The sequence below is a fragment of the Brevundimonas sp. genome, assembly GCF_019636155.1.
Lineage (GTDB): Bacteria > Pseudomonadota > Alphaproteobacteria > Caulobacterales > Caulobacteraceae > Brevundimonas.
This window is the reverse complement of the sequence record NZ_JAHBYB010000005.1, coordinates 1-225,705: the sequence shown is the minus strand read 5'-3', so window position 1 is coordinate 225,705 and position 225,705 is coordinate 1. Positions and strand designations below refer to the sequence as shown.

The 225,705-nt window shown below is 68.8% G+C and carries 210 protein-coding genes, 1 tRNA gene and 1 pseudogene; 103 read left to right on the top strand and 109 right to left on the bottom strand.

What is annotated here, in order from left to right; genetic code table 11:
• The first annotated feature begins 42 nt into the window (after positions 1-42).
• On the top strand, positions 43-216 hold the full coding sequence (locus KF910_RS08005) for a DUF1328 family protein (protein ID WP_292260319.1): 174 nt from the start codon (positions 43-45) through the stop codon (positions 214-216).
• 66 nt (positions 217-282) lie between these two features.
• Here KF910_RS08005 and KF910_RS08000 read toward each other — a convergent pair whose 3' ends face one another.
• From KF910_RS08000 to KF910_RS07990, 3 genes are all read right to left on the bottom strand, one after another.
• Positions 283-1,134, bottom strand: a complete 852-nt coding sequence (locus tag KF910_RS08000) for a metallophosphoesterase family protein (RefSeq protein WP_292260316.1) — start codon at positions 1,132-1,134, stop codon at positions 283-285.
• Positions 1,134-2,054, bottom strand: coding sequence for a diacylglycerol/lipid kinase family protein (locus KF910_RS07995; RefSeq protein ID WP_292260312.1), 921 nt, complete (start codon positions 2,052-2,054; stop codon positions 1,134-1,136). Before KF910_RS07995 ends, KF910_RS08000 begins: the two co-directional genes overlap by 1 nt.
• A gap of 105 nt (positions 2,055-2,159) precedes the next feature.
• Complete coding sequence (locus KF910_RS07990) at positions 2,160-2,513, bottom strand: hypothetical protein (protein WP_292260310.1); 354 nt, start codon at positions 2,511-2,513, stop codon at positions 2,160-2,162.
• Positions 2,514-2,669: 156 nt separating this feature from the next.
• Between KF910_RS07990 and KF910_RS07985 the strand changes: the two genes are divergently transcribed.
• From KF910_RS07985 to KF910_RS07975, 3 genes are all read left to right on the top strand, one after another.
• Positions 2,670-3,017: a YMGG-like glycine zipper-containing protein gene (locus KF910_RS07985; RefSeq protein ID WP_292260307.1), complete on the top strand. Its 348-nt coding sequence runs from the start codon at positions 2,670-2,672 to the stop codon at positions 3,015-3,017.
• 82 nt (positions 3,018-3,099) lie between these two features.
• Positions 3,100-3,546, top strand: a complete 447-nt coding sequence (locus KF910_RS07980; RefSeq protein WP_292260304.1) for an OmpA family protein — start codon at positions 3,100-3,102, stop codon at positions 3,544-3,546.
• A gap of 112 nt (positions 3,547-3,658) precedes the next feature.
• Complete coding sequence (locus tag KF910_RS07975; protein WP_292260302.1) at positions 3,659-5,839, top strand: protein-disulfide reductase DsbD family protein; 2,181 nt, start codon at positions 3,659-3,661, stop codon at positions 5,837-5,839.
• A gap of 305 nt (positions 5,840-6,144) precedes the next feature.
• Here the strand turns inward: KF910_RS07975 and sucD are convergent, their stop codons facing one another.
• From sucD to KF910_RS07945, 6 genes are all read right to left on the bottom strand, one after another.
• Positions 6,145-7,047, bottom strand: coding sequence for a succinate--CoA ligase subunit alpha (gene sucD / locus KF910_RS07970; protein ID WP_292260299.1), 903 nt, complete (start codon positions 7,045-7,047; stop codon positions 6,145-6,147).
• A gap of 11 nt (positions 7,048-7,058) precedes the next feature.
• A complete protein-coding gene (locus tag KF910_RS07965) occupies positions 7,059-7,484 on the bottom strand; it encodes a PIN domain-containing protein (RefSeq protein WP_292260296.1) in 426 nt (141 codons plus the stop codon).
• Positions 7,468-7,731 carry a DUF6364 family protein gene (locus tag KF910_RS07960; protein ID WP_292260293.1) on the bottom strand — a complete coding sequence of 88 codons (264 nt, stop codon included), beginning with the start codon at positions 7,729-7,731 and terminating at the stop codon, positions 7,468-7,470. Before KF910_RS07960 ends, KF910_RS07965 begins: the two co-directional genes overlap by 17 nt.
• A gap of 116 nt (positions 7,732-7,847) precedes the next feature.
• Complete coding sequence (sucC, locus tag KF910_RS07955; RefSeq protein WP_292260289.1) at positions 7,848-9,038, bottom strand: ADP-forming succinate--CoA ligase subunit beta; 1,191 nt, start codon at positions 9,036-9,038, stop codon at positions 7,848-7,850.
• An 81-nt stretch (positions 9,039-9,119) separates the two neighbouring features.
• Positions 9,120-10,619, bottom strand: a complete 1,500-nt coding sequence (locus tag KF910_RS07950; RefSeq protein ID WP_292260286.1) for a spinster family MFS transporter — start codon at positions 10,617-10,619, stop codon at positions 9,120-9,122.
• Positions 10,620-10,736: 117 nt separating this feature from the next.
• The gene (locus KF910_RS07945; protein WP_292260284.1) at positions 10,737-13,013 is read right to left on the bottom strand and encodes a TonB-dependent receptor; all 2,277 of its coding nucleotides are present in this window, start codon (positions 13,011-13,013) and stop codon (positions 10,737-10,739) included.
• 177 nt (positions 13,014-13,190) lie between these two features.
• On the opposite strand from KF910_RS07945, the gene KF910_RS07940 reads away from it, so the two are divergent.
• Positions 13,191-13,889: a TetR/AcrR family transcriptional regulator gene (locus KF910_RS07940; protein ID WP_292260282.1), complete on the top strand. Its 699-nt coding sequence runs from the start codon at positions 13,191-13,193 to the stop codon at positions 13,887-13,889.
• On the opposite strand, the gene KF910_RS07935 is transcribed toward KF910_RS07940, so the two are convergent.
• A complete protein-coding gene (locus KF910_RS07935; protein WP_292260279.1) occupies positions 13,826-14,095 on the bottom strand; it encodes a KTSC domain-containing protein in 270 nt (89 codons plus the stop codon). The two genes, KF910_RS07940 and KF910_RS07935, sit on opposite strands and share 64 nt — an antisense overlap.
• A 100-nt stretch (positions 14,096-14,195) precedes the next feature.
• Here KF910_RS07935 and KF910_RS07930 point away from each other — a divergent pair, with 100 nt between their 5' ends.
• Positions 14,196-14,372 carry a YegP family protein gene (locus KF910_RS07930; protein ID WP_292260276.1) on the top strand — a complete coding sequence of 59 codons (177 nt, stop codon included), beginning with the start codon at positions 14,196-14,198 and terminating at the stop codon, positions 14,370-14,372.
• A 9-nt stretch (positions 14,373-14,381) separates the two neighbouring features.
• Here KF910_RS07930 and rimM read toward each other — a convergent pair whose 3' ends face one another.
• Entirely contained in the window at positions 14,382-14,918 is a 537-nt protein-coding gene (gene rimM, locus KF910_RS07925; RefSeq protein WP_292260274.1) for a ribosome maturation factor RimM, read from the bottom strand.
• Between the two features lie 74 nt (positions 14,919-14,992).
• Complete coding sequence (locus KF910_RS07920; protein WP_292260272.1) at positions 14,993-17,122, bottom strand: M13 family metallopeptidase; 2,130 nt, start codon at positions 17,120-17,122, stop codon at positions 14,993-14,995.
• A gap of 206 nt (positions 17,123-17,328) precedes the next feature.
• Between KF910_RS07920 and KF910_RS07915 the strand changes: the two genes are divergently transcribed.
• A complete protein-coding gene (locus tag KF910_RS07915; RefSeq protein WP_292260269.1) occupies positions 17,329-20,181 on the top strand; it encodes a M16 family metallopeptidase in 2,853 nt (950 codons plus the stop codon).
• 55 nt (positions 20,182-20,236) lie between these two features.
• Here the strand turns inward: KF910_RS07915 and KF910_RS07910 are convergent, their stop codons facing one another.
• From KF910_RS07910 to apaG, 3 genes are read right to left on the bottom strand one after another with little or no spacing between them, the layout of a single operon-like run.
• On the bottom strand, positions 20,237-20,575 hold the full coding sequence (locus tag KF910_RS07910) for a PilZ domain-containing protein (RefSeq protein ID WP_292260266.1): 339 nt from the start codon (positions 20,573-20,575) through the stop codon (positions 20,237-20,239).
• A gap of 48 nt (positions 20,576-20,623) precedes the next feature.
• Positions 20,624-21,103, bottom strand: a complete 480-nt coding sequence (gene greA / locus KF910_RS07905; RefSeq protein ID WP_292260262.1) for a transcription elongation factor GreA — start codon at positions 21,101-21,103, stop codon at positions 20,624-20,626.
• Between the two features lie 49 nt (positions 21,104-21,152).
• On the bottom strand, positions 21,153-21,560 hold the full coding sequence (apaG, locus tag KF910_RS07900; RefSeq protein WP_292260259.1) for a Co2+/Mg2+ efflux protein ApaG: 408 nt from the start codon (positions 21,558-21,560) through the stop codon (positions 21,153-21,155).
• 99 nt (positions 21,561-21,659) lie between these two features.
• Here apaG and KF910_RS07895 point away from each other — a divergent pair, with 99 nt between their 5' ends.
• Positions 21,660-22,682 carry a 2'-deoxycytidine 5'-triphosphate deaminase gene (locus KF910_RS07895; RefSeq protein WP_292260256.1) on the top strand — a complete coding sequence of 341 codons (1,023 nt, stop codon included), beginning with the start codon at positions 21,660-21,662 and terminating at the stop codon, positions 22,680-22,682.
• Between the two features lie 171 nt (positions 22,683-22,853).
• Positions 22,854-23,132 (top strand): hypothetical protein, encoded by a 279-nt coding sequence (locus KF910_RS07890; protein ID WP_416354688.1) that lies wholly within the window; start codon positions 22,854-22,856, stop codon positions 23,130-23,132.
• On the opposite strand, the gene KF910_RS07885 is transcribed toward KF910_RS07890, so the two are convergent.
• Together KF910_RS07885 and KF910_RS07880 are read right to left on the bottom strand one after the other, a co-directional pair.
• Positions 23,125-24,420 (bottom strand): MFS transporter, encoded by a 1,296-nt coding sequence (locus KF910_RS07885; RefSeq protein WP_292260251.1) that lies wholly within the window; start codon positions 24,418-24,420, stop codon positions 23,125-23,127. The genes KF910_RS07890 and KF910_RS07885 overlap by 8 nt on opposite strands.
• Entirely contained in the window at positions 24,404-24,880 is a 477-nt protein-coding gene (locus KF910_RS07880) for a cupin domain-containing protein (RefSeq protein ID WP_292260249.1), read from the bottom strand. The genes KF910_RS07885 and KF910_RS07880 overlap by 17 nt, the downstream gene beginning before the upstream one ends.
• A gap of 42 nt (positions 24,881-24,922) precedes the next feature.
• Here KF910_RS07880 and dapE point away from each other — a divergent pair, with 42 nt between their 5' ends.
• Together dapE and KF910_RS07870 are read left to right on the top strand one after the other, a co-directional pair.
• The gene (dapE, locus tag KF910_RS07875) at positions 24,923-26,083 is read left to right on the top strand and encodes a succinyl-diaminopimelate desuccinylase (RefSeq protein ID WP_292260247.1); all 1,161 of its coding nucleotides are present in this window, start codon (positions 24,923-24,925) and stop codon (positions 26,081-26,083) included.
• 37 nt (positions 26,084-26,120) lie between these two features.
• On the top strand, positions 26,121-27,434 hold the full coding sequence (locus KF910_RS07870; protein WP_292260244.1) for an MFS transporter: 1,314 nt from the start codon (positions 26,121-26,123) through the stop codon (positions 27,432-27,434).
• Between the two features lie 271 nt (positions 27,435-27,705).
• Here KF910_RS07870 and KF910_RS07865 read toward each other — a convergent pair whose 3' ends face one another.
• On the bottom strand, positions 27,706-28,224 hold the full coding sequence (locus KF910_RS07865) for a GcrA family cell cycle regulator (protein WP_292260241.1): 519 nt from the start codon (positions 28,222-28,224) through the stop codon (positions 27,706-27,708).
• Between the two features lie 202 nt (positions 28,225-28,426).
• Between KF910_RS07865 and KF910_RS07860 the strand changes: the two genes are divergently transcribed.
• The 5 genes from KF910_RS07860 to argF all read left to right on the top strand — a co-directional run bounded on the left by KF910_RS07860 (position 28,427) and on the right by argF (position 33,159).
• Positions 28,427-29,233 (top strand): ABC transporter permease, encoded by an 807-nt coding sequence (locus KF910_RS07860; protein ID WP_292260238.1) that lies wholly within the window; start codon positions 28,427-28,429, stop codon positions 29,231-29,233.
• Between the two features lie 5 nt (positions 29,234-29,238).
• Positions 29,239-30,444 carry a winged helix-turn-helix domain-containing protein gene (locus tag KF910_RS07855; RefSeq protein WP_292260235.1) on the top strand — a complete coding sequence of 402 codons (1,206 nt, stop codon included), beginning with the start codon at positions 29,239-29,241 and terminating at the stop codon, positions 30,442-30,444.
• A gap of 43 nt (positions 30,445-30,487) precedes the next feature.
• Positions 30,488-30,967 (top strand): YcxB family protein, encoded by a 480-nt coding sequence (locus tag KF910_RS07850; protein WP_292260233.1) that lies wholly within the window; start codon positions 30,488-30,490, stop codon positions 30,965-30,967.
• An 87-nt stretch (positions 30,968-31,054) separates the two neighbouring features.
• The gene (locus tag KF910_RS07845; protein ID WP_292260230.1) at positions 31,055-32,245 is read left to right on the top strand and encodes an aspartate aminotransferase family protein; all 1,191 of its coding nucleotides are present in this window, start codon (positions 31,055-31,057) and stop codon (positions 32,243-32,245) included.
• The gene (gene argF / locus KF910_RS07840; RefSeq protein ID WP_292260227.1) at positions 32,245-33,159 is read left to right on the top strand and encodes an ornithine carbamoyltransferase; all 915 of its coding nucleotides are present in this window, start codon (positions 32,245-32,247) and stop codon (positions 33,157-33,159) included. The genes KF910_RS07845 and argF overlap by 1 nt, the downstream gene beginning before the upstream one ends.
• A gap of 12 nt (positions 33,160-33,171) precedes the next feature.
• Here the strand turns inward: argF and KF910_RS07835 are convergent, their stop codons facing one another.
• The 3 genes from KF910_RS07835 to KF910_RS07825 form a co-directional block, all read right to left on the bottom strand.
• A complete protein-coding gene (locus KF910_RS07835) occupies positions 33,172-34,158 on the bottom strand; it encodes an LLM class flavin-dependent oxidoreductase (RefSeq protein ID WP_292260224.1) in 987 nt (328 codons plus the stop codon).
• 61 nt (positions 34,159-34,219) lie between these two features.
• Complete coding sequence (locus KF910_RS07830; RefSeq protein WP_292260221.1) at positions 34,220-35,158, bottom strand: pirin family protein; 939 nt, start codon at positions 35,156-35,158, stop codon at positions 34,220-34,222.
• A 41-nt stretch (positions 35,159-35,199) separates the two neighbouring features.
• Positions 35,200-35,688, bottom strand: a complete 489-nt coding sequence (locus KF910_RS07825) for an Lrp/AsnC family transcriptional regulator (RefSeq protein WP_292260219.1) — start codon at positions 35,686-35,688, stop codon at positions 35,200-35,202.
• A 144-nt stretch (positions 35,689-35,832) separates the two neighbouring features.
• Here KF910_RS07825 and KF910_RS07820 point away from each other — a divergent pair, with 144 nt between their 5' ends.
• From KF910_RS07820 to lpdA (KF910_RS07805), 4 genes are all read left to right on the top strand, one after another.
• A complete protein-coding gene (locus KF910_RS07820; RefSeq protein WP_292260216.1) occupies positions 35,833-37,065 on the top strand; it encodes a thiamine pyrophosphate-dependent enzyme in 1,233 nt (410 codons plus the stop codon).
• 59 nt (positions 37,066-37,124) lie between these two features.
• The gene (locus KF910_RS07815) at positions 37,125-38,195 is read left to right on the top strand and encodes an alpha-ketoacid dehydrogenase subunit beta (protein ID WP_416354690.1); all 1,071 of its coding nucleotides are present in this window, start codon (positions 37,125-37,127) and stop codon (positions 38,193-38,195) included.
• Position 38,196: 1 nt separating this feature from the next.
• Complete coding sequence (locus KF910_RS07810; protein ID WP_292260211.1) at positions 38,197-39,918, top strand: 2-oxo acid dehydrogenase subunit E2; 1,722 nt, start codon at positions 38,197-38,199, stop codon at positions 39,916-39,918.
• Positions 39,919-40,138: 220 nt separating this feature from the next.
• Entirely contained in the window at positions 40,139-41,578 is a 1,440-nt protein-coding gene (gene lpdA / locus KF910_RS07805) for a dihydrolipoyl dehydrogenase (protein ID WP_292260209.1), read from the top strand.
• 42 nt (positions 41,579-41,620) lie between these two features.
• Here the strand turns inward: lpdA (KF910_RS07805) and KF910_RS07800 are convergent, their stop codons facing one another.
• The 10 genes from KF910_RS07800 to KF910_RS07755 all read right to left on the bottom strand — a co-directional run bounded on the left by KF910_RS07800 (position 41,621) and on the right by KF910_RS07755 (position 52,915).
• A complete protein-coding gene (locus tag KF910_RS07800) occupies positions 41,621-43,795 on the bottom strand; it encodes a 3-hydroxyacyl-CoA dehydrogenase NAD-binding domain-containing protein (RefSeq protein WP_292260206.1) in 2,175 nt (724 codons plus the stop codon).
• 17 nt (positions 43,796-43,812) lie between these two features.
• Positions 43,813-45,018, bottom strand: a complete 1,206-nt coding sequence (locus KF910_RS07795; RefSeq protein WP_292260203.1) for an acetyl-CoA C-acetyltransferase — start codon at positions 45,016-45,018, stop codon at positions 43,813-43,815.
• 136 nt (positions 45,019-45,154) lie between these two features.
• Positions 45,155-45,622: a cytochrome c-type biogenesis protein CcmH gene (locus KF910_RS07790; RefSeq protein WP_292260201.1), complete on the bottom strand. Its 468-nt coding sequence runs from the start codon at positions 45,620-45,622 to the stop codon at positions 45,155-45,157.
• The gene (locus tag KF910_RS07785; RefSeq protein WP_292260198.1) at positions 45,619-47,613 is read right to left on the bottom strand and encodes a heme lyase CcmF/NrfE family subunit; all 1,995 of its coding nucleotides are present in this window, start codon (positions 47,611-47,613) and stop codon (positions 45,619-45,621) included. The genes KF910_RS07790 and KF910_RS07785 overlap by 4 nt, the downstream gene beginning before the upstream one ends.
• Positions 47,610-48,092, bottom strand: coding sequence for a cytochrome c maturation protein CcmE (gene ccmE / locus KF910_RS07780; RefSeq protein WP_292260197.1), 483 nt, complete (start codon positions 48,090-48,092; stop codon positions 47,610-47,612). The genes KF910_RS07785 and ccmE overlap by 4 nt, the downstream gene beginning before the upstream one ends.
• On the bottom strand, positions 48,089-48,898 hold the full coding sequence (gene ccmI, locus KF910_RS07775) for a c-type cytochrome biogenesis protein CcmI (RefSeq protein WP_292260195.1): 810 nt from the start codon (positions 48,896-48,898) through the stop codon (positions 48,089-48,091). The genes ccmE and ccmI overlap by 4 nt, the downstream gene beginning before the upstream one ends.
• 67 nt (positions 48,899-48,965) lie before the next feature.
• Entirely contained in the window at positions 48,966-50,339 is a 1,374-nt protein-coding gene (locus KF910_RS07770; RefSeq protein ID WP_292260192.1) for a hypothetical protein, read from the bottom strand.
• A gap of 96 nt (positions 50,340-50,435) precedes the next feature.
• Positions 50,436-51,887 (bottom strand): sensor histidine kinase, encoded by a 1,452-nt coding sequence (locus tag KF910_RS07765; RefSeq protein WP_292260190.1) that lies wholly within the window; start codon positions 51,885-51,887, stop codon positions 50,436-50,438.
• Between the two features lie 4 nt (positions 51,888-51,891).
• On the bottom strand, positions 51,892-52,569 hold the full coding sequence (locus tag KF910_RS07760) for a response regulator transcription factor (RefSeq protein WP_292260187.1): 678 nt from the start codon (positions 52,567-52,569) through the stop codon (positions 51,892-51,894).
• Positions 52,570-52,573: 4 nt separating this feature from the next.
• Positions 52,574-52,915 carry a PepSY domain-containing protein gene (locus KF910_RS07755; protein ID WP_292260184.1) on the bottom strand — a complete coding sequence of 114 codons (342 nt, stop codon included), beginning with the start codon at positions 52,913-52,915 and terminating at the stop codon, positions 52,574-52,576.
• A 284-nt stretch (positions 52,916-53,199) separates the two neighbouring features.
• On the opposite strand from KF910_RS07755, the gene KF910_RS07750 reads away from it, so the two are divergent.
• The 4 genes from KF910_RS07750 to KF910_RS07735 all read left to right on the top strand — a co-directional run bounded on the left by KF910_RS07750 (position 53,200) and on the right by KF910_RS07735 (position 58,107).
• Complete coding sequence (locus KF910_RS07750) at positions 53,200-53,583, top strand: hypothetical protein (protein ID WP_292260183.1); 384 nt, start codon at positions 53,200-53,202, stop codon at positions 53,581-53,583.
• Positions 53,584-53,777: 194 nt separating this feature from the next.
• Positions 53,778-54,572 (top strand): SapC family protein, encoded by a 795-nt coding sequence (locus tag KF910_RS07745; RefSeq protein WP_292260182.1) that lies wholly within the window; start codon positions 53,778-53,780, stop codon positions 54,570-54,572.
• A gap of 95 nt (positions 54,573-54,667) precedes the next feature.
• Positions 54,668-56,536 (top strand): DNA helicase RecQ, encoded by a 1,869-nt coding sequence (recQ, locus tag KF910_RS07740; protein ID WP_292260180.1) that lies wholly within the window; start codon positions 54,668-54,670, stop codon positions 56,534-56,536.
• A gap of 83 nt (positions 56,537-56,619) precedes the next feature.
• A complete protein-coding gene (locus tag KF910_RS07735) occupies positions 56,620-58,107 on the top strand; it encodes a S41 family peptidase (RefSeq protein ID WP_292260178.1) in 1,488 nt (495 codons plus the stop codon).
• Position 58,108: 1 nt separating this feature from the next.
• On the opposite strand, the gene KF910_RS07730 is transcribed toward KF910_RS07735, so the two are convergent.
• From KF910_RS07730 to mutM, 9 genes are all read right to left on the bottom strand, one after another.
• Positions 58,109-58,993 carry an alpha/beta fold hydrolase gene (locus KF910_RS07730; RefSeq protein ID WP_292260177.1) on the bottom strand — a complete coding sequence of 295 codons (885 nt, stop codon included), beginning with the start codon at positions 58,991-58,993 and terminating at the stop codon, positions 58,109-58,111.
• A gap of 72 nt (positions 58,994-59,065) precedes the next feature.
• The gene (gene gyrB / locus KF910_RS07725; protein WP_292260175.1) at positions 59,066-61,492 is read right to left on the bottom strand and encodes a DNA topoisomerase (ATP-hydrolyzing) subunit B; all 2,427 of its coding nucleotides are present in this window, start codon (positions 61,490-61,492) and stop codon (positions 59,066-59,068) included.
• Positions 61,493-61,693: 201 nt separating this feature from the next.
• Positions 61,694-62,824 carry a DNA replication/repair protein RecF gene (recF, locus tag KF910_RS07720; RefSeq protein WP_292260173.1) on the bottom strand — a complete coding sequence of 377 codons (1,131 nt, stop codon included), beginning with the start codon at positions 62,822-62,824 and terminating at the stop codon, positions 61,694-61,696.
• Positions 62,825-62,963: 139 nt separating this feature from the next.
• Positions 62,964-64,082 (bottom strand): DNA polymerase III subunit beta, encoded by a 1,119-nt coding sequence (gene dnaN, locus KF910_RS07715; protein WP_292260172.1) that lies wholly within the window; start codon positions 64,080-64,082, stop codon positions 62,964-62,966.
• Between the two features lie 165 nt (positions 64,083-64,247).
• The gene (dnaA, locus tag KF910_RS07710; RefSeq protein ID WP_292260170.1) at positions 64,248-65,672 is read right to left on the bottom strand and encodes a chromosomal replication initiator protein DnaA; all 1,425 of its coding nucleotides are present in this window, start codon (positions 65,670-65,672) and stop codon (positions 64,248-64,250) included.
• A gap of 464 nt (positions 65,673-66,136) precedes the next feature.
• A complete protein-coding gene (gene rpsT, locus KF910_RS07705) occupies positions 66,137-66,406 on the bottom strand; it encodes a 30S ribosomal protein S20 (protein ID WP_292260167.1) in 270 nt (89 codons plus the stop codon).
• 197 nt (positions 66,407-66,603) lie between these two features.
• Positions 66,604-67,392, bottom strand: a complete 789-nt coding sequence (locus KF910_RS07700) for an enoyl-CoA hydratase-related protein (RefSeq protein ID WP_292260164.1) — start codon at positions 67,390-67,392, stop codon at positions 66,604-66,606.
• 103 nt (positions 67,393-67,495) lie between these two features.
• Entirely contained in the window at positions 67,496-68,041 is a 546-nt protein-coding gene (locus KF910_RS07695; RefSeq protein WP_292260161.1) for a DUF1697 domain-containing protein, read from the bottom strand.
• Between the two features lies 1 nt (position 68,042).
• Entirely contained in the window at positions 68,043-68,906 is an 864-nt protein-coding gene (gene mutM / locus KF910_RS07690; RefSeq protein ID WP_292260158.1) for a bifunctional DNA-formamidopyrimidine glycosylase/DNA-(apurinic or apyrimidinic site) lyase, read from the bottom strand.
• A gap of 127 nt (positions 68,907-69,033) precedes the next feature.
• Here mutM and KF910_RS07685 point away from each other — a divergent pair, with 127 nt between their 5' ends.
• Both KF910_RS07685 and KF910_RS07680 read left to right on the top strand, forming a co-directional pair.
• Entirely contained in the window at positions 69,034-69,237 is a 204-nt protein-coding gene (locus tag KF910_RS07685; RefSeq protein WP_292260156.1) for a twin transmembrane helix small protein, read from the top strand.
• A gap of 4 nt (positions 69,238-69,241) precedes the next feature.
• Positions 69,242-69,814 carry a cob(I)yrinic acid a,c-diamide adenosyltransferase gene (locus tag KF910_RS07680; protein WP_292260153.1) on the top strand — a complete coding sequence of 191 codons (573 nt, stop codon included), beginning with the start codon at positions 69,242-69,244 and terminating at the stop codon, positions 69,812-69,814.
• A 6-nt stretch (positions 69,815-69,820) separates the two neighbouring features.
• Here KF910_RS07680 and KF910_RS07675 read toward each other — a convergent pair whose 3' ends face one another.
• On the bottom strand, positions 69,821-71,974 hold the full coding sequence (locus KF910_RS07675) for a primosomal protein N' (protein ID WP_292260151.1): 2,154 nt from the start codon (positions 71,972-71,974) through the stop codon (positions 69,821-69,823).
• Positions 71,975-72,178: 204 nt separating this feature from the next.
• On the opposite strand from KF910_RS07675, the gene fsa reads away from it, so the two are divergent.
• From fsa to KF910_RS07660, 3 genes are read left to right on the top strand one after another with little or no spacing between them, the layout of a single operon-like run.
• Entirely contained in the window at positions 72,179-72,832 is a 654-nt protein-coding gene (fsa, locus tag KF910_RS07670; RefSeq protein ID WP_292260148.1) for a fructose-6-phosphate aldolase, read from the top strand.
• Positions 72,833-72,867: 35 nt separating this feature from the next.
• A complete protein-coding gene (locus KF910_RS07665) occupies positions 72,868-73,560 on the top strand; it encodes a DUF484 family protein (RefSeq protein ID WP_416354689.1) in 693 nt (230 codons plus the stop codon).
• Entirely contained in the window at positions 73,542-74,486 is a 945-nt protein-coding gene (locus KF910_RS07660) for a tyrosine recombinase XerC (RefSeq protein ID WP_292260145.1), read from the top strand. Before KF910_RS07665 ends, KF910_RS07660 begins: the two co-directional genes overlap by 19 nt.
• A gap of 24 nt (positions 74,487-74,510) precedes the next feature.
• Here KF910_RS07660 and lpdA (KF910_RS07655) read toward each other — a convergent pair whose 3' ends face one another.
• The 4 genes from lpdA (KF910_RS07655) to KF910_RS07640 form a co-directional block, all read right to left on the bottom strand.
• Entirely contained in the window at positions 74,511-75,923 is a 1,413-nt protein-coding gene (lpdA, locus tag KF910_RS07655) for a dihydrolipoyl dehydrogenase (RefSeq protein WP_292260142.1), read from the bottom strand.
• Between the two features lie 123 nt (positions 75,924-76,046).
• Positions 76,047-76,514 carry an LPXTG cell wall anchor domain-containing protein gene (locus KF910_RS07650; protein WP_292260139.1) on the bottom strand — a complete coding sequence of 156 codons (468 nt, stop codon included), beginning with the start codon at positions 76,512-76,514 and terminating at the stop codon, positions 76,047-76,049.
• Positions 76,515-76,588: 74 nt separating this feature from the next.
• Positions 76,589-78,379 (bottom strand): ATP-binding protein, encoded by a 1,791-nt coding sequence (locus KF910_RS07645; protein WP_292260136.1) that lies wholly within the window; start codon positions 78,377-78,379, stop codon positions 76,589-76,591.
• Between the two features lie 159 nt (positions 78,380-78,538).
• A complete protein-coding gene (locus KF910_RS07640) occupies positions 78,539-79,273 on the bottom strand; it encodes a TMEM175 family protein (protein ID WP_292260133.1) in 735 nt (244 codons plus the stop codon).
• 138 nt (positions 79,274-79,411) lie between these two features.
• Between KF910_RS07640 and KF910_RS07635 the strand changes: the two genes are divergently transcribed.
• Positions 79,412-80,314 carry a hydrogen peroxide-inducible genes activator gene (locus KF910_RS07635; protein WP_292260129.1) on the top strand — a complete coding sequence of 301 codons (903 nt, stop codon included), beginning with the start codon at positions 79,412-79,414 and terminating at the stop codon, positions 80,312-80,314.
• Positions 80,315-80,372: 58 nt separating this feature from the next.
• A complete protein-coding gene (locus KF910_RS07630) occupies positions 80,373-80,864 on the top strand; it encodes a hypothetical protein (protein ID WP_292260127.1) in 492 nt (163 codons plus the stop codon).
• A 134-nt stretch (positions 80,865-80,998) separates the two neighbouring features.
• On the opposite strand, the gene acnA is transcribed toward KF910_RS07630, so the two are convergent.
• Positions 80,999-83,719 (bottom strand): aconitate hydratase AcnA, encoded by a 2,721-nt coding sequence (gene acnA / locus KF910_RS07625; protein WP_292260124.1) that lies wholly within the window; start codon positions 83,717-83,719, stop codon positions 80,999-81,001.
• Positions 83,720-83,915: 196 nt separating this feature from the next.
• Between acnA and ccmA the strand changes: the two genes are divergently transcribed.
• Positions 83,916-84,524: a heme ABC exporter ATP-binding protein CcmA gene (gene ccmA / locus KF910_RS07620; RefSeq protein WP_292260121.1), complete on the top strand. Its 609-nt coding sequence runs from the start codon at positions 83,916-83,918 to the stop codon at positions 84,522-84,524.
• Positions 84,521-85,186, top strand: coding sequence for a heme exporter protein CcmB (ccmB, locus tag KF910_RS07615; RefSeq protein ID WP_292260119.1), 666 nt, complete (start codon positions 84,521-84,523; stop codon positions 85,184-85,186). The genes ccmA and ccmB overlap by 4 nt, the downstream gene beginning before the upstream one ends.
• Before the next feature lie 7 nt (positions 85,187-85,193).
• On the opposite strand, the gene KF910_RS07610 is transcribed toward ccmB, so the two are convergent.
• Positions 85,194-87,305 carry a TonB-dependent receptor domain-containing protein gene (locus KF910_RS07610; RefSeq protein WP_292260118.1) on the bottom strand — a complete coding sequence of 704 codons (2,112 nt, stop codon included), beginning with the start codon at positions 87,303-87,305 and terminating at the stop codon, positions 85,194-85,196.
• A gap of 209 nt (positions 87,306-87,514) precedes the next feature.
• Between KF910_RS07610 and KF910_RS07605 the strand changes: the two genes are divergently transcribed.
• Complete coding sequence (locus tag KF910_RS07605) at positions 87,515-89,962, top strand: DUF305 domain-containing protein (protein ID WP_292260115.1); 2,448 nt, start codon at positions 87,515-87,517, stop codon at positions 89,960-89,962.
• 82 nt (positions 89,963-90,044) lie between these two features.
• On the opposite strand, the gene KF910_RS07600 is transcribed toward KF910_RS07605, so the two are convergent.
• Positions 90,045-90,182: an entericidin A/B family lipoprotein gene (locus tag KF910_RS07600; protein WP_292260111.1), complete on the bottom strand. Its 138-nt coding sequence runs from the start codon at positions 90,180-90,182 to the stop codon at positions 90,045-90,047.
• A 99-nt stretch (positions 90,183-90,281) separates the two neighbouring features.
• Between KF910_RS07600 and KF910_RS07595 the strand changes: the two genes are divergently transcribed.
• From KF910_RS07595 to KF910_RS07585, 3 genes are all read left to right on the top strand, one after another.
• Positions 90,282-91,955, top strand: a complete 1,674-nt coding sequence (locus tag KF910_RS07595; protein WP_292260108.1) for a thiamine pyrophosphate-dependent enzyme — start codon at positions 90,282-90,284, stop codon at positions 91,953-91,955.
• Positions 91,956-91,968: 13 nt separating this feature from the next.
• Positions 91,969-92,424, top strand: a complete 456-nt coding sequence (locus KF910_RS07590; RefSeq protein WP_292260105.1) for a hypothetical protein — start codon at positions 91,969-91,971, stop codon at positions 92,422-92,424.
• A 69-nt stretch (positions 92,425-92,493) separates the two neighbouring features.
• Entirely contained in the window at positions 92,494-93,291 is a 798-nt protein-coding gene (locus KF910_RS07585; RefSeq protein WP_292260102.1) for an exodeoxyribonuclease III, read from the top strand.
• A gap of 7 nt (positions 93,292-93,298) precedes the next feature.
• Here the strand turns inward: KF910_RS07585 and KF910_RS07580 are convergent, their stop codons facing one another.
• Positions 93,299-94,711, bottom strand: a complete 1,413-nt coding sequence (locus tag KF910_RS07580) for an SLC13 family permease (protein ID WP_292260099.1) — start codon at positions 94,709-94,711, stop codon at positions 93,299-93,301.
• A gap of 89 nt (positions 94,712-94,800) precedes the next feature.
• Here KF910_RS07580 and KF910_RS07575 point away from each other — a divergent pair, with 89 nt between their 5' ends.
• On the top strand, positions 94,801-95,673 hold the full coding sequence (locus KF910_RS07575; RefSeq protein ID WP_292260096.1) for a hypothetical protein: 873 nt from the start codon (positions 94,801-94,803) through the stop codon (positions 95,671-95,673).
• Between the two features lie 31 nt (positions 95,674-95,704).
• Here KF910_RS07575 and KF910_RS07570 read toward each other — a convergent pair whose 3' ends face one another.
• The gene (locus KF910_RS07570) at positions 95,705-98,167 is read right to left on the bottom strand and encodes a helicase-related protein (RefSeq protein WP_292260093.1); all 2,463 of its coding nucleotides are present in this window, start codon (positions 98,165-98,167) and stop codon (positions 95,705-95,707) included.
• Positions 98,168-98,270: 103 nt separating this feature from the next.
• Here KF910_RS07570 and KF910_RS07565 point away from each other — a divergent pair.
• The 10 genes and pseudogenes from KF910_RS07565 to KF910_RS07520 all read left to right on the top strand — a co-directional run.
• Positions 98,271-98,450: pseudogene (locus tag KF910_RS07565) on the top strand (glutaredoxin domain-containing protein); the annotation flags it as partial.
• A gap of 114 nt (positions 98,451-98,564) precedes the next feature.
• A complete protein-coding gene (locus KF910_RS07560; RefSeq protein ID WP_323805554.1) occupies positions 98,565-98,996 on the top strand; it encodes a MauE/DoxX family redox-associated membrane protein in 432 nt (143 codons plus the stop codon).
• A 186-nt stretch (positions 98,997-99,182) separates the two neighbouring features.
• Positions 99,183-99,259: transfer RNA gene (locus KF910_RS07555), tRNA-Arg, on the top strand.
• A 137-nt stretch (positions 99,260-99,396) separates the two neighbouring features.
• A complete protein-coding gene (locus KF910_RS07550; RefSeq protein ID WP_292260090.1) occupies positions 99,397-100,122 on the top strand; it encodes an IPTL-CTERM sorting domain-containing protein in 726 nt (241 codons plus the stop codon).
• Between the two features lie 32 nt (positions 100,123-100,154).
• Positions 100,155-100,892: an IPTL-CTERM sorting domain-containing protein gene (locus tag KF910_RS07545; RefSeq protein WP_292260088.1), complete on the top strand. Its 738-nt coding sequence runs from the start codon at positions 100,155-100,157 to the stop codon at positions 100,890-100,892.
• A gap of 114 nt (positions 100,893-101,006) precedes the next feature.
• Positions 101,007-102,050 carry a helix-turn-helix transcriptional regulator gene (locus KF910_RS07540; protein ID WP_292260085.1) on the top strand — a complete coding sequence of 348 codons (1,044 nt, stop codon included), beginning with the start codon at positions 101,007-101,009 and terminating at the stop codon, positions 102,048-102,050.
• A gap of 95 nt (positions 102,051-102,145) precedes the next feature.
• On the top strand, positions 102,146-103,237 hold the full coding sequence (locus KF910_RS07535) for an IPTL-CTERM sorting domain-containing protein (protein WP_292260082.1): 1,092 nt from the start codon (positions 102,146-102,148) through the stop codon (positions 103,235-103,237).
• A 78-nt stretch (positions 103,238-103,315) separates the two neighbouring features.
• Complete coding sequence (gene xrtH / locus KF910_RS07530) at positions 103,316-103,855, top strand: exosortase H (protein WP_292260079.1); 540 nt, start codon at positions 103,316-103,318, stop codon at positions 103,853-103,855.
• A complete protein-coding gene (locus tag KF910_RS07525; protein ID WP_292260077.1) occupies positions 103,852-104,529 on the top strand; it encodes an exosortase H-associated membrane protein in 678 nt (225 codons plus the stop codon). The genes xrtH and KF910_RS07525 overlap by 4 nt, the downstream gene beginning before the upstream one ends.
• Entirely contained in the window at positions 104,526-105,350 is an 825-nt protein-coding gene (locus KF910_RS07520; RefSeq protein ID WP_292260074.1) for a sulfite exporter TauE/SafE family protein, read from the top strand. Before KF910_RS07525 ends, KF910_RS07520 begins: the two co-directional genes overlap by 4 nt.
• A gap of 1 nt (position 105,351) precedes the next feature.
• On the opposite strand, the gene KF910_RS07515 is transcribed toward KF910_RS07520, so the two are convergent.
• The 3 genes from KF910_RS07515 to KF910_RS07505 form a co-directional block, all read right to left on the bottom strand.
• Positions 105,352-105,870 carry a TIGR02281 family clan AA aspartic protease gene (locus tag KF910_RS07515; protein ID WP_292260071.1) on the bottom strand — a complete coding sequence of 173 codons (519 nt, stop codon included), beginning with the start codon at positions 105,868-105,870 and terminating at the stop codon, positions 105,352-105,354.
• 519 nt (positions 105,871-106,389) lie between these two features.
• On the bottom strand, positions 106,390-107,721 hold the full coding sequence (locus KF910_RS07510) for an ATP-binding protein (protein WP_035308677.1): 1,332 nt from the start codon (positions 107,719-107,721) through the stop codon (positions 106,390-106,392).
• Complete coding sequence (locus KF910_RS07505; RefSeq protein WP_035308676.1) at positions 107,718-108,371, bottom strand: response regulator transcription factor; 654 nt, start codon at positions 108,369-108,371, stop codon at positions 107,718-107,720. Before KF910_RS07505 ends, KF910_RS07510 begins: the two co-directional genes overlap by 4 nt.
• 17 nt (positions 108,372-108,388) lie before the next feature.
• On the opposite strand from KF910_RS07505, the gene dsbD reads away from it, so the two are divergent.
• The 10 genes from dsbD to KF910_RS07455 all read left to right on the top strand — a co-directional run bounded on the left by dsbD (position 108,389) and on the right by KF910_RS07455 (position 118,456).
• Entirely contained in the window at positions 108,389-110,332 is a 1,944-nt protein-coding gene (dsbD, locus tag KF910_RS07500; protein ID WP_292260068.1) for a protein-disulfide reductase DsbD, read from the top strand.
• Positions 110,329-111,123: a TlpA disulfide reductase family protein gene (locus KF910_RS07495; protein WP_035308673.1), complete on the top strand. Its 795-nt coding sequence runs from the start codon at positions 110,329-110,331 to the stop codon at positions 111,121-111,123. The genes dsbD and KF910_RS07495 overlap by 4 nt, the downstream gene beginning before the upstream one ends.
• Before the next feature lie 23 nt (positions 111,124-111,146).
• Positions 111,147-111,821, top strand: a complete 675-nt coding sequence (locus KF910_RS07490; protein WP_035308672.1) for a DsbA family protein — start codon at positions 111,147-111,149, stop codon at positions 111,819-111,821.
• An 8-nt stretch (positions 111,822-111,829) separates the two neighbouring features.
• Positions 111,830-113,257 (top strand): bifunctional metallophosphatase/5'-nucleotidase, encoded by a 1,428-nt coding sequence (locus tag KF910_RS07485; protein ID WP_035308671.1) that lies wholly within the window; start codon positions 111,830-111,832, stop codon positions 113,255-113,257.
• An 11-nt stretch (positions 113,258-113,268) separates the two neighbouring features.
• Entirely contained in the window at positions 113,269-113,886 is a 618-nt protein-coding gene (locus KF910_RS07480) for an SAM-dependent methyltransferase (RefSeq protein ID WP_035308670.1), read from the top strand.
• Positions 113,887-113,915: 29 nt separating this feature from the next.
• The gene (locus KF910_RS07475; protein WP_052005017.1) at positions 113,916-114,440 is read left to right on the top strand and encodes a DsrE family protein; all 525 of its coding nucleotides are present in this window, start codon (positions 113,916-113,918) and stop codon (positions 114,438-114,440) included.
• 99 nt (positions 114,441-114,539) lie between these two features.
• Positions 114,540-115,190 carry a peroxiredoxin gene (locus KF910_RS07470; RefSeq protein ID WP_035308669.1) on the top strand — a complete coding sequence of 217 codons (651 nt, stop codon included), beginning with the start codon at positions 114,540-114,542 and terminating at the stop codon, positions 115,188-115,190.
• Positions 115,191-115,254: 64 nt separating this feature from the next.
• On the top strand, positions 115,255-116,154 hold the full coding sequence (locus tag KF910_RS07465) for an MBL fold metallo-hydrolase (protein WP_052005015.1): 900 nt from the start codon (positions 115,255-115,257) through the stop codon (positions 116,152-116,154).
• Positions 116,154-116,927, top strand: coding sequence for a substrate-binding domain-containing protein (locus tag KF910_RS07460; RefSeq protein WP_035308668.1), 774 nt, complete (start codon positions 116,154-116,156; stop codon positions 116,925-116,927). The genes KF910_RS07465 and KF910_RS07460 overlap by 1 nt, the downstream gene beginning before the upstream one ends.
• Before the next feature lie 35 nt (positions 116,928-116,962).
• Positions 116,963-118,456 carry a L,D-transpeptidase family protein gene (locus KF910_RS07455; protein ID WP_081836188.1) on the top strand — a complete coding sequence of 498 codons (1,494 nt, stop codon included), beginning with the start codon at positions 116,963-116,965 and terminating at the stop codon, positions 118,454-118,456.
• Positions 118,457-118,459: 3 nt separating this feature from the next.
• On the opposite strand, the gene KF910_RS07450 is transcribed toward KF910_RS07455, so the two are convergent.
• Genes KF910_RS07450 through KF910_RS07440 form a run of 3 tightly spaced genes read right to left on the bottom strand, consistent with a single transcriptional unit; the run spans position 118,460 to position 119,956 of the window.
• The gene (locus tag KF910_RS07450; RefSeq protein ID WP_035308666.1) at positions 118,460-118,855 is read right to left on the bottom strand and encodes a cupin domain-containing protein; all 396 of its coding nucleotides are present in this window, start codon (positions 118,853-118,855) and stop codon (positions 118,460-118,462) included.
• A 25-nt stretch (positions 118,856-118,880) separates the two neighbouring features.
• Positions 118,881-119,300 (bottom strand): ArsR/SmtB family transcription factor, encoded by a 420-nt coding sequence (locus tag KF910_RS07445; RefSeq protein ID WP_035308664.1) that lies wholly within the window; start codon positions 119,298-119,300, stop codon positions 118,881-118,883.
• Positions 119,297-119,956 carry a peroxiredoxin gene (locus KF910_RS07440; protein ID WP_035308662.1) on the bottom strand — a complete coding sequence of 220 codons (660 nt, stop codon included), beginning with the start codon at positions 119,954-119,956 and terminating at the stop codon, positions 119,297-119,299. The genes KF910_RS07445 and KF910_RS07440 overlap by 4 nt, the downstream gene beginning before the upstream one ends.
• Positions 119,957-120,060: 104 nt before the next feature.
• Between KF910_RS07440 and KF910_RS07435 the strand changes: the two genes are divergently transcribed.
• From KF910_RS07435 to KF910_RS07360, 16 genes are all read left to right on the top strand, one after another.
• Positions 120,061-121,002, top strand: a complete 942-nt coding sequence (locus KF910_RS07435) for an MBL fold metallo-hydrolase (RefSeq protein WP_292260063.1) — start codon at positions 120,061-120,063, stop codon at positions 121,000-121,002.
• Positions 121,003-121,014: 12 nt separating this feature from the next.
• Positions 121,015-121,449, top strand: coding sequence for a YeeE/YedE family protein (locus KF910_RS07430; RefSeq protein ID WP_035308657.1), 435 nt, complete (start codon positions 121,015-121,017; stop codon positions 121,447-121,449).
• Positions 121,446-121,865: a DUF6691 family protein gene (locus tag KF910_RS07425; protein ID WP_035308654.1), complete on the top strand. Its 420-nt coding sequence runs from the start codon at positions 121,446-121,448 to the stop codon at positions 121,863-121,865. The genes KF910_RS07430 and KF910_RS07425 overlap by 4 nt, the downstream gene beginning before the upstream one ends.
• 29 nt (positions 121,866-121,894) lie before the next feature.
• The gene (locus KF910_RS07420; protein ID WP_035308653.1) at positions 121,895-122,317 is read left to right on the top strand and encodes a TIGR01244 family sulfur transferase; all 423 of its coding nucleotides are present in this window, start codon (positions 121,895-121,897) and stop codon (positions 122,315-122,317) included.
• Positions 122,314-123,591 carry an NAD(P)/FAD-dependent oxidoreductase gene (locus tag KF910_RS07415; RefSeq protein ID WP_035308651.1) on the top strand — a complete coding sequence of 426 codons (1,278 nt, stop codon included), beginning with the start codon at positions 122,314-122,316 and terminating at the stop codon, positions 123,589-123,591. The genes KF910_RS07420 and KF910_RS07415 overlap by 4 nt, the downstream gene beginning before the upstream one ends.
• Positions 123,592-123,599: 8 nt before the next feature.
• On the top strand, positions 123,600-124,394 hold the full coding sequence (locus KF910_RS07410; RefSeq protein ID WP_035308649.1) for a sulfite exporter TauE/SafE family protein: 795 nt from the start codon (positions 123,600-123,602) through the stop codon (positions 124,392-124,394).
• 9 nt (positions 124,395-124,403) lie between these two features.
• Positions 124,404-125,831, top strand: coding sequence for a cytochrome ubiquinol oxidase subunit I (locus tag KF910_RS07405; protein WP_035308646.1), 1,428 nt, complete (start codon positions 124,404-124,406; stop codon positions 125,829-125,831).
• The gene (gene cydB / locus KF910_RS07400; RefSeq protein ID WP_035308644.1) at positions 125,821-126,822 is read left to right on the top strand and encodes a cytochrome d ubiquinol oxidase subunit II; all 1,002 of its coding nucleotides are present in this window, start codon (positions 125,821-125,823) and stop codon (positions 126,820-126,822) included. The genes KF910_RS07405 and cydB overlap by 11 nt, the downstream gene beginning before the upstream one ends.
• A complete protein-coding gene (locus KF910_RS07395) occupies positions 126,822-126,950 on the top strand; it encodes a DUF2474 family protein (RefSeq protein WP_137721941.1) in 129 nt (42 codons plus the stop codon). The genes cydB and KF910_RS07395 overlap by 1 nt, the downstream gene beginning before the upstream one ends.
• On the top strand, positions 126,947-127,432 hold the full coding sequence (locus tag KF910_RS07390) for a methyltransferase family protein (RefSeq protein ID WP_054764186.1): 486 nt from the start codon (positions 126,947-126,949) through the stop codon (positions 127,430-127,432). The genes KF910_RS07395 and KF910_RS07390 overlap by 4 nt, the downstream gene beginning before the upstream one ends.
• Before the next feature lie 315 nt (positions 127,433-127,747).
• Positions 127,748-128,845: an alginate export family protein gene (locus KF910_RS07385; RefSeq protein WP_052004684.1), complete on the top strand. Its 1,098-nt coding sequence runs from the start codon at positions 127,748-127,750 to the stop codon at positions 128,843-128,845.
• Positions 128,846-128,860: 15 nt separating this feature from the next.
• Positions 128,861-130,465: a cbb3-type cytochrome c oxidase subunit I gene (locus KF910_RS07380; protein ID WP_201463312.1), complete on the top strand. Its 1,605-nt coding sequence runs from the start codon at positions 128,861-128,863 to the stop codon at positions 130,463-130,465.
• Positions 130,462-131,082 carry a cbb3-type cytochrome c oxidase subunit II gene (locus KF910_RS07375; protein WP_035305693.1) on the top strand — a complete coding sequence of 207 codons (621 nt, stop codon included), beginning with the start codon at positions 130,462-130,464 and terminating at the stop codon, positions 131,080-131,082. The genes KF910_RS07380 and KF910_RS07375 overlap by 4 nt, the downstream gene beginning before the upstream one ends.
• A complete protein-coding gene (locus tag KF910_RS07370) occupies positions 131,079-132,311 on the top strand; it encodes a c-type cytochrome (RefSeq protein ID WP_052004686.1) in 1,233 nt (410 codons plus the stop codon). Before KF910_RS07375 ends, KF910_RS07370 begins: the two co-directional genes overlap by 4 nt.
• A gap of 2 nt (positions 132,312-132,313) precedes the next feature.
• A complete protein-coding gene (locus KF910_RS07365) occupies positions 132,314-133,339 on the top strand; it encodes a c-type cytochrome (RefSeq protein ID WP_052004688.1) in 1,026 nt (341 codons plus the stop codon).
• A gap of 29 nt (positions 133,340-133,368) precedes the next feature.
• Positions 133,369-135,438: a heavy metal translocating P-type ATPase gene (locus KF910_RS07360; protein ID WP_292260055.1), complete on the top strand. Its 2,070-nt coding sequence runs from the start codon at positions 133,369-133,371 to the stop codon at positions 135,436-135,438.
• Positions 135,439-135,967: 529 nt separating this feature from the next.
• Here the strand turns inward: KF910_RS07360 and KF910_RS07355 are convergent.
• Positions 135,968-136,789 (bottom strand): hypothetical protein, encoded by an 822-nt coding sequence (locus KF910_RS07355; protein ID WP_035305698.1) that lies wholly within the window; start codon positions 136,787-136,789, stop codon positions 135,968-135,970.
• A gap of 248 nt (positions 136,790-137,037) precedes the next feature.
• On the bottom strand, positions 137,038-139,161 hold the full coding sequence (locus tag KF910_RS07350; RefSeq protein WP_035305702.1) for an ATP-binding protein: 2,124 nt from the start codon (positions 139,159-139,161) through the stop codon (positions 137,038-137,040).
• 204 nt (positions 139,162-139,365) lie between these two features.
• On the opposite strand from KF910_RS07350, the gene KF910_RS07345 reads away from it, so the two are divergent.
• A complete protein-coding gene (locus KF910_RS07345; RefSeq protein WP_292260053.1) occupies positions 139,366-141,798 on the top strand; it encodes an NACHT domain-containing protein in 2,433 nt (810 codons plus the stop codon).
• 182 nt (positions 141,799-141,980) lie between these two features.
• Here KF910_RS07345 and KF910_RS07340 read toward each other — a convergent pair whose 3' ends face one another.
• Entirely contained in the window at positions 141,981-142,823 is an 843-nt protein-coding gene (locus KF910_RS07340) for a hypothetical protein (RefSeq protein ID WP_052004690.1), read from the bottom strand.
• 322 nt (positions 142,824-143,145) lie between these two features.
• On the opposite strand from KF910_RS07340, the gene KF910_RS07335 reads away from it, so the two are divergent.
• Positions 143,146-143,748, top strand: coding sequence for a GntR family transcriptional regulator (locus tag KF910_RS07335; protein WP_081836073.1), 603 nt, complete (start codon positions 143,146-143,148; stop codon positions 143,746-143,748).
• A 5-nt stretch (positions 143,749-143,753) separates the two neighbouring features.
• Here the strand turns inward: KF910_RS07335 and KF910_RS07330 are convergent, their stop codons facing one another.
• Positions 143,754-144,404, bottom strand: coding sequence for a GntR family transcriptional regulator (locus tag KF910_RS07330; protein ID WP_052004693.1), 651 nt, complete (start codon positions 144,402-144,404; stop codon positions 143,754-143,756).
• Positions 144,405-144,650: 246 nt separating this feature from the next.
• Here KF910_RS07330 and KF910_RS07325 point away from each other — a divergent pair, with 246 nt between their 5' ends.
• From KF910_RS07325 to KF910_RS07315, 3 genes are all read left to right on the top strand, one after another.
• Positions 144,651-145,139, top strand: a complete 489-nt coding sequence (locus KF910_RS07325) for a helix-turn-helix domain-containing protein (protein WP_292260051.1) — start codon at positions 144,651-144,653, stop codon at positions 145,137-145,139.
• A 612-nt stretch (positions 145,140-145,751) separates the two neighbouring features.
• The gene (locus KF910_RS07320; RefSeq protein WP_292260048.1) at positions 145,752-146,438 is read left to right on the top strand and encodes a lasso peptide biosynthesis B2 protein; all 687 of its coding nucleotides are present in this window, start codon (positions 145,752-145,754) and stop codon (positions 146,436-146,438) included.
• A gap of 1 nt (position 146,439) precedes the next feature.
• Complete coding sequence (locus KF910_RS07315; RefSeq protein ID WP_292260045.1) at positions 146,440-148,200, top strand: asparagine synthase-related protein; 1,761 nt, start codon at positions 146,440-146,442, stop codon at positions 148,198-148,200.
• Here the strand turns inward: KF910_RS07315 and KF910_RS07310 are convergent.
• The 7 genes from KF910_RS07310 to KF910_RS07280 all read right to left on the bottom strand — a co-directional run bounded on the left by KF910_RS07310 (position 148,136) and on the right by KF910_RS07280 (position 157,668).
• Positions 148,136-150,670, bottom strand: coding sequence for a prolyl oligopeptidase family serine peptidase (locus KF910_RS07310; protein ID WP_292260042.1), 2,535 nt, complete (start codon positions 150,668-150,670; stop codon positions 148,136-148,138). The genes KF910_RS07315 and KF910_RS07310 overlap by 65 nt on opposite strands.
• Positions 150,671-150,745: 75 nt before the next feature.
• Entirely contained in the window at positions 150,746-153,697 is a 2,952-nt protein-coding gene (locus KF910_RS07305) for a TonB-dependent receptor (protein ID WP_292260039.1), read from the bottom strand.
• Between the two features lie 82 nt (positions 153,698-153,779).
• Positions 153,780-154,763, bottom strand: a complete 984-nt coding sequence (locus tag KF910_RS07300) for a FecR family protein (RefSeq protein ID WP_292260037.1) — start codon at positions 154,761-154,763, stop codon at positions 153,780-153,782.
• 15 nt (positions 154,764-154,778) lie between these two features.
• Entirely contained in the window at positions 154,779-155,279 is a 501-nt protein-coding gene (locus tag KF910_RS07295; protein WP_292260034.1) for an RNA polymerase sigma factor, read from the bottom strand.
• A 456-nt stretch (positions 155,280-155,735) separates the two neighbouring features.
• Positions 155,736-156,326: a hypothetical protein gene (locus KF910_RS07290; protein WP_292260031.1), complete on the bottom strand. Its 591-nt coding sequence runs from the start codon at positions 156,324-156,326 to the stop codon at positions 155,736-155,738.
• Entirely contained in the window at positions 156,323-156,844 is a 522-nt protein-coding gene (locus KF910_RS07285; RefSeq protein WP_292260028.1) for a hypothetical protein, read from the bottom strand. Before KF910_RS07285 ends, KF910_RS07290 begins: the two co-directional genes overlap by 4 nt.
• Positions 156,841-157,668, bottom strand: a complete 828-nt coding sequence (locus KF910_RS07280) for a DUF5677 domain-containing protein (protein WP_292260025.1) — start codon at positions 157,666-157,668, stop codon at positions 156,841-156,843. Before KF910_RS07280 ends, KF910_RS07285 begins: the two co-directional genes overlap by 4 nt.
• A 128-nt stretch (positions 157,669-157,796) precedes the next feature.
• On the opposite strand from KF910_RS07280, the gene KF910_RS07275 reads away from it, so the two are divergent.
• Positions 157,797-161,819, top strand: a complete 4,023-nt coding sequence (locus KF910_RS07275; protein WP_292260022.1) for a hypothetical protein — start codon at positions 157,797-157,799, stop codon at positions 161,817-161,819.
• Between the two features lie 18 nt (positions 161,820-161,837).
• Here the strand turns inward: KF910_RS07275 and KF910_RS07270 are convergent, their stop codons facing one another.
• The 4 genes from KF910_RS07270 to KF910_RS07255 all read right to left on the bottom strand — a co-directional run bounded on the left by KF910_RS07270 (position 161,838) and on the right by KF910_RS07255 (position 165,332).
• Positions 161,838-162,749, bottom strand: a complete 912-nt coding sequence (locus KF910_RS07270) for a HEPN domain-containing protein (RefSeq protein ID WP_292260019.1) — start codon at positions 162,747-162,749, stop codon at positions 161,838-161,840.
• A gap of 94 nt (positions 162,750-162,843) precedes the next feature.
• Entirely contained in the window at positions 162,844-164,184 is a 1,341-nt protein-coding gene (locus KF910_RS07265; protein ID WP_292260016.1) for a hypothetical protein, read from the bottom strand.
• Positions 164,185-164,304: 120 nt separating this feature from the next.
• Positions 164,305-164,769, bottom strand: coding sequence for a type II toxin-antitoxin system YhaV family toxin (locus KF910_RS07260; protein WP_292260013.1), 465 nt, complete (start codon positions 164,767-164,769; stop codon positions 164,305-164,307).
• The gene (locus KF910_RS07255) at positions 164,769-165,332 is read right to left on the bottom strand and encodes a helix-turn-helix domain-containing protein (protein ID WP_292260011.1); all 564 of its coding nucleotides are present in this window, start codon (positions 165,330-165,332) and stop codon (positions 164,769-164,771) included. Before KF910_RS07255 ends, KF910_RS07260 begins: the two co-directional genes overlap by 1 nt.
• A 163-nt stretch (positions 165,333-165,495) precedes the next feature.
• Between KF910_RS07255 and KF910_RS07250 the strand changes: the two genes are divergently transcribed.
• Positions 165,496-165,855: a type II toxin-antitoxin system PrlF family antitoxin gene (locus KF910_RS07250; protein WP_292260008.1), complete on the top strand. Its 360-nt coding sequence runs from the start codon at positions 165,496-165,498 to the stop codon at positions 165,853-165,855.
• A 54-nt stretch (positions 165,856-165,909) separates the two neighbouring features.
• Here the strand turns inward: KF910_RS07250 and KF910_RS07245 are convergent, their stop codons facing one another.
• Together KF910_RS07245 and KF910_RS07240 are read right to left on the bottom strand one after the other, a co-directional pair.
• Positions 165,910-166,428: a hypothetical protein gene (locus KF910_RS07245; protein WP_292260006.1), complete on the bottom strand. Its 519-nt coding sequence runs from the start codon at positions 166,426-166,428 to the stop codon at positions 165,910-165,912.
• A 174-nt stretch (positions 166,429-166,602) separates the two neighbouring features.
• Complete coding sequence (locus KF910_RS07240; RefSeq protein ID WP_292260004.1) at positions 166,603-167,268, bottom strand: HAD hydrolase-like protein; 666 nt, start codon at positions 167,266-167,268, stop codon at positions 166,603-166,605.
• A 105-nt stretch (positions 167,269-167,373) separates the two neighbouring features.
• Here KF910_RS07240 and KF910_RS07235 point away from each other — a divergent pair, with 105 nt between their 5' ends.
• Complete coding sequence (locus tag KF910_RS07235; RefSeq protein ID WP_292260003.1) at positions 167,374-167,673, top strand: hypothetical protein; 300 nt, start codon at positions 167,374-167,376, stop codon at positions 167,671-167,673.
• Positions 167,674-167,695: 22 nt separating this feature from the next.
• Here the strand turns inward: KF910_RS07235 and KF910_RS07230 are convergent, their stop codons facing one another.
• The 19 genes from KF910_RS07230 to KF910_RS07140 all read right to left on the bottom strand — a co-directional run bounded on the left by KF910_RS07230 (position 167,696) and on the right by KF910_RS07140 (position 184,320).
• Positions 167,696-168,079 carry a helix-turn-helix transcriptional regulator gene (locus KF910_RS07230; protein WP_292260000.1) on the bottom strand — a complete coding sequence of 128 codons (384 nt, stop codon included), beginning with the start codon at positions 168,077-168,079 and terminating at the stop codon, positions 167,696-167,698.
• Positions 168,069-168,254, bottom strand: coding sequence for a hypothetical protein (locus KF910_RS07225; RefSeq protein ID WP_292259997.1), 186 nt, complete (start codon positions 168,252-168,254; stop codon positions 168,069-168,071). The genes KF910_RS07230 and KF910_RS07225 overlap by 11 nt, the downstream gene beginning before the upstream one ends.
• Entirely contained in the window at positions 168,251-168,475 is a 225-nt protein-coding gene (locus KF910_RS07220; RefSeq protein WP_292059451.1) for a hypothetical protein, read from the bottom strand. Before KF910_RS07220 ends, KF910_RS07225 begins: the two co-directional genes overlap by 4 nt.
• 83 nt (positions 168,476-168,558) lie before the next feature.
• Positions 168,559-169,167, bottom strand: coding sequence for a lytic transglycosylase domain-containing protein (locus tag KF910_RS07215; protein WP_292259994.1), 609 nt, complete (start codon positions 169,165-169,167; stop codon positions 168,559-168,561).
• Positions 169,161-169,664 (bottom strand): S26 family signal peptidase, encoded by a 504-nt coding sequence (locus KF910_RS07210; RefSeq protein WP_292259992.1) that lies wholly within the window; start codon positions 169,662-169,664, stop codon positions 169,161-169,163. Before KF910_RS07210 ends, KF910_RS07215 begins: the two co-directional genes overlap by 7 nt.
• A complete protein-coding gene (locus KF910_RS07205; protein WP_292259987.1) occupies positions 169,661-170,842 on the bottom strand; it encodes a TrbI/VirB10 family protein in 1,182 nt (393 codons plus the stop codon). The genes KF910_RS07210 and KF910_RS07205 overlap by 4 nt, the downstream gene beginning before the upstream one ends.
• Positions 170,839-171,888, bottom strand: a complete 1,050-nt coding sequence (locus KF910_RS07200) for a TrbG/VirB9 family P-type conjugative transfer protein (RefSeq protein WP_292259984.1) — start codon at positions 171,886-171,888, stop codon at positions 170,839-170,841. The genes KF910_RS07205 and KF910_RS07200 overlap by 4 nt, the downstream gene beginning before the upstream one ends.
• Positions 171,867-172,550 (bottom strand): conjugal transfer protein TrbF, encoded by a 684-nt coding sequence (gene trbF, locus KF910_RS07195; RefSeq protein ID WP_292259982.1) that lies wholly within the window; start codon positions 172,548-172,550, stop codon positions 171,867-171,869. Before trbF ends, KF910_RS07200 begins: the two co-directional genes overlap by 22 nt.
• A gap of 2 nt (positions 172,551-172,552) precedes the next feature.
• A complete protein-coding gene (gene trbL, locus KF910_RS07190; RefSeq protein WP_292259980.1) occupies positions 172,553-173,935 on the bottom strand; it encodes a P-type conjugative transfer protein TrbL in 1,383 nt (460 codons plus the stop codon).
• A gap of 11 nt (positions 173,936-173,946) precedes the next feature.
• Positions 173,947-174,615 (bottom strand): conjugal transfer protein TrbJ, encoded by a 669-nt coding sequence (locus tag KF910_RS07185; RefSeq protein ID WP_292259979.1) that lies wholly within the window; start codon positions 174,613-174,615, stop codon positions 173,947-173,949.
• A 43-nt stretch (positions 174,616-174,658) separates the two neighbouring features.
• Positions 174,659-177,112, bottom strand: a complete 2,454-nt coding sequence (gene trbE, locus KF910_RS07180; RefSeq protein WP_292259977.1) for a conjugal transfer protein TrbE — start codon at positions 177,110-177,112, stop codon at positions 174,659-174,661.
• Positions 177,113-177,121: 9 nt separating this feature from the next.
• On the bottom strand, positions 177,122-177,400 hold the full coding sequence (locus tag KF910_RS07175; RefSeq protein ID WP_292259975.1) for a VirB3 family type IV secretion system protein: 279 nt from the start codon (positions 177,398-177,400) through the stop codon (positions 177,122-177,124).
• On the bottom strand, positions 177,400-177,720 hold the full coding sequence (locus KF910_RS07170) for a TrbC/VirB2 family protein (protein ID WP_054764203.1): 321 nt from the start codon (positions 177,718-177,720) through the stop codon (positions 177,400-177,402). The genes KF910_RS07175 and KF910_RS07170 overlap by 1 nt, the downstream gene beginning before the upstream one ends.
• Positions 177,721-178,231: 511 nt before the next feature.
• Positions 178,232-180,073 carry a hypothetical protein gene (locus tag KF910_RS07165; protein WP_292259974.1) on the bottom strand — a complete coding sequence of 614 codons (1,842 nt, stop codon included), beginning with the start codon at positions 180,071-180,073 and terminating at the stop codon, positions 178,232-178,234.
• A gap of 6 nt (positions 180,074-180,079) precedes the next feature.
• Positions 180,080-180,298, bottom strand: a complete 219-nt coding sequence (locus KF910_RS07160) for a hypothetical protein (protein ID WP_292259972.1) — start codon at positions 180,296-180,298, stop codon at positions 180,080-180,082.
• Between the two features lie 127 nt (positions 180,299-180,425).
• On the bottom strand, positions 180,426-181,346 hold the full coding sequence (trbB, locus tag KF910_RS07155) for a P-type conjugative transfer ATPase TrbB (RefSeq protein ID WP_292259970.1): 921 nt from the start codon (positions 181,344-181,346) through the stop codon (positions 180,426-180,428).
• Positions 181,343-181,756 carry a hypothetical protein gene (locus tag KF910_RS07150; RefSeq protein ID WP_292259969.1) on the bottom strand — a complete coding sequence of 138 codons (414 nt, stop codon included), beginning with the start codon at positions 181,754-181,756 and terminating at the stop codon, positions 181,343-181,345. Before KF910_RS07150 ends, trbB begins: the two co-directional genes overlap by 4 nt.
• On the bottom strand, positions 181,743-183,620 hold the full coding sequence (locus tag KF910_RS07145; RefSeq protein WP_292259968.1) for a type IV secretory system conjugative DNA transfer family protein: 1,878 nt from the start codon (positions 183,618-183,620) through the stop codon (positions 181,743-181,745). The genes KF910_RS07150 and KF910_RS07145 overlap by 14 nt, the downstream gene beginning before the upstream one ends.
• A 193-nt stretch (positions 183,621-183,813) precedes the next feature.
• Positions 183,814-184,320, bottom strand: coding sequence for a thermonuclease family protein (locus KF910_RS07140; protein ID WP_292259966.1), 507 nt, complete (start codon positions 184,318-184,320; stop codon positions 183,814-183,816).
• On the opposite strand from KF910_RS07140, the gene radC reads away from it, so the two are divergent.
• The 4 genes from radC (at position 184,304) to KF910_RS07120 (ending at position 192,410) form a co-directional block, all read left to right on the top strand.
• Positions 184,304-184,999, top strand: a complete 696-nt coding sequence (gene radC / locus KF910_RS07135) for a RadC family protein (RefSeq protein ID WP_292259965.1) — start codon at positions 184,304-184,306, stop codon at positions 184,997-184,999. The two genes, KF910_RS07140 and radC, sit on opposite strands and share 17 nt — an antisense overlap.
• A complete protein-coding gene (locus KF910_RS07130; protein ID WP_292259963.1) occupies positions 184,996-185,946 on the top strand; it encodes a toprim domain-containing protein in 951 nt (316 codons plus the stop codon). The genes radC and KF910_RS07130 overlap by 4 nt, the downstream gene beginning before the upstream one ends.
• The gene (locus KF910_RS07125; RefSeq protein WP_292259961.1) at positions 185,913-188,000 is read left to right on the top strand and encodes a ParB/RepB/Spo0J family partition protein; all 2,088 of its coding nucleotides are present in this window, start codon (positions 185,913-185,915) and stop codon (positions 187,998-188,000) included. Before KF910_RS07130 ends, KF910_RS07125 begins: the two co-directional genes overlap by 34 nt.
• Positions 188,001-188,105: 105 nt before the next feature.
• Positions 188,106-192,410, top strand: coding sequence for a strawberry notch family protein (locus KF910_RS07120; RefSeq protein ID WP_292259960.1), 4,305 nt, complete (start codon positions 188,106-188,108; stop codon positions 192,408-192,410).
• On the opposite strand, the gene KF910_RS07115 is transcribed toward KF910_RS07120, so the two are convergent.
• Complete coding sequence (locus tag KF910_RS07115) at positions 192,380-192,793, bottom strand: hypothetical protein (RefSeq protein WP_292259958.1); 414 nt, start codon at positions 192,791-192,793, stop codon at positions 192,380-192,382. The two genes, KF910_RS07120 and KF910_RS07115, sit on opposite strands and share 31 nt — an antisense overlap.
• Before the next feature lie 86 nt (positions 192,794-192,879).
• Positions 192,880-193,599 (bottom strand): NRDE family protein, encoded by a 720-nt coding sequence (locus KF910_RS07110; RefSeq protein WP_292259957.1) that lies wholly within the window; start codon positions 193,597-193,599, stop codon positions 192,880-192,882.
• Between the two features lie 157 nt (positions 193,600-193,756).
• On the opposite strand from KF910_RS07110, the gene KF910_RS07105 reads away from it, so the two are divergent.
• The 5 genes from KF910_RS07105 (at position 193,757) to KF910_RS07085 (ending at position 197,920) form a co-directional block, all read left to right on the top strand.
• On the top strand, positions 193,757-194,122 hold the full coding sequence (locus KF910_RS07105) for a single-stranded DNA-binding protein (RefSeq protein ID WP_292259955.1): 366 nt from the start codon (positions 193,757-193,759) through the stop codon (positions 194,120-194,122).
• A 40-nt stretch (positions 194,123-194,162) separates the two neighbouring features.
• Positions 194,163-194,588, top strand: a complete 426-nt coding sequence (locus KF910_RS07100; RefSeq protein ID WP_292259954.1) for a single-stranded DNA-binding protein — start codon at positions 194,163-194,165, stop codon at positions 194,586-194,588.
• Between the two features lie 119 nt (positions 194,589-194,707).
• Entirely contained in the window at positions 194,708-195,115 is a 408-nt protein-coding gene (locus tag KF910_RS07095) for a GcrA family cell cycle regulator (RefSeq protein ID WP_292259953.1), read from the top strand.
• A 310-nt stretch (positions 195,116-195,425) separates the two neighbouring features.
• Entirely contained in the window at positions 195,426-196,364 is a 939-nt protein-coding gene (locus KF910_RS07090; protein ID WP_292259951.1) for a DUF2493 domain-containing protein, read from the top strand.
• 308 nt (positions 196,365-196,672) lie between these two features.
• The gene (locus tag KF910_RS07085; RefSeq protein WP_292259949.1) at positions 196,673-197,920 is read left to right on the top strand and encodes a DUF3363 domain-containing protein; all 1,248 of its coding nucleotides are present in this window, start codon (positions 196,673-196,675) and stop codon (positions 197,918-197,920) included.
• Between the two features lie 13 nt (positions 197,921-197,933).
• Here KF910_RS07085 and KF910_RS07080 read toward each other — a convergent pair whose 3' ends face one another.
• A complete protein-coding gene (locus KF910_RS07080) occupies positions 197,934-198,512 on the bottom strand; it encodes an SOS response-associated peptidase family protein (RefSeq protein ID WP_292259948.1) in 579 nt (192 codons plus the stop codon).
• A gap of 221 nt (positions 198,513-198,733) precedes the next feature.
• Positions 198,734-199,240, bottom strand: a complete 507-nt coding sequence (locus tag KF910_RS14285) for a hypothetical protein (protein WP_323805476.1) — start codon at positions 199,238-199,240, stop codon at positions 198,734-198,736.
• 142 nt (positions 199,241-199,382) lie between these two features.
• Here KF910_RS14285 and KF910_RS07070 point away from each other — a divergent pair, with 142 nt between their 5' ends.
• Positions 199,383-200,903: a Y-family DNA polymerase gene (locus tag KF910_RS07070; protein WP_292259946.1), complete on the top strand. Its 1,521-nt coding sequence runs from the start codon at positions 199,383-199,385 to the stop codon at positions 200,901-200,903.
• A complete protein-coding gene (locus KF910_RS07065; protein ID WP_292259945.1) occupies positions 200,900-204,157 on the top strand; it encodes an error-prone DNA polymerase in 3,258 nt (1,085 codons plus the stop codon). Before KF910_RS07070 ends, KF910_RS07065 begins: the two co-directional genes overlap by 4 nt.
• 31 nt (positions 204,158-204,188) lie before the next feature.
• Here the strand turns inward: KF910_RS07065 and KF910_RS07060 are convergent, their stop codons facing one another.
• From KF910_RS07060 to KF910_RS07035, 6 genes are all read right to left on the bottom strand, one after another.
• Positions 204,189-204,491: a hypothetical protein gene (locus KF910_RS07060; protein WP_292259943.1), complete on the bottom strand. Its 303-nt coding sequence runs from the start codon at positions 204,489-204,491 to the stop codon at positions 204,189-204,191.
• Position 204,492: 1 nt separating this feature from the next.
• Complete coding sequence (locus tag KF910_RS07055) at positions 204,493-206,679, bottom strand: nuclease-related domain-containing protein (protein WP_292259941.1); 2,187 nt, start codon at positions 206,677-206,679, stop codon at positions 204,493-204,495.
• 650 nt (positions 206,680-207,329) lie between these two features.
• Complete coding sequence (locus KF910_RS07050; RefSeq protein WP_292259939.1) at positions 207,330-208,565, bottom strand: tyrosine-type recombinase/integrase; 1,236 nt, start codon at positions 208,563-208,565, stop codon at positions 207,330-207,332.
• Positions 208,566-208,740: 175 nt separating this feature from the next.
• On the bottom strand, positions 208,741-209,304 hold the full coding sequence (locus KF910_RS07045) for an HNH endonuclease (protein WP_292259937.1): 564 nt from the start codon (positions 209,302-209,304) through the stop codon (positions 208,741-208,743).
• Positions 209,305-209,415: 111 nt separating this feature from the next.
• A complete protein-coding gene (gene ppk2, locus KF910_RS07040) occupies positions 209,416-210,162 on the bottom strand; it encodes a polyphosphate kinase 2 (RefSeq protein WP_292259936.1) in 747 nt (248 codons plus the stop codon).
• A 26-nt stretch (positions 210,163-210,188) separates the two neighbouring features.
• Complete coding sequence (locus tag KF910_RS07035; RefSeq protein WP_292259934.1) at positions 210,189-211,973, bottom strand: radical SAM/SPASM domain-containing protein; 1,785 nt, start codon at positions 211,971-211,973, stop codon at positions 210,189-210,191.
• 98 nt (positions 211,974-212,071) lie between these two features.
• Here KF910_RS07035 and KF910_RS07030 point away from each other — a divergent pair, with 98 nt between their 5' ends.
• Both KF910_RS07030 and KF910_RS07025 read left to right on the top strand, forming a co-directional pair.
• Positions 212,072-212,833, top strand: a complete 762-nt coding sequence (locus tag KF910_RS07030) for an extensin family protein (RefSeq protein WP_292259932.1) — start codon at positions 212,072-212,074, stop codon at positions 212,831-212,833.
• 205 nt (positions 212,834-213,038) lie between these two features.
• A complete protein-coding gene (locus KF910_RS07025; protein WP_292259930.1) occupies positions 213,039-213,245 on the top strand; it encodes a cold-shock protein in 207 nt (68 codons plus the stop codon).
• Between the two features lie 199 nt (positions 213,246-213,444).
• On the opposite strand, the gene gluQRS is transcribed toward KF910_RS07025, so the two are convergent.
• Positions 213,445-214,296 (bottom strand): tRNA glutamyl-Q(34) synthetase GluQRS, encoded by an 852-nt coding sequence (gluQRS, locus tag KF910_RS07020; RefSeq protein WP_292259928.1) that lies wholly within the window; start codon positions 214,294-214,296, stop codon positions 213,445-213,447.
• A 78-nt stretch (positions 214,297-214,374) separates the two neighbouring features.
• Between gluQRS and KF910_RS07015 the strand changes: the two genes are divergently transcribed.
• Genes KF910_RS07015 through KF910_RS07000 form a run of 4 tightly spaced genes read left to right on the top strand, consistent with a single transcriptional unit; the run spans position 214,375 to position 217,516 of the window.
• Positions 214,375-215,025: a DNA-3-methyladenine glycosylase family protein gene (locus KF910_RS07015; RefSeq protein ID WP_292259926.1), complete on the top strand. Its 651-nt coding sequence runs from the start codon at positions 214,375-214,377 to the stop codon at positions 215,023-215,025.
• On the top strand, positions 215,022-215,666 hold the full coding sequence (locus tag KF910_RS07010) for a trimeric intracellular cation channel family protein (protein ID WP_292259925.1): 645 nt from the start codon (positions 215,022-215,024) through the stop codon (positions 215,664-215,666). Before KF910_RS07015 ends, KF910_RS07010 begins: the two co-directional genes overlap by 4 nt.
• Positions 215,667-215,671: 5 nt before the next feature.
• A complete protein-coding gene (gene ubiA / locus KF910_RS07005) occupies positions 215,672-216,643 on the top strand; it encodes a 4-hydroxybenzoate octaprenyltransferase (RefSeq protein WP_292259924.1) in 972 nt (323 codons plus the stop codon).
• Between the two features lie 27 nt (positions 216,644-216,670).
• Positions 216,671-217,516 (top strand): DUF3298 and DUF4163 domain-containing protein, encoded by an 846-nt coding sequence (locus KF910_RS07000; RefSeq protein ID WP_292259922.1) that lies wholly within the window; start codon positions 216,671-216,673, stop codon positions 217,514-217,516.
• Positions 217,517-217,523: 7 nt separating this feature from the next.
• Here KF910_RS07000 and KF910_RS06995 read toward each other — a convergent pair whose 3' ends face one another.
• Together KF910_RS06995 and KF910_RS06990 are read right to left on the bottom strand one after the other, a co-directional pair.
• Entirely contained in the window at positions 217,524-218,171 is a 648-nt protein-coding gene (locus KF910_RS06995) for a class I SAM-dependent methyltransferase (RefSeq protein ID WP_292259920.1), read from the bottom strand.
• Complete coding sequence (locus KF910_RS06990) at positions 218,168-219,103, bottom strand: fatty acid desaturase family protein (protein ID WP_292259919.1); 936 nt, start codon at positions 219,101-219,103, stop codon at positions 218,168-218,170. The genes KF910_RS06995 and KF910_RS06990 overlap by 4 nt, the downstream gene beginning before the upstream one ends.
• A 126-nt stretch (positions 219,104-219,229) precedes the next feature.
• Between KF910_RS06990 and KF910_RS06985 the strand changes: the two genes are divergently transcribed.
• From KF910_RS06985 to KF910_RS06975, 3 genes are read left to right on the top strand one after another with little or no spacing between them, the layout of a single operon-like run.
• Positions 219,230-219,631: a hypothetical protein gene (locus KF910_RS06985; protein ID WP_292259918.1), complete on the top strand. Its 402-nt coding sequence runs from the start codon at positions 219,230-219,232 to the stop codon at positions 219,629-219,631.
• Entirely contained in the window at positions 219,631-219,828 is a 198-nt protein-coding gene (locus tag KF910_RS06980; RefSeq protein ID WP_292259916.1) for a helix-turn-helix transcriptional regulator, read from the top strand. The genes KF910_RS06985 and KF910_RS06980 overlap by 1 nt, the downstream gene beginning before the upstream one ends.
• 38 nt (positions 219,829-219,866) lie before the next feature.
• The gene (locus KF910_RS06975) at positions 219,867-220,805 is read left to right on the top strand and encodes an alpha/beta fold hydrolase (protein ID WP_292259914.1); all 939 of its coding nucleotides are present in this window, start codon (positions 219,867-219,869) and stop codon (positions 220,803-220,805) included.
• Positions 220,806-220,861: 56 nt separating this feature from the next.
• Here KF910_RS06975 and KF910_RS06970 read toward each other — a convergent pair whose 3' ends face one another.
• Positions 220,862-222,178, bottom strand: coding sequence for an amino acid permease (locus KF910_RS06970; protein WP_292259913.1), 1,317 nt, complete (start codon positions 222,176-222,178; stop codon positions 220,862-220,864).
• Between the two features lie 143 nt (positions 222,179-222,321).
• Between KF910_RS06970 and KF910_RS06965 the strand changes: the two genes are divergently transcribed.
• The gene (locus tag KF910_RS06965; protein WP_292259911.1) at positions 222,322-223,482 is read left to right on the top strand and encodes a GNAT family N-acetyltransferase; all 1,161 of its coding nucleotides are present in this window, start codon (positions 222,322-222,324) and stop codon (positions 223,480-223,482) included.
• Positions 223,483-223,685: 203 nt separating this feature from the next.
• Here KF910_RS06965 and mscL read toward each other — a convergent pair whose 3' ends face one another.
• The 3 genes from mscL to KF910_RS06950 form a co-directional block, all read right to left on the bottom strand.
• Positions 223,686-224,102: a large-conductance mechanosensitive channel protein MscL gene (mscL, locus tag KF910_RS06960; protein ID WP_292259909.1), complete on the bottom strand. Its 417-nt coding sequence runs from the start codon at positions 224,100-224,102 to the stop codon at positions 223,686-223,688.
• Between the two features lie 2 nt (positions 224,103-224,104).
• Positions 224,105-224,395 (bottom strand): integration host factor subunit beta, encoded by a 291-nt coding sequence (locus KF910_RS06955; RefSeq protein WP_292259907.1) that lies wholly within the window; start codon positions 224,393-224,395, stop codon positions 224,105-224,107.
• Between the two features lie 313 nt (positions 224,396-224,708).
• Positions 224,709-225,705: S1 RNA-binding domain-containing protein (locus KF910_RS06950; protein WP_292259905.1), on the bottom strand; the 997-nt coding region annotated here is incomplete at its 5' end.

Here is a 225,705-nt window from a genome sequence, read left to right as displayed (position 1 = left end):
ACGGTGCCGCCGCCGATTTCTCAACCGAGCGGAGACCCTGAAATGCTGCGTTGGGCCCTTATCTTTCTCGTTCTCGCCCTGGTTGCCGGCGCCCTCGGCGCCGGGGGCGTGGCCGGTCTGTCGATGAACATCGCCTATGTGCTGTTCGTCGTCTTCCTGATCCTGCTGGTCGTGTCCTTCGTGATCGGCGGACTGCGACGCGGACCGCGCGTCTGACGACGTCAGGTTTGTAAAAGCCAAGAAGGCCGCATCTTCGGATGCGGCCTTCTTCATGCCCGCCGCTCAGGCCCCGGCGGCTTCCAATGCGCCGGGGACGGCGGGATCCGGCGCGGTTTCCGCGTGGCGCGTGTCCTGGCGACGCGGCAGACGCCAGGTCTGGCGCGGGGTGAAGGCGCCGTCGATCCAGGCCAGGGCCGTCACCACGATCTCATGCGCGTCCCAGTCGATCTGGTTGAAGCTGGGCGGCGCGCCCCGCTCGCGGTGCGACAGCGTCCCGCAGCCCACGGCGTAGGAACAGCGGTCGGACAGGTCGATGGGCAGGGCGAAGGGCACATGGATATGGCCGGTCATCACCAGATCGACCCCCGCCTCGGCGAAGATCAGGGCCGCCGCATCGCCGCGCTTGACCTCGCCCGTCATGGGGGCGCCGATCATCTCGATCAGGGGGTGATGGCAGGCCAGGATGCGCAGGGCCCCGACCGGCGCGTTTCTCAGAGCCTCGGCCGCGCGGCGCGTCTGGTTCAGGTCGATGACCCCCTTGGACCAGTTCAGCCGCGCCTGCCAGCCCCGGGCGGTGGTTACGCCGCGCACCATGACCGCGTCCGACTTGAACTCATGGTCATGGGCCGGGTGGCCGGTGGCTTCCTCAAAGGCGCGCCAGGGCCAGAACAGCCGCGCCGCCACGTCCCAATAGGGCACGTCGTGATTGCCGACGGTGACGAAGACCGGCGCCGGCATGGCGCGGATCCATTCCCCAGCCTCGCGAAACTCGTCCGGATAGCCCTTTTGGGTGATGTCGCCGGTGATCAGCACCAGATCGGCCGGCGTCGCGTGGGCGTAGTCCAGGGCGGCGCGGCAGGCGTGGACATGCTCGCGGCCGAAATGCACGTCCGAGAACTGAAGAATCCGCCCCATCAGACGCTGTCTTCGCCCGCCGGCGGCCGTGGCGCCAGGGCCCGGAAGGCGCGAGGCAGGAAGGTCACGGTCGCTTCCGGCTCCAGTCGGACGGGTTCGCCGTCGATCACCGCCGGAATGCGCGACCGGGCCCAGACCTTGATGGTCCGGGCTGGCCGGGTCGAGACCGATGGGTCGCTGCGCCAGTCGTCGAAAAGGGCGTGGGCGGCCAGGCGGAAGGCCTCGGCCGCGTGACCGGGGTCCATGGCCGCGGCCTCCAGACCGGTCGGCTCCTCCATCGCGCGCGAGATCATCGGGCTGATCAGGACCAGGGCTTCGGATCGCCGGGCGCGGGCGCCGTCCAGGCTGAAGCGGATGCGGCCGGAAAAGGCGCGCCTCAGCGCCCGGCGGCCATAGGCCCAGGCCAGCTTCAGCTTGCCGGTGCGCACGGCCTCGCGCGCCGGGGCCCACAGGGCCGGGGAACCCAGTATGGCCGCACAATAGAAGGGATGATCCCGGCCGACGCGCCCGCCCGCCACATACTGGGGCTGGCCGTCCTGCAGGGCGCCGCGCAGGGCCGCCTTCCAGTCGGCCGTGCCGTAGAGGGCCTTGGGCAGCATGTTCATTGTGCCGCCCGGCAGGGGGGCCACCAGGGGGCCGTCGGCGCCCGCCCGGGCCGCCACCGCCCCCGCCGTGCCGTCTCCCGCCAGAACGAAGATGACGTCAGGCCGCGCGGCGAAGGCCCGGTCCAGGCAGGCGCCGAAATCGCCGCTCAGGGGGATGATCTTCGCCTTCAGTCCGAACTCGGCGAATATGGTCCGAGCTTCGGCCTGGGCCTTGGGCCCGACGCTGCCCGACAACGGGTTCAGCAGCATCACCACGGTCTTCAGCCGCGCATGCGGCGTACGGGCGAGGCCCGCAGGGGTCTCGCCCTTCGCCACGGGCCGGACTCGCGCCTTTCGCGCGGCCGGTTTCTTATCGGTCAAGCTTGTCGGCATGCCGGCCCGAACGCGCGCCGGGCGCCGACGTTCCGCCCGGACCCGGGATCAGGACTTCTTGATCTCGTCGGCGGCCGAACGGGCGCCGGCCTGGAGAGCGTCGCCGGTCTTGGCGGCGGCCGCTCCAGCCTCGTCCGCGGCCTTCTCGGCCGCCTCGGGCGCCTGGCCGGCCAGCGACCGGACGCCGTTCCAGGCGCCGGAAACCCAGCCGTCCATCACCGCCCCGCCCGCCGAGATCGACCGCTCCTTGATCGACATGACCAGGGTCACAGCGCCGAACAGCGCCAGAAGGGTGACCAGAAGCCCGATCAGCGGGTTACCGCTGGACCGCCGGCTGCGGCGCGCCCACACTGGGCCGTGATCGCCATCGTCCGCCATGCGGACGGGTTCGGGAAAACGCATAGAAACCCCCTCGAATACTCCAGGCAGGCGCCGCTTCGTCGCCCGCCTCTGCTGGAGCATGGTAATACAGGCTTAACCTTCCGCATAGGCGCGGGAACCTGTGCCATAATCCAGCGTTCTCTCCTCCGGGGCGAAACAGGGAAAGAGGACCTCACCATGAAAACGGCCATCATCGCGATCGCCGGCGCCGGCCTTCTGGCTTCCGCCTGCGCCAGCGACCCCTACGGTTACGGCGGGACCAACGAAACCGTCCGTCAAGGCGCCGCCGGCGCTGCGATCGGCGCCGTCGCCGGCGCGGTCATCGGCAACAACACCGGCAGCGGCAATGCGGCCCGTGGCGCCGCCATCGGCGCGGTCGTGGGCGGCGCCGCCGGCGCCATCCGCGGTTCCCAGCAGGATCGCGCCAACCAGCAGCGCTATCGCGACAATCAGGGGCGGTACTACTACTGCTACGACAACCGCCAGACGGAATGTTACTGGGAAAACGGCCAGCGTCGGTATTGAGGCCGTAGCGGCGTTTCGGAGTTTCGGGGCGGCTCGCGGGATGGCGGGCCGCCCTTTTTCTTGGGATTGAGAGGAGGGAGGCATGAGGAGCGGGGTGTGGGCGGCGGTCGCGGGGGCGGGGCTGCTGGCGGGATGCGGGACGATCAGCGGGGCGCCGGCGCGCGAGGCGCTGGTGCGGACGCCGGACGCCTGCGGGCCGCAGAGGTTCGAGGTCTATTTCGCCGAGGCGGAGGCGCGGCTGACGCCGGCGGCGCGGCAGGCGATCACCATGACGGCGACGCGGCTGCAGGGGTGCGAGATCCGGCGGGTGCGGGTCATCGGCCTGGCCGACGCCACGGGGACGCAGGACGCCAACCTGACCCTGTCCGAGCGGCGGGCGCGGGCCGTGGCCGAGGCCCTGGCGGCGGCCGGATGGCCCGCCCCGGCCTTCGAGCTGGTGGCGGTCGGCGACCTGGACGCCCGCAGCCAGGGGGTCAACGAACCCCTGAGGCGGCGCACCGAGGTGCTTGTCGAGGCGGCGTCGCGCTGACGCCAGGCGCGGCTGCGTCCAATTGACGGGGCCGCTTGGCGGCCGGAGGCGGCGAAGGCTAAGGTCGCGCGGCCTCAAGAGGCCCTCGCCCGCAGACGCCAAGAGACCGCCCGTGCGATTGTTCGCCCTGATCCTGATGCTCGGCCTGATGGGCGCGGGACCGGCGACGGCCACGGCGCCGGCGAGCCCGGCCGCGGTGGCCACGCCCGTCGCGGCCGCCGATGCGGTGCGGCGCAGCGAGCGGATCGAGGCGGAACTGGTCCCCATGAGCGCCTGGGCTGCGCCGGGATCGACCGCCGTCGTGGCCGTGCGCCAGAAGATCGCGCCGGGCTGGCACACCTATTGGCGCAATCCGGGCGATTCCGGGGGGGCGACGACCCTGGAATGGACCCTGCCGCCCGGCGTGACGGCGGGCGAGATCGTCTGGCCCACGCCGGAACGTCAGCGGCTGCTGTCTCTGATGAACTACGGCTATTCGGGCGCCGTCTATCTGCCGGTCCCGATCGAGGTCCCGGCCTCGGCCCGGCCCGGAACCACCCTGCCGCTGAAGGTCGAGGTCCTGTTCCTGGTGTGCAGCGACCAGATGTGCGTGCCCGAGCTGATGACCCTGACGCTGGACCTGCCGGTGCGCGAGGGAGCGGCGCCGCTGGACCCGCTCCATGGGGCGGCGGTGGAGCGGACCCTGACCCAGGCCCCGCGCCCGGCCCCGATTGAGGCGCGGATGACCCAGGAGGGCCAGACCCTGACCCTGTCGGCGACCGGCGGCCCCCTGGCCGAGGGGCCGGTGTCATGGGCCTGGTTCTTTCCGTTCAAGGGCGGGCTGATCGACCATGCGGCGGCCCAGCCGGGCGTGGCGGGGCCGGACGGGCTGACCCTGACCCTGACCGCCGGGCGAGGCCTGACGCCGGAGGCCCTGGCCGGGGGGATCGAGGGCCTGCTGCAGACCGACCGGGGCGGCTGGTATGTGACGGCGCAGGCCGGGGCGCCCCTGGCCGGGGCCTCGGGCGGGGCCGCCCTGGCCGACCCCGAGGCGGCGGGTGCGGCATCCGGGGCCTGGAGCCTGGGAGGATTGGTCCGAGCGGCCCTGCTGGCCCTGCTGGGCGGGCTGGTGCTGAACCTGATGCCCTGCGTGTTCCCGGTGCTGGCCATGAAGGCGGCGGCCCTGGCGCGCGGCGCCCATGACCGGGCCGAGGCGCGGCGCGACGGGCTGATGTTCCTGGCCGGGGTTCTGGTCGCCTTCGCCGTCCTGGCGGGCGCGCTGCTGGGCCTGCGGGCGGCTGGACAGGCCGTGGGCTGGGGCTTTCAGCTGCAGAGCCCGATGGCGACCGGCGCCCTGGCCCTGCTGATGCTGGCGGTCGGACTGAACCTGTCGGGGGTCTATGGGATCGGCGCCGGATTGCAGGGCGCCGGAAGCGGCCGGCTCAGCCGCCTGCCCGGCGGGGCGGGGGCCTTTTTCACCGGCGTGCTGGCCGTCGTGGTGGCCGCGCCCTGCACCGCCCCCTTCATGGCCGCGGCCCTGGGGGCGGCCCTGGTCATGCCTTGGCCGGCGGCCATGGCGGTGTTCCTGATGCTGGGTCTGGGCCTGGCCCTGCCCTATCTGGCGGTCAGCCTGACGCCCGGCCTGCTGGAGCGGCTGCCGCGTCCCGGCCCGTGGATGGAGCGGCTGCGCGGCGTCCTGGCCTTTCCCATGTACGCCACGGCGGCCTGGCTTTTGTGGGTGTTCGCGCGCCAGACGGGGGCCGAGGCCCTGGGCCTGCTGCTAATCGGCGCCCTGTTCGCGGCCTTCGGCCTGTGGCTGGTGGGGATCAACCAGGCGCGCCGCGCCGAGGGGGGGACCGCCGTGATCAGCGCGGTCGCGGCGACCCTGAGCCTGGTCGCCGCCGTCGCCGTGACGGCCGCCGCCGCCCGTATCGCCCCGGATTCTGCGGTCGATAGTCCCGGCGCTGCCACCGCCCTGCCGTCGCAGGCCTGGTCGCCCCAGGCGGTTCGGGCGGCCTTGGCGCAGGGGCGGCCGGTGCTGGTCAATTTCACCGCCGACTGGTGCGTGACCTGCAAGATCAATGAGCGCACCGCCCTGTCGTCGCCGCGCCTGGCCCAGGCGATGCAGCGGGCCAACGCGGTCTATCTGGTCGGGGACTGGACCCGCCGGGACGACGCCATCACCCGCGAACTGGAACGCCACGGCCGCTCGGGCGTGCCCCTGTATCTGCTCTACCGGCCGGGCCAGGCAGAGCCGCGCATCCTGCCGCAGCTTCTGACCGACGGTCTGGTGATCGAGGCGCTGGAGCGCTGAACCGTTTCACGCCGTGCGAAGGCAGCGGACCTCTTGTCTCCTCCCCATTCCATGGGGAGGGGACCGCCGAAGGCGGTGGAGGGGCTCTTGGAAGACACGAAAGACCCTCTCCGTCTCGGCCGCTGGGCGTCCGATCCACCTTCCCATCGCTGCGCGACAGGGAGGAGACGGGGTGGCGCCATCATCCGACGCCGAACTCACCCGCCGGAGAAATCCCTCATCCGACCTCGCTGCGCTCGGCCACCCGTCGTCGATCGCATGCGACCTTCCTCCACCCGCAAGGGGAGAAGGAAAACGGCTCCGCCTCAGCCCTTCAGGACCTCGACCAGGGTCGTTCCCAGGCGGGCGGGGGAGGGAGAGACGCGGATGCCCGCCGCCTCCATGGCCGCGATCTTGGATTCGGCGTCGCCCTTGCCGCCCGAGACGACGGCGCCGGCGTGGCCCATGGTGCGGCCCTTGGGAGCCGTGCGGCCGGCGATGAAGCCGGCCATCGGCTTCTTGCGGCCCTTCTTGGCTTCGTCGATCAGGAACTGGGCGGCGTCTTCCTCGGCGCCGCCGCCGATTTCGCCGATCATGATGATCGACTCGGTCTTCGGATCGGCCAGGAACAGCTCCAGCACATCGATGAATTCCGTGCCCTTGACCGGGTCGCCGCCGATGCCGACGGCCGTGGTCTGGCCCAGGCCCTCGTTGGTGGTCTGGAACACCGCCTCATAGGTCAGGGTGCCCGAACGCGAGACGATGCCGACATTGCCCTTCTTGAAGATGGAGCCCGGCATGATGCCGATCTTGCACTCTTCCGGGGTCAGGATGCCGGGGCAGTTGGGGCCCAGCAGGCGGCTGTTCGAGCGGTCCAGCCGCGCCTTGACCCGCACCATGTCCAGGACCGGGATGCCCTCGGTGATGCAGGTGATGAAGGGAACCTCGGCGTCGATCGCCTCGATGATGGCGTCGGCGGCGCCGGCCGGGGGCACATAGATGACGCTGGCGTCGGCGCCGGTCTTTTCCTTGGCCTCGGCGACCGAGGCGAAGATGGGCAGGCTCTCGCCCTCGGACCCATGCCAGGTTTCGCCGCCCTTGGCCGGGTGGACGCCGCCGACCATCTGGGTGCCGTAGTAGCGCAGCGCCTGTTCCGTGTGGAAGGTGCCGGTCTTGCCGGTCAGGCCCTGGACGATGACGCGGGTGTTCTTGTCGACGAGGATGGACATGGGACTCTTTTTCAGGCGGAGAGGAAAGGGTTTTCGACGCGGACCGACCCATAGGTCTGGCCGTGGTTCAGATCTTCGGAATAGACGATGCGCGCACCCAGGCGTTCGGCGGCGGCGATGACGGCGCCGTCCCAATAGCTGATCTGGTAGCGGTGCGATAAGGCGATGCCGTCCAGCACCACGGCCGGTGTTATCGGCTGGCAAGGCTTCATGGCCACCACCCGAACCCATTCACGGGCCTTTTCCGGCGACAGCGGCCGCGCGCTCTTTCTGATCACGTTGTGGTAGAACTCGGCCAGCACCTGACCAGAGGTGCAATAGTCCTGGGTCAGCACGATCTCCCGCGCGCGATGCCACCGATGACCCGCATGATCGCGGCCCAGCGCAGCGTAGAGCAGGACGTTGGTGTCGAGGAAGACGTCAGTATTGGCGATCAAAGCGAGGCTCGCCGCTGTAGGTCTCTTCGCGCGTCGGGGGGCGCCAGCCTTCGCCGCCGCGACCTTCCGACTCGTCGATAAGCTTCAGAAGGGCCTCGCGCGCCTCGTCGGCCTCTTGCTCCTCCTCGACCGCGCGCTGCAGAAAGCCGCGCACCATCTCGTTGACGCTGGTCCGCTTCATGGCGGCCAGAACCCGAACCTTGTCCAGCAGAGCGTCGTCGATGGCGAGGGTCAGGTTGCGGGTCATGACCACAGGTTACACGGGTTATGTGTAACACACAATCCGTGACGAAGGCGTGGGGCCTGCCGGGTTCAGCGATACGGTTGTTTGCCGGACGGTCGAAAAGGTCCGCGCCAGATGGCTCAGCCGACGGCCGCGACGATCTTCTGGGCGGCGTCGTCCAGGTCGTCGGCGGCGGTGATGGCCAGGCCGGATTCGTTCAGGATGCGCTTGCCCTCGTTGACGTTGGTGCCCTCCAGCCGGACGACCAGGGGCACCTTCAGCCCGACTTCCTTGACCGCCGCGACCACGCCTTCGGCGATGACGTCACAGCGCATGATGCCGCCGAAGATGTTGACCAGGATGCCCTGGACGGCCGGGTCGGCGGTGATGATCTTGAAGGCCGCCGCGACCTTTTCCTTGCTGGCGCCGCCGCCGACGTCGCAGAAGTTGGCGGGCTCTTTTCCGTACAGTTTGATGATGTCCATGGTCGCCATGGCCAGGCCGGCGCCGTTGACCATGCAGCCGATGTTGCCGTCCAGGGCGACATAGGCCAGGTCCCATTTGGAGGCCTCGATCTCCTTGGCGTCCTCTTCGGTCTCGTCGCGCAGTTCGCGGATGTCGGGGTGGCGGAACAGGGCGTTGCCGTCGAAGCTGACCTTGGCGTCCAGCACCCGCAGGCGGCCGTTGGTCATGACGATCAGCGGGTTGATCTCCAGCAGGCTCATGTCCTTCTCGACGAAGGCGCGATAGAGGGTCGGGAACAGGTGTTCGCCGTCCTGGGCCGCGGCCCCGTCCAGCTTCAGCGCCGCATTGATCTCGGCAACGTTCGCCGGGGTCACGCCCGCCTCGGGGTCGATGTCGACGGTGACGATCTTCTCGGGGGTGTCGTGGGCCACCGCCTCGATGTCCATGCCGCCCTCGGTCGAGACCACGAAGGAGACCCGGCCCGTGGCCCGGTCGACCAGCAGGGAGCAATACAGTTCGCGGTCGATGTCGGCGCCGTCCTCGATATAGAGGCGGTTGACCTGCTTGCCGGCGGGGCCGGTCTGGGCGGTGACCAGGGTGTTGCCCAGCATCTCGCGGGCGTTGGCGACGGCCTCTTCGACCGACTTGGCCAGGCGCACGCCGCCCTTGGCCTCGGCGCCCAGCTCCTTGAACCGGCCCTTGCCGCGCCCGCCGGCGTGGATCTGGGACTTCACGACATACAGGGGGCCGGGCAGCTGTTTCGCCGCCGCCTCGGCCTGGTCGGCGGCGGTGATGGCCACCCCGTCGGCGACGGGGGCGCCATAGCCCTTCAGAAGCTGCTTGGCCTGGTATTCGTGGATGTTCATGGGGTCGCCGCCGATTGGGGAGGAAGGTCGGGCCCGCTTATAGGCGCGCCGCCTTCGCAGGTGCAACCGGCAGCCGCGCCCTCAGTCGACCCAGTCGCGCTTCAGCGTCCTAGAGGCGGCGATCAGCAGGACCGAGGCCGTCAGGTAGAAGCCCATGCCGGTGTAGATGGCCCACCTCAGGCTCTCGTCGCCGAAGCGGGGGGCCAGAAGGTCGCTCATCCAGCCGAAATAGTAGAAGCCCACGGCGATGCCGAGCAGGTTGTTGAACAGCAGGAACAGGGCCGAGGCGGTCGAGCGCATCGGCGCCGGGACCAGATGCTGCACTGCCGCCGTCACCGGCCCCAGCCAGGCCAGGTTCAGGCCGGTGGGCAGAAGGAAGATCAGGAAGGCCAGGGCCAGCTGCTGGAAATGGGTGCCGCCGCCGGGCAGGACCAGACCGATGATCCAGGGCGAGTTCATCGCCGCCAGGAACAGGGGCGCCGAGATCAGGAAGGCGATCGCCGGGGTCAGGGGATAGGCGCCCTTGCCCCGCCGCGACAGCCGGTCGGCGACCACACCGCCCAGCCAGATGCCCAGAAGGCCGCCGATCAGGGCGATGCCGGAATAGTACCAGCTGACCTGGGTCAGGGTCAGGTCGAAGCTGCGCATGAAGAACAGGGGCAGCCAGCCGGCCACCCCGTATCCGCACACCGAGGACGAGGCCGCGCCCAGGGCCATCAGCCAGAAGCTGGGCTTGGGCATGATCACCGCACAGGTGCGCCGGGCGATGAAGAAGGAGGCCGAGATGACCAGGCACAGGCCGCCGCCGAAGGCCAGGACCAGGGGATTGCCGATCTCCAGTCCACCGAACCGGCCCGCCGCCGCCAGCAGCATCAGGGCCGCGCCCAGCCCCAGGGCGATCTGGCCCGCCAGCCAGCCCTTGCCGGCCGTTGTCGCGGGCGGCGCCAGGGACGTTTCGGCCGGGGCGGAGCGGACGATGTCATGGGCGCCGCGGCGCGGGTCGCGCACCGTCAGCCGCAGGACGGGCGCCACCACCAGGCCCAGCAGGCCGACGACGATGAAGGCGGTCTGCCAGCCGTAGCGCGCCGCCAGAAGGCCGCCCACCAGGGTGCCCGCCGCCGTGCCCAGCGGAATGCCGAAGGCGAAGCCGGCCAGGGCTCGCGCTCTCTGGTGGGGCGGGAAATAGTCGGCGATCAGGGAATAGGCCGGGGCAACGCCGCCGGCCTCGCCCACCCCCACGCCCATGCGGAACAGGAACAGCTGGCCGAACGAGCCGGCGACGCCGCACAGGGCGGTGAAGCCCGACCATACCGCCAGGGCGCCGGTCATGATCCAGACCCGGCTGAACCGGTCGGCCAGCCAGGCCAGGGGAATGGCGAGGGTCGAATAGACCGAGGCGAAGGCGATGCCGCCCAGCAGGCCGAACTGGGTGTCGGTGAGGTTGAAATGCGCCTTCAGGGGCGCCGCCAGGATGCCGATGATCTGCCGATCCAGGAAGTTCAGCATGTAGATCAGGATCAGCACCCCCAGCACATAGAAGCGGTAGCCCGGACGCTCGGTCGGCGCGGCCTGGTCGGTCATGGCGATTTCCCCCTCGGTCTTGATGCGGACGGTAGCGTCGGCGCGACGCGGGAACAAAGAAAAAGGGCGGCGGCCCGTTCGAACCGCCGCCCTGTCAGGCTCAGGAGGTCATTGGAATCAGAATTTGACGCCCAGGGTAGCCGTCACCGTACGCGGCGCGCCGTAGAAGGCGATCAGCGAGTCGCCGGTCAGGGCGCCGGGGAAGCTGTAGCCGCCGATCTTGTAGCGCTCGTCGCTCAGGTTCTTGCCGTGGACGCCGAAGGTCAGCCGGTCGTTCGACGAGGTCCAGACGATGCTGGCGTCATAGATCCAGTAGCTGTCCAGCTGGTCCAGCAGCGGCGCGGGAGTCTCGAACTGCTGATAGGCGCCGCGATAGGCCGCCGACGGCAGGAAGGAGATCGTCGAGCCGTCGCCCATGTACCAGGTGTAGTTGGCCCCGATCGACCCGGTCCATTCCGGCGTGTTCTGGAAGTGGCGCGTGTCGGAGACGTCGATGAAGCAGCCCGGCAGGGTCGGGCAGGAGGTGTTGAGCACGCCGGTCGGAATATAGGCCAGGAACTCCTCGAACTGAGCATCGATATAGCTGAGCGAGCCGTTCAGGGTCAGGTTCGGGGTGACGCGGAAGCGGCCCTCGAATTCCCAGCCGCGGATTGAGGAGGAGCCGACGTTATCGACCACGGAGGCGATGACGCCGCCCGTTCCCGGATACTGGGTCGTGATCTGCTGATCCTTGTACTGCGAGTCGAAGATCGCGGTGGCGAAAGTCAGGCGCCGATCCATCAGGGAGCCCTTCAGCCCCAGTTCGACGGTCTCGACCGTTTCCGGATCATAGCCGTTGACCGTGTCCGGATAGGAGACGGCGTCACCGCGCATGTCGAACCCGCCCGACTTGAAGCCGCGGCTCCACGAGGCATAGGCCGTCATCTCGGGGCTGAACTTGTAGCTGATCGAGGCGCGAGGGGTGAATTCCTCGAAGGTGCGCGAGGCGGTGTAGTTGGTCCGCGGGGCGCCCAGGACGACGGCCCCCGTATTGCCGAAATCGGGGCTGCGGATGCCGGCGTACTGCTGGCGGAAAACGCTGCCTGTCTTGTCATCGCGGGTCCAGCGGCCGCCGACCGAGATCGACAGCGCGTCGGTCATGTCGAAGCTGAAGTCGCCGAAGATGGCGAAGCTCTCGGTGTCGACCGAGCCGGAGGTCAGGGTCGTCAGGCCGACCGGGAAGGTGCCGGGCGGCAGGGCGAAGACGATATTGGCGTCATACAGGCCGACCACGGTGTCGAAGGCGCCCGAGGACTTGGCGTCCATGTAATAGACGCCGGCGACGCCGTTCCAGCGGTCGCCGCTGAACAGCATCTGGAATTCCTGGCTGAACTGCTCGTCGTCATAACGAGCCGGGATGTCCAGGATCGGCTGCGGCAGGTTGTCGAAGTCGATGTTGCCGCGGGTCGAGCCGCTGCGGATTGCGGTGATCGACTTGAAGGTCAGGCTGTCGCTGGCGTTCCATTCGCCGGTCAGGGAGACCCCGCCGGCCAGGACGCGGTTGGCGTCGCCGGCGCCGGCATAGGTGTCATAGACGTCGGCCGGAATCGGCGCGACTTCGCGGTGACCGTGACGGGCGTTGGAATCGTCCTGGACGACATCACCCGACAGGCGGAAGAACAGATCGCTGGTCGGCGCCCATTCGACGCTGAGGCGCGCGGCGGTGACGTCCTTGTTGTAGTGCTCGTGGCCGGTGTTCAGGTTCTCGCCGAAGCCGTCCCGCAGGTAGCGGGCGAACGAACCGGAGACGCCCAGGGTGTCGCTGAGCGGCAGTTCCACGCTGGCGACCACGTCGCGCTGGTTATAGCTGCCGTAGGACGCGCGGATCGAGCCCTCGGGCGAGTCGGCGTCGATGCGCCGGGTCACGTATTTGATGGCGCCGCCGATGGTGTTGCGGCCGTACAGGGTGCCCTGGGGCCCGCGCAGAACCTCGATCCGCTCGACGTCGAAGATGTCCAGGACCGCCGCCTGGGGGCGGGCCACATAGACGTCGTCGAGATAAAGGCCGACGCCCGGCTCGAAGCCCCACAGGGGATCCTGCTGGCCGACGCCGCGGATGAAGGAGATCAGGGTCGAGTTCGACCCGCGCGCCGCGTTCAGCGTCAGGCTGGGGGTCGATCGGGCCAGTTCAGTGATGTCGATGGCGCCCTTGGCTTCCAACTGTTCGCCCGAGACGGCCGTGACGGCCACCGGCACGTCCTGCAGGCTCTCCTCGCGGCGACGGGCCGTGACCACGACGTCATCAAGGGCCGAAGCCTGGGGCTCCTGGGTCAGGGCGTCCTGGGCAAGGGCGGAGGTGGAGACGGCGCTCAGGGCCACGCTGGCCAGCAGGGCGCATTTGACGAATCTTTTCATGGGGCAGCTCCTCGGTCCCGGTGTTTCCGTTGACGCTTTTATTCAGCGTTCAATGATTTTCTGGGAACCTGATCGCCATTCCGCCATCTGTCAAATGACAGGGGGAGGGGCGGCGCCGGTTAAGGGCCTGCTGTGGCGCCGTTGCACAGCGGCGGCCGGACCGCTTAAGGCTGTGGCATGAGCCAGCCCGACCCGCCCACGCCCGCCCGCCGAGGCCGTCCCCGCAAGGCCGGGGGCGGGGGCGACACCAGCGAATCGATCCTGGACGCGGCCGAGGACCTGTTCTCCAAGCACGGCTTTTACGGCGTCACCATCCGCGAGGTGGCGCGCGAGGCGGGGGTCGATACGGCCCTGGTCCACTATTATTTCACCGCCAAGAAAGGGCTGTTCGACGCGGTCTTCCTGCGCCGGGCGGCGATCTGGAACAACGAACGGGTCGATGCGATCAACCGCTACGCCCAGGCCGCCGGCGACCAGATGACCCTGGAAGGGCTGTTCGAGGCCTTCCTGCAGCCGCCGTTCCAGTGGTCGCTGAAGGGCGGACCCGGCTGGAAACACTATGCCGCCCTGGTGGCCCAGACCAACGCCAACCCCGCCTTTGGGGGCGAGACCATGGCCCGCTATTTCGACCCGGCCATCCGACGCCTGATCGAACTGATCAAACAGATCATGCCGCACGCGCGCGACGTCGACCTCTACTGGGCCTATCACAACCTGTCGGGGGCCCTGACCCTGACCCTGGGCGAGACGGGGCGGTTGGACCGTCTGTCGAACGGCCTGTGCCGGTCGGGCGACCTGGAGACGGCCGGGGCCTATATGGTGCGGTTCGCCGCGGCGGGCTTCCGGGCGGTGTGCGCCGAGCCGGACGCCGGCTGATCCGCGCCGCGGGCGACGCGGCGATGGCGGTATCGATCCCGGATGTTGGGCCCGAAGAAGCGCCCCTTGGACCCCGCCGCGCGGAAGGCCTCGACCACCTGGGGCGGCACGGCCTCATAGTCATAGACGTCGCCCGAGACGAAGACGATCCGCAGCCGATGGGCGGCGGGATCGTAGCTGAAACGCCGGATGACGCTGGAGGGCATGGATTCGGAACGGACGAAGGCCGATCAGGCTCCTGCCGCTTGACGGACGACGGAAGCCAAGGAAACCTGCAACCTTCAGCGTTGGTTTCAGGAGGCGCCGGTGGCCCACAAGTTCGAGATCTACAAGGACAAGGCGGGGGAGTTCCGCGTCCGCTTCAAATACAACAGCGAGGTGATGTTCTCGACCGAGGGCTACAGCTCGAAATCCTCGGCCCAGAACGCGATCGATTCGATCAAGAAGAACGGCCCCGACGCCCCGGTCGAAGACAACAGCTGATCCGGCGGATCAGCCGGGCTCCGGCTCGCCGACCTCGGCGGGCCGGAGGACCCGCAGCCAGCCCTGGGCGGCGCGCACCTGGGGCGCCGCCTCGCGCGTGAAGGGCAGATACCAGGTCGCCCCGCCAGAGGCGGGGGCGATCTCCAGCATGTCGCCCGCCCCGAAATTCTGGACCGACTTCACCATGCCGATCACGGCGTCGTCGGCGTCGCGCGCCTCCAGCCCGATCAGGTCGGCCAGGTAGAATTCGTCCTCGTCCGGTTCGGGGAAACGGTCGCGCGGGACATAGAGTTTCAGCCCGCGCAGGGCGTCGGCCTGCTCCTTGGTGGCGACCTGGGACGCGCGGCCGACGAGGCCGCCCTTGTCGGGCCGGGCTTGGGTCAGGGTCAGGCCGACCGTGCCGTCGGCGCGCAGCAGCGGCCCATAGGCGGTCAGGGCCAGAGGGTCGGCGGTATAGGCCGTGACCCGCACCTCGCCCCGGACCCCGAAACCGCCCGCCACCTGGCCCACCAGGATCAGCCTGTTCGTCACCGCGCTCTCCGACATCCGACCTTCCATAGCAGAAGGGCGGCGTCCGTGCAGACGCCGCCCCTCCGTGGTCGTGATCCGACGACCGTTCCCTACCAGATGCGGACGCGCTGTTCCGGCGGCAGGTAGTAGGCCGCGCCCGGCTGGACGTCGAAGGCGTCATACCAGGCGTCGACATTGCGCAGCGGGCCGATGACGCGGAACACCGCCGGGCTGTGCGGGTCGGTGGCGACCTGCTGCTTCAGCGCCTCGTCGCGGTATTTCGACTGCCACACCTGGGCCCAGCCCAGGAAGAAGCGCTGGTCGCCCGTCAGGCCGTCCAGAACCGGCGCGGCCTGGCCGTTCAGCGACAGGTGGTAGGCGTCCAGGCCCACGGCCACGCCGGCGGCGTCGCCGATGTTCTCGCCCATCGTCAGCCCACCCTGGACGTGATAGCCGGGCAGGACCTCGAACTGGTCATACTGCGCGCCCAGCCGCACGGTCAGGGCTTCGAAATTGGCCTTGTCCTCGGGCGTCCACCAGTTGCGCAGCACCCCGTCGCCGTCCGATTTGGAGCCCTGGTCGTCGAAGCCGTGGCCGATCTCGTGGCCGATCACCCCGCCGATGCCGCCGTAGTTGATGGCCGGGTCGGCGTCGGGGTCGAAGAAGGGCGGCTGCAGGATGGCGGCGGGGAAGACGATCTCGTTATTGGCCGAGTTGTAATAGGCGTTCACCGTCTGGGGCGTCATGCCCCATTCGTCCTTGTCGACCGGGCCGTTCATCCGGTTCAGCTGGAAACGCCAGTTGAACAGGCCGATGCGCTCGGCATTGCCGAACAGGTCGTCGGGGCGGATCTCCAGGCCCGAATAGTCGCGCCACTTGTTCGGATAGCCGATCTTGACGGTGAATTTCTCCAGCTTCTCCTGGGCCGCCGCCTGGGTCTCGTCGCCCATCCAGCTCAGGTTGTCGATACGGTGCGACAGGGCGCGGCGCAGGTTGGCGACCAGCTCCTCCATCTTGGCCTTGGATTCGGGCGGGAAATATTCGGCGACATACATCCGGCCCATGGCCTCGCCCAGGGCGCCCTCGGCGAAGCTGACGCCGCGCTTGTCGCGGGCGCGCTGTTCCGGCTGGCCCGACAGGTCGCGGCTGCGGAACTCCCACTGGGCGTCCGAGAAGCGGCGCGACAGGCGGCTGGCGGCGTCGTCGACCGTGTGGAAGGCCTGCCAGGCCTGGATCACCGACATCGGGGTCTCGGCGTAGATGGCCGCGATCTTGGGCATGGCCGTGTCCTGACGCACGATCAGCCGCTCGATCGAGCCCAGGCCGGCGGCGTTCAGATAGCCGGCGAAGTCGAAGCCGGGCGCCGCCTCGGCCAGGCGGGCGGGGGTGTATTCGTTATAGGTGCGGTCGCGGTTGCGGTTCTCGATCGGGGTCCAGTGGGCCTCGGCGATGCGGTTCTCGAACGCCAGGACGGCCTCGGCCGAGCCGGCCGGGTCGTCCCAGCCGATCATCTCCAGCATGCGGGCGATATAGGCTTCGTACTTCTCTTTCTTGTCCGCGTAGCGGGCGTCCAGATAGTAGTCGCGGTTCGGCAGGCCCAGGCCGCCCTGACCCGTGGTGGCGACGTAGCGGGTCGGCTGTTTCTGGTCGATGGTGATGCCGGTGCCGAAGATGGACGAGCCGTAGCGCCCCTGGGTCGTGCCCATGTAGACGGCCATCTTCTCGTGGGTGTCGGCGGCGCGGATGGCCTCGAGGTAGGGCTGCAGCGGCTGGGCGTCCAGGGCCTCGATCCGGGCCTCGTCCATATAGCTGCGATAGGCGTCGGCCACCTTGGCCTCGTCCGAGCCGGCGGTCAGGTCGTCGCGCGCGACCAGGCCGTCGATCATGGCCTTGATACGGTTGTCCGACAGTTCGCGCAGCATGGCGAAGGAGCCGTAGCTGGTGCGGTCGGACGGAATCTGCAGGGCGTCGACGGCGGCGCCGTTGGCGTAGCGGAAGAAGTCGTCGCCCGGCGCTACCGAGGTGTCGCGGCCGGCCAGGTCGAAGCCCCAGGTGCCGTAGCGGGGCGTCTCCACGCCCTGCCAGCCGGGCTGGGCCGGGTCGGCGTCCTGGATCAGGCTGACCATGGTGCAGGCCTCGTCCAGGCAGGCGTGGTCGTGGCCCGAGCCGTCATGGGCCAGGGCGGCGGCGGGGAGCATCAGGGCGCCGAGGGCGGCGCCGGCGACGAGCAGACGTTTCATACGCAGGGATCCTATTCGTTTCCGGACAGCTGCGCCGGCGCAGCCACGGCATTGGAGACCGTCCGGACGGGATCGCCGCAGAGGCGACGCCCGCCCGCCGGACGCCGTTGTAGCGCGCCAGGCGGGGCCGTTCATTAAATCTCGTTAAGGTGCGCGCCGCGCGGCGGCTGATAGGGTCGCGCCGACCCTCCGTGGAGAGCCCCAAGATGAAGACCCGCCTGGCCCTGTCCGTCGCCGTTTCGGCCCTGATCCTGGGCGCCGCCCTGCCAGCCTCGGCCCTGGCCGTCACCGACCAGGCGGCCCCGGCCGCCGGGGGCCAGATCCAGGCCCCGCCCCTGGGCTTCCAGGAGCGCACCCTGGCCAACGGGCTGAAGGTCTACACCTCGCGCGATCCCAACACTTCGAACGTGACGGTCCAGGTCTGGTACAAGGTCGGGGCCAAGGACGATCCGGAAGGCCGTTCGGGCTTCGCCCACCTTTTCGAACACCTGATGTTCAAGGCGACGCGGAACATGCCGCCCGAGACCTTCGACCGCCTGACCGAGGACGTCGGCGGGTCGAACAACGCCTCGACCTATCTGGACCTGACCAACTATTTCGAGACCGTCCCGGCCGAACACCTGGAGCGGATGCTGTTCGCCGAGGCCGACCGCATGGGCTCGCTGGTGGTCAATCCCGAGGTGATGGATTCCGAGCGCGACGTGGTGAAGGAGGAATACCGGCTGCGCGTCCTGTCGACGCCCTATGGCCGGTTCCAGCGGCTGCATGCGCCGGCCTTCACCTTCCAGACCAGCCCCTATCGCCGTCCCGGCATCGGCTCTATCGCCGACCTGGACGCGGCCGACATCTCGGATGTCCTGGCCTTCCACGAGACCTTCTATCGGCCGGACAACGCCTATCTGATCGTCGCCGGCAATTTCGACCAGGCCCAGCTGGACGCCTGGATCGACCAGTATTTCGGTCCCATCGAACGGCCGGAGCGCCCCCTGCCGGTCAACCGGGTCGAGGAGACCTATGGCCCGGCGCGCGAGGCGACCTTCTATGGCCCCAATGTGCCGCTGCCGATGGTCCAGATCGTCTGGCCGACCGCGCCCTACGGCCATGCGGACCGGGCGGCGCTGGACGTTCTGGACGGCATATTGTCGACCGGCGACAGCTCGCGGCTGTATCGCTCCCTGGTCTATGAACAGCAGCTGGCCACCAGCGCCAGCTCCAGCTCCTATCAGCAGCAGCAGGTCGGGACCCTGTCGGTCACGGCGGTGATGAACGCCGACAAGACGCCCGACCAGGGGCTGGACGCCCTGCGCGCCGAGGTCGCCCGCCTGCGCGACCAGCCGGTCACCGAGGCCGAGCTGGCCGAGGCCCGCAACGAGCTGATCGCCAACACCCTGCGCGAGCGCGAGACCATCGACGGCCGCGCCTTCGCCTTCGGCTACAGCCTGATCATGACCGGCGACCCGACTGCGGTGGATCGCGACATCGCCAACTGGCAGGCGGTGACCGCCGCCGACGTCCAGCGGGTGGCGCGCCAGTATCTGCGCGACGACCGCGCCATCACCATGCGTTACCTGCAGGCCGACGAGGCCCATCCCGAGACGCCCCAGCGCGACGATTTCACCGCCCCGATCCAGCTGGCCGACCTGGCCCAGCCGGGGGCGCCGGTCTCCCTGGCGCCCGAAGGCGAGCGCATTCCCCTGCCGGCGCCCGGCCAGCCGGTGGCGGCGGCCACGCCCCAGGTGGCGGAGGTGCGGCTGGCCAACGGCCTGCGCGTCCTTGTCGCCCCGACCCAGGGCGCGCCCCTGGTCTCGGCCCGGCTCAGCATCCGCGCCGGGGCCTCGGCCGACGCCGAGGGCAAGGCCGGGACGGCGGCCTTCACCGCCGGCCTGCTGGACCAGGGAACGGCCACCCGCTCGGCCGTCCAGATCGCCAGCGAGGGCGAGAGCCTGGGCGCCGACATCTCGGCCGGGGCCGGTCTGGACTTCACCAATGTGCTGGTCAATGCGCCGGCCAATGTCTTCCCCCAGGCCCTGACCCTGATGGCCGACCTGGTCCGCAACCCGGCCTTCGCCGAAGAGGAACTGGCCCGCCGCCAGCAGCAGGCGCTCAGCGGCCTGCGGGTCCAGCTGTCGCAGCCAGGGCCGGTGGGCCAGCTGGCCGCCGCCCGCGCCGTGTTCGGCGACGCCCCCTATGGCCGGCCCGCCTCGGGCACCCCGTCCAGCATTCCCGGCCTGACGCGCGAGGACATGGCCGCCTTCCACGCCGCCCGCTATCGGCCCGACAACGCCGTCCTGACCTTCTCGGGCGCGATCAGCCCCGAACAGGCCCGCACCCTGGCCGAACAGGCCTTCGGTGACTGGCGTCCCGCGGGCCAGGCCGCCGTCCCGGTCGCCGATCCGGCCGGCCAGGCCGTGGCGCCGCGCGTGATCGTGGTGGACCAGCCGGGCGCCGGCCAGGCGGCCGTCTTCACCGCCCTGCGCAGCCTGGCGCGTTCGGACGAGGCCTATTTCCCGGCCGTGGTCGGCAACGCCGTCCTGGGCGGCGGCTTCTCGGCCCGGCTGAGCCAGGAGATCCGCATCAAGCGCGGCCTCAGCTATGGCGCCTATTCGGGCCTGTCGGCGCGGCGCGGGGACGGGGCCCTGATCGCCTCGGCCCAGACCCGGAACGACGCCGCCCCCCAGGTGGCGGCCCTGATGCTGGAGCAGATCCGCCGCCTGGCCGACGAGCCGGTGACCGAGGCCGACATGGCCCCGCGCAAGGCCACATTGATCGGCGGCTTCGGCCGGGCGCTGGAGACCGTGGACGGCCTGGGCGGCCTGGTCTCGGACCTGGCGCTCTATGAGCTGCCGATGTCGGAACTGGCCAACTATGCGGACGAGGTGAACGGGGTGACCCCCGGCGCCATCCAGGCCGTGATGCGCGACCGCCTGTCGGCCGACCGGGCCAGCATCGTCATCGTTGGCGACGCCTCGGTCTTCCTGGAGGCCCTGCGCGCCGATCATCCGGGTGTGGAGGTCGTGCCGCTGAGCGACCTCAACCTGGACAGCCCCAGCCTGCGCTAAGCCAGGATCGGTCGGGTCGGACGCGGGTCCGGCCCGACCGGAAGTCCGGCGAACCTCAGCGGCCCGAGGCGCGCAGCCAGGCCTGGCGCGCCGTCGCCAGACGGGCGGGCACCAGGCCGCCCAGGGCGACTTGGCCCTGGCGTTTCAGCCCGGCCTCCAGCCCCTGGCGGCGGACCACCCGCGCCTCGTGCGCCACCCCCTTGCCCAGGTCGATCACCACCACCGCCTCGGGCAGCGCCGTCTGGCGGTGCAGGCGGACCCGCATGCCGGTCTCGGACAGGTCGACGATGGTGCAGGTCGCCTCAAGCTGGGGCGCGACGATCAACCCGGCCGTGTTGGCGGGGCGGCGCGGCTCGGAACGGCGATCAGGACGATCGGAGGAAAACAGGGCCATGGGAGACTCAACGCGGAAGACGGCGGCGGGCCGCATCGGACGGGCGGATCATGTGTCGACCGCGACGATCAGCACCGGACGTCCGGCAACCGTGACCTCATCGCCGGCCCGGCGTCCCGTCAGGGCGACGGCCAGGGGCGAGACGTGGCTGACGCTGCCGGCCGCAGGATCGGCCTGATCCTCGCCGACGATGCGCCAGGTCCGGCGCCGGCCGTCCTCGCGCTCGATGGTGACCGAGCCGCCGAAGCGGACGCGCCCGTCCGGGGCGATCTCGACCGGCTGGGCCGAGGCCCGGCGCGCCGACCAGTAGCGAAGGTCGCGCGTGGCCCGGGCCATGGCCGTGCGGTCGGCGTCGATCTCTCCCCGGGCCTGGGCCGCCGCATAGGCCGCCCGCGCGGCCGCCAGTTCGGCCTCTATCGCCGCCAGGCCCTCGGCCGTGACCCAGTTGGGATGCGGCGAAACCGGCCGGTCCGGCAGGTCGGCCGCCGTGGCTTCCAGATCTTCCTCGCGGGTGAAGGCGACGCTCATGACCGGGCCAGTCTAGAGGTCGCGCGCGGCCGGTTCCAGCGTCGCCGGATCAGTTCAGGATGCGCCGCGCGCCCGGCACGTCCAGGCTGAAGGCGGGAATGGCCGCCTCGAACACCCGCCCCTCGGCGTCGGTCATGGCGTAGCTGCCGACCATGCCGCCGGACGGGGTCGGCAGGGGGCAGCCCGAGGCGTAGGCGTAGCGATCGCCCGGCTGGATCACCGGCTGTTCGCCGACCACCCCGGCCCCGCGCACCTCCTCGACCTGGCCGCGGGCGTCGGTGATGATCCAGTGGCGGGCGACCAGCTGGACCGCCGTCTCGCGCCGGTTCTCGATCTCGACCTGATAGGCCCAGACCCAGCGCCCGGCCTCGGGGTCCGACTGGCCGGCCAGATAGCTGGGGCGCACGCGCACGCGCACGCCCTCGGTCTCGGCCTCATAGGCGGGATCATTGTTCATGGGGCCATGGTCGCCGCTGCATCCGCCGCGTCAAGCCGGTCCGCGCCAGACGCGAACCAAGGGGGCGTGAAAGCCGCCGAAACCGTGTAAACGGGCCTGATGCACGTGTTTCATTCCAGCCGCCCGGGCATCCTGCCCTGCCAGTCCATCGAAGCCCTGATCGCCGGCGGGGCGATCACCGCCGAGACGCCGTTCGACGCCGACCAGGTTCAGCCCGCCAGCCTGGACCTGCGCCTGTCCGACACCGCCTGGCGAGTGCGGGCCAGCTTCCTGCCCGGCCGCCGCAAGGTCGAGGACAGGATCGCCGACGTGGCCATGCACGCCATCGACCTGTCGGGCGGCGTGGTGCTGGAGAAGGGCTGCGTCTATATCGCCCGGCTGCAGGAGCGGCTGAAGCTGCCGCGGGGCCTGATCGCGCGGGCCAATCCCAAGAGCTCGACCGGCCGGGTCGATGTCTTCGTGCGACTGCTGACCGACGCGGGGGCCAGTTTCGACGACGTGGACGAAGGCTATGAGGGGCCGCTGTATCTGGAGATCGCGCCCCAGACCTTCTCCATCCTGGTGCGGCCGGGCACGCGGCTGAACCAGCTGCGGCTGAAGGCGGGCGAGCCGCCCAAGCTGGAGACCCGCAGCGTCGGGGTGGACCTGCAGGGCGGGGATGTCGTCGGCTTCCGCGGGCGGCGCCACGCCGGGGTCATCGACCTGGACAATATCGACGGCCACGATCCGCGCGACTTCTGGGAGCCCCTGTCGCTGCGCCGGGGCGAACTGCTGCTGGACCCGGGCGAGTTCTACATCCTGGCGTCCTCGGACGCGGTGGAGATCCCGGTCGATCAGGCCGCCGAGATGACGCCCATCGACCCCTCGGTGGGTGAGTTCCGGGTGCATTACGCCGGCTTCTTCGACCCGGGCTTCGGCACGGACGAGGCGCATGGGGCGGGTTCGAAGGGCGTGCTGGAGGTGCGGACCCACGACACCCCCTTCCTGTTGGAGCACGAACAGATCGTCGCCCGTCTGGTCTATGAGCCCCTGACCGAGAAACCGACCCGCCTGTATGGCGAGGGCGGCAGCCACTATCAGAGACAGGGGCTGAAGCTGAGCAAGCACTTCAGGCCGTGGTGAGGGGCGGATCGTGTCGGGCGGAATCTTCAGCTTCGAAGGACGCCTGAGCCGACCGGCTCACATGCGTCTGGAGCGTCGGATCCTGTTGCTGGCCGCCGTGGGTTGGCTACGCTGATCACCGGGGCGCCCAGTCTGCTAGCGGTAGCGCCGTTCGCCTGCGTCCCCATCGCCATGTTCATCCTGTTCGCGGCCTATGTAAGGCGCCTGCATGACGTCGGTCGCCACGCGCGTCACGAACTGGCCAGGGGCTTGCTCGTGGCTACCCTTCTCCTGGCCCCGCTCGCCGTTCTGGTCTTCGCGCCGGACCTGCCTCAATGGATGCATCTGTGCATTCTCGGCATCGCCGCGCTACCCTTCCTGGCCGGTATTTTCACGGGTTGGCGCGGATCACCGACCTGGCAGACTGGTGACCCCGGAACAAATGCGTTCGGACCACCACCGCCTAGCTGAGCCGATCCGCCTTCCTCAGCGCCGGGAACATCGCCGCCCATAGCCCGGTCGCCGCCAGCGCCCCGAACCCCCCGAACACCGCCGCGCCGACCGGGCCCAGGATGCGGACCACCAGGCCGGAATAGGCCTCGCCCAGTTCGTTGGAGGCGCCGATGAACAGCATCGACACCGACGACACCCGCCCGCGCATCCCGTCCGGCGTCGACAGCTGGATCAGGGTCTGGCGGATGTTGACGCTGACCATGTCGGCCGCTCCGCCGACGAATAGGGCGGCGGCGCTCAGCCACACCGCCTTGGACAGGCCGAAGGTCAGGGTGGCCATGCCGAACAGGGCCACCGCCCCGAACATCCACAGTCCGCCGCGCCGCACGATGGGGAAGCGCGACAGATAGACCGCCATCGACAGGGCCCCGACGCCGAAGGCGGCGCGCAGCAGGCCGAACCCCTGCGGCCCCACATGCAGGATGTCGCGCGCGAAGATCGGCGTCAGCAGGGCCACCCCCGCGAACAGCACCACGATCAGGTCCAGGGAGATGGCGCCCAGGACAACCTTGGTGGTCCAGACGTATTTCAGCCCCTCGCGCACGGCCTGCCAGCGACCGGCGGCGGCCTCGGGCGTCTGGGGCCGGCCGCTGGTCCGGATCAGCAGGAAGGCGATCAGGGCGAACAGGAACATGGCCAGGGCGACGCCATAGGCCAGGGGCGTCGACACCCCCACGATGACCCCGCCCAGGGCCGGGCCGGCGATGGCCCCGGTCTGGAAGGCGATCGACTGGGCGGCGATGGCGCGCGGCAGGCCCCGGCGGCCGACCACCATGGGCAGGAAGGCCTGGCTGGCGGGGGCCAGGAAGGCGCGGCAGGCCCCGAACAGACAGGCCACCGCCAGCAGGCCCCACAGGGGCGGCGCCCCATGCAGGGCCATGCCAAGGAAGGCCAGGGCGCACAGGCCCTCGACGGCGATGGAGGCGGCCACGGTGGTCTTGCGGTCGCGCCGGTCGGCCATCTCTCCGGCCGGCAGGGTCAGGGCCAGAAGCGGGATGAACTGGGCCAGGCCGACCAGGCCCAGATACAGGCTGGCCTGTTCGATCGGATGGTCGCGCCGGGCGATCTCATAGACCTGCCACAACAGTGCGGACGACTGGACCTGGATGGCCAGGACGGCGGTCAGCCGCCCGCCCCACAGCAGGCGGAAATCGTTCAGGCGCCAGGGGTTGTCGCCATGCGGGTCGTGGGCCGCCTGGGCCACGGACGGGGTGATCGGGGCGGGCGCCTCAGGTGCGTCGGTCATGTTTGGGGTAGGGCGTTCCGTCGCGGTGGAAATAGCGGTCGCCGCCGACCGGCAGGACCATGTCGATGTCGGGATAGTCGGCCCCGTCGCCGCCGGGCGTGCGCGTCCCGACTTCCAGCACGACGGCCTCGACGTCGGATCGGTTCTCGATCCTGTGGCCGTTGGGAACGCCGGCCTTGAAACCCGCGCAATCGCCCGCCGTCAGCACCGTCTCGCCGCCGTCTTCGATCAGGATCACCTCGCCGGAGACGACCCAGACGAACTCGTCCTCATGCACATGCCAGTGTCTCTGGCTGGACCAGGCGCCGGGCGGCAGCTTCAGCAGATTGACCCCGAACTGGCTCAGCCCGGCCGCATCACCCAGCCGCCAGCGGCGGCGCGCCCGGCACGGGGCGTCGAACGGTTCGGGATAGGATGTCCCGTGGCCGGTCGGGGCGGCGTCGATGTCGATCCGGGGCATGGCTCTTCTCGCGCGGGGAGGTTCCTCCTAAAGCATAGGTCCATGAGCGTCATCATCGATCCCGTCGACCTGACCCGCGACCTGATCCGCCGGCCCTCGGTGACCCCGGCGGACGCCGGCGCCATGGACAGTCTGGAACGGATTCTGACCGGCCTGGGCTTCGCCTGTCGGCGCCTGCCGTTCGAGGGGATCGAGAACCTCTATGCCCGGCGCGGGACGGTGGGCCCCAACCTGTGTTTCGCCGGCCATACGGACGTGGTGCCGGCCGGGGCCGAGACCGCCTGGACCGCCGGGCCGTTCGAGGCCGAGGTGCGCGACGGCGTCCTTTATGGCCGCGGCGCCGTGGACATGAAGGGCGGGATCGCCGCCTGGGTCGCGGCCGTGTCGCAACTGCTGGCCGAGGGCGAACCGGCCGGTTCCCTGTCCTTCCTGATCACCGGGGACGAGGAAGGCCCGGCCCTGCACGGCACCAAGCGGGTGGTCGAGGCCCTGAGGGCCGAGGGCGAGGTGATCGATGCCTGCGTGGTCGGCGAACCGTCGTCGCAGCAGGCCCTGGGCGACACGATCAAGATTGGGCGGCGCGGCTCGCTGAACAGCTGGATCACCGTGCGCGGCAAACAGGGGCACGTCGCCTATCCGGACCGGGCGGCCAATCCGGTTCCGGTTCTGGCGCGGCTGTTGGCGCGTCTCGATGCCCATGTGCTGGACGATGGCTATCCCGAGTTCCAGCCGTCGAACCTGGAGATCACCACCATCGACGTGGGCAATCCGGCGACCAATCTGATCCCGGCCGAGGCGACGGCGCGCCTGAACATCCGCTTCAACCCGGCCCAGACGGGCGACGGCCTGATCGACTGGCTGAACCGCGAGGCGGGGGCCGAACAGGCGGCGTCGGGGCTTCAGATCACCCTGGAGCACCTGTGTTCCGGCGAGGCCTTCCTGACCCCCATAGGACCCTTCGTGACGTCGGTGCAGGACGCGGTCGAGGCCGAGACCGGGCGTCGGCCGGAGGCCTCGACCACCGGCGGCACCTCGGACGCCCGCTTCATCCGCGCCATGGCGCCGGTGCTGGAGCTGGGCCTGGTCGGCCAGACCATGCATCAGGTGGACGAGCGCGCGCCTGTGGCCGAGATCGAGGCCCTGGCCCGGGTCTATCGGCGGGTCATCGAGACGGTGCTGGACCGGCTGAAGACCGCCGGCTGAGGTTGCTTTCGGCGGGAAGGCCGCCAAAGTCGGGACCATGCGACCGACCTCGTCCGCCTTCATGATCCTGTTCGCCGTCAGCCTGATCGCTTCGGCGGGCAATATGGGGCTGCAGTCGGTCCTGCCCGCGATCGGGCGGCAGTTCGGCCTGGTCGACACCCTGGTGGCCGGCGCCTTCGCCCTGTCGGCCCTGATCTGGACCCTGGTGTCGCCCTTCTGGGCGCGGCTGTCGGACCGGCTGGGGCGCAAGCGGGTGATGATGATCGGACTGGGCGGCTTCATCGTCTCCATGACCGGCTTCGGCGTCGCGGCCACGGCGGGGCTGGAGGGCTGGCTGGCGCCCCTGGTGGCCTTCGGCCTGATGGCGACGGCGCGCGGGGTCTATGGGTTGTTCGGCTCGGCCGCCCCGGTGGCGTCCCAGGCCTATGTCGCCGACCGGACCACGGCCCAGACCCGCACCCAGTCCATGTCGCTGCTGGCCTCGGCCCAGGGACTGGGCACGGTGATCGGGCCGGTCCTGGCGCCGGTCTTCGTCCTGCCGATCGTCGGACTGGCGGGGCCGCTCTACGCCTTCGCCCTGATCGCGGCGGCCGTGCTGGTGGTTGTCTGGCGCAAACTGCCCAGCGGCGGCGTCGTGCGCATTCCTACCGCCAAGGCCCCCAGGGCCAGCCGCGGGCTTTGGAAGGACCCGCGCATCCGCGACTATATGCTTTTCGGCCTGCTGATCGTCTCGGCCCAGGCGGTGAACATCTCGGTCCTGGGCTTCCATGTCATCGATGAAATGGCCGGTTCGGGCGTCAGCATCGGCCAGGCCCAACCGTTCATCGCCATCGCCATGTTCGCCGGCGCCGTCGGGACGCTGATGGTTCAGTGGGGTCTGATCCCCCTGTTGAAGATGCAGCCGCGCGACCTGCTGCGTTGGGGCGCCGGCCTGGCGCTGGCGGGCAACGTCATCAGCGTTCTGGGGGCCGGTTATTATGGCGCCGTCGTCGGCTATGGGGTGATGTCGATGGGCGTCGGCTTCGCCCGACCCGGCTTCACCGCCGGATCGTCCCTGTCGGTCGAGCCGCACGAACAGGGGGCGGTGGCCGGGCTGATGATGTCGCTGGCCGGCCTGGGCTTCCTGGCGCCGCCGGTGATCGGGGTGGCCCTGTATGAATGGCTCGAGCCGGCGCCGTTTGTCGGCAACTGCCTGCTGCTGGCCCTGGCCCTGGGCCTGTGCTGGTGGAGCGGGCCGCTGCGGCGCGGACCGCCTGACCTGCCCGACCGGGACGAGACTCCGGGCCCCGACCTGCAGCCCGCCTCCCAGCCGGGCCCGGAGGGCGGACGCCGGTTCGCCGCCAGTTCGTGACCGGTTCGGTCACGGGGCCGGCCCATGTTCGGTGGAGGGGCGGTCGAGGCTGCGTCAACCCGGAGAACCGCAGCCCCGCCCCCGGACTCTCGCCAGCCGCTTGCGCGGACCGGCGAGGGGGAGGTGCGCCCCTTACGGAGCGTCTGTTACGACCGCGTGACGGCCGATGTCTTCGCGCGCGCCCTCAAGCAGCAAGCGACCGCGTCGCGAGCGATAGGGCAAGAAACATCCCCTCAAGCAGCGAGCGACCGCGTTGCGAGCGATAGGGCCCTTAAATGTAGCGCCGCAGCGAGCGGGCCAGTTCGGCGCCCCCGTCCTTGCCCCCGCGCTTGACCTGGGGCTGATAGGCGACGCGGGCGTGCTCGACGCAATAGACGCCTTCGGAGGCGCGGCGGCCGCAGAAGCTGAACTCGGTCGAGGACGGATCGCCGATCGGCCATTTGCACATATGGGCGCCCAGGGTCATGACCGTGGCCGTGCCCGGCAGGTCGGGCATGGGCGTCGGAACCGTCGGAGCGGCGGGACGCGGCTGGGCCGCCTCGATCCGGCGCGGGGCCGAGGGGGCCTGGGCGGCGGCCGGGGTCGGACGCGGCCGCGCCGGGCGGAAGGTGGTGCGCGCCGGCTGCGAGGGTGTGGCCCGGCCCGACAGGCCCAGGCGGTGAACCTTGCCGATGACGGCGTTGCGGGTGACGCCGCCGCCCAGCTGTTTGGCGATCTGACTGGCCGACTGGCCTTCCAGCCACAGCTTCTTCAGCGTGCCCACCCGGTCTTCTGTCCAGCCTGCGGTCATGACGCCCTCCCGGCGCAGCGATTCAACATATGGCGCCTGGCAGCCGCTTCCGAGCCGCCGACCCACCACTAATCGTAAACCACTGCCTAACGACCGCAAGATATGCGAATCAGCCTGTCCACAGAATCCAGATGTTGAATCCTGGCGCGGGATCGGCCCGGACCGCTTGCGTGCGCCGGCCGCAGGGGGCATCTGCCAGGCCATGACCGACATCGCCACGCCGCCCCAACCGCGCCGCTACGACGGCATCAACTGGATCGGAGTGCGGACCCTGTATCTGCGCGAGGTGCGGCGGTTCTGGAAGGTGGGGGCCCAGACGGTGGCGGCGCCGGTGGTCACCACCCTGCTCTACATGCTGGTCTTCGTGGTGGCGCTGAAGGGCAGCCGGCCGCCGCTGGCGGGTGTTCCCTTCGCCGAGTTCGTGGCTCCGGGTCTGATCATGATGGCGATGCTGAACAACGCCTTCGCCAACGCCTCCTCCAGCCTGATCCAGGCCAAGATCATGGGCACGGCGACCGATTTCCTGACACCGCCGCTGAGCCCGCTGGAACTGACCATCGGCTTTTCGCTGGGAGCGGCGACGCGCGGCCTGGCGGTCGGACTGGTGACGGCGGTCTGTGTCCTGCCGTTCGCGCCCCTGCATGTCGCCAACCTGTTCGCCATCGTCTGGTTCGGCCTGTCGGCCTGTCTGCTGATGGGGATGGTCGGGGTCTTCGCCGGCCTGTGGAGCGAGAAGTTCGACCATCTGGCGGCGGTGCAGAATTTCGTGGTCATGCCGATGACCTTCCTGTCGGGGGCCTTCTACCTGGTCGAGCGCCTGCCCCAGCCGTTCACCGCCATCAGCCATTTCAACCCCTTCTTCTATCTGATCGACGGCTTCCGTTCGGGCTTCATCGTCCATTCGGAAGGCAGCCTGGCCATCGGCGTGGCCATGACCGGCGCCCTGACGGTGCTGCTGGCCGTCGCCTGCTGGGCGGTGTTTCGCTCGGGCTGGCGGCTGAAGAGCTAGGCCGGATGGCGGTCGAGGGAATCAGCGCCGACCTCGCCCGCCGCATGGCCCTCGCGGCGCAGGGCTTCGCCAAGGCCCGACCCGAGACGCCGGGCGCCCGCCAGGTGAAGGACATCGCCCGACGCCTGGGCGTGATCCAGATCGACAGCGTCAATGTGGTCAGCCGCACCCACTATCTGCCGCCTTTCTCGCGGCTGGGCGCCTATCCGCGCGAGGCGCTGAAGACCGAGGCCTGGGGGCGCAGGCCCAGCCTGTTCGAATACTGGGGCCATGAGGCCTCGCTGATGCCGGTCGAGACCCAGCCCCTGATGCGCTGGCGCATGGCGCGGGCGCGCGGCGGTCAGATGTGGACCGGCCTGGCCCGCTTCGGGCGCGAACGCCGCGATCACATCGAGCGGGTGCTGGCCGAGATCGAGCGGCGCGGGCCGGTGGTCGGCGGCGATTTCGCCGAAGGGCCCAGGGGCGCGCCCGGCTGGTGGGCTTGGTCGGACGGCAAGCGGGCGCTGGAATGGCTGTTCTGGGCCGGGGAGATCACGACCAAGACCCGGCGCGGGTTCGAACGGGTCTATGACCTGACCGACCGGGTCCTGCCGCGCGCCGTTCTGGACACCCCGACACCGACGGAAGGCCGGGCCTGCCGCGAACTGGTGCGGATGTCTGCGCGGGCCCTGGGGGTGGCGACCGAGCCGGACCTGAGGGACTATTTCCGCCTGCCGGTCGATCTGGCGCGGCAGGCCGTGCGCGACCTGGTCGAGGCCGGCGAGCTGACGCCGGTGACGGTGCGCGGCTGGCGACATCCCGCCTATCTGTGGCCCGAGGCGAAACGGCCGCGGCGGGTCGCGGCCCAGGCCCTGCTGTCGCCGTTCGACAACCTGATCTGGACCCGCGACCGGACCGAGCGGCTGTTTGGGGTCAGGGTGCGGCTGGAAATCTACACCCCGGCCGAGAAGCGCAGCCACGGCTATTACGTCCTGCCCTTCCTGGAGGACGATGCGATCACGGCGCGCGTCGATCTGAAGGCCGACCGCAAGGCGGGGGTGCTGCGGGTTCAGGCGGCGTGGCGCGAGGAGCAGACCAGGCCTGAGACGGCGGCGCGGCTGGCGGCCGAACTGAACCGGATGGCCGCCTGGCTGGGCCTGGAGCGGGTCGAGACGATGGGCAAGGGTGATCTGGCGCATAATCTCGACGTCCTGCTTCGAGATCGGGAGTGAACGTGTGATTGTCGTTGAGGATGTCCGGCAGACGCCGCACGAAATGAGGCTGGTCCTGGCCGCGTGGCCCGTCGTGCGGACTTGGGGACTCGCCGTGCGCCTTTGGCTCGCGGCGACGTTCGTGACCACTGCCGCGCTGATCCTTTGGCCGTTCGACATCGATCGGAATCTGTGGCTGCTGGTCAGCTTCTACGCCATGATCGTCGGAGTCATCGCGTTGTCGCTGATCGCCAACCGTCGCATTTCCAAGGCCGCACGCGCCGCCCCTCTGGGTGATGCGCCGAGCCGATGGGTGCTTGATGAGACGGGACTGCGGATCGAGCATGCCTTGAGCACGCAGTCATTGGATTGGCGTGCCGTCGTGAGGGTCGTCGAAGAGAGGGACCGCATCATTTTCGCGGTCCTGCCGAGTCGAAACCACGTCCTGCCTCTGAGGTGCTTGCGGCCAGATCAGCAAGAGGCCGTGAGGAAGCTGATCGCTGAAGCTTCGGAGAGCGGCCGCCTTGGCGCCGGTGTTGACTAGGCCCCGCTAGAGTCCGACAAGGCCTGACCCCTTGAAACGCGGTCCCGACGCCCCGGCGCCGGGGCCGTCTCGCTTTTGGAGACCGACATGTCCGACCATCTGATGGGTGTCTACAACCGCGCGCCGCTGGAGGTGGAGCGTGGCCAGGGCGCCCGGCTGTGGGGGCGTGACGGGACCGAATATCTGGACTGCGTCATGGGCATCTCGACCAACGCCCTGGGCCACGCCAATCCGGTGCTGGTCCAGGCGGTCAAGGACCAGGCCGAGAAGCTGTGGCACGTGTCCAACATCTTCCGCATCCCGGGCCAGGAGGCCCTGGCTGACGCCCTGTGCGACAAGTCGTTCGCCGATGTGGTCTTCTTCACCAACTCGGGCACCGAGGCCGTCGAATGCGCCCTGAAGACGGCTCGCAAGCATCATGTCGCCAACGGCCAGCCTGAGCGGATCGACATCTACGGCTTTGACGGCAGTTTCCACGGCCGCACCTATGGCGCCATCAATGCGGCGGCCAATCCGAACTACACCGAAGGCTTCGGCCCGCCGATGCAGGGCTTCCACCAGCTGACCTGGGGCGACCAGGCGGCGCTGGAGGCGGCGTTCGACAATCCGACCACGGCGGCCATCATCCTGGAGCCGGTCCAGGGCGAGGGCGGGTGCCGTGAAACCCCGGTCGAGACCCTGCGCTGGATGCGTCAGAAGGCCGACGAGACCGGCGTCCTGATCATCTTCGACGAGGTCCAGTGCGGCATGGGCCGCACCGGCAAGCTGTGGGCCCACGAATGGGCCGGCATGGCGCCGGACATCATGGCGGTGGCCAAGGCGCTGGGCGGCGGCTTCCCCATCGGCGCCTGCCTGGCCACGGCGGAGGCGGCCAAGGGGATGACGGTGGGCGTCCACGGCTCGACCTTCGGCGGCAACCCCCTGGCCATGGCGGTGGGCCTGGCCGCCTTCACCGAAATCTCCAAGCCCGAGACCCTGGCCCATGTGAACGAGGTGGCCGGCTATCTGAAACAGCAGCTGGTCGGCCTGGCCGAACGCTTCCCCGACGTGATCGTGGACGTGCGCGGCAAGGGGCTGCTGGTGGGGGTCAAGCTGATCCCCAACAACCGCGAGTTCATGGCCCTGGCGCGCGATACGCAACAGCTGCTGGTCGCCGGCGGCGGCGACAACTGCGTGCGCATCCTGCCGCCGCTGAACCTGACCCTGGACGAGGCCCGGCTGGCCATCAGCAAGTTCGAGGGCGCGCTGGAAGCGGCACGGGCCAAGGCGGCGGCCTGATGGTTCGGCACTTCCTCGATATCCATCGGCTGGACGCGGCCGACCTGCGCGCCATCCTGGACGACGCCCATGCGCGCAAGGCGGCTCGCAGGGGCTGGCCTCAGGGGCGGCCGGACGCCGACGCCCCCGCCCGCGACCGGGTGCTGGCCATGGTGTTCGAGAAGAATTCGACCCGGACGCGCTTCAGCTTCGACGCCGCCATCCGCCAGCTGGGCGGCGCCGCCATCATCGCCAACGCCGGGGACATGCAGCTGGGTCGCGGTGAGCCGGTCGAGGATACGGCGCGGGTGCTGTCGCGCATGGTCGATGCGGTGATGATCCGCGCCAACGACCACGAAGAGGTCGAACGCTTCGCCCGCGTCGCCACCGTGCCGGTGATCAACGGCCTGACCGACCGGTCGCATCCGTGCCAGATCCTGGCAGACATCCTGACCATCGAGGAGCATCGCGGCCCGGTGGCGGGCAAGACCATCGCCTGGGTCGGCGACGGCAACAATGTCTGCCACAGCTTCATCCATGCGGCGCCGAAACTGGGCTTCCGCCTGACCATCGCCTGTCCGGCCGAATACCATCCCGACCTGATGGACCTGGCCAAGGGCGGGGACCATGTCGTCCTGACCTCCGACCCTCAGGAAGCGGTTTCGGGCGCCGATGTGGTGGTCACCGACACCTGGGTGTCGATGGGCGACCAGGACTATGACGAGCGTCTGGCGGCCTTCGAGGCCTATCAGGTGGACGAGGCCCTGATGCAGGCGGCGGCGGCCGATGCGGTCTTCCTGCACTGCCTGCCCGCCCACCGGGGCGAAGAGGTGACCGACGACGTCATCGACGGCCCCCGCTCTCTGGTCTGGGACGAGGCCGAGAACCGCATCCACGCCCAGAAGGCGGTCCTGGCCTGGTGTTTCGCCGGCTGAGGCGCGCGGCCGTCAGGCCAGACCCGCCGCCCGGGCCGTGATCTCCAGGCTGCGGATGCGGGCGTCGATGTCGAACACCATGCCGGTGACCATGATCTCGTCCACCCCGGTCGTGGCGGCGAACTCGGCCAGTTTCGTCCGCACCGTCTCCGGCCCGCCGATGGCGGCATGGGTCAGGCGGCTGTCGACGGCCGCCAACTGCTGGGGCGTCAGGACGGCGGCGATGTCGTCCACCGGCGGCTTCAGCCGGCCGGGCTTGCCGGTGACCACGGCGGCGAACGCCTGTTGCATCGAGGTGGACAGACGCCGCGCTTCTGCGTCCGTATCGGCGGCGAAGACATTGATCGCGGCCATGGCGTAGGGCGCCTTCAACGCCTCGGACGGGCGGAAACCCCGGCGATAGACCTCCAGCGCCTGCATCAGCAGCTCGGGCGCGAAATGGCTGGCGAAGGCGAAGGGCAGGCCCAGGTGCGCCGCCAGTTCGGCCGAGAACAGGCTGGAGCCCAGCAGCCAGATCGGCACGCCGGATCCTGCGCCCGGCCAGGCAGTCACGGCCTGCCCCTCGACCGGCGGGGCCAGGAAGGCCTGAAGCTCCAGCACCTCGCGCGGGAACTGGTCGGCGGCGTCGAAATAGCGGCGCAGCGCCCGCGCCGTCGCCCCGTCCGTGCCCGGCGCCCGGCCCAGGCCCAGGTCGATACGGCCGGGATACAGGGCCACCAGCGTGCCGAACTGTTCGGCCACCACGATGGGCGCGTGATTGGGCAGCATGATCCCACCCGAGCCGACGCGGATGCGATCCGTCGCCGCCGCCACATGGCCGATGACCAGCGAAGTCGCGGCCGAGGCGATGCCCGGCATATTGTGATGTTCGGCCAGCCAGAAGCGGGTGAAGCCCAACCGGTCGGCCGCCTGGGCGTAGAGGCGGGTCTCGCTAAGGGCGCGGGCGATGTCGCCGCCTTCGACGACGGGGGACAGGTCAAGGACGGAGTATGCGGTCATGCCCCGCTAGATCGGGTCCGCCCGTTGCGTTTCAAGACTTTGATCCAGCAAGAGCGGGGCGTCAGACCGGATGGGTCGGCTCGGGCTTCACCGGCTGGGGGGCAGGTTCCGGGGTGGCGGGGACGTCGGGCAGGGGGATGAACTCCAGGTCGTCCTCGTGCGGCAGGCTCATGCGGCCGGCCTTCCAGTCGGCCTTGGCCTGGTCGATGCGGGCCTGGGACGAGGCAACGAAATTCCACCAGATCAGCCGCTCGCCCACCGGCTCTCCACCCAGGGCCATGATCGAGGAGGGGCGCAGGGCCTTGATCGTCGGCTCGTGGTCGGGGGACAGGACGATCATCTGGCCTTCGTGGAAGGTGTGGTCGCCGACCTCGATCTCGCCCCTGGCGACGAACAGGGCGCGTTCGCTCATGCCGCCCTGGCCGCGCGCGGGGGGCGGGGCGGTGCGGACGCCCTCGGCCAGTTCCCAGTGCACATAGAAAAGGGGCGAGGCCGCCGGGGCCGCCGCCTTGGCGCCATAGGCTTCACCCGCCACCAGGCGCGCGAACAGGCCAGCGTTGTCATAGGTAGGCTGGGCGTCCTCGCCCAGGTGGGTGAAGGAGGGGGCCGTCTCTTCCGCCTCGGCCGGCAGGGCGATCCAGGCCTGCATGCCGTGCATGGGGCCGCCCTGGCTGCGCTTTAGCGGATCGGTGCGCTCGGAATGGACGATGCCCTTGCCGGCGGTCATCCAGTTGACCTCTCCCGGGCGGATCGGCTGGGTGTAGCCCAGGTTGTCGCGGTGCAGGATCTCGCCCTCGAACAGATAGGTCAGGGTCGACAGGCCGATGTGGGGGTGGGGACGGACGTTGATCGCCTCGGATCCCGGCGCGAACTCGGCCGGGCCCATCTGGTCCAGGAAGATGAAGGGGCCGACCATACGGCGCGAATGGAAAGGCAGCACGCGCCCGACCTCGAACCCGCCCAGGTCCTTGCGGCGCGCGTCGATCACCATTTCGATCATGTCAGACCCTCCAGACGCCGCAGGAGGGGCGCCGAACCCGATTATCCGACGTGCGGCGTCACTATGCCAAGAGGCAGGGCGGTCACATTCTTCACGCCGCGGGTGACGATGTGGCTCTCGCAGTCCGAGACGATGCCCAGGGCCAGCAGCTTGTCGCGCAGGAAACGGTCGAAGGCGTGCATGTCACGGGTGATGATGCGTAGCACATAGTCCTCGCGCCCGGTGATGGTGGCGCACTGGACCACTTCGGGCCAGTTGGCGACGGCGGCCTCGAACACATCCAGATTGTCCGTGGACGGCAGGTTCAGCTTGACGATCGCATAGACCTCGAACTCAAGGCCCAGCTTGGCGGCGTCCAGGATGGTGACCCGTTTGGTGATCAGGCCGGCGTCCTCCAGCCGCTTGATCCGGCGCCAGCAGGGCGAGGCCGACAGGCCGACGCGATCCGCCACCTCGGCGACCGACAGCCCCGCGTCCTGTTGCAGGATGTCCAGGATCCGGGCGTCGATGGGATCGAGTTCGTCAGCCAATGCGTTTCTCCGTTTGACAGGGCCGCGCAATAAAATACCTGCAAAACGTCAAACGCAAGACGATTTCAAGCGAGCCTTCCCATTCGGCCCGTGCTAGAGCGCGGGAACGAGGAAAACGCGGACGGATCAACCGGACGGCAGGACATGAAGAAGAATACGCGACCGCTTTCGTTGAGGGTGCCGGAGCCCTCGGGCCGCCCCGGCGACACGCCGGACTTCAGCCACATCCGCATGGACGCCGCCGGCGTGGCCGCGCGGCCCGAGGTGCCGACCGCGCCCCATGCCATGCTGGACCACGCCTTCGGCCTGATCCGGGTGCTGGACGATGAGGGCCAGGCCGTGGGGCCATGGAATCCGCGCCTGGACGCCGAGACCCTGAGGCGGGGCCTGAAGGCCATGATCCTGACCCGCGCCTTCGACGACCGGATGCATCGCGCCCACCGTCAGGGCAAGACCAGCTTCTACATGAAATGCACCGGCGAAGAGGCCATAGCGGTGGCCCAGGGGATGCTGCTGCCGCGTGAGGACATGGGCTTTCCCACCTATCGCCAGCAGGGCCTGCTGATCGCCCGGGGCTATCCCCTGGTCGAGATGATGAACCAGATCTATTCGAACGCCGCCGACCCGATCAAAGGGCGGCAGTTGCCGATCATGTATTCGTCCAAGGACTACGGCTTCTTCACCATCTCGGGCAATCTGGGCACCCAGTATCCCCAGGCCGTGGGCTGGGCCATGGCCAGCGCTTGTCGCGGCGACGACAAGATCGCCATAAGCTGGATCGGCGACGGCTCGACGGCCGAAAGCGACTTCCATTCGGCCCTGACCTTCGCCGCCGTCTATCGCGCCCCGGTGATCCTGAACATCGTCAACAACCAGTGGGCCATCAGCTCCTTCATGGGCATAGCGGGCGGGCTGGAGACGACCTTCGCCTCCAAGGCCGTGGGCTATGGCCTGCCGGCCCTGCGGGTGGACGGCAACGACTTCCTGGCCGTCTGGGCCGCCACCGCCTGGGCCGAGGAACGGGCGCGGTCGAACCTGGGCGCCACGGTGATCGAACTGGTCACCTATCGCGGCGCCCCGCACTCGACCTCGGACGATCCCAGCCGTTATCGCCCCGGCGACGAGCACGAGAAATGGCCCCTGGGCGATCCGATCGCGCGGCTGAAACAGCATCTGATCGGCCTGGGCGAATGGTCGGACGACCGGCATGAGGCGGCCGAGAAGGAGGCCGTCGAACAGGTCCGCGCCGCCGGCAAGGAGTCCGAGGCCATCGGCACCCTGGGCCAGTCGCGGCCCAGCGTGAAGACGATGTTCGAGGACGTCTATTCGACCGAGGACTGGCGCCTGGTCGAACAGCGCCGCGAGGTGGGGGTCTGACCATGGCTGAGCAAACCACCTTCACCGAGGCCGACCGCGCCGACGGGATCGAGCCGGACATGGTCGATCAGAACCACGCCCCGAAATCCGACGCCCCGACGGCGCCGGCCGTGACGCCGATGAACATGATCCAGGCCCTGAACTCGGCCATCGACGTCAAGATGACCGAGGATAAGAACGTGCTCTCGTTCGGCGAGGACGCGGGCTATTTCGGCGGCGTCTTCCGCGTAACCGACCAGCTGCAGCAGAAGCACGGCCTGACCCGCAGCTTCGACGCCCCCATCTCGGAGACGGGCATCGTGGCCACGGCCCTGGGCATGGCGACCTATGGGCTGCGGCCGGTGGTCGAGATCCAGTTCGCCGACTACATCTATCCGGCCTATGACCAGCTGGTCTCTGAGGCGGCCAAGATCCGCTATCGCTCGGGCGGCCAGTTCACCACCCCGATCACGGTGCGCAGCCCCTATGGCGGCGGCATCTTCGGCGGCCAGACCCACAGCCAGTCGCCCGAAAGCCTGTTCACCCACATCGCCGGGCTGAAGGTCGTCATTCCGTCCAACCCCTATGACGCCAAGGGCCTGCTGATCGCCGCCATCGAGGACGACGATCCGGTCATCTTCTTCGAGCCGAAACGCCTGTACAACGGCCCCTTCGACGGCTGGCACGAGAAGCCGGTCAGCCCGTGGAAAGCCCAGGACCTGGCCCAGGTCCCGACCGGCAAATACGTCGAACCCCTGGGCAAGGCGCGGATCATGAAGGAGGGCGCCGACGTCACCGTCCTCGCCTACGGCACCATGGTCTGGGTGGCGCTGGCGGGGGCCGAACACGCCGGTGTCGACGCCGAGGTGATCGACTTGCGGTCCCTCGTTCCGCTGGACATCGAGACCATCGAGGCCAGCGTGAAGAAGACCGGTCGCTGCGTCATCGTGCACGAGGCGCCCCGGACCTCGGGCTTCGGAGCCGAGCTGTCGGCCCTGGTCCAGGAGCGGTGTTTCTATCATCTGGAGGCGCCGATCGCGCGGGTGACGGGCTGGGACACCCCCTATCCGCACGCCTTCGAATGGGAATATTTCCCCGGCCCGCAACGCGTGGCCGACGCCCTGAAAGCCGTCATGAGCGGGGGTCGATAAGATGGGTCGCTATGTCTTCAAACTGCCCGACGTGGGCGAAGGCACGGCCGAGGCCGAGCTGGTCGGCTGGCATGTCAAGGTCGGGGATAGGGTGTCGGAAGACCAGATCGTCGCCGACGTCATGACCGACAAGGCGACGGTGGAGATCACCGCCCCCGTCGGCGGCCGTGTCACCGCCCTGCACGGCGAACCCGGCCAGATGCTGGCCGTGCGCGGGCCGCTGGTGGAGTTCGAGGTCGAGGGGGCGGGGAATGCCTCTGCCGACGAGCCCCCCTCCCCGGCTTCGCCGGTACTCCCCCCGGAGGGGGGAGATCATGCCGCCGCCGCCAATCCTCCTCCCTCGGGGGAGGGGGACCGCGTAGCGGTGGAGGGGGCTAACCCCGCCGCCACGCCCGCGTCCGGCGCCAACTATGTCTTCAAACTGCCCGACGTGGGCGAAGGCACGGCCGAGGCGGAACTGGTCGGCTGGCACGTCAAGGCGGGCGACACGGTGTCCGAGGACCAGATTCTGGCCGACGTCATGACCGACAAGGCGACGGTGGAGATCACTTCGCCCGTCGCCGGCGTGGTCGTGGCGGTCCACGGCGCGGCGGGCCAGCAGGTCGCCGTCGGCGGTCCCCTGGTCAGCTTCAAGGTCGAGGGCAAGGGCAACATCGCCTCCACATCGGCTCCCCTCTCCCTTGATGGGAGAGGGGCGGGGGGTGAGGGTGGCGGCGCGAGCCAGAAATCCGCCGCGCCTCCCGCATCGACCGCACCCCGGCCGGCCGCCGACGTCACCTCCGCCCCAACCCCTCCCCCATCAAGGGGGAGGGGCTCGGAGGCGCGGCTGTCCGACCGCAACCAGCGCCCGCTGGCCTCGCCCGCCGTGCGCAACCGCGCCCGCGACCTGGGGATCGAGCTTCAGTTCGTGCCCGGCTCCGGCCCCGCCGGCCGCATCGAGCATGCAGATCTGGATGCCTACGTCGCCTCTGGCGGTCGCGGTTCATCCGTAGGCGGATCGACCGGCTCGACCTATGCCAAGGCGGAGGGGACCATCGAAACCCGCATCATCGGCCTGCGCCGCAAGATCGCGGAGAAGATGGCCGAAAGCGTGCGTCGCATCCCGCACATCACCTATGTCGAGGAGATCGACGTCACGGCGCTGGAGGAACTGCGCGCCCATCTGAACGCCGAGGCCAAGAAGACGGGCAAAGGAAAGCTGAACGTCCTGCCCTTCATCGCCCGCGCCATTGTCGTGGCTCTGAAGGACCAGCCGACGATCAACAGCTGGTATGACGACGAGGCCGGCGTTCTGACGACGCACAAGGCGGTGCACCTGGGCATCGCCGCCCAGACGCCGAACGGCCTGATGGTGCCGGTGGTCCGCCACGCCGAGGCCCGCGATCCGTGGGACACCGCGCAGGAGATCGCCCGCGTGTCCGGCGCCGCCAAGGACGGCAGCGCCAAGCGTGAGGAACTGTCGGGTTCGACCCTCACCATCACCTCGCTGGGAACCCTGGGCGGCGTCGTCCACACCCCGATCATCAACCACCCCGAGGTCGCCATCGTCGGCCCCAACAAAATCATCGAACGGGTGGTGGTGAAGGACGGCCAGATGGTGGTCCGCAAGATGATGAACCTGTCCTCCAGCTTCGATCACCGCATCGTCGACGGCCATGACGCGGCGGTGTTCGTGCAGCGGATCAAGGGCCTGCTGGAGCACCCGGCGACGCTGTGGATGTAATGCCAACTGAGGGTTTGATCCGGGTCCGCTGCCTCAGCAACGCCGAATACCTCACCTTTGACAGGCAATCGTCTCGGCTCACGGAGTCATTTTTCCATCTTGTCGTGAATGATTTCTACTGGGCCAAGCCCGACCTGGAGCATGGTATGTGGCGAGTCTGGGATCTGAGCGGCCAAGACTATCTTTATCCTGAGCGCTATTTCGAACGAGCGGCAGACTGATGACCCAATCCCTCACCACCAAAGTCCTCATTATCGGCGCCGGCACGGGTGGCTACGTCGCTGCGATCCGTTGCGGTCAACTGGGGCTGGAGACCGTGCTGGTCGATGCGTCCGACGGACTGGGCGGGACGTGTCTGAATGTCGGCTGTATTCCGTCCAAGGCCATCATCCATGCGGCCAACAAGTTCGAGACGGTGGCCAAGGCGGCGAACGGCGGGACGCTGGGCATCACGGCGTCCAAACCCTCGGTCGATCTGAAGCAGACGGTCGAGTGGAAGAACGGCATCGTCAAAAAGCTGAACGCCGGGGTCGCGGGCCTGCTGAAGAAGGCCAAGGTCAAGGTGATCAAGGGCTGGGCGACCTTCTCCGACGCCAAGACCTGCACGGTGAAGACGGACGACGGCGAGATCGTCATCAGCGCCGAACACGTCATCCTGGCCACGGGGTCGGAGCCGGTCGAACTGCCCTTCCTGCCCTTCGGCGGCGATGTGATTTCGTCGACCGAGGCCCTGTCGCTGGACAAGGTTCCGGGCAGGCTGGTGGTCGTCGGCGGCGGCTATATCGGGCTGGAGCTGGGCATCGCCTATCGCAAGCTGGGCGCCGAGGTGACCGTGGTCGAAATGGCCGAGCGCATCCTGCCGCTCTACGACAAGGCCCTGACCGATCCCGTCGCCAAATGGATGGAGGCGCATGGGGTCAAGCTGATGCTGGGCGCCAAGGCGGGCGGCTTCGAAAAGGGCGCACTCAACGTCACCGACAAGGACGGCCAGGCGGTCAAGCTGAAGGCAGACAAGGTGCTGGTCACCGTCGGTCGGCGCCCGCGCACCCAGGGCTGGGGCCTGGAGAATATGGGCGTGGCCATGGCCGGGCCGTTCGTGAAGATCGACGACCGCTGCGCGACCAGCATGAAGAACGTCTGGGCCATCGGCGACCTGACCGGCGAACCCATGCTGGCCCACAAGGGCAGCGCCCAGGGCGAGGTGGTGGCCGAGATCATCGCCGGGCGCGCTCAAGCAGCGAGCGGCCGCGCCGCGAGCGATAGCGCCAAGGAACGCAAATTCGATCCCGTGACCATCGCGGCCGTCTGTTTCACCGAGCCGGAGATCGTCTCGGCCGGCCTGGGCCCCAACGATGTCGAGGGCCGCGACGACGTGATCCAGGCGGTCTTCCCCCTGATGGCCATCGGCCGCGCCCTGGCCATCGAGGCGGGCGACGACGGCGGCTTCGTGCGGGTGCTGGCGTCGAAAACCGACCACCGCCTGCTGGGCGTCCAGGCCGTCGGCCAGCACGTCTCGGAACTGTCCAACAGCTTCGCCCAGATGCTGGAGATGGGGGCTGTGCTGGAGGATGTGGCGGGCGTCATCCACGTCCACCCGACCCTGGGCGAGGCCTTCCATGAGGCGTCCCTGCGCGCCCTGGGCCACGCCATCCATATCTGAGGGCAGGGGAGAGACGCCGCCTCTGAAGAGGCGGCGTCAGGATCAGGCCGCCGCCTTCTTGCCGGCGAAGCGTCGGTAGAAGGTCTCGCCCTTGGCTGCCATGTCGCGCAGCAGTTGGGGCGGGGCGAAGCGGTCGCCGTAGCGGGCGGCGTAGGCGTCCGCCTGTTCGACGAAGGCCTTCAGCCCATACTGGTCGATGTAGGTGATCGGGCCGCCGGTCCAGGGCGCGAAGCCCCAGGCCAGGATGGCGCCGACGTCGGCCTCACGCGGGTCGTCGATCACGCCTTCTTCCCAGCAGCGGGCCACCTCTACCGCCTGGCGGAACAGCAGGCGACGCTTCTGGTCCTCGACCATCTCGGGCGTGGAATCGTTGATCTTCACCGGGGCCAGGTCCGCCAGACCGGGCCAGATGACCTTGGGCTTGACGTCATAGTCGTAGAAGCCCTTGCCGTTCTTGCGGCCGTAGCGGCCCAGATCCTCGACCATCCTGCGCACGATCTCGGAGCCCGGCAGCGGCTGGTATTTGTCGCCCAGGTCCTCGGCCGTCTGTTTGGCGATCTTGACCGACAGGTCCAGCGCCACATCGTCGTGCATTTCCAGCGGGCCGCGCGGCATGCCGGTCATGCGGCCGATGTTGTCGATTAGGACGGGGTTGTAGCCCTCTTCCAGCATGGCCATGCCCTCGGCCACATAGGTGCCGAAGCAGCGCGAGGTGTAGAAGCCGCGCCCGTCGTTGACCACGATCGGGGTCTTCCTGATCTTGATGACATAATCCAGCGCCTTGGCGATCGCCGCCTCGCCGGTCTTTTCTCCCAGGATGATCTCGACCAGCATCATCTTGTCGACGGGCGAGAAGAAGTGGATGCCGATGAAGTCCTCGGGCCGGACGCTGGCTTCGGCCAGGCCAGTGATCGGCAGGGTCGAGGTGTTCGAGCCGAACACGGCGCCGGGCGCCAGCTGGGCCTCGGCCCGCCTGGTGACATCGGCCTTGATCTCGCGGTTCTCGAACACCGCCTCGATCACCAGGTCCGACCCCTTGATCAGGTCGTAGTCGGTGGTGGCCGTGACCGAGTTCAGCAGGGCGTCATATTTGGCCTGGTCGATGGCGCCCTTGGACAGGCGCTTCCTCAGCAGGTCGGCGACATGGGCCTTGCCCTTGTCGGCGCTCTCCTGGTCGCGGTCGATCAGTATGGTCTCGATGCCGGCCAGGGCCTGCACATAGGCGATGCCCGCCCCCATCATGCCGGCGCCCAGGACGGTGACCTTCTTGGGGTCCGACTTGGGCACGCCGGCCGGACGCACGGCGCCCTTGTCCAGTTCCTGTTTCGACAGGAACAGCGACCGGATCATCCCCTGCGCCTGGGGCGTCATCAGGGTCTTGATGAAATAGCGGGTCTCGATCCGCAGGGCCGCGTCCATCGGCACCTGGACGCCTTCATAGACGGCCTTCATCAGGTTCAGCACGGCCGGGTAGTTGCCCCAGGACTGCTTCCTGATCATGGCGTTGCCGACCAGGAAATTCTGGATGCCCGCCGGATGATAGGGACCGCCGCCGGGCAGTTTGAAGCCCTTCTCGTCCCACGGCTGGACCGCCTTGGGGGCGCCCTTGATCCAGGCCTTGGCGGCGTCGACCGATTGGCCCTTTTCGACCACCTCATGGACGATGCCGGCGCCCTTGGCGTCGTTGGGGCGGAAGGACTTGCCCTCGCTCATGGCCATCATGGCCGCCTGGACGCCGACCAGGCGGGTCAGGCGCTGGGTGCCGCCGCCGCCGGGGAAGAGGCCGACCTTGATCTCGGGCAGGCCAAGCTGAATCTTCGGATCGTCCTCGACCACGCGATAGTGGCAGGCCAGGGTCAGTTCGAGGCCGCCGCCCAGGGCCAGGCCGTTGATAGCGGCGGCGATGGGCTTGCCGCAGGTCTCCAGCGCGCGCAGGGCGCCGTTCAGCCGCCAGCCGGCGTCATAGGCCGCCTGAAGGTCCGCCCCGCCCAGCATGCCCGACGCCATGTCGCCCAAGTCCGCCCCGGCGCAGAAGCCCGACGCCTTGCCGCTGGTCAGGACCGCGCCCTTGATGGCGTCGTCGGTCTTCACCCGTTCGACCCACTGGGGGATTTCCTGCATCACCGAGGCGGTCAGGGTGTTCATCGACCGGTTCGGCACGTCGAACACAATCGTAGCGACGCCATCCGCGTCGACGTCGATCTTGAAGTTTTCCATATCCATTCGCTCCCGGATCAGACGCGTTCGATGACGGTGGCGGTGCCCATGCCGCCGCCGATGCACAGGGTGACCAGGGCGGTTTCCTTGTTGGAGCGTTCCAGCTCGTCCAGCACCACGCCGGTGATCATGGCGCCGGTGGCGCCCAGGGGGTGGCCCATGGCGATGGCGCCGCCGCAGACGTTGATCTTGTCGTGCGGGATGTCCAGCGCCTGCATGTAGCGCAGGACGACGGCGGCGAAGGCCTCGTTCAGTTCATACAGGTCGATGTCGGCGGGCGTCATGCCCAGCTTGGCCAACAGCTTGTGGGTCACGAACTCCGGACCCGTCAGCATGATCGACGGCTCCGACCCGATGGAGGCGGCGCCCTTGATGCGCGCGCGCGGCTTCAGGCCCAGGGCCTTGCCGGCTTCCAGCGAGCCGATCAGCACCCCGGCCGAACCATCGACGATGCCTGAGCTGTTGCCCGGGGTGTGGACGTGATCGACCCGCGCCACCTCGGGATAGCGCTGCTGGATCACGGCGTCGAAGGCCATTTCGCCCATCATGGCGAAGGAGGGATTCAGCCCGCCTAGGGTCTGCATGTCCGTGTTCGGGCGGATGGTCTCATCGCGGTCCAGCTGGACCAGGCCCAGCTGGTTCCTGACCGGCACGACCGACTTGGCGAACCGGCCTTCTTCCCACGACCGGGCCGAGCGTTTGTGGCTTTCGACCGAATAGGCGTCCACGTCGTCGCGGGTGAAGCCCCATTTCGAGGCGATCATGTCGGCCGAGACGCCCTGGGGCACGAAATAGGTCTTGAAGGCGCTGGTCGGATCGACCGGCCAGGCGCCGCCGTCGCTGCCCATCGGCACGCGGCTCATGGCCTCGACCCCGCCGCCGACGGCGAAGTCGGCCTCGCCGGATTTCACTTTCGCGGCGGCCATGTTCACCGCTTCCAGGCCCGAGGCGCAGAAGCGGTTGACCTGGACGCCCGCCGTGGTCTGGGACCAGCCGGCGTTCAGCACGGCGGTGCGGGCGATGTCGGCGCCCTGTTCGCCCACCGGCGAGACGCAGCCCAGGATGACGTCATCGACCTTGGAAGTGTCCAACCCGTTGCGGTCGCGCAGGGCCTCCAGCACCTGGGTGGCCAGGCTCAGCGCCGTGATCTCGTGCAGGGACCCGTCGGCCTTGCCCTTGCCGCGCGGCGTGCGCACGGCGTCATAGATGTAGGCGTCGGTCATGATCTCTCCTTTGTGTCCCTAACGCTCGGCGCGCGGCGCCTCGCTGCTTGAGGGACGACGGTGCGGCTATCAGGGCGAAGGTCTGGAATCGAAACGTGGTCGTCAGAAACCCTACGTTTACGTCAACGTCAAGTATTTAGGGCGCCGCATCGTCGTTCGCCAGTCGGTCGGCCAGGGCCTTTTCCTCGTCCGATGACAGGGGTGGAGCCTCGCTGAGGGCCGACTTTCGGCCGCGTAGCAGCAGCACGGCGCCGGCGATCAGCACCAGAAGGAACGGCCCGAACCACAACAGCCATGTGCCCGCCCGCACCGGCGGCCTGAACAGGATGTAGTCGCCATAACGGTCCACCAGCCCGGCCCGGATCTGGGCGTCGGTGCGGCCGGCGGCGATCTCCTCGCGCACCAGGCGGCGCATGTCGGCGGCGACACCCGCGGGACTGTCGGCGATGGCCTCGTGCTGGCAGACGACGCAGCGGATGTCGTCGAACAGGGCCTGGGCGCGCGCCTCCTGGGCCGTATCGGCCAGCGGACGGTCGGGCGTCGGGGCGGGTTCGGCCGCCATCAGGCCCATCGCGGCCAGGCTGATCAGCAGGGCGCGCCTCATCCCGGCGTCTCGCCCGGCTTGCGGCGTGCACCGGCGCCCAGGCGGAGGCGTCGGTCCAGCAGAGATAGCAGCCCGCCCAGGGCCATCAGCAGCGGCCCCAGGAAGATCAGCCGCGCCCAGGGGTTGAAATGCATTCGCACGGCCCAGGCCGGGGCCCCGTCCTCGGACCGCCGCTCGCCCAGGGTCAGATAGACATCATCCAGTCCCCGGAAATCCAGCCCGACCTCGGTCGTGGTCTGCCCCCCGGCGGGGAAGAAACGCCGCTCGGCCGTCACCGCCCGCCCGGCCCGGCCGTCGCGGGTCCGCACCGTCAGATGCGCCTGTTCGGCCAGATAGTTCGGCCCCTCGACGATGCGGACATCGTCCAGGGTCGCCTCATAAGGCCCGGCGCTCAGCGCCTGGCCCACGGCCAGGGGGCGGGCCGCCTCGACCTTGAAGCCGGTCTCGACCACGGCCCCCAGGACGAAGACCCCAAGGCCGGCGTGGGCCAGGGCCATGCCCCAGGCGGCCAGGGGCAGGCCGCGCGCGCGGCGCAGGCTTTCATGACCCGGCGCGCGGAACAGGCGGAGGCGCTCGGCGACCTCGGCGACGGCGCCGGCGATCAGCCAGGCGCCCAGGGCGATCCCGGCGGCGGCGAAACCCTGGCGGGGCTGATGCAGGACCAAGGACAGCAGGCCGGCGCCCACGGCGACCGCTCCGGCGAGCCACAGGCGCTGGATCGCGCCCCGGGCGTCGCCGCGCTTCCAGGCCAGCAGGGGGCCGAGCGGCAGGACCAGCAGGGCGACCGCCATCAGGGGGGCGAAGGTGGCGTTGAAATAGGGCGGTCCCACCGAGATGGCCGCACCGGACGCCGCCTCCAGGATCAGGGGATAGAGGGTGCCCAGCAGCACCGTGGCCGCCGCCGCCGTCAGGAACAGGTTGTTCAGGACCAGGGCGCCCTCGCGGCTGACAGGGGCGAACAGGCCTCCGGCCTTCAGTTGGGCCGCGCGCCAGGCGTAGAGGACGAAGGCGGCGCCCGCGGTCATCCCCAGTATGGCCAGCAGCAGGCTGCCCCGCTCCGGATCGACGGCGAAGGCGTGGACCGAGGTCAGGACGCCCGACCGCACCAGGAAGGCGCCCAGCATGGAGAAGGTGAAGGCCAGCAGGGCCAGGAAGACGGTCCATCCCGCCAGGGCCCCGCGCCGCTCGGTCACCACGGCGGAATGCAGCAGGGCGGCGCCCGCCAGCCAGGGCATGAAGCTGGCGTTCTCGACCGGGTCCCAGAACCACCAGCCGCCCCAGCCCAGTTCGTAATAGGCCCAGAAGGAGCCCAGGGCGATGCCGACAGTCAGCAGGGCCCAGGAGGCGAGGGCCCAGGGCCGCACCCAGCGGCCCCAGGCGGGCCAGAAGGGGGCGTTGGCCCGACCCTCGACCAGGGCCGCCACCGCCAAGGAGAAACAGACCGAAAATCCGACATAGCCGGCGTAGAGCAGGGGCGGATGCAGGGCCAGGGCCGGGTCCTGCAGCAGGGGATTCAGCCCCGCCCCCTGCACCGGAGGACTGTCCAGCCGGACGAACGGGCTGGAGGTGAAGACGGCGAAGGCCAGGAACAGGGCCGACAGCGACCCCTGGGCCGCCACGGCCGAGGCCTTCAGCTGGAAGGGCAGGCCCCGCGCCCGCGCCAGGGCGGCCCCGAACGCCGTCATGACCAGGCACCACAGCAGCAGCGACCCCTCATGGCTGCCCCAGGCGCCGGCGACCTTGTAGAGCATCGGCTTGTCGGTGTGGCTGTTGGCCGCGACATTGGCGACCGAGAAGTCCGAGGTCACGAAGGCCCAGACCAGGGCGCCGAAGGCCAGGGCGACTGCCGCGGCCGAGGCGATGGCCGCCCCGTTCGCCGCCCCCGCCAGAACGGGACTGAGCCGGGCGCGCCCCGCCGCCGACAGGCCCGCCTGAGCCAGAGCCAGGGCCAGGGCCAGGGCCAGCAGATAGGCGCCGGTCTCGACGATCATGCGCCGGCCGCCGTCGGGGCGCCGCCCGCTTCAGGCCGCCACTCGCCCTGGGCCTTCAGCCGCTCGGCCACCTCGCGCGGCATATAGGTCTCGTCGTGCTTGGCCAGGACCTGGCGGGCGTGGAAAACGCGGTCGGCGTCGAAGGCCCCCTCCGCGACGATCCCCTGGCCCTCGCGGAACAGGTCGGGCAGGTCGCCGCGATAGATGACGGGCGTCTCGGCGGCGTTGTCGGTGACGGTGAAGGCCACCTCGCCGTCCGCCCGGCGCTGGACGCTGCCGGCCACAACCAGGCCGCCCAGGCGGATGTTGCGGCCCGCCGGCGCGGCGGCCTCGGTCACTTCGGACGGGCTGAAGAAATAGGTCACGCTGCCGCGCATGGCCCAAAGGGACAGGCCGACCGCCAGGGCCAGGACCGGCGCCACGGCCAGGAGCACGATCAGGCGCCGGCGCGCCCGGGGTGAACGGGGCAGCCAGCTCATCGCGGGGCCTGCGGCAGGCGGGAGATAAGGTCGGAGCGGCGCGGATCGGCTGGATCGAGGGCCGCGATCAGCGGGCCCCACAGGTCGCGCACCCGCGCCGCCTCTCCGCGCGACAGGGCCGCCTCGCCCAGGAAATAGCGGGCGCCCAGCTGGTCCGGATCGCGTTTCAGCGCCTCGGAGAAGGCGGCCTCGGCGTCGCCGCCGACGGCGCCCTGGTTGGCGCGCACCAGGCTTTCGCCCAGTCGCGCCCAGCTTTGGGGGTCGTCGGGTGACAGGGTCAGGACGCGGCGGAAGGCCGAGGCCGCGCCGACGGGGTCGCCTGCCTCGAACCGGGCGGCGCCCAGCATGCGCAGGGCCTCGGGATCGTCGGGCCGGTCGCGCACGGCGCGTTCGACCACGGCGGCCAGCTGGGCCGGGTCCAGGGTCTGGGGCTGGGCGGCCCAGGCCTCGACCCGACGCGCGAAGGGCTGGTCCGGCAGGCCCGGCGCGCCGGTCGCGGCGTAGAGGCCCAGGGCGGCCAGGGCGGTCGCGCCGGCGGCGGCCAGGATCCAGCGGCCGTCCAGCGGATGCGGCGCCGGCGCGCGGCCGGGCGCGGCGTTCAGGATGCGGCGTCCCGCCTCGGCGCGGGCGGCGGCCCAGGCGGCCGGGTCCAGCAGGCCGCGCGCGCGCAACCGGTCCAGGGCGGCCAGTTCGTCGCGTCCCGGCTCGACCTCGACGCCCGGCCCGGCCCCGCGCCGGGCGCCGGCCAGCATCAACAGAGCCGCCAGGGCGGTGGCCAGGCCGGTCAGGATCCAGAAGATCGTCATCGGCGAGCCTCTAGACCATTTTCGATCAGGCCGTAATCGGCCCGACGGGGAATCCGCGCCGGGCGGATCAGGCGGCGGAAGACGCGGTCGCGGCCAGAGGTTGGGGATGGGGCAGGGGATGGGGCTGGCAGGCGCCCGCCGCCGCGACGCGACGCCGCACCGCGCGGGCGGCGTCGGCCCGCTCGATCCGCGCCAGGAAGTCCGCCGCCAGCTCGACCCGGGTCAGGGCGCGGTCTTCGTCCGGCGCCAGGCCGGCGTTGATCAGCTCCAGGGCGCTGTCGGCATAGGTCATCAGCCGCTCGTCCAGCGCCGCCAGCAGGCGGGTGCGCGCCGCCTCGCAGGCGAAGACCGCCGCCGGCCGCCGGATCGCCGCGACCAGGGACATCAGGATGCGGGCGCGGTCGACCGCCGCGCGGTCCTCAGGCGCGTCGAAGGCCGGGAGCTCGCGCGTCATCCGGCCAATGGTCTGGATCCGCTCCATCGGCAGGACCTCGTCCACGGCCCGTTCGGCCTCGTTCAGCCGCCGCTCCAGCCGCGCGGCCACGGAATCGCGCAGGGCGCGGATGCGCCGGCCCCAGCGACTGTCGGGCCGGATCTGAAGCGTCAGGTCGATTTCCCCCAAGACGCCGGCGCACCAGGCCAGGTCGGCCGAGACCGCCGCCAGGGCCTCGGCCCCGTCCGATGGCTGGAAGGCCGACAGCCGCGCGGCCCGCGCCTCCATGGCGTCCACCAGCCGTTCGACGAAGACGCCCATTTCGGATTCGCTGAGAAAGGCCTCGCGTCCGGCGGCGCCCGAGGTCTGGACCAGGATCCGCAGAATGCGGGCCGCGTCGTCCAGATGGGCGAAGAAGATCTCGATCAGGCGGATGGCGCCGTCGGGCGACTGTTCGGCCGCGTCGCGGACCATGACGCGCAGCTCCGCCGCCTGTTCGCCATCCGGGCGGTCGGTCCAGGCGGCCAGACTGGACAGGCCCCGCCGCACGGTCGGGGCCAGGTCGAAACAGCGGGCCAGCTCTTCCAGGTCGCCGCCGGCCGCCGCCTCGGCGATTCCGCCGCCGCCCCGGCGGATCGCCCCCGCCGCCAGCAGGCACAGCCGGTCGCCCAGAGCGGGCAGGTCGTCGTCCTCGTCGTCCAGCCGGGCCAGCAGGTCGGGCTGTTCGGCCGCCGCGGCCGCGCGCCAGATCGGGCCCAGCAGGGCCGGGGGGAAGCCGAGGCCGGGCACGCCGTCGCGGCGCGGACGGAACAGGGGCAGGATGGGCGCCAGGGCCAGTCGGCGACGGCGGCGGTCGCGGCCTTCGTCCCGGATCATGGCCGCGAAACCGGCCGCGCGCGCCCCGGGCAGGGCGCCGACCGCGCGTTCCAGCCGACCCAGGGCGGCGTCGTCGCACGCGTCCAGGATACGGGCCAGGGCCTGGCGATGGGCGGCCGACAGCTCGGTCACGCGAAGCTCCCAGTCACGCCATGGCCGGGCGTGCGCGGATGTAGGGACGGCCATTGCGCCACAACAGGGTTAATGCCGCGTTGGCGTCGGCCCGCGTCAGGCCTCGGCGGCGGGCAGCTCCAGCATGGCCTTAAGCCCGCCCAGATCGCTCTCGGCCAGGGTCAACCGGCCGCCATAGGCCCGCACCAGTTCGTCGACGATCGAAAGGCCCAGGCCCGAGCCGGGGGCGGATTCGTCCAGCCGGGCGCCGCGTTTCAGCACCGTCTCGCGCTGGTCGACGGGCAGGCCCGGACCGTCGTCCTCGACCACGGCGATCAGTAGGCCCGGCGCCCCCGGCCCGGCCGAGACCCGCACCCGGCGCCGCGACCATTTACAGGCGTTCTCGATCAGATTGCCCAGGATTTCCTGCAGATCCTGCCGCTCGCCCAGGAAGCCCAGGCTGTCGGGGGCGCGCCAGTCGATCTCGACCCCCTTGGTCTCGAACACCCGCTCCAGCATCACGGCCAGTTCGTCGATGACGTCGGCCACCGGGGTGCGTTCGCCCAGGCCGTGGGCGGCGCGGGCGGCGGCGCGGGCGCGGCGCAGGTGGTGATCGACCTGGGCCTGCATCACCCCGGTCTGGCGCCGGACCATCTCGGGCAGGGCCCCTTCCGCCGTTCCCGCCTCGGCCAGCATGACCGAAATCGGGGTCTTCAGGGCGTGGGCCAGGTTGCCGACGTGGGTGCGCTGGCGCTCCACCACTTCCTGATTGTGGTCCAGGAGCCGGTTGACCTGTTCGGCCAGGGGCTGGATCTCGACCGGATAGGCGCGCTCGATCCGGGCCTTGCGGCCCTTGCGCACGGCGGCGATCTCGTTGCGCAGGCCGTAGAGGGGGCTGAGGCCGATCTGGACCTGAAGCAGGACGGCGGTCACCAGGCCCGCGCCCAGAAGCAGCAGGGCCAGCCAGGTGACGGTGGCGAACTGGCGGGTGTCGGCGTCGACATCCGACCGGTCCAGCCCCGCCAGGAAGACCACCGGCCCGGCCCGGCCCGGCAGCTGTTTCATCGAGGCGGCGACCCGCAGGGGCTCTCCGGCCGGTCCGACGGCGTTGTAGGTGATGGTCTGGCCGATGGCGTCGACCAGCCGGGGGGGCAGGTCGGCCGGGACCGGCAGTTCGGCGTCCCACAGCGACCGCGACCGGGCCAGGATCCTCAGATGGTCGCCGGCCGCCGGCTCGGCCACGCCCCAGTATTTGCCGGAATAGATGTTCAGGGTGCGCTGATCCAGGATCGCGCCGACCGTCACCCCCTTGGCCGTGGCCGAGGTCGCCAGCACGACCTGGTCGATGGTCTCGTTCAGCGAGGCGCCCAGCCGGCGAAGGGCCGATTCCTGGAACAGGGAGGTCAGGACGAAGCCGGTCACCACCAGGGCGATCAGGATCCAGCCCGAGGCCAGCCAGATCAGACGCCGGGTCAGGGACCGCCCCGGCCGCCGGAACCATCCACCCCAGGCGCGAAGCCGGCCCAGCCGCACGGGCCGGGCGACGTCCGGGGGCGGGGCCTCGGTCACCGGTTCACGCGTCGGTTTCGCCCGCCAGGGGCGCCAGCCGATAGCCCAGGCCGCGCACCGTCTCGATACGGTCGGGCCCGATCTTCTTGCGGAGTCGGCCGACGAACACCTCGATGGTGTTGGAATCGCGATCGAAGTCCTGATCATACAGGTGTTCGACCAGTTCCGTGCGGCTGATGACCCGGCCCTGGTGCATCATCAGATAGTGCAGCAGCCGGTATTCCAGACTGGTCAGGCGCAGGGGCTCGCCGTTGACGCTGGCGCGGGCGGCGCGCGGATCCAGCCTCAGCCCGCCGCAGGCCAGGGTGGCCGCCGCATGACCGGCCGAGCGGCGCAGCAGGGCGCGCAGCCGGGCCAGAAGCTCCTCGGTATGGAAAGGCTTGGTCAGATAGTCGTCGGCCCCGGCGTCGAAGCCCGACACCTTGTCCGACCAGGCGCCGCGCGCGGTCAGGATCAGGACTGGGGTGGTCTTGCCCTCGCGGCGCCAGCGCTCCAGCACCGAGACCCCGTCGATCTTGGGCAGGCCCAGATCCAGGACGATGACGTCATAGGGTTCGGTGTCGCCCAGGAAATGCGCCTCCTCGCCGTCGGCGGCGTGGTCGACGGCGTATCCGGCATCGGACAGGGCGCCCTTCAGCTGGCGCGACAGATCGGCGTCGTCCTCGACAAGCAGCACGCGCATGGATTCAACGTTCCCCGATGACGGCGCCGGTGCGGCCGTCGACCATGATGTCGGCCACGCGGCCGCCCGGATATTCCCAACGGATCACATAGACCAGCCGCCCGCCGCTCTGGCGTTCGGACACGCCCAGCATCCGGCCCTGGCGGCCGGAGGACACCCGCCGGACCACTTCGCGCAGGTCCACGCGCTGGCCCTCGCGGCGCTCGTCGCGGGCCTCGTCCTGGCGCAGAGAGCCGGCGAAGGGCGAGCGCACCTGGGCTGTCGCCGCCGGGGCGAGGGCGGCGCCGAGGGCCGCCGCCATCAGGGCGGCCTGCGCGGTGCGGGACAGGATGCGGTTGCGGAACATGGTCGCCGATCTAGGCCTCTTCCGCTGAACAGCGGCTGAACGGCCAGTTTAGGCGTCTTTGGCGTCCAGACCAGAGGCGCGGCGCTTATTATGACCGGCGCGGGGGTGGTCTTCAGGCCCATTACGCCGCGCCGCCAGTGAGAGGCCCGCCGCGCCGGGCCGCAAGATGAACCCCGCCTGACCCGCGCCGTTCAGATCGGGCTCAGCCCCGGGCTGTTTCACTGTCTCCATCGCAGCCGGCCTTTCCCCTGGGCCGGAGGCGGTCCGAACCAAGGAGACGACCGATGAAAAAGACCTTTCTGATCCCCGCCCTCGTCGTGGCCGCGGCCTCCGTCGCCGTTCCGGCCGCCGCCCAGTCCTACGGTCACGGCCCGGCGCGCGGCCCGGCCGCCAGCCATTCCGGCCCCGGTTACGGCGCCTGGCAGCCGATCAACCAGCGCCAGCGCGCTCTGAACGCCCGCATCGACATGGGCGTGCGCGCCGGCCAGATCAGCCGCCGCGAGGCCGTCCGCCTGCGGTCGGAGTTCAACCAGATCGTGCGGCTGGAAGCCCAGTACCGCCGTGGCGGCCTGACCGCCTGGGAACGGGCCGACCTGGACCGCCGCATGGACCGGCTGTCGGCCCAGATCCGCTCCGAGTCGCGCGACCGCAACGGCCGCCGCTACTGAGTAGGAGCGATGTGACGGCGCCCCGTCCCTCCCCTTGCAGGGGCGCCTGATCGAGAGACGCGATCCGAAAGGGTCGCGTCTCTTTTTCATCGTGAGGGGGCGCCGCGCCCGCCCGAGGGGCGAGCGGGTTTGCGGCGGAGGCGGGGTTGGGCTAGAAGGCCCGCCTTTCCCGTTTCAAGAGCCTCGCCTCTCCCATGACCGACACCACCCAAGCGACCGGCCAGATGACCGGCAGCGTCCTGTTCTACAACCAGCCCGAGCCCCTGAACCTGGAGCAGCACGGCAAGCTGGGGGTCAATCCCAGCGACCAGCCGTTCGGCTTTGTCGGCGCCTCGAACCTGGTGCCGGTGACGGTCACCGAATTCGCCCCGGCGGCCCTGTCCTATCCGGTCATCTTCGTCGGCGAGACCCAGAAGCAGCCGGCCGCGGTCATGGGCCTGCGCACGGCCGAGAATTTCTACGTCGAGGCCGACGGCCGCTTCCGTCCGGACGCCTACATCCCGGCCTATGTGCGCCGCTATCCGTTCGTCTTCGCCAATGACGAGGCCCAGGACCGCCTGATCCTGTGCATCGACCGGTCGGCGCCCTTCCTGACGGAAGGCGGGGAAATGCCCCTGTTCGTCGATGGCCAGCCCAGCGACTACACCAAGCAGGCGATGGAATTCTGCAACAATTTCGAGCAGGAGCGCCAGCGCACCGAGAGCTTCGTCAAACTGCTGACCGAACTGGATCTGTTCGAGAAGCGTGAAGCCAACTTCACCCCGCGCAACCCCGACGGTTCGGCCGGAACGCCGCAGAAGCTGGCCGACTATTTCGCCGTCTCGGAAGAGAAGCTGAAGGCCCTGCCGGCCGACAAGCTGACGCAACTGCGCGACAATGGCGCCCTGGGCCAGATCTACGCCCACCTGGTGTCGCTGCTGGGCTGGGACCGACTGATCGCCCTGGCCTTCAGCCGCGCCGCCGAGACACCGCAGGCCGCAAACGCCTGATCGGACGCCAGGTCCGCGAACAAGCGCCCCGTCGGTCTCCGGCGGGGCGTTTTTCGTTCCGTGACATCGCGGAACGAATGGGGCACGAACGCCCCATGCCCGCCGACTCGCTGACCGTTCCGCCCGCCGCCGCCGACCTGGGCGCAGCGCGCGACCTGCTGCGGCGGGTCTGGGGCCATGGCGACTTCCGTGGCCTGCAGCCGGGCGTGATCGCCCAGGCCCTGGCCGGACGCGACGTCCTGGCCGTCCTGCCCACCGGCGGGGGCAAGAGCGTCTGCTATCAGATTCCCGCCCTGCTGCGCCCTGGCCTGGGGCTGGTGGTCTCGCCCCTGATCGCCCTGATGACCGACCAGGTCGAGGCGCTGAAACAGCAGGGGGTTCGCGCCGCCCGGCTGGATTCGGGTCTGTCGATGGACGACCGCGCCGCCGTTTGGCGCGCCGCGCGGGCGGGTGAACTGGACCTGCTCTATGTCTCGCCCGAGGGTCTGGCCCAGCCTCACACCCAGGACCGGCTGGGCGAACTGCCCCTGTCGCTGATCGCCATCGACGAGGCCCACTGCGTGTCCCAGTGGGGCCACGACTTCCGGCCGGACTACCGCACCCTGGGACGGCTGGCCGAACTCTTCCCCGGCACGCCGCGCATGGCGGTGACGGCGACCGCCGACCAGCGGACGCGCGACGACATCCTGGCCTCCCTGCGCCTGAACGACGCCCAGGTCTTCGTCGACAGCTTCGCCCGGCCGAACCTGCAGCTTTCCGCCATCGCGAAGGAGAGCGCCTCGCGCGCCCGCACCGACGCCGCCGTGGTCGATCTGGTGCGCGAGCGCCGGGGCAAGTCCGGCGTTGTCTATTGCGGCAGCCGCGACGGCTGCGAGCGGGTCGCCCAGGCGTTGCGCGACGCCGGGATCAACGCCATCGCCTATCACGCCGGTATGGACGCCGGCGAACGGGACCGCCGCCTGGAACGGTTCCTGGCCGAGGACGCCGCCGTCATGGTGGCCACCATCGCCTTCGGCATGGGGGTGGACAAGCCCGACGTCCGCTTCGTCATCCATGCCGATCCGCCCGGCTCGCTGGAGGCCTATTGGCAGGAGATCGGCCGCGCCGGGCGTGACGGCGATCCGGCCGAGGGGATCACCCTGTACGGCCCGTCCGACATCGCCTGGACCCTGCGCCGGCTGGAGGGGCGGCCGATGGACGAGGCGGTCAAGGCGGCCCAGGTCAGGAAGGCGCGCCAGCTGTTCGCCATGCTGGACGGCGCGGTCTGCCGGCCCCAGGCCGTGCGCCGCTATTTCGGCGAGACGGACGCGGCGCCCTGCGGGGTCTGCGACATCTGCGGCGATCCGCCGGTTCTGGACGAGGTGACGGTGCCCGCCCAGAAGGCCCTGGCGGCGGTCCAGAGGCTGGGCGAACGGTTTGGCCGGGGCCGGGTGATCGACCATCTGACCGGCCGCACCAAGGACGCCCAGCCGTGGGAGACGGCCCTGTCGACCTGGGGCGTGGGCGCCGAACTGAGCCTGAACGCCTGGCGCGCGGTGATCGACCATCTGATGTTCGAGGGGCTGCTGGTCGAGGATCCGAACGAGGGTAAGCCGGTGCTGAGGCTGGGCGACCCGGCCATGGTGCGGGCCGTCTATCGTGGCGAACGCGCCATCGCCGTGCGTCGCGCGCCGGAGCGGGCGCGTCCCGAACGGCCCCGCCGCAACGCCGGGCGCAACCTGGCGGCCGAGGCCCTGGACGGGCCGACGCGGGCGCGCTTCGACGCCCTGCGCGCCTGGCGCCGCGAACGGGCGGCCGAACAGCATGTGCCGCCCTATGTCATCTTCCAGGACCGCACCCTGCTGGAGATCGCCGCGATCCGGCCGCGCGACCTGGACGCCCTGGCGGGGATCTCCGGCGTGGGGACGGGCAAGCTGGACCGCTATGGCGCGGCCGTCCTGGCGGTCCTGGCCCAGGCGGACTGACGCCGCTTCAGGATGACCGATCCTTAAATTGGCGGCCGCCGGCCGGTCGCCTATAGGCGGACAAACAGCGTTATGGAAGTCTCATGAGGCCCTTTCTCCTCGTGACGGCGGCGGTCCTGGCCGCCTCGACCGCCCTGCCGGCCCTGGCCCAGTCCGCTCCGGCCCTGACCGAGCCGCGCGACTGGGGCGCGACCCTGGCGGCGGACGCCCGCGCCCTGCATGACATCATGGCCGACAGCCATCCGGGCAGTTTCGATCCCCTGAACCCCGAGTTCCGCCCGCGGCTGGATCGCGGCCTGGACGAGGCGCTGGAGCGGGCGCGGACGGCGGATTCCGTGGGCGGCTGGTGGTGGGCCCTGCGCGCCTATGTCGCCGGGTTCGAGGACGGCCACGTCCAGATCGGGCTGAAGGACCAGACCTATGGCTTCCCGACCCGCTGGCCGGGCTTCCTGACCGTCTATCGCGGCGCCGACCAGGTGGTGGCCGACCGCGACGCGGCCGACCTCTCCGCCCCGCCCCTGGGGGCCCGTCTGATCGACTGCGACGGGGTCGGGGCCGAGACCCTGGCCGCCGATCGGGTGGGCCGGTTCCAGGGCCGCTGGTTCCTGGAGGCCCAGCGCGCGCGCCACGGCGACAGCCTGTTCCTGAACCCCTCCAATCCCTGGATCGGCGAGATGCGCCAGTGCCGGTTCGAGGTTGAAGGCCAGGCGCGGGCCTATGACCTGGCCTGGCGGGCGGCGCCGGACGATCTGCGGACGCGGCGAGCGCGCCTGGGCCAGCGCGCCGCGACCGACTTCGCCATGACCCGGCTGCAGGACGGCGGGGTCTGGATCTCCGCCCCTTCGTTCAACGGTGATCCGGCGGCGAGGCCTCACGCCCGGCTGACGGCGATCATCGGCCAGATGACCGACGACCAGGACGGCCTGCGGGCGGCGCCCTATGTGGTGTTCGACCTGCGCGGCAACGGCGGGGGGTCTTCGCACTGGAGCGTCGAGATGGCGCGCGCCCTGTGGGGCCAGGCCTGGATCGACGCCCACCCCGAGCCCGGCTCCGACGCCGTGGACTGGCGCACCTCGGACGACAATTTGAAGGCGATCGAGGAGTTCCGCGATTCCCAGAGGGACGGCGGCGATCCCGAGCTTCTGGCCTGGGCCCAGAACGCGGTCGACGGCATGACGGCGGCCCGGGCCGAGGGCCGGCCCTACTGGCGCCAGCAGAACGACGAGGCTGCGCCGGCGGCTGCGCCCGTCGCGGCGACCGACCCCCTGGCTGGCCCGGTCTATGTGCTGACCGACGCAGGCTGCGCCTCGGCTTGCCTGGATGCGGTCGATCTGTGGAAGAGCCTGGGCGCGGTGCAGATCGGGCGCGAGACCTCGGCCGACACCGTCTATATGGAAATCCGCGGCGACGAACTGCCCTCGGGCCTGGCCCGGATCGGGGTCCCCATGAAGGTCTATCGCGGCCGCCCGCGCGGCAACAACGAGCCGCAGCGTCCGACCCACCTGTATGACGGCGACATGGCGGACGACGCGGCCCTTCAGGCCTTCGTCCGGGACCTGGCGGCGGATTGAGTCAGCGCAGGAAGCGTTCGACCGCCGCCTGGAAGGCGTCGGGCCGGTCGATCATCACCATGTGTTCGGCGCCCTCGATCCGCTCGAACCGGGCGGGGGTCCGCAGGCCGCGATAGCCGGCGCGGAACAGGGCGTCGACCTGAGCCCGGGGGTTCATGTCGTCGGCGCTCCAGCCATAGACCACGGTCACTGGCGCGGCGACGTCCGCCAGCCGGCCGCGCAGGTCCACGGTCATGACCTCGTAGAGGCCCTGGGCCAGGACGCGCCGGTCGCCGCCCTGCCAGCCCAGGGTTCCGAAGATGGCTCCGGAGGCGCCGCCCAGATCAACGCCTAGGGCCTGGACCTGGGCTTTCAGCGCATCGTCGCCCAGCAGCAGCAGGGTCGAATAGACGATGCGGGCCAGGGACTCGACATCCCCGGGCCGGGCGTCCGAACGGATGAGGGACGGGAAGAAGGGGGCGGCGTCCACCACCATGACCCGGCCGACGCGGCGCCCCTGGTCGGCCGCGGCGCGCAAGGCGATCTGGCCGCCCAGGGAATGGCCGATCAGGGCCGGCCGCTCCAGTCCGGCCTGGACCATGTAGCGTTCCAGCTCGACGGTGACCGGCCCGCTCAGGGCGCCTGAGGCGTTGGCGCCGGGATCGGTGGGCCCGAAGCCGCGCACCGTCACCAGATGCACCCGGTAACGGTCCGCCAGCCGGTCGGCGGTGCGTCGCCACAGGGTCGAGGTCGAGGCCAGGCCGGGGATCAGCACGACGTCAGGGCCCTGGCCGCGCGTCTCCACCAGGATGCGTTCCGAGCGGAAGGCGGCGGCGCCCGTCGGGGACTGGGCCCGGACCGGCAGGGCGGCCAGCAGGCAGGCGAGCATCAGGATCAGGCGCGTCATGACCGATCCTTGGCCGCCAATCCTGGCCAAGTGACGGCGCCGTCCCGACGTCTGCGTGATCCGGCGCGCCGGTCAGGCGTCGACGGCGGCGTCGAGGGCGTTTTCCTGGATGAACTCGCGGCGCGGCTCGACCACATCGCCCATCAGCTTGGCGAACAGGTCGTCGGCGTCGCCGCCGTGATCGACCCGGACCTGCAGCAGGGTGCGGGCGTTGGCGTCCAGGGTCGTCTCCCACAGCTGTTCGGGGTTCATCTCGCCCAGGCCCTTGTAGCGCTGGATCTTGATGCCCTTCTTGCCCGCGTCCAGCACGGCGTTCAGCAGGTCGATAGGCCCGCGCACGGTCACCGCCTTGTCCTTGCGCCGGAACACGGCCGGGGCGTTGAACACCCCGTCGAAGCTGACAGCCCGTTCCGACAGACGCCGCGCGTCCAGCGACCGGATGAGGGTTTCCTCCAGCACGATGCGTTCCGTCACCGCCCGGCGCGAGCGTTCGAAGGCGATCGCGCCCTGGGTCGCCGCCTGCCCCCCCCAGGGGCCGTCGCCTTCCTCGGCATAGAGGTTCAGGCGCGCGGCCGCGGCGGCCGGATCGCCGCCGTCCTCGGCGAACAGGCCCGCCAGCGCCGACTGTTCGATGGCGAAGGCCGGAGCCCGCTGGCTGAGGCGATCCACCCCCGCCTTGAAGGCCTTGGCCTCGCGCACCAGGGCTTCCAGGTCGCGGCCGGTGCGGCGTTCGCCGCCGGGCAGGTCCAGTTCGGCCTCGGACACGCCCTCCTCGATCAGATAGGCGTCCATGTCCGCCTGATCCTTCAGATAGCGGTGCGACTTGCCCTTCTCGACCTTGTACAGCGGCGGCTGGGCGATGAAGACATGGCCGCGCTCGATCAGCTCGGGCATCTGGCGGTAGAAGAAGGTCAGCAGAAGCGTGCGGATGTGCGCCCCGTCCACGTCGGCGTCGGCCATCAGAATGATCTTGTGATAGCGCAGCTTGTCCGCGTCGAAGTCGTCGCGGCCGATGCCGGTGCCCAGGGCCAGGATCAGGGTGCCGATCAGATCACTGGACAGCATGCGGTCGAACCGCGCCCGCTCGACGTTCAGGATCTTGCCGCGCAGGGGCAGGACCGCCTGGTTCTCGCGGTTGCGCGCCTGTTTGGCCGAGCCGCCGGCGCTGTCGCCCTCGACGATGAACAGTTCGGACTTGGCCGGATCGCGTTCCTGACAATCGGCCAGCTTGCCCGGCAGGCTGCTGATTTCCAGCGCCGACTTGCGCCGGGTCAGTTCGCGGGCCTTGCGCGCCGCCTCGCGCGCGGCGGCCGCCTCGACGATCTTGGAGACGATCATCTTGGCCTCGACCGGATGCTCCTCGAACCACTGGGCCAGGCCCTCCTGGCACAGGCCCTCGACCGCCGGGCGCACCTCGGACGAGACCAGCTTGTCCTTGGTCTGGCTTGAGAATTTCGGATCGGGCACCTTGACCGACAGGACGCAGGTCAGGCCCTCGCGCGCATCCTCGCCGGTGACGGAAACCTTCTCCTTCTTGGCGGCTCCGGCCTGTTCGATATAGCCGCCCATGACCCGCGTCAGGGCCGCGCGGAAGGCCGACAGGTGCGTGCCCCCATCCCGCTGCGGGATGTTGTTGGTGAAGCACAGCATGGTCTCGTGGTAGCCGTCGTTCCACCACAGGGCCAGGTCCAGCTCGATGCCGTCCTTGGTCCCGCGCACACTGATGACGTCCTTCAGCAGAGGCGACTTGGACTTGTCCAGGTGGCGCACGAAGGCCTCGACCCCGCCCTCGTAGTGCAGGATCTCCTCGAACGGCTCGGCCCCGCGATGGTCGGCCAGGCGGATGCGCACGCCCGAGTTCAGGAAGGCCAGCTCCCGCAGGCGGTGCTCCAGCGTCTTCAGGTCGAAATCGATGTGGCTGAAGGTCGTCAGCGACGGATAGAAGGTGACCTGGGTGCCCGTCAGGGGCTCGCCCGCCCTGGGCCCGCTGTCGCGCATCGGCGCCACGCCGGTGACCTCCAGGGATTTGGCCGTGTCGCCGCGCTCGAAGCGCATCTCGTGCACCTGGCCGTCGCGGAAGATCTTCAGCGTCAGCCAGTCCGACAGGGCGTTGACCACCGACACGCCGACGCCGTGCAGGCCGCCGGACACCTTGTAGGAGTTCTGGTCGAACTTACCGCCGGCGTGCAGCTGGGTCATGATGACCTCGGCGGCCGAGACGCCTTCCTCGGCATGGATGGCGGTGGGAATGCCACGCCCGTTGTCGGTGACGGTGACCGAACCGTCGGCGTTCAGGATCACCTCGACCAGGTCGGCGTGACCGGCCAGGGCCTCGTCGATGGCGTTGTCCACCACCTCATAGACCATGTGGTGCAGGCCCGAACCGTCGTCGGTGTCGCCGATATACATGCCCGGCCGTTTGCGAACGGCGTCCAGGCCTTTGAGAACCTTGATGGAATCGGCGCCGTATTCGGGCGAGGCGGCGTTGTCGTCGGTCATGAAATCGTCGGTCAAAGGTCCCTGGGACGGGACGGCCACAGGCGGCGATCAGGCCGCACGAATCGACGCTGGAGACCCCCGCGCCGCTCGCTTGGAAATATAGGAAATTCGGGCTCAAATTGCGAGCCGAAAGGGGCCTTAATCCATGTCCCTGGCCGGGGTGTCGGGCCCGTCTCGATTGATGACGGGAATTGGCGGGAATCACCCCGTTTCGAACGTCCCGCCCGCCACCTTCACGAACTGCGCCCGGCCCTCCAGGGCCTCGAACAGGGGCCGTTCGGTGCCGGTCATCACGGCGGGCAGGCTTAAGGACGCGATTTCGTCGAACAGGGCCGCGCGACGCCCCGCATCCAGATGCGCCGGGGCCTCGTCCAGCAGCAGGACGGGGGCCGCGGCCTGGTCCTTCAGCCGCGTCGCCTGGGCCAGGATCAGGTTCAGGGCCAGGGCCTTCTGCTCGCCCGACGACCCCTCGGCGGCGGGGCGGTTCTTCTCGCGGTGCAGGGCGGTCAGGTCGCTGCGATGCGGCCCGTACAGCGACCGGCCGGCCGCGGCGTCACGGCCCCGGCTGCGCGCCAGCCCCTCGCCGATCAGACCGATCAGGTCCGCTTCGTGGGCGCCGTCGCCCGCCATCCGCTCGGCCTCGCCGGCCAGGCCCAGATCGGCCTGCGGAAACGGCCGGTCCGCCCGGGCGTCGATGGCGGCCTGAAGGGCGGTCAGCGCGCCCGCCCGCGCCATGGCCGCCCGCGCTCCGGCCTCGGCCAGCCGCTGTTCCAGCGCATCCAGCCACAGGGGATCGGCGGCCCGGCCTTCGGCCCCTTCGGTCAGCAGCCGCAGTCGTTCGCGCAACGCCTTTTCATAGGCCGCCACCGTCGCCGCATGGTGCGGGTCGGCCGCGAACACCAGCCGGTCGAAGAATTTCAGCCGCGCCGCCCTTGCATCAGAGAACAGCCGATCCTGCTCCGGCGTCGCCCAGACGGGCCGCAGAAAGTCCAGCAGCCGTCCCGGCGGGGCCGTCTCGCCGTCGATCCGCACAACCCGCCGCGCCGCGCCCGGCGCCTGCACACCCGTGCCCAGCTTCGCCTCGCCGTCCGTGGTCTCCAGCGTCAGGGCCACGGCCCAGGCCCGCCCGACCGTCTCGCCCGGCTCCCGCCGCCCGATCTCGACCGCTGTCGCGCCGCGCAGCCCCTTGCCGGGCGTGAACAGGCTCAAGGCCTCCAGCACATTGGTCTTGCCCGCCCCATTGGCCCCGAACAGCACCAGCGGCTGACCGGTCAGAGTCAGAGACGCCCCGGCGTAGGAGCGGAAGTCGGTGAGGGTGAGGGAGGCGATCACGGCTGCGCCAGTGGCGAGTGGCGAGTGGCGAGTGGCGAGATCGCCCACCGCCCGAACCAGGTCCGATCAATCCTTATTAAGCGCCGACGTTGTCGCGATGAACACCCGCCACTCGCCACTCGCCACTCGCCACCCAGGATCACACCCTCAGCGGCATCAGCACATATTGCACGCCCGGGTCGCCCGGATCGAGCACCAGGGTCGGTGAGGCCGGGTCGGCGAATTTGAACATGGCCGTCTCGCCGGTGATCTGGCCGGCCACGTCCAGCAGATAGCGGGCGTTGAAGCCGATCTCGAACGGCTCTTCGGAATAGCCGATCTCGACCTCTTCCTCGGCCTGGCCCGCCTCCATGTTGCGGACGGTCAGCTTCACCCGGTCGTTGTCGAAGGCCAGTTTCACGCTGCGGCTCTTCTCGGCCGAGATGGTGGCCACCCGGTCGACGGCCGAGGCGAAGACGCCGTTGTCGATGTCGGCCTGTTTGTCGTTGCCCTTGGGGATGACGCGCAGATAGTCGGGGAAGGCGCCGTCGATCACCTTGGACGTCAGACTGGCCTCGCCGAACTCGAAGCGGATCTTCTGGGCCGAGACCTGCACCTCGACCGCGCCCGCGCCGTCGTCCAGCAAGCGACGCACCTGATCCACCGTCTTGCGCGGCACGATGACGCCGGGGCCGCCCGCCGCGCCTTCGGGGGCCGGAGTTTCGGCCAGGGCGAGGCGGTGGCCGTCCGTCGCCACGGCGCGCAGCAGGGGAACCCCCGCCTCGGCCACCGTGTGCAGATACAGGCCGTTCAGATAGTAGCGCGTCTCCTCGGTCGAGACGGCGAAGCGGGTCTTGTCGATCAGGCGGGCCAGGTCTTCCTTGGCCAGGCTGAAGCGCACCCCGTTGGCATCGGCCGACATGACCGGGAAATCCCCCGCCGGCAGGACCGGCAGGTTGAAGCGCGACCGCCCCGCCGACACCACCAGCCGCGGATCGTCGCCCGAATAGGTCAGGGACACCTCGGCGCCATCGGGCAGCTTGCGCACGATCTCATACAGGGTGTGGGCCGGCGCCGTGATCTGGCCCTCGACGTTCACCTGGGCCTCGGCCTCGTCGACCATCTCCATGTCCAGGTCGGTGGCCGCGAACGACAGCCGGTCGCGGCCGGCCGTCAGCAGGACATTGGACAGGATCGGAATGGTGTTGCGGCGTTCGACCACGCTCTGCACATGGCCCAGGGCCTTGAGGAGCGCGGCGCGTTCGATGGTCAGCTGCATATGTCGTCTTCGCCCGAGGCGGCGACTCAGAACCGTCACCGCATAATGAGGGCCTAGGACACTAGCGGATTGGGCGCGAGGGGCAAGGAAGGCAGTAGGTCTTAGGGAGTAGGCAGTAGGGGAAAAATCCAGGCGCGGGCGTCCCTACTGCCTATTGCCTACTGCCTAACCCCTCAATTTGCGCGTCAGCGCCTCGACATCCCGGGCGATCTGTTCGTCGGCGGCCATAAGCTCCTCGATCTTGCGCACCCCGTGCAGAACCGTGGTGTGGTCGCGCCCGCCGAAGCGGCGGCCGATGTCGGGATAGGAGCGGGTCGTGTGCTGCTTGCACAGATACATGGCGATCTGGCGCGGCCTCGCCACGGACCGGGTGCGGCGTTCCGACAGAAGGTCGGCCTGTTTCAGGGCGAAATGCTCGGCCACCGTCTTCTGGATCTCGTCAACCGTGATGCGGCGCTCCGGCCCGCCGCGCAGGGCGGCGCCCAGCAGGCCTTGCGCTTCCTCGACCGTGACCTCGGACAGGCGTCGGCCGGCGGCGGCGGCCAGGGTGTTCACCGCGCCTTCCAGTTCACGCATCGATCCGGGGGTGCGGTCCACCAGCCGTTCCAGCACCTCGGGTCGGGGCTCGCCGACCACGACACCCAGTCCGGCCAGGGCCGACAGCCGGTTGCGGGCCACGGCCATCTTCAGGTCGCGGCCGCCCGGCTCGACCGGGCAGGTCAGGCCCGCGGCCAGATGGCTGCGCAGGCGCGGCTCGACCTCGCTCATGGCCATGGGCGGCCGATCGCCCGACAGGACGATGCGTTTGCCGTCCTCGATCAGGGCCGTCAGGGTCGACAGCAGTTCTTCCTGGGTCGAGGCCTTGCCGCCCACGAACTGGACGTCGTCCAGAAGCAGCATGTCGGCGCCGCGCAGGCTGTCCTTGAAGGCGGCGGTCTGGCGGTCCTGCATGGCCTTGACGAAGGTCGACAGGAAACGCTCGGCGGTCAGATAGATGACCTTGGCGTCGGGCCGCAGGCGCTGGGCCTCCCAGGCGATGGCGTTCAGCAGGTGGGTCTTGCCGTAGCCATAGGGGCCGCAGAAGAAGATCGGGTTGAAATGGCCGTCGGCCCAGCCCGCCGTCTGGCGCGCGATGGCCAGGGCGAAGGCGTTGCTGTCGCCCTCGACGAAACTGTCGAAGGTCAGCCGTTCCTGCAGGCCGGCGGCGCGCACGGCGCGGGCGCCGTCGGTGACGGGGGCGGCCATCGGGGCGGCCAGGGCGGCCGACAGGGCCATCGGCTGGACCGGCGAGGCGGACGCCGCCAGGGCCGCGGCCGGCGGGGCCGACCCCACCTCGGCGCGGCAGCGGACGTCCAGCCGGCGATGCAGGCCGTCCAGGCCCAGCCACAGCTCGTTCATCCGACGCAGGGCGTTCTTGCGCACCCAGTCGCGGGCGTAGGCCGTCGGGGTCACCAGGACCAGCTGGCCCGCCCCGTCCATGCGCACGGCCGAAGGGGCGATATAGGAGCTGAACGGACCCTCGCCGATCTCGGCCCGCAGCCGCAGGGCGGCCTCGGTCCAGATACGGTCCGGATCGGTCATTCCCGACATCGCCGCAGCCCCTGTCATAGCCACCCGCCCTCCAGCGCAGAAGTTCACCAACCGACCCCCGCCCTTCGGTGACGGCCTGTCGGGGACGACTTCTCCTGCCCGGCGAACAGGGTCCGCCGGCGGGGCCGTACTCTCGAACAGACAATCCCCCGCGACGCGAAATCGAGTTCCGCGCCGACTTCATCCGTAGGAGGATGGAAGGGCGTTAGAAGCCAAAACTTACGCTGGGGGCGGGCCGGGTCAACGCAGATTCTCGACCTGATTCGAAGTTAAATTTGTTGACTCCGGTAAAGCCCGTTCCGGCTTGGGAAAATGGCGCTTTCGCCACAAAGGCGAGTGCGAAATCCACCCGATACTCTTAGCGCCGGATATGCCGACGGCGAGGGAGCCTTCGCGCCCTCGCCGTTGAAATCATTGAATTTAACCATGACGACCGCGTGACGGGCCGTCCGGTCGCGGCCGGTTCAGGCGGCGGCCATCTTCTTCAGCTGGGCGGCCAGGCGCGACACCTTGCGCGAGCCGGTGTTCTTGTGAACCACGCCCTTGGAGACGGCGCGCATCAGTTCCGACTGGGCCTCGACGAAGGCGGTCTTGGCGGCCGCGGCGTCGCCGCCCGAAACGGCTTCCTGGAATTTGCGCAGGAAGGTGCGGACGCGCGTGCGGCGCGCCTTGTTCACCTGGGTCCGGGCTTCGATCTTGCGGATCGCCTTGCGGGCGCCGGGGTTGTTGGCCATCAGTCAAACCTTCGAACGGAAAACGCCGCAGACCACACGTCCGCGGCGCGGAAATCTCAAGAGCGCGCGGCTATAGCCGAAGGCGGGGCGGGGATCAAGGGCGGGAAGAAGGCAGTAGGGCTTAGGCAGTAGGCAGTAGGATCGATGCCCTCAAGCCTGCGCCCGGTTCGTATCCCTGCTGCCTATCTGCCTAAGCCCTACTTCCCTTTGAACGCCGGCTTCCGCTTCTCCACGAAGGCGCTCATCCCCTCCTTCTGGTCCTCGAAGGCGAACAGGGAATGGAACAGGCGGCGTTCGAACTGGACCCCTTGCGTCAGGGTGGTCTCCAGGGCGGCGTTGACCATCTCCTTGTTGGCCATGATGGCCAGGAGGCTTTGCGCCGCGATGCGGGCGGCGATCTTGCGCGCCTCGTCCATCAGCGCCTCGTGCGGGAAGACGCGCGACGCCAGACCGGCGCGCTCGGCCTCGGCCGCGTCCATCATCCGGGCGGTCAGGACCATGTCCATGGCCTTGGACTTGCCCACCAGCCGCGTCAGCCGCTGCGATCCGCCGATGCCTGGGGCCACGCCCAGATTGATCTCCGGCTGGCCGAATTTCGCCCTGTCCGAGGCGATGATGAAGTCGCACAGCATGGCCAGTTCGCAGCCGCCGCCCAGGGCGAAGCCGTTGACCGCCGCGATGATCGGCTTCCTGAACCGGGTAATCCGGTCGTGGCCCAGGGCGAAGAAATTGCCGGAATACATCTGGGCGTAGGTCTGGTCCGCCATCTCCTTGATGTCGGCGCCGGCGGCGAAGGCCTTGTCGCCCGAACCGGTCAGGATCAGGCAGCGCACGCTGTCATCCTGCTCCACCGCGTCCAGAAAGGCCGCCAGATCGGCGAACAGGGCCGAGTTCAGCGCATTCAGCGCCTCGGGCCGGTTCAGGGTCACCACCGCATAGCCGTCGGCGTGGCGTTCGATCTGCAGGTTGTCGTAGGCGTCGGCCATGGGGCGCTCCCAAAGTGGCGAGTGGCGAGTGGCGAGTGATTAGTCGGACTGCGAGGTCATGAACAAGGTCTGATGTCCGTGCGCCGCACCAAACCCCGACAGGTCACGTCTTTCCCTCCAGCCCGACCATCTGTCCCAGCTTCAGCACCGTGTTCCAGTTGCGCCCGGTGCCCATGCCCAGCAGGCGCGGCGTGGCCTTCTTGAAAATGCCGCTCTCGCCCTGTCCGTTCGGGAACCAGAAGTAGAGCGCCCCGCCCACAGCCTCGACCCGCTCGCCCTCGGCAGCCAGGTCGCGGCAGGCCTCGACCGCCCCGGCCCTGATCCCGTCCTTCATCACCATCAGCAGCACCTTGGCCGGATGCGCCGCCGCCTCCTGGGCGAAGGGATTGGCGGCGATCAGCCCCGCCCACTGGTCCGGCGTCCGCGCCATGGCCGCGACCTTCAGGCCGAAGGTCGCCTGCATCGCCGCTTCGATCTCGCCTTCCAGCGCCGTCGTCGCCTTGCCGCTCTCGACCACCAGATTGCCGCTGGCCAACAAGGTGCGCGGGTTCCTCAGCCCCATCCTCTCGGCCATGGCCCGTTGTTCGGCCACGGGCGCGCGCACCCCGCCGGTGTTCATGCCGCGGAACAGGATGATGCGATGGGTCATGTCAGCGCTTCTGGCAGGACGGACAATAGAAGGTCGAACGGCCGCCCTGGACGATGCGTTTGACCACGCCGGGACAGGCCTCGTCCCGGCACGGCTGGCCCTCGCGGCCATAGACGTCGAACCGGTGCTGGAAATAGCCCTGGCCGCCCTCGGCGTTGGCGAAGTCGCGCAAGGTCGAGCCGCCGGCTTCGATGGCGTCCTTCAGCACCTGACGCACCTGGGTCGCCAGGGTCTCCAGCCGGGGCCGCGAAACCTTGCCCGCCGCCGCCGGGGGCGAGATGCGCGCCCGGTACAGGGCCTCGCACACATAGATATTGCCCAGGCCCGCCACGATCCTCTGGTCCAGCAGGCTGACCTTCACATTCTGCCTGCGCCCCCTGAAGGCCTCGGCCAGGTGCGCGGCCGAAAACCCGTTGCCCAGCGGCTCGGGGCCCAGACCCGCGAACCACGGATGCGCCTCGACCGCATCGGTGGGGACCAGGCCCATGAAGCCGAACCGGCGCGCGTCCGCGAACCCCACCCGTTTGCGCGACCCGTCCTTCTCGGCGCACAGGCTGACATGTTCGTGCTTGCCGCCTGTGGGGGCGTCCTCCTCGAACTCGCCGATCTCCTGGCCGTCCAGGGTGAAGCGGCCGGTCATGCCCAGGTGGGTGACCCAGGTCTCGCCGGTCGACAGCGGGAACAGAAGATATTTCGCCCGCCGGTCCAGCCGCAACACCGTCGCCCCTTCCAGCCGGCCGACGAAGTCTTCGGGAAAAGGAAACCGCAGGTCCGGCCGGTTCTGGCGCACACGGGTCAGGCGCGCGCCCTGGAGCACGGGCTCCAGCCCGCGACGCACCGTCTCGACCTCGGGAAGCTCTGGCATGGCCCATGCCTAGACGCCGGCTTCCTCAATGGAAAGCGGCGCCTTCCGATCAGGCGGCGGGACGCCCGGAGCGAAGATCTGGGTTCAGTCGATTCCGACCGAACAGAAAATGGTCTAGGGTCCCGCCATGAACATTCTCGACATCCTGATCCTGGTCGCCATCGGGTCGGTGGCCGTCACCCTGGGCTTCGGGCTGAAGGCCCTGTTCACCGACGGGCCCGAGGCGCGCAGCCGGTCGAACAAGCTGATGCGGCTGCGGGTGGCGCTGCAGGCGACGGCGGTGGCCCTGCTGGTGCTGGCGGCCTGGTGGCGTTCCGGCCACGGGGGCTGAGACCATGGTCACCCTGAACCGCATCTACACTCGCACCGGCGACGGGGGTCAGACGCGCCTGGCCTCGGGCGCCCCGGTCTCCAAGACCGACCTGCGGGTCGAGGCCTACGGGACGGTGGACGAGCTGAACGCCGTCCTGGGCGTCGCCCGGCTGCATGCCGGCCAGAACGAGCGGATCGACGCCATGCTGGGTCGGATCCAGAACGAACTGTTCGACCTGGGCGCCGACCTGGCCACCCCGCTGGAGCCGCCGCCCAAATGGGAGGCCCTGCGCATTGTCGCCTCCCAGGTCGAGCGGCTGGAATCCGAGATCGACTGGATGAACGAGAGCCTGAAGCCGCTGGACAGCTTCATCCTGCCCGGCGGCGCGCCCCTGGCGGCGCACCTGCATCTGGGCCGCACCGTGGCCCGCCGCGCCGAACGCGATGCGGTGCGCCTGGTCGAGGCGGGCGAGGCCGTGAACCCCGAGGCGGTCCGCTATCTGAACCGGCTGTCGGACCATCTGTTCGTCGCCGCCCGCCGGGCCAATTTCAACGGCGCCGACGACGTGTTGTGGAAGCCCGGCGCGACACGCTAGGCGCCGTCAAAGGAAAGAATAGGGGTCCACGTCCACCGTCAGCCGCACACTGGCCGGAACCTTCACCCGCGCCAGCCAGGCGCGCAGGAAGCCTTGAAGGTCCACGTCGCGGTCGGCCCGGACCAGCAGCCGTTTGCGCCGCCGCCCGCGCACCAGAGCCAGGGGGGCGTCGGCGGGGCCATAGACCTCCAGCCGTTCGGCGTTGGGGATGGCGGCGGCCAGGTCGGCGGCCGTCTTCTCGACCGCCTGGGCGTTCTCGCTGGACAGGATCAGGGCGGCCAGACGGCCGTAGGGCGGCAGGGCGCCCATCTCGCGCTCGGCCGACTCGGTTTCGGCGAAGGCGTCGCGGTCGCCGGCGGCCAGGGCCTGAAGCACGGGGTGTTCGGGGGTCCAGGTCTGCAGCAGGGCGCGTCCCGGCCGATCCGCCCGCCCGGCCCGCCCGGTCGCCTGGGTCAGCAGCTGGAAGGTCCGTTCGGCCGCCCTCAGGTCGCCGCCGCGCAGGCCCAGGTCCGCGTCCACCACCCCGACCAGGGTCAGGCGCGGGAAATTGTGGCCTTTGGCCGCCGCCTGGGTGGCCACCAGGATGTCGATCTCGCCCTCGATCATGGAGTTGATCAGGGCGCGGGCCGACTTGGCGTCGGGCGCCGTGTCCGAGCTGAACACTGCCGTTCGCGCCTGGGGGAAGAGGCCGCGCACCTCCTCCTCGACCCGCTCCACTCCCGGCCCGACCGAGACAAGGGCATCCTCGGCTCCGCAGGCGGGGCAGACCCTGGGGCGGGCCATGGAGAAGCCGGTGAGGTGGCAGACCAGCCGCCCGGTGTAGCGATGCTCGACCAGCCAGGAATCGGTATCCGGCGCCGTCAGCCGGTGGCCGCAGGTCCGGCACAGGACGACGGGGGCGTAGCCGCGCCGGTTCAGGAACAGCAGGCTCTGCTCCCCCCGGGCCAGGGTCTCGGCGACGGCGGTTCTCAGCGGCGCCGACAGCCAGGTCTCGCGCTCCGGCGGCGACTGGCGCAGGTCGATCAACTGGATATCCGGCAGGACCGCCGCCCCGTGCCGGGCGCGCAGTTTCAGCCAGCCGTAGCGCCCGGCCTGAGCGTTCGCCAGCGTCTCCAGCGAGGGCGTCGCCGAGGCCAGGACCACCGCCGCCCCCTCGATCCGCGCCCGCGCCACGGCCAGGTCGCGGCCGTGATAGACCAACCCCTCCTCCTGCTTGAACGACCCGTCGTGCTCCTCGTCCACCACCAGCAGGCGCAAGGCGACGAAGGGCAGGAACAGGGCCGAACGGGCGCCGACCACGATGTTGCAGCGCCCGGCGCGCACGGCCTCCCAGACGCGGCGTCTCTGGGGCGGGGCGACGGCGGAATGCCATTCGGCGGGGGCGGCGCCGAAACGGTCGGCGATGCGCGCGATCAGGGCCTGGGTCAGGGCGATCTCGGGCAGCAGGATCAGGATCTGCGCCGCCGGATCGGCGCTCAGAATGCGGGCGGCGGCCTCCAGATAGGCCTCGGTCTTGCCCGAGCCGGTAACCCCGTCCAGCAGGAAGGGGGCAAACCCTTGGGTCGAGGCGATGGCGTCGGCCGCCGCCGCCTGGTCCGGGTTCAGGGTCGCCGGGGCGTGGTCGGGATCAGGCGCGGCGAAAGAGGCCTCGGCCGTGATCTCGACGATCTCCAGCACGCCTTCGTCGACCAGCCCCTTGACGACGCCCGTCGAGACCCCGGCCGCGCGGGCCAGGTCGGCGGCGGTCAGGTCGCGGTCCCCCAGGGTGTCCAGCACGGCGGTTCGGGCGGGCGTGGCGCGGAGGGGATCGCTGCCGGGGATGCGGCGCACCCGGCGCTCGGGCCGGGGCGGCGGCGCGCGCAGGCCCTTCAGGGCGGCGGCCGCCATCTCGCCCGGCGGCGACAGGGTCCAGCGCGCGGCCCACTCCACGAAATCCACCGTGCGTTCGGGCAAGGTCGGATCGTCCAGCCGCGCCTCGACCGCCTTCAGACGCCGGTTCGAGCCGGTCGTCTCGCGCACCTCGGACACCACGCCGCGCAGCAGACGCGGCCCCAGCGGAACCGCGACCGGATCGCCCCGCGTCAGGTCCAGCCCCTCGGGAATTTCGTAGTCGAAGGCTTCCGGCACCGGCAGGGGAAGGAGGACGGCGGCGACGATCATGCGAAATCCATCCCTTCCCCCCTCGCGGGGGAAGGTGGCTCGCGGAGCGAGGCGGATGGGGGGGATCTCTCGGCGCGCAGATCGGCGGGGATTGAGGGCCGGTCCAACACCCCCCCCATCCGAGCGGCTCCGCCGCCCACCTTCCCCCGCGAGGGGGGAAGGCGCCGTTGGCCAAGCCCCGCCCTTTCCGCTATCACCCGCCTCATGAAACTGTTTCTCGACACCGCAGACGTCGCCGTCATCAAGGACATGGTTCCTACCGGCATGGTGGATGGCGTCACCACCAATCCGTCGCTGATCGCCAAGTCGGGCCGGAACATCGCCGAGGTCATCGCCGAAATCTGCGCCCTGGTCGAGGGGCCGATCTCGGCCGAGGCCGTGGCGACCGATTTCGAGACCATGGTCAGGGAGGGCGACAAGCTGGCGGCCATCGCCCCCAACGTCGTGGTGAAACTGCCCCTGACGTGGGACGGGCTGCGGGCCACGCGGGCGTTTTCCGACAAGGGGGTCCGGACCAACGTCACCCTGTGCTTCTCGGCCGCCCAGGCCCTGCTGGCGGCCAAGGCGGGCGCGACCTTCATATCGCCCTTCGTCGGGCGTCTGGAAGACCACGGCGCCGACGGGATCGCCCTGCTGGAGGAGATCCGCACCCTGTACGACATCCACGGCTTCGAGACCGAGGTCCTGGCCGCCAGCCTGCGTAACCCGTCGCACGTCTCGGCCGCGGCTCTGGCCGGGGCGGACGCCGCCACCCTGCCGCCGGATGTGTTCAAGGGGCTGATCAAACACCCGTTAACCGACAAGGGGCTTGATGCCTTCCTGGCGGACTGGGGCAAGACCGGTCAGTCGATCCTGTAACTTCGATCTCCCGGAGAGGTCTGTTGAGCGGCTCATTGGACCTCTTCCCTGCGACGGAAACGGACGCCGATCCGTTGCATTGGCCGCGCGTGCGCGCCTGGGTCCAGTCCCATCCCGACAGCCTGACCGAGGATGCCGCCCTGCTGGGCGAACTGGGGCTGGAGCGGCGGGGCAAGGTGGTCGATCTGGGCCGGGCGGCCCTGACCCGATTGGAGGCTGTGGTCGAGCGCGAGGCCGGCGCCCGCAAACAGATCGAGGCCGTGGCCCGCGCCAATTTCGCCGCCCAGACCCAGACCCACGCCGCCGCTCTGGACCTGATGGAGGCGCGCAACCACGCCGACCTGGCGCGGCGTCTCGGCGCCGGCGCCCAGGCCCGGTTCGGCCTGGCCTCGGCCGTGATCGGACTGGAGCGGCCCGGCGGGGTCCCTTTCGGGTGGCGCGCCCTGGCCGAGGACCGGGTGGACCGGCTGATCGGCGACGACGGCCTGCACTGGCTGGGCTCCAATTTCGACGGGCTGGACCTGTTCGGCGCCGCCGAGGCCGAGGTGAGGTCGGTCGCCCTGGTGCGGATGGCGCCCCAGTTCGTCGGCGGCGAGGCGCGCCACGCCCTGTGCGCCTTCGGATCGCCCGATCCGGAGGGCTTCACCCCGGCCATGGGCTGCGAACTGGCGGCCTTCCTGACCCGGGTGGTCGAGCGGATGGCTGAGCGATGGCCGGTCCTGGCCTGAACGCCCCCATGACGGCCGAGGCCGCCCTGGCGGCCTGGCTGGCCCATCTGGCGCACGAGCGCCGGCTGTCGCCGCGCACGGTCGAGGCCTATGGCCATGTCGGCCGGCTTTATCTGGCCTTCCTGCAGGATCATCGCGGCGAAGGGCCGCAGGACGCCGCCGCCCTGGGCGCCGTCACGGCCGCCGAGGTGCGCGCCCATCTGGCCCAGAGACGGGCCGGCGATCGGCCGCTGAACGCCCGCTCCCTGTCCCAGACCTTGGCGGCGATCCGCAGTTTCCACGGTTTTCTGGACCGGCGGCTGGGCGTCGCCGCGCCGCAGCTGGCCCTGGTTCGCGGCCCCCGCGTCAAGCCGACCCTGCCGCGCCCGCTGAACGAGGACCAGGCGCGCGGCCTGCTGGCCGAGACCGAAGCCGACCCGGACGCCGAACCGTGGGAGGCCGCCCGCGACCGCGCTGTCCTGACCCTGCTCTACGGCTGCGGCCTGCGGATCTCCGAGGCCCTGTCCCTGACCCGCGCCGACGCGCCCCTGCCGGAGACCCTTCGCATCACCGGCAAGGGCGGCAAGGCGCGGATGGCGCCCGTCCTGCCCGCCGTGCGCGCGGCGATTGACGCCTATCTGGCGGCCCAGCCCTTCGTCATGACGCCGGCCGATCCCCTGTTCCGGGCGCGGCGCGGGGGCCCCTTGAGCCCCCGTCACGTCCAGGCGGCGGTGCAGAGGCTGCGCGGGCGGCTGGGCCTGCCGGCATCGGCCACCCCCCATGCGCTGAGGCACAGTTTCGCCACCCATCTGCTGGGCGCCGGGGCCGACCTGCGGTCGATCCAGGAACTGCTGGGCCACGCCAGCCTGTCGACGACCCAGAAATACGCCGCCGTGGACGCCGCCCGGCTGATGGCCGCCTACGCCCAGGCCCATCCCAGGGGCTGATCGCCGGATTTAGAGAGCCTGGGGTCAGGCCTGCATGGTCCAGCCCTCGACCCCCATGGCCGCCTGGCGGACGGCTTCCGAGCGGGTCGGGTGGGGGTGACAGGTGCGGGCGATGTCCTCGCTGGCGCCGCCGAAGGCCAGGGTCATGGTGGCCTCCGAGATCATCTCGCCGGCCTGGGGGCCATAGATGTGTACGCCCAGGACCCGGTCGGTCGCGGCGTCGGCCAGCACCTTCACGAAGCCCTCGGTCTCGTGGTTGATCTTGGCGCGGCTGTTGGCGGCGAAGGGGAATTTGCCCTTCCTGTAGGCGATGCCCGCCGCCTTCAGCTGTTCCTCGGTCTTGCCGACCCAGGCGACCTCGGGGCTGGTGTAGATGACGCTGGGGACCAGGTCGTAATCGACGTGACCCGTCTTGCCGGCGATGGTCTCGACGGCGGCCACCGCGTCTTCCTCGGCCTTGTGCGCCAGCATCGGGCCATGGGTCACGTCGCCGATGACCCAGACGCCGTTCTGGCCGGTCTTCAGATGGTCGTTGGCGATGAAGCCGCGCTTGTCGGTCTCGATCCCCACCGTCTCCAGCCCCAGGCCGGCGGTGTAGGGGCGCCGGCCGATGGCCACCAGCACCACATCGCCGCGCACCGTCTCGGCCGCGCCGCCCGCCGCCGGTTCTACGGTCAGTTCGACGCCCGCGTCGTCCACCTTGGCCCCGGTGACCTTGGTCCCCATGCGGAAGCTCATGCCCTGTTTGGCCAGGCCGCGCTGGAAGGCGGTGGCCACCTCGCCGTCCATCCCGGCGCCGACGGAGTCCAGATATTCGATCACCGTCACCTCGGCCCCCAGGCGGCGCCAGACCGAGCCCAGCTCCAGCCCGATCACGCCGGCGCCGATGACGATCAGCTTGCCCGGAACCTTGTCCAGCGACAGGGCGCCGGTGGAATCGATCACCTTGCCGTCCACGAAATCCACGCCGGGCAGGGGGGTCGGCTCGGAGCCGGTGGCGATGATGATGTTCCTGGCCTGATAGGTCGTCCTGGCGCCGTCGGCGGCCTCGACCTCGACCTGACCGGCGCCGGCGATGCGGCCGCGCCCCTTCAGCCAGTCGACCTTGTTCTTCTTGAACAGGAATTCGATGCCCTTGGTCAGGGCCGTCACGCTGTCGGCCTTCTGCTGCATCATCTGCGGCAGGTCCAGCTCGGGCTTGCCGACCTTGATGCCCAGGGTCGGGAACTCGTGGCCCGCGATCTCGAACAGCTCGGACGCATGCAGCAGGGCCTTGGACGGCATGCAGCCGACGTTCAGGCAGGTTCCGCCCAGGGTGTCGCGCATCTCGACGCAGGCGGCTTTCAGCCCCAGCTGGCCCGCGCGGATGGCGGCGTTGTAGCCGCCCGGTCCGCCGCCGATGATCACGACGTCATAGGTGGGGGCGGCGTCAGCCATGGACTTCATCCTTGAGAGAGCGGGGCGCGGGGAGGCATAGGCGCGCCGGACTTACTAGCGTTCGCCCCGATGGGGTCAACCGCCGGGCCTGATATGGGCGCTCAACCCCGGTGACGCGAGGTTTCAGACCGCCAGCTGGCCGGGCGTCCGCGCTCGCCTCCGGCGCCGCGACACCAGGACCACCAGCACCCCGATGACCAGCAGGGCGCCCAGGACGATCCAGGTCGGGTCGATGCCGCCGGCGGCTGGCGCGGCCATGGTGGTGGCCTCGATCGAACGCTCGGCCATGGCGTCCGAGGCCGCTCCGCCGCCGCCCCGGCTATCCAGGGCCAGGCGCAGCACCGCGTCGGCGATGAAGCCCAGGAAATAGGCGACCGCCGCCTTGGGATTGCCGGAGCCCAGCATCAGGGCGGCGATCAGATAAAGGGCGATGGCGCCGACCCACAGAAGGGTCTGGGCCGAGGTCAGGTCGAAACCGCCCGCCGCGAAATCCGACATCCCGCCCTGGACCATGGGGCCCAGAACCGGCCAGGCCAGCCAGCCGACATAGGCGATCACCGCCAGCACCAGGACAAATCGCAGGATCTTCATCGCACCGCCTCCGTCAGGATCGGCGGAAGGTTAACACGACCAGCGGCGGAACGGCGATAGGCCGGATTAAGAGGTCAGGCCGCCCGGTCCTCGGCGCGCGCCAGGGGCAGGGTGACCGCCACCTCGGCGCCTTCTCCGGGGCCGGAGTCGATCGACAGCCTGCCGCCCGACTGGCGGGCGAAGGCATAGGCCTGGGGCAGGCCCAGGCCCGCCGCCCCGGGCTTGGTGGTGAAGAAGGGCTCCAGGGCGCGCGCCGCCAGTTCGCGGTCCATGCCCGGCCCACTGTCGCGCACCGACAGCCGCAGGCCGCCTTCCAGCAGGCTTTCCAGCCGCACGGCCACGGACCCGGCCCCGCCCACCGCCTCGATGGCGTTGGCGGTCAGGGCCCTGACGGCGCCCTCGAAGGCCACCGGGTCCATACGCACCGGCGCCGGCTCGGACGGCGCCTCGACCATCAGATCGACGCCGGGCCCGGCCAGGGCGCGCAGCCGGCTCTCCATGGCCTTGAGCATGACCCCGGCGTCCAGCACCTGCAGGGCCGGCGCCTCGTCATCGCCCTGGGCGAAGGCGGTCAGCCGCCGGGTCAGGGTCTCGCCCCTCTGGCCGGCCGCCAGGGCCGCCTGCCCCAGCCGCCGCACCCGCGCCGGATCGTCGGCCTGGCGCAGCATCATGTCCAGGGCGCTAGTCATCACGCCCAGCAGGGCGTTGAAATCGTGGGCCAGGCCGCCGGTCAGGCGTCCGACATTCTCCATGCGGCGACCCCCGGCCAGATCGGCCTCGGCTTGAGCTTGGGTTTCCTGGGCGGCTCGGCGGGCGCTCTCGGCCTCGGCGCGGGCGGCCTCGGCCTGGGCCAGGGCGGCGTCGCGCTGGGCCGCCAGTTCGGCCTCGCGCGTGTCGATGGCGGCCTGATCGGGGGCCTCGGCGACGACGGCCTCGACCTCGGCTTCGGCGACCGGGGCGCCGGCCGCTTCCCCAGCTAGCAGCAGGGCGTCCTCGGCCCCGTCGACGCCGGGCAGGCGCAGGACGGACCAGGCGACCTGGCGCGACATGATCGGCGCGGCCTCGGCGCCAGTCAGGGCGGACTGCAGGGTCAGTCGGGCGGCCTCGCGGTCCGTCTCGTCCAGGAACAGGTCGGCGAAGTCAGCGTCCGCCGCCGGGGTGTCCCCGGCCAGGGCCTGGGCCACGCCATTGGCCTCGCGCACCCGCCCATCGGCGCCGACGACGACCAGGGCGCCGGGGGCGGCCTCGAACACGCGGCGAGTCAGGTCGGCTTCGGCCGGGGATGCGGCCTCGGCGGCCATGACCGGTTCAATGACCGCCTCGGGGACGGCCAGGGTCTCGGTCTCCACGATGGCGGCGGTCGAGCCGGTGATCTCGCCCAATTCGTTCTCAATCGGCATGGCCGTGACCGAGACCAGCATCTTCCGCCGCGTCGCCGGATTGGCCAGCAGGTGCTGGAATCCCTTGACCGTCTGGCCGCGCAGGGCCCGCGCGCTGGGAAGGAGGTCGGGCGGCACGGGCCGGCCATCGGGATAGGTGATGCCCCAGGTGGCCGAATGAAACCGCAGGCCCAGAAGTTCGGCGTCGCGGCGGCCCAGCAGCTGGTGGGCGGCGCGGTTGGCGAAAACGAATTTGCCCGCCCGGTCGGTCTCGACCAGGGCCACGGGAATGGCGTTCAGGGTTTCGAACAGGCGCCGGTCGGCCGCCTCGGCCACCTTCTGCACCAGGTCCAGTTCGCCGCTGGTGCTGGCGTGGCGCACGCCCCGGCTGACGGCGAAGACCGCGGCGATGACGGCGATCAGGGTCGTGACCCCGGCCGTGACGGCCAGCACCAGCATCCAGTTGATCTCGCCTTCCAGCAGCATCGGTCGTCTTCGCCTGTCTCGTTTAGGGACCGGGATTCGGGCCCGCCCGGCCGCCTGCAAGAGGCGAACCAAACCCGCGGCGCCTCGCCAGACAGGCGAGTATCGACCGGGACGCCGCCCGTCCACCCGGCGGCGGTCACATTGCGGCGAAGGCCTGGGTCAGGCCGCCGGATCGGCCCCCGCCGCGACGCGACGCGCCAGCAGGCCCCGGCCGCGCCGGCGCCGCTCCATCAGATTGGCGAAGAACAGCCCGACCGGGATCAGCCAGTAGCTGAAGCCCGGCGCCCACGGAACCTGGCCCAGGGGCAGGGCCCAGGCCAGGCCGGCCGAGACCAGGCCCGAGATGGTGATGACGCCCCAGACGGTGCGGTTTTCCTCGGCCTCGTCACGATCATCCTCGGCCAGGCCCAGCAGTTCGCCGCGCTTCAGCATGTGCCGGTACAGCAGGAAATACAGCCAGCTCAGAGCCGCGAAGCCGATCCCGTAGATGGTGTAGACGCCCCGCAGCTGGTCCAGAGAACCGATCAGCTCGCGCCCCGGCAGCCGCCCGCCCGTGAAATAGGCCATCCCCGCCTCTGTCAGCAGCCGCAGGGGAAAAACGTAGATCAGCACCATGAAGACGATGGCCAGGCTCAGAAGCGCCGACCAGCCGTCGCGCACCGGCGCCAGCCGGCCGTAGCCGCGATGCCCCAGCCAGAACATGACCACCAGGGCGAACCCCGCCGCGAAGGCCGGAATCCGCCCCAGGGCCCGCAGCAGGTCCGAGAAGTCGTCCAGCGGCTCGGCCCCGGCGATGATCAGCAGGGTCACGGCGAAGGCGAAGGAGGCGTCGACGAAGGCGTCCAGCCGTTCGGTCTCCACGGGGCGGAAGGGGGCGGCCGGCGTGGATGTCATGGACGGCTCCTGATCGAACCGCACTATGCATGAGCGACGGGCCGCGACAAGCGTGCGGGCGGCCCGGCGTCGGCATAGGTCTGGCATATCATGGAAGCCGATGGCATATATCCAGCTTATCTTTCGCCGCGAGCCGCCATGCTGCCCACCCTGCGTCAACTGCATTATCTGAAGCTGCTGGCGGCCCATGGCTCCTTCAGCCGGGCGGCCGAGGCGGCCCATGTCAGCCAGCCCGCCCTGTCGACCGGCATCCAGGAGCTTGAGCGCATCCTGGGGGCGCCGGTGGTCGAGCGGACGCGCGGCGCGGTCATATTGACCGCAGTCGGCGAAGAGGCGGTGGTCAGGGCCGAGGACGTCCTGGCCCGGGCCGAGGACATGGTCGAGGCGGCCCGCAACGCCGGACGTCCCCTGACCGGCCGCTTCCGCCTGGGCGTCATCCCCACGGTCGCCCCCTTCCTGCTGCCGGCCAAGCTGCCGGGGCTCAAGGCGGCCTATCCGGAGCTGCGCCTGTTCATCCGCGAGGACCAGACCGCCCATCTGGTCTCGGCGCTTCGCGGCGGCCACCTGGACGCGGCGGTCATCGCCCTGCCCTACGCCACCACCGGCCTGCGCCATGCCCGCATCGGCTCGGACGAGATCCTCGCCGCCGCCCCGTCCGACCACCCCCTGGCGCGGGCCGAGACGGTCCGGCCCGGCGCCCTGGACGGGGCCGATCTGATCCTGCTGGAGGACGGCCACTGTCTGCGCGATCAGGCCCTGGCCGCCTTCGACCTGGAGGCGCCGCGCGGCGACGACGTCTTCGCCGCCACCAGCCTGCACACCCTGGTGCAGATGATCGGTTCGGGCCTGGGCGTCAGCTTCCTGCCCGAGATGGCGGTCAAGGCCGGCCTGGCCGACAGTCCCGGGGTGGCGGTCCGGCGGATCGAGGGCCGGGGCAAGGGGCCTGCGCCGCACCGTGAGATCGTCGTCGCCTGGCGCGCCGGCTCATCCCGCGCCGCCGAGGCCAGGCTGCTGGCCGAGGCGATGACATTGGAACCATAGGCACGGCGCCGATCGGCGCTTTCCGCGTTGGGCAGGGGTGAATCCACTGGAGCAGCCCATGCATCCTGCCGCCGCCGCCGTCCTGTCCCTTGCCGCCGCCCTTGGCCTTTCGGGGTGTCTGAACCTGTCGCGCTCCGCCCCGATCCAGCCCCTGGACGCCGTGACGGCGCAGGGCGCCCGGGTGGCCGAGGTGCGGCTGACCACCGATCCGGGCGTGACCGTCCGACCCCAATTCGACGGCATCTTCCGCCAGCATGTCCAGGCGCGTCTGGACCGTTGCGCCGCCGGCGCCCGGCCGCTGCGGCTGGAAGCCCTCATCGAAAGGCTGGACCGGGCCAATCCGGCCCAGGTGCTGCTGATCGGCGGCGCCAATGTCCTGCGCGGCTCGGCCCGGCTGGTCGATCCGGCCGATGGCCGCGTCGTCGGCGAATACGAGATCGGCAAGACCATCGTCGGCGGCCGCTGGTCCATCTTCCAGATGGCCGAGAGCGAGGAACAGCTGTCTGACGCCTTCGGGCAGGAACTGTGCGAGCAGGCGTTCGGGGACTGACAAGGCAAGGGGCCGGCGGATCGCTCCACCGGCCCCTTTTTTGGCCTAACGCTCGGCTCGCGGAGCCTCGCTGCTTGAGGCCGGGTTTCCGGCCTGATGTTCCCGCGCCGCGACTCCCGGCGTGAGGCCGTCTGTTACTCCGCCGCCTCGGCCTCGACCGCGCCGCCGGCCAGGTTGCGCAGGACGTAGGGCATGACGCCGCCGGCCTTGAGGTAGTCCAGCTCGGTCTGGTTATCGATGCGGCAGCGGACCGGGAAGCGGGCCATCTTGCCGTCCGACGGGCGGAACATCTCGACCCACAGGTCCTGGCGCGGACGCAGGCGGCCGACATTGGCGTCGGTCAGGCCGCGGATGGTGACGATCTCCTCGCCGGTCAGGTTCAGCTTCAGCCAGCCGTCCTGTTTGAACTGAAGCGGCACCACCCCCATGCCGATCAGGTTCGACCGGTGGATGCGCTCATAGCTTTCGGCGATGACGGCGCGGACGCCCAGCAGGCGGGTGCCCTTGGCCGCCCAGTCGCGCGACGAGCCGGTGCCGTATTCCTTGCCGGCGAAGACGACCAGCGGCCGCCCTTCCGACTGATAACGCATGGCCGCGTCATAGATCGACATGGTGTCGCCCGACGGGAAATGCTTGGTCACGCCGCCTTCGATGTCTGGCGTGATCTTGTTGCGGATGCGGATGTTGGCGAAGGTGCCGCGCATCATGACTTCATGGTTGCCGCGGCGCGCGCCGTAGCTGTTGAAGTCCAGGGCGTCCACATCGTGCGCCGTCAGATAGGCGCCGGCGGGCGAGGCCTTCTTGATCGAGCCGGCCGGGCTGATGTGGTCGGTGGTGATGCTGTCGCCGAAGATGCCCAGGATGCGGGCCTCCACGATGTCGGTCACCGGCGCCGGGGTCATGGTCAGGCCGTCGAAATAGGGCGGGTTCTGAACATAGGTCGAGGCGTCGTCCCAGGCGTAGGTCTGGCCGCCCTCGACGTCGATGGCCTGCCAGTGCTTGTCGCCCTTGAACACGTCCTTGTAGCGTTTGGCGAACATGGCCGGGGTGACCGACTTCTTCTGGATGTCGGCGATCTCCTGGCTGGTGGGCCAGATGTCCTTCAGGAAGACGTCCTTGCCCTTCTTGTCCTGGCCGATCGGCTGGGTCGTCAGGTCGATGTGCATCGAACCGGCCAGGGCGTAGGCCACCACCAGCGGCGGCGAGGCCAGATAGTTGGCGCGCACGTCGGGGTTCACCCGGCCTTCGAAATTGCGGTTGCCCGACAGCACCGAACAGGCCACCAGATCGGCGTCGTTGATCGCCTTGGAGATGGCCGGGTCCAGCGGGCCCGAGTTGCCGATGCAGGTGGTGCAGCCATAGCCGACCAGGTTGAAGCCCAGGGCGTCCAGATCCTTCTGCAGGCCCGCGTCGGTCAGATAGTCGGTGACCACCTGCGATCCGGGCGCCAGTGAGGTCTTGACCCACGGCTTGACCTTCAGCCCCAGGGCGTTGGCCTTGCGCGCCACCAGGCCGGCGGCGATCAGGACCGAGGGGTTGGAGGTGTTGGTGCAGCTGGTGATGGCGGCGATCACCACATCGCCGTCGCCGACGGTGAATTTCTCACCCTCGACCTTGACCCGCTCGGCCTCGGCCGGACGGGCGAACATTTCGCCCAGGCAGGTCTGGAACGAGGACGCAGCCTCGGTCAGCAGAACCCGGTCCTGCGGACGCTTGGGCCCCGCCAGGGACGGCACGACGGTCGAGATGTCCAGTTCCAGCACATCGGTGAAGACCGGGTCTTCGCTGGTCTCGTCGATCCACAGCCCCTGGGCCTTGGCGTAGGCTTCGACCAGGGCGACGCGCGCCTTGTCACGGCCGGTGGCGGTCAGATAGTCCAGCGTCGCCTTGGACACCGGGAAGAAGCCGCAGGTGGCGCCGTATTCGGGGGCCATGTTGGCGATGGTCGCCTGGTCCTCGATGGTCATGCCGGCGATGGCGGGACCGAAGAACTCCACGAACTTCCCGACCACGCCCTTCTTGCGCAGCATCTGGGTGACGGTCAGCACCAGGTCGGTGGCCGTCGCGCCTTCCGGCAGCTTGCCGGTCAGTTTGAAGCCGATGACCTCGGGGATCAGCATCGGGATCGGCTGGCCCAGCATGGCGGCCTCGGCCTCGATGCCGCCCACGCCCCAGCCCAGAACGGCCAGGCCGTTGATCATGGTGGTGTGGCTGTCGGTGCCGACCACGGTGTCGGGATAGGCGACGGTCTTCTTGCCTTCGTCGGCGGTCCAGACCGTCTGGGCCAGGTTCTCCAGGTTCACCTGGTGGCAGATGCCCGTGCCCGGCGGCACGACGCGGAAATTATTGAAGGCCGACGAGCCCCAGCGCAGGAAGCGATAGCGTTCGATGTTGCGCTCGTATTCGCGCTCGACGTTCTGGGCGAAGGCCTTGGCGTCGCCGAAATGGTCCACCATGACCGAGTGGTCGATGACCAGGTCGACGGGGTTCAGCGGATTGATCTTGGTCGGGTCGGCGCCCAGGCTGGTCATGGCGTCGCGCATGGCGGCCAGGTCGACCACGGCCGGAACCCCGGTGAAGTCCTGCATCAGCACCCGGGCCGGGCGGAAGGCGATTTCGTGCTCGACGGCGCCCTTGTTCTCGATCCAGGCGGCCACAGCCTTCAGGTCGGCCTCGGCGACGGAAACCCCGTCCTCGTTGCGCAGCAGGTTCTCCAGCAGCACCTTCATCGAGCGCGGCAGGCGCGAAATCCCCGCCAGGCCCGCTTCCTCGGCGGCCGGAAGGCTGTAATAGGCGTATTTCTTGCGCCCGACGGAAAGGTCCTGACGGGTCTTGAGGCTGTCGATCGACGGCATGGGAGGTTCCTCTGGTCATCGCCGCCCGACAATCCGGTTGCGCGATCGCGCGCTGGACGGCGGGGCGCACAGGTCCCCGACGCGCGCGGCGAACGCCTGCTGCGGCGATGGCGCATATAGCCCCGGTCGCGCATGGCGTCCATGTCGCGCGAAAGTTGCGAATGATTCTCAATGGGTTGGCGGCAGAGGCTGGGCGATGACCGCCGGCCTGACTCTGGACGGCCTGACGGTCCGCCGGGGCGAACGGACCCTGTTTCGCGACCTGTCGGCCCGGATCCCGGCGGGAACCGCCCTGGCCCTGACCGGCGCCAACGGTGCGGGCAAGACCACCCTTCTGCGGATCATCGCCGGCCTGGTCCGGCCCGAGGCGGGGACCGTGGCCCTGGACGGACAGGCAGCCGAGGCGTCGCGCGCGGGCGCCCTGCATCTGCTGGGTCATCTCGACGGGTTGAAGGGCGGGCGCCGCGCGGGCGACGAACTGGCCTTCCAGGCGCGCTGGCTGGGGGCCGACCCCTCGGCGATCGAGGACGCGGTCCAGCGCCTAGCCCTGGGCCCGCTGCTGCAGATCGAGGTGCGGCGGCTGTCGGCGGGCCAGAGGCGGCGGCTGGCCTTCGCCCGCCTGCTGGCGGCCCCGCGTCCCCTGTGGCTGCTGGACGAGCCCTTCGCCCCCCTGGACGCCCGCTGGCGCGCCGAACTGGGTCAGGCCATGGCCCGGCACCTGGCCGACGGGGGCCTGGTGGTGGCGGCGGTGCACGATCCCCTGCCGGTGGCTGCGGCGACCCTGGACCTGGGGGGGCTGGCGTGACGGCCCTGATGATCCTGTGGCGGCGCGAACTGGCCCTGGCCTGGGCCGGGGGCGGAGGCCCGCTCCTGGCCTGCGGCTTCTTCCTGACCCTGACGGTGCTGGTTCCGCTGACGGTCGGTGCGGCGCCGGAGGCCCTGACGCCCCTGTCCGGCGGGATCGCCTGGCTGGCCCTGGCCCTGGCCTCGACCCTGTCGCTGGAACGGCTGTTCGAGCGCGATCATGAGGACGGGGCCCTCGACCTGATCGCCCTGGGCCCGGCGCCGCTGGAACTGGTGGTCCTGGCCAAGGCCAAGGCCCAGTGGCTGGCGGTCGGCCTGCCCCTGGCCCTGACCGCCCCGGTGGCGGCGATCGCCCTGGGTCTGCCGGTCACCCTGGCGCCCCTGGCGGCCGCGACGGCCCTGGTCGGCGCCCTGGGGTTCGCCCTGACCGGCGCCCTGGGGGCGGCCCTGGCCCTGGGGTCGCGACGGGGCGGGCTGCTGATCGCCGTGGTGGTGCTGCCGCTCTATATTCCGCCGGTGGTCTTCGGCGCCGGCGCCCTGGCGCGGGCGGGCCAGGGGGCGGACCCCTGGCCGGCGGCGGCCCTTCTGGGAGCCTATGTGCTGTTCGCCGGGGCGATCACCCCGGTGGCGGGCGCCGCCGCCATCCGCAACGCCCTGGACTGACCCCGGCTCAGAACCGGGTCCGCAGACCCACCACGATGTTTCGGCCGCGCAGCGGGGCCAGGGTCGAGATGAAGGAGGCGTGGTTCAGCGCCGTCTCGTCCAGCAGGTTGGTCCCCCGCACGAAGACCTGGCTGCTCATCCCGCCCGCCTCGAAATCGAAGGCGGCGGTGGCGTTCAGCGTGTTGTAGCCAGGCGTCGCGGTCTCGAAGTCGGCGATGCGATCCTGGTCGAACACGCGCACATATTCGACATTGCCCGACCACGGGCCGCGATAGCCGTCCACCCGCAGGCCCAGCCGCGCCGCCGGGATGCGCGGCAGGGGCCCGCCGCCGTCCAGGCTGGCGTGCACCCGGTCGCCGAACACCGTGGCCGACAGGTCGGGCCGGAAGGCGTAGCGCACCTCGCCCTCGATCCCCGTGAAGGTGGCGTCGGCCTGGGCGTAGCGGATCAGGCGGAAGTCCTCGTACTGATCCAGGGTCTCGGCGTAGATGTAGCCGTCATAGGCGTAGCGATACAGGCTGAACGCGGCCGTCAGCGGTCCCTGGGTCTTGCGCAGCCCCAGTTCGACCGATTGCACCGTCTCTTCCGACAGGTCCGCCGCGCCCAGCTCATAGGTGTTGGTCGCCAGATGGACGCCGTCGGCGTAAAGCTCCTGCACATGGGGCGCCCGCTGCGACCGGGCGGCGCTGATCGAGGCGGCGTATCCGGGCGCGAAATCCCAGGTCACGGCCAGGGAGGCCGAGAAGGGGTTGTGTTCGACATCGGGGCGGCCGACGGCCTTGGCCTTCTGCCATTCCTGACGCAGCGCCCCCTCGACCCGCCAGTCGCCCATCCGCTTCTCCTCGACCAGGAAGACAGCCGTGTTGCGGGTGCGGCTCTGGGGAATGAACTGCTCGTCCTGGCCCGGCAGGCCGGCGATGAAGTCGCTGTCCGAGGTCTGGACGCCGAACACCCCGCGCAGGCCGGCGATCGGCGCATGCTGGATCTCGATCCGGGCGTCGCTGCCCTCGTTGGCGAAGGTGGTGGCCACGGCCCCGTGCTCGATCTCGTCATGGGCGTAGTCGGTGTGGCCGCCGCGGAAGCGGATCCGCTCTATGCCCGCGACCGGGTCGCGCCATTCGCCCCGCACGTCCAGGCGGCGGCTGACCAGATCGACCACCGGCGCCTCGCCTTCCTCGTGATCATGGTCGTGATCGTGATCGTCGTCCTCGTCGTCATGGCCGTGCTCGCCGCAGTGCAGGCTCAGCCCATGCAGGTGGCAGCCCTCGTACTCATGGCTGTGGCCCGGCAGGCCGTAGCGGCCGTGCTGCTCGGTATAGGCGGCGCCGAAATAGCCGCGTGATCCGATCCAGCTGGCGCCGATCGTGGCCGACTGGGCGCTGCTGAACGACCCGGCCAGGCGGTCGAAGCCTTCGGACGCCTCTTCGTCGTGGTCATGATCCTCGTGCGCGGGCGGGGTGTAGAAGGGGACGCGATAGTCGTCGGCCCTCCGGGTCGAGGCCTCCAGCCGCAGAGCCAGGCCGCCGGCCCCGACGGTCATGCCGATGACCCCGGCCCGTTCGTCGTCGGCCGTGCCCAGCCGGACCTCGGCCGCGCCCTCGCCGCCGTCGCGCGGAACGGCGGTGGGAATCTTCTTGTCGATCAGATTGACCGCCCCGCCGATGGCGCCCCCGCCATAGATCAGGGCGCTGGGACCGCGCAGGATCTCCACCCCCTCGACCAGCAGCATCTCGCCGGACACGGCGTGGTCGGGCGAAATCTCCGAGGCGTCAATGATGCCGGCGCCATCGTTCATCACCTTGACCCGCGGCGCGGTCTGGCCGCGGATCACCGGCCGGCTGGCGCCGCCGCCGAAGGTGTCGGCATTGACGCCGGGCACGCCCGACAGGGTCTCGCCCAGGGTCGCCTGGCGCCGATGCACCAGTTCGTCGCCGCCCACCACCGCCACGTTCGAGATGACGTCGTCCTTGGACCGGCCCAGGGGATCGGCGGTCACGATCACCTCGTCCAGCTGGGTCGCCGGGTCGGACGGCCGGGTCTGGGGCGTGTCCTCGGCGCGGGCGGCGCCGGCCAGGACCGACAGGCTGGCGGCGGCGAAAAGGGCGGCTCTGAACGACATGGTCGGCTCCGGCTTCAGCGATCCGAAGCTATTATGTTATACTGTAACAATCCGCAAATTACATTCTTTTCATGTGCCGCGCAAAAGCCCGGATTCCGCCGTTTTCGCGGCGAAACGGCGGCAATGGCGGGTCCAAGACGCTAGGCGCCCGTCAGCGGAGCCGTTACGGTCGCGCCGCCGTAATCGAATATTGAATAATGGAGGTCCGCGTGTCGCCCAGATCTGTCCTGTCCGCCCGCCTGCTGATCGGGGGCTCCGTCGCCGCCCTGCTGTTCGCCGCGGGGGCCGCCGCCGCCCAGGACGCCCCGATCGTCCAGCCGGGCGCGCCCGGCCAGGCGTCGCGCACCCTCAGCGCCTCCGACGCCGCCACCCTGGCCAACAACCGCTTCTCGGCCGACGACGTCCGCTTCATGCAGGACATGATCGTGCACCATAACCAGGCGGTTCAGATGGCCGCCCTGGTCGATGGCCGCACCAGCCGTCAGGGCGTGGTCGCCGCCGCCGGCCGCATCAACGCCACCCAGGCCGACGAGATCGGCTTCATGCAGCGCTGGCTGCGCGAGCGGGGCCAGACCGCGCCCAACCCGGCCGCCGACGCCCACGCCCATCATGGCGCCGGGCATGACATGGGTGGTGCGGGCCACACCATGGCCGGCATGGCCACCCCCGAACAGATGGCCGAGCTGGCGGCCGCCAGCGGCGTCGAGTTCGACCGCAAATTCCTCAGCCTGATGATCGCCCACCACGAGGGCGCGGTCGAAATGGTGAACCACCTGCTGCGCCGTTCGGGTTCGGCCTACGATCCGGTGCTGTTCGAGTTCGTCAACGACGTCCTGAACGAACAGCAGGGCGAGATCCGCCGCATGACCGCCATGTCGCGCGAACTGACGACCGATCCGCGCGCCACCCTGGCCGCCGGATTCCGCGATGCGGGCCAGGCCGGCCACAATCTGAATCTGGTCTCGACCCTGCCCAAGCCGAGGGGCTTCTTCGATCCCAGCAACGAGGCCGGCCTGCCGCCGCCCCTGCCCGAGGCCGAAGGCGAGACCCCGACCCGCAGCGGCGGCGACGACATGTCCGACCGCTTCGGCAAGCGTGCGCCCTTCCTCAGCTTCGCCAACACCGACATGGCTTTCTCGGGCGACCTGATGGCGGTCGGCAACTACCACGGCTTCAACCTGTATCGTCTGGGCCAGGGCGACACGCCCCAGCTGATCACCTCGGTGGTCTGCCCCGGCGGCCAGGGCGACGTCTCCATCGTCGGCAACCTGCTGCTGATGTCGGTCGAGCAGAACTCGGGCCGCGTCGACTGCGGTCGTGAGGGCATCGCCGAGGACATCAGCGCCGAACGCTTCCGCGGTCTGCGCATCTTCGACATCAGCCAGCCCACCGCGCCGCGCCAGGTCGGCCAGGTCCAGACCTGCCGCGGGTCGCACACCCATTCGGTCGTTTCGTCCGACGACCGCAGCATCATCGTCTACAACTCGGGCACCGCCGGCATCCGCAACGAGCGCGAACTGGCTGGCTGCGTCGTGGGTCAGGCGGGCGATCAGCGCACCGCCCTGTTCCGCGTCGATGTCATCGAGATTCCGGTCGCCGATCCCTCGCGCGCCCGCATCATCGACAGCCCGACCGTCTTCGCCGACGGCGACCGCATCGCCGGCCTGTGGCAGGGCGGCGATCATGGCGAGGGCACCCAGAGCACCGCCCGCACCGACCACTGCCACGACATCACGGTCTTCCCGACCCTGAACATCGCCGCCGGCGCCTGCTCGGGCAACGGGCTGATCTTCGACATCACCGACCCGCGCAAGCCGCAACGGATCGACGCGGTGTCGGACCAGGGCTTCGCCTACTGGCACTCGGCCACCTTCAACAACGACGGCACCAAGGTGCTGTTCACCGATGAATGGGGCGGGGGCTCGCGTCCGCGCTGTCGCGTCCAGGACCCGATGCACTGGGGCGCCAACGCCTTCTACGACATCGTCGACCGCAAGCTGGTGTTCCGCGGCTACTACAAGCTGCCGGCGCCCCAGACGGACCAGGAGAACTGCGTCGCCCACAACGGCTCGATCGTGCCGGTGCCCGGCCGGGATATCTTCGTCCAGGCCTGGTATCAGGGCGGGCTGTCGGTGATCGACTTCACCGACTCGGCCAACGCCCATGAGATCGCCTATTTCGACCGTGGCCCGATCGACGCCCAGCACGAGATCCTGGGCGGCTACTGGTCGACCTACTGGTACGGCGGCCACATCTACGGTTCCGAGATCGCGCGCGGCCTGGACGTCCTGACCCTGCAGCCCAGCGATGAGCTCAGCGCCGCCGAGATCGCCGCCGCCGCCATGGCCGACCAGGGCCGGACCTTCAACCCGCAGCGGCAGACGCCCGTGACCTGGCCCAGCCACCCGGTCGTGGCTCAGGCCTATGTCGATCAGCTGGCCCGTCAGCAGGCCCTGCCGGCCGACAAGATCGCGGCCCTGACCTCGACCCTGACCGAAGTCGGCGCCCGCCTGGACGCCGGGTCCAAGGACGCCGCCCTGGCCGGCCGCGTCGACGCCCTGGCCGGCGACCTGAACGTCGGCTCGGACGCCGCGGCCAACCGCCGGGCCACCGCCCTGCGCGGCGTCCTGACCGACCTGTCGGCCAAGCTGCGCTGATCCGGCCGCGAGGCTGAAGTCAAAGAGAAGGCCGGCTGGAGCGATCCAGCCGGCCTTTTCCGTTTCCGGGCGCCGCCGATGATCAGTTCTTGGCCTGTTCGGCGCCCGAGGTGACGGCCGAACCGGCGGCCGAGACGTCGCGGCCGACGCCCGAGATGGTGTTGCAGGCCGAAACGGCCAGGGCGGCGGCGATCAGACCGAGCGTGATGATTTTGCGCATGATGTTCCCCATGGGCAGTGTTGAAACCTTGGCCGTAACGCCAAGCGTGGCCATTGGGTTGCATGGCCAAGATCGGGCCGGTCTGCTAACGCCCCGGCCATGACCCAAGCTCCCGACACCGCCGCCCGCCGCCTCGTCGAAACCCTGGTGATGAACGGGGTGGATCGCGTCTTCTGCGTGCCGGGCGAAAGCTATCTGGCGGTGCTGGACGCCCTGGCCGACGTGCGCGACCGTATCCAGGTGGTCACCTGCCGGCACGAGGCGGGCGCCGCCAACATGGCCGAGGCCTATGGCAAGCTGACGGGCCGCCCCGGCGTCTGCATGGTCACGCGCGGGCCCGGCGCCACCCACGCCAGCATCGGCGTGCACACGGCGCACCAGGATTCCACGCCGATGATCCTGTTCGTCGGCCAGATCGCCCTGACCGACCGCGGCCGCGGCGCCTTTCAGGAGGTGGACTACCGCGAGGTGTTCGGCGGCCTGGCCAAATGGGCGACCGAGATCGAAAGCCCCGAACGCACGGTCGAGGTGGTGGAACGCGCCTTCGCCACGGCGCTTCAGGGCCGGATGGGTCCGGTCGTCGTGGCCCTGCCCGAAGACCTGCTGCACGCCCAGGGCGGCCCGGCGCCGGTCAAGCCTGTGGTCCCGGCCAGGGCGGGCCTGGACCCTGCCTTCGTCGATCAGGTGCGCGAGCGTCTGGGCAGGGCCGAACGCCCCCTGCTGGTGTTGGGCGGATCGGGCTGGACCACCGAAGCCGCCGCCGCCATCGGCGACTGGGCCGAGAAGATCGGCCTGCCGGTCGCCCTGTCCTTCCGGCGCAAGGACATCCTGTCGAACGACCGGCCGAACTACGCCGGGGACCTGGGCCTGGGGTGCAATCCCAAGCTGACGGCGCGGGCCAAGGCGGCGGACCTGATCCTCGCCATCGGCGCCCGCCTGGGCGAAAATCCGACCCAGGGCTACACCCTGCTGGACCGCGCGCGCACGGCCGAGACCCTGGTCCACATCCATCCGGGGGCCGAGGAACTGGGTCGGGTCTGGACGCCATCGCTCAGCGCCACGGCGGACAACAGCCTGGCCGCCCACGCCCTGTCGGTCCTCGATCCGGGCCGCGCCTGGCATGAAGAGGCCAAGGCCGCCCACGCCGACTATCAGGCCTTCTCCACCCCGGTGGACGTCACCGGTGCGGTGAACATGAGCGAATGCATGGCCCATCTGGCCCAGGCTCTGCCGGCCGAGGCCGTGGTGACCAACGGCGCGGGCAATTTCGCCGCCTGGCTGCATCGCTTCTATCGCCACCGAGCCTGCCGCACCCAGCTGGCGCCGACCTCGGGCGCAATGGGCTATGGCTATCCGGCCGCCGTCGCCGCCAAGAGCGTCCATCCGGACCGCGAGGTCGTCTGCATCGCCGGAGACGGCGACTTCATGATGACGGCCCAGGAGATGGCCACCGCCGCCCAGCACGGCCTGGGCGTGGTCGTGGTGGTGGTCGATAACGGGACCTACGGCACCATCCGGATGCACCAGGAAACCCACTATCCGGGCGCGCCGCGGGTGATCGCCACCGATCTGAGGAACCCCGACTTTGTGAAATACGCCGAGGCCTTCGGCGCCTTCGCCGTGCGCTGCGAGACCACGGCCGACTTTCCCGCCGCCCTGGACGCCGCCCGCACGGCGGCGCGGGAACAGGCGCGCCCGGCCCTCGTTCATCTGATCACCTCGGCCGAGGACATCGCCCCCGGGCGCACGATCAGCGGCCTTCGCTCGAAATAGACGAAAGGCGTCCATGCGCGCCCTGGCCCTGATCCCCATCCTCGCCCTTGCCGCCTGCGCCTCCGGCCCGGCCGGACCGGCGCCCGCGTCGCCGATGGCCGGCAACAGCAACGACTGCGCCGTCATCGCCGCCGTGGCCCGCGACCACTACCGTTTCGGCCCGGACAACGCCCCGCCGCCCCTGTGGCTGGACGGCGGGGAGGGCGACTGGTCGCCCCGCTGCGACTGGGCCCGCTACGGCGTCGCCTTTCCCCGCACCTATGATCCCGACGCCCCGCGCGCGCCCGGCGAGCGGATCCAGTGGGTCGCGTTCAAACAGCCCCGCTATCAGGACAACGGCCGCCTCGCCGTGATCGAGGCAGGCATCATGCATGGCCCCCTGGCCGGAATGGGCGTCGAATGCCGCGCCCGCTCCGGCGTCGCCGGCTGGTCCCTCGAAGGCCAGTGCCGCAACACCTGGATCTCCTGATCGCCCTGCCGCCCTGTCTTGGGGCGGCGCCATGTTGCGGCTCGGGGGGACGGGCGGTAGAGCCGGCCCATGACCCTTCGCCTCGCCACCTGGAACATCAACTCGGTCCGCCTGCGTATCGACCAGGTCGCCCGTTTCGTGTCCGAGGCGGGGGTGGATGTCCTGTGCCTGCAGGAGATCAAATGCCTGGAGGACCAGTTCCCGCGCAACGCCTTCGCCGAGATGGGCCTGCCCCACCTGAAGGTCGCGGGCCAGAAGGGGTGGCACGGGGTGGCCATCGCCTCGCGCCTGCCGATCGGCGAGTCCCGGACCTTCCAGGCCTGCCGCCTGGGCCATGCGCGCTGCGTCTCTGCCCGGATCGCCGGGGTGGATGTGCAGAATTTCTACATCCCGGCCGGCGGCGACGTGCCGGACCGGGCGCTGAACCCGAAATTCGATCACAAGATGGACTTCTACGAACAGCTGACCGCGACTGTGGCGGGGCAGGATCGCGGCGCCCCTCTTCTGATGTGCGGCGACTTCAACATCGCGCCCAGCGAGTTCGACGTCTGGAACCACCGCTACATGTCCAAGGTGGTCAGCCACACCCCGATCGAGGTCGAGACCCTGAACCGGTTGCAGTCGGCGGGCGACTTCCATGACGTGGTCCGGGCCGCCTATCCCGAGCCGCAGAAGCTGGCCAGCTGGTGGAGCTATCGCGCCCTGGACTTCCGCAAGTCGAACCGGGGGCTGCGGCTGGATCACATCTGGACCTCGCCCGGCCTGACGCCGGCCGTGGTCCCGGCCAGCGCCGTGATCCACGAACCGGTCCGCGCCTGGGAACAGCCGTCCGACCACTGTCCGATCACGGTCGATCTGGACGTCTGATCCCGGCTCAGAACGGGAAGAAGATCGGGATGGCGACCATGGCCGCCACCCAGGTGACCAGGTTCAGCGGCGCCCCGACCCGCACGAAGTCCATGTAGCTGTAGCCCGCCATCTGGAACACCAGGACATTGGTCTGATAGCCGAACGGGGTGGCGAAGGCGGCCGAGGCGGCCATCATCACCGCGACCAGGAAGGGCCGCGCGTCCACGCCCAGGGCCTGGGCCAGGGCCACGGCGATCGGGGTGATCAGCACCGCCACGGTGGCGTTGGACAGAAGTTCGGTGGCGAACAGGGTCACGCCGTAGAAGATAATCAGGGCGCCCATCGGCCCCAGAGGCTCCACCACCCCGATCAGCGCCTGGGCGCCCGCCTGGGCCAGGCCGGTCACCTCGATGGCCATGCCGACCACCACCATCCCGGCGATCAGCAGCAGTATCTCGGGCCGCAGCCCGGCATAGGCCTCTTCCGCCGTGATCACCCGCGCCAGGATCAGCAGCACGGCCCCTGCGAAGGCCGCCGCCGCTATGGGGGCGATATTCAGGGCCGCCGCCAGGATGACGGCGACGAAGACGGCCAGGGACGTCAGGGCGCGGCCCAGCTGGAGCGGGCGTTCGGCCCCCTTCTCGTACAGGTCGATGTCGCCCAGGACCCCGTCGCCCGAGCCGTCGGGTGTGGCCCGCGCCTCGCCCAGCCGCAGCCGCTCCAGCCAGTCCGGGGCCGGGAAACGCCAGCGGCGGCGTGCGGCGCGCGCCTGGGCCCGGGCCTCGGCCCGGCGCCGGCGCTCCATCGACACCTCCTCGACCCGCGCCGGCCGATCCAGCTGGCGGCCGCCGACCAGATAGAGATAGGCCGCCCCAGTCAGGGCGATGCTCAGACCCACCCCGGTGATCTCGAACAGGCCGAATACCGGCTGGCCCGCATTGCGCGCCATGTCGTTGACCAGCAGATTGGTCGAGGTGCCGATCAGGGTCAGCAGTCCGCCCATGACGACCACATAGCTGAGCGGCATCAGGAACCGCTTGGGCGACAGGTTCAGCGACAGGGCCATGTCCCGCACCACCGGCGCGGCCAGGACCACCACCGGGGTGTTGTTCAGGAAGCCGCCGACCGAGCCGCACAGGCCGATGACCAGCCATATGCCGCGCGCGCCCAGCCTCTGGGTCAGGCGCGTGGCCCTCTGGATCAGCCAGGCCAGCAGGCCCGAAAGTTCGATGGCGTAGGCGATGACGAACAGGCCGGCCAGGGCGATGATGGCCGGGCTGGCGAAGGCGCCCTGGACCTCTCCGGGCCGCACGACGCCCAGGATCAGCAGCACCGCTGCCCCGCTCAGGGCCACCACGTCGGGCCGTATCCGGCCGTGGATCAGCACCCCCACCACGGCCGCCAGCACGACCAGGGCGGCGATCTGGTCGAATGTCATGAACCCTCCCCCTGTCGGCGCGCTTAGGTTTAGATGACCCATGGCGACGCTTGCGTCACCTCTAGCGGTTCGGAGCAGGGAGCGGTTCCATGAAACGATCGGGAGGACGCGCCGGAGGCGCTCTGGCGGCGGTTCTGGCGATCGGCGGCGGCCTGGGCCTGGCCCAGTGCGAGCGGCCGGCCGATCCGACTCCCAGCACGGAACCGCCCCCGTCCCTGACCCTCCCCGCCGGCCTGGGCCGCGCGGGCTTGCTGACGGTCCTGTCCCAGGCCTCGGCGGCGCACGCGGCGGGTCAGGCGGCGGATGATGGCGCCGCCGTCGCCGGTCGGGCGGTGGAGATACGGCTGCCCTTCGGCTGCACCGGCCCGGCCGCCCAGGCGCGCGAGGGTCTGGCCCAGTGGCGCCGGACGACGGATGGAACCGGTCTGGTGTTGAGCCTGACGCCGGCGGACTGGACGCGGTCGCCCCTGGTGCTGGCGCCGGGAACGGCGCCGGGCTGGGAGCGGGCGGAGGGGTTCTGGATCGCGCGGCCGTGGCTGACGTCCGACGGCTGTCCGCGCGCCCCGGCGGCGGCCCCGCTTCCGGCGATGCCGGCCGCAGCCGATACCGACCCTGAACAGACGCAGACGCCCGTCGTGACCCTGCCTGCGCCAGAACCGTCGCCGATGACCGCCGGGCTGGTGATGTTCGAGGGCGCCGGGGCCTCGCGCCTGGGCCGCAGGCCGGGCGAGCCATGGCGGCTGACCCTACGCGGAACGGCCGAACGTCCGGTCGCGGCGCCGGCGGACGGCTATCGGCTGGTGCTGGCGGGTCGGATCGGCCGCTTCCCGGACGGGCGCACGATCCGCTGCACTTCGACGGGGCCCAACGTCAGGCCGGTCTGCCTGGCGGCGGTGGAGCTGGACCGCGTCGCCTTCGAAGACGCCCAGGGCGGGCGGCTGGGCGAGTGGCGGCTGACCTGATCGGGCGTCCTTCGGACCACCCGCCCGCATTTCATGCCGCGCCGGAGCGTTTCCGACGCCGGCGCCGCGGCGCGGCCGGCCGGGCCAGGTCGGCCAGGGCGGCGAACGGGCTGTCGGGGCGCATGCGCGGCGCCTTGCCGGCGGCGGGCGCGGCGGCGCGGCGCGGGGGGCGCAGGGCGGTCAGGATTTCGCGCGCCTGATTTGCGGTCCAGCCCAGTTCGGCCAGGGCGGCGTCGGACAGCCGACCCTTGCCCTCGGCGCGCAGGGCGGCCATCCGCTCGGCCGTCTCGACCGGCACGGTCCAGCGGCCGGCGACAAGCCGGCCGTGGGCCGACAGGGTCCGTTCGCCGGGCGCCGGGTCGCTCAGGCGCATCAGGCCCGCGCCGGGCAGGGCCGGGACGAAGGCCTGGGCCAGCATCAGGCCGCGCGGCTTCAGCACGGCCGGCAGCCAGACCGCGAAGGCGCCGACGCGGATGGCGAACTGTTTCAGGGTCCGCCGCTCGGCCTGGCTCAGGGCCGCCAGATCGCGCTCGATGGCGGCGCGGCCGATCACGCCCCCGGCCTCGATCAGGCGAAAGGCGATCCCGCGCGGCAGGCCCTTCAGCGTCCCGTCCTCGACCGCACGACGAAGCCGGGCCAGGGGACGCAGGGCGCGGCCCGCCTCGGCCGACAGCCAGGCCTCGATGCGGCGGCGCGCGCGTTCCCGCGCGGGCTCAGGCCCAAGGTCGCCCAGCAGCCTCACACGCGGCGAGAACGGATCGCCCTCCGCGACCTGGGCCGCCAAGGCGCCGCGCCACAAGACACCACCGTCGGGGCCTACCGAAAAAGCCGCATCCTCGTCCGCCGCCAACCGACCCAGCCGCCGCGCGATCTCCGGCCCCACGGCGTGGCGGGCGGCGGCGCGCAGGGCGCGATCCGCCAGGGCCGAACCCCCGGCCTCGGGTGCGAACCGCACCCCGTCCAGCCGGCCGACCGATTGGCCCTCGACCAGAACCTCGCCATCGTCGGCCACCTCGACGCCCAGGTCGGGCCGGTCGTTCAGGGCGCGCATCAGGGCGGTGGTCTTGCGGTCGACGAAACGGGCGGTCAGCCGTTCGTGCAGCACGTCCGACAAGCGGTCCTCCAGGGCCCGCGCCGCCTCGCGCCATTCCTGCGGCCGGTCCAGCCAGTCCGGACGGGCGGCGATATAGGCCAGGGTGCGAACGCCGGACAGCCGGGCCGACAGCTGGTCGATCTGGCCGTCGTCGCGGTCCAGGTCGTTGAACCGGGCGGCGAACCAGTCGTGGATCAGGCGGCCGCGCTTGCCCGTCAAGGCCTGGAAGATGTCGCGCGCCAGCCGGGCGTGTTCATCGGGCGTCGTCTTCTGGAAGTCCGGCAGCTGGCACGTCTCCCACAGACGCATGACCGCCCCGCGCGACCGGGCGATCTTCTGGATGTCCGGATCGGCGGCGGCGCGGCGCAGCAGGGTCTCGTCCAAGGCCTGGGCCGTCAGCGTCAGGCCCGATACGCCTGGCAGGACGGTCAGCGACCGCAACAGGTCCGGCAGGGTGTCGAAATCCAGCCGCGCGTTCCTCCATTGCGCCGCTTCCAGCGGATCGAACCGATGCTCGACCACCTGTTCCACCAGATCGGGGTCCAGGTCGTCCGCCTCGCCCGTCACCCCGAACGTCCCGTCGCGCAGATGCCGCCCGGCGCGCCCGGCGATCTGGCCGATCTCATGGGCGTGCAGCCAGCGGGTGCGGCGGCCGTCGAACTTCCTCAGGCCCGCGAAGGCGACATGGTCCACATCCATGTTCAGCCCCATGCCGATGGCGTCGGTGGCGACCAGAAAGTCCACCTCGCCCGACTGGAACAGGGCCACCTGGGCGTTGCGGGTGCGGGGGCTGAGCGAGCCCATGACCACGGCGGCCCCACCCCTCTGGCGACGGATCAGTTCGGCGATCGCATAGACCTGCTCGGCGCTGAAGGCGACGATGGCGCTGCGGCGCGGCAGGCGGGTGATCTTTTTCGACCCCGCGTAGGACAGGGTCGACAGCCGGTCGCGCGACACCACCTCCACATCCGGGACCAGCCGCCGGGTCAGGGGCGCGGCCGTCCCCGCGCCCAGGAACATGGTCTCGAAACGGCCCCGCGCATGCAGCAGCCGCTGGGTGAAGACATGGCCCCGTTCAGGGTCGGCGATCAGCTGGATCTCATCGACGGCCAGGAAATCGACCGACCGCTCCATCGGCATGGCCTCGACGGTCGAGACGACATAGGCCGGGCGCGGCGGAACGATCTTCTCCTCGCCGGTGATCAGGGCGACGGCGGCCGCGCCGCGCACGCGCACGATCCGCTCATAGACCTCACGCGCCAGCAGGCGCAGCGGCAGGCCGATCATGCCCGAGGCGTGACCCAGCATCCGTTCGACCGCCAGATGGGTCTTGCCGGTGTTGGTGGGCCCCAGGACGGCGGCGACGCGCGACGGGGCCATGCCTGCGGAACGGTCGCTCATGACCCCTGGAAGGTGGCGATTCGCAAAGGCTTCCTCAAGCGTCGCGGCGACCTATCTAGAGGGGCGCGAGAGGAGACCGCCCGTGTCCAGCCCCAACCCCAAGACCGCCGTCCTGCACCGCATGGTCATGCCCGGCCATGTCTGCCCCTATGGCCGCAAGGCGCTGTGGCTTCTGAAACGCAAGGGCTATCGGGTCGAGGACTGCTGGCTGGAGACGCGCGAACAGACCGACGCCTTCAAGGCCGAACACGGGGTCAGGACCACGCCCCAGACCTTCATCGACGGCGAACGCATCGGCGGCTGGGACGACCTGAGGCGCCATTTCGGCTGGCGCGTGCGGCCGGCGGACCAGACCACCTATACGCCGGTGCTGGCCGTGTTCGCGGTCACGGCCCTGATGGCCCTGGCGGTCTGCTGGAGCGCGGGTTTCGGCGTCGAGCGCGGGGTGATGCTGTTCATCAGCCTCAGCATGATGGCTCTGGCCATGCTGAAGCTGCAGGACGTGGAGACCTTCTCCTCCATGTTCCTGAACTACGACCTGCTGGCCCAGCGCTGGGTGCCCTACGCCTACCTCTATCCGTTCGCGGAACTGGCGGCGGGCGCCCTGATGACGGCCATGGCCCTGACCTGGGTCTCTGCGCCCCTGGGGCTGGTGATCGGCGGGATCGGCGCCGTCTCGGTGTTCAAGGCCGTCTATGTCGACAGGCGTGAATTGAAATGCGCCTGCGTCGGCGGCGGGTCGAACACCCCGCTGGGCTTCCTGTCCCTGACCGAGAACCTGATGATGGTGGGGATGGCGGTGTGGATGCTGGCCCGGCACGCCGGTTAACGGCGTCGCCCGACCCGGCGGAACAGGCGCGAAACGAATCAGGACCGAATCGCTGACATGTCCCGATTCGGGATTTGTTCCCTACAAGGTCTTGTATCTTAAGGCCCATTAACCACAACGATGGACCGTGATCGCCACAGGGGGGCTAGGCGGCGCGCGCATCTGCCGCTACGTCCCCCTGCGCGTGGCCCCGTAGCTCAGCTGCATAGAGCAAGGCTTTCCTAAAGCCGAGGTCGGAGGTTGGAGTCCTCCCGGGGTCGCCATTTCCAACAAGTCCGCGGCCGATGCGGCCCCAAACCTGGGCCGCGTCCACCCGGCATGATCGCCCCTTCAGATTGAGACGCCCAGACATCGCCTCCTCGTCGCCTCGCTGGTAGCGGGGATCGACAAAGGGGGCGTGATGAAAATCAATCGGTTGAGGCGGCTTGCATCGCCGGCGGCGCGATGGGTCGCCGCCACGGCGGCTATGACGCTGATGTCGCTGGCGACCCCGGCGGGCGCGCAGGAAATCCGTATCGAGACGCCCGCCTACAGCAGTTGGTCCAACGCGGTCGCCTGCACCGTAGGCGACTGCGCCGACTATGCCCCCGGCCAGAAGGTTCAGGGCGTGATCAGCTTGAACGCGCCCCTGCCCCCCAACGCCGCCGGCCTGGACATCAAGCCCCTGATCGCGGCCATCCAGCTGAATGACGGGCCGCGAAACTTCACCCTCACGCCCGGCTTCGTCGTTTCCATGGCCTTCGTCAGCACCGACGCGGCTGGCGTCATAACCTACTTCCAGTTCCAGATTCAGCGCATTCCGGGACCACCCTATCTGGCGAATCTGCCCAATGATCCCAACTCTCGCATCAGCGGCGTCACGGTCACTCCGCTGTGGACCTCGACCTACAGCAATGGCCTGTGCCGTCAGAGATATGCCGCTCCATGGCCGACTGAAGCCTGCGACTGGATTGAGGCGGATTCCCATTCCTCGACGGCCTTCAGCAACAGCCCGCCGACCATCACCTATGTGGCCGCGCCCACACCCGCCGTCGTCCCGACCCTGACCGAATGGGCGATGATCCTGTTCGCCCTGCTGCTGGCCGGCGGCGCCGCCCTGCATCTGCAGCGGCGCCGCAACGCCTGAGCCCACTGTTCCAATTCTGGAGTCCGTTTCCCATGACCATCCATTGGCTCGCCGCCGCCGCCGCGACGGCCGTGATCTCTCTGGCGGGGCCGGCCGCGGCCCAGGCCGTCTACAGCGTTCAGAGCGGGACCTATTCCACCGTCAACGACATGGGCGGCGTCTGCACCGTCGGGCCGTGCTCGCCCTATTCCCTGGCGGACAGGGTCCAAGGCGTCTTCACTGTTCCGGCGCCCTTCGCGCCCAATCTGACCAACTACGACTTCGGCCCGGATCTGCTGGCTTTCGATATCGACGATGGGGCGGTGATCTATGACTCGACGGATCCCCGGGCCCGGATCGCCAACGCCGTCATCTCGACGGACGGGGCGGGAAACATCACCGGCTATCGCCTCGTGCTGCAGGTGCTGCACGGAACCGGCGCGACCTATCCGGTGAACAACTTCGCCGACGTGGAGGCGCGCTTCTCCTATTTCCTCTACGAAGGCGGCTTCGCGGCCGCCGGCCGCAACAACTATGTCTGCCTGGATCGGCGCGGCGACAGCGCCGCTTCGGGGCCGGGAACCTGCGGCTCCAGCAACGGCGGCCCGGACAGTGACATCGACAACAGCAGCCGCTTCACCGGCGGCGGCGCCCCCACCACGCCCGTCCTGGTCTCCTATGCGCCCCCAGTCGCCGTCGTGCCTACGATGACCGAGTGGGCGATGATCCTGTTCGGTCTGCTGCTGGCCGGCGGCGCGGCGATGCATCTGCAGCGGCGGCGGACGGTCTGAGGCGGGGAAATTTGCCTTTTCCGCCCAGGGCCGTGATCCTGGCCGCTGAGGCGGATCTCCTTTCGGGCCACGAAAGTGTTCGCCATTGTTGCTTAGCCGCCGGGGGGCAGCGTCATGGGGTCGGTCCAGGAGACCAACGCCGCCTGGGCCGTTCGTGGCGCGGGGCGGGACGAGGCCTTCGAGCGCTATCGCCAGGGCATGGGCGGGCTTTACGCCATCGAAGGGGTGGCGCCCCGCGCCCGGCGACGCTTTTACAATCGCAGCGGCATGACCCTGGGGCCCATGGGTCTGGTCGGATGGGGCGAAAGCCCGGCCCAGACCATGATCCGCAATCGCGACCTGACGCGGCGGTCCGAGATCGACGGACTGAACCTGGTCGTCAACATGGCGCCGGTGCTCGGCGACTCCGACGGTCGTCCCCTGCGGGCGCGGGCGGGAGACGTGCAGTTCCGGGACCTGTCGCGGCCCAGTGCGGGCCGATACCGCCGGGTCTGCCTGACCACCCTGATGGTCCCGCGCGACAGGATGCCGCCCGCCCTCCTGGCCGCCGATCTGCATGGTCGCGTCCTGCCGGTCGCCAGCGAGGCCGGGCGGGTGCTGAGCGGCCATATCCGGCTGCTGTCCAGACTGTCCTCGGTCCTGTCGCCGGACCAGCTGGAGACCGGGGTGCGCGCGGCCCTGATCATGGCCGGGCGGGCCATGGGCGACGCGCGCGCCCTGGCGCCCGAGGACGAGACCGCCCTGCGGCAGAGCCTGCGCTGGCGGGCCGCCCGGGTGATCGAGCGGCGTCTGCTGGACCCCGACCTGGGGCCGGACCAGGTGGCGCGAGTGTGCGGCGGATCGCGCGCCAGCCTGTACCGCGCCTTCGAGGCCGAGGGTGGAGTCGGCCGCTACATCCAGTCGCGCCGGCTGGAACGGGCCTATCGCCACCTGCTGTCCCACCCCGAAGCCCGTCGGATCGGCGAGGTGGCCCTGGCCCACGGCTTCGCGTCCCAGCCGCATTTCAGCCGCCTGTTCAGAGACCGCTTTGGCTGTACGCCTTCCAGCGTGGGTCCGAACGAGGGCGTGGCCCCGCCCGAGGCGGGCGCCGCGCGGTCCGGCGATATGCGCCACGGCCAGGCCGTGGCCTGGCTAAGGACCCTGTCGGCCGGCGACTGAGGCTGGTTGCGCGCCCCACAGCGGATTGAGACGCACAGACATCGCCTTGCAGAGTCCCTGCTGATAGCCGGTCGGGGACCACGAGGGGGCGCGTCATGGAAAACCATCGACCAGGGATCGCGTCGGCGACGTCGGCGAGGCTTGTCGGCCTGGCGGTCGCGATCCTGCTGTGCGCCACGCCCGCCTGGGCGCAGAACGCCTATATCACCAATCGAGCCTCGCATAATGTCTCGGTCATCAACACCGCCACCGGCGCGCCGATCGCGACCATCGCCGTGGGCCAGGCGCCGTTCGGCGTTGCGGTGTCGCCGAGCGGCGATCGCGCCTATGTCGCCAACAGCCAGTCCAACAGCGTCTCGATCATCGACACCGCCGCCAATACGGTGACCGCGACCGTGGGCGTCGGGTCCGGCCCGGCGGGGGTGGCGGTGTCGCCCAGCGGCGATCGCGTCTATGTCGCCAACGCCGATGCCGACAGCGTATCGGTGATCGACACCGCCTCCGATACGGTCATCGCCACCATAGGCGTGGGCGATCTGCCGCAAGCTCTCGTCGTGTCGCCGGCCGGCGACTACGTCTATGTCGCGGATTTCTGGTCCCATACGGTGTCGGTGATCGATGTCGCCAGCGGCCTCCGGATCGCGGCCATTGCGGTGCCCCTAGGCCCCATGGCCTTGGCCCTGTCGCCCGACGGAAGCCGCCTCTATGTCGCAAGCACCGATTCCAGCCTGTTGTCGGTCATCGACACGGCCACCCGGACGGTGATTGACACCGGCTTCGTCGGCAATCGCCCGCGCGGCCTGGCGATTTCGTCGGACGGCGCGCGCCTCTATGTGGCGAACAGCCAGGACTCTACGGTTGCGGTCGTCGATGCGGCCACACTTGCCGTGACCGCGACTGTAACGGTGGGCCTTTATCCCTGGGGCGTGTCCCTGACGCCGAGCGGAACGCGCCTCTATGCGGCCAACTACGGTTCGAACACCGTGTCCATTATCGACACGGGCGCCAATACGGTGACGGACACGGTGAACACAGGGGCGTCTCCTGCCGCCCTGGGCCAGTTCATAGTCGCCGCGCCGCCTGCGCCGGCAGTCGTGCCGACCCTGTCGGAGTGGGCGATGATCCTGTTCGGCCTGATGCTGGCGGGTGGGGCGGCCCTGCGGCTGCACCGGCGGCGCACGGCCTGATCGGCCGCGCCTTGCGCCGACATCGATGTGCGGGCACAGGATCGTAGGCCTGCGTGGACGGGCCTGCGGGGGAAGACGATGAAACGACTGCTGGCCAATCCGGGCGTCCGCTATCTGCTGACGTTCGGCATCGTGGCCCTGGCCCTGTTCAGCGTCCTGGCGACGCCCTGGGCGGACAAGGGGTTCACCCAGCCCTTCACCCGCTGGCTGGTCGATCTGTCGGCCGGGCTGGTCCGGCCATTCGATCCGCGCGTCCTGGCCCAGGGTGACATCCTGAGGTTCAGCGACGGGCGCGGAGCGGTCCAGGTCCTGGCCGGCTGCAATGCGGTGGAGGTGTGCGCCCTTCTGGTCGCGGCCATCCTGGCCTTCCCCGGCCGGCTGCGCGACGGGCTGGTCGGGGCGGCGGCGGGGGTCGTGGCCCTGCAGGTGGTCAACCTGGGCCGGATCGTCAGCCTGCTGTATCTGTCGCGCGGGTCCGAACATCTGTTCGAATTCTTCCACGCCTATGTCTGGGACGCGATGATCGGTCTGGAGGGGCTGCTGGTCTTCTTCTTCTGGACCCGCTGGCAGGAGCGCCAGGGCCGCAAGGCCGCGGCCCGCGCGGAGGAAGGGTCATGAGCGGCTGGCGCGACATGCTGCGGGCGCGCACCAACGAGGAGGCGGCGCGCCGCCGCTTCGGCCTGTGGGCCCTGTGCGCCCTGGTGGTCCTGCTGCCGCTGTGGTGGTGGGTCGGGGCCGATCTGGCGGCGGCGGTTCTGCGGCCGATCACCGGCCTGTTCGTGCGCCTGTTCGGCCTGACCGGAGAGATCCGCACCGCCTCGGACGGCGGCTGGCTGATGGGAACCCGCCTGCCGACCGCCTCGGGCGAACCCTATTTCCAGCCCCTCAGTCATGAGATGATCCGGCGCATGCTGCTGACGGCGCCGCTGCTGGCGGCCTTCCTGATCGCGCCGCCGCGCACGGTGCGGCCATGGCGCGCCCTGGGCGTCGGGGTGCTGGTGACGGCGGGGCTGTTCCTGGTCTCGGCGACGGCGGTGACCTGGGGCGAGATCGCGCCCATGCTGAACCCCGCCCTGGCGCCGGAGCCCGGCGCGGCGGCGAGCCTGGTCGGCCAGCCGCTGAACCCCGTCGCCGCCCAGGTCGCTCTTCTGGGCCGCTACCTGGGCCTGTCGGTCGGTCCCCTGGCGGCGGCGATCACCACCTGGGCGGTGCTGAATCCGGCGGGCCGCGAAGCCCTGTTGGGCGGTCTGGACGAGACGCCGGCCGGGGGCGCGCCGGACGCCGGGGCGTGAACGGCCTGAGCCCCGCGGACCTGGCCCTGCTGCTGGCGGCCCTGGCGGGGGCGGGGATCTTCGCCGGACTGGTCGCCGGCCTGTTCGGCGTCGGCGGCGGCACGGTGATCGTGCCGGTGCTGTTCTACGCCTTCGGCGTGTTGAAGGTCGGCGGCGCCAGCGACCTGCATGTGGCCGTGGGCAGTTCGCTCCTGACCATCGTTGTCACCTCGTGGCGGTCGCTGGCGGCGCATCGTCGGCATGGGGCGGTGGACGAGGCTGTGCTGAAGACCTGGACCCCCTGGGTCGGCCTGGGCGCCGTGATCGGGGCGGCGGCGGCGGGCCTGGCGTCGATGCAGGGACTGGGCGTCATCTACGCCCTGTGCCTGACGCTGGTCGCGGCCCAGATGGGTCTTTGGCCGGCCGACCGCGCCCCGTGGCGCGACCTGCCCCACGGCTGGGGGCGGCGTCTGACCGGCGCTCTGATCGGCGCCCTGTCGGCCCTGATGGGGGTCGGCGGCGGCAGTTTCGGCGGCATGCTGATGAGCCTGTGCGGACGGCCGATCCATCAGGCGGTGGCCACGGCCTCGGGCTTCGGCATGGCCATCGGCCTGGCGGCCACGGCGGGCTTCGTCGTCTTCGGCTGGGACGCGCCGGGGCGGCCGCCCCTGTCCCTGGGTTATGTCAACCTGCCGGCGGCCCTGCTGATGGGGGCGATGACCGCCCTGACCGCGCCCCTGGGCGCGCGGCTGGCGCACCGGCTGGACCGGCGGGTGCTGAAACGGGCCTTCGCCGCCTATCTGGCCCTGACGGCGGCGGCGGTGGCCATCCGGGCGCTTTAGATCAGGGCCGCAGGGTCAGGGCCGAGGGCGTGGCCTCGAATCCCGACAGCCGGCCCAGATAGCTCATGCCCAGAAGCGAATGCGGCAGGCCGTCCTTCAGCACCAGGGCCTCGACCTCGCGCACCTCGGCGCCGGCGACGGTCACCGAGGCCAGGCGCACGGCGGCGGCCGGGGCGGGGCCCGAGGCGGTGCGGACCACCTGGACGAAGTCGGCCTCGTTCGGCGTGACCCCCAGGCGGCGGGCGTCGTCCAGGGTCAGGGCCACGACGCTGGCGCCGGTGTCGATCATCACCGGCACGGCCCGGCCGTCGATGCGGGCGTCGGCCCAGAAATGGCCGTCGGCGCCCTTCAGCACCTGGGCCGGTTCGCCGCGCGCGGGCGACGGCGGCGCGGCGAAGACGGGGGTCGCGGCCTGGGCCTGGTCGGCCCCGGTGACGCGGTTCATCCAGAAGGCGACGCTGAGCGAGGCGGCCAGGGCCAGGCCGACGACGGCGACGGAGGAAACGGCGGAACGGAACATGGATGGCGCGGTCGATACCAGCGGACGCCTTTTGCGCCCGGTTCCGTTGTAAACCGGCCGGTCTTGGGATGCGGTGAACCGATGTGGTTGACGACCGGTCAACGCCGCCCGGGCCGATCAGGGCTCCAGTTCGATGTCCCAGTAGAGGATATTCGATGCCGCGAACTCTCGTTCTATCCTATTGATAAAGCTGATTTTTCTAAGACCTTAGGAAATCTCAGCGACGATTGGTCACCATATGGTCACCAGAAGAGGGGAAGAGCCAGCAATCTGGATCAATACCCACTTCCTGAAATCCCATAGCAGAAACCCGGTCGGAAATCTCCCGACCAGCGGCCGCTGAGCCGCCGAAAGCCCTAGCCCAACTTAGTGAGCCAGCAGTGGGGTGCGTGCGGGCTATCCTCGCTGTGCGACCAGCAGCCGTTTGCATCAGCAGACGCTGGAGGTGAGAACATCTAATGTCCGCCTCCGATCCGCGATCGGCCCCGAGCTCACCCTTTCGGCGTGCCGAGATCGTTGTTAGTCGGTCAGCGTGCTAGGCTTATGCATCGACCCCGAAGCCTCAATAGCAACTATCACCTCGACACGGAGACCGCCTCCTGGTGAGCGCAAGAACTGCACCTGTCCCCCATGGGCCTTCACTGTGGCGAGGACGATAGAGAGGCCCAGACCGCTCCCTCCGGAAGGTGCATTGGCCGCACGGAAGAAGCGCCTACCCAGCCGATGCAGATCCGAGAAGGCCACGCCCGGGCCGTCGTCCTCGACGATTAAACGCCCGGAAGTCGGGTCGTAACTGATCACGACTGAGGATGCCGCATGCGCCTGCGCGTTGGCGAGGAGATTGGCAGCCGCTGCCTCGAAGCGATCTGGATCCACGTTAAGCAGCGCGTCACCTTCAACGATCGACACCCGATCATCGCCTTCCGCTCCTGCAAACAGCGACCGAAGCGTCACCCAGCGGCGATCTTCGTCGCTAACCGGCATCTCGTCCTCGCGCGCCAAGACGAGAAGACCTGTGACGAGGCGGGCAGTGCGATCGACAGAGGTCTGGATCTGCTCCAGCGCGCGTCTTCGAACGGCCGTATCCGAAGACGACGCCGCAATCTGCGCCTGGACGCGCAGGCCTGCCAGAGGCGTACGCAATTCGTGCGCGGCAGCGGCCGTGAACTCGGCCTCGCGACGTCGCGCTGCGCCAAGGCGTGACATCAAGTCGTTCAGCGCCAGGGCGAAGGGACGGAGTTCGCGGGCGTCCGGCGATACGTCCAACGCCGTCAGATCTTCCGCATCCCGTACCGCAAGGCTGCGGGTCATTTGTCGAATAGGGGTCAGCCCCCGCCCTACCGACCACCAGATCAATACGCCAAGCACCAGCAGACCAAGGACCGCCGGACCGATCAAAGCGGTGACGACATTGCCGACCAGGTGCTCGCGAACGGCCAGATTGTCCCCGACCATGACCCTGAAACCGGCATCACGATCATGCACCGTGTAGACGCGCCAGCGCTCGCCCCGGATCGTGCGTTCTGAAAAACCGTCGCCCCCTTCCGACAACCGCTCCGCAGGCGCGCTTTGGGACCGACCAATCAGATCGCCTTCCAGCGACCAGATCTGGCAGGAGAGCTGACGGTCGTAGACATCGGCGGCCCCGCTTTCCGGAGCCTGCATCGCCGGGCGCACGCTGCCGGCCTGCATCAGGGACGAGACCATGCGGGCCGACTCCATCAGGCGCCGGTCCAGCACCCGTTGCACCTCGGCCCGGGTCTGGATCTCGACCCAGACGACCGCGCCGCCCCAGACGAGGGCGGTCACGAGCGCGAGGGTGGCGAACAGACGCAGGCGGATCGAGCTCATTGCAGGGTGTATCCTACGCCGCGGACGGTGCGGATGAAGCCGGCTCCCAACTTGGCCCGGAGATAGTGGATGTGCACTTCCACCGCGTTAGAGCCGATCTCCTCCTGCCAACCGTACAGGCGTTCTTCTAGCTGACTGCGCGAGAGGACCTGTGCAGGCCGTTCCATCAGGGCCTCCAGGATGGCGAACTCACGTCTCGAAAGGGGCAGGTCCCCCTCTTCACGCCAAGCCAGACGCGACTGGGGATCAAGGGTCACCCCGCCGTGGCGCAAGGCGGGCGCCGAGCGCCCAAGCAGGCGACGCCGCACCGCGCGCAGTCGCGCCGCCAGTTCGTCGAGATCGAAAGGCTTGCCGACATAGTCGTCCGCGCCGGCGTCCAGACCCACAATGCGGTCCCGACTGTCATCGCGCGCCGACAAGACCACCACGCCGACATCCATGTCGCGCTCGCGAACGAAACGCAGCACCGAAAGGCCGTCGCCATCAGGAAGACCCAAATCCAGCACGACCGCATCGAACGCCGAGCTTTCCAGCGCCGCGAGGGCGTCCTCGACCCGCCCGACGACTTCGACCGTCCAGCCGCAGGCGCTGAGCCCGACCTGGAGGCCGTCGGCGAGAACGGGATCATCTTCTATGGCGAGCAGTCTCATGCGGCGTGAGGTGGAAGTTGCGGCTTAAGCCTGACTTAAGCTCGTTTGCCGACGAGATGGCCATGAGGTTTTTCCGCCGACTGTTGCCCGCCGCTCTCGCGATCCTGTCCTTCACCCTTCCGGGTTCGGCATTGGGTCAGGCTCCGCTATCGCCTGACAAGGCCTTCTCCCTGACGGTGACGCGTGAGGCTGACGGCGACCTGGCCTTCGCCTGGGACATTGCGCCTGGCCATTATCTCTATCGTGACCACACCGTCGCCAGCACGCCGGGCGGGAAAGCATCGCTGCCTCTGGAGCTTGCGACCGGCGAAACCAAGGACGATCCGGGCTTTGGCGTCGTCGACGTCTGGCATGACGAGGGTCGCGCGACCCTATCGGCGCAGACCCTGACGCAGGTTGGCGGCCCGACGTCGGTCAACATCACCTACCAGGGGTGCCTCGAGGACTCGATCTGCTACCCGCCGATGACGCGGACAGTGGACGTGCCGACCCGGCCGCAGTCCGAGGTTGCCGCTCGGGAGGCCGATGCGCAGACCGCTCAGGCCGCCGCTCTGCTGGCGATCCAGGCGCCGGGCGCTGCACCCACACCCGCACTCGCGAGTGATGAGGGCGCGTTGGCGCCTCCGCCGGTCGCGCCATCGCCGGCGGTCATCCCGGACCCCAGCCCGGGCTTCGTCGATCGCTTGGCGCTGCAGGGCGGGGCCACCTGGGTCCTGCTCGCCTTCTTCGGTTTCGGCGTGCTTCTGGCCTTCACGCCCTGCGTCTTTCCCATGTACCCGATCCTGGCCGGCGTCATCGGACGCGGCGTGGACGGGCGCGGTACGCGCCGAGGCCTGATGCTCTCGGTCGCCTATGTGCTGGGCCTTTCCGTCGCCTTCGCCCTGCTGGGCGTCGCGGCCGCCTGGTCCGGACAGAACCTGCAGATGGCGCTCCAGTCGGTTTGGGCGATCGGCGCTCTGGTTGTCGTCTTCGTCGTTCTCGCCGCGTCCATGTTCGGCGGCTTCGAGTTGCAACTGCCCTCGGCCTGGACCAGCCGCCTGTCCCGCGACAGCGGTGACGGACGGCGGTCCCTGCCCTCAGCCGCAGGTCTGGGCTTCGTCTCCGCCCTCATCGTGGGCCCTTGCGTCACCGCGCCCTTGGCGGGTGCCCTGCTCTATATCGCACAGACCGGCGACGTTGGGCTGGGCGCGGCGGCCCTGTTCTTCCTGGGCCTGGGCAAGGGGGTGCCCTTGATCGTGTTCGGCACGGTCGGCGCGCGCTTCCTGCCCAAGGCTGGGCCGTGGATGGACCGGGTGAAGATGCTGTTCGGCTTCATCTTCCTGGGCATGGCCTGGTGGCTGGCCGGCCGCATCCTGCCGCCGAGCGCGACGCTGGCTTTCGGCGCGGCGCTGGCGCTCGGTCTGGCGGCGGCTCTCGGCCTGTTCCAGCCGCTGAGCCCGAATCTGAGAAACGGCGTCGCACGTGTCGCTGGCCTGGCGGCCGCGACCTGGGGCCTGTTGCTGCTGGTCGGCCTCAGTCTCGGGGCGGACGACCCGTGGCGTCCGCTTGAGCCCCTGGCGCGGCCCGCTGGAATCTCAGCCGCCGCGCCGGTCGAAACCGCAGCGGTCGTGCTGGATCAGACGGCGCTCGACCGCGCCGTCGCCGATGCCGCCGCGCGCGAACGTCCCGCCCTGGTCTATTTCACCGCCGACTGGTGCGTCAGCTGCAAGGTGATCGAGCGGACGGTGTTCGAGGACCCCGCGGTCATCGCCGGCCTTTCGAACACCGACCTCATCAAGGTCGACGTCACGCGCAGCACGCCCGAGGCGCGCGCGCTTCTTGAGCGGCACGGAGTGATCGGACCGCCGACGATGATCTTCCTGTCGCCCTCGGCGACCGAAGCGCCGGGCAGCCGACTGATCGGAGAGATGTCGGCCCAAGACGTCGCCTCCGCCCTGCAGAGCGCCGGAGCCGCCGCATGAACGCCATCACCCTGGGCCCGCTCGTCCTGTCGGGCGAGCGGTTCGCCATCATCGCCGGCGTGTTCGTCTTCATGATCGGCGTCGGGCTGTTGGCCAGCCGGGTCAGCCCGCGCTTCAACCTGTGGAGCACGGTCCTAGTCTTCGGCGGTCTGGCGGTCGCCCGCCTCGGTCACGTGGCGACGCACTGGGAGTATTTCGGGGCTGACCCGTGGCGGGCGCTCGCGGTCTGGCAGGGCGGATTCAGTTGGATCTGGGTCGCGCCGGTCGTGATCCTGGCCACCATTCTGCTGCTGCGCACGACGCGCGAACGCGCCTGGGCCATTGCGCCTGTGCTGGCCAGCGCCTTGGTTTGGACCACCGCCCATCAGTTGGCCTCGGCGACGCAGCCCATGGCGCCGCCCGCCCTGACGCTGGCCGCGATGGACGCACCGGCGATCGACCTTTCGGCGCCGATCGATCGGCCTACGGTGATCAATCTCTGGGCCACCTGGTGCCCGCCCTGCCGGCGCGAGATGCCGGCTTTGGCCCAGGCCGAAAAAGCCCATCCGAATGTGCGCTTCCTCTTCGTCAACCAGGGCGAGGGCGAAGCCGGCGTTCGGGCCTTTCTGCAGAGCCAGGGGCTGGCCCTCGACCATGTGCTGTTCGACGAGGCCATGGCGCTGCCCCGCCACTACGGTACGGCCGGCATTCCGGTGACCCTGTTCCTCCACGCCGACGGCCGTCTGGCCAAGGCCCACATGGGGGAAATCGCCCCCGAACAGATCGCGACCGAAATCGCGCGTCTGCACTGACCCCCTCGCCTCACGGAGCTTCCATGAACCGCACCTTCGCCCCTGCCTTCGCCGCCGTCCTGGCGCTCGCCGCCTGCGGCCCGGCCGACGCCGACAACGGCGCGGCGCCCGCCAGCCCTTCCGCCGCCTCCGGACAAGACATGCCGCCCATCGCCCAGGTCGGCTTCAATGACCTGCTGCGCGATCCCGCAGCGCCCTTCATCGGCGCCGAGAACGCCGATGTGACCATCATCGGCTTCGTCGATTACAACTGCCCCTACTGCAAGAAGATGCAGCCTGAGATCGACGGCCTGCTGAAGGCGGACACCAAGGTGCGCGTCCTGTACAAGGATTGGCCGATCTTCGGCGACGTCTCGGAGACCGCCGCCCGGACCGCCCTCGCCGCCGCCTATCAGGGCAAGTACGAGGCCGTCCATAACGCCTTCATGCTGTCGCCGTCGCGCATCGGCGACCAGGCGGACATCACCCGTCTGGTCCAGTCGGCCGGCGTGGACATGGCGCGCCTGAATCAGGACCTGGCCGAACACCGCGCAGACATCGACGCGGTGCTGGACCGAAATGGTCGAGAAGCGGCGGCCCTGGCCCTGCAGGGCACGCCCGCCTTTATCATCAACGGCAATCTGATCCCCGGCGGCATGCCCCAGGCGCAACTCGAAGCGGTGATCGGTCGTATCCGCTCCGGACAACCGCTGCGCTGAAGCCGACCATGACCACCCTGACCCTGCTCCAGCTGAACGACCTCCACGGCTATCTCGAGCCGCATCCCGAACTGGTGCGCACCGAAGGCGGCTGGCGGTTCGAACGGCTGGGCGGGGTCGCCCGCATCGCGCGCCTCTTCGAAGAGGCGCGCGCCGAAGGTGCATGCCTGACCCTGGACAACGGCGACACCTTCCATGGCACGCGGGTCGCCGTCGCCAGCCGGGGCGAGGCGCTGGTTCCGATCATGAACGCCCTGAAGATCGACGCCATGACGGCGCACTGGGAGTTCGCCTATGGCCCGGCGGGGTTCAAGGCGTTGGCGGCGGGACTGGATTATCCCGTCCTGGCCGCCAATGTCTTCCGCAAGGATGACGGCGCGCCGGAGTTCGACGGGCGGTGGGTGTTCGAGCGCGGCGGTCTGAGGATCGGCGTGATCGGCCTGGCCTGCCCCATCATCGACAAGACGATGCCCCCCGCCTTCTCTGAAGGCGTGCGGTTTGAAATGGGTGTGGCCGAAGCCCGCGAGCAGCTGCACCAGCTCCGCGAGGAAAAGGTCGATCTGGTCGTCCTGCTGTCGCACCTGGGCTTTCCGCAGGATCTGAAGCTGGCCGCCGAAACGCCGGGCATCGACGTGATCCTGAGCGGTCATACCCATAACCGCCTGCACGAACCGGCCCGCGTCGGCGACACCCTGATCATCCAGTCCGGCTGCCACGGCGCCTATATCGGCCGGCTGGATCTGGAGATTGCAGAGGGCCGCGTGTGCCTGCGGCGCCATCGGCTCATAGCCGTGGACGCTGGCCCCGAAGACGATCAAGTCGCCGGCTTGGTGGAGATGGCCCTGGCGCCCGAGCGCGAGCGTCTGGCGCGCATCGTCGGCCGCACCGCCATCCCCCTTCACCGCTACGCCATGGCCAGCGCGCCGATGGACGACGTCCTGCTGGCGGCGGCGGCGCAGGCGGCGGGCGTGGACATCGCCTTCTCCAACGGCTGGCGCTACGGCGCGCCCGTCGCGCCGGGTCCGGTCACTCTGGGCGACCTCTACAATATGGCGCCGATGAATCCGCCGATCTCACGCACGACGCTGACCGGGGCCGAGTTGCAAGCGATGCTGGAAGAAAATCTGGAGCGCACCTTCGCCGCCGACCCGTATGAGCAGATGGGCGGCTACATCAAACGTTGCCGGGGTCTCACGGCCTTCGTGAAGCTTGAGAATCCCAAGGGGCAGCGCCTCGACCGCCTGCTGGTCGGAGACCGCCCTGTCGAGCCGGAGGCGGACTATCTGGTGGCCTTCGTCACCGCCCAAGGGGTGCCCGAACATTACGGGCGAGACCGCCGGACGCTCGACATCGACACTGTGGGCGCGCTTGAATCCTGGTTCGCCGACCATACGCCTGGCGAGACCGATCTGCCCGTCAGCGTCCTCATCATCTGAAGGAACACCTTATGGACTCCGTCGCCGCCCGCGACTTCTGGAACAGCCGCTATGACCGCCAGGACTATCTGTTCGGCGAGACGCCCAACGCCTTCCTGGCCGCTCAGATCGCGCGGCTCCAGCCCGGCATGACCGCTCTGGCGGTCGCCGACGGCGAGGGCCGAAACGGCGTGTGGCTCGCCGAACAGGGCCTGGCCGTCACCACCACGGATATCGCCCCGCGCGCGGTCGAGAAGGCCCTCGCCCTGGCCGAGCGACGTGGCGTCACACTGGACGCCCAGGTGGCGGACTTCGAGACCTGGGGCTGGCCGCAGGGTGCGTTCGACGTCGTGGTCGCCGTCTTCATTCAGTTCGCCCCGCCTCCCCAGCGCGACCGACTTTTCGAGCGTATGAAGGCGGCCGTGAAGCCTGGCGGCCTGGTCCTGTTGCAGGGCTATCGGCCGGAACAGATCGCCTATGGCACCGGCGGTCCGGGGCAGGTCGAGAACCTCTACACCGAGGCGCTGCTCCGCGACGCCTTCGCCGACTTCGACATCCTGCATCTGAAAAGCCACGACAGCGACGTCTCCGAAGGCGCCGGCCACAGCGGCCGGTCCGCCCTGATCGATCTCATCGCCCGCCGTCCCTGACCCCCAGCGCCCGCACACCGGAACCCGCCATGAAAACCCTCGTGATCGCCCTGTCCTTGGCCGCCTCCCTGGCGGCCTCCCCGAGCTTCGCCCAGGCTGTCTCAGGCTTCGGCGGCTTCAAGCCCCTGCCCGAGGCCGGCGAACAGCCGGATCCGTCGCGCATCTATCGGGTCATCTTCGACGTGTCCCAGGGCGGTGCGGACGACAGGCCGCTGAAGGGATTGGATCGCGTCGCGCGGCTGGTGAATATGCTGGCGGCGGGCGGCGTGGACGCCGACCACCGTCAGATCGTGGTCGTCCTGCACGGCGCCGCCACCCCTGCAGTTCTCTCCGACGCCGCCTGGACCGCGCGCGGCAAGGGCGACGCCAACCCCAACAGCGCCCTGATCCGCGCCCTCATCGCCGCCGGCGTCCAGGTTCGACTGTGCGGCCAGGCCATGGCGGGGAACGGCATCGCGCAAGCCGATCTCGAAGCGGGCGTGAGCGTTGATCTCGCCGCCCTGATGACGGTCATCCACCTTCAACAGGCCGGATACGCCCTGGTTGTGAACTGACGGCTCGGCATAGGCGGAACCTTTCCTGGGCATAAGAACTATTAGTTTGCGTAAGTATGTATGTAATTGTTCATTGGGGCGTCTGAAGGAGATATCGACATGACCGGACTGCCCCGCCTCAACGAACCCGCCCCCGACTTTCACGCCCGCACCACGCACGGGGATCGCAGCTTGGCCGATTACCGCGGCAAATGGCTGATCCTCTTCTCGCACCCGTCGGACTTCACCCCGGTCTGCACGACCGAGTTCATCGGGTTCGCCAAGCATGCGAATGAGTTCGCCGCCATGAACTGCGAGCTCCTGGGCCTCTCGATAGACAGCATCTTCTCGCACCTAGCCTGGACCCGGAACATCAAGGAGAAGTTCGGCGTCGAAATCCCCTTCCCCATCATCGAGGATCTGAAGATGGAGGTGGCCCAGGCCTACGGAATGATCCACCCCGGGGCGGCCGACACCTCGGCTGTTCGCGCCACCTTCCTGATCGATCCGGAAGGCAAGCTGCGCGCCATGGTCTACTATCCCATGAGCAATGGCCGCAGCATCGAAGAGTTCGTTCGGCTGCTCACCGCGCTCCAGGCTTCCGACGCCAACGGGGTCGCGACGCCTGAGAACTGGCGCCCTGGCCAACCGGCCATCGTCCCCCCGCCCAAGACCGCCGAGGCGGCCGAGGCTCGCGCTTCCGAGGGTTACGTCTACACCGACTGGTATTTCTCGACGCGCGACCTCCCCGACGCCCCGAAAGCCGCCTGATCGGATTCCGGCCGGACCTCGCAAGCGGTCCGGCCTTTTTCTTCGCAAACCAAACGGAGCCTTCATGCAGATCATCGACCACGGCGGAGCGCGCATCGCGGCGCTCCACGACAAGAAGACCGGCAGTTGGCAGTATGTCGTCTCCGACCCGGTCAGCCGCAAATGCGCGATCATCGATCCGGTCTGGGATTTCGACGAGAAGGCGGCGGCGACCTCGACCCGCAACGCCGACGCCATCCTGGACTACGTCAAGGCGGAGGGCCTGACCGTCGAGTGGCTGCTGGACACCCATCCCCACGCCGACCACTTCTCCGCCGCGCCCTTCCTCAACGAGAAACTGGGCGCGCCGACCGCCATCGGCGAAAAGGTCATCGGCGTCCAGAAGCTGTGGAAGGACATCTACGGCCTGGACGACGACTTTCCGGCCGATGGTCGCCAGTGGGACCGACTCTTCAAGGCTGGCGACACGTTCGCTGTTGGCGACCTGCCGGCGCGGGTGATGTTCTCACCGGGGCACACCATGGCCTCCATCACCTATGTGATTGGCGGCAACGCCTTCGTCCACGACACCCTGATGATGCCCTATGCCGGCACCTCGCGCGCCGACTTTCCGGGCGGCGACTCGAAGACTCTCTTCCGAAGCATCCAGGACATCCTGGCCCTGCCTGAAGAGACCGCCGTCTTCGTTGGCCACGACTATGGCCCGGATGGCCGCGAGCCCGCCTGCTTCAGCACCGTGAGAGAGCAGAAGGCGGACAACATCCATGTCGGCGGCGGACGCGGCGAGGCGGATTTCGTGCGGCTCCGCGACGATCGGGACGCCACCCTGCCCTTGCCGAATCTGATGCTCTACGCGCTTCAGGTGAACATCCGCGGCGGGGTGCTGCCGCCGGCCGCGCCGGACGGGCGCGTCTATTTCAAGATTCCCGCCAATCACTTCGCCCCACCCCAGGAGAATTCTTGATGCGCCCGTCCGCACTGACGCTGGCCGCCCTCCTGAGCGCAACGGCCCTGGCCGCCCACGCCCAGACGCCCGCCGATCCACTTCATGTCTACGGTCCCGGCGGCCCCTCCCCCGCCATGCGCGACGCCGCGAAGGCCTATGAGGCGCGCACCGGTCGCGCCGTGGCCGTCGTCGCCGGACCCACGCCCCAATGGCTGGACCAGGCCAAGGCGGATGGCGACCTGATCTTCTCAGGCTCCGAGACGATGATGACCGACTTCGTCAGCGCCCTGGAGGGCCGCATCCGCGCCGAGGCGGTCGAGCCGCTCTATCTGCGCACCGCCTCCATCCTCGTTCGGCCGGGAAATCCGGACGGCATCGGCGGCCTTGAGGATCTTTTCCAGCCCGATCGCCGGGTCTTGGTTGTCAACGGCGCGGGCCAGAACGGCCTGTGGGAGGACATGGCCGGTCGCACCGGCGACATCGCCAAGGTGCGCGCCCTGCGTCGTAACATCGTCGTCTACGCCCGCAACAGCGCCGAGGCCCGACAAGCCTGGATCGACGACCCGACGCTGGACGCCTGGATCATCTGGGGCATCTGGCAGGTCGCCAATCCGGACCTCGCTGATGTGGTCGAGGTCGAAGAGCCCTACCGCATCTACCGCGACGCCGGCGCCGTTGTGACAGAGACCGGCCGCCAGGACGCCGACGCCCAGCCGTTCCTCGACTTTCTGAAGTCCGACGAGGGGGCCGCCATCTTCGCGCGGTGGGGCTGGCGGACCGGCCAACCTTAAGCCTGCCTTAAGGTGAACCCTGCGGTGTCGGCGGCATGGTTGATCGTCGCTCCTCAATCCTGAACCGCCGACACCTGCTGGCGGCCGCAGCGGCGCCGCTCTGGGTCTCTACGGCGGCGCGAGCAGCACCCGCGCCCGCCGCCTTTGACATCACTGTTCTGACTACAGCCTTCTACGCCGCCCGCGGCGGTCGCCCCGCCTGGGCGGGGTCCGCGCGCCGGCAAGCCATGGACGCCCTAGCTCTGGCGGACCGCCACGGGCTGTCGGCGCCCGACGGTCTCGCCCTTAGCGAAGCAGAACTGACCCAGGCCGTCCTGATCCTGGCTGAGGCGCTCGCCCATGGCCGGGTCGATCCAGCATCCGTCGAGACGCTCTGGGAGATGGATCGCAACCAAGTCGACACGCCGCCTCTCCTCGCAAAGGCGGTCGACGACGGAACACTTGCGGCGACGATGGCCGGCCTCGCACCCCAGGACCGCGGCTATCAGGGCCTGTGCGACGGCTTCCTCCGCTATCGCGCCATCGCCGACCGCGGCGGTTGGCCGCCCTTTGCCCTGGGCGCGACGATCGAACCATTTGCGTCCGACCCGCGCCTTCCCGCCCTCCTGCCGCGCCTTCGGGTGGAAGGCGATTTAAGCGAAGCCGCCGCCGCGATGGTCGGCCCGTCTGGCGGTGAATACGGATCCATTGTGCAAGAGGCCGTTCGGGCGTTCCAGGTGCGCCACGGTCTTGAAGCGGACGCCCGCATCGGCCCGGCGACACAGCGGGCGCTCTCGATTTCGGCCGAGGCCCGCGCTCGCCAGATCGCGCTGAATTTGGAACGCCGCCGTTGGCTGAAGAGAGACGTCGCCCCGGAACGGATCGAGGTGAACACCGCCGCCTCCATCATGGTCTACTGGAAGGACGGTCGGCCCGTGCATTCGATGCGGGTCGTGACGGGTGACGCCGACAATGCGACGCCCAGCCTCGAACGGCCCTTCGCCTCGGTGGTCGCCAATCCGCCCTGGACGGTGCCGACTTCCATCGCCCAGCGCGAGATCCTGCCACGCGGCGCCGCCTATATGCGGGCGAACAACATGACGATTCAGAATGGCATGGTGGTTCAGCGCGCTGGCCCGAACGCCGCCCTGGGCCAGGTCAAGTTCGAACTTCAGGACAGCTACGCCATCTTCCTGCACGACACCCCGTCGCGGGGTGCGTTCGACCGGAGCTTCCGCCATCTCAGCCACGGCTGCGTGCGGGTGCAGGACGCGGTCGGCTTCGCTCGGCTGCTGCTTGCGCCCGACCCCGCGAGGCTCGCCCGATTCGACGCCGCGCTGGACAGCGGCGAGACCGTCCGGGTGGCGACCGGTCGGCCGATCGACGTGCGCCTGCTTTATTGGACGGCCTTTCTGGACGGCCAGGGCCGCGTCGCCTTTCGCGATGACATCTATCGTCGCGACACCCGTCTGGCGGAGGCGTTGGGTATCGACCTGCACCTGCCGCGGCCCGACGACCGGCGCGCCGATGCGGACGACGTCGGCCCCTGACGGTTATTCGGTCGTGCGGCCGTCGAAATGCTCGTGGTCGGCGGAGGCCTCTTCCACCGTGGCGTGAACCGTACCGTCGCGATGCTCCGGCGGACCATAAAGGGTGTAGAGCCGAAGCGGCTCGGACCCCGTGCTGACCACATTGTGGCGGGCGCCCTGAGGGACGATGACCCCGTCATCCGCCTTCACGGCGTGACGAACGCCGTCGATCCAGATTTCGCCCTCGCCCGCCTCGATGCGGAAGAACTGGTCGCGGTCGTCGTGGACCTCTTCGCCGATCTCCTGGCCGTGCGGAATGGCCATGAGGACGAGCTGCAGATTGTGGCCGGTGTACAGAACGCGGCGAAAGTCTGTGTTCTCTTCCGTCAGACGTTCGATATTGTCGATGAAGCCCTTCACTAGAGTCTCCTGTGCGGGTTTGCCGTCAGCGACGTGCGACGGCGGTGATGCGGGCGAACTGAGCTGTGTCGCCGCGCGCCGGCGTCGATGTGCGGGGCGCCGGGGCGGCGGCTCGCGCGCCGACCGCCTTCGCATCGCCGCAGAAGATTTCGTAGAGCATCCCCATGACCGCCTGGGCGCGCTCGTCGGCGATCGAATAGAAGATCGAGCGGGACTGACGGCGGGTCTTGACCAGGCCATACTGGCGCAGCTCTGCCAGTTGCTGGGATAGCGCCGGCTGCTTGATGCCGAGGTCCGCCTCGAGCTGGCCCACCGAGCGCTCCTCTTCGGCGATATGACACAGGATCAGCAGCCGGTTGGCGTTGGCCAGCTGGCGCAACAGCTCTGCGGCCTCCGGCGCCTTTTCCTTCAACCGCTCCATCGCGGCCGCTTGATCGTCGGTCATGCGCTGCGCTCGCGATAGTACCAGGGTGCATCGCCGTCACCGTCGGCGATGGCGGCGTCCAGTGTGGTGGCGGCCGGCTCCAGCAGTGCGTCGCCGGGCGTCCAGCCCGCCGGCGTGGAGGCCGCCTCACGGTCCGAGGTCTGCAGGGCGGTGACGAGACGCAGCAACTCATCAACCGAGCGGCCGATGTTCATCGGGTACCAGCTGATGGCGCGCACCACGCCTTCGGGATCGATCACGAAGGTCGCGCGCACCGTGGCGCTGTCGCTCGAGCCGGCGTCCACCATGCCAAAGGCGTGGCCGATGGCCATGGAGGGATCTTCGATGATCGGGAACGGCACCTTCACGCCGAAGCGGCGGAAGATGTCCTTCAGCCAGGCCAGGTGCGAATACAGACTGTCCACCGACAGGGCCATCAGATCGCAGTCGATCGCCGCGAAGGCGTCGGCCTGCCGGGCCAGGGCCACGAACTCGCTGGTGCAGACCGGCGTGAAGTCCGCCGGATGCGAGAACAGCACCAGCCAGCGTCCACGGTAGTCGCTGAGGCGCCTTTCGCCCTGAGTCGTGCGCGCCGTGAAGTCCGGCGCCGTATCGTTGATGCGCAGGGCGCGCATTGCGGGGGGATAGACGGCTGGCCCGGTGTCGATCGTGTCCATAGCCGCAAGCTAAGCGCATCCCACCGTTTCCGCTACATTAAAATACATACTTGCACGAACTATGAATGAGTATATGTGTTGAGTCACCGAAACGGAGACACGTCATGTCCTCGCCCACACCCGACCCCGCCCGCGACCACGCCGCCGACATCGTGCGCGCCGCGCTGGGCGATCCTCGCCAACGCCCTGTCGTGAAATCGTTCTTCGACGAAGCCACCTTCACCGTCAGCCACGTCGTGCGCGATCCCGGCTCCGACGTCTGCGCCATCATTGACAGCGTGCTGGACTACGATCCGGCGTCGGGCCGCACCACGCACGCTTCGGCCGATGCGCTCATTGATTACGTGAAATCCGAAGGTCTCACGGTTCAGTGGCTGCTCGAGACGCACGCCCATGCCGATCACCTGTCGGCGGCGCCCTATCTCCAGGAAAAGCTCGGCGGTCAGCTGGCGATTGGCCATGAAATCCTCACCGTCCAGGCGGTCTTCGGCAAGATCTTCAACGAAGGGACCGACTTCCGCCGCGACGGCAGCCAGTTCGACCATCTGTTCAACGACGGCGACCGGTTTGAGATCGGTGGTCTGAAGGCCACGGTCCTGCACGTGCCCGGCCACACCCCGGCCTGTCTGGCCTATGTCATCGGCGACGCCGTCTTCCCCGGCGATACCATGTTCATGCCCGACTATGGTACGGCGCGCTGCGACTTCCCCGGCGGCGACGCCCGGACCCTGTACCGCTCGATCCATCGCCTGACCTCCCTGCCGGACGAGGCGCGGGTCTTCCTGTGTCACGACTACAAGGCGCCGCCGGGCCGGACCGAGTTCGCCTGGGAGACCACCATCGGTGCCCAGCGGACAGGCAACATCCATATTCGCGACGACGTCAGCGAGGACGAGTTCGTGGCCATGCGCACCCAGCGCGACGCCACCCTGCCCATGCCCAAGCTGATCCTGCCGTCGGTTCAGGTGAACATGAACGGCGGCCGCCCGCCCGAGCCCGAGGACAATGGGGTGCGCTACCTCAAGGTCCCGCTGAACGCGCTGTGAGGCGAGGCTCCGATGCTTGAGCCTCTTCCCTTCATCTGGCCGCTGGCCGGCGGTCTGCTGGTCGGCCTGTCGGCCGGTCTCTATCTGTTGCTGAATGGGCGCGTGGCCGGGATTTCCGGCCTGACCGCCGCAGCGACCGGCCTGTCAAAAGGCGCGCCGCGCATTCTGGGCCTGCTTTTCATCGCCGGCCTGCTGGGCGGCGCGGCCCTGGCCTCGGCCCTGATCCGCAGGCCCGAGGTGCAGATCACTTCGGAGGTCTGGCTGCTGGTGCTCGGCGGCCTGATCGTCGGCTTCGGCACCCGCTGGGGCTCGGGCTGCACCAGCGGCCACGGCGTCTGCGGCCTGGCCCGCCTGTCGCCCCGCTCCATCGTCGCCACCGGCGTCTTCATGGCCGTCGCGGCCCTGACCGTCTTCGTCACCCGCCACCTGTTGGGAGGCCTGGCGTGAGCCGGCTGATCGTCGCCGTCCTGTGCGGCTTGTTGTTCGGCGCCGGCATGGTGGTGTCCGACATGATCAACCCGGCCCGCGTCCTGGCCTTCCTGGATGTGACGGGCGCCTGGGACCCCTCTCTGGCCTTCGTCATGGGCGGGGCGCTGATCCCCTCCGCCATAGCCTGGCTGATCCGCCGGCGCATGGAGGCTCCGGTCGCGGCCGACACCTTCCATGTGCCCGAGGGCCGGACCATCGACACCCCTCTGGTCGGCGGGGCCGCCCTGTTCGGCCTTGGCTGGGGCTTGGTCGGCCTGTGCCCCGGCCCGGCGCTTGCGGCGCTGACGACCGGCGCCTGGCAGGCCTTCGTCTTCGTCGGCGCCCTCGCGGCCGGCATGGCGCTGTTCCGCCTGACCCTCGACCGAAACGCCTGAACCAGAAAAGACCCTAGGGAGACAAAGCCATGCATATTCGCCCTTTGGACGAGGCCCTGTCCGCCTCGCCCCAGATCGCCCCGGAAGACCTGCCCGACATCGCGGCCCAAGGGTTCCGGTCGGTGATCTCCAACCGACCCGACGGCGAAGAGCCCGGCCAGCCCAGCTCCGAAGATCTGCGCCAGGCCGCCGAGGCTGCGGGACTGGCTTTCGCCCATGTTCCCGTGGTCGGCGGCGCAATCTCCGACCAGGACGTGGCGGACTTCCGCGAGGCTCTGGCCAACCTGCCCCAGCCTGTGTTCGGCTTCTGCCGCACCGGCACGCGCACGACCACCCTGTGGGCGCTGGCGAACGTCGCCTCGATAAGCGCTGACGATCTGATCGCACGCGCCAAGAGCGCCGGCTACGACCTCGGCGCCCTGCGTCCCCGTCTCGAAGGAGCCGCGTCATGAGCGCCCAGTACGCCCCCCTGGAGTCCTGCGATGTCCTGATCGTCGGCGGCGGATCCGCCGGCATCGCCACAGCCGCCAGCCTCCTGCGTCGTCGCCCCGACCTTGATGTCCGCATCGTCGAGCCATCCGAACATCACTACTATCAGCCCGGCTGGACCATGGTCGGCGCCGGCGTCTTCACGCCCGAGCGGACCCGGCGCCGCACCGAGGACCTGATCCCCCAAGGCGCCCAGTGGGTGCGCGGCTCGGTCGCGGCTTTCGACCCCATCCACGATCGCGTCGAACTGACCGACGGCCGCTGGATCGGCTATCGCATGCTGGTCGCGGCGCCGGGACTGAAGCTGGACTGGGGCGCCATTCCGGGCCTGGCGGAAACGCTCGGGCGCAACAACGTCACCTCCAACTACGGCTATGAGACCGCGCCCTACACCTGGAAGCTGGTCCAGGCGATGCAGAGCGGTCGGGCGATCTTCACCCAGCCGCCCATGCCGATCAAATGCGCCGGCGCCCCGCAGAAGGCCATGTATCTGTCGGCCGATCACTGGCGCGACCACGGTCGAAACGACATCGAGATCGAATTCCACAACGCCGGCCCGGTGCTGTTCGGGGTCAAGGACTACGTTCCGGCCCTGATGGAATATGTCAGCAAATACCGCATCGACCTGAACTTCGGATCGAAACTGGTGGCGGTGGACGGCCCGGCGCGGATCGCGACCTTCGCCGTGACCGGTGCGGACGGTGAAGTTCGCCAGGTTCGGCGCGAGTTCGACTTCCTGCACGTCTGCCCGCCGCAGACGGCGCCGGACTTCATTCGCGAAAGTCCGCTGGCCGCCGAAAGCGGCTGGATCGAGGTGGATGACGCCACCTTGCGCCACAAGCGGTTCGAAAACGTCTTCGGTCTGGGCGACGCCTGTTCGGCACCCAACGCCAAGACTGCTGCGGCCGCCCGCAAACAGGCGCCCGTGGTGGCCGAGAACATCCTGTCGCTGCTGGACGGCCAGCCGATGCGGGCGGTCTATGACGGCTATGGCTCATGTCCGCTCACGGTCGAGCGCGGCAAGATCGTGCTGGCCGAGTTCGGCTATGGCGGCAAGCTCCTGCCCAGCTTCCCGAAATGGATGCTCGACGGGACCAAGCCGACCCGTCTGGCCTGGCATCTGAAGGCCCAGGCCCTGCCCGAAATCTACTGGCTTGGGATGTTGCGCGGTCGCGAATGGCTGGCCGGCCCCCACCACATCGAACCCGCCCCCCAGCTTCGCCCTGCTGTCGCCTGAGCCTGATCATGGACCTGTCTCCGCTGCAGTACGGCCTCGGCGCCGGCGCCGGCTCGCTCGTCGGCTTCACCCTGGGCCTGGTCGGCGGCGGCGGGTCCATCCTGGCCGTGCCGCTGATCGTCTATCTGGTCGGGGTCAAGGAGCCGCACCTGGCGATCGGCACCAGCGCCTTCGCCGTGGCCGCCAACGCCTTCGCCAATGTGATCAATCATGCCCGCCACGGCACGGTGAAATGGAAAATTGCCAGTCTGTTCGCGGTCGCCGGGGTGCTCGGAGCCTTTCTGGGTTCGAGCCTGGGCAAGGCCGTGGATGGTCAGAAGCTGCTGGCCCTTTTCGCCGTCCTGATGCTGGTCGTCGGCGTACTGATGTTGCGGGGCCGCTCCGCCGGCGGAGACCCGAACGTCCAGCTTGATCGGCGCAATGCACCCAAGCTCGTCGGCACGGGCCTGGCCACGGGCGTGATGTCGGGCTTCTTCGGCATCGGCGGCGGCTTCCTTATCGTGCCCAGCCTGATGTTCTCGACCCGCATGCCGATCTACTATGCCGTCGGCTCTTCCTTGGTCGGCGTCACCGCCTTCGGCCTGACCACGGCCTTCAACTACGCCCTTGATGGCTGGGTCGACTGGCCCCTGGCGGCCGTCTTCATCGGCGGCGGCGTGCTGGGCGGTCTGGTCGGCGCACGGCTCGCCAAGGCCCTGTCGGGACAGAAAGGCGTCTTGAATACCGTCTTCGCGGGGCTGATCTTCGTCGTCGCCTTATATATGCTTTACCGCAGCGCCGGCGCGCTCGGCTTGATCGGTTGAAACGCTTCCATGGAACTTGACGCCCTGATCCTGGCTCGGATGCAGTTCGCCTTCACCGTCGCCTTCCACATCGTCTTCCCGGCCTTCTCTATCGGCCTGGCCAGCTATCTGGCCGTGCTGGAGGCCCTGTGGCTGAAGACAGGGCGCGAGCTCTATCTGAACCTTTTCAAATACTGGCTGAAGATCTTCGCCGTCGCCTTCGGCATGGGCGTCGTCTCGGGTCTGGTGATGTCCTATCAGTTCGGCACCAACTGGTCGGTCTTCTCCGACAAGGCCGGACCCGTCATCGGCCCCCTGATGGCCTATGAGGTGCTCAGCGCCTTCTTCCTCGAGGCGGGCTTCCTGGGCGTGATGCTGTTCGGCCTGAACCGGGTCGGCAAGAAGCTGCACTTCCTGGCCACCCTGATGGTCGCCATCGGCACCTTCGCCTCGGCCTTCTGGATCCTGTCCGTCAACAGCTGGATGCAGACGCCGCAAGGCTACGCCATCAACGAGGTCGGCCAGTTCATCCCGGCCGACTGGTTCAAGATCGTCTTCAACCCGTCCTTCCCCTATCGCCTCGCCCACATGCTGCTGGCGGCCTACCTGACGACCGGTCTGGTGGTCGGCGCGGTCGGCGCCTGGCACCTCATGAAGGAGCGGACCAACAAGGGCGCGCGCAAGATGTTCGCCATGGCCATGGGCATGATCCTGGTCGCCGCTCCGGTGCAGATCTTCATCGGCGACATGCACGGGTTGAACACCCTGGAGCACCAGCCCGCCAAGGTCATGGCGATGGAAGGCCACTTCGAAAGCCACCCGGACGGGGCGCCGCTGATCCTGTTCGGCCTGCCCGATCGCGAGGCCGCCACCGTCCATGGCGCGGTCGAGGTTCCGAAGCTGTCGTCCCTGATCCTGAAGCATGATCCAAACGCGCCTCTGGCCGGTCTCGACACCGTCGCCCGCGCCGACTGGCCGCCGGTGGAGATCGTCTTCTGGTCCTTCCGCGTCATGGTGGGACTGGGCATGGCCATGCTGCTGCTGGGGCTATGGGGGTTGTACGCCCGCCTGCGCAGCCGCCTCTATGACGCCCCCTGGCTGCACCGCTTCGCCCTGATCATGGGACCGATGGGGTTCGTCGCCGTGCTGGCGGGCTGGATCACCACGGAGGTCGGCCGCCAGCCCTGGACCGTCTACGGCCTGCTGCGCACCGCCGACAGCGCCGCGCCTCTGGCGGCGCCTGCCGTCGCGACTTCCTTGGCCGCTTTCGCCGTGGTCTATTTCACCGTCTTCGGCGCCGGGGTCTTCTACATCCTGCGTCTGATGAGCCATGCGCCTCATCGCGGCGAGCCGGGCGTGGCGGAAACGCCGATCCGCACGGCGGGCATCACGCCTGCCCCCGCCATCGACCCCGACCGTCCCATCCCGACTGGCGAGGAGACTGATCATGAGCGTTGATCTGACCCTGGTCTGGGCCGGTCTGCTGGCCTTCGCCGTCTTCGCCTACATCGTCATGGACGGGTTCGACCTGGGTGTCGGCATCCTGTTCCCGACACTGAAGGCCGGCGATCAGCGCGACAAGGCGATGAACTCGATCGCCCCGGTGTGGGACGGCAACGAGACCTGGCTGATCCTGGGCGGTGGCGGCCTGTTCGCGGCCTTCCCCCTCGCCTATGCGGTCCTGATGCCGGCGGTCTACACGCCGATCATCGCCATGCTGCTGGGGCTGGTCTTCCGGGGCGTCGCCTTTGAATACCGCTGGCGCACCGTGCGGGCCAAGCCCGTCTGGGATGTCGCCTTCTTCGGCGGCTCCCTCCTGGCCGCCTTCTCCCAGGGCGTCACCCTGGGGGCCATCCTGCAGGGGGTCGAAGTGTCCGGTCGCGCCTATGGCGGCGGCTGGTGGGACTGGCTCAGCCCCTTCAGCCTGCTGACCGGTGTGGCCGTCGTCGTCGGCTACGCCCTTCTCGGCGCCACCTGGCTGAACATGAAGACGGATGGCGCGCTCCAGACCCACGCCCGGTCCCAGGCCTGGAAGTTGGGGCCGGCGACCTTGCTGATGATCGGCGCGGTCAGCCTGGCCACCCCGTTCCTCGACGGCGAATACGCCCGCCGGTGGTTCGACTGGCCCGGCGTGCTTCTGACGGCCCAGGTGCCGTTGCTCGTCCTGATCGTCGCGGCCGCCTTCTTCTGGACCATGCGTCAGAAGCGTGAGGTCTGGCCCTTCCTGCTGTCGCTGGGCCTGTTCGCGGTGACCTTCGCCGGGCTGGGCGTCAGCGTCTTCCCTTACGCCGTACCCGACGAGATCACCCTCTGGCAGGCCGCAGCTCCCGCCTCCAGCCAGCTGTTCATGCTGGTCGGCGCCCTGATCCTGATCCCGATCATCCTAGCCTACACCGCCTACGCCTACTGGGTGTTCCGCGGCAAGGTCGGCGACGACGGTTACCACTGATGCGTCGCGGCTCCACAAACGGGCTCCGGCAGGGCCTCTGGTTCGTCGCGCTCTGGGCGCTGGGCGTGGGCGTCCTGGGCATCGTCGCCTATCTGCTGCGCGGCGTTCTCAAGCTGGCCGGGGGGTGAGCCCGCAGGCGCCGAACCGCTGGCCCTGGCCGCCGCTCATCACGGGCGGCGCCGTCCTTGTCGCGCTCATCACGGCGCGTCTGTGGTCCCCGCCCGCTCTCTTCCCCGGCGCCTTCGCCGCTGGCGGCCTCCTGGTCGGGCTCGCCCTTGGTTTGGACCTCTGGGCCATGCTGGTGATGCGGCGGTGGCGCGCCAACATCCTGCCGCACCGGGCGGCGACCGCTCTGGTCACGACCGGTCCGTTCGCCTGGAGCCGCAACCCGATCTATCTCGCCAACGGCCTGCTGCTGCTCGGCCTCGGCGGCCTGTTCGACAACGCCTGGTTCTTCGTGGCCGCCCCCGTCGCCGCCTTCGCCACCGACCGCCTCGCCATCCGGCGCGAGGAACGACACCTGACGGCCCTCTTCGGGCCAGCCTGGTCCGCCTACGCCGATCGCGTGGACCGCTGGTTTGGGCGGCGGATGCCGTCGCAATCACCTTAAGGCTGGCTTAAGCTTGGCCCGGCCTGTTGCGACAAAACGCAGCAGGAAACGACGATGGGAGACATCAAGAGGCCCGCGCCAACCACGGGAACGCTTGTCCGGTGCTGATGGGCCTCCTCATGAGCGGTGCGATCGCCGCCGCCGGGCAACCCACGGACGCCCAGGATAGCTGGCGCGTCTCCGGATCGGCGCGCGCGCGGGGAGAGACGCTGTCAGGCCAGTTTTGTCCGATGGCGGAGCCAAGCGACGCCGTCCTGACGACGCGGCTGACGCTGGCCGTCGAGCGGGATGTGGGTCACGTGACGTTCGGGCGAGGTGTTCGATTCGCGGGCGTTCGGGCAAGGTCCGCTGTCGTCGGTCGGCGTTGGCGAGGTCAATGCGCTGGAGTTGGTTCAGGCCTACGCCAAGATCCGTCTCGGCGCGCGACGTGAGCGGACACTGAAACTCGGCCGCTTCACCATGGATCTGGGTTCCAAGCGTTTCGTTTCTCGCCAGAATTTTCGCAACACCACCAACGCCTATACCGGCGCCCGTTTCGACACGCCCCTGGCCGACGGCGCGCTGACGGCCTTCTGGGTCATGCCGCAGGTGCGGTTGCCGGACGACAGGGCCGCCATCGAGGACAATCGGATCGCGTGGGATCGAGAGAGTTCCAACCTGCAGTTCGCCGGCCTGTTTTGGACTCGCGACCTCGGCCAGCGGCGGTCGCTCGACCTCTATGTCTACGGCCTGACCGAAAGCGATGACGCGGACCAGCAGACCCGAAACCGCCGGCTGGCGACGCCCGGCGTCCGTTGGCGCCATTCGCCGGCGGCCGGGGCGTGGGATGTCGAGGTCGAGGCGGCGGCCCAGGTCGGTCAGGTCCGGCGCTCGGCCTCGCCCGCAGACACCCAGGATGTGGATGTCAGGGCGGGCTTCATTCATCTGGAGGCGGGACGTACCTTCGCCCACGACTGGTCGCCGAGACTCGCCGCCCAGTTCGACAATGTCACGGGCGATGGGGGACGGGGCGACTATGGCCGGTTCGACACCCTGTACGGCGCACGCCGCTTCGAGTTCGGCCCCGCCGGTCTCTACGGCCCGGTCTCGCGCGCCAACCTCGTGTCGCCCGGCGTTCGCCTCGAGGTAAAGCCCGACCGCAAGCTGGACGGCTTCGTCGCGGTGCGGGGCCTGTGGTTGGAAGACGCGCGCGACAGTCTGGGCGCGACGGGGGTCATCGACCCGTCGAGCGACAGCGGCCGCTTTGGCGGAACTCAGATCGAGGCGCGGGTCCGCTACAAGCTGACCCCCGACGTCACTCTGGAGACCGGCGGCGCCCGGCTCTTCAAGGGCGGCGCCCTGACCGATGCCCCGAACGCGCCGGCGACCGCCGACACCACCTACGGCTATGTGGACGTGACCTATGCCTTCTGACAGAGTCCTCGCCCCATGTCGCTGACCATCGGCCTCCTGCTGGCGCTCAGCTTCCTCGTGTCCTTGCTGGCCCTCGCCTTTCTGATCTGGGCGGTGACGAACCGGCAGCTCCAACTACACCAGGGCCAGGCCTACACCGTCTTCACGCCCGGCGAGGCGGGCACGCCCGACGATGCGACGATGGCCGGCGAGGACACCCAGTCCGTCGGGCCGCATCACTATGACACCGAGCGCGAGGGCATCGATGCGGTCTCGCGCCGCCCCGTGATGATCCTGATCGGCAGCGGCATCACCTGGCTGGTCATCGGCTCCATTTTCGGCCTGATGGCCTCGCTGAAGCTGCACTGGCCGGACTGGCTGACGGACGTCGCGCCGCTGACCTTTGGCCGGGTCCGCACGCTTCATCTGAATCTCGTGATCTATGGCTGGCTGTCGATGACCGGCATCGGCGTGGCGCTCTGGATCGCCCCGCGCATCTTTCATACGGAGCTGCGACATCCCCGACTGCCTGTGATCGGGGCCGTGCTCTGGAACATCGCCGTGGCCTGCGGCGCTCTGGCGATCGCCTCGGGCTGGACGGATGGCGAGGAATGGCTGGAGATCCCCTGGCAGATCGATGGGCTGTTGGCCCTGGCCGGGGCCTTCTTCGTCTGGCCGCTTCTCCACACAGCACTACGGCGCAACGTGGACCACATCTATGTGACCGGTTGGTACTATCTCGGGGCGCTGTGCTGGTTCCCCATTCTGTTCTTCATCGCCAATCTGCCGGGCATCCATTCGGGCGTGCAGGAGGCGACGGTCAACTGGTGGTTCGCCCACAATGTCCTGGGGCTCTGGCTGACCCCGCTGGGCGTTGGCGCGGCCTATTATTTCATTCCCAAGATCATCGGCAAACCCATCTACTCCTACAGCCTGTCGCTGCTCGGCTTCTGGGCGCTCGCCTTGTTCTACAGTCAGGTCGGCATCCACCATCTGATCGGCGGTCCGGTGCCGACCTGGGTGGTGACCCTGTCGATCGTCCACAGTGTGATGATGTTCGTTCCGGTGATCGCCGTGGCCATCAACCAGCACGTCACGGTCGCCCGCAACCTGTGGGCCTTCAAGGCCTCGGTCCCTCTGCGGTTCATCTCGCTGGGGGCGGTCATGTATACCCTGGCGTCCTTCCAGGGGTCGATCGAAGCCTTGCGCACGATCAATACCGTGACCCACTTCACCCAATACACGGTCGGGCACGCCCATCTCGGCGCCTATGGTTTTGTGTCCTTCATACTGTTCGGCGCGGTCTACCACATGGGCCCGCGACTGACGGGACGGCAGTGGCCCGAACCGGCCCTGATCAAGGCCCATTTCTGGCTCGTGGTCATCGGCTTCGCCATCTACTTCTTCGCCCTGACCATCGGCGGCGTGCTGCAGGGTCTGGCCATGCTGGACGCGACGCGCCCCTTCGCCGACAGCGTCACCGTCCTGGCGCCCTATCTTGAGGCCCGGTCTGTCGGCGGCGGGCTGATGACCCTGGGTCACCTCATCTTCGCGGGCCATTTCATAGCCCTGCTGGCCAAGGGCCGCGCGCCCCAGGCCGGGGCCGTCCCCACCGACACCGTTCCGGCGACCACAGCATGAACCGCGTCATTCCTCTGGGCGTCCTCGCCCTCGCCATCCTGGCCTTCGCCACCCTGATGCTGGTCATCCTTCCCGGCATCCAGATCCGCGAGCAAGCGCCCACGCCGGGTCTGCTGCCCTACACGGAGGCGGAGCTTCGGGGACGGGCGGCCTATGTCTCCGAAGGCTGCGTCTATTGTCACAGCCAGCAGCCCCGCGCCCTGGACCAGGCGCCGGACAGCGAACGCGGCTGGGGCCGGGCCGCGGTGGCCTCCGACTATTTCTACGACCAGCCCCATCAACTGGGCACCATGCGCACCGGGCCGGATCTCCAGAATGTGGGCGCGCGACTGCCGAGCGAAGCCTGGCACATGACCCACCTCTATCAGCCGCGCGCGATCTACGACTGGAGCATCATGCCGGCCTATCCTTATCTGTTCGAGGTCAAGGACAAGGCGGCGCCGGGCGACGTTGTCGTTGCGCTGCCGGAACGCTATGCGCCCAAGGGCAAGGTCGTCGTGGCCAGACCGCAGGCGCGCGACCTCGTGGCCTATCTGCGCAGCCTGGACCGGACCTTCCCTGCCCCGCCCACGGCCGTCCGCGACGACGGATACAGCGAAAAGGGCGAGCCGAAATGATCCGCAAAAGGCCGCCTGACGCCCCTCGGCCCCGCGAACCGGACGAGGCCTTCGAACCCTACGAGGAATTCCGGCGCATTCCGCTGCCGGTCTACTGGATCGCCATCGCCCTGGCGATCTGGGGCGCGGTCACCTTGTGGGACAACGCCCAGGCGGTCAGCGTCGGGCGAGAAGAACGCGCCGAGCAGATCGAGGACATCCCCGCCCTCGCCTTGAACAGCGGCGCTCAGGTCTTCGAGGCGCGGTGTTCGACCTGCCATCAGCCCAACGCCGTGGGCGTGCGCAGCGCCATCCCGCCGCTGGCGGGATCCCGGTTCGTCGCCGCCGATCCGGCCGTCATCGTGCAGATCCTGCTGCATGGGATCGACGGCCCGATCGATGTCGGCGGCAAGGTCTTCGACGGCCATATGCCGAGCTTCGCAAGCGTGCTGTCCGACGCCCAATTGGCGCGGGTCGCCACCCATGTCCGCCAGACCTGGGGCGGCGATGACCAAGAGATCACGCCCGCCTTCGTGACGGCGCAGCGCGACCGCTTCCCCGGCCGCGGGGCCTGGCGCGGAGGCGAGGAGCTGGCTCGGGTCGTCGATCCCGGATTGGCGCCTCAACCTCCGGTCGGACCTGTCCGGATCTTCAGTTTCGACGATCCTGGCGTGATGCGTCTGGTCACAGAGGGCCGAGGCGAAGCCTGGGCCTGCGCCTCCTGTCACGGCGCCGCCGGCGAGGGCGGCGCCAACGTGCCCCGACTGGCAGGTCTGCCCGAGGGTTACATCGTCAAACAGCTGCAGGACTATGTCTCGGGCCGCCGTCGCAATGAGACCATGCAGACCGTCGCCGGCGCCCTGAGCGACGCCGACCGACGCGGCCTCGCGCGATACTATTCGGCCCTGCGCACGCCCTCCACAGCGCGGCCGGAGCTTGGCGGCGGACTGAAGCGTGGCGAGCAGCTGGCGCTGTATGGCGACTGGTCCAAGAACCTTCCCGCCTGTTTCAGTTGCCATGGCCCCTCGGGCTTCGGCGTGGCGCCGAACTTCCCCTCCCTGGCGGCCCAGCATCCCGCCTATACGGCCTCGCAGCTGGCCGCTTGGGTCGGGGGGCAGCGCGACAACTCTGACGTCCAGCTGATGAACGAGGTCGCACGCAATCTGTCCGACGCGGACCGACGCGCGATCGCCGACTATCTGGCGACCCTTCCGCCGGTGCCGGCCGCTTCCGATGATGAAAGGCGATGACCATGGATGACGACGCTCCGCCTCCCGCACCGCAGGATCGGCCCGCCAAGGGCCGGTTCGCCCGTGACGTGATCTATGCCGTCGGCGGCGGCTTCGCCCTGTTCGCCATCGCCGCCTACGCCTTTGACGCGGGCTGGCTGCGGGATCGCAAGGCTGGCGAGGCCGACGGCGACAGGAACGTCCACGCAGCCCTGTTCCAGCCGCCGCCGGACAGCGCCATCCCCGACGGGCCGGAAGGCGATGCGATCCGGCGCGGCCAGGCGATCTTCATGAACACCTCGGCCAATGCCTCGGATTTTGTCGGCAACAATCTTTCGTGCTCGAACTGCCACCTCGACGGCGGTCGACGGGCCAACTCGGCGCCCATGTGGGCCGCCTGGACCGTCTATCCCAAATACCGTTCCAAGAATAAGCAGATCAACACCATGGAAGATCGGGTGAAGGGCTGTTTCACCTATTCGATGAACGCCCAGCATTCGCCGACCGGCGGCCCGCCGCCGGCCGGTCACGACGTCTACAAGGACCTGCAAATCTATATGCACTGGCTCGCCACCGGAGCCCCGACGGGCCAAGACTTGGAGGGCGCCGGCTATCCGGAGCTTGAAAAGACCGCGGCGGGTTACGACCCGGCGCGCGGGAGCCGGGTCTACGCCGCCAACTGCGCGACCTGCCATGGTGCGGACGGCCAGGGGCAGTACGACCTGAATGGACGGCCGGTCTTCCCGGCGCTCTGGGGCCCGCGGTCCTATAACTGGGGCGCCGGCATGGCGCGGGTGAACACCGCCGCCGGCTTCATCAAGGCCAATATGCCGCTCGGCCAGAGCGATCGTCTCACAGACCAGCAGGCCTGGGACGTCGCCGCCTTCATCAACAGCCACGAGCGCCCCAAGGATCCCCGCCAGACCGGGACAGTGCAGGAGACGGCCCAAAAGAACCACAGCGGCGAGGAGACGTTTTACGGGCGCACCTACCAGGGCCGTCTGATCGGGGTGGGCACGCCTGAACCGGCCGCTCGCGCCCGGCCTTGAGCGCAGACCCCCGCCAGCAGCTGTTCGCCGTGGACGGCCTCTTCTGCGGCGGGTGCGCGCGCGGTCTAGAGCGTCGGCTTGGCGAAACCGACGGCGTCCTCCTGGCCCGGGTCCACCACCTTTCCGCCTCGGCCCTGGTGCGATGGGACACACAGCGCTGCGATACCGCTCATCTTCGCGCCGTCGTCCGTCAGGCCGGCTATCGCCTGATCGAGCGCGCCGACCCTCAGGATGCGGTGGACCGGTTCGACGGTCAAATCCGCCAGTTGACGCTCAGGCTCGCCGTGTCGGTGGCCTTCGGCATGTGGGCGATGGTCGCAGCGATCGTGATCTATGTGACTCCGAGCCTCGGCGCGAACCTCGGCTGGAGGCTGGCTATCGCCAGCGGTCTGCTGGCCTCGCCGGTGCTTCTCTATGGCGGTTGGGACATCGGCCGCATGGCGATCCGATCCCTGCGTCTCCGCGCGCCCGGGCTCGACCTCCTGGTCACGCTCGGCGTTCTGGGCGCCGTGGCGGCCTCGCTCGTTCATCTGGGGGCCGGCGATCGCCACGTCTACTTCGACACGGCGGTCATGCTGATCACCCTGCTGCTGACCGGACGTCTGATCGAGACCCATATCCGCCGCAGGGCCGCCCAGGGCGTGGTGGCGATGGGCCGTTTGTTCGACGACACGGCCCTGGTCTGGCGGGAGGCGGACGGCTGGCAGGCGGCGCCCAGCGCCAGCCTCCGTCTTGGCGATCTCGTGCGGATCCCTGCCGGCGCCGTAGCGACCGTCGATGGCCTGATCTTGACCGGTAAGAGCCGCCTGAACTCGGCCGTGCTGAACGGCGAATCCGCGCCGCGCGCCATCACTCCGGGAGACCGCATCAGCGCGGGGGCCGTCAATCTCGACCGGATGATCGAAGTCTCGGTTGATCGCGAAGCCGGAGATCGCGACGTGGATCGGATGGGGGGACGGGTGGCCCTAGAACTGGCGACGCGCGGCGGTGACGAGGACCGGATCGCGCGCCTGGCCGGCACGCTGACCCAGGGCCTGATCCTGGCGGCCGTCCTGGTGACGGCAGCGACGCTGGCGGTTATGGCCGACGGGGGCGAGGCGGTGATGCGCGGCCTGGTCGTGCTCCTGGCGGCCTGCCCCTGCGCCCTGGCCCTGGCCGCGCCCCTGGCGCAGGCGCGGCTCTCGGCCAAGGCCGCCGGGCACGGTCTGCGGTTTTCCGATCCCGGCGTCGTCGATCGCATGGCCGGGCTGCGCACCGCCTTTCTGGACAAGACCGGGACCCTGACCCTGGGCCGCCTCGAGGTGGTCGCCGTCGACCCCTGCCCCGGCTGGTCTGTGGCGCAGGTGCTGGACCTGGCGGCGCGTGCGGAGACCGGCATCGCCCATCCCCTTGCGCAGGCCGTCGTCGCCGCCGCGTCGATCGGCGACGCGGTCGTCGTCGGCGGTCAACGCCTGGATCGCGGCGCCGAGACGACGCTGGCGGACGGAACCCACGTCCATGTCGGCGGCGTCGCTAGTTTGCAGGGAGAAACCCGTCTTCGGGTCACCGTGGATGGTCTCGCGGTCGGCGACCTTCTGCTCGCCGATGCGCTGGACCCCAGCGCCGCCGACGGTGTGGCGCAGCTCAAACGGCGAGGATTGCGGGTCGCCATGGCCACCGGCGACGCCGACGGGCCGGCCCTGGCGGTCGCGCAGCGGATCGGCCTGGACGCCGCTGCGGTCCACTGGGGCTGCACCCCCGCCGACAAGGCCGACAGGATCAGGAACACGAGAGGACCTGTGCTCTTCGTCGGCGACGGCGTGAACGACGCCCCCGCCCTGACCGCCGCCGCCTGCGGGGTCTCGGTGGCCCGGGCGCATCCGGCCGCCGCGGCCACGGCGGCGATCGTCATCCTCGAAGGGGGTCTTGAACAGGTCGACGTGGCGCTAAGCCTGGCCGCCGAGACACGCCGCAAAATCCGCCAGAATGTCGTCCTCGCCCTCGCCTACAACATCATCGTCCTGCCCCTGGCGGCTTTGGGCCTGCTTTCTCCCTTGGGGGCCGCAATCGCCATGACCGCGAGTTCCCTGCTGGTGCTGCTGAATGCGTTGCGAGATTGACCGACGGGGCAGTCCGGGGGCCATCCGCCCTCGGCGCCGGACGAACACCGACACCTCATGTCTTGCGTTGAGCGCCGGTTTCGACCCAGCACGGCTGTGGGATTTCGATAGAGGGCCTTTCGCGCGGGCGCTCGGACGACGGGGAACGTCCGGCGATCCTCAGATCTGGAGCCAAGAGACGCCAATGGCTCGGCAGCGATCGCGGGGAAGATGTTGAGCGGAGCACGCTTGTTTCTAGCCCGCCGCTACGAACGATCTGATGGCGATTGCCATGGAGTTCCGCTCAGCAGCCTGCGCCAAAAGTCCGTTCTGCGAATTGGGCGCCCTAAGTCTGATCCGCACGATCCCATCCGCGCATGATGACCCCCTACTCGACGTCAAGATATGCTGATCGCGCATGCCGTCATCCTCCCGCCGAGCGCAGTCAGGAGGATGTGCCCCGGCTTCTTCGGCGCAGCGGTCAGATTCGCTCCGCCGAAAAGACATATATTCATTGGGCGTCACCCGTGGTTGTCTCGATCTGCGCCGGTTAGGGCGCCGCCTGTCGAGGCGCGACCAGCTTAGGGAAGTAGGGCGGCGGCTTGCAGGGCGCGCCGGCGATCAGCGGATGCACCTTGGCGAGTTTCACACCGAGGCATTGCGTTACGAAATCGCCCGCGTCATAGGCCCCTGGCGCGCCTTCAAATGACTGGTGGTGATAGACGGCGTTTCGCGCATCCCGGATGCGGTCGAGCCAAGTCACCGCGAGTTGCTTCGGAACCATTTGCCCCTTGAAGACGAACTTGGGCGCGAAGAGCGACCAGTGGTCCTCAATCAGGAAGACGAGGTGTCCGAAGTCGCAGGCTGTCAGGAGCTCGTTCCCGGTGCGAAAGCTGGTGACCGCGACCTTCTTGTCGATCAGGGACTGCAGGATTCGCCCCATTCGGTAGGGAATCTCGCGGTTGATGTCGACGTTGCCGATGCGCGTCACCGACCGGGGATCCCACGCGCTCGACATCAGCCCTTTGAGTACAGGGTTCCACCAACCTTGGATGCCGTAGTGGGTCTCCAGCTCGACGGCGAGGCTCGCGCGCAGGGCGGTCTCGACCGTGTGGAACATCGGGAACATCTGAGCGTGCTCAGCGACCTTGCGATTGTAGATTCGGTAGATCGCGTCGCGGATATCGCCCTCAGCCGGTTCTTCCGGCAGCTTCTTTTTCGCGGTCGCCGCGATCTCCTGGATGGCGCCGCTCAAAAGCTGCGAGCTGACGACCGACAGGTCCGTTCGGAGACGGTCGATTACGGCTTGGTCGGGTCGCTGCGGCAGGGCGTCGATGAGGGCGTTCAGGGATTCTGTGATAGACTTGGTCACGCGCCGACGCCCCCGCTCCAGCCCGGCGCATTGACGAACCGGGAAACAAACCTCATATTCACGGCACTCCAGCCACGTCGTTCCGTGGGTTCGTTACCAGCCGCAAGGCTGGCGTGGAATGAGTCTAAACAGACTTCCAAGGGCCGCCGCGAGGCGGCCCTTCTACTTTGGGCCTCGATCCGAGCGGTCAGGCCGTCGCCTTCCACCTCGTGCGTCGAGACCGGATCGGTCACGGCTCCACCAAGGGTTCAAGTCTTGAGCGAGAGCTGCAGCTTGTCCTGATAGACCCTGATGCGCTTTTTCGCCCTGGCGACGACGTCGTCGTAGAAGAGGATTTCGGAATAGGTCTCGCCCAGTTGTCGCCTGGCCACCGGGTCGCGGAGCTCACCTGAGGAAAACCAGCCCGTGCCGGTCGGAAACTGGGTCCAGGTCTCGCCGAGCCGCAGCGGGTTGAGCGTGTCGCCGATCAGATAGCAGTAGAAACGGTTGAGCTTGCCGCCGGACTTGGCCGCAAGGAGATGGGCGTACTCCCGCAGGTCGCCGGTGTGATCGTCCATCGACACGCCAGGCGCCTTGAACTCGACAATGATCGCCGACCCCTCCTTGCTGAAGAGCGCGATATCGGGGCGTTTCGCGGCATGGTCATTGGAACGCTCGACCAACAGCTTGGCGAACTCGCGATCGATATCGTCCTCGAAGACGGTCTCGTCCCCCTCCCAGACGATACTGGCCAGCGGAACATCCGACGCGATGTAGTCGTAGTACTGGTAATCCTCGCTCAGCAGCCAGATGTCGTGATCGGTGACGTCGGTGCTGTCCCGCCGCATCGGGAAGAAAATGCTGTGAATGATCCGTTCGTCCTTGCGGCGGACACCATCCGCCAACGACTGCATGGCGAGGTTCTTGCCGCAGGCCAGGGCGAGAATTTCCACGATGGCGGCGCGGCGAACGACGAGCTGGGACAGGTTCGCCATGTCGAAATTCTTGAGCGACGAGGTGTACTTCCAGGCCAGCTGGTTGATCTTCGCACGGAACTCCTCGGAATCCGGTTCGGCGCGGATGATCTCCTCCTTCAAGTCGAAGATTTCCGCCGTCTCCTCGATGACCCGCTCCTGGTACTTCTTGAGCACGCGCTCGACCACGGACTGCGCCGGCTCGCCATAGACGATGCGCGTCGAGGTGTCGGCCAACATGGCTTCGCTCACACCGAACTGGTCGGTGAGCTCCTTGATCACGACCTCCTTCGTCCAATCCGCCGGAACGACCATCTCCTCGATCACGGGATCGATGGCGGCATGGATGTCGGCGTAGGAGAGGGGGTCCGAGGCGAAGAGGTCCGTGGTCGGGATCTCGGCGGGAATGTCGTCGAAGCCGTCGCGCTGTTCGTTCACCCGTTGGTCGAGGAAGTCGCTCTCCACGAGGACGATGTGGTGAAAGCCGCCGACAGGGTTGTTCTGCTCGGTCTTCGTACGGAGGTAATAGCCTGTGATGTCCTGCACCGGAGAGGATTTGGCGCAGAAGGCGATCGCATTCCTGGGCAGGCCGAACTCGGCGGCGTCCAGCTGATAATGCGAGAGCCGGAAGGTCTGATGGACCCCGGTCCCCTCGCCCGTCGACGGATTCCGCTCCTCGACCTCTACCGACCGTGTCGCGGTCACTTTCGGAAGATCGGCCCGCTTCAGCACTTCTGTGTTGGCGTCGCCGTCGCCATGGCGGGTCACAAAGGCGATGCCGAAATCCCCCAGGCGTTCATCCAGCCCGACGAGACGCTGGAGGAAGGCCATGAGCATCTGACGCTTCAGCGCTGCAGCGGAGAAGAGCGTGCTGGGGGCCGCCCCCGCGAAGCGCGGCCGCGCCGTCTCCTTGAAGGCGCCGAGCGACAGCGCCGTGCCGATAACCGTCTCAGCGCCGGGCGTTTCCGAGAAGTCCTCGAAATCGATCTGCTTGGTCGGCTCGGCATAATCCATGCGACGATGGATCGCCTCCCCGCCCCGCCTGAACGTGCTCTCGATCGATAGCGAACCGAAGTAGTGGAAATACTGAATGCGCCCCGCGCCCTTACACTTGCCGATCCCGGCGATGTGCAGGTCGTCCTTGTATGACGTGTCCTTGGTGAGGAACGCCTTCAGCTGATCGTCACCGAGCCCGCAACCGTTGTCGCGACAGCGCACCGACATCACCTCGAGCTCGCCGAACAGATCGCTCGTCCTGAACACCACGTCCACACGGACATCGAGCGCCGGCGCCGAAGGCTCGGCATCCTTCCGGATCAGGTAGGAGTCGATGGCATTCGAGATCAGTTCCTCGAACACAACATAGGGGTTCGTACTGAGCTTCGTATTCTTGATGCTGCCCCGGATATCGAGCGTCATAGTCGTGTCGGCCCGTCTTCGAGGTGTCGCCCTTCCCTCTCCAGACCAGCGCCCAGAGGGCAAGTCAAGACGACTTTCTTCGCTCCACGAGACGTCCGCGACCGCACCTGGCGCAGGCGAACGACTCTGGAACACTCGCGCAATGCGGGTATCATCGCCCCTCGTTCAAGCCGCTGGAATCACTCCGGCGGATCGGGGGAAGTCTTGACGGCGTTCGAAATCCAGAATGAGAACCGGAACCCGGGCTCCGCTCTTCGGAACGAGGCGGCGAACTACCTCAGCGGTCTCTACGGAAACGGCCGCACCGAGATCCTGATCGCTGGAAAGAAGGTCGACGGCGTTTTCGAGCGAGACGACTTCGGAAGCCGCGAGACGATCATCCTTGAGGCGAAGGACTACGCGCGCCCCCTCCATCGGGACGACCTCAAAGCAATCTGGTCGGACTATGAGACGGTTCTGGATGAAGTGCGGCCGGCCAAGCTTCTGGTCATCTCCCGTCACGGTCTGGCTCCCGGCGCACAGGCCTATCTCGATACCCGCCCGCCGATGCGGCACCGCACGATCTGGGAGCTGGAAGACGAGGTGCTGGGCCTGCGACCTCACACCCAGGCGATGGCGGCCGCCTTTGAGGAGGGCGGGCTCAGCCGGTTCTACATCGAGGCCCGAGCCGCCGAGGTCGCGTATGATGCCGACATGGCCGAATCCGAAGGCGAGGTCGTCGGTCTGATCGACGAGGTCGTGGCATGGCTGGCTACGGAAGACCCCACGCCGCTGGCGATCCTCGGCGGTTACGGGGCCGGCAAATCGAGTTTCGCCAAACGCCTCGTGACGCAGCAGGCGGCGCAGGCTCTGACGGATCCCAGCGCTCGCCGTCCGATCCTGATCAAGCTCGGCGGGCTGTCCCGCTACAGCGATCTGGAGGGCTTCCTCGGCGCGATGCTGACGAGTCAGCACAATGTCCGGGGATACAACTTCACCCGCTTCCTGGACTTCAACAGCAAGGGCCGTTTCCTGATCGTCCTCGACGGCTTCGACGAGATGAAGCACGCGATGTCCTTCTCGGAGTTCCGCGCGCAGGTCGGTCAGTTCAATCAGCTCATCACACCGGGGGCGAAGGTGGTTCTGCTGGGCCGCCCCTCCGCATTCACCACCGACGCCGAACACCACTATGTACTGAAAGGGCGCATCCCTGCGCAGGATCGCTGGCGCAAGCTGCCGGGCTGGCCCGAGTTCAGGGAGTACCGCCTCGCCGATTTCAGCGACGCGGAGCGCGATCTCTTCATCGCCGGCTTTCTGGCCTATCAGGCCGGAACCTCGGGCGATGGGGGTGCGGATGCGGAGTGGGTCGACAAGCGTCGCCAGGAGGTGTCCGAACTCGCGGCGGCGGACCCTGCGGTTTTCGGACGCCCCGTCCATCTGAAAATCCTCGCCGAAATGGCGGCGGACCGCGAACAGGATCTGACCCGACTGCGCCGAAGCCCGTCGCGCTGGTCGCTTTATGATGAGTTCTTTCAGTCGCTGGCGCGCCGTGAGGCCGAGAAGCCCGCCCGCACCCCCATCGGCGAGAAAGATCGACTTCGTTTCCTGGCCGAACTCGCCTTTTGGCTTTGGAGAGATCGGGCCGCAGCAACGAGCTTCGTCGCGGAGGTCATTCCATCGGACCTTCTCGCGGACTTGCCGGATGGAGACGCGCACGAGGTCGAACACAAGCGTCGGGAGTATCTCGCCGGGGCCTTCCTGGAGCGGAAAGCCGGCGACATCTATTATTTCCCGCACCGGTCGTTCGCCGAATTCCTCGTGGCCTCCCGGATGTTGAGCTGCCCGCCGCAGGCAGGCGACCATGTCCTCTACGGGACCCTCGCGCAGGAGGGCGTTCTGGAGTTTCTCCAGACCCCCGAAAACCAGCCCCGCCTCCGCGCCTGGGCGGAAACCTTCGTCTCGGCGCAGGGCTCGCTCCGGCCGAGTTACATCCGCCTTTTGATCGATGCTTTCGGCGGACCAACCCCGCTCATCCAGCACATTCCTTCAACCTACTGGACATTGCCGATCCGACTGATCGGCGGATCGTTGAAGATCGATCCGTCGAACCTGGCGCCTCTGCGGACCGCGATGATGCAGGCTCGCGTTCCCGAGCTGGCGCTCGCACTGCAGTTGCTCGAGCCTCACGGCGTTCTCGCCTCTGAAGACACTGTCCGTCAGGCGCTGGAGCCGATGATCGCCGGCGTCCTGATCGAACGAACCCTGGGACACGTCCGAGAGCTGCCGCAGAATGATCGGCTCTCGGTCGATGGCGAAGAGGGCGAGCGCATGCGTGCGCTTGCGACCGCGGGGGTAAAGGAAATCGCGGCCGGCCGCACAGGGCGCGTGGTGTCCATGAACTGGCTTGGACTGCTTGAAGGGGCCTGGGCGGCGAGCCAGGCGCACGGCGTCGTCCTCAAGACCCACGCCCCTCAACAAGCCTCGGGTTACCCACCCCTCGAACTGCCTCTCGATGTCGTGCTCTCGACGATCCCGGTGGCATCCCGCCCACGGATTCAAGGGTTTCTGCATAAGCTTTCCGACCTGCGGCACATCATCGTTGTCGCGCGCCGTAACCCGCGCACGATCGCAGCGGATCGGCCAATCCGGAGGCCCTGAATTCCGCTCGCGCGAAGCCCTTCCCGGCGTCGTGCGGCGCGGTTGTGCAGGCGACGCGCGATCATCGGAGAATGGCCGACCGAGGCCGTGGGTGCGTGGTGAGGTGACGTGGGCGCCGAACGTTTGCACCTGATCGACGGACCGGGACCGCCGACAGGAGCGGCGCGCCGCCCAGCCGTCACTCAAAAGGGCGAGAGCGCCAGGTCGACCCTCTCGATCAGGGCCCGAAAGAGTTCAGCCGTTTCGGTCACATAGGCTTTGGTGAAGACCGTCAGCTTCTCGTTGTTCTTGTCGCGGCCGTTTCGGTGGACGCAGTCGTGACGATGCTGAATCGCGACAAACAGCTTCTCCCTCTGTGTTTGCTCCTTGAGGAGTTCGACCTCCAGAGCGATCCGGTACAGCGTGTCGACCTTCGCGAGGTTGTGGTAGCGGATGTCGGCCAGATAGGCCCCGACCCTGTCTCGGATCAGGCCGGGATTTTCCTGGATCTCCGCCAGGGTGAACCTTTCCTTCGCCAGTTCCTTGTCGCCGGCGAGAAGCCGCCCCAGACGCTTCTCGTCGCCCAGCACTTCCTTGAGAAGCGTGTCGCCGAGGAAGGCTTCGAGAGCCGCAACGTGCTGAGAGAAGACCATCCGATTGATCAGGGCGCCGCCGTCGTCCGAGCCGTGGGCATCGAGATAGGCCTGCGCCTGCTCGAACGACTCCGCCCAGATTGAGAGCGGGTTTTCCGGGAGAGCGTAGTCGGACCAATCCTCCTCGGGAGAGTAGAAGGCGACATCCGCCGAAACCGCCGTCTCAGGATGGGCGTTGAGCCTGACCTCGCAACTGCCTGCGCTGTTCACGACATAGGCCTCAAAGACGGTTTCGCAGTGGGGGCATTCGACCTCGGTTTCGCCCTCGGAGTTCAGGTCCGACATGCTTTCGGCTGCGCTCCAGTCCGGCTCGGGCACCTCCGCGCTCGTGACCGCCAGGGCGTGGCAATCCGGGCATGTGAACTGGATCTGCGTCTCGAAACGTTGGGTCATGCGGGCGCGGTCCTCTTGAATGGGCGGGGGTCGGCATTGGGCCGACCGCGCGAACGCCAGATATCGCGGAACAGGACCGACTTCGCCCCCCAGTTGCTGTCTCTGGACAGACTATCACACGACCGGAGTAGAACGACGCCCTCCGAAGCTCCCAATACGCAAGAAGTTCGGTGATCGTCCGCAAAAAAGTTGCGGGTCACACGCAATCTATTGGCGGTCAAAATATAACCTTGCATTGCATCAAATATATCTGCACTAACTTGTGTAATCGGATCGGCCTCCCCCCGTTTCCCGGTCCGCCCATTGTTCAGTCGAGGGCGTCATGCAGACTTCCGAACCACGAGACCCCTATGGAGCGGCTCTGGGTGCTCTAAAGCGGTTCGCCGAGGCGGGCCGGTTTGTTCCGGGCGAGCCGATCGTGGTGACGGAGCTGGCGGCGGAGGTGGGATTGAGCGCCACGCCGGTCCGGGAAGCCCTGGCCTGTCTCGCGGGACAAGGGCTCATCGAGCGCAGACGCGGACGCGGCTACTTCTACCCGTCGCTGAGCCCGGCGGAGATCATCGACCTGTTCGAACTCCAGCTCGCCTATCTCCACGCCGCGCTGACCCTCTACCCCCGCGGGCTCACACCTTTGCGCAAGGCGGCCGTTGCGGTCGATCCGCTCGACGGCGTTCAGGCCCTTTTCGACGCGATCATCAACCAGTCGACCAACGCCGCGCTTGTGCTGGCCCATCAACGTGTCGTCGACCGGCTCAAGGCCGTTCTCAAGGCCGAGCGCATCCATGAAGAAACTGACGGCGCGACCGTAAGGACCATGGTGGAGGTGATCGTCGACGGGCGGATCCCGGCGCTCCTGGGTCTGCTGGAATCCTATCACGAGCGCCGCTGCTCACGCACAACGATCCTGGTGATCGAGGCCGCCTGATCCCCTCACTCCGTCCCACTTCGCGCCACCTCTTCCCGAGGCCCGACGCCGGCGAAGACCAGAGCGGCCAGTGCGCCAGCCGCTCCGATGCGCCGGTCATGGTAGCGCCCGACGGTCGCAGCGAACGCGGGCGCGGCCTCCTCATTGTAGGCGGTATAGAGCCCTATCGCCTCGTCACAGAGATCGTCAAACAGGGTCGCCTCATGGCGGCGCACCAGATCGAGCTGTCCGCTCACCTTCTGAAATCCGTCCCACAAGGCCTGATTGCCGGCGCTGCAGACGATGGTCGCGAACAGCCGGTTCACGGCCGCTATGGGACGACCGTGTTCGTAAGCGGGCGCCGGCGGACGCACGGCTCCGAGGGCGCGCAGGTTCACCTCGACGGCGATGCGGACGTAGTGGCCATGCATCGCCCAACGGTCACGGGCTGCGGTGGCGTCCAGCCGCAGGGTGACATAACCGCCGGTCGACGCACGCTCGACCAGTCCTTCTCCGCTCAGCCGAGCAAGAGCCTCTCGGATCGGCGTGGTCGACAGGCGCAGCCGCCGGGCCTCGTCCTGAACAATGACCGGCGACCCGCCGGCCAGGGCTCCCGAATGAATACGCTCACGCAAAGACGACAGCGCCTGGGTGAACGGGTCGCGATTACGCGCCATGTTCAGATTCCGATCTGCTCGGACCCCGGTCCGCCCCCTGATCGTCCACCCAAGCATCGTTCCCCAGACCGGCGAGTTCGTCTGCGAAAATCTTCTTCGGACAGGCCGCCATGCTCTGGCGCGCGCCCCGCCGATTTCTTGCGGGTTCTTCGTCTCGCTCTGGAACCATTCAAAAAAGTCGCACACGCCTGCATTGATTCGACACACCCAACACAGCACCTTCAGTGGTGAAAGGTCGAATCGCCTATGCTTTCCGATCCACCAGAAAAGTTGAGTGATGCACGGCTGATCGGTCTGGCGGCGCGGACGGTGCGGCGTGCCCGAAACATGACCGCCCAGCAGGTGGCGACCGCCATGAACCTGCCGCTTCGCACCTACGAATACTTTGAAGCCGGCGCTGGCCGGGTGAACCTCGACTACGTTCACCGGTTCGCCGTCGCGACGAACTGCGACCCGTGGTCGCTCTTGCTCGGCCCTTCGCTCGGCTCGATCGAGTTCGCGCGTCAGACGGCCGACAGCAAGCTCATGCTGATCTTCCTCATCGCCCTGGGCGAGTTCGTCCGGAAGATGGGAGACCGGCTTTTGACGCTCGATCCCCGCGCCCTGATCGAGGCCTTCACCGAGACCTTCCACAAGCTGGAAGAGGAAAACCGCGCCAAGAGCGAAGAGACAGAATCCTGGTTGGACGCAGGCCGCGACCGTCTGGCGGGCAAACCGCCGGAAGATGAGGTCTGAGCCGCAGCAGTTGAAATACACGACAGATATAGATTGCCGCTGGGGTCACCGCGGGCGCTCCATGACCTGCCGCAATCCGCGGCGACTTGCGAATGGAGGCTACCATGACCAGCACCGTTCAGATCCGACTGATCGGCTTCGGACCCGTCACCGCCCTCACCCGGGGCGCCATCGTCGGGCCGCCGCTGGAGATCGAAGAGACGCCGTTCGACGGCGTGGCCTGATCGCCCGGGACGAGCGTCGTTCGCGGCGCTCGTCTTGCCCCACATTGAGGATGACCGGTCGCCCGACAGCCGTCGCGGCGACGTTTGTGCATTCGCTCCTGTCCGATCGACAAGGCTCAAATACACGACAGATATAGATTGCGACCGCCGGCTTCGGAGCGGCTCCATAGGCTGTCGCAATCCTGCGGCCTCACAACCTGGAGGCTCTCATGACTGGCATCGCTCAGATCCGACTGATCGACCTCGGTCCCGTCACTGTTCTGACGAGGGGCGCGGTGATCGGCCCGCCCCTCGAACACGAGGAAATGCCGTACGACGGCGGGGCCTGACGGCCTCGGGGACGGACGCCTCTCGCGGCGCTCGTCCCCAGCCGCCGCGTGCGTGCCCCATGGAGAACCAGGTTTTCGCTCCCGCTGCACCTCTCGCCTCTGGGCCGGACGGCGCTGTCGCCCACCTTTCGGAGCATCTGCATTTCGCCGTCGTCGATGAGGACGTCATTGTGCTCGATGAGCGTACGGACGCCTACAGCTGCCTGCCCGGCGCCGGTGCGGTGATACAGGTCTGTGGCGACCGCATCGTCGCCCCCGAGCCCGTTCTGGAGCAACTTCGGGACGGCGGCTTTCTCGGCCCTGCGGGCGATAGCCGGGCCGTCGCGCCGCCGGCGCCGACCCGAGCCCTGCCCTTGCCGCTGTCGCCCGCGATGGATGTGGTCGCGACCACAAGGTTCTGGTGGTCCTGGTGGCGCGAGGGACGGAAATTCGAATCCCGATCCCTCGCGAAACTGCTCGCCACGCACCGCCGGCACTCCCCCTCCTCGAGCCTGTCCGAAGAGGAGGTCGCCCGTCTGACGGCTGTTTTCGTGCGCCTCCTGCCGTGGGCGCCGGGACAGGGCGCCTGCCTCTACAGGGCGCACCTCCTGCGAACCTTGATCCGTGACGCGGGCGGAGACGTGCGATGGGTGTTCGGGGTTCGCACCTGGCCGTTCTCCGCCCACTGCTGGCTGCAGATCGGCGACGCGGTGCTGGACGACGAGCCGGATCGGGTCGCCGTCTACACCCCGATCATGGTGGTCTGAGGTGGGGCATTTTCTGCATCTCGCCTGGTCGGACACCAGCAATCTCGACCTCGCAGAAAGTCTTGTGGCCGAGGCTCAGGCGCGGGGGTTCGCTCCGGTCCAGGTCATGGAGCAGGCGTGGCTCGGCACGCGAGGTCCGAGGCCCCCGGCAATGCACCATCCCGCCGGTGAGCATCTGCTCGTCCTCGGCGACCTGTTCGATGCCCTCGACGGCGACCGAACCCCTATCGCGACGCACGGCGAAGACGCCGACCGCGCCCGCGCCCTGATCCGGCGATACTGGGGACGGTACATCGCGATGTTCCGGACGCCGCGAGGCCAGGTCCGTCAGATCCTTCGCGATCCATCCGGCGCCCACGAGTGTGCGGCGTGGAGACGCGAAGGGATCCAGGTCGTCACGTCAGAACTTTCCGACTGGCTTATGAAACTGGCCGCGCCGCCCGTTCAGCTCGATTGGGACGTCGTGGGCGGTATTCTCCGCGACCCCATCAATGCGACCGCGGCCAGCCCGCTGGTCGGAATCCGGGTCGCCGAGGCGGGCGACCTGACCGACCTCAACGCCCGACGAAGCACCCCGCTCTGGCGCCCAGCCGACTTCAGCGGCTCGGTCACCTCTGATCCGCGCGAGGCCGCAGCGCGACTGCGGGAGCGGATCGACAGCTGCTTGGCCGGCTTCGCCGACGTCATCGTGCGGCCGGGGATCGAAGTGTCCGGCGGGCTTGATTCCGCAATCGTCGCCGGCGCCTTTCAGGCCGGCGGGGCAACGCCGCACCTGTGGTTCAACATGTTCGGTCCGTTCGCGGAGGGCGACGAGCGCCGGTTCGTTCGAGCCCTCGGGGATCGTCTCGGCTTCGAACCGCACTGCGTCCAGCGGGCGATCAGGCCGATGACGACCGAAGGCTTCGACGTCACCGCCCGAGGTCCCAGAACCGGGGTGAACGGCAGGGACTACTCATTCGACACGGCAGTCGCGGACGCCTGCCGGGAGGCCGGCGTCGACGCCCTCCTGACCGGGAAGGGCGGCGACGGGGTCTTCTTCCAGATGGGAGTCCCGGAAATTTTCACCGACGTCCTTCGCGAGCGCGGCCTCGGCGCCGTCTTCAGCCCCGCATTGCCACAACTGGCGCGCTGGACACGCCGATCGACCTGGTCCCTTCTGCGTACCGCCCTGAGCACGCCGCGACGTGCTCCGCTCGACCGGTCGGCGCGGATGCTGTCGATCTTCAATCCGGAGAGCATTGCGCACGATGCAGAAGCGGCTCTGCATCCGTGGCTGCGCGGACTGGAGACGATCCCGCCGGCCAAACGTCTGCAGATCGAGTCCGTGGCGGCGGGCCTGGCCTATCAAGGCCAGTGCCGCCGGACGGAGGTTGCCGACCTGATCCATCCGCTTCTCGCCCAGCCCGTCGTCGAACTGGCGCTCGGATTGTCCGTCCCCCTCCTCACCGACGACGGCCGGGCCGACCGCAGGCTGGCCCGCGCCGCCTTCGCCGACAGGCTGCCGCCCGAAATCCTGCATAGGCGATCCAAGGGCGAGATGACCGCCTACTTCGGCCGTCAGGCGGCGGCGAGCATCCCTTTTCTGCGAGACCACCTGCTGGAGGGGCGCCTCGCCGCGCGCGGCCTTATCGACCGCAGTCGCACGGAAGCCCTCCTTGACCCTGACCGTCTGCTCTGGAAAGGCAGCGTACCGGACTTCACGATGGCGGCCGTGACGGAGAGCTGGGTCCGGCGCTGGGAGGCGATCGGGGCTGGGGTCTGAGGACCGGCGGGGCTTCGCCCGAGCCGAGGGTGCGGTCGAGGAAGGCCAGGATCTCCGCGTAGAGATCCCGGATATTGTCCGGGCTCCAGAGGTGATGGCCTTCACCCCAGTAGGTGAGAAGCCGCACATCCTTGTTCTGCCGCCAGAGCGCCGAGAACATGATCTCGGACTGGGTGCTCGGCAGAAGATCGCGGTCACCGTGAACGAGGAGTACCGGCGCCGAGATCCGGTTTGCGGCGAACAGGGGGCTGTTCCGGACATAGCGGTCCGGCGCGGTCCAGGGCGGCGCGCGCATTCGCCCCTGGCTTTCCTCGGCCCAACCGATGCGCTGACGTAGGGAGAGTCCGAACTCCGGATTGTCCCGGTTGGCGGGTGAGAACTCGCCCCAGGCGGTCGCAAGATCAGACAGGCCCGCAACGGAGATGATGGCCTTGAACCGGTCCGTCTGCGTGGCGGCGACCAACCCGACATAGCCGCCGAAACTGTGTCCCCAGTGCGCGACGCGGTCCGGGTCCAGATCCGGGTACTGGGCGAGGGCGACGTCGACCACCGCCAGGACGTCCTCGGCGTAGTCCTCCGCAGGCTCCTTCTGCCGGTCGAGGGGCAAGATCGGGATCAGCACCGCATATCCGCCGGAGACGACAAGCTGGGGGTTGGCCCAGGCGTTCAGCGCGGCGGGCTCCGACGGCGCGGCCGCAGGGCCGCCTGGATAGGAGAGAACGACCAGAGGCGTCTTCTCCCCTCGCCACTGCCGGGGGCGATAGAGCCAACTGATCCGCTCTACGCCGTCCGCCCCCCGATGGCGGACCCGTTCGGGCTCGGGGAAGTCGATCTCTCCCATCCAGTCGTTGATCGTCGACATCGTCCGGTCAGGCCGACCCGGCTGCTGAAGGCGCAAGGTCTGGACCCCGTTGTTCACGGTGCGCACGATGACGCCGTCGGCGCCGGCGTAGACGCCGGAGACGATGGCGTCGCCCGTCGCTGTCACGTCAGGATCGAGGTCCGGGCGGACGATCGCCCCACTGGACAGGCGTACCGCCATCCAGCCCCGCCGGGGTGGAGAGTTCCGCTGGCGTCGCTGCGACTCCAGATAGCCCGCGCCGTCGAAGCCGGTGACGACGCCGGGTGGAGCGACCATCGGCACGGCTTCGCCGGAGACGGTCACGGCCCAGGGGCGGCCTCCCGCGACCAGCAACAGCCGCTCCCCATCGATGGCCCCGATATCGACGGACGGCGGACCGAGCGCCGCCGTCAGGTTGACGGCGCCCTCGCGTCCGAGCCGGTGCCAGTCGTTACGTTCGCCCGTCGGGGCGTGGGCGAAGAGGACAGGCCGGTCGCCCAGCCAGTCCGCATAGACGCTGTTGAATGCAGCCACCCCGCCGCCGGTGTAGGGCCTGAGGCCGTCGAGATCGTAGCGCTGCGCGGCTTCACCGTCCGGGTCGACGCCGAGAAGGTCACCGGCCTCCCATCCTTCGGCGCCGCGCGCCCACACCAGCAGGCGGTCCGAGGCCGGTGACCAGGTCAGCAGGCTCGGCGCGACATCGGCCTCGCCCAGCGGCGAGGTCACGGCGCCCGTCCGCAGGTCGGCGACCCGAAGCCTTCGCTCTCGATCGATGGCCTGCGGCTCGAACGCTGTTGTCGGATCGAATGTCGCCGCTGTGGTGGTCTCGACCAGCGCCAGGTGATCTCCGTCCGGGGAGAGCTCGAGGTCGTAGAACCAGCCCGCGGCAAGCGGGGTGGCGATGCCGGAACGAACATCGAGTCTGATCGCCTCGTTCTGGGGAGGCCGGGGCATGTCCTCGGCGAAGGCGCCGCTGCCGAGGGTGGTTCGTTGCGCCGGTCCACCGAGGTCCGTGGCACGCCAGCGCGCCTCAAGCGCCCGTCGGCCTCGCCCGCCGCTGGCCAGCCATTGCGGCAACGATCCGTCGGGTCTCACCAGCAGCACGAGCTCATCGTCGGAACGCCACTGCGCCGCCTCCCCGAAGACAGAGAGCTCGGGCGACAGGGGAAACCAGCGGACCGTGCGATCCGCCATCTCGATGACCCCGGCTTGCCATCGGTGATCTCTGAGGCGGAAGATCAGGAGTCTGCGCCCAGACGGCGACCAGGGTCCAAGGACGTGGCCCTCCCTCTCCTCGGGCCGCAGCAGGTTCTCAGCGGGCCGGTCCGAGGCGAGATCCACCACTCTCAGGCGGCTCACCGTCCACGGATTGCGAAGTCCGAACTCGAACGACGTCGCCTGGTCGTAAGGCGCGCGTTGTTCGAACACCGCCCACCGCCCCGTCGGATCGATGGTGGCGTTGCCGAAGGACTCCGCCGCGAGCATGTCGTCCGTTCGGTATGGACGACCGTGTATCACGAGCGAGCGGGACCCGGTGGCGGCGTCAGCGCCCGTCAGAGCGTTTTGCGGGACCTGCGCGGCGGCGCCCCAACCCGCGCCCGACATCAGGGCGAAGGCCGAGGCGGCCACGAGGACGCGCGAGCGCGCACGGCGTCCCGCGGACGCCCTCTGGCGTCCGCTCGAAGCGGCTTGTGACATGGCGTCCTACCAGCGCTTGATGAGCTGGAATGCCGCGACCCGGCCAAGCGGACCCGCCTGCCCCGGGTCGAAGCCGAAGCCCTGAGGGGAGTCGTAGAACGGCGGATTCGCGTCGAAGACGTTCTGGATCGTCAGGGCGACCTCGACGCCCTCGGCCAATCCGGTCCCGCCCCCCGCCCAGCGCAGCTGAAGATCGGCGGTCGTGAAGGCGTCGATGGTCCGCCCCGCCGCGTCGCGGTAATCGGAGGCATGGTTGACGCCGATCCGCGTCGACCAGTCCCCGCGCGTCCAGGTCGCTGCGGCCTGGGCGCGGAGATCGACGGGGAAGCCGACCAGCCCGAGAACGTCCTCGCGAACGGCCACCGGGGTCACCCGACGGCTGTAATCGAGGAGGTAGGAGGCTGACAGGGAGAGGCCGAAGCTGTTGTCGCCGACGTCGAAATCGTAGCTGCCCGCCAGATCGATGCCTTCGACGTTCAGTTCGCCGGTGTTGGCCCATCGGCCGTCGAGGATCACCGAGTAGGACGAGGCCGGATAGAGGGTCGGCGAGACGAAACGCGGGTCGGCGAGGAAGGCCTGGACGCGGGCCAGATCGGCCGCATTCCCCGGCGTGAGACGGGTGACGAAGGGCGACAGGCTCGGATCGACGAGGATGCTGGTGATGTTCTCCAGCGCCGGTCGACCGATCTTGTTCTCGAAGCGGATGTCGAAATAGCCCGCGCTGAAGCGCATGCCGGGCCGGGGCGCCCATTCCACTCCGAAGGTGAGGCTTTCGGCCGTTTCCGGTTCGAGGTCGGTGTTGCCGCCGGACTGCAGGATCGCCACGCGGCTGACCCCGGAGTCCGACACCGTCAGGGGACCGAGCTGGACCCGATCGAACACTTCGGTGAGGGCGGGGGCGCGAAAGGACGTCCCCCAGCTGGCGCGAACCGTAAACGGGTCCGAGGGCTGCCAAATCAGGCCGACCTTGGGATTGGAGGTCGTGCCGACGTCGTCATAGTCCTCCGCACGCCCGGCCAGGGTGAGCTCCAGACGCTTGATCCCGGGCAGCGCATTGCCTTCGCCCACCAGCGGCGCTCGCACTTCCATGAAGACGGCGCCGATGTCGCGGACCTGGGGGTCGCCGATGGTGATGACCGGCGCTAGGCCCGAAGCGAAGTTCTGGCTGCGACGGTTGAACTCCTCGCGCCGGAACGAAGCGCCGACCGCAATCCGGAGCTCGCCGCCCGGCAGGCTCAGGAGCGAGCCGTCCAGCATCAGATTGGCGGAGCTGATACGGCTGCGGTAGCGGGACCAGGTGTAGCCCTGCGAGATGAAATCCAGAACCGCGTCGCCGTTGGCCCCGCCCGACCCGAAGGGATTGAAGTATCCGTCCCGGAGGGCGCTGTAAGAGGTCGCCGGATTGTCGACGGCGTTGCCCAGCGCTTCGGCGAGGAAGGTGCTGTTGAGCTGGTTGTTCGTCCCGCCTTCGCTGAGCTCCTCGGCGAAGGCGCCGTAGGCTTCCAGCGTCCAGTCCCTCGGAAGCGCGATCTCGATCCCGGCGGTCCCGCCGAGGCTGCGCGACATTCCGTAACTCTCGGTCGGACCGAGGTCGCCGATGAAGTTGTAGGCGATCAGATGGGAAGCCGAACCGGTCGGAGAGACGAAGAAGGGGTTGCTGCGTCCGACCGTCAGAATGCTCACGGGCGCGAGGTTGGCGTACTCGAACGTCCGCCGGCTGAAGCGGGCGTCGGCGGACACTTCGATGTGCGAACCGAATTCTTGGCGGACGCTCGCATAGGCGCTGTGGCGCTCCTGGAGCGGGAGGATGTCGACGTCGGCCCGACGATTGCCGAGGTTGGCGCCGCCCGCCTCGAAGTCCGACGGCGTGCGCGCCGTGCCGTCGGGACCGGGCCGGATCGCATAGGTGCTGCGATAGGCGCCGCGAGACGCGTCGAATACGACGATGCTGCCGGGCGGCCCGTAGAAGCTGCGGCGATCCGTGCCGCCCCAGGGCCTTAGATCGCCCGTGGCGGTGTAGTCGCGGTCCGCCGAGTTCAGCGCCGACTGGTGCTGATATTCGTAGGACAGGAGCGCCGAGCCGGTCTCCCACCGCGTGCCGAAAAGATGGGACGCCAGAAGGTCTTCGCCGCCGCCTTCGGCCGCGGACGCTCGCAATCGCGTTTCCTGGCCCTCGTAGCTCCGTCGAAGGATGACGTTCACCACCCCGGCCACGGCGTCCGATCCGTACAGAGCGGAGGCACCGTCGAGCAGCACGTCGACGCGCTCCACCGCGCCGCCGGGAATGGCCGAGACATCGGCGAACTCCCCCTTCATCCCGGTCCCTGCAAGACGTCGTCCGTTGACCAGAACGAGGGTCGCGTCCGCCCCGAGGCCTCGCAGGTTCACACCCATGGCCGTCGAGGTGTTGCTCCCGAGCGAGTCCGCGCCCAGCAGCAGACTGTTGGGTGTCGCGTTCCCCGAATAGGACTGGGGCAGCCGGACGAGGGCGTCGGCGACCGTGGCGTCTCCGCGCCGGTCTAGGTCTGCCCGTGAGATCACGGTCACGGGCGACGGCGACTCTCCCGGGCCGCGCAGAAGAGACCCCGTGACGATGATGTCGTCGATCTGCGTCGCGTCTGCCATCGCTGCCTGCTGGCTGCCGGCACGACGCAGGACGATCACCCCAGGCCGACTGCGAGACCAGACGACACCGCTCCCCGCGAGCAGGCGATCGAGCGCCGCGTCCGGCTCATGGCGGCCGCTCAGGCCAGGCGTGCGAAGGCCCGCGACGAGGTCGGCGGTGTAGAGCATCTGCACATCCGCCTGCCTGGCATAGGCGATCAGCGCCGCGTCCAACGAACCGCCGGAAATGTTGAACTCGCGGGCCGTCTGGGCCTGTGCGTCAGTGGCGAAGGCCACGGCGGCGATAGGCACGAGCGCGACGCCGGCGAGCAGGCTTCGGGTGCAGATAGTCATGTGGTCAGTCCCCTCCGACGCAAGGGCGCGTCGAACAGGAGACGATGGGGCGTCACCTGATCTGAGTGGGGACCCGAAATTTTTATCCGCCGACGGATCGCGCGGTGAGGCGAACGCCGCCGTCGGCCTGCGGCTGGGCGCTCAGATCGAAGAGATCCGAGACGGCCGCCACGAAGGCGTCACGGTCGCCCGTGGCGAAGGTTCCGTTGACCGCGACCTCTGATGCGGGGCCGGCGGCCAGAACGATCTTGTCCGGCAGGTAGCGATTGACCTCGGCGACGGCTTCGCGAAGCGGCGTGCCCTTGAAAACGAGGTGACCCTGGGTCCAACTCGTCTCGAGGATCGCGTCGACTGCGACCGGCGCAGGATCACGGCCTGCGGTTTGTACCTGCTGTCCCGCCGCCAGCCGCCAGTTGCGGGTCTCGGCCTGGACATCGGTGACCGCGACCGATCCCTCGACGAGGGTCACACGCGCGCCCGTGGTTTCGCGCCGGACATCGAAGACGGTGCCGAGGGCCGTCACCTCCGTCGCGCCGGCTTCCACGCGGAAAGGCCGCGCGGCGTCATGCGCCACGGTGAACAGCGCTTGGCCCTGTTCCAGCACGATACGACGTTCGCCCGAGGCGAAGCGGACCCGTATCCGTGTGTCCGTATCCAGCCTGACCTGTGTTCCGTCGTCGAGCGCGACGACCCGCTGACCACCGATCTCTGTCTCGTAAAGGCCTCGCGAGGGCAACCAGAGGACCAGCGCCAGAGCCACGGCAGCCACGGGGACGAGGACCGCAACGGCCGGGAAGAAGCGTCGCGGCCAGGCGCGTTTCGTCCCCGACCGCGAGGTCCGCAGCGTGGCTTGTGTCAGGTTCTGGATATCGCCATCCGATGAGAGGGATCCCGTGCTTCGCCAAAGTCGCTCGACCCTGCGATAGGCCTCTGCGTTGCCAGCAGTCTCGCGCCAAATCTTGAAGGCATGGAGCGTGTCTGCGGACACGGGGCGTTCCCCGAGCCGGACATGCCACTCGGCCGCTTCACGGTCCGCAACGCCCGTCGCGCTCTGCGGGTCGCTCATGGCGTTCCCCATCGGCTACAGCCGCAACTGGGCTGCGCAGTACTCGAGCGCCTTGATCATCCGCCATTGGACCGTGGTCACGGGGATGTTCAGCCGCTCGCCTATCTCTTGATACTCCAGATGCGCGAAACGGCTCAAGACGAACACGTCGCGCAGGCGGGGCGGCATCGTCAGAATGATCTGCTTGAGAAGGACCATGTCGATCTGCGACGCGGGATCCACCAGCGGATTCGGATCCAGCTTGTCGCTGGAGGCCAGGGGGGCAGGCCCTTGCCGCCTGGCCCGGTCGATGACCAGGTTGTCGACGATCTTCAGAAGCAACGCCTTCGGGTGTTCGATCAGGCCCTTGCGACTGTATGGTGCGGCCCTGATCCAGGCCTCCTGCACCAGGTCTTCGGTCTCGTCGCCGAAGCGCCGCCTCAGCCGCGCCGTAAGCCAACCGGAATAGGTGCGATAGAGATCGTGAAGGCCGTGATCGGCCTCCTTGTCTCCCACACCTCCAGTTCGATCCGACACGGGCTCGCCTCCAGATGATGAGGCGAGCCCGGCCGAAGCACCGGGTGTTGAGACCATGCTTGAGGCATGCGCCGACGCCTTTAGCCCGAAGGCCTGGACATACGCGCCAGCCACACCGCTGCCGCGGAGCGAAGATGTAGAATGATCGTCTCAAGCGAGGTTCTCACGCCTCGGCGCCGCCCGAAGACGACGCACTCAAAGCTTGAATCATGGCGACGGGGTTTGCAAGCGGCGGTGCGTGAGACGGGCCCGTGATCACCAAATCCCCGCTGTCGGGACACAAGCAGTGCGGCTAGGAGCCCCGATCCGCAGCCCTCAGTCCCCATGGCGTCGATTGCATTGGGCAGCTCATATCCTAAAGCCTAGCGCCGGACGCCGATCACCGCAGGAGGAGAGAAACTGTGGCGCCGACCGGCAGATTCTGGCGCCCGGCCGGGGCATCCAGAACTGCGGTCTTCAGGCGGTGAAAGGTCGCGTCGATGCGATCTTCCTGATCGTCCCGGTCACCTCCTTTGCCGCTCGCTTGGCCTCGCCCCGCCCCATTCCCCTTCGGCGCAGCATGAGAGCGGTATGGGCGAGGAACAGCCTGTCCCAGGTCGCCTTGAAACCGGTGTCCGCCACCTCGACGATGATCTTCGGCCGCTGCGGATCATCCTTGAGACGATCCCCCGGCCTACCCGGTTGCACGTAGAGACCGCGGTTCTGGAGGATCTGCTCAACGATGACCCCATGGTTCTTGTTTAGATCGAACTCCACCATCACCACCGCTTCTACTGGTCGAAGAAGGGTCAGAATGAGGGTCACCGTCTCCTCACGGTGCGGGAGCCTGCCCCACTGGACCCGGACGTCGCCCGGCGGCCCATGGTCGTGAGCTGCGATCACCGCGTCGATATCGGGGCGCTCTGTGGTGTCGAGGATAACCAGGGGAAACATCCGACCATCGCCGACCCCCACGGTGGCTATCGATCCGTCAGCGACGATCGGCGCAATCAGCTTTTCATGACTATGGTTCAAGGCGATCATCGCTTTGCGGAACGCTCCCATCATCGGAGGCTCCAGCTTAGCACTTGGGTTTCGAGCGTCGTCTTCTCCTGGTGCGTATCAGTCGCGACCAACTCGTACCCTTCGATGGTCGAACCCTTCAGAAGGTCGGCGGCGACCGCAAAACGCACCCAACCTTCGACGGTGTGATGGGCGTCAATGCGCAACGGCATCTGGAGCACCGGGATGCTCTCGTCGGCATTGGGGACCGCCGGTGCCAACAAGGTCAACGGAATCTCGCGGCGGTGCCGGATGCACAGTTCGAGCGCCGCGACGCTGTTGGCTGTGTCGGTTGGGTTGGCGATCTGGAGATGGATGACGAACGTTCGCTTCCCTTCGATGTCGGCAACCTTGGAGTTGATGAGGCGAAGATCCAGCCGGGGCGCGCGACGGGCTTCCTGCCGCTCCGCCAGTCGCTGAGCGCGGTGCGCCGTGATCCAGCTCAGCATCGCGACGACAAAGGCGGCGAGGGAGACGAGACCGGTCGCGATGGCGATCACGTCAGACGAGGTAAGACCCTTCATCCGATCGTCTCGCGCTTGCGTGCGATGCGCACTTCGGCAGCCGCATCCTGTGAAGCCCTGAAAGGTCCGTAGTCAGCGGAGATCTCGCCAAGGCGCGTGTTGCTCTCCTCATCGCCGACGATCTGCGTGAAGGCGACGCCCAGGGCGATCCCGATCATCAGGATGCGATCGAGTGTGTCGGCGATCCGCTGGGGATCCTCGGGACCGACCAGATAGCCGTTCCAGCTCTGACCGTCGTCAGCCATCCTCATGTGCCGCTGCAGGGACTTGCCGGAGGGGTGAACCGCATCGTCCGACATCACGCGGTAGAGGAGGTACAGATGCTTCAGCGGACCGAGCTCCGAAAGCTTCGAGATGTTCAGGCTCGACACGGATCCGATGTTGTCCACGACCTCCTGAAGCATCGCGGCGTCCGCGGACATGCCGCTGCGGAGGATCGTTTTCGCCTGCCCCTTCTTGGCGGCGGCGGCATCCTCGATCATGACCGCGCGCGCCTTGTCCGGATTGTCGTGAAGCGCGGCCATCAGCAGGGTGTTCTCCAGCAGTCCGCGCGCCAGCGTACGAGCCTCAACATCCATTCCGCGCTCCGCCATTAGCACCGCGCCCTGCAACAGGGCGCAGGACCGATGCAGGAGAAGCAGGGCCATAGGTTCGCGATCGAACGGCATGCCCCGCACGCTTTCGCAGGCCGTAGTGGCGGCTTTCTGAAGGCAGGTGTTGAGGGCTTCGACGAGTTCGAACGGGAGGGCGTTGCTGTTGCGCCGGGCTTGGATGCGGTCCGAGATCGCCGTCGAGAGAAAACCTGTTTCGTTGAAAGTCGTCATGCTGCGGATAACACGGTCGTCCCGCCTTGAAGGCAAGGCGCGTCTCTCCCTACCTAGGATTTGCGCCCAAGGCGCACGGGGAGGGAATATCCAACGGGATGACGCAGCCAGGTTTCAGCGCGAAGGACATGGTCGCCGCCCGCGCCTTGCTGGCGTGGTCGCAAGCCGATCTGGCCAAGGCGGCAAATATTCACCCGAGTGAGGTCGCTGACTTCGAGCTTGATTGGCGCGAGGTCAGCTCTACCGCCGTCGAGGCCATGACTGCGGCGATCGAGGACGCCGGCGTCTGGAACGACGATCAGGGCCTTCGCCTCACCGAAGATCCCGCTGCGCCGGCCCCATTCTCCGGCGGTAACTCGACTCGCTTGATCGAGGCTTCCGACCTTGTCGTCTGGGCCGACAGCCGCGACGGCCAGGCTGGCATGCCCGAGCTTCTGAGCCGATTGATCCGCGCCGAGCGCGGGGTCGCCGCCAGCGTTCGGTTCCCTTCCGGCGACAGCGTCGCTCAACATGGCTGGGACGGCGAGGTCCGCGTTGTCGGCGCGTCGGTCAGAATTCCGGATGGCCAGTCGGGTTGGGAAACCGGGACCGACCAGAAGAAGAAGTCAAAAGCCGATGGAGATATAAGGGCCCGGACGACAGACTACGGCGACCTCGAGCCGGCGAATACGACCTTCATCTTTGTGACGCCCCGTCGTTGGGGAAAGCAGAAGGATGTCTGGGCCAAGGCGCAGCGCGCCAAGCGCATCTGGAAGGACGTCCTGGCCTATGACGCCGACGATCTGGTGGACTGGATCGAATGTCACCCCGGCGTCGGCCAGTGGCTCGCCGTCCGCCTCGGCAAGCGCCCGGCAGGTCTGAAGTCACTTGCGGATCTCTGGGCGGATTGGTCGGACGCGACCCAGGTTCCATTGAGCGGAGAGCTGACCCGCATCGGACGCGACGAGGATGCGGCGGTCGTCCTGCGGTGGCTATCGGATCCCGCCTCAGAGCCGCTGTTTGTTCAGGCCGAGTCCGTCGAAGAGGCGGCGGCCTTTTTCCATGCGACGATCGAGATGTTGCCTGATCGGTACTACCGCGCCATGGAAGCCCGCGTCTTGGCGCCGGAGACATCCGCAGCGGCGGCGGGTCTTGCCGACGGGCTGACGCCGCTCATTCTCATCCTGAACGAGACGGAAGCCGGCGTCGCTCAGAGGCTCTCTCGAAAGGGCCATCACATCTACGTCGCCCTGGGTTCGAACTCGGAGGCGCCGGACTCAGCGCGACGGCTGGCGAAGCCAACCCGGAGCCAGTTGCATCAAGTGCTCGTGCGGATGGGCCTCGAGTACGGCCAGGCGCAGAATCTTTCTCTCGACGCCGGCCGCAGCCTCGCCGTCCTTCGCCGTCTCATGCCTGCGGCTCCGGGCAGTCGTCCATCCTGGTCGATCCCGCAGCCGCCTCGTCCGATGCTCACTGCGCTTCTCGCCGGCGGATGGCTCGAGACGCTGGACGGCGACAAGGCCGTCATCGAACAATTGGCCGGCATCCCGTACGAGGAGGCCGTCAGAGCGCTCGGGCCGTACGCCACCGTCCTGGATGGACCTCTGCGAAAGCGCGAGGACGCGTGGCGACTGAAATCGCCTCGCGACGCCTGGGCCCTCCTCGCGCACGGTCTGACGCCTCAGGACATCGACCGCTTCCTGTCCGTCTATTGCGAAGTCTGCGCCGAGATTGATCCGACCTGGGACATGGCGCCGGACGACCGCTGGCTAGCGAACGTTCGGAACATCCATCCGCGCTTCTCGGCGCTCCTGAAACAGTCGATGACGGAAACGATGGCGCTTCTGTCGCTGTATGGCGACCGGGCGGGTCTGGTGGACGGCGTCGAGGCGAAAGTCGCCAGGACCCTGACGACCATCCTTGACGGTGCAACGGAGGCGATCTGGTGGTCGCTTGGACCCGTCCTGCCGAAGATGGCGGAGGTCGCGCCTTCGGCCTTCCTCGGCGGCATCGAACGTGCGCTCGGACAGACGCCCAGCCCGCTGATTGCCTTCTTCGAGCCGGAGGCCTCTACCCACACCGTCACGCGGCTCCCACAGCTGATGTGGGCCCTGGAAAGACTGGCCTGGGATCCGGCTCTTCTGCCTCGCGTCTCCGACGTCCTGGCGCGGCTCGATGCACTGGATGGGGGCGGCAAGAACGTCGCCCGTCCGAAGCAGGTGCTCACCACGATCTTCCTGTCGTGGTCTCCTCAAACCCACGCGACGCTGAAACAGCGGCTGGCCGTCATCGACGGCCTGCGCAAACGACATGGAGACATCGCCTGGGATCTCATGATCTCACTCCTGCCGCGCTCGCACGCGATCACGATGCCGACGTCGTCTCCGCATTGGCGCAAGGCCGCGCCAACCGACCGCGAGGCGTCGCCTGAGACGGTCGTCCACGACTGCGTCGTAGAGGTCTCAGACCGGCTGATCGAGGATGTCGGCAATCGGCCAAAGCGCTGGAAGGCCCTGCTGAAGGCCATGGAGCTCCTTCTGCCCGACGCTCGGGCTGCGATCGGCCAGAAGTTGCTGGAGGCGGAGCAGACGATCACCGGCGAAGAGGACCGCGACTTCACGCGCACGGCCCTTCGGAAGGTCCTGGCTCGCCACCTGGAATTCCAGGACGCGGACTGGTCGATCCCGGCGGATGAACTGACGGTGTTCCAGACCGCCCTCGAGCAGTTCGAACCCGAGGATGTCCTCTGGAGGCATGCCTGGCTGTTTTCCAATGGCACCGGCTGGATGGGATCCGTGCGCGAGTGGCGTCAGTCGCTGGACGAAGCGACCGCCGCCCGCGCCAAGGCCTTCGACGAGATCGTCGAGGTGCACGGCATCGAAGGCGCCTTGGCCCTCCTCGACCGATGCGATCAGCCCCGCTGGGTGGGAGAGGCGGTTGCGCAGTCCTCCGCTGCAGCGTCCTGGCGGTCAGACTTCATTGAACGCGGACTGGCGTCGGATGACGGTCCCCTCTGGACGGCCGCCGCCGAAGTGATCGGCCTATTGCGCGCGAAGGAAGGCGGCGCCGATTTCGTCAACGGCCTGCTGCTGGCTCCTGGCCCCCAACTGGACGAACGGGCGGTCGGACGCCTGCTCCACTTCCTCCCAGCAGCCCCCGAGACGTGGTCGGCTGTCGAGACCTATGGCCCCTCGTTCGAGGATCGCTACTGGCGGAATCTCGCGGGGTGGGCGGTGGCCGAGAACAAGGAGGAGACCGAACATGCGATCCGGCGCTTCAACGCCGCCGATCGCGCCCCGGCCTCTCTCCAGTTGATCGGGAGCCGCCTTGAAGTCGATCTGGACCCGAAGCTGATCGTCGAAACGCTCCACCTCGCGCTGAAGACCGTGCATGAGGCGAGCGAAGACACCAACGAGCCCGTGATGCGGCTTCACTATCTGACGCGCATCCTCGCCCACCTCGAAGCCCATCCGGACGTGGGGGACGACGTCGTGGTCCTCCTCGAGTGGTCCTACTTCCGCATGCTGCGGTACTCCGAGCGACCCAGCCCCGTGCTCCATCGCGAACTAGCCCGGAGCCCGGATTTCTTCCTCCAGGTGCTAACCATGGCCTTCCTGCGAGAGGACGACGACGGCGGCGCAGACGAAGACCTCCCCGGCGCACCCGCAACGCCGGAGCAGCGGGCCGCCATGGCCCGGCACGGCTACGATGTGCTGGAAGCCTGGAACCGCATCCCGGGCGCAGATGACAAGGGGCGGATCGACGGCGCCGAACTTGAGCGGTGGGTCACGGAAGTGCGCCGCCGCGCGTCGGAGCTGGGACGCAGCCTGCCGGCTGACCTCCGGATCGGCCGCATCCTCGGGATGAGCGCAAAACCGCCAGGCGAGGTTTGGCCTCCCGTCGCCATTCGCGAGGTTCTCGAGAGCGCAGGATCGGAGACGCTCGAGGACGCATTCGTCTCGGGGGCGTACTCGTCACGGGGCGTGATCACGCGGGATCTGAGGGAAGGAGGCCGCAAGGAGCGGACGCTGTCTGGTCGCTACAGAGACCATGCGAAGGCGATGGCGTCAGAATACCCCGTCACCGCCCGGCTACTGAATCACATCGCCGATATCTACGACGGTCGGGCGAAGCGCGAAGACGACGAGGTCGAGGAGCGGAGCTGGCACTGAGATCCCGCCGCGGCGATGTCACCCCGCCGCGCCGCGCAGATGATCGATACGTTCACGGCAGACGCTGGCGACGATGTCGGTTAGCCGGCGTGCCGACGTCGCGAGCATTTCGAGGTCTTCTGGGCTGACGTCGTACTGATCGGAGTAACGCGCTTCGACATAGGCGCGCTTCAACGTCTCGAAGCGCCGACGGTCGGCACGCTGCTCACGCGGCCACGCTTCGACCAGACGCTTGTCGACATCCTCAGCGAGGGATCGAAGGAATTTGATGTTGTGTGAGCGGGGAAAGTAGAAGGTGTGGACGAGCAGGAAACACGCGTAGGCCCTCTCGACCGCTTGGTGCAGCGAGAACGCCGCGTCGCACCGTTCGTCTCGCCGCACATGAAACTCTGCAGCTGCAAGCATGCTGTCGATCCTCGGCAGCCAGTGAGCAAGATAGCGCTCTGCCATTTCAACGGCGTCACTGGCCGTCATCGGTTTCGGAACCGCCAGCGGATGACCCGGCAGTTCGTAAAGTACGACGCCGTCACGAACGATATCGGTCCAGAAGTACTCACCGCGTCCGATGGCCCGGTTCACCTCGGCGAGGTCGTGGACGATGATGTTGACGATCCGGCCGACGGACGGGTCGTGCAAAATTTTGTTCTCGGCCTCCCACCAGTAGTCGGCGATGTCCGTCAGCTTGGGATGGCTGACGATGACCAGCAGGTCGAAGTCCGACAGATAGCCGTTGTCCGGCTCGTCCACCCAGTCGGTGCGGGCGTAGCTGCCGAACAGAATGATCTTGAGGACCTTGCCGCCCTTGCGCCAATCCGACGTGCCGCCCGCGCCTTTCCGGAGCGCCGCCTCGAACTCCGTCAGCAGGGTCGAGCGGATGTGCGCGAGCTCTTGCTGCTGCCGTTCAGGGAGGTGGTCGAGGGTTGATTTCATCGACACGAGTCTAGCCGGAAACTGTGCGTATGATCGACAGATTTCGGCTTTCGGAATGAACGATGCCGGCATGAGCGCTGACAGAGGGACGCGCTCAGAAGAAAGCGCCGGGCTGAACGGGGCCGTCGGTTGCGACCAAGGCCTGAAGAGGCACCGGTTGCGGCGTCGTATGTCGCCCGATCTTCAGCGGAGCGAAGGTTTCGTCGAAGTCCCAGTTGGTGTCCCGCTCCAGCGAGACCTCCGATCGGAAATAGTTGACGTTGGCCCACCTGAACCGCCGGTTCGCCGGTCGGTAAACCCACGTCTCGATCAGATTGGCCATGTAGCGTCCCCGATCGACCTGCCCCTCTCCCGTCGCTTCAATTCCGATGTGGACCACCCCGGGGCGATCGGCAGGAAGCTGACGCTCCGCGCGGACGAGCGTCCGACGGAAGTGACCTGACTTCATCTCCAAAGCGCGGGGGGCCCGACAAGTCCACCCGATCACGCTCGCGTGGTGCAGATCCGTCGCATAGAACGGTCGCCCCTCCGCGGGCGTCCACTGACCCGAGAAACTGTAGTCCCACTCCGCCTGCAGCACGCCCGCCGTGAGTTGGATCATGCGTCGGGAGCCGTAATAGATGTCGTCGTGCGCCATGACCTGCAGCAGTCCCGCCGCATCGGGAGGGCGAAGCCGCCCGATCGCTGTTGCGTCTGCCCAGCCGCCCCGGTTGGCCGCCAGAGCCTCACGCACGCGCTCGACCAGATAGCCGTCCGGCACATCCTGTAGCTCGACGTTGTAGACCGCCTCCAGGACGAGTGACGGCCCCGCCTGGCGAAGGAGGTCATGAACAGGGTTCGCCAGGCGGCCTCCTTGCGCCACCTCGTTGACGGCATAAGTCGATCGATCGAGGCGCTTGCACTCGACTGCCCAGCGGCGGTTTGGCTTGGAGGCGAGGAAGTCCGGGGTCGCGGCGCCGCCGCGCTGCTCCGGGACAAACTCGACCGTCCATCCATCCCTTCGCCAAGCGAGCGCCACCAGCAGTTCATAGACGCCGGCGTCCATAGACGTCCGTCGTTCCGTCAGCAGTCGCCCGGCCCTTTCCTCCGCCCCCGGAATGCCGCGCAGGATCGCCAGATCAGCGCCGAGACGCTTCAGGAGCGGCGTGATCCGCGCCGCTTCCTCGGGCACCGAGTGGCGTCTTCCGTCGGCGAAATCGGCGCCTTGCAGAAGCCACCAGGCCGCCTGATCTTGCCCATCGGTTGGTGGAGCCTGTCCGCCTTCGCGCCAGACAGCCAATGAGGCCTCGAGGCCCTGACGCTGAGTCTCAATACGCGCAGCCACTTCTGCGGCAGGCGCGAGTCCAGTTAGCCAGTCGATAGCGGCCTGAACGTCATCGTCTCGCCAGTCCTGCCCGTCACGTCTCGCAATCCAGAGGGGGTCTTCGTTCGCCATAGGCGCACTAACCGAGAGATCCGCTCCGTATTCAAGTGCCCGGTGACTTGGGGGCCTCGACGGCGCCCTGGCGACAGGTTCTGGCTGAATTGCGATCCGACACCTGGGCGTCTGGATGCTTTAGATCCCCAGCAACAGGTCATCCCAGTCGGTCGGCGGATCGCCCTTGCCCAGCCGCCCCTTGAAGACGGCGTAGGGGTCCGTTTTGGAGCCCGCCTTCCGCAGGGTGCCCTCGTCGTTCACCCAGACGTAGATGATCATCTTCGTCTTCGAGTCGAACCGGTAGAACAGGCGGAACCGCTGCAGGAATTTGGCGCGCCGCCAGTGCCGGTGCGCCGATCCCATGGTGTTGCCGAGCTGGTAGGCCGCCGCGTTCGGATCGGTCGGCACCTCCATCGAGATGATGTCGGTGATGCGTTTGAACAGTTTGGCCTTGGGGTGGCTCGCATAGCCCTTCGGGTCCCCCGTCTTCAGCTGCGCCACCTCGTCACGGAGGCGCTCGTAGTCCGCGCGGAAGCCTGCGTGCATGAACAGTTTCCAGCCGTTGACGACGGCGAACGGGGTCGGATCGGGAGGCCTGGCCATCAGATCCCCTTCCGACGATTGCCGGACGGCCGCGTCGCCGCCCGCTTGGCGGCCTCGGCGTCGAGCGCCGCCTGCTTCATATCAGCCACGATCGCCTCGAGGCGTTTCACCAGCGGGGTCAGGTCGTAGCGGTTCGAAGTCTGTCCCCCCGACGCGGACCGGCGGGCCTCGCTGACGATCAGCTTTTCGTCCTGCAGCCGCTTAAGGCTCCGCTGGATCGTCTTCTGGGACACGCCCAGCCGTTCCGCCAGAGCGCGCTTGGACGGCCAAGGCTGCGATTCCGGCGCCCACCAGTAGTCAATCAGACAGATCAGGGTGGCCAGATCGGTCGCGCCGATGTGGAGCCGCGGAAGGCCTTTCAACAGGGCGGACGGAATGACGGTCCAGCCCATGTCGAGGCTGGTTCGCCATTTGATGCGCAGGGTCTTCTCGCTTTCACGCTCCTTGGGCGTCTCAGCGGTCTCTGCCGGGGGGGTTGCGGTATCGGTCATGGGCGCAATATGATCCGTCAGACGGCCCGAATAAAGGTTCGCGCGAGTGCGACCCCGGGTCGGATATGACATGGGGGCTAGGACTGAGATGTCCAGGCCCCGGTGACGCGAGAGTCCCACGAAGCAGGACGCCTCGTCGCAGCACTCCTGGCGTTAAGGACCATAGGACGTATCGGCCCCTGGACAGGATTGTCCCGGTATAGGAGGCTGTTTGGAACGTACTAATATACGTTCCATGGGCAAGCACGCAGTCAGCTTCGAAGGTTCGGTGACCACCACCGGCAGGTCCGAGGCCGTGCGCCTTGAGAAGGCGTTCTTCCGTGCCCACCCGGAATTTCGCCAGAAGGCGCGCGTGCGCGCCCAGGCGATCGGCGAGGGCCACGTTCTCGTCTCCGTCGCCGAACCCATGATCTCCACGTCCGAAGAGGTCGACCCCGTGGTTTCCGCCTACCTCTCCTTCCTTGAAGCGGACATGGTTGCGCACCCCGAGCGTCTGTCGCCCTTCAGCAGCGCCGACCTCGCAACCGCGCGCGAGCTGGTCCGCGATGTCGTGGTCGCCGACGACGAGGCCCTCCCCGACGACGTCACCTTCTAGGCTCGGAACGCCTGCAGCGATTTGGTGCTTGCGGACGGTCCGTCTGCGCCGGCGTCACACCTGTTGTTCGATGGGTGTCGGATAGAGCTCGGCGATCAGCGCCCGGCATCGGTCAAAGATGACCTTCGCCATATCGGGTGCATAGACGTGATCGCTGCCGTGCGCGATCTCGTTGCGGATCGAAGCCAGCAAGACGTGATCGTCTCCCCAAGCGCTGGGCGGGGGAGCGCTCAGAAGGCCGAGCTTCACCGCGTAGTCCAGCCTCGGCTTCAGGCCGCTCATCTTCGCCGCCGGTGCGCCCAGGCGGGTCTTGAGCGAGAACTCCACCGTCGCGAGGGCCTGTCCGCAGGCGACCACCATCAGTTCGTAGTCAAACCATCCGTAGAGCAGGGCGTGCAGGGCGCGACCGTAGAGGCGCTCGATCACCTCAGGGACCGCCGTCTGCAGGCCAAGCCGGGCGACCATTTCGTAGTGGTCCTCGAAAGTGATCGGCCGCAAACCCGTCTCGGGGTCGTCGATCATGATGATCCGGTAGCGTTCGTCGGGCAGAAGCGCTTGTTCATAGGATTTCATCGGCTCGAGCCCGGGCGATGTCGGTGAGGGTGCGCCGGGCGTTGAGAACATGTGAGATTTGCATGCGCTCACGCCTTTAGCCGAAGCCTGGACATGCGCGTGAGCCGCACCGGGCGGCGTCATCCTAGCCCACTGGGCGGCCGACAGGTAGGTCGCGGCGCTCGTGAGCCATCCTCAGGCCAAGAGTATGGCGGCGGCCTCGGCTGACGTATGGACCATATAGTCCGGCACGGCGGCGCTGAGAGCCGAAGCCGCGCCGTATCCCCAGGACACGGCCATCGCGGCCACATGAACCTGGTGCGCCGCTTCGATGTCCCGCACCTCGTCGCCGACGGCGCAGACGCGGGCCGGTTCGACGTCCAGTTTGCGGATCAGGGATGAGAAGCGCGCGCCCTTCCCGAACAGCGACGCGCCGCAACTGAAGGCCGAGATCAACGACGCCGACGGCCCGAGCACCGCACGGACGTTCTCCTCGCTGTTGGAGCTGACCACAGCGGACCGGACGCCGCTGTCGTGCAGCCGCCGCAGAAGATCGGGGACGCCTTCGAAGAGGGCGATCTGATGCGCCTCATGGGCCATTCGCTTGCGCAGATCGGCGGCGATCCCCGGAAGGCGAAGCGGCGACACGCCGAGCGCCTTGACGACCTCTCGGGTCGGCAGCCCCCGAAGCCGCTCGATCTCCGCAGCGTCCGGAGCCCTGAAGCGATGGGCCTTGGCGAGGCTCGGCAGCTGGGCGATGAACCAGGCCGCGCTGTCGGCGAGCACGCCGTCGAAGTCGAAGAGGACGAGTTTGTATTGGGCCATTCGGATCGCCATAGCGGGATTACGGTCGGCGGGCACGTAGTCCGGCCCCGCTGAGCCCCGACGGCCGCGAAAACAGGGTGAACACGGCCGTTAACGGCGACGCTTAAACGAGCCTTCAGCGCCCGGGACTATGTGACGGGAATGAGTTTTCCCGTCGCCAGACCTGATCGCCGCATTCTCGTGCGCCGCCGGTGCGCCGAACAGTGCGTCATCGAGTACGGCCAGGGGCAGACCGCGCCCGGGGTGCTGCGCCAGCTCGATCTGCACGGTGCTCGCGTCAGTTTGCTCCAACGAGGCGCTGCGCTCTCGGGCGACGTCCGCATCCTCACCCACGCCGGCGACGAGGTTTTCGGCGCGACGGCCTGGCGCATCGGCGATGTGGTCGGCGTGCGGCGGCACTCCCGATCCGAGGCCAGGATCAGGGCGCTCAGGGCGAGCTGAATCCCGCACGATCCACAAGGCGCTAGAAGTCGAAGCCAAGCTGGCCCTCCGCGACGGCCGGCCCGCTTCGACGCCGGGAGCGCGACTTCGTCTTGCTCCCTTTCAGTGCCACGGACGGGTTCGGCTTTGCGTTTGGATTCGCAATGACGTGGTCCTCGCGAGGGCGGGGCGGCGGCGGCCTGATCGGTCGGGCCGCCGGCTCGGGTTCCGGTGTCGTAGGCCCTCGGCTTTCGTTCCAGCGGGCGATGTCGCGCTCGCGCCAGGCCACCCGTCCGGGTGAGATCGGCACCGGCTCTGGAAAGTCTCCGGCCTGACGCATGCGCCACGCGGTCGTGCGGCCGAGGCCCGTCAGATCCCGGACCTGCCGCCAGCCCAGGAACCGCTCGAGCCCTTCGTCATGGGCCATGACGCTTTTCCAGAAGCGCCGTCGCGCGATCCCCCATGACAGAGGCGAGCGCCGCCGCATCGTTGGCCGCGTCCACAGGATCCCGGCTCCACCAGACCAGCAGGACGGCCTTGAGCGGACAACTGACCGTCGGGTCGTTCATCAGGGTCTCGAGACTGGGGCGGTCGGGCGTCATGAGGTCGCCTCCCGGCGCCGGGCCTCCCGCCGCAGCCGCTGACGCTCGCTGGATGAGGCGGCGGGCGCCGTGATCTGGGCCTCGGCCCAGGTCTCCAGCAGGTCCAGTGGATAATAGGGCTTGTTGCGAATGTGGCGGCAAGGCGGGCCGCCTGACCCGGTCGAATAGGCGCGCGCCAGGGTCGTCGGCTTCATCCGGATGCCCTTGCCCTCCAGGAACACGGACGCCTCCGCGCGGGTCAGGAGCGTCTCCGGGGAAGACGGGGCGGCCGCCTCCGCGCCTTCATGAGGGGCGGTCGCGAAGGTCACAGCCCGGCCTCCGCCGGGACGCATTCCCGCGACGATCGCACCCCGCGTCCCGCCGTGAGCGCCAGGTAGCAGTTGATCACCGAGACGACGTAGTTCTGGGTCTCGGCGATGTTCGGGATCCGGCCCAGCCGGGCGACCCGATCCGGACCGGAGTTGTATGCCGCGAGGGCGAGGCGGAGGTCGCCGAAGCGAAGGATCTGGCGGGCCAGATAGTCGGCTCCGCCCCGCAGGTTCTCATAGGGATCGAAGCGGTCGCGCACGCCGAGATCCGCGGCGGTGCCCGGCATCAGCTGGGTCAGGCCGCAGGCGCCGGCGTGGGAGCAGGCCTGGGCGCGATAGGCGCTTTCCACCACGACCAGGGCATGCAGCAGCTTGCGATCCAGACCATGCCGGTCGGCCGCTTCGGCGATGGCGTCGGCGAAGGGCTGGTCGAGGTCCGCCAGACGGACGGCCTCGAGGCCAGCGGCCTCTGGTGCGGGTGCTTCCGGAACAGCCCCCACGAACAGGTCTCCGCCGGCCGGGCGCCAGTCGACGCGGGTCTGGGCCGCGACCGGCGTCGCCGCGAGGGCGATGACGGCGGCAAGGGGAAGCAGGTGGCTCACCATGTCAGGGGCTCCCGATAGACGCCCTCGATCTGGGCGGTCCTCACCGGCCCGAAGTACCGGCTGTCTAGGCTGGACGGCGTATCGCCGAGCAGCAGTCGTTCGTCGGCGGCGAGCCTGCGGCAGCCTCGCCAGGCGGGAAGCGCGACGCCTGTGCGATCCCGTGCGTGGATGCGGACGGTGCGCATCGGCGCGATCAGCCACCGGCCGTCCGAACAGACCGTGTCGCCGCCCGTAGCCACAACCCGTTTGATCAGCCGCACCTCGGCGGGCATCCCCTGGCGCGAGAGATAGAACCGCACGATCTCGGGCTGACGAATGGCAACCACCGCGCCGCGCCCGATGTCAGGGGCGTCGGTGCGGAAATAGACGCCCCGGGGAAGGCTCGGGCTCTCATTGATCAGGGCGACGGCTGGACGCTGCGCGGCGATCGCGCCGATGGCGAGGAGACCGACGGCGGGCGCCACGGCCGCCACGAAAAGGCGACGGAGACGGGTCATCGGCGGTACGGCTCCAGAATGAGGTCGCGGGTGATCATCACCCGGACCGGAGCCCCCGCCCGGACCCGTATGGTCGGCTGGACCCCGAGCTCGCGATCAACAAGCCGTCCGCCGACCTGGGAGGCCTCGATCGAGGCGGCGCTCCCCGCGCTGGCGGCGAACGACCGGTCCTCGGATCCGCCGCGCGCCAGTTCGCCCAGGGTCGTGATGGCGCCCGCGAACAGAGTCGCGACGCCGAGCGGCAGAAGCCGACGATCCACCTCTCCCCGCACGCCGACCGCCCCCTGCGCGTCCACGCCCGGTTCTTCGGACAGGATCAGGCTCTTGCCGTTGGGAAGGATCAGCCGATCCCAGACCAGGAAGGCCCGACGGTCGCCGTGGGCGCTCTCGCCTTCATGGCGTCCGATCAGGCGCGTCCCCTGCGGGACGACGAGATGGCGACCGGTGATGGAGTCGAACACATTCTGGCTGACCGTGGCCACGACCGGGCCGGGACGCGAGGTGTCCACAGCCGTCAGCAGGACGCCCGGGATGATGGCGCCGGCCTTCAGCTCATAGGGGGAAACCGGCGCCAGCAGGCCGTGGGGACTGTAGATCGCGCCATAGTCCCGCATCGCCGGGGACGGCGGCGCATCCGATCGCCCGCCTCCAGCCGGAGCGGCGGCCCCGCTCGACGGGCTTCCGAAGAACAACCCGGACGCCGCCGCCTGCTCCGCCGGTCGCGGCCCGCTGGGCGCCGCGGCGTATGACGGCGCCGGCACGCGTGCGGGCGGCGGCGAGGCGACGGCAGGTTCATCTCCCGGTGTGGCGGCTCGGCGCTCCGGCAAGGCGTCCGCCTGGGCGAGCCGGTCATAGCTCGCGGGCTGGTCCGTCACCCGCTCCGAGGGTCGAACGCTGCCCCGCGCCTCGCTCGCGCCATCGGCCTCGGCGGCGTCCCGGGCCTGACGCGTCATCTGCGGCTGGACGACGAAGGCCCAGGCGAGCGAGCCGGACACAAGAAGGGCGGCGACCATCACCGCGCCCTGGACGACGGGCTTGCGGATACGCACGGCGCCCGGCCGCGGCGCCCGGCCCATCAGGGGCGGCGGGGGCGCCTTGGGCGTCGCTGTCGGGGTGGAGGGAGGCGGCGCGACATCGTCACCAGGGCTGACAGGGGGGAGGAGATTGGGATCGGTCATCGGGCGGCTCCCGGAATGCGACGGATACGGACGATCTGCGGACGACGGTCGCCGAGCCGAAGTTCGGCCTCGTCGAACAGGCGGTCGACGATCAGGACGCCGTCGGCCTGCCGGTAGTTGACCAGCTGGAGTTCCTCGCCGGCCCGGACAAAGAGGGCCGGCGCCTCATCGATCGAGGCTCCCGGCGACAGGGTGATGAAGGTCCGTGCGCCGTCGTTGAAGACAGCAGTCGGAGCCCAGCGCGGGGACCGCCCTCGCGGCTCAATCCTGTAGCGTGCGTCGAGGGGCCCCTGAGGCGTCACCGCCTGCACGTCGAGCGGCGGCAGGCCCGACTGCGGATCGACGACCGGGCGGCTCTGGGCGGCGAGGCCGTAGTCCCAGGCAATGGCGGCGTTGAAGGCGTCGGCGGCGCCGCTGCGCAGGGTCAATAGATAGACCCGCTGGCTGGTGGTCAGGACGAGGTTGGTCTCCAGACCCGCCTGCAAAGGTTTGATCAGAACATGGGTCCGGGCGGAAGCGCCGGCGCCCGACTGGCTCTCGCCGATCTGCCAGCGCACCGTATCCCCGGCCGCCTTGGCGGTGACCGTCTCGCCCGGTGCCAGGGTGAGCGCGGTGACCCGCAGGGGTGCGGTCCAGACCTCGTAGACCCGACCGTCGGACCAGCCGAACACCTGGACCCCGCCCACGAAGCCGTCGGCGCTGGAGGCGGCTCTGGCGACCCGGTTGGCTTCCGCGATTGCGACGCGTCCGGACGGCGTCTCCGGCGGCGGCGTCTCGGCGCGACGCCGGCGCGGAGGGTCCGCCTGAGCGACCGCCTCGAGGTAGGGTCGGGCCGTCGAGCCCGGCTCGACGGGAGGCTGAGACGGCTCGGCCTCCGACGGAAGGACAGGCTCGGGCCCGACGTCGGGTGTCGTGACCTCGGGCGTGACCGCTTCGGACAAAAGGATAGGGTTGGCGTCCGGCCCTCGCAGCAGGGCGCAGCCGGAGAGCGCGAGAGCGGCGGCGGCCGAAAGGGCGGTCACGCTCAGGAAGCGTCGGGGGTCCATGAGACATCCTCGATCTTGAGGCCAAGGGGATTGCGCATCAGCTCCGCCTCGTTACGCGGCGGCTGGTGGGCGACGGTGATCAGGGCGCGCCAGCGCTCGGCCCCGGCCTGCTGGCCGTTCACGAAGCGGGTCTCGCGCCATTGCAGGTCGAAGGTGCGATCGCTGCGGCGGACCACGTTCAGCACCTCGACATTGACCGCTTCCCGGCCGGCCTCCGCGAACGGGTCGTTGGCCTGGGCCCAGTCGTTGAGGAAGGCCGAGGCCTTCGGGGTGAGAAGGTCGTAGGCGCGCAGCCAGTTCTGCCGGATCACGATCGGATCGATCGATTTCGACCGAACGTCCCGGATCCATTGCGCGAGGGCGTAGCCGGTCTGGGCTTCGGTCGGCTCGTACCGGCCCTCCAGGGCCGTGATCCTCTGGGTCTGCCCCCAGTCGGACACCTCGACGACGAAGGGCCGGACCACCGCCCGATCGGCCTGGACCCACCAGCCGGCGCCGAGAAAGGCCGCCAGCGCGAGATTGGCCAGGGCGATGCGGCGCCAGTTGCGGGCATGGGCGATAGAGAGACCCATCCGGTCGTCCCAGACCTGGCCCGCCCTCTGGTAGGGGGTGGCCTCGGGCGACGCGGTCAGGGCGCGCTTGGGCTTGAAGAAGGGATGCATGCTCAATCCTCGTTTCTGACGGTGGGCTTGAGGGCGCCGCTGTTCTCGCCGGCGGGCATGAGAGCGCGACCGGAGTTGGCGATGAAGAAGGCCTGGAGGGCGGCGGATCGGCCGGCGGCGCGCCCCTTCGCCCCCCCGTCCACCGGCCGGTCCTCGGACAGGGACGGGTAGGAGCGGGTGTCAGCCTGGGTCCTGGCCTTGCCCGGAGGCGGACCGGACGAATTCGGTTGAGGGGGCGGCTCCTTCGACGGCGCTGGGGTGGGAGACCCCGGGGCCGCCGCAGCGCCCGAGGTCGGCGCGGCGTCGCCGCCAGAGGGCGCTGGATCTCGCGTGCGCCCGGCCGGCCCTGATCCAGGTCCTGGTCCCGGCGATGGCCGCGGTCCGCCGCCCGAGGGTGCGCCTCCCGAGGAAGGTCCGCCTCCTGATGGTCGCGCCGCAAACGTTGCCCCTGCGGCGGATCTCGACGACCCGCTGACCGCCGCGGCCCGTCCGGCCATGGCGCCCGCGCCCGCGGCGCCGCCGGCGACGAGGGCCCCTGCCCCGGCGACGGCGAGCCCGCCGGTCAGGGCCGCACCCGCCCCGAGGGCGGGGCCGCCGGTCACCAGGGCCGAGGCCAGGTTGGGAATGAAGATCGCCAGCATCGCCAGCAGCAGGGCGGCGACCAGGATGGTGAGGGCTTCATAGATGTCGGGATTGGCGGACGGTTGCAGCTGGTCGAAGATCGTCCGCGCGCCGGACACGACGATGGCCAGGGCGAGCACCTTGAGCCCCGAGGAGACGACGTAGCCGAGGGGCCGTTCGGCCAGGAAGGCGGTCTTGTTCCAGATGCCGAATGGCAGGAGGACGAAGCCGCCAAGGGTGACGATCTTGAACTCCAGCAGGGAGACGATGATCTGGAGGGCCAGAATGGCGAAGGCCAGCATGATGCCGATCATCGCCAGGCCGAGGATCAGGGCGTCGGCCATATTGCCCATGACATCGAGCGGGTTCTCGACCGGCGCCGGCGTTTCCCCCAGCGCCTTCACGATCTCCCAGCCCTGCTGAAGGATCGCTCCGGGGTTCAGGAACTCCTCACGCGACAGGGCGCCTCCCCCCGCCGTCAGACCCAGCTCCAGAAACCCGGCGTAGATGGTCTCGGACAGGGCCTGCCAGTCGTTGATGATCCAGGCGAAGGCGCCGATCAGCAGGACCTTTCCGAAGCCGGACGCCAGGACCTCGCGATTGGGCGAGAGCGCCCACTGGATCCCTGTCAGCGCCACGACGAGCGCGATCAGCAGACCGAAGACGCCGTTGACCGACCCGGACAGGGCGTCGAAGCCGGCGGTGACGGTGTTGGAAAACACCACCATCAGCTCGTTCGGGGTCTCCATTCCGGGGCCGGCCATGACTGCGCTCCTCAGTCCCGCGCGTGGGGCAAGGGGTTGAAGGACGGAGCGGCCGGCGTGGAGGTCGCTCGCTCCCAGAAGCGGCGGCGGGCCTCGATGGCGGCGTCGCGGTCGGCCGCCTGACGCGCCGCGCCCTCGGCCATCAGCCGGGACTGGGCCAGAAGCACCGTCCGCATGCTGGCCAGGTCCTCGGCGAGAACGGACAGCATCTGGGTCGAGGACTGGATCGCGGCCGTCTCGCCCTCCGCTGCCTCGCTCGCGGCCATGGCGCCGCGCAGGCGGCCGTCACGGCTCTGCGCCAGTCGCTCCAGCTCCGCCGCCGTGCGCGCGAGGTCCTCGGCGGTCCGTCGGGCGGTCGTGGACCGATCGGCGCCGAGGGCCGTGAGGTCCGAGAGGGAGAGATCGTCCGGATACAGGTCCGCGAACTGCCGCTGGACGCCGTCAAGGGTCGACGCCGTGCCACGAACCGTGCGCGCCAGCTCGCCGATGTCGCGCAGGGTCTGCGACGAGTCCGCGAGATGGCTGTAAGGCGAAGCGGCGAGGCTGCGGGCCTGATTGGCCAGTGCGCGGGCCTCATTGGCGAGGCTTTCGATCTGCCGCGCGGCCGAAAGCATGGCTTCGACATCGGCCTTGGCGTCATACACCGCCCATTGTGCGCTCGCCGGCTGGGGCGCGGCCACAAGCGTCAGCGAGAGCGCTGCGAGACCACAGAGCCAGCGTCGGCTATTCGGCCGCGAGACGATGGGCGACGGCCGGATCGAAGCTGTCGAAGACGTTGTCGACATGATGGACTCCCTTGGCTTTGAGGAATTCGCGGGCGAAGCGGTCCGGTCGCGGATCGGCCGGATCGAGAGCCGCCAGCACACTCTCGATGAGGGTCTGGTCGTCGGGAGACGAGGCGCCGCAGAGGGCGAGCCCCGCTCCGCTGAGCTTGAGGTCGAAAAGCCGCCGCCCTTCGGGCTGACGCAGGTAGTAGGTGCGCTTGGGGGTGGCCCAGGCGATCAGCTCCAGCTGACGGCGGTTGAGACCGAACATCCGGTAGAGGTCCGCCGACGCCGGCTCGAGCGCGCGGGGGTTCGGCAGGAAGATCTGGGTCGGGCAGCTTTCGATCAGGGCCGACGCGATCGACGAGCGCACGACGTCGTCGAGCGACTGGGTGGCGAAGACCACCGCCACGCCCTTCTTGCGGAGCGTCTTCAGCCACTCGCGGATACGGGCGGCGAAGGCCGTCTCGCCGAGGAACAGCCAGGCCTCGTCAAGGACCAGCAGAGTCGGCCGGCCGTCGAAGCCGCGCTCGACTCCGTGGAACAGGGCCGCAAGCACCGGCGCCACCGCCGACGGGGTCGCCATCAGGCTTTCGAGCTCGAAGCATTCGAAGGCGGCGAACGTCTCGTTTTCCGGAGCGACGCCGTCGATCAGGGCGCCATGAGGCCCCTTGAGCGTCAGGGGCTCCAGGGCCGCGGCCACGGCCTTGTCCTGGACCAGGGCCGTGAAGACGGTCAGCGTCCGCTGCGCGACGGGGGCCTGGGCCAGAGCGCCGAGCGCGGCCCAGATCTCCTCGCGGATGCGGGGCGTCGGCTCGAGGCCCGCAAGCCGGACGGCGTCCGCCAGCCATTCCGAGGCCCAGGCGCGTTCGCCGTCGTCCTCGATGCGCGCCAGAGGCTGGAGGGTGAACGCGCCGCCGGGCTGGAGCGGATGCCAGCGCCCGCCGACAGCCAGGGCCGCGGCCCGCGCGCTGCGGCCCTTGTCGAAGACAACGACCCGCCCCTCAGGATAGCGGAACCATTGAAGGGCGAGGAAGGCGAGTAGCGCGCTCTTGCCCGAGCCGGTCGGTCCAACGACCATCGCGTGACCGACGTCGCCGACATGTAGGGCCAGCCGGAACGGCGTCGACCCGCTGGTCCTTGCGACCGCCAGCGGCGGCCCGTGCAGGCGCGGGTCCGATGTCGGACCGGCCCAGACCGCCGAGACCGGCAGGAGGTCGGCGAGGTTCAGGGTGGAGACCAGAGGCCGGCGAACATCCGCATAGGGCTCGCCCGGCAGGGAGCCCAGCCAGGCCTCCACGGCGTTCAGGTCCTCGGTCCGGGCGACGAAGCCCTGGGCGTTCAGCGTCGCCTCGATCGCCCGGGCCTGCTCCGCCGCCCGCTCGGGGTCGCGCGCCATCACCGTGATCGTCGTGGTCAGATAGCCGTAGGCGCAGGCGTCCGAGCCGAGTGCTTCGAGCGCGCCGTCGCACTCGTCGGTCTTGGCCGCCGCATCCGTATCGAGGAGCGGGACCTCCTCCTTGGTGATGGCCTCGCGCAGCAGGACACCGACACCCTTCCGCTTGGCGAACCAGCGCTTGCGCAGCTTGACGAGCTCGACCTCGGCGTCCGCCTTGTCCAGGCCGATCCAGCGCGCGCTCCAGCGATAGGGGAACGGCAAGGCCCCGAGGGCGTCGAGCAACCCCGGCCGCGTGCTCGCGGGAAGCCCCCGCACGGAGACCACCTTGAGAGTTTGGCCGTCCAGGGTCGGAGACACGCCGCCTAGCAGGGGCGCGTCCGCCAGCCAGGCGTCGAGGAACATCGGCGTCGAAGGCAGCGCGAGCCGGACCGACCTCGGAGACACGCAGTCGTGCAGCCAGGTCAGGATCTCCGCGTCGTCCAGCATCGCGACCTCCGGAAGGGCGTCGGCCAGAAGGTCGACGATCTGCGCGGTCTCGCGGGCGAAAGCGTCCAGGGCGGTGCGCCAGTCCCGGCTCGCCGGATCGGCGCCGTCGAAGAGGACGCGCTCCACCCGACGGGTCTGGTCCGCCGGCGGAAGCCAGGTCAGGGCCGCCCGGTAATCGGTCTCATAGGCCGGCTCACTGGTCTCGAAGAGGCAGCGGCGCTCGGCATCGACCAGCCAGGCCGCGGCGATCTCGAACTCACTCGCGGGATACGGCTGGGCGGGTCGGCGACGCGCCTCGACATGGAGGCACCATCCGCTGCCCAGACGCTTCAGGGCGTTGTTGAGCCGCGCCCGAACCGACATCAGCTCCAGGTCGGAGGCCGACTCCAGATCCGGCCCCCGGAACCGCAGGCCGGAGGTGAAGGAGCCGTCCTTGTTCAGCACCACCCCGGGGGCGACCATGGCCGCCCAGGGCAGATGATCGGCCAGAAGCGCGGGCCGGCGGCGATGTTCATCCAGAAAGCGCATGATCAGCTCTCACGCATCGAGATGGCCCGGCAGGGCCAGGTGGCGGCGAAGGACGTCGAAGAACCGTTTGTCAGCCCGCGCGGCGTAGAGGCCGATCGCGTGGGCGATCGCCCACCAAAGGAGGCCCAGCCACCAGATCCGCAGCGCCAGCCCCAGCACCACCGCGACGGTGCCCATCAGGATGGCGTAGTCTCGAGGCATGCCCGCCAGGGTGACGGGCTCGGTGAGGGCTCCCGCGACCGGGAGATCCCAGCCGGCCGGACGATGATCGGACGGCGCGTCGGACATCAGGCGATCTCCGCCCCGCCGGCGAAGCCGAAGAACTGCAGGAAGAAGGTCGAGGCGGCGAAGGCGATCGACAGACCGAAGAGGATCCCGAGCCCTCGCCGCATGGACGAACCGTTCTCGCTCATGGCGACCCCGGCGCCGAACAACACCACCGCCACGACGGCGGCGGCCTGGACGACCGGCCCGGTGATCGATTCCACGATCTGCTGGAGCGGTCCCTCCCAGGGCATGCCGGATCCGCCCGCCAGGGCCTGTCCGGCGAAGAACAGGCCGCAAGTCACCGTCGCGGCCGAAAGGCCACGTTGAAGTAAACGCCGCATGGTTTGAGTTCCTGTGGTCAGGCCGGAAGGTCGGCGTTGACGATCTACAGCAAGCAAAACCATCCACAGTCTGTCAACGCGGCCTGTGAATATATTTTGACAGCGAACTCTTGCTTCTGGATCGACCGCGAAATCAATCGACCGTCCATCGACGTCTTGCAACGATGCAAGTCGTCCGCGACTTCCTTCATTTCACCCGGAAGGCCCGTCATTCCTGACTTCAGACCTCAATGCGTCCGGATTTCGCCGGATTGCACGACAGGGCGCCGACGAGAGAATCGGATCGACGCCAGGCCTCCCGAAAGGGCGAGCGCATGACGTCAGAAGCTTGTGTGGCCGCCGAATATTGTCGGGCGTGGTCTGCGATGGATCAGCATGGGACGGACGGATGCCCGCGACCGCTCAAAAAGAGGCCCGCTGGGCGTCCGTCAGCGCCCGGAACATTGCTGAAAAGCTGTCGCGGCAGTCGCCCATCGACGGAGACGATCGCGACGACAGCCCCTGAGCCAGATCAGGCGGTCTCGCGCAGGAAGTCGTCCTCGTCCTCGACCTGCGCCTCTTCCCCCTGTCGGTTGGGACGGAACTGACGTCCCATGCTTCGACGGGCGCTCTGGATCGAGTCGTAGAAATCGTCGGCCGCCAGGCTCAGGCTTTCCGGCGCGAGGGCGTGACGCACGGCGTCTGGATCCCATTCCTTGTTGAGCTGCTTGGCCAGGGCGAACACCACCGCCCGACCGACGCGCAGCACCATGCTTTTCTCCGCCTGTCGAACGGCGGCCTCGCGCATGCTGTCGAGGTCGGCGACGGTCGCATAGGAGGCCTCGAGCGCATCCTTCATCTCGCCGATCGACGGATAGAGCATGTTGAGGAACAGCTGGCCGTTCTCGTAGTAGCGACCGGCCCGTCCCTTCAGCTGCTTCTCCTCGATCTCCTCGGCCGTCCGCAGCAGGACGATCTCGGGCGCGCGTTCGCGGTCTTTCCACAGATCGGCCGCCTTCGACCCTTGCGGGGCAAGGTTCAGATCGATGTGCTTCGTCTTCGGCCTGGAGGCCCCGCCGGCTCCGCCCTCGCCGTCACGCTGGGGCTGGGCGCCCACACCGCTCGCCGTATCGACCAGGCGGCTTCCCGTGGGCGTCGGCCTCGGGGAGACTCTGCGAACCCGCAGGTCGTCGAGCAGCTTCTGAAGTTCGTCACGGATGTCGTCGCTGGAGGTGCTCTCCGGCGCGAACGACCGAATGACGTCGATGAGCCACTGGGGGCGATGCTGGGCGACGAGGTCGCCGAAATGGGCGGCTTGAACGGTGTCCTGCTCGCCGGCCTGGTATCGCAGAAACTGACGGTAGGCTTCAGGCAGCACGTCTGCGTCGTCCGGCAGTTCGATATGGACGGAGATGTGCTTCGATCCGAACGGGATCCCGAACAGTGGGGCGTTGATGGACCAGGCGCGTCCGGTTTTCACGTCATAGAGCTCGTCGCGATAGACGACACCGGCGAGACTCAGGGCCGACTGTATGGCGCCGCTGATCGAACGGTTGTGGCTCGGCGACTTTTCGTAGGGCGGGTCGTAGAAATAGTGGATCTTCACGCCGCCCGGCGCCTCGACCGTCTCGGTCCGCTCAAAGACTCCAACGGCGGCGCGTCGCGGCAGGGGCTCGAAGGCCCGGGTTCCGTCTCCGAGCTTGTGCGTCCCAGCCAGCAGGGTCACGCGCACGCCGTCAGGCAGCCGGTAGAACCGGTGATACAGGTAGGTGGCCAGCCACTGCGCATCGACCACCGGATCGCCGTTGTAAGGCGCACGGGCGGTCTCCTGATCCGCTTCGTTTCCCAGCAGGCGAACTTCCGTCCAGTCCTCCGTCAGGTCGTATCCTTCCTCGGCGGCCAGCTCGGTCACATCGATGACCTCGACGAGGTCGCCGTTCTCCAGCGTTCGCCGAAGACGCCCGTACCGCCCGTCGCGCTCGCAGAGGATCACCTCATTGACCGCGCCGGATTTGCAGGAGCGATAGACCATCCCCAGTCGGTTGGACGGCAGGGACGCCACCTTCGCGCCCATCCCGAAGTTCGCGTCCAAGCCCTTCTGCTTGCGGATGGACGAGGCCAGATCGCACATCCGGTAGAGCTCGGCGGCGTCCATGCCCGGTCCGGTGTTCCAGATCGCAAGCTTGGGCGTGTCGTTGAACGTCACAGTGCGGAAGATGACCTGACGACTCCCTTCGGGCGCGAGGGACGCGGCCTCCATCGCGTTCTTGGCCAACTCCCGCACCATCATCGTGCGCGGGCAACGCTCGATGGTGGTCGAGACGAGGAAATCGACGTCGTCGATAAGGATCGGGGTGATGCTGGCGTGGGTCACGGCGGCCTACAGCTTGAAGCCGGACTTGCGCGTCCGAGGAGCCTCGAAGCGGGCCTCGACCTCCGCGACCGCGTCACGCAACGCCCGCATGATCTTCTTCACCTCCGCATCCTCGTACTCATAGACCTGCCGGTTCGACAGGTTGCCGATCCGGGTGATCGCATCGAGCGCCTTGGTGGTGCGACCTTCCGCCAGTTCGCGGAATTTTTCGCGTTTCTGAGTCACTAATGAGCGTCCTTGTGATCGTATTCGTCGATATTTTCGTCGAATACGAACCAGACATCCGCGCAATTTGCAATCACGCGGGTATTCAAGGCGGGGAGAGCGCCGTCGATTCTTGGACGGCCCGAAGTCAGCTCCCAATGGGCAGCAGGTCATCGACGACCCGGCCCGTTCGGGTCCGACGAATGTGCACGATGATGTCGATGGACTGGGTGATCATACGGTGGGGGATCGCCGGCCCGACCTCGGCGATCAGGTCCTCGATCCGAGCCACAGCCTCGCGAGCGGAATTGGCATGGATCGTCGAAAGGCCGCCCGGGTGCCCGGTATTCCAGGCCTTGAGCGTCTCGAGCGCCGCCGATCCTTCGCGCATTTCTCCGACGACGATCCGGTCGGGTCGCATTCGAAGGGCGTCGCGGACCAGATCGACGACACCGATGGGGACCGGATGGCGGCGCGTGAGCGTAGCGACAAGGTCCCACGCGGAGCATTGAAGCTCGGGCGTGTCTTCGATCAGGAAAACACGATCGTTCGCGAAGGCCGGCTCCGCGAGCAGCGCATTGGCGAGGGTCGTCTTACCCGACCCCGTACCGCCCGAGATCAGCAGATTCCTCCGACCCCGGACCGCGGCCCGCAGGACCCCGGCCTGATCCTTCGTCACCACGCCGTCACGCACATAGTCGTCGAGGGTCCAGATCACCGCCGGTCGCTTCCGGATCGAGAAGGCGGGCGCGGCGGTGACCGGCGGGAGAAACCCCTGGAACCGTTCGCCGGTAACCGGAAGAACCCCTGCCAGACGCGGATTCTCGCGGGTCACCGGGTCCCCGACATAGTCCGCGATCAACCGGATGACGCGCTCCCGGGCCTCCGGCTCCAACTGCAAGCCGGTGTTGGCGCGCCCCGTTCCGACGCAATCCAGGACGAGGCGTCCATCCGGATTGACGAGGACTTCGACCACAAGCGGATCGGTCAGCGCCGCAAGGATGTCGGGCCCGAGAGCATGGCGAAGCGCTTCCAGCTTCCGTTCGCTGACGATCGGATGGACGCTCATTCGGACGCCCCGCGTTGCGGCCTGGCGCCCGAGATCAGTCGTGCAGCTGTGTCATCGAGAAGCTGTTCGATCCGCCGATCCACGGCGGCGCGGGCGACGGGATCCCGATCCGTAATGGCGTCCGGCAGGCGCATGAAGAAGGCGCGCGCGACCTCGATGACCAACTCCTGGATGATCTGCACGTCTCGCGCTGTTGACCGCATATGGTCCCGAAGCGCCCGATCCAGTTGAAGAAGCCTGTCGTCCGGATCGGCTGGAAGGCTTCTGGCCAAGCCCTTCGCGAGCGACCGCCCGGCCGCCTGACTGATGGGAATGTTGGCCGAGCGGGCTTCACGCTGCAACGCCGCCACGACTCGGGGATCCGTCACATAGACCTGGATGCGGGTGGCCGTGGTTTCACGCGCGCCCATCGCCGCCTCCCTGCAGACCATCGAGCACCGCCTGCTCCGCCGCGAAGGCCGTCGAAATCCGCTCGTAGGTCTCGGCCGCCTTGGCCGCCACGCGGCGATCATGGATCGCCGCCTCCACCTCCTTGAACAGCGGCAGGGCGGCTTCCGGATCCTCGCCCAGACTGCGGCGCCCTGCCCACGGATGGATCGGCGCGGCGGGCGTATCGACGCGCGTCGCCTGGTCGGGCGGCGGCAGGTCCGCGCGGCCTCGGAAAGGCCTTTCCTTATCGTAGCGCACCTTCTGGGTTCGCAAGGGCCGATGACCGGCCGCGAAGGTCAGCTGCACCTCTTCCGGGAGAGCGCGAACCTCGCCTGGCTCGAGAAGAGGACGTTCGACCTCCGATCGCGAGACCGAGTTGCGCCCGGCGCCCAGGCCGGCGGGCCCGCTGCGGCTGATCTTTCGCTCGAGAATGGTGCCGGTGAGCTTGGAGACCTTGTCCTGGGTCAGCGGGTCGAGCGCGCTGAAAGCGGTGTAGACGTGGCAGTTGTCCAGGATGGTGTTGTTGGCGCCGTAGGTCTCGACGATGTCGTTCAGGGATTGCGCCACGAACATCGTCTTGATGCCGTAGCCGCTCATCAGCCGCAGCGACTTCTCGAAGAAGGCGAGCCGCCCAAGAAGCGGAAACTCATCCATCAACATCAGGAGATGGCGCCGCTTCGCTCGCCCCGCATCGTCGGCGCGCTCGTCGGTCGTGAGGGCCTGAGCCGCTGCGTAGAAGAGGAGGCGGATCACAGGTCTTAAGGCGACTGCGTCCGCGGGGGCGACCTGAACATAGAGGGAGACCGGCGCCTCGGAACACATCAGGTCGCCCAGCGCAAAGTCCGATGCAGAAAGCGACCGGATCAGGTCGTCGCCGGCGAGCCATTTGAGATAGCTCCGCGCCGTGCCCTGCACCGAAGTCCGGAAGCGATCATGCATCGCCGCATAGCCTTTTACCGCGGTCGAGATGAAGGGATGGACTTCCGGAGTCCCGTCAGGACCGTGACGGTGGAGCGTCCGCACCATGACGTCCGCGGCGGCGTCGAGATCGGCCAGCAGGTTCCTCACGGTCAGAAGCGTCTTGTCCGCGTCCGGCGCCGTGTACAGGACATGCAGGATCACAGCCTCGAGGATTTCCGAGGCGGCCTTATCCCAGATCGCCTCGTCGTCCCGTGCGCCCCCAGGGTCGCTCAGAATTGCGACCAGCCGCTGAACCTGCGCCAGTTCCTGCGGTCCTGGCCGGATCTCCGCCAGCGGATTGAACCGGGCGGACGATGGGTCGCGCGGATTGAAGTAAAGGGCGTGGCTGTGGCCCGCTCGCCAACCCGCCGTCACCCGCCAGAGCTCACCCTTGGGATCGTGGACGAGAACGCTGTGCGTCCAGCTCAACAGTGTGGGGACGACATGCCCTCGCCCCTTCCCGGCTCGGGTTCCGCCTGTCACGAGCGTCGGACGAAGATCGGTCGTCGCCAGCAACCGACCCTGCAGACGCCCCAACACGCATCCGGCGTCGTGCCTCAGCCCCGCACGGACAGCTTCAGCGAGACCGCCCCACCCCCGCGTCCGTCGAACCGCGCCGTCGTCAAACAGCAGCATCGCTCCCGCGACGGCGGCCATGACGAGCATGAAAACCGAGAGCGGCATGGCGAAGACGTCCGCTTCCGCGTCGCCGAACCTCTGTCTCCAGACGAGGATCATCCACGGCCAGTAGAACCCCGTCTCCTCAATCCGCAGCGCCGATCCCAGCGCCGGATGATAGCGGTAGAGCCAGGCGAAGGTCTGGGTTGCCGCCTGGAGCGCGACAAGAAAGGCTACGGCAAGACCGGCGAGGCGCGCCTGTGGCATGGACAGCGTCCTTTCGAAGACCATTCATCGTTCGAGGAAGGAAGCTGTTTGAGGCGACTTTCTGGCGGTGACCGGGCACGGGGAGCGCCCGCGCGGCGGATATAGAGGCCGCGCTCCGGACCAGTGGTTCAGGGCGTTTCAGCGCGCCCGGAATATATTATCGCACACCGGGTCGCCGAAGACGCGCGAACGATCAGTTGCCGCCTTCGCGCACCCCGACGGCTCGCATCAGGTCGCCGACGCGCCGACCGTTCAAGCGGCAGCTGGCAATCACCCGGTCGTAGACGATCACTCTTCCGCTGCGGCCGCGCGTCGCGACGCAATCGAGGCGTCGTCCCATCACCAGACGCCGGAGCTGGTCCCGCGCGGCGCGACCGCCCGTTGCATTGAGCTCGGGCGCATTGAAGTCGGCGAGGCGGACCTCGATCCAGGTCGAGGGGTCTGCGCTGTCGCCGACGCAAAGCCCGTCGCCGTCGCCGACATAGCGAACCGCGCCAGAGAAGGCCTGCCCCGCCTGATTGGGCAGTCGACCCTCGCAGGGATCAGCATGCGCGATCGTCGGCGCGGCGAGGATCGGAAGGACGAGCCACCATTTCATCTCCTCAGAGTGAGCCGATCCGGCGTGATCGGGAAGAACGGCCGGGAAGAAAGGAAGGGCGGCCGGGAATGCTCCGATTGGGAGCTTGCTGGAGATCGCCATGCGCCCGTTACCTGACCTCGAACCTGCATTCGACCCAACGGCCCGTTCACCCGACACAACCGCTCTCGCCAACCTCGATGACCGCGCTCTGCTAGGCCTTTTGCTGGGCCGCAATTTGAGACACGCGTCCGGTGCGTCGGTCGACGCGCTCTTCGACCGGTTCGGCGACCTGGCCACAATCGCTTCCGCCGATGTGCCGGAGTTGGCCCGCGCCAGCGGCTTGGGACCGATGGCGCTGACGGACCTCAAGCTGTTCCGCATTCTCAGCGAGCGTCTGGCGCGAGCCGAAGCCTCAAAGCGGCCGGTCATCACGACCTGGACGGCATTGCTGGCCTATGTTCGCGTGGCTCTGGCCGAAGAGCCCAGGGAGCAGTTCCGCGCCCTGTTCCTCGACAAACGTAACCGCCTCCTTCGCGACGAACTCGTCGCGCACGGCACGATCGACCACGCACCTGTCTACCCTCGGGAGGTCGTTCGTCGGGCCCTCGAGGTGTCGGCCGCCTCCATCATCCTCGTCCACAATCATCCGTCCGGAGACCCCGAGCCGTCGAGCGCGGACATCGAGATGACGCGCAAGGTCGTGGAGGCGGCCAAGGTCTTCGGCATCCAGGTTCACGATCATCTCATCGTTGGACGAGAGGGCACGGCCAGCCTGCGCACGCTCGGACATTTTCGATGAGCCTGCGACCGATCGTGGCCGCCCTCGGTGGCGAGCTCTACCAGAACGGGCTGCGCGCCAATGTACCGGCGCCGGGTCACACGACGACTGATCGGTCGGTCTCGCTTCTCCTGAGCGGCGAGCGTGTCGTGATCCACACCTTCGGCGCGGCGGACTGGCGGGAGGTGCGGGACGATCTCCGGCGTCGACAGCTGATCAGCGCTGACGGGCTTCTCCTCGGAGGTCGTGGAACGACGACAGAAGTCCCGGTCGACGATCCCCGACGGCGGGCTGCGGCGACCGCCCTGTGGCAAGACGGCGTCGACCCGGTCCAGACCGGCGTGGTCGGACGCCATCTAGTCGGACGCCACGTCGCATGGCGTCCCGACCTCACAGACCTTCTCGAACATCCCTGCGCGCCCCTTTCGATCTATCGTCCCGGCCGACGGGCCGGACGCGCGATGATGGCGGGGATCAGAAGCCCCTCGAACGTCCTGACAGCCGTCGAACTGACCTACCTCTCCGCGAATGGCCGACTGGCGGCGGGCCTTCGGATCCCCCGCAAAACGATCGGCCGCGTCCTGCCCGGCTCGGCCGTTCGTCTTCGCCCTGCTGCGGCGCGAATGCTCGTGGCGGAAGGTGTGGTCACCACCTTGTCGGCCATGGCGCGCTTCGGCCTGCCGGGTTGGGCCCTCATGTCCGCCGGCAATCTGTCGCGTTGGCGTGCGCCCGTCGGCGTCTCCGCCGTCGTCATTGCCGGGGATCGAGGGGAAGCCGGAGAAGCGGCGGCCAACAGGCTGGCGAACCGCCTGGAGGGCGAAGGCGTCGAGGCGACGCTGGCCTTGCCCCCACTCCCTTTCGGCGACTGGAACGAGGCCGCCCGACCTCCGGCGGAGGGAAAGGAAGGGAGCCGCCGGGCGCCGGAAAGGCGGGGATGGGCCTCGCCTCCGGCAGGAGAGCCCTCATGACCCGTTCCACCGCCGTCGCCGTCGTCGCGACCCCGTTCCAGGTCGCCTCGACGCGCAGTCGCCCGCTGGTTCATCTGCGCGACCTCGACATCGCACCGGAGAATCTCCGTTTCGGCGAGCCGCCCGACGACGACATTCCGCTTCTCGCGGAAACCCTGTTCGCCGCCGGTCAGCTTCAGCCCCTGACCGTACGACCCGGTCGGAAGAAGGAGGCGGCCCATATGGCGCTCGACGGGCGTCGTCGCCTGCTGGCCCTGCGATTGCTGGTCGAACAGGGCCGTATCGACGACAGCTTCCTCGTCGATGTCTTCGTCGAGACCGATCCGGCCCGCCAGGCCGCAGCCGTCCTGCTGACGAACACCGCCGTGCCCGTACACATCGCCGACGTCATCACCGCGATCGGACGGATGCTGAAGGGCAAGCTCGGCGTTCCGACCATCGCAAAGGCGCTCGGCTACGCGGAGCTCGATGTGAAGCGTCTGGCGGCGCTCTCTTCGCTTCCGGATATCGCGCTTCAGGCCCTGAGGCTCGGGCGGTTGAACCTGAGACAGGCGCGTCTGCTCGCCCGTCTGAACGACGCGGACGAGCAGGCGGAGCTCGCCAGGATGACCCTTGAGGGGCACGGCTTCCAGGACTGGCGCGTAACTGAAAAGCTCGACGAAGGTCGCGTGACCGCCCGCGACGCCCGTTGCGCGCTGATCGGCCCGGAGCGCTATACCCAGGCTGGGGGACGGACCGAGACCGACCTCTTCGGCGAGTTGCCGCCCGTTCTGCTGGACCCGTCCATCCTCACCGAGGTCTGGACGAAGCGCGCCCGCGAAATCGCCCTTGTGCATGAAGCCGAAGGTCTCACGGTTCACGTCACGGCGGGTCCCGCGCCGGACCTGCCCGAGGACTTGGAACCTGCCGGCTACGTGTACGGCGGCATGCTTCCTGCAGCTGAGATGGCGGACTATCGCGACAAGCGGGACGCCTTCAACGCCGCGGCCGAGGCGGTCACCGAAGTACTCACCGAGACCACCGACGCCGAGCCGGTCGACATGGCCATCGACGCGATGATCCGGGCGCGACTGGCGATGGATCAGGCGGGATGGGGTGGCCGCGCGGCGACGACCGTCGTGTTGCGGCCGGCGGCGCGCACGGGGATCGAGATCCAGTGCTTCACCCCCGAAGAACCGGAGGTCGAGGAGGAGGCGGACGACCAGGATACGGAGGCGACCTCGCGCGTGGCCCCGGCGCCGACCTATCAACCGCCTTCGGTCGAGACCCCCGAGCCCGAAACCGAGGGCGTAAACCACGCCCTTCACGCCGTGCGAACGGACGTGGCCACGCGAGGTCTGATCCGCGCCCTGGCCGATGATCCCGGCATCGCCTTCACGGCATTGATCGCTCGACTGTTCGGTCAGGTGGCCATCCGGACCCACGGCCAGCGTTCCGAGGCGGCGCTCGCCTTGACGGCTTCGGCTTTCAAGCCGGCAGGCGGTCGGGTGATCGACAGCCTCGACGGAGATGTGTGGCGCCGGATCGAGGATCGGCGAGCCGCGTGGGAGGCGTCGGGTCAAACCGTGATCGCCTGGATTCACGCCCTCGCCCATGGTGACAAGATGGCTCTGCTGGCCGAACTGACCGCTCTGACCCTCGATCTCCGCGAGGAGCGGACGACCTTGATCCGCCGTGCCGCCAGGGCCGAAGCGGCCGAACTCGCCGAACTCTGCGGGGCGGACATCGCCTTGCACTGGACGCCCGATGCGGAGTTCCTGAAGTCCCACTCCAAACCCCTCCTGCTGAAGATGCTGGAGGAGATGGACCGCGCGGACGTTCGGGCGGCCCTGCTGAAGAAGTCGGACCTCATCCCCTGGGTCGAGGAGAACGCCGCCGAGAAGGTCTGGGCGCCGGCCAGCCTGTCCTGGACCACCCCGCCAGAAGCGGATGCGACCGCAACCTCTGAAACGGGCGCCCCGGATGACGATGCGGACCAGACGCCATCGGACGACGGCGCCGGCGCGTTCGAGGTGACGCCTCTGGGCGAGGAAGCGCTCGGCGCGGCCGCCTGATCAGCCGATCCAGAAGGACGAGGCCCGTCGCGACATCGTCGCGGCGGGCCTTCGTCTTGAAGGCGGGAGAAAGGGCGGTCGAGGCGAGCCTGGAGGACCGGAGGGATGAGCCCCCCGCTCCAGGTGATCGGAGCCTCGGCCATGACCGCCGCCTCAGCAGCCAATCTCTCCCTGTTCGCCGCGCCGCGCCCCAGCGACCGCGCCGCCAATCTTCTGGCCGCCGCCAGAGCGCTCGCGGCACAGCTGGCCCGATCTCGTCCACTGGATCGCAAGCTGGTCTCCAGCGTCATGACCACCGGCTTTGGCGGCTCCGACGCCGAAGGCGCGTGGAACTGGCGGGACGCCTATGAGGCGATAGAGGCGGCGACCGTGCTGCAGATCCGTCGGCTGGCGCCGCAGGTTGCCCGCCTTGAAGACGCGCCCGTCGGCATCGCCGCCCTTCTGGCGACGGTCGGCGCGCTGGGCCTGACCCATTCCCGTCGTAGCGAGGACCAGGTCGCGCTCGACCAGTTCTCCACGCCGCCGGAGCTGGCCGCGCTCGTGGTGCTGGCCGCTCAGGTGCGGCCCGGCGATAAGGTGCTCGAGCCCTCGGCGGGCACCGGCCTGATCGCCGCCGTGGCCGAGGCCTGTGGCGGTATCCTGACCCTGAACGAACTGGCTGACGGCCGTGCCGATCTGCTCGACGGCGTGTTCGCCTCGGCGACCCGGTCGCGGGTCGATGGCCGCCATGTTCAGGATCTCTTGGCCGGCGCCGGCGGGTTCGACGTCGTGGTCTGCAATCCGCCCTTCACCAATCTGGAGGCGCATCTGGTCGCGGCCTTCTCGGCGCTCGCTGACGGCGGGCGGGTAGCGGCGGTCTTGCCGATGACGGCCCTGAGCGATGACGGGCTGATGGGTCGGCTGGCGGCCAAGGGGCGCGTCCTCGCGCGCATCGGCTTCCCGCCGCGCGCCTTTGCCAAACACGGAACGAGTGTTGAGACTGGCTTGCTGGTCATGGATCGGCTGGAGGGTCGTTCGGAGATCGCGCCTCTGGTCCACGGAGAGGATCTCGCGGCTTGCGCCGCTTTGACCTCGGCTGTGCCGGAACGGGCAACCGCCAAGCCCCGCGTCAGGCTTGAGGTCGCGGCTCAGGCCCTTCTGGCGCCGCGCGACCGCTCCCTGGCCCTGCCGTCCGGCCGCTTGGGCTTTCTCGCGGGCGCTTCGCCCATCGCCTATGAGACTCGCCCCTGGTCGGGAGAGGGTCGGGACGTCGGCCTCTATCAGGCGCATCGGCTGGCGCGGATCGTCCTGGCCGAGGAGAAGCCCCATCCGTCGCCCCTCGTAGAGTCGGGCCCAATGGCCTCGGTCCCGCCTCCGGCGCCGACCTATCGGCCGGTCCTGCCGCCTGCGGTGCGGGAGGATGGCCGGATTTCGGACGCCCAGCTGGAGACGGTGATCTACGCCGGCGAGGCGCATGCAGGCATGCTCCCGGCCTGGTGGACGCGCGGTGAGGCGGCGCATCAGCTCGGGCTGTCGCGAGAGGAGGACGATAGCGCCGTCCAGTTGCGGCGCGGCTTCTTCCTCGGTGACGGCACCGGCTGCGGCAAGGGCCGGGAGATCGCCGCGGTCATCGCCGACAACATGGCCCAGGGGCGGGTGAAGGCCCTGTGGTTATCCAAGAACGACGCTCTCCTCGACGACGCCCGGCGCGACTGGTGCGCCATCGGCGGCGGGGCTCACGACATCGTCCCGCTGAACAGTTGGAAGCTGGGCGAAGGCGTCCGGCTCGACCGGGGCATCGTCTTCACCACCTACGCCACCCTGCGCCAGCCGGCGCGGGGCCAGAAGATGTCCCGGCTCGATCAGATCGTCGCCTGGCTGGGCGAGGACTTCGACGGCGTCATCGCCTTCGACGAGGCTCACGCCATGGCCAACGCCGCCGGCGGCGGCAAGGGCGCGCGGGGCGCCAAGAAAGCCTCGCTGCAGGGTATGGCGGGTCTGGCGCTGCAGAACCGGTTGCCCAACGCCCGGGTGCTCTATGTCTCGGCGACGGGAGCGACCACGGCGGAGAACCTGGCCTATGCGGCCCGTCTGGGCCTGTGGGGCGGACCGGAGGCGCCCTTCGTGTCGCGCGACGACTTCCTTGAGGCCATGGACAAGGGCGGGGTGGCCGCCATGGAGCTGGTGGCGCGCGAGCTCAAGGCGCTCGGCCTCTATGTGGCGCGGTCCCTGTCGTTCGAGGGCGTCGAGTATGAACCGCTCTTCCACGCCCTGACGGAAGACGACATCGGCATCTGGGACGCATGGGCCGACGCGTTCCAGCTGATTCACGCCAACCTCGGCGAGGCGCTGAAGGCGACCGGGTTCAACGACGAGGATGGCAAGGCGAAGAGCGGCATGGCGGCCTCCGCCGTCCACTCCGCCTTCGAAGGCGCCAAGCTACGCTTCTTCGGTCATCTGCTGGCGGGGCTCAAGGCGCCGACCCTGGCCGCCTCCATCCGAACGGATCTGGCCGAGGGGCGTTCGGCCGTGGTCCAGATCGTTTCGACAAACGAGGCGGTGATGGAGCGGCGGCTGGCCTCGATCCCGCCGGAGGAATGGAACAATCTCTCCATCGATCTGACCCCGCGCGAATACGTCCTCGACTATCTGCGCGAGGCCTTCCCCGTGCACTTGATGGAGGCGATCGAAGGCGACGACGGCGCGATCACCCTGGTCCCGGTCATGGTCGACGGTCGACCCACCGTGAGCCAGGAGGCGCTGCGCCGGCGCGAAGACCTGATCGAACGGATGGCGCTGCTGCCCGCCGTGCCGGGTGTGCTCGACGCCCTCCTTGAGGCCTTCGGCACGGACGCCGTTGCCGAAATCACCGAGCGAGGGCGCCGAGTGGTGATGCGGGAGGGCCGGAAGGTGGTCGAGCGGCGCGGCGCCTCGGCCGCGCGATCCGAGACCGACGCTTTCATGTCGGGGCGGAAACGCATCCTGGTCTTCTCGGACGCGGGCGGGACCGGTCGCAGCTACCACGCCGACCTGTCGGCCCCGAACCAGCAGCGCCGGTCGCATTATCTCGTGGAACCGGGCTGGCGCGCCGACACGGCCATCCAGGGCTTGGGGCGGTCGCACCGGACCCACCAGGCCAGTCCGCCGCTGTTCAGGCCGGTCACGACCGACATCCACGGCGAGAAGCGCTTCACCTCGACCATCGCCCGGCGGCTGGACTCGCTCGGGGCCCTGACGCGGGGCGAGCGTCGCACGGCGGGAGCGGGCCTGTTCCGGGCCGAGGACAATCTGGAAAGTCCCTGGGCGCGCCGGGCCCTTCTGGTCTTCTATGGCGCTCTCGGCTTCGGCGAGCTCTCGTCCATGAGCCTGGAGGACTTCGAGACGAAGACCGGCCTGAAGCTGCGGGATGCCGACGGCGGGCTCAAGCCGTCCGACGATCTGCCGCCGATCCATACCTTCCTGAACCGGCTGCTGGCCCTGCGGATCGCCGACCAGAATGCCCTGTTCGCCGACTTCGACAGCATCCTGTCCGGCATCCTCGAACGGGCCGCCAGCTCGGGTGATCTGGATCGAGGTCTGGAGGACATTCAGGCCGAGGAGCTTGAAGTGGTCGAGGCGGAGACAATCCGCACCGACGTCTCGACAGGGGCCGAGACGGCGCTCGTCACTTTCGAGCTGAAGGTTCGCCGCGAGATTGTGACCTCGGACGCGGCCCTCGACGGCGCCGATGGCTCAGCCTTCCGACTGGTCGTCAACGAGCGCTCGGGCCGCGCCGCCCTGGCGGAGCTGGGCCTGACCACGACCACCGACGACGACCGGCTCGTCCCGGCCGTGCGCCTGCTGCGGCCCGACCAGCATCAGGTCATGCCGGAGAGGGCGTTCGAGGAATCGGCCTGGACCGAGACCGACGAGGCCGGATGGCGCGCGGTGTGGGACGCCGAGGTGGCTGCGACCGATCCGTGGCGGACCCGACGCCTGACCTTGGCGACGGGGCTTCTCCTGCCGATCTGGGGACGGCTGCCGGCCAAGGGGTGTTCGGTCCGTCGCGTCCGCGCGCCGGACGGGCGGCGGTGGCTGGGCCGGGTGCTGGACGAGGTTCAAGCTGCGAGCCTGAAGACGGCCCTGGGCCTGACCGAGGTCGGGGACGCCTGGGCCGATGGCGGGCGCACGGCGACGGCCGTGCTCGACCGCAATGTGCAGCTCGCCCTGTCGGGCGGACTATGGCTCAAGCGGTCGCGCCTCATGGACCGCTGGCGGCTGGAGGTGGTCGGTGGGCGCACCGACCGCGACGCCCTGGTCGCGCTCGGCTGCTTCGTCGAGATCATCGCCTATGCACCGCGGGTGTTTGTCGCGGTGGACCGGCCGGATGTGGTCGAAGCCGTCCTGCGCCGCCACCCTGTTCAGTCAGTGCTTGAGGGCGTCGCCGCCTGACCCAGGCGGCGTTGGACGGTCTTCATCAGGGCCGCGTCCAGCTTGGGCCGGTCCCATGTCCGACCGCCTGGTATGGCGCCGAGAATCTCCGGAAAGCTCAGGTAGGTGAAAACGCGATCGATGACCTCTATCATCAGGGTCTTCATCTCCTCATCAGAGATGCGGCTCAGATCGTTCCATGGAATCTCGCCGTTCGGCGTGACGACCCGGACATCGGAGTAATCCCCCGCGCGCGATTGCGGATATCGACCGGCATGGAAGTCCTCCAGCACGGTGTTTCGAACGCAGAGCTCGACCATAGATTTCGCCAGATCCTCCATCTGGCGACGCTCCTGTGCTGACTGTTCCATGTGTCCTCCAAAGGTTCGCGTGTCGATGGCCAAGGCTGACCTGGTTGCCGCATCGAAGCAGAAGCGGGCTGCGAGCGACCCGCTGGTTAAGCCTCTTGAGCGAAAGTCTCATCTCGAGATCAGATCAGCCAGTGAAACGCGATCTCCGTCTCGCCGGTGACCGCGCCCGTCGCATCGAAGCGCCGTTCCCAGATCCGGCCGCGTCCGGCCCGATCCACGGCGACGACCGTGCTGCATCGCGTGCCGTACAGGTCATTGAGGAGAAAGATCGGTCGATCCACATCGGCTGATCGCCCCTCGATACGATCATCCAGCGGGCCGAGCAGTCCTTCGGGCCGCCTCGGCTCGGCCTCGAGCCAGGCCTGAGCGGCCGTGGTCAGCCGCTCCTTTCGATCCCAGGGCGCGTCCAGAAGTCCGTTCGAAAGGGCGTGCCAACCTCGAGCAAGCGACCGATCGAGCGGTTCGGGGCGATTGGTGCGCTCACGCGCCCGGTCCTCGGCGACGACGATCAGGTTGAAGGGGTTGTAGCGGGAGGCCTGCACCGCCTCGAAAGGGGTCCTGCTGACCAGGGCGTCGTGTACAAGCCCGCCCCGGCTCAACCGGTCTGGAGCGGGCGCGCCCTGTCCCGTGACATTGGTCACGACGGCGAAGCGCGCATGGGGCTCAGAGACGCCCAACCACATGCCGCCGGAGAGCAGATCCCGTCCGCCGATGACGCCGGAGCCGTCGCACCAGCGCGCCAGCGGCGCGGACGGACGAGCATGGGCCTCATCGCGGTTGCCCGCCGCGACCAGCAGCCAGTCCGGATGAATGTCCCAGGCGAGGGTGAGAACGCACATGCCCCAGCATCGCGCGAAACCGGATCGATGGCGACACTCCAGGCGGGGCGCCCGGGCGAGAGCGCCCGGACGGGAGGTTGGGAGGAAGGGAGGTCTCGGGTGAAGCGAGATTGGGGAGATCGGCTCCCCTGCGGCTTCGGATCAACAGGAGACTGACATGCAGACCATGGTGTTCACGGGCCGCCTCGCGGCCGATCCCCAGATCAGCGACGACTTCGGCAAGGCGGTCTTCCGCCTGCTCGAGCAACGCGGGACCGACAATGCCGGCAAGCCCCGGCTGGTCGGCGTCAACTGCGTCAGCTGGTCGAAGGGCCTCAACGAGAAGGTCATCGCCCGCGGCCTGGCCCAAGGATGCGAGGCCGTCGTCATCGGGGCCTTCATCGACACCGCCTACACGGCCCGGGACGGCTCGGAGCGGACGGCGAAGGAGCTGGTGATCAACCGGCTCACCGTCCTCGACTGGGCGGAAGACCGCCATGCCGACACAGATTCCGGGGCGGCTGACGACCGCGCCGCCGCCTGAACCTTCCCCATCCATAATCCTCATTTCCAGGAGACTGACCATGCAAACCCTCACCCTCGAAGGCTATCTGGCCGCCGATCCGTCCATCCTGTCGGCGCAAGGGTCCGGCAAAAAGCGGGCGAGCTTCCGCGTGGTGGAGACCACCCGCTTCCGCCGCGCCAACGGCGAGCCGGGCGAGCGCACCACCGGTTTCAACTGCATCTGCTTCAACGAGGCGACGGCGGAGAACTACATCCAGCCCTACGCCAAAAAGGGCAGCCGCGTCGTGATCCAGGGTCATGTCGAAAACGACACCTGGACCGGCAAGGACGGGGTCGAACACTACGACCTGCGCCTTGTCGTCAGCGACATCCGCCTGAAGAACCGCCGGGCCGCCGCCGAGCCTTCGGGCGACAGATCCGGCGTCGCTGATCGCGGCGTCGAGGCGGGCGGCGGTTACGACCTCAACGACGACATTCCGTTCTGATCCGAGCGGGAGACCTGAAGGGCCCGGGCGCGCCGCGCTCCGGGCCTTTCTCTTTTGAGCAGAGGCGGAGGGAGGGACCGGTCGGGCGAGCCATCGGGGCTCGATGAAAGGAGACCGTGATGTCCGCCTGGACCGAACACCGCATCAATCAACTCAAGCGTCTGTGGCCCGAGGGTAAAAGCGCAGAGACCATAGCCCGCGAACTGGGCGGCGGCCTGACCCGGAACGCCGTGCTCGGCAAGGTCGCCCGCCTGGGCCTCTCCGAGCGACGTGCCGGCGGAAGACCGCGACCAGAGGCGCAAGATCGTGCGCCGCCGGAGCCTCCCGTGAACGGGATCGCCACCATCCTCTCGATCAGACGTCTGGATTGCCGGTGGCCTTATGGCGATCCGGGAGCCGCCGACTTCAGCCTTTGCGGTCGTCCGTCGGAACGCGGCGCCTTCTGCGCTGCCCATGCCGCCATCGCCTATCGCCCGGCCCCTATGTCAGTCGAAGGTCTGATGCATCTCGCTGGCGTCTCTTCGTGACGGCTTCCCTGCCCATGGGGGCGCCGCCGGCCTGCCGGCGTCGACGGATGAGAAGATCGATGCGTCCTCTTCCGCATCGGCGCGACGGCGCCGAATGGGGTCGTCGTCGCGAAGGGCGACGACGACTTGCCCCCACACAACGCCCTCCAACCTTGTCACGTCACCCCGGAAGTCAACGGCTTCGCCGTTCCCCTCCGCGGCCGACAAGCGGTCGCCCGCTCCGGTGACTGCCGGGGACCCCGCCGTGGCCAAGGCCGGGGTCGTTGCGCATGGGGCGCTTCGACATTCTCTTCTTCAAAGGAATGGTTCGATGACCCGCTTCAACACCACCTTCTCCGCGTCCTCGAAGAGCGACTCCGCCTTCGACGACCTGACCGCGTCCCTCGGGGATGCGCGTCCGCACCCGACCGAGGACGCCCTGATCCAGCTCGGGCGCGCGCTCATGACCGAGCTCGTGGACGTGATCTCGGACACCGCTCTGGAAGATTACCAGACGATCCTCGGAGAGGCCCTGATCGGCGCCTTCCACTCGGCGGCCGGACGGATCGAGCGCGACGCGGACCGGGCCCGGGATGCGATGCGGGCCCTGGACCGGGACTTCGACGGATCGGAAGCGGCCGACGTCGAACTGCAGGAGGCGACGGCGAAGGCTCGGGCTGGAGACGTCGCAACCCAGGCCTGCGAAATGATCCGGGATGCGGCGTCGGAGACCTGGACCATCGCGACCGGCGAGGTCTGGACGGCTTGGCGGGGAACGCGGCGAGGCACGCATCTGACGGCGGCGCAGCTGGAGGCGAAACAGGCGATCCGGGCGATCCGTCAGCGGAAGTCGGGAGAGGCGGATCCGGGCGGTCCGGTGATCGCCTTCCGGGGCGCGCCGACGGCGGACACGGCGGAGGATGCGGGGCGGATCTTCGACGCCCTGAACTGGGCGAAGGCGGAGTGGCCGGACATGGCTCTGGCGACGACCGGGGCGAAGGGCTCCGAGAAGCTGGCGATCAAATGGGCGGCGCAGAAGGGGGTGAAGCTCATCCTCGCCCGGGCGGATTTCGACACCCACGGCAAGGCGGCTCCCTTCCGGGCGAACGACGAGCTCATCGCGCTCGAGCCGGAGGTCTGCCTTACGCTGGTCCATTCGGTGGCCGGGGTCCGGGAAGGACAACGGCCCTTCGGACCGGCGCTCAACCTCGGACAGAAGGCGACGGAGAACGGAATGCGGCATCTGCCCATCAGGGCACGAGCCGCCTGAAGCATCACGACTGGATCAACGACCCGCTCGGCTTCGGCCGGGCGGGTTTTTCTTGTCATCCGGCGAGCCTGAAGGGCTTCGAACACGAACCTCATCTATGTCTTGCCGGGGTTTGATCGGTTGTGTTCACTGTTGGAGAGGCTGGTTGGAAATCGTCAGAATGGGGGCTTAGGGCAAGATAAAAGGAGGGTTTTGGCCTTCTGTTTTCTTCAGCCCCGGCAGACACTTGCGACGACTGCGGAGACGGTCGTCGACTTGCGTCGAGTTGACGTCTGATTCCGCGCCCGAGACAGGCCGGAGCACCGATCATGCAGGTCCGAACCGCCATCGAGGTCCGCCTAGCCGAAGCATCGAAGAGCGATGTCTCGAGCCTTCGCGTGCGCCTCCCCCACAAGCTCAAATCCGACAAGACCAGCGTGCGGATCGCGATGTTCCAGCGACTGGCAGCCTCACGTCTCTTCGCTTACGGCGACCGGGCAGGATGTCTGAGGGCGGCCCAGAACCGCTCGGGTCGTCCTTTCCGTCTGGACGTCCGGCAGCGCGTGACGGTGAAGGCGCTCGTGTCGCGGCACATGGGCAAGGGCTTCGCTCGGGGGGCGGCGCTCGGCGCCCACATCGCCTACCTAGGGCGCATGGGCGCCGGAGAGGATGGAGACCAGGCCGCCTTCTTCGGACCGGTCCGCGAGACGGTCGATGCAGCCGGCGCGACGGAAGGCTGGGCGAAGGACAGGCACCATTTCCGCTTCATTATCTCACCGGAGCACGGCGATCGGATTTCGGATCTCCAAGGCTACACCCGGGAGGTGATGTCGAGGGTCGCCGACGATCTCGGAGAGCCGGGTCTGAACTGGATCGCCGTCTGTCATTTCGACACCGACCAACCCCATGCCCATGTGCTCGTGCGCGGTCGGAGAAGCGACGGCCGCGACCTGGTGATTCCGCGCGATTATATCGGCTACGGCTTTCGCGCCCGGGCCCAGGAAGTGGCCCAGGAACGCCTCGGAGACCTCAGCCGTCAGGACGCCGAACGTCGGGTCTGGCGTGAGACCGAGGCCGACCGGTTCACCGCCTTCGACCGCCGTCTCCTGGCAGCCGCGGACACGAACGGCTGTGTCGATGATGGGATCGGCGGCACCGACGCCTGGACGGCCCTGACCCGGGGACGGCTGCGCCATCTGGAGACCCTGGGCCTCGCCACAAGAACAGGGCGGCGCTTCCAACTGGCCCCGGACATGGAAGCCCGACTTCGGAGGCTGCAGCTGTCGAAGGACGTCATTCGCACCCTCAACCAACGGCGTCTCGACGGCGCGCGGTCGGCGGAACAACTAGGCAAGGCGCCGGTCCACGGGAAGGTCGTGAAGACCGGCTTCCACGACGAACTGGGCGGCTCCGCCTATGTGGTGGTGCGCACCGCAGACGGCTCAGAACATTATGGCCGGCTGGGCGTCGGCAAGACCCCGCCGGCCGTGGGAAAGGCGGTCACTCTTTCGCTCGACGCGCGCGGCTTCGCCCAGGTCTTCAGCGGCAAGCAGCTTGGGCAGGATCTGGGTCGGTAACGATTTGCCGAACTCATGCCGCTTCCGGGAAGACCTTCTCGACCGACAGGCTGCCTTCCGGCAGAGCGCGAAGCAGCTCGGCCTCGGGTTTGCGCAGGTCCAACCAATCGCGGGCCGCGTCGGGTCTCAGCAGCACGATCTGGCGATCGTGATAGGGCGCGATGTCCGGTCCCGGCTCCGTAGTCAGCATGGCGAAGGCGCCGTCTCGAACCAGACCGGCGACCCAGAAGATCGGTGCGTCGGCCATGGTGAAGCGCCACTTGGTCTTTCGCTTCTGACCCGGCTCGGCGTCCGTGAACTCGAAAAAGCCGTCGGCCGGGATCAGGCACCGCGTCACCCCGTCGAATGATCGCCCGTCCGATCGGAAGTTGAAGACCGGCCGTCCCTGCGGAGACTTCCAGGCCCAGGGGGACACGATCAGTTGGGCGCCGTCAGGTCCCCGGGTGATGATGGGCGCCCGGTCGCCGATGCGGATCGACGCCATTGGCCCGAAGTTGGGCATGCCGCCGGGAAACACGAGGCGATCGCCGGTCTTGTTGAAGGTCTCGATGACCTCATCGAACGGCAGGATGAGTTGATACTCGTTGCACATGCGGGCCTCTCTTCGATTTCCATTGATCGCTGACTTCGGAAGAAAAGCCAGCGCCGACCGTCTCCAGTCGTTCCGGGAGGCGGTCCACAGAGCCCCCGGCGACGGGGATAAGGGATCGGCGAAGGTTGACTCTTCGCGCGATCCAGAACCAGAACATTACAAGAACATTTATCAGCCTTGGGAACAGGAGGCTTCTCATGCACGCCAGCCTGCCTGCCGGGTTAGAAAGTTTGCGCGATCGAATACGCGCCCTTGAGCAAGGGAGCCGAAGCGCCACGGGCGTCCTCCCGTTCGGGGTCCGCGACCTCGACCGACACCTGCCCGGCGGCGGCCTGTCGCTCGGCGCCCTTCACGAGGTCGCCGGCGGAGGTGAGGAGGCCGTGGACGGCGCGGCCGCAGCCCTGTTCGCGGCCGGGATCGCAGCCCGGCGTCCTGGTCAGGTCCTCTGGTGCGTGACCCGACCCGATCTGTTCGCCCCGGCCCTGCGGCAGGCCGGTCTGGGGCCAGACCGAGTGATCTATGTCGAAGCCGGAGACGAACCCTCGCTCCTTGCCTGTTTCGAGGAAGGGCTTCGTCATCCGGGTCTGGCCGCCGTCGTGGCCGAGACCGCCCGTCTCAGTCTCGTCGCCTCCCGCAGGCTGCAACTGGCCGCCGAGGGCTCGGGCGGCCTTGGTCTGGCGGTGCGACGATGGCGACGCGCCTGCGACGCCGCCGACTTCGGTCAGCACACGGCCTCGGCCACCCGCTGGCGCATCAGCCCGGCGCCCTCGACGCCCTTGCCCGTCCCCGGCGTCGGGCGGGCGCGCTGGTTCGTCGAACTCCTTCGCTGTCGCGGCGCCGAGGCCGCGGATTTCACCCTGGAAGCCTGTGATGAGACGGGTCGTCTCGCTCTACCTGCCGAACTGGCCCGTCGATCGTCTGCTCCGAGGGCTGGGCGAAGCCGCGCCGCCGCCTGACCTTCCCCTCATCCTGGCAGGCCGGGCCGGACGGCGACGGACCGTGCTCGCCGCCAACCGGGTAGCCATGGCCCAGGGCGCACGCGTCGGCATGGCCGCCACCCAGGCCCAGGCCCTGATCCCAGGCCTTGACGTTCGCGAGGCCGATCCAAAGGGCGACGAAGCCGCGCTCGGCCGTCTCGCCGTCTGGGCGATGCGCCGATACGCGCCCGTCTGCCAGCCGGATCCGCCCGACGGCCTGGCCATAGACGCAACCGGCGCCGCTCACCTGAAGGGGGGAGAGGCGGCCATGCTTGCGGACATGATCGAGCGTCTGGGAGCCGAAGGCGTCGCCGCCGACGCCGCGATCGGTCCGACCTATGGGGCCGCCCACGCCGTGGTTCGCTTCCGGCGAACGCACCGGATCATCATGCCGGACGCCATCGACGCGGCCATCGGCGGTCTGCCGCTGGCGGGCCTTCGCCTACCGTCGGAGCTGATCGCCCATCTGAATCGCATGGGCTTCGACCGCATCGCCGATGTGGCGCATCGACCGCGCGCGCCTCTGGCGCTCCGGTTCGGCCATGAGCTCGGACGCCGCATCGACCAGGCCTACGGTCGGCTGGAGGAGCCGCTGATCCCGGTCGAGGCCCCGGAGGTCCCGACAGTCTCGCGAGTGTTCGGAGAACCGATCGGCGCGCCAGAAACCCTGGCCCGCCACATCACGAGCCTGACCTCGGAGCTGTGCACGGCGATGGAGACCTTGGGGCTCGGCGCCCGTCGTCTCGACTGGCTGTGTTTCCGGGTCGACAACCGGATCGAGGCGCAGAGGGTAGGCCTGGCCCGGCCCAGCCGTGACGCCTTAAGGTTGGCGCGCCTGCTGAGCGACCGGATCGAGAAGATCGATCCCGGGTTCGGCATCGAGCGCATGACCCTGTCCGCCGTCCAGGCCGAACCGCTTCACTGGAAACCTGGCGAGAGCGCGCTGGGACAGGCAGAGACGCCCGACCTTTCCGAGCTCGTCGATGTGCTGTCCAACCGCATCGGCGCGCAGCGGCTCTATCGACTGGTCCCGATTGAGAGCGACGTGCCCGAACGCTCCGTCGGCAAGGCTCCGCCTTTGTCCGTCGCGCCGGTGCTGGACTGGACGCCGGAATGGCCACGTCCGGCGAGATTGCTGAAGCGGCCCGAGCCCGTCGAGACGATGGCGCTCTTGCCCGACAATCCGCCAACCCACTTCACCTGGCGGGGCGTACGCAGGCGCGTGGTGAAGGCGGACGGTCCCGAGCGGATCTTCGGAGAATGGCGGCGTCGGGACGCCGAGGTCTGGGCGGTCAGGGACTATTTCCAGGTCGAGGATGAGGCGGGCCGACGGTTCTGGCTGTTCCGGGCGGGTAATGGCGAAGACCAGCGCACCGGATCGCATGCCTGGTTCATGCACGGGCTGTTCGGATGAATGCGCCTTGGCCCACCCACTATGTCGAACTCCAGTGCGCCTCCCACTTCTCGTTTCTGAGGGGCGCCAGTTCCTGCGAGGAGCTCTTCTCGCAGGCGGCCCTGTGCGGCTTGGAAGCCCTGGCGGTGACGGACCGCAACAGCTTGGCCGGGATCGTGCGGGCCCATGTGGCGGCCAAGGTCACGGGCGTGCGCCTGATCGTCGGCTGCCGCCTGGTGCTGGAGGATGGGGCGGAGGTGCTGGTCTATCCGCGGGATCGGCCGGCCTACTCTCGCCTCTGCCGGCTCCTGACCGTGGGCAAGCGGCGCGGCGGCAAGGGCGCCTGTCGGCTCGGATGGGACGACGTCGCCGCCCACGCCGAAGGCCTGGTCGCGGTGCTGATCCCCGAGCGGGCGGATGCGGTTCTGAGGCGGTGGCTAGGCCTGATGGTCGATACGTTCGGTCGGGAGGCCCATCTGGCGCTGACCCTGTTCCGGCGACCCCGTGACCAGTTGCGGCTCCATCAGCTGTCGGAGATGGCGGCCGAGGCGGGAGTAGCCACCGTGGCGACCAACGACGTCCTGTTCCACCACCCGGATCGGCGCATCCTGCAGGACGTGGTCACCTGCATCCGGGAAGGCTGCACCATAGACGACATGGGCTTTCGCCGGAGCCGCACGGCGGACCGGCATCTGAAACCGGTCGAGGAGATGCACCGGCTGTTCGCCCGCTACCCGGAAGCCTTGGCCCGGACTGTGGAGATCGCCGACCGCTGTCGCTTCAGCCTGGACGAGCTGGCCTACCAGTATCCGCGCGAGGCGGCGGCGGGACAGACGCCGCAGGAGGCGCTGGAGGCGCTGACCTGGGCTGGAGCGGCCGAGCGCTATCCGGAAGGTTTGCCGGACAAGGTGCGGGCGTCGCTGGAACACGAACTCGGCCTGATCGAGACCCTGGGCTATGCGCCCTACTTCCTGACCGTCCACTCCATCGTCCGCTTCGCCCGCAGCCGGGACATCCTCTGTCAGGGGCGGGGGTCGGCCGCAAACTCGGCGGTCTGCTTCGTGCTGGGCATCACCTCCATCGATCCCGGTCGCAACGACCTCCTGTTTGAGCGCTTCGTCAGTCAGGAGCGCAAGGAGCCGCCCGACATCGACGTCGATTTTGAACACGAGCGGCGCGAGGAGGTGATCCAGTGGATCTACGACACCTATGGGCGGGACCGGTCCGCCCTGTGCGCCACCGTCATCCGCTACCGCTCGCGCGGCGCCCTGCGCGATGTGGGGAAGGCGTTGGGACTGACCGAAGACCTGATCAAAACCCTGTCGTCACAGGTCTGGAGCTATTCCTCGGAAGGGGTGGAGGACCGGCATGTCGAGGAGCTGAACCTCAATCTGGAGGACCGACGGCTGCGGCTGGCACTGGACCTGTCGCGCCAGTTGATCGGGTTCCCACGCCATCTGAGCCAGCATCCGGGCGGGTTCGTCCTGACCGACGACCGGCTGGACGATCTCGTGCCCATCGAGCCGGCGGCGATGAAGGACCGTCAGGTGATCGAATGGGACAAGGACGACATCGACGCGCTGAAGTTCATGAAGGTCGATATCCTCGCCCTGGGCATGCTCAGCTGCATGCGGCGCGGGCTCGACCTGCTGCGCGAGCACAAGGCCATGAACCTCGACCTGGCCTCGATCCCGGCCGAGGACCCGAAGACCTACGCAATGATACGTAAGGCCGACACGCTCGGGGTCTTCCAGATCGAAAGCCGCGCGCAGATGGCCATGCTGCCTCGCATCAAGCCGCGCACCTTCTACGACCTGGTGATCGAGGTCGCGATCGTTCGACCGGGGCCCATTCAGGGCGACATGGTCCATCCTTACCTGCGGCGCCGCGAGGGGAAGGAGCCGGTCGTCTTCCCCCAGCCGGAACTGGAGAAGGTTCTGGGCAAGACGCTCGGCGTGCCCCTGTTCCAGGAGCAGGCGATGCGGGTGGCGATCGAGTGTGCGGGGTTCACGGCGTCGGAGGCGGACCAGCTGCGCCGGGCCATGGCCACGTTCAAGTTCACGGGCGGGGTCAGCCACTTCAAGGACAAGCTGGTCGGAGGGATGGTCGAGCGGGGCTATACGGCCGAGTTCGCCGAGAAGACCTTCAGCCAGTTGGAAGGCTTCGGCTCCTACGGCTTCCCCGAGAGCCACGCGGCCTCATTCGCCCTGATCGCCTACGCCTCATCCTGGCTGAAATGCCATCACCCCGACGTCTTCTGCGCCGCCCTGCTGAACGCCCAGCCAATGGGTTTCTATGCGCCGGCCCAGATCGTTCGGGACGCGCGCGAGCATGGGATCGAGGTCCGTCCGGTCTGCGTCAACAGCTCGCGATGGGACTGCACCCTGGAGCCGACGGATCGGGAAGACCGGTTTGCGGTTCGGCTGGGGCTGCGCATGGTCCGCGGCCTGTCCAACGGCGACGCCGCCCGCCTGGTGACGAACCGCGGGGATCGGCCCTTCGCCAGCATCGACGATCTCTGGCGACGGGCGATGACGCCCGTCGGCGCCCTGACGCGACTGGCCGAGGCCGACGCATTTCTGGACGGGCTGCGCCTGGCGCGCCGCGACGCCCTGTGGTCGATCAAGGCTTTGCGCGACGATCCGCTGCCGTTGTTCGCGGCGGCCTCGGCGGAGGCGGGAGAGTTGGTGCCCGAGGTGAACGAGCCGGACGCGGCCCTGCCGGCCATGCCCGCCGGTCAGGAGGTGGTGGAGGACTACACCCACGTGGGCGTGACGCTGCGGGACCACCCGCTGGCCTTTCTGCGTGACGAACTCCAGGCCCGACATGTGATGACCTGCGTGGACGGGACGGCGATGCGCGACCGCCGTCTGACCCGTGTCGCCGGCCTCGTTCTGGTCCGGCAGAAGCCGGGCTCAGCCAAGGGGGTGATGTTCATCACGATCGAGGACGAGACCGGTGTGGCCAATCTGGTGATCTGGCCAAGCCTCTACGAGCAGCAGCGGGGGGTGGTGCTGGGCGCCAGCCTGCTGGTGGTCGACGGCAGGGTGCAGCGCGAGGGCGAGGTGGTGCACATCGTCGCCGAGCGGCTGCACGACGGCTCGGACCTCCTGGCGTCCCTAGGTCGGAGGGGCGAGTTCCACTTGCCGCATGGGCGGGGCGACGAGGTCTACCGCGGTAGTGCGCCGGACGCCCGAACGCCGAAAGCACGGGACATCTACATCCCTGACCTGTCGCTTGAAGGCATTCGGGTGAGGACGCGGGACTTCCGATAGCCGCCGCCACCGTTCGAACCAACACATCACGTCAGTGCATTTCGGAACGACGCATCGGCGGTGGCGGCTCCGTCATGTCTAGGCTGTCGATCATGATGTCGATCTCCGCCTGAACGACATCCAGATCTGGTCCCCGAAACATCTGGCCGGCGGCTTCACGCCAAGCCGCGCGGAGGAGCTCGCGCGCGCTGTCAGGCGCTAGATCATCAAGATAGTGCAGGCCAAGCTCGGCGAGCAGGCGTTGAGCGACGATACCCGCGCGGATCGCGATGTCTTGGGATGGAGACGGCGTCGCCGAGGCGCTTGGCTTTCCTGCTTCTGCTCGTCTTCGCACACTACACCTCACCAGTCTCGGTTTCGTCCGCCGCGGCGTTGTGGGCTTGCTTCGCCTCTTCCACCGCCGCTTCGAACGCTGCCTGAAGGTCTCGAACGGACTGTGGGTCGAAGCCGAGGATAGGTCCCAGAGCATCAAGGTCCTCGTCACCCTTGGTGTACTCGAGCGTGGAAGCGACCAATGTCCCCGTCACCTGGAACAGCTCAGGCCGCACATCCGCGCGATGAAGCATGAGGTTTGTCTGCGGAGCTGTGCGGAGATGGCGCAGCAGGCCCTCAGGCGTTGGAGTATCGCCGCGCCACTGATCGTAGATCGCGATGCGGTGCACCACCTCCAGTTTCGGGGAAACCCGATGGTGATGGAGACGCTTGAAGTAGCGGTCCTCGAAGAAACGGGTCAGGCCGGACCAGTCCGAAATCAGCACACCATCCCGGCCGTCGGGCTCGGAGAACGGCTGGCTGAAGAGAATGCAAGGCACGATCTCGTAATCATCGAGCGATATGCCGCCAGCCAGCTCGACGAGCTCAGGGTGAGCTTTCAGCCCCTCGACCTGGCGTTGGGTTTGATCGACGAACTCGTCGATATGCCGGGCGAAGTAGAAGCCCGCCTCGGGATGATTGTCCGACAAGCCCCGGTTCTTGCACTCAATGACGAAGAGATAACGCCCCCACGGCACAAGGACGTCCAGTTGGTAGTTCTCGGTCCCGCGCTTTGCGTCGATCGTGAACGGCTTCAGACCTCGGCTCTCAAAGAGGTCCATCACGGCGCGTTCGAACACCGTTCCCTTATCCTTGGGCGCAACTTCCAGGCTGTTGAGGCGCGAAAGCGTGAGCTGACCCGGATCGGCGTTCAGGGCCGCCATTCCGACCAGCAAAAGCTCGCCGTCGGGCAGCTGCAGAAGAGGCGTGTCGAAGAGATCTCCGCTCCGGCGATGGACGCTTGCATGACGGATAAACGCCTCTGCTGCTTCGATCCCGAGCCCCGCGCCCGTCAAGTGAGCCTCAAGCACGCCCTTCCCGAAATGCAGGAGATGGCGATTCAGCGTCGTATCGCCTGCTGCAGACGCCCGGTCAGCCAACAAGCCTAGCAGCGCGTATCCACGAAGCCACTCCACCAACCGTAGGCCAGCGAAGCGACGGTCATCGTCGAAGATGTCCTGCCCGAGAACCGTGACGAGGTAGCCGGCGCCGTTCAGCTCATGGTCCCGAACTGCCGCCGCCGGCAAGAGGTCCACCGGCCCACCAGAGATGTCCGTGATTGCCGGCGTCCCCTGCTTCAGCAGAAGCGCCTTCGCGAAGCTCTGGATCGCGACCTCCTTGCTGCGCTCGAATGCCGCCCAGTCCAGCAGCTCCGCCTCTCCGGGCATATACTCAAGCGTATCGAGTCCGTCAGAGGACGAAACGGGTCGCGCAGCAACCAACTCGGCAGGCGCGGGCTGACGGGTCCATTCGCCGCCCCAGAACCGCCGACGGCGTTCGAACCTTGCCCAGCGGCGCCAGATCGCGGCCAGCGCCTCGCAGCCGGCCGCAGCCTCCGGCACAGCCGAGCTGAGGCCACCGACGCTAGGGGCGATGATCACATCGTCGGCAGCAAACCATGACCCTTCATAAGCAAGCATCGACAGGTGAATGCGGAACCCCTCAAGGAAGGCGCCCGACACGCCGTCGATCGAAAACTCCGCGCCGTCGTCATCGACGCTGCGGATTTCGTTGCCCAGATTGAGTCGGCCTTGGCGTTCCATCGCGCGCTGCGCGTGCACGAACATCTGCTCGGAACGGTCTGCGAGCCTCGCAAGCAGAACCTCAAGCTCCGCCTGCGGCGCAAGCTTGCGCAGCGGTTGCTGAGCCAGCACCGACCCAATCGCATGGTAGGACGCTTCGACCGTTCGATGGACTTCGAATGCCTCCTCGATAGCTGCAGCGACGTCCACGCCATACCGGGACCCAACCTCGGACAAGACTTCCACGACGAAGGCGTCGCGGCGGGTTTGCCGCGAGGGGTTAGGCATCTGCGAGACGAGGTCATTCGACCTCAAGAGGATACCGACCAGCTTATCGACCTCGGCCTGCGAAAGACCGCCTAGAGGAAGAGCAGCAAGAAATCGGGACGCCGACAGCGCCTTCAAGGCTGGTGTCAGTGTGGCTTGCGATACACCCGTCGAGCTCGCCGGCACGTCTTTTAGCTTCATTCCCGTCGTCCCCAGTCTCCAAAGCCCCGTTCTTAAGAAACTGCGCAGGCAAGCGCATCCGGATAACCGCAGCACGTGGCGACTACCTGCGGGTGGCCCTGCAGACGCGGACGGAGCCGTGGCGCTGGGTGCGTGTCATCACAAGGGTGTGAGAAAACAGAAGAGATCGACCCGATAGAAACCGAGCGAAACAGATCGGACAATGTGCCGATATTTTCCTCAGTGATCTCCGCATGTTCGCTGGTTGCAGTTCGTTCCCGCCAGTGCTTGCTTGATCACAGTTCTGGTTCAGACGGAAAGGAGCGCCACATGGCCGGTCTACATCTTCACGGAACTGAGGAAATGCTGCTGACCCGTAAGGAAGCGTCCACCGAGCTTCTGCGCATGGGCATCCGCCGGTCGCCATCGACACTGGCGAAGGTGTTCTGCACCCGGTCTGACGGACCGCCCTGCACCCATCTCGGGAGGACGCCCTACTACCCCAAGAGCCTGCTGCATGAGTGGGCGCGCAGCCAGCTCTCTGGCCTCCGATCTTCGTCGAGCCAGCCTCGCCAAGCCGGACGTTGGGGCGAGGCCGCTCACGAGAGCGCCTAGCTCCCAATCCCATCCAGTCTCTTCGGCCGCCCGGCGATCCACCGGGCGGCCGTCTTTCAATGGGCCGTCTGTCCTTCCTCAACCGACCAGCCCGCGAGAGAGGCGGCGACGCTCTCGCTGATCCTGTCCGCCGCCGCACGTACCGGGTCATCCGCGAGGTGGGCGTACCGGCTCGTGGTGCTGACGTGGCTGTGGCCGAGAAGCTTGCCAATGAGCTGAAGTCCCTCACCGCCGGCTAGGCCTGCGCTAGCGAAGCTGTGCCGAAGATCATGTATACGTAGATCTTCCATCCCGGCCCGTTTGCGAATGCCGACCCAGGCCCAATCAAGATTAGCGATCGGGCGTTTAGGATCTCTTCGATCCGGGAAGACATAGATGCTCCCGTTCGCGAGCAGGCCCTCGATCAGCTTCAGTGCCGCGCTCCCGAGGCGAATGACCTTCGCCCCGGTCTTGGAATCCTCCAGCCGGAGCATCCCCATGTTGCGATCGATCTCCGACCACTTGAGCCTGGCGATCTCGTTCTTGCGGGCCCCGGTCAGCGCCAGAAGGCGGATGATATTGATGTGGCGCGGATCGCCCCCGTGCTTCTCAAGCTCCGCCAGGACGTCACCAAGCCGGGCCAGTTCGGCTGGCGAGAGGAAGCGATCCCGCCGGTTGTCCTTGTAGCGTTTCACGCCGCGCGTGGGGTTGGTCTTCACGAACTCCCGCTCGATGGCGAACGTGAAGATGCCGCCCAGCAGACCGACCGTGCGAGAGGCCGCATGAATGCCGCCGCGGGTGTGCGGTGTCGCCTCTCCGCGAATGCGACCCGACCCGACATCGACCATCAGCCGCTCGATGTCCGCTCGCCCGATATCGGTGACCTTCATCCTTCCCAGCCGGGGCTTGATGTGGCGGGCGATGCGGATGCGGTCGATCCGAAGGGTCGTCGCTTTCTTCATCGTTACGCCCTCCTTCATGTAGAGGTCGCAGAGCTCCGACATCGTCAGTTCTTCGCGTCTTTCGACTTTGGTCCCCTGAGGGTCACCACCTGACGCGACTTCGGCCAGCACGGCGGCGGCTCTTTCGCGGGCTTCTTCGGCGGTCACGACGCCATGGCGAGCGATGTGAAGGAGCCGGTCAGCGCCGCCGATCGTCCTGTATCGAACGACGTAGGTTTTGGTGTCGCTGACGGCGACGCGCACCCCGAAACCCTTGAGCTGCGTGTCCCAAAGCGTGAAGCGCGCTCCTTCGGGCGTCAGGGCGTCGACCAGGCGTTTGGTGATCTTTCCGGACCTCGGGTTCTGAACCATTCGATCTCTCCTCGGGCCCGCGAGGGGTCCCGTTTCTGGTCCCGGTTTTGGTCACCACATGGTCACCAGCCGGGAGGATTTCGGAGGATAATCGAGAAATCAGCGGTAAAAGAACGAACCCTGAACCTGCCCACCACAAGGGTGTTTGAGCCATTTCGAGCAACTGAAAAGAACCCTAAGGTTCGAGCTCTATGTCCCAGTACAGATAGTCCAGCCAGCTCTGGTGCAGGTGGTTGGGCGGGAAGCGGCGGCCCGCCTGCTGCAGCTGCCAGGCGCTGGGCCGGTGCGGGGCGCGGCGGATCGGCATGCCCGCCTGCTGGGGCGTCCGTCCGCCCTTGCGCAGATTGCAGGGACCGCAGGCCGCGACGATGTTCTCCCACGTCGTGCGGCCGCCCCGGCTGCGCGGCGTCACATGGTCGAAGGTCAGTTCGGTCCGCTCGCCGCAGTACTGGCAGGCGAAGCCGTCGCGCAGGAAGACGTTGAAGCGGGTGAAGGCCGGCTGGCGCTGCTGGTCGACATAGCGGCGCAGGGCGATGACGCTGGGCAGGCGCAACTCGGTCGTGGGCGAACGCACGATCCGGTCATAGGTCGAGACCACGTCGACCCGATCCTGGACCACCGCCTTGACCGCCTCCTCCCACGGCCAGATCGACAGGGGGAAATAGGACAGGGGCCGAAAGTCGGCGTTCAGCACCAGGGCCGGAAAGCCGCCGCCCGGCGATCGCGTATGGGCCTGCATCTCAGGCCCTCCGCCGGCGGCGCGGAATGGTCGATCCGACAGGACTGAAGACACGCTCCTCCTTGTCTGAGGCGCCAAGCCTAGGCCCGATTCGACGACGGCGCCATGACGTCAGGGCGACAATCTGCCCCTGGTCTCGTCTCCCGCGAACACGACCTCGGGGTCGGGCTTGGGCGCATCGCCGCCCGGCCGGTCCAGCCGGCGCAGGATGTGGCGGATGATGTTCAGCCGCGCCGTCTTCTTGCGGTCGGTGGCCACCACGGTCCAGGGGGCGTGGTCCGCATGGGTCTCGGCCAGCATCCGGTCGCGGGCGGCGGAATAGGCGTCCCAGCGCGTCTGGGCCTCGGCGTCCAGGGGCGAGACCTTGAACCGTTTCAGCGGGTCCGTCGTGCGCTGGGCCAGCCGCTCGGCCTGTTCCTGCCGCGATATGTCCAGCCACAGCTTGATCAGCAGCACCCCGTCATCGACCAGCATCCGCTCGAACCGCGGCGCGTCCTTCAGGAACCGGGCCTGCTTTTCCGGGGTGCAGAAGCCCATGACCGGCTCGACCCCCGCCCGGTTGTACCAGGAGCGGTTGAAGATCACCGTCTCCCCGGCGGCGGGCAGGTGGGGGACATAGCGCTGGAAATACCACTGGCTGGTCTCGCGCTCGGTCGGTTTGGGCAGGGCGACGACGCGGGTCTGGCGCGGGGCCATGTTCTCGACGATCCGCTTGATGGCCCCATCCTTCCCCGCGGCGTCCCGCCCCTCGAACAGGATCAGGACACGCAGCCCCTTCTCGATGGCCCAGGCCTGGGTCTCCACCAGTTCGATCTGCAGCCGTTCCAGCTCGGTCTCATAGTCGTCGGACTTGCCCATGGGCCCATCCTGCCGCCGGCGGCCGTTCAGGTCCATCCCGGCCGATTCCGGCGGCCCCCTGCCTGGGGCTCCAGCCGCACGGAGGAAACGCCCCGGAATTCGAAGCTGACCCCTCCGGCCCGCACGCGGAACTCCAGCGGGGCGTGGGCGGGGACCTCGACCTCCATCTCGAAGACCTGCCCCTCGCGGGGTCCGGCCACGGGCAGGGACGCCAGGATGGCGCTCGGCGACACGACTTCGAACAACAGCCGCCCCCCCGCTTCGGCGGCCAGGTTCGCCAGGTCGAACCGCAGGCGGTAGCGGCCGGGGAACAATGGCTTGTAGGGGCCGAAGATCACGGCTCTGGGCTTCCGCGCCAGGGGATGGCGCAGGCGCTGCGCCAGGGATCGCCGGGCCGAGACGGTCAGGACATCGGGGCCTGTCGCGGCCGCGCCCTTGGCCTGGAACTCGCGCGCGCGGAAGGTGCGCGCCGCGTCGCCTTTGCGCAGCCGGTCGGCCACCAGGGCGTCTATGGTGTTTTCGCAGTCGTTCTTGCAGCCCGCGCAGGTCGGGATGGCGTTCCAGCGCTTGTCGTTCAGCGCATCGTACATGCGCCGGCGGGCGCTCCCGGCCAGCACCTCCGCCAGGCTCTGGCTCCGCAGGTTGCCGATGATGCTGCGGCGATGGAAATCCTGGCAGCAGGTCAGGACCGTCCCGTCCCAGTCGACCACCAGGTCCGACAGGATGTCGGGCGAACAGCCCGTGGCGCCCGGGGCCAGAGCCACCTCGTCGAAGGCGTCCGCCTGGCCCGCCCGGTTCATCAGGAAGGGAAAGACCGTGCGGCCCGCACCCCGGGATTCCCAGGCGTCGCGCAGGGGGGCGACCTCCTCCAGGTTGCGGCGGTGAATGGGCGCCACGACATGGGCCGGCTTGCCCGCCCGATCCTCCAGCAGCCGCTCGACGCGCGGAAAGGTTCGGCCGGCCTTCAGCGGGCGCATCGAGGCGGCGTAGACCTCGGGCGAAGCGGCCTCGACATGCACCGCCACGTCGTCGGCCAGGGCCAAGGCCTCGCGGTGCCTGTCCGAGTCATAGAGGGCGCCGTTGGTCGACAGGGTCAGGATCGCCTCGGGCAGGCGCTCGCGGATATACTGCATCCGCCGGGGAAACAGTGGGTCCTGCAACGGCTCGCCGAACAGGCCGAACACGACCCCGCCCTTGAAGCCGATGGCCGCCAGTTCGTCCACCACCCGCTCGAACAGGTCGGGATCCATCCAGCCCTTGGCCTGGGTGCGGGAATAGGCCTTGTTGGTCGGGCAGTGGAAGCAGTTGGCGTTGCAGACGGCGGTGGTGCCGAAGATGACATTCTTGATCGGCAGGCCCTCGGCGTCACCCTCGGGAAAGAAGCGGAACAGGGCTTCGTTGCCCCGATAGTCGTCCACCGGCGCCTGGGTCAGGAAGCGCAGGTGGGTCGTGCCGGCATGGCTGTCCGCAACGCCCTCTACCGTCACCTCGCCCGGCTCGGCCAGGTGGAAACTCAGAATCAGCCCGTCCGCGGCCTCCGATGCGTCCGGCATCCCCCTCTCCAGAACCGCGCGCGCCAGGATCACATCGCCCCGGACGGCGGTCAGGGCCAGGGTCTGATGTTCCGCCAGGGGCGAAAGCTGCACCTGCATCCGCAGGGTGTGGGGTCCGGCCGGAAGGTTCAGGGTCTCGCGGCAGAAGACGCCGCCCGCGGGCGACCGGATCGGGGTCAGGCTCGCCGGGTCGGCGGCGCCCGAGACCGACGGATTCGGTCCGCCGCGACGGACCAGGACGGGGGAGGGCGCACTCATACGCCCGTCAGACTGCCGGACCGACGCCGGGCGGGCAAGGTAAGCCGTAAGGCGGACCGCTTTGCCAGAGGCTCGCAGAGGGTTAAGGCTGTCGTCCCATGGGCCGGGATTTCGCCGATTTCTGGAACCTGCTGTGGGAGGTCGGGCTGGGCCTGTGCGCCGGCTTCGCCCTGTTGAACCTGTTCGCCCCGCATCAGGACCTGCCGTGGAAGCCGCTGGACCTGAATCGGCCGGTAGGGGCGGCGACGGCGTCCAAGGTGGCCGATTTCGAACTGGCCCGCAGCGCCGCGCCCGAAGAGATCACGGCCGTCACCGACGCCTGCATCCAGGTGCTGCGCGAGGCGGGGGTGCAGGTCGAACGCGCGCCCGACCGCGACGACGGCGGCTTCTGCGTCGTGCGCGGCGCGGTGCGGATCACCGGCGGGGCGGTGACGCCGCTGAGCCCCGGCGGCCTGGTGATGCAGTGCCCCCTGGCCGTCCGTTACGTCATCTGGGACCGGCAGGTGCTGCAGCCGGCGGCCCAGGCCGCCTTCGGCGTCGGCGTGTCGCGGGTCGAGAACTACGGCAGCTATTCGTGCCGGCGCATCTACGGCTCGACCCAGGTCAACGACCGGCCCAGCGAACACGCCCGCGCCAACGCCCTGGACGTGGCGGCGGTCCGGCTGGAGGACGGCCGCACCATCGGCGTCTCGGGCGACTGGAACGGCCAGGGGCCGGACGGGACCAGGCGCGCGGGCTTCCTGAAGCGTATCCGCAACGGCGCCTGCCGCGTCTTCTCGACCGTGCTCAGCCCCGATTACAACGCCGCCCACGCCGACCACCTGCACCTGGACGGGGCGCCGCGCGGCCTGTGCGCCTGAAACGGTAACCTTGTTCGCCTGCGGCGCGAATCGCTTTTCCGTTGACCGACCTCGACAGTCAGGGGAAAACATCGCCGCAGTCCGGATACGGCGCGGCGTCCATAGCCGCGTTCTCGCTCTTTCTACCGAACGAGCTGTCCAGTTGGGCTGACGGGCGATCCTGCGGGACGCCCGCCTGGAAAGCGCGTTTACGGAGACGCAAGACATGGCGACCGGCACGGTTAAGTGGTTCAACCCCACCAAGGGCTTCGGCTTCATCCAGCCCGAAGGCGGCGGCTCGGATGTGTTCGTTCACATCACCGCCGTTCAGAAGGCGGGCCTGGCGGGCCTGGATGAGAACGCCAAGGTCGAATACGAGCTGGAAACCCAGCGCGGCAAGACGGCGGCGGTGGACCTGAAGCTGATCGGCTAAAACCGTTCGACTTCCAAGCGTTCGCGGGCGCGGCGGGGAAACCCGCCGCGCCTGTTTTTTGTGCTGGCCCTAACGCTCGCGCCGCGGGCGCTCGCTGCTTGAGGGCATGTTCGGGCCCTAACGTTCGCCGCGCGGCGGCTCTCTGCTTGAGGGCGGGGCGGCCCTGACGTTCGCCGCGCGAATGCCGGGCCGATCGGGGTCAGGCGGGGGCGAAGCCCAGCTGTTTGCGCACGGCCTGCGCCGTCACGCCCCGTTCGCGCAGATCGGCCAGGGTCGCGGCCCGGTCGCGCTTGGCCAGGCGCCGCCCGTCCGGACCCAGGATCAGCCGGTGATGGCGATAGACCGGCGTGGGCAGGTCCAGCAGGGCCTGCAGCACCCGCTGCATGCTGGTGATGGGCGCCAGATCGACGCCGCGCACGATATGGGTCATCCCCTGCGCCGCGTCGTCGACGACCGAGGCGATGACATAGCCGGCCCCGATGTCCTTTCGCCCCACCACCATGTCGCCCAGCATCTGCGGCGCGGCGCGGCGCGGGCCCGGCTCCAGCCCCTCCTCGACCCACGTCAGACGGTCGAAGCCGCCCAGCCGCGCCTCGGCCGCGCGCAGCGACAGACGCCAGGCGAAGGCCTCGCCGCGCGCCAGCCGTTCCGCCTCTTCATCCGCGGGCGCCGGACCGCCGGTGAAGGCCTGGGCGTCCGCCGGATCGTCGCCATGCGGCGCCGCCCCGGCCAGGGCCATCAGTTCCTTGCGCGTCCGGAAACAGCGGTACAGCACCCCCTGGTCCCGCAGGGTCTCCAGGGCCGCGTCGTAGTCGGGCCGATGCTCCGACTGGCGTCGCACCGGCGTCTCCCAGTCCAGGCCCAGCCAGGCCAGGTCTTCATAGGCGCCCGCCTCGTATTCGGGCCGGCAGCGGGTGAAGTCGGTGTCCTCGATCCGCAGCACGAACCGCCCGCTCGTCTCCCGGGCGGCCATCCAGGCGGTCAGGGCGGAAAAGGCGTGGCCCAGATGCAGCCGGCCGGTCGGCGAGGGGGCGAAACGGGTGGCGAACATGCCGCCACGATAGCGGAATGCGGCCCCGATCCGCATAGGGTCGTTTGCCCCCGGCGCCGGGACGGCTAAGGTCTGGCCATGCCCGTCGCCCCCACTCCGGAACAGCTGGCCGCCATGCGCGCGGCCCTGGCCCAGGCCGACCCCGCCCTGGCGCGGGCGCACGCCGAGGCGCCGGTGTTCGAATGGCGGCTGCGGCCCGGCGGATTCGAGGGTCTGTTCCGCATGATCGTGGAGCAGCAGGTGTCGGTCGCCGCCGCCGCCTCCATCTGGCGCCGGGTCTGCGACGGCCTGGGCGCCGTGACGGCCGAGGCGGTGCTGGCGCGCGATGTCGAGACCCTGCGCGCCTTCGGCCTGTCGGGCCAGAAGGCCCGCTACGGCCATGAGATCGCCCACGCCCAGGCCGAGGGGCGGGTCGACCTGGAGCGCATGCAGGCCCTGTCGGACGACCAGGCCGTGGCCACCCTGACCGCCCTCAAGGGGGTCGGCCGCTGGACCGCCGAGACCTATCTGATGTTCTGCGAAGGCCGCACCGACGTCTTTCCGGGCGGCGATGTGGCGCTGCAGGAGGCGATGCGCTGGGCTGACGGGGCGGCGACGCGGCCCAATGAGAAACAGGCCTATGTCCGCGCCGAACGGTGGCGGCCTCATCGCGGCGTGGCGGCGCACCTTCTGTGGGGCTGGTATGGCGCGGTGCGGCGTGGCGAGATCCGCCTGGAGTCCGCGGCGTGAGCGCCCCCTTGGTCGATCCGGCCATCACCGATCCCCAGACCGTCCTGGGGGCGCTGGACTTCGCCGGGGTGGCGGTGTTCGCCGCCACCGGCGCCCTGGCCGCCGCGCGCGAGAAGCACGACCTGGTCACCTTCGTCTTCTTCGCCGCCATCACCGGGGTCGGGGGCGGCACCCTGCGGGATCTGCTGATCGGGGTTCCGGTCTTCTGGGTCCAGGACTGGCGCTATGTCGCCGTCTGCGTGGCCGCCGCCGTGGCCATCTGGATGCTGGGGCGCCGGCCCTGGCGGTTCCGCCTGCTGCTGTGGCTGGACGCCCTGGGGCTCAGCGCCTACGGCGTCCTGGGCGCGGCCAAGGCCGGCGCGGCCGGCGCCACCCCTCTGATCTGCATCGTCATGGGCGCCCTGACGGCCTGTGTCGGCGGCATCGTTCGCGACCTGCTGGCGGGCCAGCCGTCCATCCTGCTGCGGCGCGAGATCACCGTCTCGGCGGCGCTTCTGGCGGCCAGTCTTTTCGTCGGCCTGCGGCTGGTGGGGATCGATCCCTGGCCGGCCGCCGTCGTCGCGGCCGTGGCCGGCTTCGGCCTGCGCGCCGGGGCCCTGCTGTGGGGCTGGAGCCTGCCGGCCTTCCCGGGCCGGGACTGATCGCCATGGTCGCCGACGCTCCCCTGCCGGATGCGGGCCGCAACTGGGTCGACCGCCATGCGCCCGAAGCGATCAAGCCCTGGCTCAAGCTGGGCCGGTTCGACCGGCCGATCGGCATATGGCTGCTGCTGCTGCCCGGCTGGCAGGGGATCGCCCTGGCCCTGGCCCACTACCGCAAGGCGCCGGGCCTGTATGAGTTGTGGCTGTTCATCGGTTTCGCCCTTGGGGCCTGTTTGATGCGGGCGGCGGGGTGCGCCTTCAACGACATCGTCGACCGCGACATCGACCGCCAGGTGGCCCGCACGGCCGCACGGCCCGTGGCGTCCGGCCGGATCAGCGTCCGCGCCGCCCTGGCCTTCATCGCCGGATGCAGCCTGACGGCCCTGCTGATCCTGCTGACGCTGAACCTGACGGCGGTGCTGCTGGGCGTGGCGTCGCTCGGCCTGGTGGCGGCCTATCCCTTCATGAAGCGGATCACCTGGTGGCCCCAGGCCTGGCTGGGCCTGACCTTCAACTGGGGCGCCCTGATGGGCTATGCGGCGGCGGGCGGGTTCGTGACCACCGCCGGGCTCTATCCGCTGCTGGGCGCCTTCACCCCCCTGGTCTGGGCGGGGCTGTGGCTATGGCTGGGCGGGGTGTTCTGGACCCTGGGCTACGACACGATCTACGCCCTTCAGGACATAGAGGACGACGCCATGGTCGGGGTGAAATCCTCGGCCCGGCGCCTGGGCGGCCGGGTGCAAGTCGGTGTCGGGATTTTCTATAGCCTGGCCCTGGTCTTCGCCGCCGCGGCCGGATGGTCCGCCGATCTGGGCGCCGGCTATTTCGGCGTGCTGGTCGCCTACGCCGCCCATCTGGCCTGGCAGGTCCGGTCGCTGAGGCCCGACGATCCGTCCCTGGCCCTGCGGCTGTTCAAGTCGAACCGCGAGGCGGGGTTGATCCTGCTGGTCGCCATCGCCCTCGGCGCGTTAGTGTAGAGACCGCAATATCGGAGCCTCCTCCCCATGACCTCTCCGTCTCCCGTCCTGCGCCTTCTGATCGTCGCCTCGGCCGCCGCCCTGACCCTGGCCGCCTGCAACCGGGATCGGGAAAAGGCCGCCGATCCGGCCGCACCGCCCGCCGCACCCGCCGCGACCCCGGCCGAGGCCGGCGCCCCCCTGGCCTACGAGAGCAAGAACGCCTTCGCCTCGGTCAAGCTGACCCTGCCCCCGGCCCTGAAGACCCAGCCGGACCTGCACGCCGCCCTCTATGCCGGGGCCGTCCGTGACCTGCGCCAGTTCGTCGAGGGCGCCCAGGCCGACCGGACCGAGGCGGGCGGCGACGGCGGCATGGCCCCCTATGAAAAGATCATCGAGGTCCAGCCCGGCGCCGAGACCGGCAAGCTGTTCAGCCTGAAACGCCAGGACTACGACTTCACCGGCGGCGCCCACGGCAACACCCTGTTCGCCGGGGTGCTGTGGGACAAGGCGCTGAAGCGCCAGATCACGGTCGCCGACCTGTTCCGCAAGGGGGTCGATACGCGCGCCCTGGACCAGGCCCTGTGCGCCGCCGCCAACGCCGCCAAGCGCCAGCGCGTGCCCGACGCCGAGCCGGTGTCCCTGAACGGCTCCATGTGGTCCTGCCCCAAGGCGCTGGAGACGCCCTTCGTCCTGACCCCCGGCACGGTGGCGGGCAAGGCAGGCGGGCTGACCTTCCTGATCGGCGCCTATCAGCTGGGCCCCTATGCCGAGGGGCCGTATGAGGTGGTGGTGCCCCAGACCGCCCTGCGCGCCCTTCTGGCCCCGGCCTATGCGGACGAGTTCGCCGGCGCCCCGGTCAAGACCGGCGACGCCCCAGCCCCGCGCGGCTGACGGCGGCCTAAAGCGCCCAGACCGCCGAGCGCTTGATCTCCTGGTCCTCCAGCTCCCGTGTCGTCGGGACCCGGTATTCGGCCAGGAAGGTCAGGCCTTCGCGCGGGAAATAGGTGCGGCCCGGATCGCCGATCAGAACCCGCGTCCCGGCCGCCCTGGCCTGGGCCAGCCAGTCCAGCACCCGGTCGGCCATCGGCCGTTCGTAACAGACGTCCCCGGCGCAGATCACGTCCACTGGCGGCGGCGGCGCCTCCAGCAGGTCACGCGGGGTAAAGTCGGCCGCGACGCCGTTGGCCGCCGTGTTCAGGGACACGGCCGCCCCGCAGAAGGGGTCGATGTCGGCGCACAGCACCCGCGCCGCACCGGCCTTCATCGCCGCGATCCCGACCAGGCCCGACCCGGCCGCGAAATCCACCACCGTCTTGCCCCGCACCTCATCCGGGTTGTCCAGCAGCCACCGCGCCAGCGCCTGTCCCCCCGCCCAGGCGAAGGCCCAGAAGGGCGGCGGCAGGCCCATTCGGCCCAGCTCCTCCTCCGTCAGCCGCCAGATCGGCGTCACCTCGTCCGCCAGCCACAGCGAGATTTCCGGCGCATGGGGCACGGGTTGAAGCCGGGTGTTGGCGACGATGAAGGCCGCCGGATCCTTGATCGTCATGCCCGCGCGGTCGCCGTCTTCAGCACCTGGGCGTAGCCGTCCGCCACCTCCATCCGCGCCCCCTCGGGCCGGGCGTGCAGGGCGCGATGCAGGTCAGGCAGGCGCCAGCAGGGGACGTGCATGAACAGGTGATGCTCGGCGTGGAAATTGACCCAGTAGGGGGCGATAAAGGCCCGCGCCAGCCAGTTCGCGCGCGTGGTGCGGGCGGCGCGGAAGGCGTCGTCGCTCGAGCCTTCGACGCAGGCGTGTTCGGCGATGTTGCGGATCCGCGTCACCATCGGGAACCAGGTCGCCATCGGCAGCAGCCACAGCACGAACCACGCCCACCAGGCCCCCATAAGGGCGCAGGTCGCCAACAGGCCGGCGTTGACCAGCAGGAAGGGCGCGACCGATTTTCCGGTGACCACGGCCCCCTCGGCCAGGTCCTCGTCGCGGGCGTCGCGGAAAGCCTTCAGGGCGAACAGCACCCTCTGCTTGAAGAAGGTCTGGCCCGTCAGGTCGCGCACCAGCTTGCGCCGCAACGAGGCCCGCGTCACCGGAAACGGCGCCGACAGCGGCAGGTCGGGGTCTTCCGCCTGCTGGGCGTATTTGTGGTGCGACAGGTGATAGGGGCGATAGGCGGCCAGGCTGGCCCCCACCGGCACGGCGCACAGCCAGTGACCCAGAAAATCGTTCAGGCGCGGATTGGGCGACAGGCCGCCGTGCGCCGCCTCATGCATCAGTATGGCCAGGCCCAGCTGGCGCGTGCCGACGATCATGATCGACAGGGGGATCAACCAGGGCCAGACCACGCCCACCACCACCGCCGCGACGATGGCGGCCCAGCAATGCAGCACCAGCAGCGGCCCGATCCAGGCCGAGCGCCGCTGGAACGGCGCCCAGTCCTCGGGGCGGAACAGGCTGGCGGCGGCGATGCGGGGCGCGGCGGGCATGACCTCAGGATAGGGCCCTCGCCCTTGCCGGCAAAGGGGCGTCGACCTGTCATCATGGCCTTACATTTTGTCAGGTTGACATGACATATTGGCCATGTCAGGTTGTCCTTACACAAGGAGATCGACATGGAAATGGCTTCCGCCCGTGGGACCAGCGCCCACAAGAAATATCTCGCCCGAACCGCCGCCTTCATGACCGGCTATACGGCCATCAATGTCGCGGCCATCTTCGGCGCCTTCGACGACATCGGCCGCGTCGGCGGCCTGGCCCTGGGCCTGGTCGTCGCCGCCCCGGTGGCGGGTCAGATCTGGGCCACCCTGGCCCTGATGAACGACAGCGACGAGTTCATGCGCGCCCTGATGGCCAAACGGTTCATCGTCGCCTCGGGCCTGGCCATGGCCCTGGCCACCGCCTGGGGCTTTATGGAAAGCTATGGCGACGCGCCCCACGTCCCGGCCTGGATGATCTATCCGCTGTTCTGGGCCCTGTTCGGGGTGGTCACCCCCCTGATCCGGACGACGCGCTGATGCGGAACCGTCTGAAGGTGCTGCGGGCCGAGGCCGGCTGGACGCAGCAGGAACTGGGCGATCGGCTGGGCGTGTCGCGCCAGGCGGTCAACGCCCTGGAGACCGAAAAGCACGATCCCTCCCTGGACCTGGCCTATCGCATCGCCGCGATCTTCGCCCGACCGGTGGAAGAGATTTTCGACAACCCCCACGCCTGACCGTCACGTCAGGATAACCTTACATTAGAGAGACTCCCATGCTGAACCACCTTCCCTCCGCGGGCCATCCGGTCCTGCGCGCCCTGTTCCTGGCCTCGGCCGCCGCCCTGGTCGTGGGCGGCGCGGCCGGCGCCGTGCGCGCCGAAAGCCCTGCCGTCCAGGCCAGCCCCGCCTTCACTTCCGACCGTCTGTCGGTCGAGGTGGTCGGACAAGGGCCTGACGTCATCCTGATCCCCGGCCTGGCTTCGTCGCGCGAAGTCTGGCGGGCCGAGGCCGACCGGCTGAAGGCCACGCACCGGGTCCATCTGGTCCAGCTGGCGGGCTTCGCCGGCGAACCCTGGACCCATGGCGACGGCGCCTTCATGCAGCCCATGGTCGACGAACTCAGCCGTTATGTCGCCGAGCAGACCTCGGGCCGCCCCGCCGTGATCGGCCATTCCATGGGCGCCCTGACCGGCCTGATGCTGGCCCAGCAGCATCCGGACCAGGTCGACCGGCTGCTCAGCGTCGACAGCCTGCCCTTCTTCGGCGCCCTGATGGGGCCGACGGCCACGGCCGACAGCCTGCGCCCGGCGGCCGACAGCATGGCCTCCATCGTCCTGTCCTCGTCCGAGGCCGACTTCCTGGCTGGCCAGCGCCAGACGGCGACAGGCATGGCCAAGGGCGCCGACGACCGCGCCCGGATCGTGGACTGGTCCCTGGCCACCGACCGGCACGCCCTGGCCTCGGCCATGCGGGACGTGATGACCACCGACATGCGGCCGCTGCTGGCGGGCATGACCACCCCGGTCACCGCCCTCTACGCCTCCGATGCCGATGGCGGCGCCCCGGCGGCCATGGCCGACGCCATGTGGTCGTCGCAATATGCCGACCTGCCGGGTGTGCGCCTGGTCCGTATCGACGGCACGCGGCATTTCATCATGATGGACCAGCCCCAGGCCTTCGCCCGGGCGGTGGACGCCTTCCTGGCTCCCTGAGCCGCCAGACCATTTTCGGTTCAGTTGGATCTGCGTCCAGCTGAACCGATTTCGCTCTAGGATTCCGGGGCGGCCTCGGCGGGGTCGTCCTGGACCGCCTCGCCCGGCGCGGGCCGCCCCCGGATCCAGACCGCCCAGGCCAGGCCGACGACCACCACGAAGATCAAGGTCGGCACGATATAGTTGGGCGCCGCGGCCGCGACGGCGGCGATGGCGAACATCAGTCCGACCACGGCGATGGCCATGTCCCCGACCGTCGTCGCCCGGCGCAGCAGGCTGACGCAGCAGACGGCATAGACCGCCAGGGTCAGGACCGAGGTGACCCCGATCAGGAAACCGAACTGGTCGCCCAGGCTGGCCTGGCTCGACAGCAGGGCGACGATGGACATGACGGCCCCGCCCAGCAGGGGGGTGGCGCGGGTGGTGCGGTCGCCCTGTCCGAATCCCCTGGGCAGATAGCCCTGGCGGGCCCCGGCGCGGGCGGTCTCTCCGGCCATCATGACCCAGCCGCCCAGGGTGCCGGTGGCCTTGATCACCGCGCAGGCCGCCGCGACCCCGGCGATCGAGGCCCCGAACACCCGCGCGATCAGGTCGGCATAGGGGCTGGAGGACTGGGCCAGGACCGAGGCCGGGATCACCCCGAAGACGGCGGCCGATGCGGCGACATAGATGACGGTGGCCAGGATCACCCCGGCCACCGAGGCCCGGCCCACGTCGCGCGACGGATCGCGCACGCGCTGGGACAGGACGGCGGCGCTTTCGACCCCCAGGAAGGCCCAGAAGATCACCACCAGCGAGGCGGGCAGGCTCTTGACCAGGGGTTCGCCCGACGGGCTCCATGACGCACGGAAGACCTCGGGGTCGAAGGCCCCGGCGCCGGCGAAGATGGCCACCACGATCGGCGCCAGGCCGATGACCAGGGTCACCGCCGCCAGCCGCGCCGCCGTCCGCACCCCCAGTATATAGGCTCCCGTCACCAGCCAGATCAGGGCCAGGTTGGACAGGGTCGCCCCCACCGGCGTCTTCAGCACCGGGAAGAAGAAGGACAGATAGCCGGTCGCGGCCACGGCGATGGCGACATTGCCGACCAGGGCCGCGGCCCAGAAGGCCAGGGTGGTCTGGAACCCAAAGAACCGGCCCAGGCCGCTCTCGGCGAACCCCGGAAGGCCGTCGGCCTCCGGCAGGGTGCGTCCCAGGGCCGCGAAGACCAGGGCCAGGCTGACCGCGCCGAAGCCCGCGATGACCCAGCCGATCAGGCTGGAGCTGCCGGTCGACGCCAGGGCCACGGGCAGCATATAGACGCCCGACCCGATCATGTTGCCGGCGACCACGAGGGCCGCCAGCCCCCAGTGCAGCCTTCCGTCCAGCTTCATTTGCTGCTCCCCCGAAGTCCCCCTGGATACCCGGTTTCGGGCGAGTCGGGAATGCGCCTCTCGCGCCGCCCGGCCAGGATCCCGGCCAGGATCGGAGCTTGCATCGGGGCAGGGGGATTGTCCCGTTCCGGAACGGAGTGACCATGCCCGTCAGACCCCTTGTCATCGGCGACGCCCCGGCCGTCGCGGATCTGCACGCCGGTGTGGGCTGGGCCGCCCGCAGCGCGGCCGGCTGGCGCTGGGCGGCGGCCAATCCCGCCCTGATGGAAGCGAAGGCGCCCCTGGGCTGGGTCGTGGCCGACGCCGAGGACCGGCCCGCCGCCTGTCTGGGCAACTGGCTGCAGCGGTTCCGCCTGGGCGACCGGATGCTGTTCGGGGCGACCGGTTTCAACCTGATCGTGCCGCCGGACCAGAGGGGGCGCAGCCGTCATCTGGTCAGGGCCCTGCTGGACCAGCCCGGTCTGTTCGCCGCCTGGACCTTCAACGCCAACCCGCGCTCGGCCCCGCTCTACGCCCGCCACGGCATGCAGGCCTGGCCGCAAACCCATTCCCTCAAACTGTCCTGGACCGTCGATCCCCTGGCCTGCCTCGAAGGCCGCGCCTGGCGTGCGGCCATCCGGGCCCGGCCGCGGCTGGCCGATGGGCGGGGTGAGCGGCTGATGAACCCCCGGCTGGACCGGACGCCGGATCTCAGGCTGGACGGGGCGGTGACGCGCCTGGCCGACCTGGGCGACCGGTCGGCCTATGCCGCCTTCTGGCAGGCCCTGGTCTCACAGGGGCGGCTGGTGGCGGATCGAAGCCCGGCCATGCTGCGCTGGCGCCTGGAAGACCCCGACCTTCGGCGCGCGCCGCTGATCCTGGCCTTCTGGCGCGGTTCGGCCATCACCGGGATGGCCCTGGCGACGGTCGCCAAGGGGTCGATCATCGACCCGCCGGTGGTGGAGGTGCTGGACCTGATCGCCCTGGACGGAGAGGCCGAGGCCGTTCCCGCCCTGACGCGGGCCCTGATCGGCAACGCCCGCCGCCTGGGCGCGGCCAAGGTCAGGCTGCAGATGGTGTCGCCGCGCCTGCTGGAACAGCTGGGGCCGCTGGCCGCGCGCGCGCGGCGCGAAGGCGGCTGGGGTCATTGCCATGTGCGCTTCGCTTCGGATGCGCCCGATCCCGACCTGTGGTCGCCCACCCCCTATGACGGCGACTATGCGGTCTGCCTGCGCGAGCCGCCGGCCGCCAGGGCCCGGCGCCGCATCCTCGAGGCCGCCAGCCGGCCCCTGGGCTGGCGCGACAAGTCGCCGGTCAGCGGCTAGGGCCCGGATTCAATTAAAGCTTAGCGAAATCAATCATCCCATATCCTCCGCTCATCCCCGCGAAAGCGGGGACCCAGTCCTTTTGCGAGGCAGTGCGCCGGGGATGAACGTCATCGGGCGCCTGCAAAAGCCGGATCGCCCAAAACACTGGGTCCCCGCTTTCGCGGGGATGAGCGGTATTGAATACGGACCCTAAGGCCGCTTCAGCCGCGCGGCCGGGCCTTCAGCTCGTCGCGGATCTCGGCCAGCAGGGCCTCGGTCGGCGTCGGGGCGGCCGCTTCGGGCTCGGCCGCCTGTTCGCGGCGCATCTTGTTGATCAGCTTGACCATCAGAAACACCACCCAGGCCACGATCAGGAACTGGATCACGGTGTTGATGAAGGCGCCGTACTGGATCGACACCTTCTCGATCGCCTCCGTGGCCGGGTTTTCCGGGACCAGCACCCATTCCAGGTTCGAGAAGTCCACCCGGCCCAGCAGCAGGCCGACCGGCGGCATCACCACCTGTTCGACCAGGCTGGTGACGATCTTGCCGAACGAGGCGCCGATGATGACGCCGACCGCCAGGTCCACGACATTGCCGCGCGCCGCGAACTCGCGGAATTCGGTCAGCAGCCCCATGCTCAGGCGTCTCCGGAGGCGTTCAGCCGCTCGCGCAGCTCCTTGCCGCTCTTGAAGAAGGGCACCGACTTGGCCGGGACGTCCACCGTCTCGCCCGTGCGCGGATTGCGGCCCAGGCGCGCCGGGCGCGACCGCACCGAAAAGGCGCCGAAGCCCCGCAGCTCGACCCGGCCGCCGTCGGCCAGGGCCTGGGTCATCTGGCCCAGCACGATATTGACCACCCGCTCGACCTCGGCGTGGGTCAGGTGGGTGTTCTCGGCCGCCAGCTTCTCAATCAACTCAGACTTGATCATTCAAAGGCCCCCGCCTTCTACCGGACCGCAGCCCCGAGGCGCGGCCGTCATCTCGGCCGCGGCGCCACCCTAGCGGTCGCTTGCCGCGCGAAAAAGGCCCCCGATGTCGGATTCATCACGATAATTGCCGCCAATTCCCGCCGACCGGCCCGACTCGGGGCGAAAAAAGAGCGGCCGGATCGCTCCGGCCGCCCTCATTCTGGTCTGCCCTACCGCTCGCGACGCGGTCGCTTGCTGCTTGAGGGCATGTTGTTCGCCCTGACGCTCGACGCTCGACGCGCGGCGTCTCGCGGCTCGGGGCGAGGCCGGGGATTTACTCCTTGCCGGCCTTTTCGCGCAGGGCGGCGCCCAGGATGTCGCCCAGAGAGGCGCCCGAGTCCGACGACCCGAACTGTTCGATGGCCTCCTGCTCGTCCTTCATCTCCAGGGCCTTGATCGAGACCGAGACGCGGCGGGTGGCCTTGTCCACGGCGGTGATCATGGCGTCGACGCGGTCGCCCACGGCGAAACGCTCGGTGCGCTGCTCGTTGCGGTCGCGCGACAGGTCCGACTTGCGGATGAAGGCCGACACCGGGGCGTCGTCCTCGCCGAACTTGACCTCGATGCCGCCGGTCTCAACCGCGCTGACGGTGACGGTGATCTGCTGGCCCTTCTTGTAGGTGTCGCCCTCCATCGGGTCGCCGCCCAGCTGCTTGATGCCCAGCGAGACGCGTTCCTTCTCGATGTCGACGTCCAGCACCTTGGCCTTGACGGTCTCGCCCTTGCGATAGCGCTGGATGGCTTCCTCGCCCGAGACGTTCCAGTCCAGGTCCGACAGGTGCACCATGCCGTCGATGTCGTTGTCCAGGCCGATGAACAGACCGAACTCGGTGGCGTTCTTGACCTCGCCCTCGACGGTCGAGCCGACCGGGTGGTTGGCCACGAAGGCGTCCCACGGATTGTCCTGGGCCTGCTTCAGGCCCAGCGAGATGCGGCGCTTGGAGCTGTCGACGTCCAGCACGACCACGTCCACTTCCTGCGAGGTGGAGACGATCTTGCCCGGGTGGACGTTCTTCTTGGTCCACGACATTTCCGAGACGTGCACCAGGCCCTCGACCCCGGCTTCCAGCTCCACGAAGGCGCCGTAGTCGGTGATGTTGGTGATGCGGCCCGTGTATTTGGCGCCGACCGGATATTTGGCTTCCACGCCGTCCCACGGGTCCGACTGCAGCTGCTTCATGCCCAGGCTGATGCGCTGGGTGTCCGGGTTGATCTTGACGATCTGCACCTTGACCGTGTCGCCCACGGCCAGGACCTGGCTCGGGTGCGAC

Excerpts from the sequence above, each read along its gene's own strand:
- KF910_RS08005 (WP_292260319.1), top strand. The coding sequence starts at position 43 with ATGCTGCGTTGGGCCCTTATCTTTCTCGTTCTCGCCCTGGTTGCCGGC.
- KF910_RS08000 (WP_292260316.1), bottom strand. The coding sequence starts at position 1,134 with ATGGGGCGGATTCTTCAGTTCTCGGACGTGCATTTCGGCCGCGAGCAT.
- KF910_RS07990 (WP_292260310.1), bottom strand. The coding sequence starts at position 2,513 with ATGCGTTTTCCCGAACCCGTCCGCATGGCGGACGATGGCGATCACGGC.
- KF910_RS07985 (WP_292260307.1), top strand. The coding sequence starts at position 2,670 with ATGAAAACGGCCATCATCGCGATCGCCGGCGCCGGCCTTCTGGCTTCC.
- KF910_RS07980 (WP_292260304.1), top strand. The coding sequence starts at position 3,100 with ATGAGGAGCGGGGTGTGGGCGGCGGTCGCGGGGGCGGGGCTGCTGGCG.
- sucD (WP_292260299.1), bottom strand. The coding sequence starts at position 7,047 with ATGTCCATCCTCGTCGACAAGAACACCCGCGTCATCGTCCAGGGCCTG.
- KF910_RS07960 (WP_292260293.1), bottom strand. The coding sequence starts at position 7,731 with ATGACCCGCAACCTGACCCTCGCCATCGACGACGCTCTGCTGGACAAG.
- sucC (WP_292260289.1), bottom strand. The coding sequence starts at position 9,038 with ATGAACATCCACGAATACCAGGCCAAGCAGCTTCTGAAGGGCTATGGC.
- KF910_RS07950 (WP_292260286.1), bottom strand. The coding sequence starts at position 10,619 with ATGACCGACCAGGCCGCGCCGACCGAGCGTCCGGGCTACCGCTTCTAT.
- KF910_RS07945 (WP_292260284.1), bottom strand. The coding sequence starts at position 13,013 with ATGAAAAGATTCGTCAAATGCGCCCTGCTGGCCAGCGTGGCCCTGAGC.
- KF910_RS07940 (WP_292260282.1), top strand. The coding sequence starts at position 13,191 with ATGAGCCAGCCCGACCCGCCCACGCCCGCCCGCCGAGGCCGTCCCCGC.
- KF910_RS07935 (WP_292260279.1), bottom strand. The coding sequence starts at position 14,095 with ATGCCCTCCAGCGTCATCCGGCGTTTCAGCTACGATCCCGCCGCCCAT.
- rimM (WP_292260274.1), bottom strand. The coding sequence starts at position 14,918 with ATGTCGGAGAGCGCGGTGACGAACAGGCTGATCCTGGTGGGCCAGGTG.
- KF910_RS07920 (WP_292260272.1), bottom strand. The coding sequence starts at position 17,122 with ATGAAACGTCTGCTCGTCGCCGGCGCCGCCCTCGGCGCCCTGATGCTC.
- KF910_RS07915 (WP_292260269.1), top strand. The coding sequence starts at position 17,329 with ATGAAGACCCGCCTGGCCCTGTCCGTCGCCGTTTCGGCCCTGATCCTG.
- KF910_RS07910 (WP_292260266.1), bottom strand. The coding sequence starts at position 20,575 with ATGGCCCTGTTTTCCTCCGATCGTCCTGATCGCCGTTCCGAGCCGCGC.
- greA (WP_292260262.1), bottom strand. The coding sequence starts at position 21,103 with ATGAGCGTCGCCTTCACCCGCGAGGAAGATCTGGAAGCCACGGCGGCC.
- apaG (WP_292260259.1), bottom strand. The coding sequence starts at position 21,560 with ATGAACAATGATCCCGCCTATGAGGCCGAGACCGAGGGCGTGCGCGTG.
- KF910_RS07895 (WP_292260256.1), top strand. The coding sequence starts at position 21,660 with ATGCACGTGTTTCATTCCAGCCGCCCGGGCATCCTGCCCTGCCAGTCC.
- KF910_RS07890 (WP_416354688.1), top strand. The coding sequence starts at position 22,854 with ATGTTCATCCTGTTCGCGGCCTATGTAAGGCGCCTGCATGACGTCGGT.
- KF910_RS07885 (WP_292260251.1), bottom strand. The coding sequence starts at position 24,420 with ATGACCGACGCACCTGAGGCGCCCGCCCCGATCACCCCGTCCGTGGCC.
- KF910_RS07880 (WP_292260249.1), bottom strand. The coding sequence starts at position 24,880 with ATGCCCCGGATCGACATCGACGCCGCCCCGACCGGCCACGGGACATCC.
- dapE (WP_292260247.1), top strand. The coding sequence starts at position 24,923 with ATGAGCGTCATCATCGATCCCGTCGACCTGACCCGCGACCTGATCCGC.
- KF910_RS07870 (WP_292260244.1), top strand. The coding sequence starts at position 26,121 with ATGCGACCGACCTCGTCCGCCTTCATGATCCTGTTCGCCGTCAGCCTG.
- KF910_RS07865 (WP_292260241.1), bottom strand. The coding sequence starts at position 28,224 with ATGACCGCAGGCTGGACAGAAGACCGGGTGGGCACGCTGAAGAAGCTG.
- KF910_RS07860 (WP_292260238.1), top strand. The coding sequence starts at position 28,427 with ATGACCGACATCGCCACGCCGCCCCAACCGCGCCGCTACGACGGCATC.
- KF910_RS07855 (WP_292260235.1), top strand. The coding sequence starts at position 29,239 with ATGGCGGTCGAGGGAATCAGCGCCGACCTCGCCCGCCGCATGGCCCTC.
- KF910_RS07850 (WP_292260233.1), top strand. The coding sequence starts at position 30,488 with ATGAGGCTGGTCCTGGCCGCGTGGCCCGTCGTGCGGACTTGGGGACTC.
- KF910_RS07845 (WP_292260230.1), top strand. The coding sequence starts at position 31,055 with ATGTCCGACCATCTGATGGGTGTCTACAACCGCGCGCCGCTGGAGGTG.
- argF (WP_292260227.1), top strand. The coding sequence starts at position 32,245 with ATGGTTCGGCACTTCCTCGATATCCATCGGCTGGACGCGGCCGACCTG.
- KF910_RS07835 (WP_292260224.1), bottom strand. The coding sequence starts at position 34,158 with ATGACCGCATACTCCGTCCTTGACCTGTCCCCCGTCGTCGAAGGCGGC.
- KF910_RS07830 (WP_292260221.1), bottom strand. The coding sequence starts at position 35,158 with ATGATCGAAATGGTGATCGACGCGCGCCGCAAGGACCTGGGCGGGTTC.
- KF910_RS07820 (WP_292260216.1), top strand. The coding sequence starts at position 35,833 with ATGAAGAAGAATACGCGACCGCTTTCGTTGAGGGTGCCGGAGCCCTCG.
- KF910_RS07815 (WP_416354690.1), top strand. The coding sequence starts at position 37,125 with ATGGTCGATCAGAACCACGCCCCGAAATCCGACGCCCCGACGGCGCCG.
- KF910_RS07810 (WP_292260211.1), top strand. The coding sequence starts at position 38,197 with ATGGGTCGCTATGTCTTCAAACTGCCCGACGTGGGCGAAGGCACGGCC.
- lpdA (WP_292260209.1), top strand. The coding sequence starts at position 40,139 with ATGACCCAATCCCTCACCACCAAAGTCCTCATTATCGGCGCCGGCACG.
- KF910_RS07800 (WP_292260206.1), bottom strand. The coding sequence starts at position 43,795 with ATGGAAAACTTCAAGATCGACGTCGACGCGGATGGCGTCGCTACGATT.
- KF910_RS07795 (WP_292260203.1), bottom strand. The coding sequence starts at position 45,018 with ATGACCGACGCCTACATCTATGACGCCGTGCGCACGCCGCGCGGCAAG.
- KF910_RS07790 (WP_292260201.1), bottom strand. The coding sequence starts at position 45,622 with ATGAGGCGCGCCCTGCTGATCAGCCTGGCCGCGATGGGCCTGATGGCG.
- KF910_RS07785 (WP_292260198.1), bottom strand. The coding sequence starts at position 47,613 with ATGATCGTCGAGACCGGCGCCTATCTGCTGGCCCTGGCCCTGGCCCTG.
- ccmE (WP_292260197.1), bottom strand. The coding sequence starts at position 48,092 with ATGAGCTGGCTGCCCCGTTCACCCCGGGCGCGCCGGCGCCTGATCGTG.
- ccmI (WP_292260195.1), bottom strand. The coding sequence starts at position 48,898 with ATGACGATCTTCTGGATCCTGACCGGCCTGGCCACCGCCCTGGCGGCT.
- KF910_RS07760 (WP_292260187.1), bottom strand. The coding sequence starts at position 52,569 with ATGCGCGTGCTGCTTGTCGAGGACGACGCCGATCTGTCGCGCCAGCTG.
- KF910_RS07755 (WP_292260184.1), bottom strand. The coding sequence starts at position 52,915 with ATGTTCCGCAACCGCATCCTGTCCCGCACCGCGCAGGCCGCCCTGATG.
- KF910_RS07750 (WP_292260183.1), top strand. The coding sequence starts at position 53,200 with ATGAAAAAGACCTTTCTGATCCCCGCCCTCGTCGTGGCCGCGGCCTCC.
- KF910_RS07745 (WP_292260182.1), top strand. The coding sequence starts at position 53,778 with ATGACCGACACCACCCAAGCGACCGGCCAGATGACCGGCAGCGTCCTG.
- recQ (WP_292260180.1), top strand. The coding sequence starts at position 54,668 with ATGCCCGCCGACTCGCTGACCGTTCCGCCCGCCGCCGCCGACCTGGGC.
- KF910_RS07735 (WP_292260178.1), top strand. The coding sequence starts at position 56,620 with ATGAGGCCCTTTCTCCTCGTGACGGCGGCGGTCCTGGCCGCCTCGACC.
- KF910_RS07730 (WP_292260177.1), bottom strand. The coding sequence starts at position 58,993 with ATGACGCGCCTGATCCTGATGCTCGCCTGCCTGCTGGCCGCCCTGCCG.
- gyrB (WP_292260175.1), bottom strand. The coding sequence starts at position 61,492 with ATGACCGACGACAACGCCGCCTCGCCCGAATACGGCGCCGATTCCATC.
- dnaN (WP_292260172.1), bottom strand. The coding sequence starts at position 64,082 with ATGCAGCTGACCATCGAACGCGCCGCGCTCCTCAAGGCCCTGGGCCAT.
- dnaA (WP_292260170.1), bottom strand. The coding sequence starts at position 65,672 with ATGTCGGGAATGACCGATCCGGACCGTATCTGGACCGAGGCCGCCCTG.
- rpsT (WP_292260167.1), bottom strand. The coding sequence starts at position 66,406 with ATGGCCAACAACCCCGGCGCCCGCAAGGCGATCCGCAAGATCGAAGCC.
- KF910_RS07700 (WP_292260164.1), bottom strand. The coding sequence starts at position 67,392 with ATGGCCGACGCCTACGACAACCTGCAGATCGAACGCCACGCCGACGGC.
- KF910_RS07695 (WP_292260161.1), bottom strand. The coding sequence starts at position 68,041 with ATGACCCATCGCATCATCCTGTTCCGCGGCATGAACACCGGCGGGGTG.
- mutM (WP_292260158.1), bottom strand. The coding sequence starts at position 68,906 with ATGCCAGAGCTTCCCGAGGTCGAGACGGTGCGTCGCGGGCTGGAGCCC.
- KF910_RS07685 (WP_292260156.1), top strand. The coding sequence starts at position 69,034 with ATGAACATTCTCGACATCCTGATCCTGGTCGCCATCGGGTCGGTGGCC.
- KF910_RS07680 (WP_292260153.1), top strand. The coding sequence starts at position 69,242 with ATGGTCACCCTGAACCGCATCTACACTCGCACCGGCGACGGGGGTCAG.
- KF910_RS07675 (WP_292260151.1), bottom strand. The coding sequence starts at position 71,974 with ATGATCGTCGCCGCCGTCCTCCTTCCCCTGCCGGTGCCGGAAGCCTTC.
- fsa (WP_292260148.1), top strand. The coding sequence starts at position 72,179 with ATGAAACTGTTTCTCGACACCGCAGACGTCGCCGTCATCAAGGACATG.
- KF910_RS07660 (WP_292260145.1), top strand. The coding sequence starts at position 73,542 with ATGGCCGGTCCTGGCCTGAACGCCCCCATGACGGCCGAGGCCGCCCTG.
- lpdA (WP_292260142.1), bottom strand. The coding sequence starts at position 75,923 with ATGGCTGACGCCGCCCCCACCTATGACGTCGTGATCATCGGCGGCGGA.
- KF910_RS07650 (WP_292260139.1), bottom strand. The coding sequence starts at position 76,514 with ATGAAGATCCTGCGATTTGTCCTGGTGCTGGCGGTGATCGCCTATGTC.
- KF910_RS07645 (WP_292260136.1), bottom strand. The coding sequence starts at position 78,379 with ATGCTGCTGGAAGGCGAGATCAACTGGATGCTGGTGCTGGCCGTCACG.
- KF910_RS07640 (WP_292260133.1), bottom strand. The coding sequence starts at position 79,273 with ATGACATCCACGCCGGCCGCCCCCTTCCGCCCCGTGGAGACCGAACGG.
- KF910_RS07635 (WP_292260129.1), top strand. The coding sequence starts at position 79,412 with ATGCTGCCCACCCTGCGTCAACTGCATTATCTGAAGCTGCTGGCGGCC.
- KF910_RS07630 (WP_292260127.1), top strand. The coding sequence starts at position 80,373 with ATGCATCCTGCCGCCGCCGCCGTCCTGTCCCTTGCCGCCGCCCTTGGC.
- acnA (WP_292260124.1), bottom strand. The coding sequence starts at position 83,719 with ATGCCGTCGATCGACAGCCTCAAGACCCGTCAGGACCTTTCCGTCGGG.
- ccmA (WP_292260121.1), top strand. The coding sequence starts at position 83,916 with ATGACCGCCGGCCTGACTCTGGACGGCCTGACGGTCCGCCGGGGCGAA.
- KF910_RS07610 (WP_292260118.1), bottom strand. The coding sequence starts at position 87,305 with ATGTCGTTCAGAGCCGCCCTTTTCGCCGCCGCCAGCCTGTCGGTCCTG.
- KF910_RS07600 (WP_292260111.1), bottom strand. The coding sequence starts at position 90,182 with ATGCGCAAAATCATCACGCTCGGTCTGATCGCCGCCGCCCTGGCCGTT.
- KF910_RS07595 (WP_292260108.1), top strand. The coding sequence starts at position 90,282 with ATGACCCAAGCTCCCGACACCGCCGCCCGCCGCCTCGTCGAAACCCTG.
- KF910_RS07590 (WP_292260105.1), top strand. The coding sequence starts at position 91,969 with ATGCGCGCCCTGGCCCTGATCCCCATCCTCGCCCTTGCCGCCTGCGCC.
- KF910_RS07585 (WP_292260102.1), top strand. The coding sequence starts at position 92,494 with ATGACCCTTCGCCTCGCCACCTGGAACATCAACTCGGTCCGCCTGCGT.
- KF910_RS07580 (WP_292260099.1), bottom strand. The coding sequence starts at position 94,711 with ATGACATTCGACCAGATCGCCGCCCTGGTCGTGCTGGCGGCCGTGGTG.
- KF910_RS07575 (WP_292260096.1), top strand. The coding sequence starts at position 94,801 with ATGAAACGATCGGGAGGACGCGCCGGAGGCGCTCTGGCGGCGGTTCTG.
- KF910_RS07570 (WP_292260093.1), bottom strand. The coding sequence starts at position 98,167 with ATGAGCGACCGTTCCGCAGGCATGGCCCCGTCGCGCGTCGCCGCCGTC.
- KF910_RS07560 (WP_323805554.1), top strand. The coding sequence starts at position 98,565 with ATGGCCCTGGCGGTCTGCTGGAGCGCGGGTTTCGGCGTCGAGCGCGGG.
- KF910_RS07550 (WP_292260090.1), top strand. The coding sequence starts at position 99,397 with ATGAAAATCAATCGGTTGAGGCGGCTTGCATCGCCGGCGGCGCGATGG.
- KF910_RS07545 (WP_292260088.1), top strand. The coding sequence starts at position 100,155 with ATGACCATCCATTGGCTCGCCGCCGCCGCCGCGACGGCCGTGATCTCT.
- KF910_RS07540 (WP_292260085.1), top strand. The coding sequence starts at position 101,007 with ATGGGGTCGGTCCAGGAGACCAACGCCGCCTGGGCCGTTCGTGGCGCG.
- KF910_RS07535 (WP_292260082.1), top strand. The coding sequence starts at position 102,146 with ATGGAAAACCATCGACCAGGGATCGCGTCGGCGACGTCGGCGAGGCTT.
- xrtH (WP_292260079.1), top strand. The coding sequence starts at position 103,316 with ATGAAACGACTGCTGGCCAATCCGGGCGTCCGCTATCTGCTGACGTTC.
- KF910_RS07525 (WP_292260077.1), top strand. The coding sequence starts at position 103,852 with ATGAGCGGCTGGCGCGACATGCTGCGGGCGCGCACCAACGAGGAGGCG.
- KF910_RS07515 (WP_292260071.1), bottom strand. The coding sequence starts at position 105,870 with ATGTTCCGTTCCGCCGTTTCCTCCGTCGCCGTCGTCGGCCTGGCCCTG.
- KF910_RS07510 (WP_035308677.1), bottom strand. The coding sequence starts at position 107,721 with ATGAGCTCGATCCGCCTGCGTCTGTTCGCCACCCTCGCGCTCGTGACC.
- KF910_RS07505 (WP_035308676.1), bottom strand. The coding sequence starts at position 108,371 with ATGAGACTGCTCGCCATAGAAGATGATCCCGTTCTCGCCGACGGCCTC.
- KF910_RS07495 (WP_035308673.1), top strand. The coding sequence starts at position 110,329 with ATGAACGCCATCACCCTGGGCCCGCTCGTCCTGTCGGGCGAGCGGTTC.
- KF910_RS07490 (WP_035308672.1), top strand. The coding sequence starts at position 111,147 with ATGAACCGCACCTTCGCCCCTGCCTTCGCCGCCGTCCTGGCGCTCGCC.
- KF910_RS07485 (WP_035308671.1), top strand. The coding sequence starts at position 111,830 with ATGACCACCCTGACCCTGCTCCAGCTGAACGACCTCCACGGCTATCTC.
- KF910_RS07480 (WP_035308670.1), top strand. The coding sequence starts at position 113,269 with ATGGACTCCGTCGCCGCCCGCGACTTCTGGAACAGCCGCTATGACCGC.
- KF910_RS07475 (WP_052005017.1), top strand. The coding sequence starts at position 113,916 with ATGAAAACCCTCGTGATCGCCCTGTCCTTGGCCGCCTCCCTGGCGGCC.
- KF910_RS07470 (WP_035308669.1), top strand. The coding sequence starts at position 114,540 with ATGACCGGACTGCCCCGCCTCAACGAACCCGCCCCCGACTTTCACGCC.
- KF910_RS07465 (WP_052005015.1), top strand. The coding sequence starts at position 115,255 with ATGCAGATCATCGACCACGGCGGAGCGCGCATCGCGGCGCTCCACGAC.
- KF910_RS07460 (WP_035308668.1), top strand. The coding sequence starts at position 116,154 with ATGCGCCCGTCCGCACTGACGCTGGCCGCCCTCCTGAGCGCAACGGCC.
- KF910_RS07455 (WP_081836188.1), top strand. The coding sequence starts at position 116,963 with ATGGTTGATCGTCGCTCCTCAATCCTGAACCGCCGACACCTGCTGGCG.
- KF910_RS07445 (WP_035308664.1), bottom strand. The coding sequence starts at position 119,300 with ATGACCGACGATCAAGCGGCCGCGATGGAGCGGTTGAAGGAAAAGGCG.
- KF910_RS07440 (WP_035308662.1), bottom strand. The coding sequence starts at position 119,956 with ATGGACACGATCGACACCGGGCCAGCCGTCTATCCCCCCGCAATGCGC.
- KF910_RS07435 (WP_292260063.1), top strand. The coding sequence starts at position 120,061 with ATGTCCTCGCCCACACCCGACCCCGCCCGCGACCACGCCGCCGACATC.
- KF910_RS07430 (WP_035308657.1), top strand. The coding sequence starts at position 121,015 with ATGCTTGAGCCTCTTCCCTTCATCTGGCCGCTGGCCGGCGGTCTGCTG.
- KF910_RS07420 (WP_035308653.1), top strand. The coding sequence starts at position 121,895 with ATGCATATTCGCCCTTTGGACGAGGCCCTGTCCGCCTCGCCCCAGATC.
- KF910_RS07415 (WP_035308651.1), top strand. The coding sequence starts at position 122,314 with ATGAGCGCCCAGTACGCCCCCCTGGAGTCCTGCGATGTCCTGATCGTC.
- KF910_RS07410 (WP_035308649.1), top strand. The coding sequence starts at position 123,600 with ATGGACCTGTCTCCGCTGCAGTACGGCCTCGGCGCCGGCGCCGGCTCG.
- KF910_RS07405 (WP_035308646.1), top strand. The coding sequence starts at position 124,404 with ATGGAACTTGACGCCCTGATCCTGGCTCGGATGCAGTTCGCCTTCACC.
- cydB (WP_035308644.1), top strand. The coding sequence starts at position 125,821 with ATGAGCGTTGATCTGACCCTGGTCTGGGCCGGTCTGCTGGCCTTCGCC.
- KF910_RS07395 (WP_137721941.1), top strand. The coding sequence starts at position 126,822 with ATGCGTCGCGGCTCCACAAACGGGCTCCGGCAGGGCCTCTGGTTCGTC.
- KF910_RS07380 (WP_201463312.1), top strand. The coding sequence starts at position 128,861 with ATGTCGCTGACCATCGGCCTCCTGCTGGCGCTCAGCTTCCTCGTGTCC.
- KF910_RS07375 (WP_035305693.1), top strand. The coding sequence starts at position 130,462 with ATGAACCGCGTCATTCCTCTGGGCGTCCTCGCCCTCGCCATCCTGGCC.
- KF910_RS07370 (WP_052004686.1), top strand. The coding sequence starts at position 131,079 with ATGATCCGCAAAAGGCCGCCTGACGCCCCTCGGCCCCGCGAACCGGAC.
- KF910_RS07365 (WP_052004688.1), top strand. The coding sequence starts at position 132,314 with ATGGATGACGACGCTCCGCCTCCCGCACCGCAGGATCGGCCCGCCAAG.
- KF910_RS07350 (WP_035305702.1), bottom strand. The coding sequence starts at position 139,161 with ATGACGCTCGATATCCGGGGCAGCATCAAGAATACGAAGCTCAGTACG.
- KF910_RS07340 (WP_052004690.1), bottom strand. The coding sequence starts at position 142,823 with ATGACCCAACGTTTCGAGACGCAGATCCAGTTCACATGCCCGGATTGC.
- KF910_RS07335 (WP_081836073.1), top strand. The coding sequence starts at position 143,146 with ATGCAGACTTCCGAACCACGAGACCCCTATGGAGCGGCTCTGGGTGCT.
- KF910_RS07330 (WP_052004693.1), bottom strand. The coding sequence starts at position 144,404 with ATGGCGCGTAATCGCGACCCGTTCACCCAGGCGCTGTCGTCTTTGCGT.
- KF910_RS07325 (WP_292260051.1), top strand. The coding sequence starts at position 144,651 with ATGCTTTCCGATCCACCAGAAAAGTTGAGTGATGCACGGCTGATCGGT.
- KF910_RS07320 (WP_292260048.1), top strand. The coding sequence starts at position 145,752 with ATGGAGAACCAGGTTTTCGCTCCCGCTGCACCTCTCGCCTCTGGGCCG.
- KF910_RS07305 (WP_292260039.1), bottom strand. The coding sequence starts at position 153,697 with ATGACTATCTGCACCCGAAGCCTGCTCGCCGGCGTCGCGCTCGTGCCT.
- KF910_RS07300 (WP_292260037.1), bottom strand. The coding sequence starts at position 154,763 with ATGAGCGACCCGCAGAGCGCGACGGGCGTTGCGGACCGTGAAGCGGCC.
- KF910_RS07290 (WP_292260031.1), bottom strand. The coding sequence starts at position 156,326 with ATGATGGGAGCGTTCCGCAAAGCGATGATCGCCTTGAACCATAGTCAT.
- KF910_RS07285 (WP_292260028.1), bottom strand. The coding sequence starts at position 156,844 with ATGAAGGGTCTTACCTCGTCTGACGTGATCGCCATCGCGACCGGTCTC.
- KF910_RS07280 (WP_292260025.1), bottom strand. The coding sequence starts at position 157,668 with ATGACGACTTTCAACGAAACAGGTTTTCTCTCGACGGCGATCTCGGAC.
- KF910_RS07275 (WP_292260022.1), top strand. The coding sequence starts at position 157,797 with ATGGTCGCCGCCCGCGCCTTGCTGGCGTGGTCGCAAGCCGATCTGGCC.
- KF910_RS07270 (WP_292260019.1), bottom strand. The coding sequence starts at position 162,749 with ATGAAATCAACCCTCGACCACCTCCCTGAACGGCAGCAGCAAGAGCTC.
- KF910_RS07265 (WP_292260016.1), bottom strand. The coding sequence starts at position 164,184 with ATGGCGAACGAAGACCCCCTCTGGATTGCGAGACGTGACGGGCAGGAC.
- KF910_RS07260 (WP_292260013.1), bottom strand. The coding sequence starts at position 164,769 with ATGGCCAGGCCTCCCGATCCGACCCCGTTCGCCGTCGTCAACGGCTGG.
- KF910_RS07255 (WP_292260011.1), bottom strand. The coding sequence starts at position 165,332 with ATGTCATATCCGACCCGGGGTCGCACTCGCGCGAACCTTTATTCGGGC.
- KF910_RS07250 (WP_292260008.1), top strand. The coding sequence starts at position 165,496 with ATGGGCAAGCACGCAGTCAGCTTCGAAGGTTCGGTGACCACCACCGGC.
- KF910_RS07245 (WP_292260006.1), bottom strand. The coding sequence starts at position 166,428 with ATGAAATCCTATGAACAAGCGCTTCTGCCCGACGAACGCTACCGGATC.
- KF910_RS07235 (WP_292260003.1), top strand. The coding sequence starts at position 167,374 with ATGAGTTTTCCCGTCGCCAGACCTGATCGCCGCATTCTCGTGCGCCGC.
- KF910_RS07230 (WP_292260000.1), bottom strand. The coding sequence starts at position 168,079 with ATGGCCCATGACGAAGGGCTCGAGCGGTTCCTGGGCTGGCGGCAGGTC.
- KF910_RS07225 (WP_292259997.1), bottom strand. The coding sequence starts at position 168,254 with ATGACGCCCGACCGCCCCAGTCTCGAGACCCTGATGAACGACCCGACG.
- KF910_RS07215 (WP_292259994.1), bottom strand. The coding sequence starts at position 169,167 with ATGGTGAGCCACCTGCTTCCCCTTGCCGCCGTCATCGCCCTCGCGGCG.
- KF910_RS07210 (WP_292259992.1), bottom strand. The coding sequence starts at position 169,664 with ATGACCCGTCTCCGTCGCCTTTTCGTGGCGGCCGTGGCGCCCGCCGTC.
- KF910_RS07205 (WP_292259987.1), bottom strand. The coding sequence starts at position 170,842 with ATGACCGATCCCAATCTCCTCCCCCCTGTCAGCCCTGGTGACGATGTC.
- KF910_RS07200 (WP_292259984.1), bottom strand. The coding sequence starts at position 171,888 with ATGGACCCCCGACGCTTCCTGAGCGTGACCGCCCTTTCGGCCGCCGCC.
- trbF (WP_292259982.1), bottom strand. The coding sequence starts at position 172,550 with ATGCATCCCTTCTTCAAGCCCAAGCGCGCCCTGACCGCGTCGCCCGAG.
- trbL (WP_292259980.1), bottom strand. The coding sequence starts at position 173,935 with ATGGCCGGCCCCGGAATGGAGACCCCGAACGAGCTGATGGTGGTGTTT.
- trbE (WP_292259977.1), bottom strand. The coding sequence starts at position 177,112 with ATGCGCTTTCTGGATGAACATCGCCGCCGGCCCGCGCTTCTGGCCGAT.
- KF910_RS07175 (WP_292259975.1), bottom strand. The coding sequence starts at position 177,400 with ATGTCCGACGCGCCGTCCGATCATCGTCCGGCCGGCTGGGATCTCCCG.
- KF910_RS07170 (WP_054764203.1), bottom strand. The coding sequence starts at position 177,720 with ATGCGGCGTTTACTTCAACGTGGCCTTTCGGCCGCGACGGTGACTTGC.
- trbB (WP_292259970.1), bottom strand. The coding sequence starts at position 181,346 with ATGAGCGTCCATCCGATCGTCAGCGAACGGAAGCTGGAAGCGCTTCGC.
- KF910_RS07150 (WP_292259969.1), bottom strand. The coding sequence starts at position 181,756 with ATGGGCGCGCGTGAAACCACGGCCACCCGCATCCAGGTCTATGTGACG.
- KF910_RS07145 (WP_292259968.1), bottom strand. The coding sequence starts at position 183,620 with ATGCCACAGGCGCGCCTCGCCGGTCTTGCCGTAGCCTTTCTTGTCGCG.
- KF910_RS07140 (WP_292259966.1), bottom strand. The coding sequence starts at position 184,320 with ATGGCGATCTCCAGCAAGCTCCCAATCGGAGCATTCCCGGCCGCCCTT.
- KF910_RS07130 (WP_292259963.1), top strand. The coding sequence starts at position 184,996 with ATGAGCCTGCGACCGATCGTGGCCGCCCTCGGTGGCGAGCTCTACCAG.
- KF910_RS07125 (WP_292259961.1), top strand. The coding sequence starts at position 185,913 with ATGGGCCTCGCCTCCGGCAGGAGAGCCCTCATGACCCGTTCCACCGCC.
- KF910_RS07120 (WP_292259960.1), top strand. The coding sequence starts at position 188,106 with ATGAGCCCCCCGCTCCAGGTGATCGGAGCCTCGGCCATGACCGCCGCC.
- KF910_RS07110 (WP_292259957.1), bottom strand. The coding sequence starts at position 193,599 with ATGTGCGTTCTCACCCTCGCCTGGGACATTCATCCGGACTGGCTGCTG.
- KF910_RS07105 (WP_292259955.1), top strand. The coding sequence starts at position 193,757 with ATGCAGACCATGGTGTTCACGGGCCGCCTCGCGGCCGATCCCCAGATC.
- KF910_RS07100 (WP_292259954.1), top strand. The coding sequence starts at position 194,163 with ATGCAAACCCTCACCCTCGAAGGCTATCTGGCCGCCGATCCGTCCATC.
- KF910_RS07095 (WP_292259953.1), top strand. The coding sequence starts at position 194,708 with ATGTCCGCCTGGACCGAACACCGCATCAATCAACTCAAGCGTCTGTGG.
- KF910_RS07090 (WP_292259951.1), top strand. The coding sequence starts at position 195,426 with ATGACCCGCTTCAACACCACCTTCTCCGCGTCCTCGAAGAGCGACTCC.
- KF910_RS07085 (WP_292259949.1), top strand. The coding sequence starts at position 196,673 with ATGCAGGTCCGAACCGCCATCGAGGTCCGCCTAGCCGAAGCATCGAAG.
- KF910_RS07080 (WP_292259948.1), bottom strand. The coding sequence starts at position 198,512 with ATGTGCAACGAGTATCAACTCATCCTGCCGTTCGATGAGGTCATCGAG.
- KF910_RS07070 (WP_292259946.1), top strand. The coding sequence starts at position 199,383 with ATGAGACGGGTCGTCTCGCTCTACCTGCCGAACTGGCCCGTCGATCGT.
- KF910_RS07065 (WP_292259945.1), top strand. The coding sequence starts at position 200,900 with ATGAATGCGCCTTGGCCCACCCACTATGTCGAACTCCAGTGCGCCTCC.
- KF910_RS07055 (WP_292259941.1), bottom strand. The coding sequence starts at position 206,679 with ATGAAGCTAAAAGACGTGCCGGCGAGCTCGACGGGTGTATCGCAAGCC.
- KF910_RS07050 (WP_292259939.1), bottom strand. The coding sequence starts at position 208,565 with ATGGTTCAGAACCCGAGGTCCGGAAAGATCACCAAACGCCTGGTCGAC.
- KF910_RS07045 (WP_292259937.1), bottom strand. The coding sequence starts at position 209,304 with ATGCAGGCCCATACGCGATCGCCGGGCGGCGGCTTTCCGGCCCTGGTG.
- ppk2 (WP_292259936.1), bottom strand. The coding sequence starts at position 210,162 with ATGGGCAAGTCCGACGACTATGAGACCGAGCTGGAACGGCTGCAGATC.
- KF910_RS07035 (WP_292259934.1), bottom strand. The coding sequence starts at position 211,973 with ATGAGTGCGCCCTCCCCCGTCCTGGTCCGTCGCGGCGGACCGAATCCG.
- KF910_RS07030 (WP_292259932.1), top strand. The coding sequence starts at position 212,072 with ATGGGCCGGGATTTCGCCGATTTCTGGAACCTGCTGTGGGAGGTCGGG.
- KF910_RS07025 (WP_292259930.1), top strand. The coding sequence starts at position 213,039 with ATGGCGACCGGCACGGTTAAGTGGTTCAACCCCACCAAGGGCTTCGGC.
- gluQRS (WP_292259928.1), bottom strand. The coding sequence starts at position 214,296 with ATGTTCGCCACCCGTTTCGCCCCCTCGCCGACCGGCCGGCTGCATCTG.
- KF910_RS07015 (WP_292259926.1), top strand. The coding sequence starts at position 214,375 with ATGCCCGTCGCCCCCACTCCGGAACAGCTGGCCGCCATGCGCGCGGCC.
- ubiA (WP_292259924.1), top strand. The coding sequence starts at position 215,672 with ATGGTCGCCGACGCTCCCCTGCCGGATGCGGGCCGCAACTGGGTCGAC.
- KF910_RS07000 (WP_292259922.1), top strand. The coding sequence starts at position 216,671 with ATGACCTCTCCGTCTCCCGTCCTGCGCCTTCTGATCGTCGCCTCGGCC.
- KF910_RS06995 (WP_292259920.1), bottom strand. The coding sequence starts at position 218,171 with ATGACGATCAAGGATCCGGCGGCCTTCATCGTCGCCAACACCCGGCTT.
- KF910_RS06990 (WP_292259919.1), bottom strand. The coding sequence starts at position 219,103 with ATGCCCGCCGCGCCCCGCATCGCCGCCGCCAGCCTGTTCCGCCCCGAG.
- KF910_RS06985 (WP_292259918.1), top strand. The coding sequence starts at position 219,230 with ATGGAAATGGCTTCCGCCCGTGGGACCAGCGCCCACAAGAAATATCTC.
- KF910_RS06980 (WP_292259916.1), top strand. The coding sequence starts at position 219,631 with ATGCGGAACCGTCTGAAGGTGCTGCGGGCCGAGGCCGGCTGGACGCAG.
- KF910_RS06975 (WP_292259914.1), top strand. The coding sequence starts at position 219,867 with ATGCTGAACCACCTTCCCTCCGCGGGCCATCCGGTCCTGCGCGCCCTG.
- KF910_RS06970 (WP_292259913.1), bottom strand. The coding sequence starts at position 222,178 with ATGAAGCTGGACGGAAGGCTGCACTGGGGGCTGGCGGCCCTCGTGGTC.
- KF910_RS06965 (WP_292259911.1), top strand. The coding sequence starts at position 222,322 with ATGCCCGTCAGACCCCTTGTCATCGGCGACGCCCCGGCCGTCGCGGAT.
- mscL (WP_292259909.1), bottom strand. The coding sequence starts at position 224,102 with ATGGGGCTGCTGACCGAATTCCGCGAGTTCGCGGCGCGCGGCAATGTC.
- KF910_RS06955 (WP_292259907.1), bottom strand. The coding sequence starts at position 224,395 with ATGATCAAGTCTGAGTTGATTGAGAAGCTGGCGGCCGAGAACACCCAC.